The organism is Stenotrophomonas sp. TWI1183, assembly GCF_039673115.1.
Lineage (GTDB): Bacteria > Pseudomonadota > Gammaproteobacteria > Xanthomonadales > Xanthomonadaceae > Stenotrophomonas > Stenotrophomonas maltophilia_AA.
In genome coordinates this window covers 169708-365703 of sequence record NZ_JBDJKZ010000002.1, presented here as the reverse complement: position 1 = coordinate 365703, position 195996 = coordinate 169708, and the positions used below count along the sequence as shown (strand labels likewise).

Annotated in this window: 161 protein-coding genes, 2 tRNA genes, 1 pseudogene and 2 riboswitches (1 of these 166 only partly in view); of the genes and pseudogenes, 82 read left to right on the top strand and 82 right to left on the bottom strand. The window is 67.8% G+C overall.

Annotated features, from left to right (window positions below; all coding sequences use genetic code 11):
• Positions 1-122 precede the first annotated feature (122 nt).
• From ABE434_RS03975 to ABE434_RS03965, 3 genes are read right to left on the bottom strand one after another with little or no spacing between them, the layout of a single operon-like run.
• Positions 123-1448, bottom strand: a complete 1326-nt coding sequence (locus ABE434_RS03975; RefSeq protein WP_346477893.1) for a HAMP domain-containing sensor histidine kinase — start codon at positions 1446-1448, stop codon at positions 123-125.
• On the bottom strand, positions 1445-2107 hold the full coding sequence (locus ABE434_RS03970) for a response regulator transcription factor (protein WP_176987930.1): 663 nt from the start codon (positions 2105-2107) through the stop codon (positions 1445-1447). Before ABE434_RS03970 ends, ABE434_RS03975 begins: the two co-directional genes overlap by 4 nt.
• Positions 2107-2349, bottom strand: a complete 243-nt coding sequence (locus ABE434_RS03965) for a PepSY domain-containing protein (RefSeq protein ID WP_342589208.1) — start codon at positions 2347-2349, stop codon at positions 2107-2109. Before ABE434_RS03965 ends, ABE434_RS03970 begins: the two co-directional genes overlap by 1 nt.
• Before the next feature lie 197 nt (positions 2350-2546).
• On the opposite strand from ABE434_RS03965, the gene ABE434_RS03960 reads away from it, so the two are divergent.
• Positions 2547-2981 (top strand): PepSY domain-containing protein, encoded by a 435-nt coding sequence (locus tag ABE434_RS03960; RefSeq protein WP_176987932.1) that lies wholly within the window; start codon positions 2547-2549, stop codon positions 2979-2981.
• Positions 2982-3063: 82 nt separating this feature from the next.
• Here ABE434_RS03960 and ABE434_RS03955 read toward each other — a convergent pair whose 3' ends face one another.
• The 3 genes from ABE434_RS03955 to ABE434_RS03945 all read right to left on the bottom strand — a co-directional run bounded on the left by ABE434_RS03955 (position 3064) and on the right by ABE434_RS03945 (position 5382).
• Positions 3064-3570 (bottom strand): hypothetical protein, encoded by a 507-nt coding sequence (locus tag ABE434_RS03955; protein ID WP_176987933.1) that lies wholly within the window; start codon positions 3568-3570, stop codon positions 3064-3066.
• A 98-nt stretch (positions 3571-3668) separates the two neighbouring features.
• Positions 3669-4880 (bottom strand): FAD-dependent oxidoreductase, encoded by a 1212-nt coding sequence (locus ABE434_RS03950; protein ID WP_346477892.1) that lies wholly within the window; start codon positions 4878-4880, stop codon positions 3669-3671.
• A 7-nt stretch (positions 4881-4887) separates the two neighbouring features.
• On the bottom strand, positions 4888-5382 hold the full coding sequence (locus tag ABE434_RS03945) for a lipocalin family protein (RefSeq protein ID WP_176987935.1): 495 nt from the start codon (positions 5380-5382) through the stop codon (positions 4888-4890).
• Between the two features lie 182 nt (positions 5383-5564).
• Here ABE434_RS03945 and ABE434_RS03940 point away from each other — a divergent pair, with 182 nt between their 5' ends.
• Entirely contained in the window at positions 5565-5813 is a 249-nt protein-coding gene (locus tag ABE434_RS03940; RefSeq protein WP_176987936.1) for a hypothetical protein, read from the top strand.
• Positions 5814-5930: 117 nt separating this feature from the next.
• Positions 5931-8345 carry a DUF3772 domain-containing protein gene (locus ABE434_RS03935; RefSeq protein WP_346477891.1) on the top strand — a complete coding sequence of 805 codons (2415 nt, stop codon included), beginning with the start codon at positions 5931-5933 and terminating at the stop codon, positions 8343-8345.
• Positions 8346-8571: 226 nt separating this feature from the next.
• Here ABE434_RS03935 and ABE434_RS03930 read toward each other — a convergent pair whose 3' ends face one another.
• Both ABE434_RS03930 and ABE434_RS03925 read right to left on the bottom strand, forming a co-directional pair.
• Positions 8572-10674, bottom strand: a complete 2103-nt coding sequence (locus ABE434_RS03930; RefSeq protein ID WP_346477890.1) for a phosphoglycerol transferase I — start codon at positions 10672-10674, stop codon at positions 8572-8574.
• A 285-nt stretch (positions 10675-10959) separates the two neighbouring features.
• Positions 10960-12615: pseudogene (locus ABE434_RS03925) on the bottom strand (AarF/UbiB family protein); the annotation flags it as partial.
• Positions 12616-12780: 165 nt separating this feature from the next.
• On the opposite strand from ABE434_RS03925, the gene ABE434_RS03920 reads away from it, so the two are divergent.
• Positions 12781-13692 (top strand): DUF808 domain-containing protein, encoded by a 912-nt coding sequence (locus tag ABE434_RS03920; protein ID WP_176987939.1) that lies wholly within the window; start codon positions 12781-12783, stop codon positions 13690-13692.
• A gap of 12 nt (positions 13693-13704) precedes the next feature.
• Here the strand turns inward: ABE434_RS03920 and ABE434_RS03915 are convergent, their stop codons facing one another.
• Genes ABE434_RS03915 through ABE434_RS03905 form a run of 3 tightly spaced genes read right to left on the bottom strand, consistent with a single transcriptional unit; the run spans position 13705 to position 16510 of the window.
• A complete protein-coding gene (locus ABE434_RS03915) occupies positions 13705-14364 on the bottom strand; it encodes a hypothetical protein (protein ID WP_346477889.1) in 660 nt (219 codons plus the stop codon).
• Positions 14351-14887 (bottom strand): sigma-70 family RNA polymerase sigma factor, encoded by a 537-nt coding sequence (locus ABE434_RS03910; protein ID WP_346477903.1) that lies wholly within the window; start codon positions 14885-14887, stop codon positions 14351-14353. The genes ABE434_RS03915 and ABE434_RS03910 overlap by 14 nt, the downstream gene beginning before the upstream one ends.
• A 57-nt stretch (positions 14888-14944) precedes the next feature.
• Complete coding sequence (locus ABE434_RS03905; RefSeq protein WP_346477888.1) at positions 14945-16510, bottom strand: diguanylate cyclase; 1566 nt, start codon at positions 16508-16510, stop codon at positions 14945-14947.
• A 133-nt stretch (positions 16511-16643) separates the two neighbouring features.
• Between ABE434_RS03905 and ABE434_RS03900 the strand changes: the two genes are divergently transcribed.
• From ABE434_RS03900 to ABE434_RS03880, 5 genes are all read left to right on the top strand, one after another.
• Complete coding sequence (locus ABE434_RS03900) at positions 16644-17282, top strand: NAD(P)H-binding protein (RefSeq protein ID WP_346477887.1); 639 nt, start codon at positions 16644-16646, stop codon at positions 17280-17282.
• 71 nt (positions 17283-17353) lie between these two features.
• On the top strand, positions 17354-18232 hold the full coding sequence (locus tag ABE434_RS03895) for a tryptophan 2,3-dioxygenase family protein (protein WP_346477886.1): 879 nt from the start codon (positions 17354-17356) through the stop codon (positions 18230-18232).
• 243 nt (positions 18233-18475) lie between these two features.
• Positions 18476-19978, top strand: coding sequence for a peptide MFS transporter (locus tag ABE434_RS03890; RefSeq protein WP_121040656.1), 1503 nt, complete (start codon positions 18476-18478; stop codon positions 19976-19978).
• A gap of 8 nt (positions 19979-19986) precedes the next feature.
• Positions 19987-20595 carry a thioredoxin family protein gene (locus ABE434_RS03885; RefSeq protein WP_346477885.1) on the top strand — a complete coding sequence of 203 codons (609 nt, stop codon included), beginning with the start codon at positions 19987-19989 and terminating at the stop codon, positions 20593-20595.
• Between the two features lie 120 nt (positions 20596-20715).
• The gene (locus ABE434_RS03880) at positions 20716-21858 is read left to right on the top strand and encodes a hypothetical protein (RefSeq protein ID WP_346477884.1); all 1143 of its coding nucleotides are present in this window, start codon (positions 20716-20718) and stop codon (positions 21856-21858) included.
• 102 nt (positions 21859-21960) lie between these two features.
• Here the strand turns inward: ABE434_RS03880 and ABE434_RS03875 are convergent, their stop codons facing one another.
• Positions 21961-22452, bottom strand: a complete 492-nt coding sequence (locus ABE434_RS03875) for a MarR family winged helix-turn-helix transcriptional regulator (RefSeq protein ID WP_176987947.1) — start codon at positions 22450-22452, stop codon at positions 21961-21963.
• 127 nt (positions 22453-22579) lie between these two features.
• Here ABE434_RS03875 and hppD point away from each other — a divergent pair, with 127 nt between their 5' ends.
• Positions 22580-23695, top strand: coding sequence for a 4-hydroxyphenylpyruvate dioxygenase (gene hppD / locus ABE434_RS03870; RefSeq protein ID WP_346477883.1), 1116 nt, complete (start codon positions 22580-22582; stop codon positions 23693-23695).
• A gap of 106 nt (positions 23696-23801) precedes the next feature.
• Positions 23802-25103: a homogentisate 1,2-dioxygenase gene (hmgA, locus tag ABE434_RS03865; RefSeq protein ID WP_346477882.1), complete on the top strand. Its 1302-nt coding sequence runs from the start codon at positions 23802-23804 to the stop codon at positions 25101-25103.
• 7 nt (positions 25104-25110) lie between these two features.
• Here the strand turns inward: hmgA and ABE434_RS03860 are convergent, their stop codons facing one another.
• A complete protein-coding gene (locus tag ABE434_RS03860; protein ID WP_346477881.1) occupies positions 25111-25641 on the bottom strand; it encodes a hypothetical protein in 531 nt (176 codons plus the stop codon).
• A gap of 157 nt (positions 25642-25798) precedes the next feature.
• On the opposite strand from ABE434_RS03860, the gene ABE434_RS03855 reads away from it, so the two are divergent.
• Together ABE434_RS03855 and ABE434_RS03850 are read left to right on the top strand one after the other, a co-directional pair.
• Positions 25799-26380 carry a hypothetical protein gene (locus ABE434_RS03855; protein ID WP_346477902.1) on the top strand — a complete coding sequence of 194 codons (582 nt, stop codon included), beginning with the start codon at positions 25799-25801 and terminating at the stop codon, positions 26378-26380.
• Between the two features lie 100 nt (positions 26381-26480).
• Positions 26481-27443, top strand: a complete 963-nt coding sequence (locus tag ABE434_RS03850) for a calcium/sodium antiporter (protein WP_176987953.1) — start codon at positions 26481-26483, stop codon at positions 27441-27443.
• Between the two features lie 120 nt (positions 27444-27563).
• On the opposite strand, the gene ABE434_RS03845 is transcribed toward ABE434_RS03850, so the two are convergent.
• The 8 genes from ABE434_RS03845 to ABE434_RS03810 form a co-directional block, all read right to left on the bottom strand.
• Entirely contained in the window at positions 27564-27977 is a 414-nt protein-coding gene (locus tag ABE434_RS03845; RefSeq protein WP_346477880.1) for a Na+/H+ antiporter subunit G, read from the bottom strand.
• The gene (locus ABE434_RS03840; protein WP_019185292.1) at positions 27974-28258 is read right to left on the bottom strand and encodes a K+/H+ antiporter subunit F; all 285 of its coding nucleotides are present in this window, start codon (positions 28256-28258) and stop codon (positions 27974-27976) included. The genes ABE434_RS03845 and ABE434_RS03840 overlap by 4 nt, the downstream gene beginning before the upstream one ends.
• A complete protein-coding gene (locus ABE434_RS03835) occupies positions 28255-28761 on the bottom strand; it encodes a Na+/H+ antiporter subunit E (RefSeq protein WP_346477879.1) in 507 nt (168 codons plus the stop codon). Before ABE434_RS03835 ends, ABE434_RS03840 begins: the two co-directional genes overlap by 4 nt.
• Positions 28758-30293: a monovalent cation/H+ antiporter subunit D gene (locus ABE434_RS03830; RefSeq protein WP_123729955.1), complete on the bottom strand. Its 1536-nt coding sequence runs from the start codon at positions 30291-30293 to the stop codon at positions 28758-28760. The genes ABE434_RS03835 and ABE434_RS03830 overlap by 4 nt, the downstream gene beginning before the upstream one ends.
• Positions 30290-30673, bottom strand: coding sequence for a Na+/H+ antiporter subunit C (locus tag ABE434_RS03825; protein WP_019185295.1), 384 nt, complete (start codon positions 30671-30673; stop codon positions 30290-30292). The genes ABE434_RS03830 and ABE434_RS03825 overlap by 4 nt, the downstream gene beginning before the upstream one ends.
• Positions 30673-33501 (bottom strand): monovalent cation/H+ antiporter subunit A, encoded by a 2829-nt coding sequence (locus tag ABE434_RS03820; protein WP_346477878.1) that lies wholly within the window; start codon positions 33499-33501, stop codon positions 30673-30675. The genes ABE434_RS03825 and ABE434_RS03820 overlap by 1 nt, the downstream gene beginning before the upstream one ends.
• A 358-nt stretch (positions 33502-33859) precedes the next feature.
• The gene (locus ABE434_RS03815; protein ID WP_346477877.1) at positions 33860-34345 is read right to left on the bottom strand and encodes an Mpo1-like protein; all 486 of its coding nucleotides are present in this window, start codon (positions 34343-34345) and stop codon (positions 33860-33862) included.
• Positions 34346-34533: 188 nt separating this feature from the next.
• Positions 34534-35460, bottom strand: coding sequence for a phosphoribosylaminoimidazolesuccinocarboxamide synthase (locus ABE434_RS03810; protein ID WP_176987958.1), 927 nt, complete (start codon positions 35458-35460; stop codon positions 34534-34536).
• Between the two features lie 143 nt (positions 35461-35603).
• Here ABE434_RS03810 and ABE434_RS03805 point away from each other — a divergent pair, with 143 nt between their 5' ends.
• The 10 genes from ABE434_RS03805 to ABE434_RS03760 all read left to right on the top strand — a co-directional run bounded on the left by ABE434_RS03805 (position 35604) and on the right by ABE434_RS03760 (position 45380).
• On the top strand, positions 35604-35933 hold the full coding sequence (locus tag ABE434_RS03805) for a DnaJ domain-containing protein (RefSeq protein ID WP_123730837.1): 330 nt from the start codon (positions 35604-35606) through the stop codon (positions 35931-35933).
• A gap of 43 nt (positions 35934-35976) precedes the next feature.
• Positions 35977-36654, top strand: a complete 678-nt coding sequence (rpe, locus tag ABE434_RS03800; RefSeq protein ID WP_070426117.1) for a ribulose-phosphate 3-epimerase — start codon at positions 35977-35979, stop codon at positions 36652-36654.
• Positions 36655-36666: 12 nt separating this feature from the next.
• Positions 36667-37149 carry a GNAT family N-acetyltransferase gene (locus ABE434_RS03795; RefSeq protein WP_346477901.1) on the top strand — a complete coding sequence of 161 codons (483 nt, stop codon included), beginning with the start codon at positions 36667-36669 and terminating at the stop codon, positions 37147-37149.
• A 193-nt stretch (positions 37150-37342) separates the two neighbouring features.
• The gene (gene yegS / locus ABE434_RS03790) at positions 37343-38275 is read left to right on the top strand and encodes a lipid kinase YegS (RefSeq protein ID WP_346477876.1); all 933 of its coding nucleotides are present in this window, start codon (positions 37343-37345) and stop codon (positions 38273-38275) included.
• A gap of 167 nt (positions 38276-38442) precedes the next feature.
• Positions 38443-39918: an anthranilate synthase component I gene (gene trpE / locus ABE434_RS03785; protein WP_346477875.1), complete on the top strand. Its 1476-nt coding sequence runs from the start codon at positions 38443-38445 to the stop codon at positions 39916-39918.
• Between the two features lie 81 nt (positions 39919-39999).
• Entirely contained in the window at positions 40000-42057 is a 2058-nt protein-coding gene (locus ABE434_RS03780) for an acyltransferase (protein WP_346477874.1), read from the top strand.
• 103 nt (positions 42058-42160) lie between these two features.
• The gene (locus ABE434_RS03775) at positions 42161-42739 is read left to right on the top strand and encodes an aminodeoxychorismate/anthranilate synthase component II (RefSeq protein ID WP_346477873.1); all 579 of its coding nucleotides are present in this window, start codon (positions 42161-42163) and stop codon (positions 42737-42739) included.
• Between the two features lie 32 nt (positions 42740-42771).
• Positions 42772-43809 (top strand): anthranilate phosphoribosyltransferase, encoded by a 1038-nt coding sequence (trpD, locus tag ABE434_RS03770; RefSeq protein ID WP_346477872.1) that lies wholly within the window; start codon positions 42772-42774, stop codon positions 43807-43809.
• A gap of 63 nt (positions 43810-43872) precedes the next feature.
• The gene (gene trpC, locus ABE434_RS03765) at positions 43873-44667 is read left to right on the top strand and encodes an indole-3-glycerol phosphate synthase TrpC (protein WP_176987963.1); all 795 of its coding nucleotides are present in this window, start codon (positions 43873-43875) and stop codon (positions 44665-44667) included.
• Positions 44664-45380, top strand: a complete 717-nt coding sequence (locus ABE434_RS03760) for a haloacid dehalogenase-like hydrolase (RefSeq protein WP_346477871.1) — start codon at positions 44664-44666, stop codon at positions 45378-45380. Before trpC ends, ABE434_RS03760 begins: the two co-directional genes overlap by 4 nt.
• A 49-nt stretch (positions 45381-45429) precedes the next feature.
• On the opposite strand, the gene ABE434_RS03755 is transcribed toward ABE434_RS03760, so the two are convergent.
• Positions 45430-46191, bottom strand: coding sequence for a sulfite exporter TauE/SafE family protein (locus ABE434_RS03755; protein ID WP_176987965.1), 762 nt, complete (start codon positions 46189-46191; stop codon positions 45430-45432).
• Between the two features lie 128 nt (positions 46192-46319).
• Positions 46320-46985: a cAMP-activated global transcriptional regulator CRP gene (gene crp / locus ABE434_RS03750; RefSeq protein ID WP_088433580.1), complete on the bottom strand. Its 666-nt coding sequence runs from the start codon at positions 46983-46985 to the stop codon at positions 46320-46322.
• A gap of 170 nt (positions 46986-47155) precedes the next feature.
• On the opposite strand from crp, the gene speD reads away from it, so the two are divergent.
• Positions 47156-47950, top strand: a complete 795-nt coding sequence (speD, locus tag ABE434_RS03745; protein ID WP_019185315.1) for an adenosylmethionine decarboxylase — start codon at positions 47156-47158, stop codon at positions 47948-47950.
• Positions 47951-48121: 171 nt separating this feature from the next.
• A complete protein-coding gene (gene sugE, locus ABE434_RS03740) occupies positions 48122-48439 on the top strand; it encodes a quaternary ammonium compound efflux SMR transporter SugE (RefSeq protein WP_176987966.1) in 318 nt (105 codons plus the stop codon).
• A 124-nt stretch (positions 48440-48563) separates the two neighbouring features.
• Here the strand turns inward: sugE and coq7 are convergent, their stop codons facing one another.
• The gene (gene coq7, locus ABE434_RS03735) at positions 48564-49208 is read right to left on the bottom strand and encodes a 2-polyprenyl-3-methyl-6-methoxy-1,4-benzoquinone monooxygenase (protein ID WP_121040609.1); all 645 of its coding nucleotides are present in this window, start codon (positions 49206-49208) and stop codon (positions 48564-48566) included.
• 180 nt (positions 49209-49388) lie between these two features.
• Between coq7 and rplM the strand changes: the two genes are divergently transcribed.
• Together rplM and rpsI are read left to right on the top strand one after the other, a co-directional pair.
• Complete coding sequence (gene rplM / locus ABE434_RS03730; protein ID WP_038685795.1) at positions 49389-49817, top strand: 50S ribosomal protein L13; 429 nt, start codon at positions 49389-49391, stop codon at positions 49815-49817.
• A gap of 2 nt (positions 49818-49819) precedes the next feature.
• Complete coding sequence (gene rpsI / locus ABE434_RS03725; protein ID WP_019185318.1) at positions 49820-50212, top strand: 30S ribosomal protein S9; 393 nt, start codon at positions 49820-49822, stop codon at positions 50210-50212.
• 441 nt (positions 50213-50653) lie between these two features.
• On the opposite strand, the gene ABE434_RS03720 is transcribed toward rpsI, so the two are convergent.
• A tRNA-Gln gene (locus ABE434_RS03720) sits at positions 50654-50728 on the bottom strand.
• A gap of 49 nt (positions 50729-50777) precedes the next feature.
• Positions 50778-50854 (bottom strand) — tRNA-Met (locus ABE434_RS03715).
• Positions 50855-50975: 121 nt separating this feature from the next.
• Here ABE434_RS03715 and ABE434_RS03710 point away from each other — a divergent pair.
• The 3 genes from ABE434_RS03710 to bfr all read left to right on the top strand — a co-directional run bounded on the left by ABE434_RS03710 (position 50976) and on the right by bfr (position 52519).
• The gene (locus ABE434_RS03710) at positions 50976-51608 is read left to right on the top strand and encodes an RNA pyrophosphohydrolase (RefSeq protein ID WP_179459853.1); all 633 of its coding nucleotides are present in this window, start codon (positions 50976-50978) and stop codon (positions 51606-51608) included.
• A 117-nt stretch (positions 51609-51725) separates the two neighbouring features.
• Entirely contained in the window at positions 51726-51932 is a 207-nt protein-coding gene (locus ABE434_RS03705) for a (2Fe-2S)-binding protein (RefSeq protein WP_346477870.1), read from the top strand.
• Between the two features lie 116 nt (positions 51933-52048).
• Complete coding sequence (gene bfr / locus ABE434_RS03700) at positions 52049-52519, top strand: bacterioferritin (protein ID WP_176987968.1); 471 nt, start codon at positions 52049-52051, stop codon at positions 52517-52519.
• Position 52520: 1 nt separating this feature from the next.
• Here the strand turns inward: bfr and ABE434_RS03695 are convergent, their stop codons facing one another.
• Genes ABE434_RS03695 through ABE434_RS03685 form a run of 3 tightly spaced genes read right to left on the bottom strand, consistent with a single transcriptional unit; the run spans position 52521 to position 57397 of the window.
• Positions 52521-54851, bottom strand: a complete 2331-nt coding sequence (locus tag ABE434_RS03695) for an ATP-binding protein (protein ID WP_346477869.1) — start codon at positions 54849-54851, stop codon at positions 52521-52523.
• Between the two features lie 2 nt (positions 54852-54853).
• Complete coding sequence (locus ABE434_RS03690) at positions 54854-56713, bottom strand: EAL domain-containing protein (protein WP_346477868.1); 1860 nt, start codon at positions 56711-56713, stop codon at positions 54854-54856.
• 57 nt (positions 56714-56770) lie between these two features.
• Positions 56771-57397 (bottom strand): DUF4126 domain-containing protein, encoded by a 627-nt coding sequence (locus tag ABE434_RS03685; RefSeq protein ID WP_346477867.1) that lies wholly within the window; start codon positions 57395-57397, stop codon positions 56771-56773.
• Between the two features lie 181 nt (positions 57398-57578).
• On the opposite strand from ABE434_RS03685, the gene ABE434_RS03680 reads away from it, so the two are divergent.
• From ABE434_RS03680 to ampE, 5 genes are all read left to right on the top strand, one after another.
• Positions 57579-58328, top strand: coding sequence for a DUF6776 family protein (locus tag ABE434_RS03680; RefSeq protein WP_346477866.1), 750 nt, complete (start codon positions 57579-57581; stop codon positions 58326-58328).
• 4 nt (positions 58329-58332) lie between these two features.
• On the top strand, positions 58333-58794 hold the full coding sequence (locus tag ABE434_RS03675; RefSeq protein ID WP_346477865.1) for a polymer-forming cytoskeletal protein: 462 nt from the start codon (positions 58333-58335) through the stop codon (positions 58792-58794).
• Between the two features lie 37 nt (positions 58795-58831).
• Positions 58832-59221, top strand: a complete 390-nt coding sequence (gene erpA / locus ABE434_RS03670; RefSeq protein WP_019185327.1) for an iron-sulfur cluster insertion protein ErpA — start codon at positions 58832-58834, stop codon at positions 59219-59221.
• A gap of 68 nt (positions 59222-59289) precedes the next feature.
• A complete protein-coding gene (gene nudC, locus ABE434_RS03665) occupies positions 59290-60195 on the top strand; it encodes an NAD(+) diphosphatase (RefSeq protein ID WP_176987974.1) in 906 nt (301 codons plus the stop codon).
• 120 nt (positions 60196-60315) lie between these two features.
• Positions 60316-61209, top strand: coding sequence for a regulatory signaling modulator protein AmpE (gene ampE / locus ABE434_RS03660; protein WP_346477864.1), 894 nt, complete (start codon positions 60316-60318; stop codon positions 61207-61209).
• A gap of 9 nt (positions 61210-61218) precedes the next feature.
• Here the strand turns inward: ampE and ABE434_RS03655 are convergent, their stop codons facing one another.
• The 8 genes from ABE434_RS03655 to ABE434_RS03620 form a co-directional block, all read right to left on the bottom strand.
• Positions 61219-61638: a DUF2752 domain-containing protein gene (locus ABE434_RS03655; protein ID WP_176987976.1), complete on the bottom strand. Its 420-nt coding sequence runs from the start codon at positions 61636-61638 to the stop codon at positions 61219-61221.
• Complete coding sequence (locus ABE434_RS03650) at positions 61638-61997, bottom strand: CD225/dispanin family protein (protein WP_176987977.1); 360 nt, start codon at positions 61995-61997, stop codon at positions 61638-61640. The genes ABE434_RS03655 and ABE434_RS03650 overlap by 1 nt, the downstream gene beginning before the upstream one ends.
• 115 nt (positions 61998-62112) lie before the next feature.
• On the bottom strand, positions 62113-64002 hold the full coding sequence (locus ABE434_RS03645) for an MFS transporter (protein WP_346477863.1): 1890 nt from the start codon (positions 64000-64002) through the stop codon (positions 62113-62115).
• A gap of 171 nt (positions 64003-64173) precedes the next feature.
• The gene (gene yccS, locus ABE434_RS03640; RefSeq protein WP_346477862.1) at positions 64174-66351 is read right to left on the bottom strand and encodes a YccS family putative transporter; all 2178 of its coding nucleotides are present in this window, start codon (positions 66349-66351) and stop codon (positions 64174-64176) included.
• Between the two features lie 181 nt (positions 66352-66532).
• A complete protein-coding gene (locus ABE434_RS03635) occupies positions 66533-68602 on the bottom strand; it encodes a TonB-dependent receptor (protein ID WP_346477861.1) in 2070 nt (689 codons plus the stop codon).
• 214 nt (positions 68603-68816) lie between these two features.
• Positions 68817-71942: an efflux RND transporter permease subunit gene (locus tag ABE434_RS03630; RefSeq protein ID WP_346477860.1), complete on the bottom strand. Its 3126-nt coding sequence runs from the start codon at positions 71940-71942 to the stop codon at positions 68817-68819.
• 34 nt (positions 71943-71976) lie between these two features.
• Entirely contained in the window at positions 71977-75216 is a 3240-nt protein-coding gene (locus ABE434_RS03625) for an efflux RND transporter permease subunit (RefSeq protein WP_346477859.1), read from the bottom strand.
• Between the two features lie 88 nt (positions 75217-75304).
• The gene (locus ABE434_RS03620; protein ID WP_346477858.1) at positions 75305-76543 is read right to left on the bottom strand and encodes an efflux RND transporter periplasmic adaptor subunit; all 1239 of its coding nucleotides are present in this window, start codon (positions 76541-76543) and stop codon (positions 75305-75307) included.
• Between the two features lie 231 nt (positions 76544-76774).
• On the opposite strand from ABE434_RS03620, the gene ABE434_RS03615 reads away from it, so the two are divergent.
• From ABE434_RS03615 to ABE434_RS03595, 5 genes are all read left to right on the top strand, one after another.
• On the top strand, positions 76775-78106 hold the full coding sequence (locus ABE434_RS03615) for a M20 family metallopeptidase (protein ID WP_176987984.1): 1332 nt from the start codon (positions 76775-76777) through the stop codon (positions 78104-78106).
• A 170-nt stretch (positions 78107-78276) separates the two neighbouring features.
• Entirely contained in the window at positions 78277-79095 is an 819-nt protein-coding gene (gene queF / locus ABE434_RS03610) for an NADPH-dependent 7-cyano-7-deazaguanine reductase QueF (RefSeq protein WP_179459870.1), read from the top strand.
• Positions 79096-79333: 238 nt separating this feature from the next.
• Positions 79334-79627, top strand: coding sequence for a LysM peptidoglycan-binding domain-containing protein (locus ABE434_RS03605; RefSeq protein ID WP_346477857.1), 294 nt, complete (start codon positions 79334-79336; stop codon positions 79625-79627).
• A 39-nt stretch (positions 79628-79666) separates the two neighbouring features.
• On the top strand, positions 79667-80170 hold the full coding sequence (locus tag ABE434_RS03600) for a hypothetical protein (RefSeq protein WP_346477856.1): 504 nt from the start codon (positions 79667-79669) through the stop codon (positions 80168-80170).
• Positions 80171-80475: 305 nt separating this feature from the next.
• Positions 80476-82701, top strand: a complete 2226-nt coding sequence (locus tag ABE434_RS03595) for an NADP-dependent isocitrate dehydrogenase (protein ID WP_346477855.1) — start codon at positions 80476-80478, stop codon at positions 82699-82701.
• A 91-nt stretch (positions 82702-82792) separates the two neighbouring features.
• On the opposite strand, the gene ABE434_RS03590 is transcribed toward ABE434_RS03595, so the two are convergent.
• Entirely contained in the window at positions 82793-83695 is a 903-nt protein-coding gene (locus ABE434_RS03590) for a hypothetical protein (protein ID WP_346477854.1), read from the bottom strand.
• 172 nt (positions 83696-83867) lie between these two features.
• Between ABE434_RS03590 and aceK the strand changes: the two genes are divergently transcribed.
• The 3 genes from aceK (at position 83868) to ABE434_RS03575 (ending at position 87505) form a co-directional block, all read left to right on the top strand.
• Positions 83868-85580 (top strand): bifunctional isocitrate dehydrogenase kinase/phosphatase, encoded by a 1713-nt coding sequence (gene aceK / locus ABE434_RS03585; RefSeq protein WP_346477853.1) that lies wholly within the window; start codon positions 83868-83870, stop codon positions 85578-85580.
• Positions 85581-85637: 57 nt separating this feature from the next.
• The gene (locus ABE434_RS03580) at positions 85638-86513 is read left to right on the top strand and encodes an energy transducer TonB (protein ID WP_346477852.1); all 876 of its coding nucleotides are present in this window, start codon (positions 85638-85640) and stop codon (positions 86511-86513) included.
• A gap of 122 nt (positions 86514-86635) precedes the next feature.
• A complete protein-coding gene (locus ABE434_RS03575; RefSeq protein WP_346477851.1) occupies positions 86636-87505 on the top strand; it encodes a protein tonB in 870 nt (289 codons plus the stop codon).
• A 67-nt stretch (positions 87506-87572) separates the two neighbouring features.
• Here the strand turns inward: ABE434_RS03575 and ABE434_RS03570 are convergent, their stop codons facing one another.
• Complete coding sequence (locus ABE434_RS03570; protein WP_346477850.1) at positions 87573-89174, bottom strand: sensor domain-containing diguanylate cyclase; 1602 nt, start codon at positions 89172-89174, stop codon at positions 87573-87575.
• A 377-nt stretch (positions 89175-89551) separates the two neighbouring features.
• Here ABE434_RS03570 and ABE434_RS03565 point away from each other — a divergent pair, with 377 nt between their 5' ends.
• Positions 89552-90829, top strand: a complete 1278-nt coding sequence (locus ABE434_RS03565) for a sugar MFS transporter (protein ID WP_346477849.1) — start codon at positions 89552-89554, stop codon at positions 90827-90829.
• 123 nt (positions 90830-90952) lie between these two features.
• On the opposite strand, the gene rho is transcribed toward ABE434_RS03565, so the two are convergent.
• Positions 90953-92749, bottom strand: coding sequence for a transcription termination factor Rho (gene rho / locus ABE434_RS03560; protein WP_346477848.1), 1797 nt, complete (start codon positions 92747-92749; stop codon positions 90953-90955).
• Between the two features lie 221 nt (positions 92750-92970).
• Complete coding sequence (gene trxA / locus ABE434_RS03555; protein ID WP_176987992.1) at positions 92971-93300, bottom strand: thioredoxin; 330 nt, start codon at positions 93298-93300, stop codon at positions 92971-92973.
• Between the two features lie 561 nt (positions 93301-93861).
• On the opposite strand from trxA, the gene rhlB reads away from it, so the two are divergent.
• From rhlB to ung, 5 genes are all read left to right on the top strand, one after another.
• Positions 93862-95592: an ATP-dependent RNA helicase RhlB gene (gene rhlB, locus ABE434_RS03550; protein WP_346477847.1), complete on the top strand. Its 1731-nt coding sequence runs from the start codon at positions 93862-93864 to the stop codon at positions 95590-95592.
• A 231-nt stretch (positions 95593-95823) separates the two neighbouring features.
• The gene (gene ftsE / locus ABE434_RS03545; RefSeq protein WP_019183511.1) at positions 95824-96510 is read left to right on the top strand and encodes a cell division ATP-binding protein FtsE; all 687 of its coding nucleotides are present in this window, start codon (positions 95824-95826) and stop codon (positions 96508-96510) included.
• Positions 96507-97457, top strand: coding sequence for a permease-like cell division protein FtsX (gene ftsX / locus ABE434_RS03540; RefSeq protein WP_176987994.1), 951 nt, complete (start codon positions 96507-96509; stop codon positions 97455-97457). The genes ftsE and ftsX overlap by 4 nt, the downstream gene beginning before the upstream one ends.
• Before the next feature lie 7 nt (positions 97458-97464).
• Positions 97465-98307, top strand: a complete 843-nt coding sequence (locus ABE434_RS03535) for a response regulator (RefSeq protein WP_176987995.1) — start codon at positions 97465-97467, stop codon at positions 98305-98307.
• Positions 98304-99023 (top strand): uracil-DNA glycosylase, encoded by a 720-nt coding sequence (gene ung, locus ABE434_RS03530; protein ID WP_346477846.1) that lies wholly within the window; start codon positions 98304-98306, stop codon positions 99021-99023. Before ABE434_RS03535 ends, ung begins: the two co-directional genes overlap by 4 nt.
• A gap of 17 nt (positions 99024-99040) precedes the next feature.
• On the opposite strand, the gene ABE434_RS03525 is transcribed toward ung, so the two are convergent.
• A complete protein-coding gene (locus ABE434_RS03525) occupies positions 99041-99391 on the bottom strand; it encodes a helix-turn-helix transcriptional regulator (protein ID WP_346477845.1) in 351 nt (116 codons plus the stop codon).
• 477 nt (positions 99392-99868) lie between these two features.
• Between ABE434_RS03525 and ABE434_RS03520 the strand changes: the two genes are divergently transcribed.
• The 4 genes from ABE434_RS03520 to rpoH all read left to right on the top strand — a co-directional run bounded on the left by ABE434_RS03520 (position 99869) and on the right by rpoH (position 119292).
• Positions 99869-101896, top strand: coding sequence for a hypothetical protein (locus ABE434_RS03520; protein WP_346477844.1), 2028 nt, complete (start codon positions 99869-99871; stop codon positions 101894-101896).
• Positions 101897-101975: 79 nt separating this feature from the next.
• Positions 101976-114290 carry an Ig-like domain-containing protein gene (locus ABE434_RS03515; protein ID WP_346477843.1) on the top strand — a complete coding sequence of 4105 codons (12315 nt, stop codon included), beginning with the start codon at positions 101976-101978 and terminating at the stop codon, positions 114288-114290.
• A 7-nt stretch (positions 114291-114297) separates the two neighbouring features.
• Positions 114298-117972 (top strand): TonB-dependent receptor, encoded by a 3675-nt coding sequence (locus ABE434_RS03510; RefSeq protein ID WP_346477842.1) that lies wholly within the window; start codon positions 114298-114300, stop codon positions 117970-117972.
• Between the two features lie 444 nt (positions 117973-118416).
• Positions 118417-119292 carry an RNA polymerase sigma factor RpoH gene (gene rpoH, locus ABE434_RS03505; protein ID WP_019183519.1) on the top strand — a complete coding sequence of 292 codons (876 nt, stop codon included), beginning with the start codon at positions 118417-118419 and terminating at the stop codon, positions 119290-119292.
• Between the two features lie 86 nt (positions 119293-119378).
• Here the strand turns inward: rpoH and purD are convergent, their stop codons facing one another.
• The 7 genes from purD to prmA form a co-directional block, all read right to left on the bottom strand.
• Positions 119379-120665, bottom strand: coding sequence for a phosphoribosylamine--glycine ligase (purD, locus tag ABE434_RS03500; RefSeq protein ID WP_346477841.1), 1287 nt, complete (start codon positions 120663-120665; stop codon positions 119379-119381).
• A 93-nt stretch (positions 120666-120758) separates the two neighbouring features.
• On the bottom strand, positions 120759-121574 hold the full coding sequence (locus ABE434_RS03495; RefSeq protein ID WP_346477840.1) for a hypothetical protein: 816 nt from the start codon (positions 121572-121574) through the stop codon (positions 120759-120761).
• Between the two features lie 92 nt (positions 121575-121666).
• Positions 121667-122527 carry a hypothetical protein gene (locus ABE434_RS03490; RefSeq protein WP_346477839.1) on the bottom strand — a complete coding sequence of 287 codons (861 nt, stop codon included), beginning with the start codon at positions 122525-122527 and terminating at the stop codon, positions 121667-121669.
• A gap of 17 nt (positions 122528-122544) precedes the next feature.
• Positions 122545-124128 (bottom strand): bifunctional phosphoribosylaminoimidazolecarboxamide formyltransferase/IMP cyclohydrolase, encoded by a 1584-nt coding sequence (gene purH / locus ABE434_RS03485; protein WP_346477838.1) that lies wholly within the window; start codon positions 124126-124128, stop codon positions 122545-122547.
• A gap of 172 nt (positions 124129-124300) precedes the next feature.
• Entirely contained in the window at positions 124301-124576 is a 276-nt protein-coding gene (gene fis, locus ABE434_RS03480) for a DNA-binding transcriptional regulator Fis (protein ID WP_026069829.1), read from the bottom strand.
• A gap of 114 nt (positions 124577-124690) precedes the next feature.
• Positions 124691-125602: a DUF3426 domain-containing protein gene (locus ABE434_RS03475; RefSeq protein ID WP_346477837.1), complete on the bottom strand. Its 912-nt coding sequence runs from the start codon at positions 125600-125602 to the stop codon at positions 124691-124693.
• Positions 125603-125632: 30 nt separating this feature from the next.
• Entirely contained in the window at positions 125633-126553 is a 921-nt protein-coding gene (prmA, locus tag ABE434_RS03470) for a 50S ribosomal protein L11 methyltransferase (protein WP_346477836.1), read from the bottom strand.
• Positions 126554-126739: 186 nt separating this feature from the next.
• Here prmA and ABE434_RS03465 point away from each other — a divergent pair, with 186 nt between their 5' ends.
• The 3 genes from ABE434_RS03465 to ABE434_RS03455 are packed head-to-tail and all read left to right on the top strand — an operon-like array spanning position 126740 to position 128791.
• Positions 126740-127702, top strand: coding sequence for a hypothetical protein (locus tag ABE434_RS03465; protein ID WP_346477835.1), 963 nt, complete (start codon positions 126740-126742; stop codon positions 127700-127702).
• Positions 127699-128070: a hypothetical protein gene (locus ABE434_RS03460; protein WP_176988010.1), complete on the top strand. Its 372-nt coding sequence runs from the start codon at positions 127699-127701 to the stop codon at positions 128068-128070. Before ABE434_RS03465 ends, ABE434_RS03460 begins: the two co-directional genes overlap by 4 nt.
• A 19-nt stretch (positions 128071-128089) precedes the next feature.
• Entirely contained in the window at positions 128090-128791 is a 702-nt protein-coding gene (locus tag ABE434_RS03455) for an alpha/beta fold hydrolase (RefSeq protein ID WP_346477834.1), read from the top strand.
• 83 nt (positions 128792-128874) lie between these two features.
• Here ABE434_RS03455 and accC read toward each other — a convergent pair whose 3' ends face one another.
• From accC to ABE434_RS03415, 8 genes are all read right to left on the bottom strand, one after another.
• Positions 128875-130242: an acetyl-CoA carboxylase biotin carboxylase subunit gene (accC, locus tag ABE434_RS03450; RefSeq protein WP_176988012.1), complete on the bottom strand. Its 1368-nt coding sequence runs from the start codon at positions 130240-130242 to the stop codon at positions 128875-128877.
• Positions 130243-130252: 10 nt separating this feature from the next.
• Positions 130253-130741, bottom strand: a complete 489-nt coding sequence (gene accB / locus ABE434_RS03445; protein ID WP_121040377.1) for an acetyl-CoA carboxylase biotin carboxyl carrier protein — start codon at positions 130739-130741, stop codon at positions 130253-130255.
• 54 nt (positions 130742-130795) lie between these two features.
• On the bottom strand, positions 130796-131218 hold the full coding sequence (locus ABE434_RS03440) for a lysozyme inhibitor LprI family protein (protein ID WP_179459890.1): 423 nt from the start codon (positions 131216-131218) through the stop codon (positions 130796-130798).
• Positions 131218-131667: a type II 3-dehydroquinate dehydratase gene (aroQ, locus tag ABE434_RS03435; protein WP_346477833.1), complete on the bottom strand. Its 450-nt coding sequence runs from the start codon at positions 131665-131667 to the stop codon at positions 131218-131220. The genes ABE434_RS03440 and aroQ overlap by 1 nt, the downstream gene beginning before the upstream one ends.
• 137 nt (positions 131668-131804) lie before the next feature.
• The gene (locus tag ABE434_RS03430) at positions 131805-133442 is read right to left on the bottom strand and encodes a serine hydrolase domain-containing protein (RefSeq protein ID WP_346477832.1); all 1638 of its coding nucleotides are present in this window, start codon (positions 133440-133442) and stop codon (positions 131805-131807) included.
• A 199-nt stretch (positions 133443-133641) separates the two neighbouring features.
• Entirely contained in the window at positions 133642-134658 is a 1017-nt protein-coding gene (locus ABE434_RS03425; protein ID WP_346477831.1) for a helix-turn-helix domain-containing protein, read from the bottom strand.
• Between the two features lie 41 nt (positions 134659-134699).
• A complete protein-coding gene (locus ABE434_RS03420; RefSeq protein WP_346477830.1) occupies positions 134700-137495 on the bottom strand; it encodes a PAS domain-containing protein in 2796 nt (931 codons plus the stop codon).
• A 104-nt stretch (positions 137496-137599) separates the two neighbouring features.
• Positions 137600-138214: a TetR family transcriptional regulator gene (locus ABE434_RS03415; protein ID WP_179459895.1), complete on the bottom strand. Its 615-nt coding sequence runs from the start codon at positions 138212-138214 to the stop codon at positions 137600-137602.
• A gap of 113 nt (positions 138215-138327) precedes the next feature.
• Between ABE434_RS03415 and ABE434_RS03410 the strand changes: the two genes are divergently transcribed.
• Both ABE434_RS03410 and ABE434_RS03405 read left to right on the top strand, forming a co-directional pair.
• On the top strand, positions 138328-139536 hold the full coding sequence (locus ABE434_RS03410) for an MFS transporter (protein ID WP_346477829.1): 1209 nt from the start codon (positions 138328-138330) through the stop codon (positions 139534-139536).
• Entirely contained in the window at positions 139536-140777 is a 1242-nt protein-coding gene (locus tag ABE434_RS03405; RefSeq protein WP_346477828.1) for an MFS transporter, read from the top strand. The genes ABE434_RS03410 and ABE434_RS03405 overlap by 1 nt, the downstream gene beginning before the upstream one ends.
• On the opposite strand, the gene ABE434_RS03400 is transcribed toward ABE434_RS03405, so the two are convergent.
• The 3 genes from ABE434_RS03400 to ABE434_RS03390 form a co-directional block, all read right to left on the bottom strand.
• Positions 140698-141171 (bottom strand): nuclear transport factor 2 family protein, encoded by a 474-nt coding sequence (locus ABE434_RS03400; protein WP_346477827.1) that lies wholly within the window; start codon positions 141169-141171, stop codon positions 140698-140700. The genes ABE434_RS03405 and ABE434_RS03400 overlap by 80 nt on opposite strands.
• A gap of 172 nt (positions 141172-141343) precedes the next feature.
• On the bottom strand, positions 141344-141547 hold the full coding sequence (locus ABE434_RS03395) for a hypothetical protein (RefSeq protein ID WP_346477826.1): 204 nt from the start codon (positions 141545-141547) through the stop codon (positions 141344-141346).
• Positions 141544-141687, bottom strand: coding sequence for a hypothetical protein (locus tag ABE434_RS03390; protein ID WP_179459899.1), 144 nt, complete (start codon positions 141685-141687; stop codon positions 141544-141546). The genes ABE434_RS03395 and ABE434_RS03390 overlap by 4 nt, the downstream gene beginning before the upstream one ends.
• A 358-nt stretch (positions 141688-142045) precedes the next feature.
• Between ABE434_RS03390 and ABE434_RS03385 the strand changes: the two genes are divergently transcribed.
• Together ABE434_RS03385 and ABE434_RS03380 are read left to right on the top strand one after the other, a co-directional pair.
• Positions 142046-144607 (top strand): methyl-accepting chemotaxis protein, encoded by a 2562-nt coding sequence (locus ABE434_RS03385; protein ID WP_346477825.1) that lies wholly within the window; start codon positions 142046-142048, stop codon positions 144605-144607.
• Positions 144608-144680: 73 nt separating this feature from the next.
• Positions 144681-147320, top strand: coding sequence for an excinuclease ABC subunit UvrA (locus ABE434_RS03380; RefSeq protein WP_346477824.1), 2640 nt, complete (start codon positions 144681-144683; stop codon positions 147318-147320).
• A gap of 58 nt (positions 147321-147378) precedes the next feature.
• Here the strand turns inward: ABE434_RS03380 and ABE434_RS03375 are convergent, their stop codons facing one another.
• From ABE434_RS03375 to ABE434_RS03360, 4 genes are all read right to left on the bottom strand, one after another.
• Positions 147379-147939, bottom strand: a complete 561-nt coding sequence (locus ABE434_RS03375) for a TlpA disulfide reductase family protein (protein ID WP_346477823.1) — start codon at positions 147937-147939, stop codon at positions 147379-147381.
• Positions 147936-150296, bottom strand: coding sequence for a protein-disulfide reductase DsbD domain-containing protein (locus tag ABE434_RS03370; protein WP_346477822.1), 2361 nt, complete (start codon positions 150294-150296; stop codon positions 147936-147938). Before ABE434_RS03370 ends, ABE434_RS03375 begins: the two co-directional genes overlap by 4 nt.
• The gene (gene cutA / locus ABE434_RS03365) at positions 150296-150634 is read right to left on the bottom strand and encodes a divalent-cation tolerance protein CutA (protein WP_176988038.1); all 339 of its coding nucleotides are present in this window, start codon (positions 150632-150634) and stop codon (positions 150296-150298) included. The genes ABE434_RS03370 and cutA overlap by 1 nt, the downstream gene beginning before the upstream one ends.
• A gap of 72 nt (positions 150635-150706) precedes the next feature.
• Positions 150707-152491: an endonuclease gene (locus tag ABE434_RS03360; protein WP_346477821.1), complete on the bottom strand. Its 1785-nt coding sequence runs from the start codon at positions 152489-152491 to the stop codon at positions 150707-150709.
• 293 nt (positions 152492-152784) lie between these two features.
• On the opposite strand from ABE434_RS03360, the gene ABE434_RS03355 reads away from it, so the two are divergent.
• A complete protein-coding gene (locus tag ABE434_RS03355; protein ID WP_019183551.1) occupies positions 152785-153072 on the top strand; it encodes a co-chaperone GroES in 288 nt (95 codons plus the stop codon).
• A gap of 99 nt (positions 153073-153171) precedes the next feature.
• Entirely contained in the window at positions 153172-154821 is a 1650-nt protein-coding gene (gene groL / locus ABE434_RS03350) for a chaperonin GroEL (RefSeq protein WP_176988040.1), read from the top strand.
• Positions 154822-155025: 204 nt separating this feature from the next.
• Here groL and ABE434_RS03345 read toward each other — a convergent pair whose 3' ends face one another.
• Positions 155026-155925 carry a LysR substrate-binding domain-containing protein gene (locus tag ABE434_RS03345; protein ID WP_346477820.1) on the bottom strand — a complete coding sequence of 300 codons (900 nt, stop codon included), beginning with the start codon at positions 155923-155925 and terminating at the stop codon, positions 155026-155028.
• Between the two features lie 173 nt (positions 155926-156098).
• Between ABE434_RS03345 and ABE434_RS03340 the strand changes: the two genes are divergently transcribed.
• Together ABE434_RS03340 and ABE434_RS03335 are read left to right on the top strand one after the other, a co-directional pair.
• Positions 156099-156734: a glutathione S-transferase family protein gene (locus tag ABE434_RS03340; protein ID WP_346477819.1), complete on the top strand. Its 636-nt coding sequence runs from the start codon at positions 156099-156101 to the stop codon at positions 156732-156734.
• A gap of 16 nt (positions 156735-156750) precedes the next feature.
• Positions 156751-157800 (top strand): LLM class oxidoreductase, encoded by a 1050-nt coding sequence (locus tag ABE434_RS03335; RefSeq protein ID WP_346477818.1) that lies wholly within the window; start codon positions 156751-156753, stop codon positions 157798-157800.
• 15 nt (positions 157801-157815) lie between these two features.
• Here the strand turns inward: ABE434_RS03335 and ABE434_RS03330 are convergent, their stop codons facing one another.
• Positions 157816-158745 (bottom strand): retropepsin-like aspartic protease, encoded by a 930-nt coding sequence (locus ABE434_RS03330; protein WP_346477900.1) that lies wholly within the window; start codon positions 158743-158745, stop codon positions 157816-157818.
• 103 nt (positions 158746-158848) lie between these two features.
• On the opposite strand from ABE434_RS03330, the gene ABE434_RS03325 reads away from it, so the two are divergent.
• The 6 genes from ABE434_RS03325 to aroG all read left to right on the top strand — a co-directional run bounded on the left by ABE434_RS03325 (position 158849) and on the right by aroG (position 163899).
• Positions 158849-159556: a response regulator transcription factor gene (locus tag ABE434_RS03325; protein WP_346477817.1), complete on the top strand. Its 708-nt coding sequence runs from the start codon at positions 158849-158851 to the stop codon at positions 159554-159556.
• Positions 159557-159588: 32 nt separating this feature from the next.
• Positions 159589-160893 (top strand): ATP-binding protein, encoded by a 1305-nt coding sequence (locus tag ABE434_RS03320; RefSeq protein WP_346477899.1) that lies wholly within the window; start codon positions 159589-159591, stop codon positions 160891-160893.
• Positions 160894-160961: 68 nt separating this feature from the next.
• Positions 160962-161456, top strand: coding sequence for a MarR family transcriptional regulator (locus tag ABE434_RS03315; protein ID WP_346477816.1), 495 nt, complete (start codon positions 160962-160964; stop codon positions 161454-161456).
• Complete coding sequence (locus tag ABE434_RS03310; RefSeq protein ID WP_346477815.1) at positions 161453-162193, top strand: DNA alkylation repair protein; 741 nt, start codon at positions 161453-161455, stop codon at positions 162191-162193. The genes ABE434_RS03315 and ABE434_RS03310 overlap by 4 nt, the downstream gene beginning before the upstream one ends.
• A gap of 14 nt (positions 162194-162207) precedes the next feature.
• Entirely contained in the window at positions 162208-162555 is a 348-nt protein-coding gene (locus ABE434_RS03305) for a DUF6616 family protein (RefSeq protein ID WP_346477814.1), read from the top strand.
• 270 nt (positions 162556-162825) lie between these two features.
• Complete coding sequence (gene aroG, locus ABE434_RS03300) at positions 162826-163899, top strand: 3-deoxy-7-phosphoheptulonate synthase AroG (RefSeq protein ID WP_346477813.1); 1074 nt, start codon at positions 162826-162828, stop codon at positions 163897-163899.
• Between the two features lie 128 nt (positions 163900-164027).
• Here the strand turns inward: aroG and ABE434_RS03295 are convergent, their stop codons facing one another.
• The 4 genes from ABE434_RS03295 to ABE434_RS03280 all read right to left on the bottom strand — a co-directional run bounded on the left by ABE434_RS03295 (position 164028) and on the right by ABE434_RS03280 (position 172230).
• A complete protein-coding gene (locus tag ABE434_RS03295) occupies positions 164028-167093 on the bottom strand; it encodes an efflux RND transporter permease subunit (protein WP_346477812.1) in 3066 nt (1021 codons plus the stop codon).
• A complete protein-coding gene (locus tag ABE434_RS03290) occupies positions 167090-170197 on the bottom strand; it encodes an MdtB/MuxB family multidrug efflux RND transporter permease subunit (protein WP_346477811.1) in 3108 nt (1035 codons plus the stop codon). The genes ABE434_RS03295 and ABE434_RS03290 overlap by 4 nt, the downstream gene beginning before the upstream one ends.
• Positions 170194-171354, bottom strand: a complete 1161-nt coding sequence (locus ABE434_RS03285) for an MdtA/MuxA family multidrug efflux RND transporter periplasmic adaptor subunit (RefSeq protein WP_346477810.1) — start codon at positions 171352-171354, stop codon at positions 170194-170196. Before ABE434_RS03285 ends, ABE434_RS03290 begins: the two co-directional genes overlap by 4 nt.
• Positions 171355-171612: 258 nt before the next feature.
• Positions 171613-172230, bottom strand: a complete 618-nt coding sequence (locus tag ABE434_RS03280) for a trimeric intracellular cation channel family protein (protein ID WP_121040317.1) — start codon at positions 172228-172230, stop codon at positions 171613-171615.
• A 92-nt stretch (positions 172231-172322) separates the two neighbouring features.
• A riboswitch (glycine riboswitch) is annotated at positions 172323-172414 on the bottom strand.
• An 8-nt stretch (positions 172415-172422) separates the two neighbouring features.
• Positions 172423-172516: riboswitch (glycine riboswitch) on the bottom strand.
• 44 nt (positions 172517-172560) lie between these two features.
• Between ABE434_RS03280 and ABE434_RS03275 the strand changes: the two genes are divergently transcribed.
• From ABE434_RS03275 to ABE434_RS03265, 3 genes are all read left to right on the top strand, one after another.
• Complete coding sequence (locus tag ABE434_RS03275; RefSeq protein WP_176988051.1) at positions 172561-172830, top strand: GIY-YIG nuclease family protein; 270 nt, start codon at positions 172561-172563, stop codon at positions 172828-172830.
• 86 nt (positions 172831-172916) lie between these two features.
• The gene (locus ABE434_RS03270; RefSeq protein ID WP_176988052.1) at positions 172917-173261 is read left to right on the top strand and encodes a ribonuclease E inhibitor RraB; all 345 of its coding nucleotides are present in this window, start codon (positions 172917-172919) and stop codon (positions 173259-173261) included.
• 53 nt (positions 173262-173314) lie between these two features.
• On the top strand, positions 173315-173749 hold the full coding sequence (locus ABE434_RS03265) for a nuclear transport factor 2 family protein (protein WP_176988053.1): 435 nt from the start codon (positions 173315-173317) through the stop codon (positions 173747-173749).
• Between the two features lie 48 nt (positions 173750-173797).
• Here ABE434_RS03265 and ABE434_RS03260 read toward each other — a convergent pair whose 3' ends face one another.
• A complete protein-coding gene (locus ABE434_RS03260; protein ID WP_346477809.1) occupies positions 173798-175090 on the bottom strand; it encodes an NAD(P)/FAD-dependent oxidoreductase in 1293 nt (430 codons plus the stop codon).
• A gap of 162 nt (positions 175091-175252) precedes the next feature.
• On the opposite strand from ABE434_RS03260, the gene ABE434_RS03255 reads away from it, so the two are divergent.
• Together ABE434_RS03255 and ABE434_RS03250 are read left to right on the top strand one after the other, a co-directional pair.
• Positions 175253-176014: an NYN domain-containing protein gene (locus ABE434_RS03255; RefSeq protein WP_123730048.1), complete on the top strand. Its 762-nt coding sequence runs from the start codon at positions 175253-175255 to the stop codon at positions 176012-176014.
• 76 nt (positions 176015-176090) lie between these two features.
• The gene (locus tag ABE434_RS03250; protein WP_176988056.1) at positions 176091-176711 is read left to right on the top strand and encodes a glutathione S-transferase; all 621 of its coding nucleotides are present in this window, start codon (positions 176091-176093) and stop codon (positions 176709-176711) included.
• A gap of 13 nt (positions 176712-176724) precedes the next feature.
• On the opposite strand, the gene ABE434_RS03245 is transcribed toward ABE434_RS03250, so the two are convergent.
• Positions 176725-178905: a primosomal protein N' gene (locus ABE434_RS03245; RefSeq protein ID WP_346477808.1), complete on the bottom strand. Its 2181-nt coding sequence runs from the start codon at positions 178903-178905 to the stop codon at positions 176725-176727.
• A gap of 437 nt (positions 178906-179342) precedes the next feature.
• On the opposite strand from ABE434_RS03245, the gene ABE434_RS03240 reads away from it, so the two are divergent.
• The 4 genes from ABE434_RS03240 to sppA all read left to right on the top strand — a co-directional run bounded on the left by ABE434_RS03240 (position 179343) and on the right by sppA (position 184382).
• Positions 179343-180347 (top strand): hypothetical protein, encoded by a 1005-nt coding sequence (locus tag ABE434_RS03240; RefSeq protein WP_346477807.1) that lies wholly within the window; start codon positions 179343-179345, stop codon positions 180345-180347.
• Positions 180340-180915, top strand: coding sequence for a DUF3106 domain-containing protein (locus tag ABE434_RS03235; RefSeq protein WP_346477806.1), 576 nt, complete (start codon positions 180340-180342; stop codon positions 180913-180915). The genes ABE434_RS03240 and ABE434_RS03235 overlap by 8 nt, the downstream gene beginning before the upstream one ends.
• 119 nt (positions 180916-181034) lie before the next feature.
• Complete coding sequence (locus ABE434_RS03230) at positions 181035-182399, top strand: MATE family efflux transporter (RefSeq protein ID WP_346477805.1); 1365 nt, start codon at positions 181035-181037, stop codon at positions 182397-182399.
• 75 nt (positions 182400-182474) lie between these two features.
• On the top strand, positions 182475-184382 hold the full coding sequence (sppA, locus tag ABE434_RS03225; protein ID WP_176988060.1) for a signal peptide peptidase SppA: 1908 nt from the start codon (positions 182475-182477) through the stop codon (positions 184380-184382).
• Between the two features lie 73 nt (positions 184383-184455).
• Here sppA and ABE434_RS03220 read toward each other — a convergent pair whose 3' ends face one another.
• The gene (locus ABE434_RS03220) at positions 184456-184698 is read right to left on the bottom strand and encodes a hypothetical protein (RefSeq protein WP_346477803.1); all 243 of its coding nucleotides are present in this window, start codon (positions 184696-184698) and stop codon (positions 184456-184458) included.
• A 154-nt stretch (positions 184699-184852) separates the two neighbouring features.
• Between ABE434_RS03220 and ABE434_RS03215 the strand changes: the two genes are divergently transcribed.
• The gene (locus tag ABE434_RS03215; RefSeq protein ID WP_019183576.1) at positions 184853-185629 is read left to right on the top strand and encodes an SDR family oxidoreductase; all 777 of its coding nucleotides are present in this window, start codon (positions 184853-184855) and stop codon (positions 185627-185629) included.
• Positions 185630-185701: 72 nt separating this feature from the next.
• Here the strand turns inward: ABE434_RS03215 and ABE434_RS03210 are convergent, their stop codons facing one another.
• The 9 genes from ABE434_RS03210 to ABE434_RS03170 form a co-directional block, all read right to left on the bottom strand.
• Complete coding sequence (locus ABE434_RS03210; protein WP_346477802.1) at positions 185702-186355, bottom strand: DUF4124 domain-containing protein; 654 nt, start codon at positions 186353-186355, stop codon at positions 185702-185704.
• Between the two features lie 25 nt (positions 186356-186380).
• Positions 186381-187184 (bottom strand): DUF4124 domain-containing protein, encoded by an 804-nt coding sequence (locus tag ABE434_RS03205; protein ID WP_346477801.1) that lies wholly within the window; start codon positions 187182-187184, stop codon positions 186381-186383.
• Between the two features lie 43 nt (positions 187185-187227).
• Positions 187228-187788: a Sua5/YciO/YrdC/YwlC family protein gene (locus tag ABE434_RS03200; RefSeq protein ID WP_346477800.1), complete on the bottom strand. Its 561-nt coding sequence runs from the start codon at positions 187786-187788 to the stop codon at positions 187228-187230.
• Between the two features lie 64 nt (positions 187789-187852).
• A complete protein-coding gene (locus ABE434_RS03195) occupies positions 187853-190360 on the bottom strand; it encodes a DNA topoisomerase I (protein WP_346477799.1) in 2508 nt (835 codons plus the stop codon).
• 194 nt (positions 190361-190554) lie between these two features.
• Positions 190555-191463, bottom strand: a complete 909-nt coding sequence (locus tag ABE434_RS03190; protein ID WP_346477798.1) for an RDD family protein — start codon at positions 191461-191463, stop codon at positions 190555-190557.
• Between the two features lie 45 nt (positions 191464-191508).
• Positions 191509-192246 carry a GYF domain-containing protein gene (locus tag ABE434_RS03185; protein WP_346477797.1) on the bottom strand — a complete coding sequence of 246 codons (738 nt, stop codon included), beginning with the start codon at positions 192244-192246 and terminating at the stop codon, positions 191509-191511.
• Between the two features lie 38 nt (positions 192247-192284).
• On the bottom strand, positions 192285-192758 hold the full coding sequence (locus tag ABE434_RS03180) for a DUF494 family protein (protein WP_088433666.1): 474 nt from the start codon (positions 192756-192758) through the stop codon (positions 192285-192287).
• Between the two features lie 42 nt (positions 192759-192800).
• Entirely contained in the window at positions 192801-193940 is a 1140-nt protein-coding gene (gene dprA / locus ABE434_RS03175; RefSeq protein WP_346477796.1) for a DNA-processing protein DprA, read from the bottom strand.
• A gap of 74 nt (positions 193941-194014) precedes the next feature.
• Positions 194015-195145 carry a LysM peptidoglycan-binding domain-containing protein gene (locus ABE434_RS03170; protein WP_346477795.1) on the bottom strand — a complete coding sequence of 377 codons (1131 nt, stop codon included), beginning with the start codon at positions 195143-195145 and terminating at the stop codon, positions 194015-194017.
• Between the two features lie 126 nt (positions 195146-195271).
• Between ABE434_RS03170 and def the strand changes: the two genes are divergently transcribed.
• Entirely contained in the window at positions 195272-195784 is a 513-nt protein-coding gene (gene def, locus ABE434_RS03165) for a peptide deformylase (protein ID WP_176988070.1), read from the top strand.
• 99 nt (positions 195785-195883) lie between these two features.
• Positions 195884-195996, top strand: partial view of a methionyl-tRNA formyltransferase gene (gene fmt, locus ABE434_RS03160; protein ID WP_179459935.1) — the beginning only. The gene runs 811 nt beyond the window's last position; only the first 113 of its 924 coding nucleotides appear in the window; its start codon is at positions 195884-195886; its stop codon lies off the right edge, out of view.

The following is a 195996-nucleotide window of genomic DNA, read 5'->3' as shown; positions in this document are numbered from 1 at the left end:
GCTCCACGCAGGGTCGGGAGCCGGCCAGCGGCCGGCACTACCCATGGCTCCACGCAGCGTCGGGAGCCGGCCAGCGGCCGGAACTACCAACGGCAAACGCAATGCCGCCAGCGACGGCGCGTTTACCCCGCCGGCAACGTCAACGTCGCGCTCAATCCCGGCGTGGCATTGGCCAGCACCAGCGTGCCGCCGTAACTCTCGGCGATGTCCGCCACGATCGACAATCCCAGCCCGCTGCCTGCCGCACGCTCATCCAGCCGCACGCCGCGTTCCAGCACGCGCTCCAGCTGCTCTGGCGGGAGTCCCGGACCATCATCGGCCACGGTGATGCGCAGCTGCGTACCCTCCCGTGCCACGTCCACGCGCACGGCCTGCGCGGCCCACTTGCCCGCATTGTCGAGCAGGTTGCCCAGCATCTCTTCCAGATCCTCGCCCGCGCCTGCGAAAACACCCGCCGCATCGCCGTCGCATTCGAAACGCAGCCCGCGCGCCGCATGCACGCGCTGCATCAGTCCGCACAGCGCGCTCATTACTGGTGCGACCGGCGTGCGCTGCTGGCTGTCCGCGCCCAGGCCTGCGGCCAGATACCGATCAATGCTCGCCTGCATGCGCGCGGTCTCGCTGCGCAGGGTCTGCCGCCAGTCGCTGCCGTCGCCTTCGGCTTCGGTGGTGAGCACGGTCAGCGGCGTCTTCAGCGCGTGCGCGAGATCTTCGGCGCTGCGGCGTGCGCGCACCATCATGCGCTGGTGATGATCGAGCAGCGCGTTGAGCTGGCCGGCCAGTGGCGCGACTTCCTTCACCAGGCCCTGCTGCGGGAAGCGCACGTTCTCGCCATTGCGCACCTGCCCGGCGATGCGGCCCAGTTCGGCCAGCGGCCGCAGGCCGTAATGCACCTGGGTGACCAGCACGCCGAACCACAGCGCGATCAGCACGGCCAGGGCAAGCGCGGTGCGCTGCCGGAAGCTGGCGACCTGGGCATCCAGCTGGCTGCGGTCGGTGGCGACCATCACGATCACCGGCGCGGCGGCGCGGGGCAGGGTCACCTGCTGGGCCAACGCCCGCAGCGGTTGCTGCAGCGGCCCGGTGAGATCGATCGCCTGCGCCGGGCCGGGTTGCAGCCCCACCGGGGCGGCGAGCGATTCGTCCCACAGCGAGCGCGACTGCCCGAGGGGCTGGCCCTGCGGGTCCAGCACCTGCCAGTAGTCGCCGGAGAACACACGCCGGTAGCGCTCGTCGGCCAGGGTCTGGCGCCACTGCAGCCGGCCGTCGGCATCGCTCTCGGCCAGCGCCAGGACCGCGATCAGATCGTTGCCCAGGCGCTCGTCCATCGCGGTACGTGCGGAGCGCTCGAACATCGCGCCCAGCCACCAGGTTGCCAGGGCCGAGACCAGCACCAGGCCCAGACCACCGGCGACCAGCAGGCGCGTGCGCAGCGAGCCGGTGCTCATGGCGTCGCCGACAGGCGGAAGCCCTGGCCGCGGTGGGTATGGATCAGCTCGCTGCCGAGTTTGCGGCGGATACGCCCGATCAGCACGTCGAGCGTGTTGGAATCCGGATCGAAGCCATCTTCATAGACGTTCTCGCCCAGCCGCGCGCGGCTCAGCACGGTATCGGGGTGGTGCATGAAGTAGCTGAGGATGCGGTGCTCCTGCGCGCTGAGCGCCAGCGGCGCGCCGTCCAGCTCGAAGCGGCCGGCGTTGACGTCCAGCACGAGCGGACCGCACTGCAGCCGCGGATGCGCGTGGCCGGCACTGCGGCGGATCAGGGCGCGCAGGCGCAGCAGCAGTTCTTCGGGCTGGAATGGCTTGGTCAGGTAGTCATCGGCACCGGCATCGAAGCCGGCCAGCTTGTCGTGCCAGCGGGCGCGGGCGGTCAGCACCAGCACCGGGAAGTCACGCCCGGCCTGGCGCCAGCGCTCGATCACGCTCAGTCCGTCCAGGCCCGGCAGGCCGAGGTCGACCACCGCCGCGGCGATGTCCTCGATCTGGCCCTGGTATTCGGCATCCCGGCCCTCGGCGCTATGGATGACCACGTATCCGGCTTCCTCCAGCAGCGTCTGCAGGCGGCTGGCGAGCAGGGTGTCATCTTCGGCGAGCAGCACGCGCATCAGTCTTTTTCCATTTTCAGCAGGCGGCCGGTGGCGGCATCGTAATCCAGCTCCATCACCACGCCATCGGGGCCGAGGATCTCGATCTCGTACTTGGCGTCATCCAGCTCCACTTCGATCAGCTTGCCGGGGTAGCGCCGCAGCGCATCGGCGACCACCTGTTCCAGCGGCACGAACCGGCCCTGACGCACCGCCTGGCGCACGCTGTCCTGCTGGCGGCTGCCACCGTCGAGCACCCGCATCGGGTCCTGCGGGGCGAGGGTCAACAGCAGGGGCAGCATCAGGGACAGGGCGGACATGCGGGCACGCAGGGCAGGGGCAGGCCACCGGTATACCGGGGATGTCTAAACAGTATCTAACAGCCGCCCTCATGATCCGGTTAGGCGCGGTGGCCAGACTGGCGGTGCCGGAATGGACCGGCGCCCCCTCAAGGATTCCCATGAAGACGATGATTGCCGCCACCGCCCTGGCCGCCGCCCTGTTCGCCACCCCGGCCTTCGCCGCCAACCTCTCGGCCGCCCAGGTCCAGGCCAAGCTCAGCGCCGCCGGCTATACCCAGGTGCACGAACTGGAGCACGACGATGGCGTGTGGGAAGCGGATGTGACCCGCAAGGACGGCAGCGTCGATGAAGTGCTCATCGATGACACCAAGGGCGAGATCTTCGACCCGCGCGACGGCCGCGCGCTGCTGGATGCCGGGCAGATCCTGGCGCTGGCCGGCAAGGCCGGGTTGAAGCAGATCGACTCGCTCGAGCGCGATGGCGCCACCTGGACCCTGGATGCGCGCAATGCCCGCAACCAGCGCGTGGAAGTGCGCATGAGCGGTCACGACGGCCGCGTGCTGGCCAGCAAGCGCGATGGCTGGTGGGACTGATCCGGCCGCGCCACCGCGCGCTGGATGTACGAACGGCCGGGTTTCCCCGGCCGTCCGCGCACGTGCCTGAGGGCGGCAGCGCTTACCAGCGCGCCGGGTAATCCCAGTAGCCCGGGCCGCGGCCGTAGCCGCCGTAGCCATCGAACCCGTCGTAGCCGTAAGGGCCGAAGAAGCCGGGGCCCTTGCCCTCGCTCACCCGGATGTTGACGTTGACGTTGCGGGTGTTGCCCTCGTCCGTGGTGTAGTTCTTGCTCAGATTGAGCTCGGCCGCGTTGTAGTGGCTGTTGCCGTAATTCTCGGAATAGCCGATGCCGGTGGTGAAGCTGCCGTTGACCCGCAGCTTGTCATCGGTCACGTGGGCGATCCCGTTGGCCGCCCGGTCGGTGGAACGCCGGCCGGTCCGGTCACCGTAGAACGTGCCCGGCGGATCCCCGCGCAGGGACTGATCGCTCAGGTACTGCAGCGGCGCATCGGGAATGCTCAGGTCCAGCCCGGTCGAGGACTGCGGGCCGGTGGCGCCTGCGGCTGACTGGGCCAGCGCCACGCCGGGCAGGGACAGGCACAGCAGCAGGGGAAGCAGGCGGATCATGAGAGGCTCCGGAGCAGACAGGCGGGACGGCCGACAGCGCTGACGCTAGCAGCCGTAGTTTGAATGATGCCTGTCATGGCGTGGGTTGCAAGGGGAACTCAGCGCAGCCGGTCGAATCCGAACAGCTCGGCGAGCGGATGCCGGCGCCGTTCGATGCGCGCGCGGAGCAGCCCGGCGCCGATCATCGAATAGGTGATGCCGTTGCCGCCATAGGCCATCGCGAACAGCACCCGCGGGCCCCACTGCGGGTGCGGACCAAAGAATGGCAGGCCATCGTGGGTCTCGGCGAAGGTGCCGCCCCAGGAGAACGCCGGCTGCAGCGGCAGGTGCGGGAACAGCTTCGCGGTCTTCCTGAGCAGCTTGCCGGTCTTGCTCTCCACCCGCCGGTCGCGCCGGGCCGGGAGATCGATGGCGTCGTCTTCACCACCGATCAGCAGCCGGTGGTCGCCGGTGCTGCGCAGGTACAGATACGGCCGCGCCGATTCCCAGGCCATGGTCTCGCGCAGCGGGCCGAGCAGGTCCGGGTGGATCGGATCGGTGATGAAGGCGTAGCTGCTGCGGTTGCGGGCCACCGAGGGCTTCAACCAGCGCTGCCCGGCATAGCCGGTGGCCAGCACCACGTGGCGGGCACGGATGCGCGCGCCGCCCAGGGTGGTCGCGGTGACGCCGCGCGGGGTCGGGGTGAGCGTATCCAGCACGGTGCGGTCGTAGACGCCGCAGCCGCGCTTGTGCAGCCGCATCAGCAGCCGATAGGTAAGTCGATAGGGGTCGATGCGTGCAGCGAGTGCGCTGAGGATCGCGCCCGGTGCGCGGATGCCGTACGCGTCCGCGACCGCCTCGCTGTCCAGCCAACGCACATCGAAGCCATGCCTGGCCCGCAGCGCGCATTCCTCGGCCAGCACCGCCTGGTGCCCGCGCTTGCTGGCGTAGTACAGGCTGGCCATGCGGTGGCAATCCACGTCGCGGAACGGTGCGGCGATCTCGCAGATGGCCGGGATCGCCTCGGCACAGGCCTGATAGGCCTGCACGGCGGCGTCCTCGCCATAGCGCTGGGCGAGATCGATGAGATGGGTGTCGATCTCGTATTGCAGCAGTGCAGTGCTGGCCGCGGTGCTGCCCCAGCCGATATCGCGCTGTTCGATCAGGGCGACATCGTGGCCGTGCGCGCACAGCTCGTCGGCGATCAGCGCACCGCTGATGCCGCCGCCCACCACCAGCACCTCGCAGTTCAGATCGTTTTCCAGCGGTGGAAACGCATGCATCAGGCCGTTGCGCACGGCCCAGAACGGGTACCCGCTCTTCAGGTCCATTGAAGCCTCAGGCGGTGGGGTGGCCGGTATGCGGGGTCTGGATCAGCGCGCTCAGGTCGAAGCCCTGCAGGCGCGCCTGGGCCAGGTAGTGTTCCTGCGTGGTGCGGTCGAGCGTGGGGGTGCGCGAGAGCAGCCAGAGGAACTTGCGGTCCGGGCTCCCAACCAGCGAGACGCTGTAATCCGGTGCGATCTGGATCACCCAGTAGTCGCCCTTGGTGAAGGGCAGCCAGCGCAGCCCCTTGGGCAGGAAGCTGACTTCCAGCCGGGCCGGGTCGTTGTCCACCGGGCAGGCTTCGCCGTCGGCTTCTTCGATCTCGTTGCCCATGCGGCAGCGGTTGAGCACGGCCACATGGCCGTTGTCCTTCAGGCTGTAATGCGCGGAGACATCCGTACAGCCTTCCGGCTCGTGCTTCATCGGCAGGCGGGCGATCTCATACCAGGTGCCCAGGTAACGCGGCAGCTTGAGGTCGGGAACGGTTTTCAGGTCGGGATGTGTGGTCATGGGGGACGGCTGGTGGGAGTGCGATCCCACGATGCCGGGGCCGCTGCCACGGCCGGGTGAAGCCCGGGCGATTGCGGCGTCGAGACAGTCCGTTGTGGCCGCGTCATGTTCCGCTTCCGATGGCGGCGCTATGCTGGGCCGGAGCGCCGCGGGCGCTTCTTTCAACAGCGATGGAGATGCGGATGTACCAGGTGATTCTGCTCAAGAGCGAAACCGGCGTTGCCCGCCAGCAGCGGGAAACGGCCGACGATGTGATCGACCATGAGGGCGTGAGCTATACGCTGCGGGCCGGCCCAAGGCAGCCGCTGCCGACCGATCACGCCTGGGACGAGATCGCGGTGTACGCGCCCGAGGAGATCACCGAGGAGGAGTTCCAGGACTGGTATGCCCGTCTGCAGCCGCAGGTCGAAGAGCTCCGCCTGAAGTACTGAGGGCCGCATACCTGTTCTGAACGGGGCCCGGTTTATAGTCGCGGGCAGGCGCGGTGGTCCGCGCGAACCGTTGGTGCTGGCGTGTCGCTTCGTCATTCTTCGTTTGTGGTGCGGTCGTTGTCGTGGCTGCTGTTGTTCGCCTGGCTGGGGGCCGCGCCGATCGCGCTGGCCCAGGCCGGTGATGCGGATCCGGACCCGGCCAAGCAGCTGGCCGAGGCCGAGAAGACCTTCCGGTCCATCAATGATGATCTGGAAGATGCGGCCACCACCGAGACGCTCAAGACGCTGTCCGACCGCGCCCTGTCCGTCCAGCGCGATGCGGATGGCCTGCAGACGGCGCTGGACCCGCAGCTGAAGCAGGTCGATGCGCGCCTGTCCCAGCTCGGTGAGGTCGCCGAAGGCACCGTCGAGCCGCCGGAAGTCAGCCGACAGCGCAAGGCGCTGAACCAGCAGAAGGCCGACATCAACGCGCAGATCGCCCGCGCCAAGCTGCTCTCGGTGGATGCCAAGCAGCTCGGCGAGCGCGTCGAGAAGATGCGGGTCACCCAGTTCAGCGAACAGCTCACGCGCAAAGTCGCCTCGCCGTTGTCGCCGTCGCTGTGGCGCAGCTTCGCCAAGGATGTGCCGGACGACGTGCAGCGCCTGGCCATCCTGTACCGCATGGGTGAAGACGCCGCGCGCAAAGCCATCGCCAAACATGGCTGGACCGCGCCGCTGATCGGGCTGGCAGTGGCCCTGGTGATGTTCTTCCCGCTGCGGCTGTGGCTGCGCGCGCTGGGCCGGCGCTTCGCCGCCTCCGAGCGGGCGCCCGATGGACGTCTGCGCCGTTCCGGCTTGGCGGTGTGGCTGCTGCTGGTGGGCACGCTGCTGCCCGGCCTCGCCGCGGTAGCCCTGGTCGAGTCGCTGGATGCGATCGGGGCGATCCCGCCGCGCCTGCAGTCGGTGGCCGAGACGTTCGAAGTCGCTACCTTCGTGGCCGCCTTCATCGCCGCGCTCAGCGCCTGCCTGCTGGTGCCCAAGCGGCCCTCGTGGCGCCTGCTGTCGCTCGACGACAGCGCGGCCTGGCGCCTGCGCAAATACGCCTGGGGCGCGGCCGGCCTGACCTGGCTGAGCATCATGCTGGTCGCCCTCGACCGCGCGGCGCGTACCAGCGCGGTGACCACGGTGGCCGCGGATGGGTTGATGGCGGTGACCTATATGGCGCTGATCATCGCGATCCTCGTATCGCTGGCGCGCATGCACAACCGCCAGGCTGCCGAAGCCGCCGAAGCCGAAGCGCGGGCCGATCCCCGGGCCGGTGGCGATGGCAAGGTGCGGGGCGCGCCGCGCCGCAGCGGCTGGATCGTGCTGGCGCGCCTGGCCGGCCATATCGCCGTGGCAGCGGCGGTGATCGCCACGCTGCTGGGCTACCTCAACTTCGCCCTGTTCGTCGCCCAGCAGCTGATCTGGGGCGCGGTGGTGCTGATGGCCGTCTCGCTGCTGCTCAAGTTCGCCGACGACCTGGCCACCTGGGTGCTCGCGCCCAGCAGCCGTGCCGGGCAGACCATCGTGTTGACCACCGGGCTCAGCGAGTCGCGGGTGGAGCAGGCCGGCGTACTGCTCTCGGCGGTGCTGCGCGTGGGCGTGATCGTGCTCGGCCTGCTGGCGCTGGCCGCACCGTTCGGCAACCTCAACGCGTTCCTCGGCGGGCTGGATTCGCTCACCGGTGGATTCAAGGTCGGCGAAGCGACGGTCACACCGAGCACCGTGATGTACGCCGTGCTGGTGTTCCTGGTGGTGTGGGCGGTGACGCAGGCGTTCCAGCGCTGGCTCAGCGATACCTACCTGCCCAAGACCGAACTGGACGCCGGCGCGCGCAACTCGATCAGCACGGTGACCCGCTACCTCGGCATCATCGCCGCGGTGCTGTGGGGCCTGACCGCGCTGGGGATCGGCTTCGAGAAGCTGGCGCTCGTGGTCAGCGCGCTGTCGGTCGGTATCGGCTTCGGCCTGCAGGCGATCACCCAGAACTTCGTGTCCGGCCTGATCCTGCTCGCCGAGCGGCCGGTCAAGATCGGCGACTGGGTCAAGCTGGGCGATCAGGAAGGCGACATCAAGCGGATCAGCGTGCGCTCGACCGAGATCCAGGTCGGCGACAAATCCACGTTGATCGTGCCGAACTCCGAGCTGATCACCAAGACCATCCGCAACATGACGATGGGCAACGCGCAGGGCCGGATCCAGATCCAGTTCTCGGTGCCGCTGAACACCGACGTGGCCGCGTTGCGCCAGATCCTGCTGGATGCGTACACCGAGCACCCGGGCGTGCTCAGCGATCCGGCGCCGTCGGTGTTCATCGACTCGATCGCCAACGGGCAGATCGCGATCAACAGCTTCGCCTACGTCTCCGGCCCGCGGGCGGTATACGGAGCGCGCAGCGAGCTGTACTTCACGATGCTGCAGACGTTCGCCGCTGCCGGGATCGCGCTGTCCTCGCCGACGGATATCCATCTGGTGCGTGACCCGGCAGCGAAGCCCGACCCCGACGCGTAAGCAGGCCGGTAGGTACCGACCGTTGGTCGGTATCGTCGCGATCGAGGTGTCGGTCGGTACCGCCGCGATGCAGGTAGTGCCGGCCGCTGGCCGGCAGCACCCTGATACATGTAGTGCCGGCCGCTGGCCGGCAGCTGCACGATGCAGAGAGAATCGAGAGCCGGCCAGCGGCCGGCACTACCGATAGGGACGGTCGACAGCGCCCGACGCCGGCAGGACGGCCGGATCAGCCGCGGTTGCCGCGGCGCGACGGCACCAGCGCGAAGGTATCCACGGCGAGCTTCTCGGCATGGTTCAACCACGCCCGCACTTCCAGGTCATCGACCTCGTGGTCCAGGCCGAAGCTCAGGTTGATGCGGCCTTCGGCGTCCGGCTGCACCCACTGCTGGGCGACCACCACCTTGCGCTGCGACGACACCGCCTCGATCCAGAAGCCACGGTCCGGCGACTGCTTGGTCACCAGCTGCACCATGTACTGGCCGGCGCGGGTGCGGCGGCCCTTCTGCGTGATCATGTGGGCCTGGCGGATGCTCGGGCGCGGGCCGTTGAACGGATCCAGCGGGCCATCCACGGCCACCCCACCGCGCAGCTGGTCATCGCGGAACAGCTTGATGCCCTTGTCCTGGTTGACCAGCATCGCGCACCAGTCGCCATCGGCCGAGCCATCCTCGAAGGCGGTGCAGCGGTCGACGTAGGCCAGCGTATTGGAGGGATCGGCGAGATCGAACTGCTTGGAGGTGTTCTCCAGGTAGACCGATTTCAGGTCCCAATGCTTGTCGTACTCCAGCAGCACCGGTGGCTGCACATGCTGCAGGCCGATCACCACCTGGTTGTCGTCATCGATGCGCAGCTGGCGGGTCTTGTCGCCCAGCCACAGCGAGCGCGAGAACGCCAGGTAACGCGGGTAGTCCTTGCCGTTGTCGCGGAACACCGCGGCACTGGCACTGTCCGAACGTTCCGGGTGCAGCAGCGAGCGGCCGAAGCCGATCGAATCGATGGCCGGGTCGATCAGGCTCAGCAGGGTGGCGCCCGAGTCCAGCGTCGAGCCGGCCGGCGCGGCCAGCTGGCGCGGCGCGATGTCCTTGCCCAGGAACAGCAGCAGGTTTTCGCGGTCCTGCTTGGCCAGGATGTGGCTGAGATCGTTCGGCATGGCCAGGTGATCGGAGGCGATCACGATCAGCGTGTCCTCGCCATATGGGCTGGCCTGGATACGGTCGACCAGCTTGGCGATCAGCCCGTCGGTGCACTTCAGCGCATTGAGCATGCCGATGTTGCCGTGCTCGCTCTTGTAGCGGGTGCCTTTGCAGGCCACCGGCAGGTGGCCGGCGGGGTGGTGAGTGTCCATCGTCAGCGTGGTCAGCATGAACGGCTCGCCCTTGCGCGAGAGCTGCACGAAGCGGTCGTAGGCCTTGTCCAGCAGCACATCGTCATGCACGCCCCACGGCGAGAAATGCGCGCGGGTGACCTTCTGCTTCTTGAACCAGGCAAGGTCATCGACGGTATCGAAGCCGTGCGTGGCCAGGAACTGCCCCTTGCCGGCGAACTGGCCGTTGGCGCCGCCCAGGTAGTGATTGGTGTAGCCCTGCTGCTTGAGGTAATCGCCCAGGCAGACCGCTTCGGGCAGGAAGCTGCCCATGCGGCCCATGCTGTTCTCATCTTCCTTGGCGGTGGTCAACGGCACGCCGCACATCGAGGAGACCAGGCCGGCGATGGTCCAGCCACCGCCTTCGGCCGAGACCAGCCCGCGCACGTCCAGCGACTGCGCGGCCAGCCGGTTGATGTTGGGCATCAGATCCGGGAACGTTTCTTCATTGAGATAGGTGCGCTCCAGGCTTTCGCCGTAGATCCACACGATGTTGCGCGGCTTGGTCAGCGGCTGCGTCGGCACGCGGTACTCGGCCTTGACCATGCTGTAGTCGACCGGGCGCATCTGCTGGTACAGGCGCTGGCCATCGCTGTAGAGCGGGCTCACCACGATGGCGACGAACCACATGGCCATGAAGCCGGCAAACACCGCCTTGCCATGCGCGGGGCGGTGCCGACGACGCAGGCGCGCCAGCAGCAAAGGGGTGAGCGAGACCAGAGCCAGTGCGATGAAGCCGGCGATGTAGTGCTTGAAGTCGGCGACGCCGGCGCCTTCCATGTCCGCGCCGAGGTGATACAGCGTGGCCGCGTTGAGACCGTCACCGGACAACTTGTTGATCAACCACCATGCACTGAGTGTCAGCAGCAGCAATGACATCAGGCTTGCCTTCCACCACACCCATTTGTCAGATGCGAGGAACAGCCAGGTGAGCAGCAACAGCGACAGCAGCAGGATCCAGAGCATAAGCACTTTTGGCAGTGGAGACAGGTGGTGATGGACGCCATGACGACGCAGTTCCCATCCGACCGGCTGTCCCAACCACACATGCATGACAAGCCGATGACTCGATCATGCCTGCACGAACCTGACTGAAATGTTTGTTGAAAACGACATTCATCCTCACGCATCGCACTGCGATATGCGACGTAAAACACGCGTGAAGAAGTGCGCGCGATGCTGCACTGCATCGCGCGTTTCCCTGTGCGTTTATATGCTCTGTCTGAATGCGTGACGCACGTGGCAAGCGCGTCAACGGTGCCCGCGTTCTTCCTTCGAGCGCGCACGACGATCGAAGATCAACGCACTGAGGATGATGCCCAACCCAAGGAACACGCCGATCAGCATCAGCGTGAATGCGATGGCGGGATAGCCGAACAGATGCCACCCGGTATCGACCTTCATCATCATCGCGGCGGCAAGAATCAGTGCGGCGGTGACAATGCCGGCAGAGACGCGGTTGGCGATCTTCTGCAGGTTCTCCATCAGGCGTGATTCTTCCAGCCCGGTCACTTTCATCTGCAGGCGGTTCTCGGCGAGCAGCGCGAGGATGTCGGTCATCTTGCGCGGTCCATCGCGCAGCAGCTGCTGCATCTCCATGGCCTCGCTGGCGAGATTGGCAGCGGACAGGGATTTCTTCAGTCGCGCCCGCATCACGTGTTGCAGCTGTTTTTCCACGATGCGGCGGGTGTCCAGGTCCGGCGACAGCAGGCGGCACACGGTCTCCAGATTCAGCAGCGCCTTGCCGAGCAGGCTCAGCTCCGGCGGCGTCCGCAGTCCGCTGGCGGTGGCGATGCGCACCAGGTCCAGCACCACGCGGCCTTCGGAGAAGCTGCTGTTGGCGGCATAGCGCGCGATGATCTGCCCGGTCTCGCGCAGGTAACGTTCTTCATCGAAGAACTCGAGCCGCGTGCTGATGCCGATGATCTCATCGGCCACTTCCTCGCCACGTCCATCCACCGCAGCGAACAACAGTTTCAGCAGGCGTTCGCGCAGGCGCGGCGGCATGTGCGCGACCATGCCCAGGTCGAAGATCGCCAGGCGACCCGCCGGTGTGACACGCAGATTGCCCGGATGCGGATCGGCGTGGATCTCGCCATGCACGAAGATCTGGTCGACATACCCGCGGATCAGCGCGGCGGCGAGCGGCGCCATCGGCTGCTCGGTGCGGCGCACGTCGGGGATCATGTCCACGCGCACGCCCTGGGCCAGTTCCATGGTCAGCACGCGATGGCTGCAGTAATCCCAGATCGGCTGCGGCACCCACAGCGGCTTGAACGGCTTGAGGTGCTGGCCGAAGCGCTGCAGGTTCTCGGCTTCAGCCTGGTAGTCCAGCTCCTGCATCAGGGTCTTGGCGAACTCATTGAGCCAGTCGCGCAGGCGTACGCGACGGCCGACCTGGGTGAGGTGGTCGGCGGCCAGCGCGAAGCTGCGCAGCACCTCCAGGTCAGAGCGCAGCTGCGCGGCGACCTCCGGCTTCTGCACTTTGACCGCCACCTGGCGTCCATCGTGCAGTTCGGCGCGGTGCACCTGGGCGATCGAGGCGCAGCCCAGCGGCACCGGATCGAAACTGGCGAACAGCTTGGATACCGAGGCCCCCAGCTCCTGTTCGATGATGGCCGCGACCCGCTCGACCGGGATCGGCGCGACGTTCTCCTGCATCCGCTCCAGCGCCGTGGCGAACTCCACCGGCACCATGTCGGGGCGGGTGGAGAGCATCTGGCCCAGTTTGACGAAGGTCGGCCCCAGCGATTCCAGATCGGTGACGAACTGCTCCGGGTTGCCCTCCGGCGGCACGTCGTGGACCGCGCGCGAGTCCAGGTTCATGCCGGAAAACACCCCGGAATTACGGTAGCGCAACAGCAGGCGCAGGATCTGGCTGCGGCGGTTCATGCCCTTGACCAGCGACGGCGAACCGGGGACGACGGGCGTGGTATTCAAGCAGGACTCCGGGGCGACGATCACCGGCAGTGTGGCGGGGCGGCGGTGGTGGGCCGGTGAATCCGTGCCTGCTACCGCGAGAGGGGGCGGATCGGTCAGAATCGGCGCTCCTGCTTCCTCTTTGGATCCACCATGGCCGGTGCCAGTCTGTTCGCGTTGCTCGATGATATTGCGTCCCTGCTGGACGACGTGGCGGTGCTGACCAAGGTCGCGGCCAAGAAAACCGCCGGCGTGCTCGGCGACGATCTGGCGCTGAACGCACAGCAGGTGACCGGGGTCAGCGCCAACCGGGAGCTGCCGGTGGTGTGGGCGGTGGCCAAGGGCTCGCTGGTCAACAAGGCGATCCTGGTGCCGGCCGCGCTGGCGATCAGCGCGTGGCTGCCGTGGGCGATCACCCCCTTGATGATGATCGGTGGCGCGTTCCTCTGCTATGAGGGCGTGGAGAAGCTGGCGCACCGTTTCCTGCATTCGCGCGATGAGGACGAGCAGCGCAGGGCCGAGCGGGTCAAGGCGCTGGCCGATGAGAAGGTGGACATGGTCGCGTGGGAGAAGGACAAGGTGAAGGGCGCGATCCGCACCGACTTCATCCTCTCGGCCGAGATCATCGTGCTGTCGCTGGGCGTGGTCTCGAGCGCACCGTTCCTCAACCAGGTCACCGCCTTGGTGGTGATCGCACTGGCAATGACCGTGTTCGTCTACGGCCTGGTCGCCGGCATCGTCAAACTCGACGACCTGGGCCTGTACCTGTCTAACAAGGGCGCGGCGCTGGCCGCGATCGGCCGGGGCCTGCTGGTGGCCGCACCGTGGCTGATGAAGTTCCTCTCGGTGGCTGGTACCGCGGCGATGTTCCTGGTCGGCGGCGGCATCCTGGTGCACAGCATCGCGCCGCTGCACCACGCGATCCTGGCGATGGGCGGCGACGGCAGCTGGGGCTGGCTGATCAACGCGCTGGGCAACGTGATCGTCGGCGTGGTGATCGGTGCGGTGGTGCTGGGGGCAGTCACCGCGTTCCAGAAGCTGCGCGGGGCCAAGCCCGCGCACTGAGGCGCGGCCGGGTCAGGCCGGTTCCCATCCGCGCAGGGCGTCCAGCTCGGCGCGGGCACGGGCCAGCCGGCGGCCGGACAGCGCATCGATCGCGCGTTGCAGCCACGGCGATGCCGGTGCGCGCTGGACCCAACGCCGGGCCATGACCAGCGCGGCCAGCATGGCCAGCGTCCCGGCACCCAGCGAGACCAGCAGCCACGGGGCGGCGAACGCGCCCAGGTCCACCCCCCACGCCTGCCAGGCCACCAGCACCGGCACCGCCAGCCACAGCCAGCACCACGGCAGGCCGAGCAGCAGTTCGGTCACCGCCGTGTGCCGGCGCAGCGCGGCCAGCTGCTGCGATTGCTCCAGCACCGTCTGCGTCGGCTGCAGCTGCCGGCGGCGCTGCAGGCGGGTGATGCTGGCGATGATCACCGCGATGCAATAGGCATGCAGCGCCAGCGCGCTGAGCATCACTGCAAGCGGCGGTTGCTGCCACCACTGGCTGCCGCAGTACACCGCCAACCCCAGCCAGAGCACCAGCTGCAGTGCCTGCCACAGGCTGAAGAGGCCCAGCTGGCGCTGGACGCTGCGTTGCCGATGGCTGCGCCACGCCGCCAGCGCGAAGGCCTCCTGCGCATCAGTTGGGTTCCCGACGCTGTTCCACAACTGCTTGAGTTCATCCGGTTGCATGGCGGGCTCCTCGGTCCGTGGGATTCAGGCGCGTGCGCAGCTGCTGGCGCAGGCGGTGCAGGCGGGTGGAGACGTTGGCGACGCTGATGCCCAGTACCTCGGCGATCTGGCGATGGTCGTGGTCGTCCAGGTGCAGCAGCATCAGCGCACGGTCCAGCGGCGGCAGCGCATGGATGGCGACCTCCAGCTGATGCAGGGCGTGGCGCTGTTCGGGCGGAAGCGCCTCGTCGGCCGCGGGCAGATCGTCATCCAGGGGCGCGTGGTGCTGATGCCTGTACTGCTGCCGCCGCCATTGCGAGATCGCCACGTTGAGTGCCACCCGGTACAGCCAGGTCGAAAAGCGCGCGCGCGCCGGGTCGAACCCTTCGAACGCCGCCCACGCCTGCACGCTGATCTCCTGGACCAGATCGAGCCGATCCTCGGGATGATGGCAGTAGCCGCGTGCCACGTTCAGCACGATGCCGCGGTGCTGCTCCAGCAGCGCGGCAAAGCGCGGGCGCAGGTCGGTGTCGCTTGCGGGCAGTGTCATGTCCATACCCGGGTGATTCGCGCCGGTGCGCGGAATATCACAGCCACGGGATCAGCCCGCCGGGGGTTCGGCCGCCTGCACGCGGTTCTTGCCGACCCGCTTGGCCGCATACAGCGCCGCGTCGGCGCGCCGCAGCAGCGCATCCGCCGCTTCGCCCGGCTGCCATTGCGCCAGCCCGGCGCTGAAGTGCACCGGCACCCGCTGTCCATCCAGCGGCAGCGGCCGCTGCGCCAGCGAGCGCTGCAGGCGCAGCAGGGTGGACATGCTGTCCGCCGCCGGCGTTTCCGGCAGCAGCAGGACGAACTCATCTCCGCCCAGGCGCGCGATCGCATCGCTGCTGCGCAGGTGCAGCTGGCAGACCTCGACCAGGTGGCGCAGGACCGCATCGCCGCCGGCATGGCCGTGCAGCGTGTTGGTCTGGTGGAAATCGTCCAGGTCGAGCAGGGCCAGCGCCAGCGGATGGCCGTGGCGGGCGGCGCGCGCGCGTTCGCGCTCGAGCAGTTCGTCGAGCCCGCGCCGGTTGAGCGCACCGGTCAGCGGGTCACTGCGGATCAACCCGGACACCTCGCGCAGCTCCTGCTCCAGCTCGGCGATGCGCTGTTCGGCCTGCTCCACTTCGCGGCGCGCGTTGCCGAGGTGGTCGCGCGCCTGCAGGGCCTGGTCCTGGACCCGGCCGGTATCCTGCAGGACGTCCTGCAGCAGCTGGTTGAGATCGGCGATGCTGCGTGCCTCCTTCAGGGCCAGCGCGTAACTGCTGATCCGGTCGTGATACTCGCCGGTGCTGACCGCCATGCCGTCCAGGCGCTCGATGAAGCCGCCCATGACGTTCTTCATCGCCGCCTTGGATTCGACGATGCCCTGCTTGAGCAGGCCCTGCTTGTAGATCACTTCGCGCAGGTTGGCGCGTGCCTGTTCCACCGAGTCGCGATCGAGCGGGCCACCGATCAGCGAGCGCACCGCGTGCACCTGGCCGTGCAGCCAGCTGCTGTCATCGAGCAGCTCGCTGATGTTGTCCAGCAGCAGATCGAACAGGCTCAGCAGCAGCTCCTGCTGTTCCTGCCAGCCATCGCTGCGCACGCCGATCTGGTGCGAGAGCTCGCGCAGCCGCTGTTCGATCGGCTGCAGCGGCTGGCCCGGATGCCAGTGGCGCAGTTCACCGGCCAGCTGCACCGGCTCCTCGCGCAGCTCGGGCATGTTCTGCAGCAGGCTGGCCACGGTCACCCCGACGGTGTGACGCAGCAGCTCGCGCAGGCGCAGGCTGTCCGGCTGGCCGTCCGGCGTTTCCTGCTCGATGGTGCGGATGTACTTGTCGATCAGCTGGCGCATCGCGCGGCCGTAGCTGACCCAGTCGGCGCTGCGCTGCGCCGACTGCAGGCGCAGGCCCATGTCGCCCAGCTCGCCGGGGAGGGTGGACATGCCGTTGGCGAAGGCGGCCAGCAGCGGCTCGGGCGTATCGATGCCGGCGAACAGGCGCTGCAGCATCGCGCTGCTGCCGCCCTTGGGCCCGGGCGCCGGCTCGCTGGCGGTGTCCAGCACCGTGCCCACGCTCTGCCGCCGCGACAGCAGCCGCCCGACGGCGGTACCGGGGCTGGGGGGAGCATCGTGCGGGTCCGTCATGCGGCAGGTCCTTGCAGGGCACGGCCAAGGGCCGGAGCGGTGGAGAGGTGGGAACAGTATCGGCGCAGTCGGGTCGGGCTTGAACCGGTCCTGCATGGCAGGATGGTAAGCACGGCAATGGCAGGAGCGTGCGATGAAGGTGATGCTGGTGGGAGCGACCGGACTGGTCGGCGGTCATGTGCTGCGGCAACTGCTGGACGACCCGCGCTGCGATGCGGTGGTGGCCCCGACCCGGCGGCCGGTGGGCGTCACCGATGCGGCGCTGCTCAATCCCGTGGTGGACTTCGCGCAGCTGCCGGCCGAGGCCGCCTGGTGGGCGGTGGATGCCGTGATCTGCGCGCTCGGCACCACGATCAAGCAGGCCGGCAGCAAGGACGCGTTTTCCCGGGTCGACCATGATTTCCCGCTGGCCGTGGCGCGGCGGGCGCGTGCCCACGGCGCGCATGCCTTCGCATTGAATTCGGCGATGGGCGCCGACGCGGGCTCGCGGATCTTCTACAACCAGGTCAAAGGGCGGCTGGAGCAGGACCTGCGGGACCTGGACTATCCGTCGCTGACCCTGGTCCGCCCCGGGCTGATCGGAGGCGAGCGTGCCGAGCGGCGTACCGGCGAGCATCTGGCCAGTGTGGTGCTGGGCGTGCTGGGTCCGGTGCTGCCGCGCGCGTGGCGGATCAATCCGGCCGAGACCATTGCCGCCGCGCTGGTCGAGGCGGTGCTGGTGCCGACGCCCGGCGTCAGGATCGTGGGCTCGGCCGATCTGGCGGAGCGCTGAGCCGCTGACGGGCGGACGGGCGGCCACCCGGCCACTGCGCTACCCTTTCTGCCCCTCAAGCGGTCCCTGCCATGTCCGTCGACAAGAACCAACGCGATCTCGAAGCTGGTATCCATACCGATCTGGAGGGGCGGCTGACCTACGGCGGTTACCTGCGCCTGGACCAGCTGCTGTCGGCCCAGCAGCCGCTGTCCAACCCGCCGCACCACGACGAGATGCTGTTCATCATCCAGCACCAGACCTCGGAGCTGTGGCTGAAGCTGCTGGCGCACGAACTGCGCGCGGCGATCGGTTTCCTGCAGCGCGACGAGGTGTGGCAGTGCCGCAAGGTGCTGGCGCGCAGCAAGCAGGTACTGCGCCAGCTGACCGAACAGTGGTCGGTGCTGGAGACGTTGACGCCCTCGGAGTACATGGGCTTCCGCGACGTGCTGGGTCCGTCCTCGGGCTTCCAGTCGCTGCAGTACCGCTACATCGAATTCCTGCTGGGCAACAAGAACGCGCAGATGCTGCAGGTGTTCTCGCATGACCCGGCCGGCCAGGCCCAGTTGCAGGAGGTGCTCGATGCCCCCAGCCTGTACGAGGAGTTCCTGCGCTACCTGGCCCGCTTCGGCCATCCGGTCCCGGCCGGCTACCAGGGCCGCGACTGGCAGCAGCCGCACGTGGCCGACGATGCGCTGCACCCGGTGTTCGAGCGGATCTACCAGAACACCGACCGTTTCTGGCGCGAGTATTCGCTGTGCGAGGACCTGGTCGATCTGGAGACCGCCTTCCAGCTCTGGCGCTTCCGCCACATGCGTACGGTCATGCGGATCATCGGCTTCAAGCGCGGTACCGGCGGCTCCAGCGGGGTCGGCTTCCTGCGCCAGGCGCTGGAGCTGACCTTCTTCCCGGAGCTGTTCCAGGTGCGCACCACGATCCGCAACGACGATCCGATGCCGCCGGACGCCTGATCCGGCATCGACCGCAATAAGCCTATTCATATTTAGCGGCCCCATCCGCCGTACGGTGCGGCAGGCCCCGTCGTTGCTGCGCTGCCGGTCCCGGACCGGCAGTTGCAGATGCAAGTTCAGCGACCGTGCCGCCAGCGGCACACATCAGCGTGTATTTGACGTGAACGTGGTTGGTCTGGGATTCTCCCGCGCTGCTTTCGCACATCGGACGTGCATGTCTTCCACCGAACCCAGGAATCCCGCATGAGCGTAGACGCCGCCGCGAAATCCGTTCCCGATCCGGCGCTGCCGGAGTTCAAGACCACGCTGGGCCATCCGCGCCCGTTGTGGATGCTGTTCATGACCGAATTCTGGGAACGCTTTGCGTTCTACGGCATCCGTTGGGCCCTGGTGCTGTACATCGTCGCGCAGTTCTTCGACGGTGATTCGGCCGGCCAGGCCGCGGCCAGCCGGACCTACGGTGCCTATCTGGCGCTGGTCTACGCCGCCGCCATCTTCGGTGGCTACGTGGCCGATCGGGTACTGGGCTACCAACGCTCGATCCTGACCGGCGCGGTGATCATGGCCGCGGGCCTGTTCATGGTGGCCATGCCCAACAAGGAAATCTTCGAGCTGGGCCTGGCCACGATCATCATCGGCAACGGCCTGTTCAAGCCGAACATCTCCACCATGGTCGGCAAGCTGTACGGCCTGAAGGATGAGCGCCGCGATTCGGGCTTCACCATCTTCTACATGGGCATCAACATCGGCGCGATGATCGCCCCGGTGCTGACCCAGTACCTGGCCGAGCGCGTGTTCGGCACCCAGGCGATGCCGTCCTACAAGATGGTCTTCATCGCCTCGGGCATCGGCATGCTGATCAGCCTGGCCTGGTTCTACGTCGGCCGCGCCGGCCTGAAGGGCATCGGCGCCCCGCCGGCCGGTGCCGAGGGCTATGGCCGCATCGTGATGGTGTTCATCGGTGCGATCGTGGCGATCCCGATCGCGTTCTTCCTGCTCTCCACCGGCGCCACCGCGCTGGCCTGGATCCTGGGCGCGATGTTCATCGCGCTGGCGATCCTGCTGCTGGTCGAAGGCATCCGCGAAGGCAAGGTGCAGCGCGACCGTGTGATCGCGATGCTGATCATCTTCACCTTCAACGTGATGTTCTGGATGTTCTTCGAACAGGCCGGCAGCTCGTTCACCTTCCTGGCCGACAACATCGTCAACCGCAACCTGGGCGGCTGGGAATTCCCGACCGCCTGGTTCCAGTCGGTCAACTCGGTGGCGATCATCACGCTGGCGCCGATCATTGCCTGGATCTGGATCAAGCTGGGCCGTGCCAACCCGTCGATCCCGCGCAAGTTCGGCCTGGGCCTGCTGTTCAACGGTGCGGCCTTCGCGCTGCTGATGGTGGCGCTGTCGAGCATGGTCGTGGACGGCAAGATTCCGTTCTGGACGCTGTTCATGGTCTACGTCATCCAGTCCGTCGGTGAGCTGTGCCTGTCGCCGATCGGCCTGTCGATGGTGACCAAGCTGGCTCCGGTGCGCCTGGTCGGCTTCGGCATGGGCGGCTGGTTCCTGTCCACCGGCATCGGCAACAACATGTCCGGCATCTTTGCCGGCGTGGTCAGCGGCGAAGGCGGCATGACCGTGGAATCGGCGCTGAAGGGCTACACCTTCGGCTTCTGGGCGTTGATCATTTCCGGCGTGGTGCTGTTCCTGGTCGCGCCGCTGATCAACAAGCTGATGCACGGCGTCAAGTGAGGTCTGCGATGCGCATGAAAGCCGTGGGGATGTCGATGATCGCGGCCGGCCTGCTGGCCGCCTGTTCGCCGTCGTCGGCGCCCACCGCTGCACCTGCGCAGCCGCTGGATGCCTCCGAGCAGAAACCCCCGGTCGCCGATCCCGGCGAACCGGTTGCCTCGGGCAACACCCCGGCCGCGGCGGACATCGCCGCGATCGCGGCGCTCAACGCCCAGTTCGATCCCGCCCGCGATCCGGTCGCCGACCTGGCCACGGCCAAGGTCGAGGCCCAGCGCGGCGGCAAGCGCATCATCGTGGACGTGGGCGGTGAGTGGTGCCCGTGGTGCCATCTGATGGACGGTTTCATCGAAGGGGATGCGGAGATCCGCAGCTTCCGCGATGCGAACTACGTCTGGATGAAGGTCAACTACAGCGAAGAGAACGAGAACGCGGCCTTCCTGTCGCAGTTCCCGGCGGTGAAGGGCTACCCGCACCTGTTCGTACTCGATGCTGACGGCAAGCTGCTGCACTCGCAGTTCACCGGCGAGCTGGAGGCCGACAAGGGGCAGAAGAAGGGCTACGACCGTGGCCGCTTCTTCGCCTTCATGAAGCAATGGGCGCCCCCGAAGGCGTCGTGATCGAAGAGGCCGCGGATTCCGCGGCCTTTTTTTTGCCCTCAATTTCCGCGCCCTGCTGCCGCTACCCCCAAGGACCTCATGCCGCGCTGTTCGTGGCGGGCAACCGACGGAATTCGACGCATGCAGCCGGGCACCAGCGACAGCACCACCGATGTTTCCCTTGATGCGCCGGCCGGCGTGAGCCTGCCGCCGGTCGATGTCCTGCTCGACGACCAGACCGCGCCGGATGCGCTCGATGGCGAGGCCGGGACGCCGGCCCCGGGCGCGATCCGCTACCGCCTGCCGATGGTCTCCGTGCCCGACAACGTGCTGCTCAAGGCCGCGGTGCAGAAGCTGGTGGAGCAGAAGGCGCAGCTGGATGCGCTGGCACGCCAGGGCAACCTGCCCGGCCTGATCCCGGCCGAGTGGCAGGGCAGCGGCATCCGCGGCGTGGACCTGCAGGGCTTCGTGCTGAGCGTGGTGCCGTTCCTGCAGAACGCCAGCAAGGACGAAACCGCCCCGGCACGCCTGCCGCTCAAGCACGTCCTCGGCGATGCCGGGCGCTGGGACCAGCACGACGTGGAGGAGCCCAGATCGCTGGCGTTCTTCCTGGCCAGCGATGATCGCGCCAGCGCCGGCACGAAGGATCCTGCCGAGGTGTACCTGGTCGGCGCGCTCGGCCTGGCCTGGGCGCACGAAGGGCGCACCCGCCCGGGCTTCCTGCGCGCGATGGGGTACGACAGCATGGCCGCGCGCGTGCACCTGCTGCCGTATCCGGCGGCAGCGCAGCTGGCGCTGTACAGCGTCACCGCGCACGGGGTAACCCAGATCTGGTGCGTGCTGGACCGGCGCAAGGTGCGCCCGCTGCTGGCACCGTGGATCAGCGTGCCGCTGCTGACCGCCTACGGGGTCAATGCCCCGCAGACCTGGCCGACCAGCTTCCCGGCGGTGGAGGAGGTGGCCGCGATGCTGGCCGCCGCACGGGGCGGCAAGGGGCCGGTCGAAGCGGACCTCGGCAAGGTGGCGGCCAAGGTCGCCCAGGACGCGTCGGGCGAAGCCTGGATGCCGGTCAGCCTGCTCCAGGTCGGCACCTGGGCACCGCGCTGGCGCTACTTCATGGCCACCTTCATCGGCCTGCCGTCGCTGTTGCTGGTGGTCGCCGCGCTGGCCCTGCCGGGCGCGATCGAAGCCGCCGCCGTCGCCGCCTCGCTGGGCTTTGCCGGCGGCGCGATCGGTGCCCTGGCGGCGCCGTGGGTGCATGCACGGCGCAAGCACCTGAGCTGAGGCGCAACGGAGGCGCAACGACCAACGGTCGTTGCCTACCGGCATCGCGTAGGTCCCACCGGCATCGCGCAGGTACCCACCGTGGGTGGGTACGCCTTGCGATCAGGCCTCGTCCATCCGCTGCAGGCCTTCGCCGGCCAAGCGCAGGATCAGCGTTTCCAGCATCTGCTCTTCCTCTTCGCTGAGCACGGACATCAGCTTGCGGGTGATGTCGATCACCAGCGGGGCGATGGTCTCGTACACCTCGAATCCGGCGGCCGACAGCGCCAGCACCGAACGGCGGCGGTCGTCGCCATGGGTTTCACGCTTGATGAAGCCCCGTTCGAGCAGTCTGGCCACGGCGCGGCTGACCGCGACCTTGTCCATCGCGGTGCGATCGGACACCTCGCTGGCCGACGAGCCCGGATACAGCGCCAGGACCGTGATCACCCGCCACTCGGGGATCGCCAGGCCATAGCGGTCCCCATACAGCTTGGCGATATTGCCGCTGACCCGGTTGGACAGAACGCTCAGCCGGTATGGCAGGAACTGCTCCAGATCGAGCAGGGCGTGCGAGGCGCGGATGCTGTGACTGCTGGGATCGGGCGGGCTCATGCTGCGGTGCACCTTGATGGTGGTTTCATATGAAACTATAACCTACGTTCCGGACACCGCATTCTCGCGGGTCTGCCTTCCTACCGCACCTGGTTTTTTCCGATGCGGACTGCTTTGGAGCCACAGCATGACCAGCCAAACGAGCACCGCGTCCTACGCACCCGATCCGGGCATGCAGGTCACCACCTTCGAAAACCCGATGGGCATCGATGGTTTCGAGTTCGTCGAGTTCGCCGCCCCGGCCGGCCGTGGCGCGGAACTGCACGCCTATTTCCGCAAGATGGGCTTCACCGCGGTGCTGCGCCACAAGCAGCGCGCGATCACGGTCTATCGCCAGGGCGACGTGAATTTCCTGGTCAATGAAGAGCCGGATTCGTTCGCCTCGGACTTCGCCGAGAAGCACGGCCCCTGTGCCTGCGGTTTCGCGATCCGCTTCAAGAAGCCGGGCGACGAGGTCTACCAGATGGCGCTGGGCAACGGTGCCGAAGCGATCGACTTCAAGCCGGAGACGCGCGCCGTCGCCGCGCCGATCATCAAGGGCATCGGCGACTGCATGCTGTATCTGGTCGACCGCTACGGCGCCAGCGGCAGCATGTTCGATACCGACTACGCGCCGATCGAGGGCGTCGACCTGCGCCCGAAGGGCTTCGGGCTGACCTTCATCGACCACCTGACCCACAACCTGTACTTCGGCAACATGCAGCAGTGGTCGGATTACTACGAGCGCCTGTTCAACTTCCGCGAGATCCGCTACTTCGACATCAAGGGCCTCAAGACCGGCCTGGTGTCCAAGGCGATGACCGCGCCGGACGGCATCGTGCGCATCCCGCTCAACGAATCCTCCGATCCGAAGAGCCAGATCAACGAATACCTCGACGCCTACAAGGGCGAAGGCATCCAGCACATCGCCTGCTTCACCGAGAACATCTACGAGACCGTGGAAGCGATGCGCGCCCAGGGCGTGGAGTTCCTCGACACCCCGGACACGTATTTCGATGTGATCGACATGCGCGTGCCCAACCACGGTGAAGACGTGGCCCGACTGGCGAAGAACAAGATCCTGATCGACGCCGACCCGGAGACCCACCAGCGCAAGCTGCTGCAGATCTTCACCACCAACTGCATCGGGCCGATCTTCTTCGAGATCATCCAGCGCAAGGGCAACGAAGGCTTCGGCGAAGGCAACTTCACCGCGCTGTTCGAAAGCATCGAGCGCGACCAGATGAAGCGCGGCGTGCTGTAAGGCACTCGGCCGCCACCCGCGTTACGCTCCAACGGTGGCATCCGCGCCCGCGCGGGTGTCACTGGCTGTATTCCCTTGCCATCCACGCCTCCGGCGGAGCAGGACCATGAACAACCCGATGTCATCGCGCGGTTACCAGACCGGTTTCGGTAACGAGTTCGCCACCGAGGCGGTGCCCGGCGCACTGCCGGTGGGACGGAACTCTCCGCAGCGTGTCGCCCATGGCCTGTATGCCGAACAGCTGTCCGGTACGGCGTTCACCGCGCCGCGCGGCAGCAATCGCCGCAGTTGGGTGTACCGCATCCGCCCGGCGGTGACCCACGGCGAATTCACCCCCTTCATCCAGCCGCATCTGCACGGCGACTTCGCGCATGGCGCGGTCTCGCCCAACCAACTGCGCTGGGATCCGTTGCCGCTGCCTGGCACGCCCACCGATTTCATCGAAGGGCTGTACACCATGGGCGGCAACGGCTCGCCGGACGCCCACGGCGGCGTTGGCATCCACCTGTATGCCGCCAACCGGGACATGCAGGGCCGCTACTTCTACAACGCCGATGGCGAGCTGCTGATCGTGCCGCAGCTCGGCCGCCTGCGCCTGCTCACCGAGCTGGGCGTGATCGAGATCGAGCCGCAGCAGATCGCGGTGATCCCGCGTGGCGTGCGCTTCCGTGTCGAACTGCCCGATGGCGACGCGCGCGGCTATGTCTGCGAGAACTTCGGCGCGCTGCTGAAGCTGCCGGACCTGGGCCCGATCGGCTCCAACGGCCTGGCCAATCCGCGCGATTTCGAGACCCCGCATGCGGCGTTCGAGAACCTCGACGGCGCGTTCGAACTGGTCGCCAAGTTCGAGGGCCAGCTGTGGCGCGCGGACATCGATCATTCGCCGCTGGACGTGGTCGCCTGGCACGGCAACTACGCGCCGTATCGCTACGATCTGCGCCGCTTCAACACGATCGGCTCGATCAGCCACGACCATCCCGATCCCTCGATCTTCCTCGTGCTGCATTCGCCCAGCGACACGCCGGGCACCAGCAACATGGACTTCGCGATCTTCCCGCCGCGCTGGCTGGTCGCGCAGGACACGTTCCGCCCGCCGTGGTTCCACCGCAACATCGCCAGCGAGTTCATGGGCCTGATCCATGGCGCCTACGATGCGAAGGCGGAAGGCTTCGTGCCGGGTGGTGCCTCGCTGCACAACTGCATGAGCGGCCACGGCCCGGACGCGCCCACCTTCGAGAAGGCCTCCGCGGCCGACCTGAGCCGGCCGGACGTGATCAAGGACACGATGGCCTTCATGTTCGAAACCCGCGGCGTGATCCGTCCGACCGCCCAGGCGATGGAGGCGGCGCACCGTCAGCGCGGGTATCAGCAGTGCTGGCAGGGGTTGAAGGCGAATTTCTCGGGCTGACGCCGTCTCAAACCACGTCGATCTGGAACCGGTCGGCATGCTCCTTCGGCAGCACCTCCAGCAACCGCTGCCGCACCCGTTCGGCATAGCCGGTCGAGGTCAGCCCGGGCAGCGCCTCGAGGGCGGCGTGCAGCGCGGCCATGACCGCGTCATCGCTGCGCGACTGCTGCAGGGTATGGAACAGCGCCGCCGCCTGCGGATGACGCTGCAGTTCCAGGATGTCCAGCAGGTAGATGCGGGCAGCGACCAGCGAGCGGCGGCGTTCGGTCACCGGCACCGGTGCCACGGTCGGCATCACGCCAGCCGCGGGCGCGGCGGGCGCGACAACGGCGACCTCCGCGACCGCACGCGATACCAGGTAACCGCTCTGGATCAGCTGGATCACCATCGCCGCGGTTTCCGGTCCCACCAGCTGGCCGAGCTGGACCAGGTCACGCTGGCCGTCGCACAGGATCAACAGCCGGCGCTGGCGCATGTCCAGGGGAGCACGGTGGGCCTGCAGCGCAGTGCGGGCGAGATCGGTCTTCTGCGGTTGCATGGGGGCGGGGTCGATGCGGTGCAGGCCGAGCCTGAACGCGGCAGGTGAAACGCGGATGACAGCGATGCCGTGCATGTCGCCCACACGGCCCTCGCGCTAGGCTGCGCCCATTCAACGGGAGGATGCAGGCATGAAACAGCTGGGAAGTGTGATGGCACTGGGGATGGTGCTGGCCTTGGCCGCGTGCGGGCGCGCGCCCGAAACCCCGTCCAGCGATGCCGAGGCGGCCGTGCCTGCACCGGCGGCTGACACTGCGCCCGCAGCGCCCGCCACGGCGGCACCGGGCACGGCAACGCAGGGACCGGCGCGCCTGGATGGCTACGGTCCCGTGGCGCTGGGCAGCACGCTGGACGAGGTACGCGCGGCATGGAAGGAACCGCTGCAGGGCGAGGTCGCCGACGACTACTGCCATGCGCTGCGGCCCGAAGGCGCGCAGGCCGAGGACGTGATCTTCATGATCGAAGGCAGGCGCCTGGTGCGCTATGACGTGCGCAACGATCGCATCGTCGCCCCGGGCGGCGGCAAGGTCGGCATGTCGCTCGGCCAGCTGCAGACGCTGTACCCGGACCGCGGCGACCTGACCCCGCACAAGTACGACGAGAAAGGCCACAACCTGCGCGTGCGCCCGGCGACCGAGGGCGGTGCACTGGTCAACTTCGAGATCAATGGCGATGGCAACGTCACCGCCTGGCGGGTCGGCAAGACCCCGCAGGTGGACTACGTGGAAGGCTGCTCCTGAGCCACCCGCACCGCCCCGGCCGCGGCGCCGGGGCGGGCCTTCACCGTTGGGCGTGGGCTGGCCCTAGAATCGGCTCACATCTGTCACCGGGGAGCACCAGATGATCGCTGCCACTGTTTGGTTCGTGCTGGGCCTGGTGCTGTTGGCACTGGGGGGCGATGCCATCGTCAAGGCTGCCTCCGGGCTGGCCCAGCGCTTCGGCGCCTCGCCCTTCGTGGCCGGGTTGCTGCTGGTCGCCTTCGGCACCTCGCTGCCCGAGCTGGTGGTCAATGCCCGGGCCTTCGTGGTCGGGGCGGAAGAACTCGCGCTGGGCAACGCGGTGGGCAGCAACATCGTCAATGTCGGGCTGACCCTGGGCCTGGCGGCCCTGGCCGCGCCGCTGCTGGTCCGCGCGCGCCTGCTCTCGCCGCTGCTGGTGTGCCTTGCGGCGGCCAGCCTGCTGCTGATCCTGTTCGGCCTGGATGGGGTGATCGCGCGCTGGGAAGGGGCCGTGCTGCTGCTCGCCTTCGTCGCCCTGCTGGTGTTCCTGCTGCGCCGCGCGCGGGCGGAATCCGAGCCGGTGCGCGAGGCCATCGCCGGCTATGCGATGACCCGCACCGGGCTGTTCCTCAATATCCTGCGGCTGCTGTTCGCGGCGGTGTGCCTGTACCTCGGCGCGCGCTGGATCGTGCAGGCCGCACCGGTGTTCGGCGCCGGGCTGGGCTGGTCGCCGCTGCTGGTCGGCCTGCTGCCGGTGGCGATCGGCACCGCGCTGCCCGAAGTCGCCGCGGCGGTCGCTGCGGCACGCCGTGGCCAGGGCGACATGGTGCTGGGCCACGTGATCGGTTCGAGCCTGTTCAATCTGCTGGTGGTGGTCGGCGGCATGGCCGCGCTGCGTCCGCTGGCGCTGCCCGCGTCGTTCGTGAAGCTGGAGCTGCCGGCGGCGATCGCCTTCGTGCTGGTGCTCTACCCGATGCTGCGCGGTGACCTGACGATCAGCCGGCGCGAAGGCGCGGTGCTGGTCGTGGCGTTCGTCGGTTGGATCGCGCTGGAGCTGGCGTTGATCGGCGGCGTGTGGGGTTGACGGCCAACCGTTGAAGCAGCCGGCCAGCGGCCGGCTCTACCGTTTCGCAGGCATGTTGCAGCCGGCCAGCGGCCGGCACTACAGCGGTGCGGGCTTGTTCAAGCCGGCCAGCGGCCGGCACTACTGGCTGTCGCGGGAAATGGGCGCCTTCGCATCATCGGCGTCGTCGTCGCGGCGCGGTTCCGGCGGCGGCAGCTGTTCTTCCTTGGCGGTCTTGTGGCCCGGCAACTCCGGCCGGGTTTCCATCAGCAGCGACAGCGCGGCCTTGGCCATCATGTGCGCGCTGATCGGCGCGGTGATGAACAGGAACACGGTGATCAGCAGCTCGCGCGGCTGCGGGTCTTCGCCGAGGAAGATGTGATAGCAGACCGAACCCACCAGCACGCAGCCCACGCCCAGCGTGCTGGCCTTGGTCGGTGCATGCAGGCGCTTGAAGAACGTGGACAGCTTCACCAGGCCGAGCGCGCCGACCAGGATGAAGAAGCAGCCGAACAGCAGCAGGATCGACAGCACGATCTGGATGAAGGTGATCATTCGACGATGTCCCGGCGCAGCACGAACTTGCTGAGCACCACCGTACTGCCGAAGCCGAGCATGGCGATGATCAGCGCGGCTTCGAAGTACACCGCCGAGTTGAGGTACATGCCGAACAGCATCAGCTCGGCGATGGCCGTTACCGACAAGGTGTCCAGGGCAAGGATGCGGTCGGGCACGGTCGGGCCGCGCAGCAGGCGCCAGGTGGCCAGCAGCATCGCCAGGCCTACCACGTGCATGCACACCACCATCGTGGTCTGGATGAACATATGTCCGGTCATGGGAAAATCTCCATCAGCGGGGCTTCGTAGCGGGATTTGATCTGCCGGATCAGCTCGTCCGGATCATCCAGGTGCAGCACGTGCACCAGCAGGTACCGTCGGTCATCCGACAGCGCGGCCGAGACCGTGCCCGGGGTCAGCGTGATCATGCTGGTCAGCGCGGCGATGCCGTGGATGTTGGCGATATCCAGCGGCAGCCAGATGAAGCCGGGGTGGATGCGGCGCTCCGGGCCCAGCACCTGGATCGCCACCCGGATGTTGGAGACCAGGATGTCCCACAGGGTCACGAACACCAGTTTGGGCAACGGCCTGAGCGAGCCGATCCGCGCGAATTCGCGGTCCAGCCGCGCCGCGAACAACGGCACCACCACGCCCAGGATCATGCCGAGCACGAACTGGCCCAGCGTGAAGCTGTCGGACATCAACAGCCAGAACGCCACCACCATCACGCTCAGCGAGGGCGAGGGCAGGATGCGCTTGTACAGGGAAGGCTTGCGCGTCATGGCTGGCGGATCTCCGGCGTGGTGGCGCGCAGTTCACCGACGTAGTCCTGCGGCTGCAGCAGCTGGGTGGCCATCGCATCGGTGTGCTGCATCAGCGGGCCGGCGAACACGCTCATCGCGATGCCATAGCTGAGCAGCAGCGCGGCGGCGAACAGTTCCACGGTGCGTGTGGGTGCCTTGCGCGGTTTGGGCGCGCCTTCTTCGACGACCGGTACGCGCCAGAACAGGCGGATGCCGCCCCGGGTCAGGCCGACGATCACCATCAGGCTGCTGCCCAGCACCGCGGCCCACACCGCCCAGGTGTACTGCGCCGGCATGCCGGCCAGCAGCGCGGCCTTGGCCAGGAAGCCGGACAGCGGTGGCAGGCCGGCCACCGAGACGGCGCCGATCAGGAACAGCACGGCAGGCGTTTCCTTGCCCGGCATCGGCGCGATGACTTCCTTGCGGTCGCTGGCACCGCCACGACGGCGGCGGATCAGGTCGGCGATGAGGAACAGCGCGGCGGCCACGAAGGTGCTGTGCGGCAGGTAATACAGGCCGGCCGAGAGGACTTCCGGCGTGCGCACCGAGAAGGCGATGAACAGCGTCGCCGCCGAGACCACCACCAGGTAGGAGATCAGCACGCGCAGGCGCGCGGCGGCGAGCACGCCCAGGCCGCCCAGCACCAGCGTCGCCACGCCGGCCCAGAGCAGCCACTGGCTGCCGTAGCCGGCCATCGGGCCCGCGCCTTCGCCGAACCACAGCGTGCTGACCCGCAGCACTGCATAAAGGCCGACCTTGGTCATGATCGCGAACAGTGCGGCCACGGCGGCCGGTGCACGTGCATAGGCTTCCGGCAGCCACAGGTACAGCGGCATCAGCGCGGCCTTGCTGCAGAACACCAGCAGCAGCAGGCCCATGGTCGCCTTGACCAGGGTCAGGTGCGACGCCGGTACTTCGGCGATGCGCTGGGACAGCTCGGCCATGTTGAGCGAGCCCAGCGAGGCGTACAGCAGGCCGAGTGCGATCAGGAAGAGGGTCGAGGCGGTGACGTTGAACACCACGTAGTGCAGGCCGATGCGCATACGCAGGCCGCGCCCGCCGCTGAGCAGCAGGCCGTAGGAGGCGATCAGCATCACCTCGAAGAACACGAACAGGTTGAAGATGTCGCCGGTCAGGAACGCGCCGTTGAGGCCGACCAGCTGGAACTGGAACAACGCGTGGAAGTGCGGCGCGCGCCGGTCCCAGCCCGAGCAGGCATGCAGCAGGCAGGGGATGGCCAGCAGCAGCGTGGTCACCAGCATCCAGGCCGAGAGGCGGTCGGCCACCAGCGCGATGCCCAGGCGCGAGGGCCAGTCACCCAGCAGGTACACCGCGATGCTGCCGTCGGCGGTCTGCGCGAACAGCAGCGCGACGGCGGCGGCGAGTGCGGTCAGCGTGGTCCACGCCACCGTGCGCTGCACCTTCGGCCCATAGCGGCGGTGCTCGACGAACAGCGAGCAGGCTGCGCCGAACAGCGGAATCAGGATGGGCAGGATCACCGCATGGTTCATGCGCCGCCCTCCCGGCCCGGCGCGGTGTCGGCGGGGAGTTCTTCTTCTTCGTGCGCGTCCACGTGGTCGCTGTGGTTGTCGCTGCGGCTGCGCATCGCCAGCACGATGCTGACTGCGGTCATCGCGAACGCGATCACGATGGCGGTCAGCACCAGCGCCTGCGGCAGCGGATCGGTGTAGTTGCCCAGGTCGCTGTCGATGCCCTCACGCAGCACCGGCGCCTTGCCCTGGACCAGGCGGCCGCCGGCAAAGATCAGCAGGTTGGTCGCATACGAGAGGAAGGTCATGCCGAGGATCACATCGAAGCTGCGCGCGCGCAGCAGCAGGTAGATGCCGATCGCGCTCAGTACGCCGATGGCGCTTGCCAGGGCCAGTTCCATCAGTGCATCTCCCCGGTTTTTGCCGAACGGCGGGTGGGATCGATCTCGCCTTTGCGGGCGTTGCGGGTGCGCGAGGGCTTGATCGTGCCCATCATCGAGAGCATCAGCATCACGCCGCCGAACACCACCAGGTACACGCCGGTATCGAAGCCGATCGCACTGGCCAGCGGTACCTCGCCGATCAGCGGAAGGTGCAGGTCCAGGTGACCGCTGGTCAGGAACGGCACGCCGAACAGCATCGAGGCGCAGCCACTGAGGATGGCGATCAGCAGGCCGGCACCGATGCAGCGGGTGTAATCGAAGCCGAAGCGCGATTCCACCGAGGTGGTGCCCTGGATGACGTACTGGATCAGCAGCGGCACGGCCAGCACCAGGCCGGCGATGAAGCCGCCGCCGGGCGCGTTGTGGCCGCGCAGGAACAGGAAGATCGAGACAGTCAGGGTGAGCGGGAACATGATCTGGGCCAGATCGGCCGGCACCGGCAGCTTGATCGGCGGGCCGGGCATGATCTGTTCCGGCGCCATCCGCGAGCGGCGCAGCATGGCGTGCACCACCAGCGCGGCGATGCCGAACACGGTGATCTCACCGAAGGTATCAAAGCCACGGAAGTCGACCAGGATCACGTTGACCACGTTCTGCCCATAGGCCTCCGGCAGCGCACGCGCCAGCAGCTCGCCGGCCATGGTATTCGGCGGCAACGTCATGGCGGTGTAGGCCATCGCGGCCAGGCCGCCACCGGCGACGATCGCGATCACCGCATCGCGCCGTTTGCGCCAGACCGACTTCTCCGGCGGCGACTGGATCGGCAGGTAGTTCATGCCCAGCAGCATCAGCACCAGGGTGACCATTTCCACCAGCAGCTGGGTCAGCGCCAGGTCGGGCGCGGACAGGAACACGAAGGTCAGCGAGACCATCAGGCCGACGCCGCCGACCACCAGCACCGCCAGCAGGCGCTGCCGGTAGACGAACAGCGCGCCCAGCGCGCAGGCCATCATCACCAGCCACAGCGCCCAGCCCAGCAGCGGGATCGGCTGCGGCGAGGGCCAGTTGGGCGAAGCCGGGTTGGCCACGAACGGCGCGGCGGCGACGATGATCGCCACCACCACCAGCGCCATCAGCATGCGCTGCAGGCTGCCGTTGGCCAGGCCCTGGGTGAGCCGGTGGGCGAAGCCGAACACCAGGTCGAGCTGCTTGTGGAAAATGTTGCGGCCGATGCTGCGGCTGACCACCGCATGCAGGTTGATCAGGCGGCGCAGGCCGAAGTACAGCGCGATACCGCCGATCACGCCGGCGATGCTCATCATCAACGGGGTATTGAAGCCGTGCCAGACCGAGAGGCTGTAGGCCGGCATCGCCGGGCCCAGGATCGACGACGCGGCAGCATGCAGCACCGGCGCGATGGTGATCGCCGGCGCGACGCCGACGGCCACGCAGACCACCACCAGGATCTCCACCGGCACCTTCATGAAGCGCGGCGGTTCGTGCGGCACCCGGTCCAGATCATGCGGGCCCTTGCCGAAGAAGGTGTCGTGCACGAAGCGCAGGCTGTAGGCCACGCCGAACACGCCGGCCAGCAGCGCGGCGATCGACATCACCACGCGCATGGTTTCCGGGCCGCCCGCGGTCAGCGCCTCGGCAAACAGCATTTCCTTGGACAGGAAGCCGTTGAGCAGCGGAATGCCGGCCATCGCCAGCGAGGCGATGATCGCCAGCGCGCTGGTGATCGGCATCAACCGCCGCAGGCCGCCCAGCTTGCGCATGTCACGGGTGCCGGTCTCGTGGTCGATGATGCCGGCGGCCATGAACAGCGACGCCTTGAAGGTGGCGTGGTTGAGGATGTGGAACACGCCGGCCACCACCGCCATCGGCGTGGACAGGCCGAACAGCATGGTGATCAGGCCGAGATGGGAGATCGTCGAATAGGCCAGCAGGCCTTTGAGGTCATGCTGGAAGATCGCGTTCCAGGCGCCGATCAGCAGGGTGATCGCCCCGATGCCGCTGACCGTATAGAAGAACAGATCGGTGCCGGCCAGCGCCGGGTGCAACCGGGCCAGCAGGAACACGCCGGCTTTGACCATTGTCGCCGAATGCAGGTAGGCCGAGACCGGAGTCGGCGCGGCCATCGCGTGCGGCAGCCAGAAGTGGAACGGGAACTGGGCGCTCTTGGTGAAGATGCCGGCCAGGACCAGGAAAAGGGCATACGGGTACAGCGAACTGGCGCGGATCAGATCGCCGGCGGCGAGCACCGCGTCCAGCTCGAAGCTGCCCACGATGCGGCCGATCAGCAGCACGCCGCCGAGCAGGGCCAGGCCGCCGCCGCCGGTGACCACCAGGGCCATCCGGGCGCCCTCGCGGGCGTCCTGGCGGTGCGACCAGAAGCCGATCAGCAGGAACGAGCTGATGCTGGTCATTTCCCAGAACACCATCAGCAGCAGCAGGTTGCCCGAGAGCACCATGCCGAGCATGGCGCCCATGAACAGCAGCAGGTAACAGTAGAAGCGGTGGGCGCTGTCGCGGGCGCTGAGGTAGTAGTGGGCGTACATCACCACCAGCGCGCCGATCGCCAGCACCATCCCGGCGAACATCCAGGCCAGGCCGTCCAGGCGCAGCGAGAAGGCCAGCCCGATCTGCGGAATCCACTCCCCGTAGCTGCGGACGATCCCGCCGTCCATGATCGCCGGGGTCATCGTCGCCAACAGCGCCAGTCCTCCCAGCGGAGCGGCCGCGGCTACCCAGGCGGCCGTGGAGCGGGAGGTGCGGCGGAATGAAGCGACGGCCACTGCCATCAGGAAGGGCAGGGCGAGCAGCAGGAGCAGACTAGGATTCATGCAGGGAATGCGGGATTCACGAGCAGGTCGTTCAGTCTAACAGGCAGGCAATTGCTGCCGATACACCCGAATACGCCCTCAATTGCATCTAACGTGCACTGATTCATTTTTTCGGGGCGGCGCATGGCCCATTCGGGTCCGTCGAAGGCCGTATGGAGGCCCACCCTCGACTTTGCCGACTGTGGCCGCCCGGAGGCCATCGAAACGGGTCCGGAACCAGTCGTCGCAGGGGCTGCGGGACGGCCGGGATGTGCACGAAGATGAACGGTGACCGACGCTCGAAGGGCCACTGCGGACGATGCTGGACGGTCCGGCGTGGAGTGCCGGTGAGCGCGCCCGCTCGTTCAGGAAAAACAGGTCAGTAGCGCCAACCCATCCGGCGGTAGACCTTGGCCAGGACCCACAGCGGGCCGATCAGCAGATAGACCAGATCGGTCAGGAAGCTCGGCTTGCGGCCTTCGTGCTTGTGTCCGATGAACTGCGCGACCCAGGCGACGGCAAAGACCCCCAGGGCCAGCCAGAACAGGTTCACCAGCCCGATCTCGGCTTCCAGCAGGCGGCACACGCAGCCGCTGACGAAGAAGACCGCCAGCATGCCGTAGCCCAGCGTGCGCGAGAGGCGGTTGTAGAAACACCAGGCGGCGAACATCGCCAGGCCGGCCCAGATCCCGTTCTGGAACCAGGTGATCAGCGGCGGGAGGCACCACAGCAGGCCGATCACCGACCACAGGATCGCCGGGACGGCCACGATGTGGATGCGCTGGTTCAGCACATTGCGGTGATCGTCGGAATAGCTGGCGAAGTAGCGGTCGATCGGGCGTGCAAGCTGGGTGGCGGTCTGCATACTGCGTCGCTTCCTCGGACAACGGTAGTGGGGGGGCCGGGGGCGCCCCCCCCCCCAGAACACGAAGGGGTTGGGGCGGCGCGCCCGGCCCCCCACACGCCCCTTCGCGGTGTTGTGGGGGTGGCCGCCCGCCCCCCCCCACTACCCGCGGCAACGCCCCCAGCCACGTCGGCCGGGGGCGCAGGGAATCAGTCGACCGAGATGCCGGCCAGGCGCTGCAGCGCCTCGGCGTACTTGGCGCGGGTGCGCTCGATGATCTCGGCGGGGATGCTCGGGCCGGGCGCGGTCTTGCCCCAGTCCAGCGTCTCCAGGTAATCGCGGACGAACTGCTTGTCGTAGCTCGGCGGGCTGGTGCCCACCTCGTACTCGTCGGCCGGCCAGTAGCGCGAGGAATCCGGGGTCAGCATCTCGTCCATGATGTACAGACGGCCGTCGGCATCGGTGCCGAACTCGAACTTGGTGTCGGCGAGGAGGATGCCGCGCTCGCGGGCATACTCCGCCGCGAAGGCGTAGATGCGCAGGGTGGCGTCGCGCACGCGCTCGGCCAGGTCCGCACCGACCGCCTTGACCATCGCATCGAAATCGATGTTCTCGTCATGGTCGCCGACGGCGGCCTTGGTCGAGGGGGTGAAGATCGGTTCGGGCAGCTGTTCGGCCTGGCGCAGGCCATCGGGCAGCTCGATGCCGCTGATCTTGCCGGTGCGCTGGTAGTCCTTCCAGCCACTGCCGATCAGGTAGCCGCGGGCGATGGCCTCGACCGGGACCGGCTTGAGCTTGCGGGTGACCACGGCGCGCTTGGCGTACAGGGCCGGATCCACGCCCTCGGGCAGCACGCTGGCGACATCGATGCCGGTCAGGTGGTTGGGCATCAGGTGCGCGGTCTTGGCGAACCAGAAGTTCGAGACCTGGCAGAGCATTTCGCCCTTGCCGGGAATCGGATCGGGGAGCACCACGTCGAAGGCTGACAGACGGTCGGTCGCGACCATCAACAGGTAGTCCCCCGGCGGAGTGCCGGCGGGGAGCCGGTCGCGCGGAATGTCGAAAACATCACGCACCTTGCCGCGATGGCGCAAGGGCAGGCCGGGGAGATCGGATTGCAACAACGTGGTCGGCACGGGCACTCCTGAGGCTTCGTCATGACAGCTGTCCAGGGGACCCGGAGGGCCCGCACAGACAGCGGGCGGCCTAGTGTAAAGCGGGTTGGGCCCGCTGTGACGTAAAATGAGGATCCTTTATCGCCTCGGCTGCCCAGACCACCATGCGCTGGTACGGAAAACTGCTCGGATTCATCGCTGGCGCCCTGTTGTTCAGGCCCAATCCGCTGTTCGGGGCCGTGGTCGGGCTGCTGCTGGGGCATGCCTTCGATGCCGACTGGTTCCGGCTGAACAGGGAAAACCCCTACCGCGAGCTGGGGCTGACCTCCGAGGCGACCGATGCCGAGATCGACCTGGCCTACCGTCGGTTGATGTCTCAGTACCACCCGGACAAGGTGGTCGGCGCAGCGCCGGAGCTGCGCCAGCAGGCCGAGCGCAAGTCGCGCCAGCTCAATGCCGCCTACGACCGCATCAAGACCCTGCGCAAGCGCTGATTCCGCGCGGCGCCCCCCTTTCAACATCCTGAAGGCCCCGGCCATGTCCAACTGCATCATTGCCCCCTCCATCCTGTCCGCCGATTTCGCCCGCCTGGGCGAGGAAGTGGACAACGTGCTCGCGGCCGGCGCCGACTGGGTGCATTTCGATGTGATGGACAACCATTACGTGCCGAACCTGACGATCGGCCCGCTGGTCTGCCAGGCGCTGCGCAAGCACGGCGTGACCGCGCCGATCGATGTGCACCTGATGGTGGAGCCGGTGGACCGGATCATCCCGGATTTCGCCGAGGCCGGCGCGACCTACATCAGCTTCCATCCGGAGGCCAGCCGCCACGTGCACCGCACGATCCAGCTGATCCGTTCGCTGGGCTGCAAGCCGGGCGTGGTGCTCAATCCGGCCACGCCGGTGGACATCCTGGACTGGGTGCTCGATGACCTGGACCTGGTGCTGGTGATGTCGGTGAATCCGGGCTTCGGCGGCCAGGCGTTCATTCCGTCGGCGCTGGACAAGGTGCGCGCCATCCGCAAGAAGATCGACGCCAGCGGCAAGGACATCCGCCTGGAGATCGACGGTGGCGTAAAGGCGGACAACATCGGTGCGATCGCGGCGGCCGGTGCGGATGCGTTCGTGGCCGGCTCGGCGATCTTCAATGCGAAGACGAGCTACCAGGACATCATCGCGCAGATGCGCGGCAACGTCGCCGCGGCGCGGGGTTGAGCCATGGGACCGGTGGCTGCCGTGACGATCCGCGTGGCCACCGCTGACGATGCGGCGCTGATCCTGCGTTTCATCCGCGAACTGGCGATCTACGAGAAGGCCGAGGCGTCGGTGCAGACCGACGAAGCGGGCATCCGCGCGAGCCTGTTCGGGCCGGAGGCGAAGGCCCACGCGCTGATCTGCGAGGCCGACGGCGTGGCGATCGGGTATGCGGTGTACTTCTACAACTACTCGACGTGGCTGGGCCGCAACGGGATCTACCTGGAAGATCTGTACGTGAGTCCGGAGCATCGCGGCAGTGGTGCGGGCAAGGCGCTGCTGCAGCACATCGCGCGGATCGCGGTGGCCGGGAACTGCGGCCGTTTCGAATGGTCGGTGCTGGATTGGAACGAACCGGCGATCCAGTTCTACGAAGCCGCCGGTGCGAAGCCGCAGAGCGAGTGGACGGTGTACCGGATGGAAGGCGAGGCGCTGCGGATGTTTGCCGCAGGCTGAGCCGTCTTCAAAAAAAAAGACCGCACCATTGCTGGTACGGCCCTGGGAACTGCGGGAGGCTGATCCTGCCTCCATCCATCTTCCCTGCTATGGCCTTCCATTCTCCGGGGGATCGGTGACGCTTTGATGACGTTCACCGGCGGCCACGCCGTCCGCTGCTAGCCTTCGCTTCCCCACTCCCTGGAAGTACCGCATGAGCCGTCCCCATTGGCGTTTGATCCTCAACGGAAAGGCCACCGGCAATGAGGATGTGCGCGAGGCGGTGGCGGCGATGCGCGAGCGGGGGGTGCAGCTGGAGGTGCGGGTGACCTGGGAATCGGGCGATGCCGAGCGCTACGTGGCCGAGGCGATCGCGCACGGGGTCGATACGATCATCGCGGCCGGCGGTGATGGCACGCTCAGCGAGGTGGCCGAGACGCTGGCGCATCGCGAGGAGTCCGCCGACGCGCTGCCTTCGCTGGGGCTGTTGCCGCTGGGCACGGCCAATGATTTCGCCACGGCGGCCGAGATTCCAGATGCACCGCTGGCGGCGCTGGAGATGATCGCGCACGCGCCGGCACGCCCGGTCGATCTGCTGCGCATCGATGCCGATGGCAAGGTGTGGTGGTGCGCGAACGTGGCCAGTGGCGGCTTCGGCACCGACGTGACAGTGGAGACCGACGAGGGCCTGAAGAAAGTGCTCGGCGGGCTGGCCTATCTGGTCACCGGGGTGTCGCGGCTGGGGCGCATCGATCCGATCCAGGCGCAGGTCCGGGCGCCGGGGTTCGCGTGGGCCGGTGGCTTCATCGCGCTCGGCGTGGGCAATGGCCGCCAGGCCGGCGGCGGGCAGGTCCTGTGCCCGGAGGCCCTGATCGATGACGGACTGTTGGATGTCACGGTCATTCCGGAGCTGAGCGGGGAGGTGACGTCGACCCTCGCGGCACTGGTCAAGGGCGGCAAGCGCGGCGCGCTGGAGCAGGTGGCCGAGCGCGTCCAGTCACCGTGGGTGGAGATCGAGGCCGAGCTGCCGCTGACGCTCAACCTGGATGGCGAGCCGGTCCAGGCCCGGCATTTCCGCATCGACTGCGTGCCCGGGCGGGTCAACCTGCATGTGGCGCTGGACAGCCCGCTGCTGTCACGCGGCTGATGCGCCGGGCGGCGCCGGGTTCCATCCGGTGCCGTCAATGCGGTACAGTCGCCGGGTGTCCATTCTGACGACCCCGCATACCCTTTCTTCCGCTCGCCGTTGGTGGCGATGGTGGCCTGTTGCCGTCGTCCGTCCCGCCACCGCCGTTTCCCGGAAGGAAAGTCGTCTTGATCACGCTCGAGCAGTTCCAGCAGCAGGCCGCTGAAGGCCACACCCGCATCCCCGTCGTCCGTGAAGTGCTGTCCGACCTGGACACGCCGCTTTCGGTCTATCTGAAGCTCGCCGACGGCCCGCATACCTATCTGTTTGAATCGGTCGAGGGCGGCGAACGCTTCGGGCGCTATTCCATCATCGGCCTGCCGGCACGCCGGGTGTATGCCTTCCACGGCCATACCCTGAGCATCAGCGAGTCCGGCACGGTGGTGGAAACCCGTGAGGTCGCCGACCCGTTCACCGAGGTCGAGGCGCTGCGCAGCGCCCACTCGGTGCCAAAGCTGGCCGGTCTGCCGGGCTTCACCGGTGGCCTCGTCGGCTGGTTCGGTTTCGAGTGCATCGGCTATATCGAACCGCGCCTGGCACCGCCGCGTGGCCGCGATGAGCTGGGCACACCGGACATCCTGCTGCTGCACTCCGAAGAACTGGCGGTGTTCGACAACCTCAAGGGCCGCCTGTACCTGATCGTGCATGCCGACCCGGGCCAGCCCGGTGCATGGGAGGACGCCCAGGCCAAGTTGGATGCGCTGGTCGCCAAGCTGCGCGCCCCCGGCGCCGGCTACCCCGCGCCAATCACCCGCGATGTGCTGGACGAGAACGATTTTGTCTCCGGCTTCACCCGCGAAGGCTTCATCGCCGCGGTCGACAAATCCAAGGAATACATCCGCGCCGGCGACATCTTCCAGGTGGTGCTGAGCCAGCGCCTGAGCGTGCCGTTCAAGGCACGCCCGGTGGATGTGTACCGCGCTCTGCGTGCGCTCAATCCCTCGCCGTACATGTATTTCCTCGATACCGGTGATGTGCAGGTCGTGGGCTCCTCGCCCGAGATCCTGGTGCGGCTCCAGGATGGCGAAGTCACCGTACGCCCGATCGCCGGCACCCGCCCGCGTGGCGCCACCGTGGAAGAAGACAATGCACTGGAAGCCGAACTGCTGGCCGATCCCAAGGAACGCGCCGAGCACCTGATGCTGATCGATCTGGGCCGCAACGATGCGGGCCGCGTGTCCAAGGCAGGCACGGTGCAAGTGGGCGAGCAGTTCGTGATCGAACGTTACAGCCACGTCATGCACATCGTCAGCGAAGTCACCGGGCAGCTGCAGCCGGGCCTGAGCTATGCCGACGTGCTGCGCGCGACGTTCCCGGCCGGCACCGTCAGCGGCGCGCCGAAGATCCGCGCGCTGGAAGTGATCCGCGAGCTGGAGCCGATCAAGCGCAACGTCTACGCCGGCAGCATCGGTTACATCGGCTGGCACGGCGATGCCGACACCGCGATCGCGATCCGCACCGCGGTGATCAAGGACGGCCGCCTGCACGTGCAGGCCGGCGCCGGCATCGTCTACGACTCCGATCCCGGCAAGGAATGGGACGAAACGATGAACAAGGGGCGCGCGCTGTTCCGTGCGGTCGCGCAGGCGGCCAAGGGGCTGTAGGCAGGATCGTCTGCGTTGTGCCAAACCCCGGCAGGTGGTCTGATGCCGGTTCGATCTACATGGACTTGATCATCGATTCCAATGAAAACCAATGATTTCAAATACATGCCGCACATCGACGGGCTCCGGTGTGTCGCGGTCATGGCCGTCCTTCTGTTCCATTTCGGTGTCCCTGGACTGGGTGGCGGCTACGTTGGCGTAGATATCTTCTTTGTCATCAGTGGCTACCTGATCAGCTCCATCATCATTGGGGAAATGGTGAGTACCGGAGAGTTCAACTTCCGGAACTTCTACGCGCGCCGGGTTAGGCGGATCCTGCCGGCGTTGATCGCCACGCTGCTGGTGACCTCGGCGTTTGCGTGGGTGATCCTGACGCCGGCGGATCTGGTGGCCTATGGAAAGTCGCTGGTGGCATCGGCGGTCTCGCTGTCCAACCTGCAGTTCTGGTCGGAAAGCGGGTACTTCGACACTGCTTCACAGACCAAGCCGCTGCTGCATACCTGGTCGCTCAGCGTTGAAGAACAGTTCTATCTGGTCTGGCCGGCACTGTTGTATCTGTGCCATCGGTTCTTCGGAAAGCGAGGGCTGTTCTGGGGCATCGTTGCCGCCGGCCTGCTGAGTTTCCTCGCCAACTACGTTGCCGTGACCCGGCAGGGCATCGGGTATCGATCGGACCTGTTCTTCCTGCCGCATTTCCGGGTGTTCGAGTTCGCCATCGGTGCGATGGGCTTCTATGTGATCAGGAAGCTGCCGTCCTCCCGTGCGGTGCAGGAAGGGCTGCTCGCGGTCGGCATCGGTCTGATCGTCTACTCGATCGTGGCGTTGGAAGAAGGCGACGTGTTCCCCTACGTGAACGCAATCGCCCCCTGCATCGGTACGCTGTTGGTGATCGCTGCCCGGGAGTCGAGCGCGGCCAGGCTCCTGCTGGGCAACCCGGTCGCGGTCTGGATCGGCAAGATCAGCTACTCCTTGTACCTGACCCACTGGCCGGTGGTGGTCTTCGCGGGGCAGTACATGACCGCAAGCCACTGGACCACACGTTTCGCCATCATGGCCGTGCTGTCACTGCTGGCTGCGATTCCGCTGCACTACCTGGTGGAGGTCCGCTTTCGTCATTCGGGCCGTTCGGCCGTGGGGGGAGGCCCGGTGGGGCGCACGCTGGCCGCGGCCATGCTGTGTTGTGCCATGGGGGCTGCGTTTCTCATTTCCGACGGCATGACCTGGCGCTATCAGTACTTCACGCCGGGCGCCATCCTGCATGGCGGGGAAGGCTCGGCGACATCCTCAGCCCAGGCGTCGGACAGGCATGCCGACGTGGCGCCGGTGAACAGCGGCTCTTTCCGACCCCTGGGAGCCGCGGAAATCGACGCTGGCAAGGCCAAGCGGTTCGAGAAATTGATGGCCGCCTGCAATGTCGAAACGTTGGACGACCCCTCGCGTTGTTTCATGGACAGACCTGCCCAGGTCCTGCTGTTCGGGAATTCGCACGAGCCTGATGCCTTCAATGCATTCGACGAGATCTATGGCAAGGATTCGCGCGTCAATCTGATCAATTTCGGCACCGTGAACGACTGCGAGGTTGTATTGGGGGCGAATTCGATTTCCTCTACGACCTCCCAGTTGGCATGCGACAAGCGCTTCGCGGTGCTGGACAGCGATCGCCTGATCCAGGCCCTGGATGTCATCGTATTCAATACCCATCAAGGGTTCGATGCGGTCGCCGGGGATCTGTGGAAGATCCTGGAAATCCTCAAGAAGAGGAATCCCTCCCTCCGGATCGTTGCGATCGGCTCCTACCTGCAGACCAGCACGGATTGTGCGTCGCTCTACAACCGATACGGTACGTACGACGCCTGCCGACGTCCGGAGTTCGTCAACTACATCAATGTGGACGAGCAGGCGAAATCGCCGATTCCGCAAGTGCACTCGCTGGATTACCTGTACATCAGCAAATACGCGCTGTTGTGCAAGGACAGCGCGTTGGCCGGGTGCGCGGTGGAGGCGGACGGAGAGCCGGCGTTCTATGACCAGCATCATCTGTCATGGGGCTTTGCGCGTTACATGGGACGCAGGCTGGCGGAGGTCCATGCCAAGGACCTTGCCGAGGTGGGGCTTCCCGTGCCGGTGGACGGAAAATGATGTGATGAAGGGCCGACAGGGGTCGGCCGGTTCATCTGGACTATTACCACGGTGTCTGATCGCAGGGCGATCCAGACCCGCAGCTGTGACAAGGGTCAATGACATGCTGTTGATGCTCGACAACTACGACAGCTTCACCTACAACCTCGTGCAGTACCTGCAGACGCTGGGCGCCGAGGTGAAGGTGGTGCGCAATGACGCGTTGAGCGTCGATGAGATCGCCGCGCTCGCGCCCGAGCGCATCGTGATCTCGCCCGGCCCGTGCACGCCGAACGAAGCGGGCGTGTCGCTGGAGCTGATCCGTCGGCTCGGCCCGACCACGCCGATCCTGGGCGTGTGCCTGGGCCACCAGAGCATCGGCCAGGTGTACGGCGGTGATGTCATCCGCGCCACCAACATCATGCACGGCAAGACCTCGCCGATCCGCCATGAAGGCAAGGGCGTCTTCGCCGGCCTGCCGGACCGCTACCAGGCCACCCGCTACCACTCGCTGGTGGTCGACAAGACCACGTTTCCCGCGTGCCTGGAGATGACCGCCTGGACCGAGAACGAGGACGGCTCGATCGAAGAGATCATGGGCCTGCGCCATCGCGAACATCCGGTCGAGGGCGTGCAGTTCCATCCCGAGTCGATCCTCACCGAGCATGGCCACGCCCTGCTGAAGAATTTCCTGCAGCGCTGAGCGCGCCGCACCTGCATCACAAAGGACCCCGCATGACCTTCTCCCCCCAGGAAGCCCTGCAGCGCACCATCGAGCACCGCGAAATCTTCTTCGACGAAATGGTCGACCTGATGCGGCAGATCATGCGCGGTGAAGTGTCGCCGGTGATGACCGCCGCGATCCTGACCGGCCTGCGGGTCAAGAAGGAAACCATCGGCGAGATCGCCGGTGCCGCCACCGTGATGCGCGAGCTCGCCCTCGCGGTACCGGTGGAGGACAAGACGCATCTGGTGGATATCGTCGGCACCGGCGGGGATGGTTCGCACACCTTCAACATCTCCACCTGCGCGATGTTCGTGGTCTCCGCGGCCGGCGCCAAGGTGGCCAAGCATGGCAACCGCAGTGTCTCCTCCAAGTCCGGCAGTGCCGATGCGGTCGAGGCGCTGGGCGCGGTCATCGATCTGCGTCCGGACGAGGTCGCACGCGCGATCACCGAAACCGGCATCGGCTTCATGTTCGCGCCGATGCACCATCCGGCGATGAAGGTCGTCGCGCCGGTGCGCCGCGAGATGGGGGTGCGCACGATCTTCAACATCCTCGGCCCGCTGACCAATCCGGTCGGTGCGACCAACGTGCTGATGGGCGTGTTCCACTCGGATCTGGTCGGCATCCAGGCGCGCGTGCTGCGCGAACTCGGCGCCGAGCGCGCGCTGGTGGTGTGGGGTCGCGACAACATGGACGAGATCTCGCTCGGCGCCGGTACCCTGGTCGGCGAGCTGCGCGACGGCAAGGTGCGCGAGTACGAGATCCATCCGGAGGACTTCGGCATCGCGATGTCGGCCAGCCGCAACCTCAAGGTCGACGGCCCGGAAGAATCCATCGCGATGCTGCGTGGCGTGCTCGACAACCAGCCCGGCCCCGCGCTGGACATCGTGGCGCTGAATGCCGGCGCGGCGCTGTACGTGGCCGGTGTCGCCGACACCATCGCCGATGGCCTGGCCCGCGCCCGCGCGGTGCTGGCCGATGGCAGTGCGCGTTCGCGGATGGAGCAGTACGTGGCCGCCACCCGCCGTATCCGCGGGGCCGTCTGAGCCCGCGTTTTCTGAATTCAGCGGGGCTGGCCGATAATGGCCGGTCTCCAGGACCCCAATGACATGAGCGACATCCTCGATACCATCCTGGCCCGCAAGGCCGAAGAAGTCGCCGCACGCCGTGCCCAGGTGCCGCTGGAGGCGCTGATCGCGCGCGTGGAGCAGGCCCCGCCGGTGCGTGGCTTCGCCGATGCGCTGCGTGCCTCGATCGCCGCCGGCAACCCGGCCGTGATCGCCGAGATCAAGAAGGCCAGCCCGTCCAAGGGCGTGATCCGTCCGGACTTCCATCCGGCCGACATCGCGGTGAGCTACGAGTTCGGCGGCGCCAGCTGCCTGTCGGTGCTGACCGACGTGGATTTCTTCCAGGGCAGCGACGCCTACCTGCAGCAGGCCCGTGAAGCCTGCACGCTGCCGGTGCTGCGCAAGGACTTCGTGATCGATGCCTACCAGGTGTACGAAGCGCGCGTGCTCGGCGCCGACTGCATCCTGCTGATCGTGGCTGCGCTGGACGATCGCCAGCTGGCCGAGCTGTCCGACCTGGCCATGCAGCTGGGCATGGACGTGCTGGTGGAAGTGCACGACATCGACGAGCTCGAGCGCGCCATCCAGGTGCCGGTGCCGCTGATCGGCATCAACAACCGCAACCTGCGCACCTTCGAGGTATCGCTGCAGACCACGCTGGACATGCGCCAGGCCGTGCCGCGCGACCGCCTGCTGGTCACCGAAAGCGGCATCCTCGGCCCGGCCGATGTCACCGTGATGCGCGAGGCCGGGGTCAACGCCTTCCTGGTCGGCGAGGCCTTCATGCGCGTGGAAGAGCCCGGCGAGGGCCTGCGTCAGCTATTCTTCAGCGCATGACAGCGATCTACCCAACGCCGCGCGACGACGCCCCGCTGGTGGTCTTCGACTTCGATCACACCCTGTATGACGGCGATTCCGGCAGCCATCTGTTCGCCTGGCTGATCAAGCGCAACCCGCTGCGGCTGCTGGCCGCCCTGATCGCCACGCCGCTGCTCGGCCCGCTGGTGGCGTTCCTGCCGACCCGCCGCCGCGGCATCTCCGGCTACGTCTGGATCGCCACGTTCGGCCTGCACCGGGCGCGCGAGTTCAACAAGGTCATCGACCGCTACGTGCTCAAGCACGAGGCCGACATCCGCCGCCGGCTGCTGCCGGTCGCGCTGGAGGTGTTTGCCCGGCATCGTGCCGCCGGCGACCGCGTCGTGGTCGCCACCGGCGCCCCGCCGGAGCTGGCCCGCGCGATCCTGGCCTTTGTCGCCCACCAGGGCGTGCCGGTGATCGGCAGCGAGGTCGGCCCGTTGCTGGGCGCGGTCATCGCCACCCGTCACTGCCACAACGAAGAAAAGATGCGGATGCTGCGCGAGCGCGGCTATGGCGAGATCGATGTCGCCTACTCCGACAGCAGCGCCGACCTGCCGTTGCTGCTGGCCGCTGCCGCACCGGTCGTGGTCAATCCGAAGGCCTCGCGCGTGGCGTACTTCCGCCAGGTGCTGCCGCCGGGTACCCCGGTGCTCAACTGGGGCTGTGTCGACCGGGCCGGCGATCCGGTCTGATCCGGCGCTGAAAACACCCGGGAAGGCCTGAAAAGGTGTCGCGTCCGGCTCAGCCTGCGCGCCACTGCACGATGGCGTGGCCAATCTGGAACAGGCTGATGCCGAGCACCAGCACGCCGACGGCGACCAGCACCCAGCGTTCCTTGACCTTTTTGACCAGGATCGCGGCCACCGGCGCGGCCATCATGCCGCCGATCAGCAGGCCGGCCACGATGTTCAGGTACTGCACGCCCATGGTCAGCAGGAAAGTGATCGATACCGCCAGCGTCACCACGAACTCGGCCGCATTGACCGTGCCGATGGTGGTGCGTGCCTGGCCGCCGCGGGCGAGCAGGGTGGAGGTCGCCACCGGACCCCAGCCGCCGCCGCCGCTGGCATCCAGCAGGCCGGCCACGAATCCCAGCAGCGGGACGCGCTTCACTTCCTGGGCGGGCAGCATCCGTCCGGCCGCGCGCAGCAGGATGAAGATCGCCAGCACCAGGAGATACATATAGATGAAGGGGCGGATCACGTCACCGGGCAGCTGGGTCAGCACGTAGGCACCGACCACGCCGCCGACCGCGCCGGGCAGGGCCAGGCGCAGGAACAGCCGGCGGTCCACGTTGCCGGCGACCAGGTGCGAGACCCCGGAGGCCCCGGTGGTGAAGACTTCAGCGGTATGGATGCTGGCACTGATCGCCGCCGGCGGCAGGCCCATGCTGAGCAGGACCGAGGAGGACACCAGCCCGAAGGCCATGCCCAGCGCGCCGTCGACCAGCTGCGCGCCGAGGCCGATCAGGATGAACCAATAGAATTCGCTACCCAGTTCCATCGCAACAGCCTAGCGGCATTCAGGGGGTAATGCCGGCGGATGGCCGGCAACTTCGCCGTCCCGGTTGGTTTGGGCTTGATCCGGATCTGCGTGGTTGCCGGCCAGCGGCCGGCACTACCAAGGCCCGATCAGCGGGTGCCGTATAGAACGACGGTCTTGCCGCGGGCATGCAGCTGCCCGTCGGTCTGCAGCTTCTTCAGCACGCGACCGGCCATTTCACGCGAGCAGCCGACCAGCCGGGCCAGTTCCTGGCGCGAGACGCGCAGCTGGGTGCCCTGCGGGTGGCTCATCGCCTCCGGCTCGCGCGACAGGTCATGCAGGGTGCGCACGATGCGGTCGGTGACATCCAGGAAGGCCAGGCGGCTGGCTTTCCTGCTGGTGTCGAGCAGGCGCTTGGAAAGCTGCTGGCCGATCGAATAGAGCAGGCGCGGGGCATCGGCCGAAAGCGGCCCCAGGAACAGCTGGTGCAGGCGCTCGTAGCTGATCTCGGCCAGCTCGCAGGGGGTACGGGTGCGCAGGATCACCTCGCGGCGGTCCGATTCGACGAACAGGCCCATTTCACCGACGAACTCGCCCGATCCGAAGTAGCCCAGCACCAGCTCACGATCGTCATCTTCCTCAGCCATTATTGAGACTGAGCCACTGATCACGTAGTAGAGGGTGCCGGCGGGATCCCCTGGACGGAACACGTCCGTGCGGGCGGGGTAACGGCGGCGGTGGCTGTGGGCCAGGAAGCGATCGATTGTTGCGATATCCAGGGCCAATGGACTTGTGGCAAGGCGCACAGTTGACACGTTGAGGCGCTCCGATTGCTCATGAAGAATTCACGGCTATGTGCCGGGAGCTTAACGATCCGAATTGTTAAGGGCAAACCGAGCACAGGTATTCGTTTCAATGCAAGTTTCGCCACCGATCACTTTGCCCCATACTTGCTTCTTTCCCACCACACACAGGATCGACCGCCGTGGTCAAGCCGTTGCCTCGCCTGAGGTTGCAAGGTTTCAACAACCTCACCAAGGCGCTGAGCTTCAACATCTATGACGTCTGTTACGCCCGCACCGAAGAGGAGCGCCAGCGTTACATCGAATATATTGATGAAGAGTACAACGCCGATAGGCTGACTCAGATCCTGACCGACGTTGCCGAGATCATCGGCGCGAACATCCTGAACGTGGCCCGCCAGGACTACGACCCCCAGGGTGCCTCGGTGACGATCCTGATCTCGGAAGAGCCGGTGATCGACAAGAAGCAGGCCGGCAAGGAGTTGATCTCCGACGCCGTGGTCGCGCACATGGACAAGAGTCACATCACGGTCCATACGTACCCGGAAACCCATCCGCAGGAGGGCATCGCCACGTTCCGCGCGGACATCGATGTGGCCACCTGTGGCGTGATTTCCCCGCTGAAAGCGCTGAACTACCTGATCGAGAGTCTGGAATCGGACATCGTGATCATGGATTACCGCGTGCGTGGCTTCACCCGTGACGTGAAGGGCAAGAAGCACTACATCGACCACAAGATCAACTCGATCCAGAACTTCCTGGCCAAGAACATCAAGTCGCGTTACGAGATGTTCGACGTCAATGTCTACCAGGAAAACATCTTCCACACGAAGATGCACCTGAAGGACTTCGACCTGGATCAGTACCTGTTCGAAGAGAAGGCCAAGAACCTGTCGTTCAAGGAACGCATGAAGATCGAGGCGCTGCTGCGCCGTGAGATCGAAGAGCTGTTCCATGGGCGCAATCTGGCCGAGTAAGGCACGTTGCGATGTCGTCCCGGGCGCTGCCCGGGCGGCCTCGTCCAGGCGGGACGGCCCGCCCTGTGGAACCGGTGTTTGCGCAAAACCCGGTTTCACGGCAGCTACCGACGACGGTCCGGTGTGAAGACACCGGGCCGTTTTGCTTTTGTTAACCCAAGGAATCCCCCCATGCCCTGGATCTATCTTCTGCTCGCCGGCCTGTTCGAGATCGGCTTCGCCATCGGAATGAAGTACTCCGAAGGCTTCAGCAAGCCGCTTCCCACCCTGGCCACCGTCGCCGCCGCCCTGGTCAGCCTGTACCTGATGAGCCAGGCGATGAAATCCATCCCGGTCGGCACCGCCTATGCGATCTGGACCGGCATCGGCGCGCTCGGCGTGGCGATGCTCGGCATCGCCCTGTTCGGCGACAGTGCCTCGCCGTCGCGGCTGGCCTGCATCGGCCTGATCGTGGCCGGCGTGATCGGCCTGAAGCTGGTCTCTGCCTGATCGTCGCCCGACCAACGGTCGGGCGCTACCGGTGGCAAGCCGGCCCGCAACCCATGCCGCGCGCGCCGTTCCGGTAGGTATCGACCGTTGGTCGATACGCCGTTACAAGTTGGTCGATACGCCGTTACAACCGGTACGCGATGGTCTTCATGACCTTGGAGGCCAGCGCCATCACCGACGGGATCGGTGCAGGCAGCTTCCGCGCGCCGGCATGCTCGGCGTGGTCCGCGTGGCGGGCCTCGTCGATCTTCATCACCTTGATCACCTCGCGGCTGCGCAGGTCGGCCGGGGGCAGGGTGTCCAGGTGTTCATCCAGATGCGCTTCGACCTGGCGTTCGGTCTCGACCACGAAGCCCAGGTTCCAGCCGTCGCCACGCAGGCCGGCCAGGGTGCCGATGGTGTAGCTGCCGGCATACCAGATCGGATTGAACAGGCTGGGGCGGCTGTCCAGTTCGCGCAGGCGCTGGGCGCACCAGGCCAGGTGGTCGGTCTCTTCCTGGGCGGCATCGAGCAGGTGGGCGCGGGTTTCCGGCTCCCTGGCGACCGCAGCCTGGCCGAAGTACAGGCCCTGGGCGCAGACCTCGCCGACATGGTTGATACGCATCAGCCCGGCCGCGTGGCGGCGCTCGGGATCGGCCATCTGCACGTCCGGGGTGGCCTCGGCGGGGTAGGGGCGGCTGGCCGGCGGGTTGCCGAACACGGTATCCAGGGCCCGCTGGGCTTCGGTCAGCAGGTGGTCGAGCGGCGTGATCTGGCGGAGCGCGGTCATGGCAGGCGGTGTCGCGGCGGGGGACTGTCGATTCTCGCCCCCGCGGACCGGCGTGCCAAGCCGGGATCCGGTCAACTTGCATGTGGTGGGCATGGCCAGTACAATCCCGCCTCTTCACAACGCGTGGCAGAGTTCCGGCCGTACTGCGCCGTAATGAGCCCGACCTACTAGAGTTCTTTCATGAGCACTTTCACTGCAAAGTCCGAGACCGTCCAGCGCGACTGGTATCTCGTCGACGCATCCGGCAAGACGCTGGGCCGTCTGTCCACCGAGCTGGCCCGCCGTCTGCGCGGCAAGCACAAGCCGGTTTACACCCCTCACGTTGATACCGGTGATTACCTGGTTGTCATCAATGCAGAAAAGATTGTCGTCACCGGCAACAAGCTGCAGGACAAGCTGTATCACCGTTTCACTGGCTACATCGGCAACCTGAAGACCGAAACTCTGGCCCAGGCGCTTGAGCGCCATCCGGAGCGTGTCATCGAGACCGCCGTCAAGGGCATGCTGCCGAAGGGCCCGCTCGGCCGCGCCATGTACCGCAAGCTCAAGGTGTACTCGGGTTCCGAGCACCCGCACGCCGCTCAGCAGCCTCAGGTTCTGGATATCTAATCATGGCTATCACGCAAAACTACGGCACCGGCCGCCGCAAGTCCTCCACCGCCCGCGTGTTCCTGCGCAAGGGCGCCGGCAACATCACCGTCAATGGCCGTCCGCTGGACGAGTTCTTTGGCCGTGAGACTGCGCGCATGATCGTGCGTCAGCCGCTGGAACTGACCAAGAACACCGAAACCTTCGACATCATGGTCACCGCCGCTGGCGGTGGTACCACGGGTCAGGCCGGTGCGATCCGTCTGGGCATCGCCCGCGCGCTGATCGAATACGACGAAACCCTGAAGTCCGAGCTGCGCAAGGCTGGCTTCATGACCCGTGACGCCCGTGAAGTCGAGCGTAAGAAGGTCGGCCTGCACAAGGCACGTCGCGCCACCCAGTTCTCCAAGCGCTGATCCATCGCGCCTGGCGTGGGATCCTTCGGGATCCCGCTGGGAGGTACGCAAAAGCCCGGCTTCGGCCGGGCTTTTGTCGTTTCCGGGGGGTGGGTTTCGTCCCCGCAGATCGCTTGGTTGTCAGGTGGATGCAGCGAGGGATGGCGATGCTTCCGGCGGCACTGCTGCGCTCGCCGCTGTTTCATAGGGGCGGTAGTGCCGACCGCTGTTCGGCTACTCTCGCGGCCGGGCATGGGCGGGGTGTCGGCTGGCCGTCCTCTCTCTGGTGAAACAGCCCCCTTGGAGTACACGGGGGCGCGCCGTCCGGCGCGGGGATGTGGCAGGGGCGGGTGGGCGCCCACACCTTGCTGCGCAAGGGGTGGGGTCCGGGCGCGATGCGCCCGGACAAACGCCCAAACAAACAGAAAAGGCCGATCTTTCGATCGGCCTTTTCTGTTTGTTTGGCTGCCCCGGATGGATTCGAACCACCGAATGCCTGAGTCAGAGTCAGGTGCCTTACCGCTTGGCGACGGGGCAAAATGTGCGTGCAATTATTGCACTTTCTCCCTGAAAAACCAAGCGGACTTGGTGGCTATGGGTGGACTCGAACCACCGACCCCAGCATTATGAGTGCTGTGCTCTAACCGGCTGAGCTACATAGCCTCAGGGAGCCGGTAATTCTGGAGATGTCTTCGGAATCTGTCAACACTTTTTCACCGCGCTTGTGAGTGGGCAGCGGGCGTGGCACAGTCCCGATCAGTAGATTTTTCTAGGAGTCCGCATCGTGATCGATCCGGACGGCTATCGACCGAACGTCGGTATTGTGCTGATGCGGCAGGATGGGCAGGTTTTCTGGGCACGACGTGTGCGCCGGGATGGCTGGCAGTTCCCGCAGGGCGGCATGAACACCGACGAGACGCCTGTCGAAGCCATGTATCGTGAGTTGCAGGAAGAAACCGGGTTGTTGCCGGAGCACGTTGAAGTGCTCGGGGCGACGCCGGGTTGGCTTCGCTATCGGCTGCCGGCACGGGCCATCCGCCGCAATGAACGGCAGGTCTGTATCGGCCAGAAGCAGGTGTGGTTCCTGCTCCGGCTGGCCGGGGACGAATCCCACGTCACCCTGGACCATACCGACAGCCCCGAGTTCGACCAGTGGCGCTGGGTCGATTTCTGGTACCCGGTGGAACATGTGGTGATGTTCAAGCGGGGCGTCTACGCGCGCGCCCTGCGCCATCTGGCGCCGCTGGCGCGGGGGGTGGCCGGGACGGGGGTGGAATCGATGCCCAAGTCCGCGCAGGAGGCCTGGATGCCGGGCAACGCCGCCGGTCACGACCGGCCCCGCAAGCGCACCACGCCCAAGCGGGGTGGCGGGTACTGGCCGCGCAGCAAGGCCAAGGGCGAGCCGGGCGCGGTCTGAGCGATCTCCGGCGGCTCTGAACCGTATCGAGAATGATTCAGGTTCGAAATTGACAACCATTCGCGTTTCCATTGGAATAGCAGCAGGCCAATCCGGGCCTGCCTGCCGAGTCCGCACGTGTACGTCTGCATCTGCAACGGGGTGACCGACCACCAGATCCGCGAAGCCGCGCATAGCGGTGTCGTGAGCGTGTCCGAGCTGACGATGCGCACCGGTTGCGGCGCCACCTGCGGGTCCTGCCTGGACATGGCGGCGGACCTGCTGGCCAAATTCAGCGCCACCCACGATCTGCCGCTGCCCGTCCTGGGCCTGCAAGCCGCCTGAGATCGCTTCGCGCTCCGTGCTCGGCTGCGGGGCGCAACTGAGCACGATTCGCGTTCCTTCATGCCTGCGCGCGACGCGCTACAGTGCCCGCGATTCCACGCAGCAGGAGCACGCTCATGAAGGGCGACGCCAAAGTCATCGAATTCCTCAACAAGGTCCTCTACAACGAGCTGACCGCGATCAACCAGTACTTCCTGCACGCCAAGATGCTGAAGAACTGGGGCCTGAAGGAACTCGCCGATCACGAGTACAAGGAATCGATCGAAGAGATGAAGCATGCGGACATCCTGTCCGATCGCATCCTCTTCCTCGAAGGCCTGCCGAACTTCCAGGCACTGGGCAAGCTGCGCATCGGCGAGAACCCGGCCGAAATCCTGCAGTGCGACCTCAGCCTGGAACGCGATGGCGTGGTCACGCTGCGCGAGGCCGTGGCCTATGCCGATTCGATCGGGGATTACGTCAGCCGCCAGCTGTTCGTGAAAATCCTCGAGTCCGAGGAAGAGCACATCGACTGGCTGGAAACCCAGCTGGACCTGATCGAGCGCATCGGCGAACCGAACTACTTGCTGACCAAGATCGACGACTGAGTCAGCCCTGCAGCGGCGCGCGCAGGTGGGCGTGATAGCCGGCCAGCGCGATCCGCGCACGCGCGAATTCGGCGATCAACAGCGCAACCGCCACGGCGGGGCGCTCCAGCGTGCCGGCACGTGCATCGTGCTCGATCCGCCAGGCCGCGGCCGACAAGGCCATCGCACCCACATTCGCACTGGCCGACTTCAGGCTGTGCGCCAACGCACGCAGCTGGTCCAGGTCCGCGGCGACCGAGGCGTCCTGCAGCTGCCGGATCAAGGGCGGGGTGTCATCGAGGAACACACCGATGATGCGCACGGTATCCGGGCCGATCACCTCCAGCAGTTCATCGAGCACGTCCTGGTCGAGCACCGGGGCGGGTGACGCGTCGCGCGCGGGAGGCGGTGCGGATGCGTCCGCGCCCTGCGGCGCCGGAGCCGGGGACACGCGGGCCGTGTCGTCAGCCATCGCGTCGTCGGCCATCGCACGGCCCCAGCGCGCCAGCAAGGCCTGCAGCGTTTCGCGGTTGATCGGTTTGGAGAGGTAGTCGTCCATGCCGGCCTGCAGGCAGCGCTCGCGGTCGCCGGCCATGGCATTGGCGGTCATCGCGACGATCGGCAGCCGCGCCATGCCCTGTGCGGCCTCATGCGCGCGCCAGCGGCGGGTGGCCGCATAGCCATCCAGCACCGGCATCTGGCAATCCATCAGCACCACATCGAACGGCCGGGCGTGCAGCGCCTCCAGCGCCTGCTCGCCCTGCGTGGCGGTCTCCACCTCGCAGCCGAGCACCTGCAGCAGGCGCTGTGCGACCAGCAGGTTGACGCTGTTGTCTTCGACCAGCAGCAACCGCAACGGGAACTGGGGCAGCGCGGTGGGCGAGCCTGCGTACTCCACCTCAGCCAGCAATGCGGCTGGGCGCGCACTGGCCACCACCGGGCGCAGCAGCGCGTGCAGCTCGCTCTCGGCCGCCAGCCGCGACAGCGCCGGTCCGGGACCAAGCGCTTCGGGTGCGGGCGCCTCATCGCCATACAGCCACAGCAGCTTCGCCTCCGGATGCCGGCCAGGCTCGGCCACCGCTTTGTGCAGCGCGCTGATGCCATGCCGCAGGCCGTCCGTATCCGCGATCACCCAGGCCAGGGCCGGATCGATGCCGCGCCGCTGCGGTGCGCGCAGCGCGTCGAGCGCCTCGGCGCTGGTCTCCACCGTGTGCAGGCGCAGGTCATGGTGCTGGGTCACCCGCTCGATGCGCTGGGCCAGCAGCGGGTCGCGCGTGATCAGCAGGGCGCGGCGCGTACTCAGCGCAGCCGGCAGGTCGCCGATCACTTTGAACAAGGGAATCTCAAACCAGAACGTGGCCCCGTGCCCCGGGGTGGAGTGCACACCGATGCGGCCCTGCATCAGGTCGATGATGCGCTTGCAGATCGCCAGTCCCAGCCCGGTACCGCCATACAGGCGCGTGGTTGAGGCGTCGGCCTGGCTGAAGGACTGGAACAGGCGCGCCTGCAGCGCGTCGTCGATGCCGATGCCGCTGTCGGCGATCTCGAACCGCAGCTGGTGCTGTGCGTTCGTCTCGCCCTGGCGCTGCACGCGCAGCCGGATCTGGCCACGCTCGGTGAACTTGATCGCGTTGACCAGCAGGTTGCTCAGCACCTGGCGCAGCCGCACCGGGTCGCCCCGGACCGACAGACGGACGGCCGGTTCCAGCTCGAGCGAGAGCTGCAGGCCCTTGGGATCGGCGGCGCGCTGCATCAACTGCACGAGGCCTTCGAGCAGCTCGCGCAGGTTGAAGGTGGTGATCTCCAGGTTCAGGCCCTTGGCCTCGAGCCGGGAGTAATCGAGGATGTCATCGACGATGCGCAGCAGCTGCTGCGAGCTCGTCGCGGCGGTCTGCAGCATCTGCCGCTGGTCGTTGCCGAGCTGGCCGCGCGCGATCAGGTCGAGCATCGGCAGGATGCCATTGAGTGGCGTGCGGATCTCGTGGCTCATCGTCGCCAGGAACTCCCCTTTGGCCAGCGCGGCGGCTTCGGCGGCCTGCTTGGCGGTGAGCAGTTCCTGTTCGAGCTGGTTCTGCTGCTGTCGGCGCTGCTGCAGCTGATCGCGCTCGAGCACCAACGCCTCATTGCGCCGCTGCAGCAGCTCCAGCTGGTCCTGCGCTTCACGCCAGCGGCGTACCGCCTGGATGCCGGCGATCAGTGCCAGCACGCCGCTGCCGGCGGCAATGTCGATCCACGGCCCATTGGCACCGATGCGCGCCATCACCGCGGCAGTGGCACACACGGCGGCCGCCGCGGCGCTGATCCAGAGCGAGGCCGGCGTGGGCGAGTGGGGTGGCCGTCCGTGGCGTCCCATGCTCAGAGCACCGAATTCTGGAAGTCGAAGTTCAGTTCGCTCCCGGCGGACTGGACCATGTTGCCCTGGATGAAATCGACCCCGCCGATCCACATCGCCGCCGCGGCCTGCGGATCCTCGATCTGCTGGCCGATGATGCGCAGCCCGGCGCGGTGCGCGCGGTCGATCGCCGCGCGCAGTTCGTCGCGGGTCTGCTGGTTGGTGTGGCTGTTGGAGAAGCGCGCGGCCATGCGGACATACGCCAGCGGCAGGTGCGCCATCAGTGCGTTGGCTTCATCGCCCGGCTCGAACTGGCTCAGGCAGAAGCGCACGCCGGCCGCATGCATGCGTGTGCAGAACTGCTGGAGGGTGACGGTGTGGATCAGCGCATCGGGCAGGCGCACATCGATGACCAGCGCGCTGCCATCGATCTGCCGGCTCGCCAGCGATTCCAGCAGCCAGTCGCCGAAGGCATCGCGGGCCAGCGTGCGCAGCGACTGCGAGACGAACAGGTGCAGCGGCTGCGCGGCGTGGCGGTAGAGATCGAGCAGGCCCAGCGCGTGGTCGAGCACCTGCTGGTCCAGATCGGCGATGCGCCCGGCCGCTTCGGCCGCGGGGATCACCTGGCCGGCGGCCAGCACGCTGCCATCGGCCTGGCGCAGGCGGAGCAGCACCTGGTACTGCGCGGTGTTGCCGCCGGCGACGGCGACGATCGGCTGGTAGGCCAGTTCCAGTTGGCCTTCGAGCAGGGCCAGGTGCTCCTGCGCAGCCACGTCTTCGCGGCGCACATAGGCGGCCACGCCGGCGGTGAGCAGGCGCGCCTGCAGCGTGGTGCGCTCGACCGCTTCCAGTGCGCTGCCCGCATCGGGGAAGCCCGGCGAGAGCTGGGCATGGCCGACCACGCCGCGCAGGTGCACCGATTCGTCATCGCGGATCACGAAGGCGCGCGAGGAGAGCTGTTGGCGCAGCGCATGCGCCATCGCATCCAGCGTGTCCTCGTCGACATCGCGGGCCAGCACCAGGAAGCTGTTGTCGTTCAGGCGCGCCAGCAGATGCGGCCGCGCGGCGTCGGCCAGGCGCTGGCCGGCCTGGGCCATCAGCCGTTCGAACGCGGCATAGCCATAGCGCTCGCGCAGGCCGAGCGCGCTGGCGATCTCGATGAAAAACAGGCCGCCGCGATCGCGATGGTTGAGCGACGCGCCGAGCTGCTGCATCACGTGGTGGCGGGTCGGCAGCCCCGTCTCCGGGTTGTTGATGGCCGGCGCGCCCTCATTGCCCGCCTGCGAGGCTGCCTGTGCGCGTGCGCGGCGGATCCGGTTGGAGACCGCCGCGATCAGATGGCGCGGGCGGATCGGCTTGCTGAGGAAATCATCGGCGCCGCTGTCGAGCACTTCGAACTGGCGCTCCGGATCCGGGTCGCCACTGAGGAACACGATCGGCAGCAGCTGCTGGCCGGGTTGCTGGCGGATCAGCGCGGTCAGGCGCATGCCATCCAGCCCGGGCAGATGCAGGTCCATGAGGATCAGGTCGGGCCGATGCTCGGCGATCGCCTGCTGCACGCCCTCGGCATCGCTGTGCACCAGTGCCTCCATGCCGGCACCGTGCAGCACGCTCTGCGCGAACAGGGCCTGCGAACGGTCGTCTTCGACGATCAGCACGCGGTACGGAGAGTCGATGCCCGGCGGCGGCAGGGTGCCGGTCTCGGCGTGCATCGGCGGCAGCAGGGGCGGTGGGCTGGCCGGCGCCGGCGTGAGCGCGACGACATTGCTGGGCGCCGCGGGAGCGGGCGAGGGCTGGCTCTGCCAGCGCTGCCAGTGGTCGGCCGGCGGCGTTTCAGCGCGCGCGGCGCGGGTGGATGCAACAACGTTGTCGTGAACGGCCATCAGTACTCCCAGTCTGCGCCGCAATTATGCGATGAACGCCCATGGGCAGGGCGCGCATTACCGTGGCAGGGTTCCCGGTTTGACCTGCGTCTGGCCGCTGTCGGCCTGACGCATCAGCCAGCGCATGCCTTTCCAGAGCGTCCGCCAGATCATCCACACGATCAGCGCGCCGATCAGGCTGCACGCCACCACCAGGATCAGCGCCAGCCACGGGTGCGCCAGCGCGAGTGCCAGCCCGCCGACCACCACGGTGTCCTCCGCCGCAGAGGCCATCCAGTTGCTGGCCGGTTCGGGCGAGGTGTTGAGCAGGGCACGGGTGCCGGATTTGAGTCCGTGGCTGGCCAGCGCGACGCCGGCCCCGGCGACCAGCGCGGTACCGCTGAGCTCGCCAGTGGGCGAGAGCGTCGCGGCCGCCAGGAAGGCACCGGCCGGTACCCGGGCCAGGGTCTGGACCAGGTCCCAGACCGAATCGACCCCGGGAATCTTGTCGGCGAAGAATTCGGCGATGGCCAGCGCGGCCGAGGTGCCCAGCACCCACCACGATTCCGTGGCCTGCAGCGCAGGGGGCAGGTCGACCCAGCCGAGCAGCCCGGCCAGGCCGACGCCGAACACGGTGAGGTAGACGCGGATGCCGGCCAGCCAGGCCAGCAGGATGCCGATCACGAACAGGTGGGCTTCGGTCATGGCACGCGCTCCGGCTGCAGAATGTGCACAGGCGCACACTATCGGGGATGACGTCCATGAACGCCACTGCCCCGATCCCGGGCCTGCGCGGACAAGGCCTTTTCCCTGACTTACACTAGCCCGTCGTTCCAGACAGGGGCCGTTGCGACAGCGCCCGCAGGCGCGGTCGCCCAGGACTGCCATGAATAAACCCGCACCTTCCCGCATCCAGATCCGCCGGCCGGGCATGCCGCCCGTGCAGGACCGCAAGCGCCTGCTGGTGCTGGGCGGGGCGTGGCTGCTGTCGCTGATCCTTGCCGTGCTGCTCGGCGCCTGGCTGGGCTCGCCCGGCGGCGACGTCGGCACCCAGCTCAAGGCGGCGGAGACCCGCAACGAGCGCCTCCAGCAGCAGCTCATCGAACTGCAGCAGCGCCAGGCGACCCTGCAGGCTTCCGACCGGATCAGCCGCGCCGCCAACAACGAGGTCCAGACGTCGCTGGGCGAGCGCGACGAAGAGATCGCCGGCCTGCGCGCCGACGTGGCCTTCTACGAGCGGCTGGTCGGTGCGACCAGCCAGCGCAAGGGCCTGAACACCCATTCGGTGGAGTTCTCGCCGGAAACGGGCGGCACCTGGCAGTACGCCGTGGTGCTGACCCAGAACCTGAACCGCGGGGCGATCAGCCAAGGGCAGATGCGCTTCACGGTGGAAGGGGTCAAGGACGGCAAGCTGACTTCGGTCAGCTGGGACGAGCTGCACCAGCGCACCAAGGTGCCGGGCCAGGAGTATTCCTTCCGGTACTTCCAGCAGCTCACCGGCAGTGTGATGCTGCCACAAGGCTTCACCCCGCAACGTGTGCGGGTCACGCTGGGATCGGGCGCGGGGGGCGCCACCCAGGTATTCGATTGGAAGCAGGCCGGAGCACCGGCGGCATCGGCAAAAGAAGGGGAGTAAGCCCATGTTTGGCAGCAACAAGTCCAACCGCGACGGACATCTGGTCGTGGACGCGCTGATCGGCGCGCAGGTGGTGATCCGCGGGGACGTGGAATTCAGCGGTGGCCTGTACGTGGAAGGCACCATCCTGGGCAAGGTGATCGCCCAGGACGGCGCCAGCAACGCCACCCTGACGGTGGCCGAGCACGGCGCCATCGAGGGTGAGATCCGCGCCCAGGTCGTGGTCATCAGCGGCCGCCTGGACGGGGACGTGCATGCTACCGAGCGGGTCGAGCTGACCCCGAGCGCCCGGGTCACGGGCAACATCCACTACCAGATGGTGGAAATGCACGCCGGCGCCCAGCTGACCGGCCGCCTGATCCACAGCTCGGCGCAGATGGCCCTGCCGCCGCCGTCCGGGGAGGCGGAGGAGGGCAAGGGCAAGGACACCGCCGCCCGCAAGAAGCTGGCCGAGGCGATGGCCTGAACTTGAAAGCGTGCTCATGCGGCCCCATGCTGGGGGCATGAGCACGCTTGTTTCCCTGCCCGGCGCACCCGCCGCCGCGCCGAACTACCAGTCCCTGGACCGTCCGCTGAACTTCACCGAGGCCGCCGCGGCCAAGGTCAAGGAGCTGATCCAGGATGAGGGCAACGCTGCCCTCGCCCTGCGCGTCTACATCGAAGGCGGTGGCTGTTCCGGCTTCCAGTACGGCTTCGAGTTCGATGAGAACCGGGCCGAGGACGATCTGGCGGTGGATACCGCCGGCGTTACCCTGCTGGTGGATCCGCTGAGCCTGCAGTACCTGATGGGCGCCGAAGTGGATTACACCGAAAGCCTGACCGGCGCGCAGTTCGTGATCCGCAATCCGAACGCGAAGACCACCTGCGGCTGCGGCAGCAGTTTCAGCATGTGATGCGCGCGCAACCGGCCGAACGCCGGTTGCCGCTTGCCAGTCCCGCCGAATGTGGGCAGGCTCTTGCGATGTCAAATTTCTCTTCGCAGCTTTCCGGTTTCGCCTTCGTCAGCGAGCCGCTGGAGCGCGCCGATACCCTGCGCGATGACGCCGATGCGTTGTCGCGGCTGTGGCCGGACGCGCGCGTACTGATACTCGACCAGGATGGCACGGCCCTGGCCGGCGATGACGGTCAGCCGCTGCCACTGACCGGCGCCGATCTGGGCGGTGGCCCGGGCACCGCGATCTTCCTCGGCCTGCGCGGTGAGCAGGCCTGGTTCTCGATGGAGGCTGCCGGGCTGTCGGTGACGGCGCCGCAGCGGGTCGACCTGCGCCAGTCCGCCGCCACCTGGTCCATCGCCGATTCCACCGCCTTCTGTTACGCCCGCGGCATGTCCTACTGGCAGTCGCGCACGCGCTTCTGCGGGGTATGCGGCGGCGCGGTGACCTTCAGCCGCAGCGGCTTCGTCGGCCGCTGCAGCCAGTGCGCCACCGAGCACTACCCGCGCGTGGATCCGGCGGTGATCGTCGCCGTGGAGAACCAGGGCAGGCTGCTGCTCGGCCGCCAGGCCAACTGGGCCCCGCGCCGCTATTCGGTGCTGGCCGGTTTCGTGGAACCCGGCGAATCGCTTGAGCAGACGGTGGTCCGTGAGGTCTTCGAAGAGAGCCGGGTGCGCGTGCGCGAGTGCCGCTACCTGGGCACCCAGCCGTGGCCGTTCCCCGGCGCACTGATGCTGGGCTTCGCCGCCACGGCCGAAGACGACGTACCGACCGTGAACGGGGAGCTGGAAGATGCGCGCTGGTTCACCGCCGAGGAAGTGGGCGCGGCGCTGGCCCGGGATGTCGAAGACGACGGCGAGGGCATCCGCCTGTCCCCGCCGATCTCGATCTCGCGCAGCCTGATCGAGCACTGGTACCAGCAGCAGGTCGCCTGACTGTCGCGTGCCGTTGCCGCAGGCTGAACACGCGGCGCGGTACATTACCAACGGCCCGGGGAATTGCCGGGCCGCAAGGCATAGTAGCGGCGCGTTCCACGTCCCGAGCCGGAGGCTTACATGTTCACCACCCTGGTCGCCGTGCTGGTTGCCTTGGCCCTGGGCCATGTCGCGCCGGGCGCGGCCGTCGCGCTGCGGCGTTTCGGCCTCTATCGGCGCTGGCTGCAGTGGCTGGATCGGCATGCCGCCGAGGACGGGACCTGGCGCGGCCGCAAGGGCGCCTGGCTGGCCGTGCTGCCGTTCGTGGCCGTGCTCGGCCTGCTCCAGTGGCTGTTCGATGACCGCATCTACGGCCTGCCCTCGCTGCTGCTGGGCGTGCTGGTGCTGGTGATGTGCTGGGGCCCGCGCGATCTGGACCGCGATGTCGAGGCGGTGATCGATGCCGATGACGCCCACGCGCGCCACCTCGCGATCACGCAGTTGCAGGCGGCCGGTGGCAGCCTGCACGAAGACGTTCCCTCGCTGGTCGAGGCCACCGTGCTCAATGCGCTGCGGCGCTGGTTCGCGGTGCTGTTCTGGTTCCTGCTGCTGGGCCCGGTCGGCGCGCTGCTGTATCGCCTGCTGGCCCTGCTCGCGGTGGGTCCGATGCGGTCGCTGGCCAGCGTGGAGGCGGTCGCCGGTGCGCGCGTGGTGCTGTCCTGGCTGGAGTGGCCGGTGGCCCAGCTGATGTCGCTGTCGATGGCGCTGGTCGGCAATTTCGATACGGCCTTCAAGGCCTGGCGCGGGGCGCATGGCAACCAGTGGTCGGCCTCCACCCATTTCCTCGGCGCGGTCGCGCGGGCAAGCGTGAGTGCCGAACTGCGCGAGGATGCGCACGATTACAGCGATGCGGGCATGGTGCCGGTGTGGCGTCGCCTGCCGGAACTGCGCGATGCGATGAGCCTGGTATGGCGCATGCTGCTGCTGTGGATGGCGGTGCTGGCGCTGCTGGTGATCGCCGGTTGGGTCACCTAGCCGTACCGGTCAGCCCGGCGCCAACCAGGTAAAGGGAACCCACGGCAGGTTGCGTGCGATCCAGTACGCGGGCAGCAGGATCAGCCAGAAGGCGGGCTTCATCAGCAGCGTGATCAACGGCTGCAGCGCGCGTGGCCGCCAGCCCAGCGCCCAACCGATCACCAGCGGGGCGATGGCCAGCATCAGCATGGCCAGGGGATTCATCGAGAACGCGGTGACCACATCGCCATGGGCCAGCGCGTGCAGGGCACGCGTCAGCCCGCAGCCGATGCAGTAATAGCCGGTGACCGCCAGAAAGCTGCACGGCGGGAACGGGCTGCTGGCGCTGTTGGGGTCGTAGTGCCGCAGCACCCAGAACCCCGCACCGGCCGCCACTGCGGCCGGTGGCAGCAACGCCAGCAACCAGCGCTTGCCGTGCAGCGCAGGCATCAGCTGTTGCTTTCGATCTGCTGCTGGAACTGCTGCATCTGCTCCATGTAACCGTCCACGCCCATGAAGGCGAGCGAGATCACGAACAGCACGACGCCGGCGATCAGGAAGCCGGTGGTGACCCACGCCCAGATCTTGGCGTTCTTGGAGGCACGACGCGCGCCTTCCAGGTCACCCTGGTTGAGCAGGCCGTTGACCTTGCTGGCGAACACGATAGCGACCACGCCGGTGACGATGCCCGGGAAGCTCAGGCACGACAGGCAGCACACGAAGAACGCCAGGATGGTGACGACGATCGACCAGATCAGGTGATTCGGAACGCTGCCCGGGGCGGGCGGCAGGGGGGCGGTGGCATTCATCAGCGAAGCTCCATTTGCTTGGGTGGGTGTATCAGCGCGGGCGAGGTGCCCCGGGCGGTAATCTAACCGATGTACCTGCGTCCATGTATACGGTTACATGCAGGCAGGGCGGGGCTCACGCCTGATCGCCTCGAAGCTGCCTCACCTGTGTTTCCAGCATCGGGGCGGTCGCGGCATCGCCAGGGATCGGCGCAGACGCAACCACCTCGACATGCGCATGGAAGCGGCGGGGCACGCGCATGCGGCCCAACCGCGTGTCGCGCCGGCTCCACATGCTCGACCACATCCCGCGCAGCGCCATCGGCACCACGGGGACCGGGCGGCGCTCTAGGATCTTTTCCACGCCCGACTTGAACGCGCCCATCTGACCATCGCGGGTCAATGCGCCCTCGGGGAAGATGCAGACCAGCTCACCCTCGGCCAGCGCCTTGTCCACTTCGTCGAACGCGGCCTGCATCAGCGCCGGATCCTCGCGCGCGCCGGCGATCGGGATCGCCTTGGCGGTGCGGAAGATCCAGCGCATCACCGGGATGTTGAAGATCTTGTAGTACATGACGAAGCGCACCGGCCGCGGGATCGTGGCCGACAGGATCAGCGCGTCCATGTAGCTGACGTGGTTGCACACGATCAGCGCCGCGCCCTCGTCCGGCACGTGGGCCTCGATCCCGTGCGGGCGCAGCCGGTACAGCGCACGCACCATCACCCAGCTGAGGAAGCGCATCAGGAATTCGGGCACGATCGTGAAGATGTAGATCGCCACCACCGCGTTGGCGATCGCCAGCGCCAGGAACAATTGGGGAATGGACCAGTCCAGCACGCGCTGGGTCAGCAGGCCAAGACCCGCCGCCAACACGATGAAGCCGGAGTTCTGGATGTTGAGCGCGGCGAACACGCGCGACATCTCCGACTTGGCGGTGCGGCTCTGGATCAGGGCGAACAGCGGCACCACGAAGAAGCCGGTGAACAGGCCGATGCCGATCAGGTCGATGATGATGCGCGCGCTGCCCGGGGCCTGCACGAACTGCCAGATCGACAGCCCGGCGGCGGCCGATTCGCCGACGCGCGCGAAGTACAGGTCGAGCATGAAGGCGGTCATGCCGAAGGCGCCCAACGGCACCAGGCCGATCTCCACGGTCCGCCCGGACAGCTTCTCGCACAGCAGCGAGCCGGTGCCGGTGCCCAGCGAGAACAGCGCCAGCGCGAAGATGTACAGCGTCGAGCCGCCGCCCAGGTTCACCTCGGCATAGGTGGGCAGCTGCGAGGTCAGCATGGTGCCGACGAACCAGAACCAGGACACGCCCAGGATCGCGTTGCGCACGGCCTTCTGCTTCTTGGCCATGCGCAGTACCGCCAGCGACTCGGGCAGGGGGTTCCAGTTGATCTTCAGGTCCGGCGCGCCGGCATCGACCTTGGGAATCATCCGCGCGGTGAGGTTGCCCGCGATGGCGAGCACGATCACTGCCGTGGCCGCCACGATCGGACCGTGGCTTCCGGCCAGGGTGAAGATCAGGCCGCCGGCGATCATGCCGGTCAGGATCGACAGCGAGGTGCCCATCTCGACCAGGCCGTTGCCGCCGGTCAGTTCCTCGGGCTTGAGGATCGACGGCAGCACCGAGTATTTCACCGGCCCGAACAGGGTGGACTGCATGCCGGTGCAGAACAGCGCGACCAGCAGCACCGGCATGCTCTCGGTCAGGAAGCCGAGCGCGGCCAGCGACATGATCGCGATCTCCATGGTGGTGGTGATCACGATCAGCCGCGATTTCTCCAGCTTCTCCGCGATCTGGCCGGCCAGCGCCGAGAACAGGAAGTACGGCAGGATGAAGATCGCCGGGGCCAGGTTGGTATACAGCGAGCGCTCCTCGATCGGCGTGCCGAGGAAGAACAGCAGCGCGATGATGGCCTGGCGGTAGACGTTGTCGTTGAACGCGCCCAGCGACTGGACGATGAAAAACGGCAGGAAACGGCGTTGCCTGAGCAGAGCGAACTGACTATGGCCGGACATGGAGACTCCTTGCGAACCGGCGCAGCCTAGCATTCTCCCTGTTGGCGCAGCATGGCAGCGCCGCGGAATGGTGCAGGCAGCGCCCGGGCTCGGGTGGCTCACGACCGTTGGTCGTGAGACGTTCCATGGGTCGTGAGACGTTCAACTTCCGTATCGACCAACGGTCGATACCTACCGCAGCGTACGCGCGGCCTCGTTGGCGGCACCGCGCAGCTTGGGCAGCAGGCGCAGCATCAGCCCCATCTGGGTGCGGATCAGCTGCAGCTTGGGCGGCATGTCGTCCGGGATCTGCTCCAGCTGCTCGGCCAGGGCGCGGTCGCCGTCGTTGGCATCCTCGGCCACCGGCTCGCGCTGCTGCAGCGCGCTGGCGATCTGCTGCATCGCCTGTTCGACGCGTTCCCCACCGGACAGCGCAAGCGGATCCTGGCCGTAGCTGTCCAGCTGGGTGCGGTGGGCGCCCAGCGCGGAGAGATGGCCGAGCAGGGTGTTGGACAGCGCCAGGAAGCGGAACCCGGCATCCAGGTTGCGGCGCACGTGGCCGGGCTCGCGCAGCATGTTCGACAGTGCCGTGGACAGCGCCGCATCGGCGTTGTGCATGTCGCGCCGCGCGATCCGGTAGGCCAGATCGTCCTGCATGCCGCTGCCGTACTGGCCGAGCACCGCGTGCAGGTACTTCGCGCAGTTGTCGAGCACGCGGGCCATCACCAGGTTCAGGCGGCGACCCTGCCAGTCGGGCAGGATCAGGAACGCGGCGGCGGCCGCGATCGCGCAGCCCAGCAGCGTATCCACCAGCCGCGGCCAGATCAGCAGGAAGCCATCGCCGATCAGGTTGAAGCAGGTCAGCGCCATCACCGTGATCGCCGCCGAAGCCACCAGGTAGCGATCGCTGCGGGTGAAGAAGAACAGCAGCGCCGAAAGCAGCGCGATCAGCAGTTCGATACGCAGGTCCTGGAACAGCTGCATCAGCGCCCAGGTCAGCACCAGGCCGATCAGCGTGCCGGCGATCCGCTGCGCGAGCCGTTGGCGGGTCGCGCCGAAATGCGGACGACACACGAATACGATGGTCAGCAGGACCCACGAGCCGTTCTGGGCATTGAACAGGCGGATCGCGGCGAAACCGACGATCAGCGCCAGCGCCATGCGCAGGCCGTGCCGGAACAGCACGGAGCCGGGGGTGAGCTGCTGGCGGATGCGCACGCCCATTTCGCGCAGCGTGTGCGGGTTGGTATCGCGCAGGCGGGTATCGACGTTGTCCAGGGTGGACTCGGACTTCTCGGCCTCGGACAGGCGGCGTTCGATGCTCTGCAGGTTGTGGCCGAGCAGTTCCAGCGAGGCCAGCAGGCGCTGCCACTGCGGGTTGTGCTGGGCGCGCAGCCAGGTCAGTGAATCGGTGAGATCGGCGGTGGCCTGTTTGGTGCGCTCGCCGTACTGGAACGGCTGGCGCAGGCGGATCGCCTGGCCGAGGTTGGCGCAGGCCTCGCCCTGCAGCGCGAGCAGGCGCTGGCAGCGGTACAGCACGTCGCTGTGGAAGAACGCCTCGGTGAGCGCGCCATACGGATAGTGCGAGGAACTGGCGCGTTCGTGGAAGTCCTGCGCCATGTAGTACAGCCGCAGGTACAGGCCGGACTGCACGCCGGGCCGGCCGGAGCGGCCGAAGCGGGCCAGGATCGCGGTCTTGGCGATGTTCAGCGCCTCGACCACGCGCCGGTTCTGTTCGGCCAGGGCCAGCTGGCGCTTCTGCACATCGGCATCGCGGACCGGTTCGAACAGATCGGCCTTGAGCTGCAGGTAACGGCCCAGTTCCAGGTACAGCCGCGCCACGCGCTCGCGCACCGGCCGATTGGCGAACAGGGCCGTCCACAGGATCGAGAGCAGCGCGTACCAGACCGCGCCGGCCAGCAGGTGGCTGACCGCATTGATTGACTGTGAAAGATCGGCCGCGCCGTGCTGCTCCAGCCCGATCATGGTGTAGATGGCCAGCGTCACCGTGGCCTGCGCGATGGAGGCATAGCGCTCGCCCAGCGCGCCGAGCAGTGTCAGCCCGAAGGTGGCTGCCGCCAACGCGGTGATGAACCACCACGGATGCGGGAACAGCAGCACCACCGCGGCCGCCGCGGCCACGAAGCACAGCAGCGACAGCGCCACCGATTTGATCCGCCCCCACCAGTTGTCGTCGGTCTCGGCGATCGCACTGGCGATGATGCCCAGGAACACGCCGGGCAGGGCGGGCAGCTGGTCCAGGTACCAGCACAGCCCCATCGCCGCGGACAGCGCGATGAACACCCGCAGGCCATAGCTGGCCTTCTCATGCGCCCACAGGCGGCTGACGCGGGTTTCGAACGAAGGCATGGCGACTCGGCGGAAGAGAGGCCGCCATTATTGCCGGTGCGGGGTGAAGGGGACACCTTCACCGCCGAGGGTAGTGCCGGCCGCTGGCCGGCTGTCCTGCATGGTTGGCAGCCCGGCATGGTTGGGAGCCCGGCATGGTCGGGAGCCGGCCAGCGGCCGGCACTACCTGTGGGTTTTCCGGTTACATGTCGAAGCGCACGCTTACCGCGAAGGTCCTTGGCAGGCCCACGCCTGCATTGGACCAGTACTTTCGGTTGGCGAGGTTTTCCACGCCGGCGCGCCAGGTGACGGGGTGGCCCGCGGCCTGCATGCGGTAGCCCACGCCGGCGTTGACCAGCGTGTAGTCGGGCAGCTTGAGGGTGTTGTCGGCGTCGTAGTAGACGTCGCCGTAGTAGCGGGCCAGTGCATACACGCTCAGCCCCTCGACCTGCGGGACGCTGTAATCGGCATGCAGCACGCCCTGCCAGCGGGCGGCGCCGGCGGTACGGTTGCCTTCCTGGGCCGCGCTGCCCGGGGAGAGCTTGTCGTAGGTCGGGTCCAGCCAGGTGACGCCGCCGCCGAGGGTGAACGCATCGGTCAGGCGCACGTCGGCGCTGGCTTCCACGCCTTCGTACAGGGTGATGCCGTCCTGCACCAGCCGCTTGCCGGCGGAGGTGATCAGATCGATGTTCGCGCCACGCTCCAATCGGAAGGCGGCCGCATTCGCGCTCCAGCGCGGGTACTCGATCTTGGCGCCGATCTCATACTGCTTGCTGATGGTCGGGTCGAGCACGTCACCGGCGTTGATGTAGTCGCTGCCCACGCGGCTGCCGGCTTCCAGCGATTCGACGTAGCTGGCATACAGCGTCACCGCATCGGCCGGCTTGTACATCAGGGCGTAGGTCGGGGTGACCGGATAGGTGTGGTACGCGCCCTTGTTCTCGAAGTCGTTGTAGCGCGCACCGGCCAGCAGCGACCAGCCATCGGCGAAGCTGACGGTGTCGCTGACGAACACCGCCTGCTGCACGGTCTCGCTGCCGCGCGTCAGCACGCGGGAGCCCACCGCGTCGTGGCGCAGGGTCGGGCGCTGGTAGATGTTGCCGCGGCCGAGGGTGTTCCATTCGTACGGGCGGTCCCAACCCAGCCCGGTCTGGTGGGAGACGCCGGCAACGACCTGGTGCGACAGCGGGCCGGTCTGGAAGCGGCCCTGCACGAGGGCCTGGGCCAGTTTCCACTCGCTCTTGCCGCCGAGCTCGTAAGTGTTGACGTCGTAATCGCCGTTGACGTCATCGACGTAGGCGAAGATCTTGTTGACGTCGTTCCAGGAGGTGGTCACGCCATAGCTCAGGCTGGCTTTCCAGTCGCTGTTGATCTGCCAGTCCAGGGCGGTGGAGAGCAGGCTGGAGCGGGTGTCGTAGTAGCTGCCGTCGATGCTGTTGTCGATGTCGCCCGCAAGCGGACGCGGCAGGCCGGTCAGCCCGATGAAGTAGTACTGCGGGGATTCGTTGCCGAGATCGCGCGACTGGAACACGCCATCGAAGGTCCAGGTGAGGCGGTCGCTCAGGCGCGCGTCCAGCGACAGCGCACCAACCTTGCGGTCCACGTCGCCACCGTTGAAGGTCTCGCCCTTCTCCTGGTAGGCATTGAAGCGGTAGCCGAACATGTCCTCGTTGCCGAAGCGCCCGCCCACATCGACCTGGCCGCTGACGATGCCGGCCTCGCGCCAGCCCAGCTGCGCCGACAGCGTGGTGACCTCGGTGGGCTTTTTGGTGACGTAGTTGACGATGCCGCCGGGCTGGCCGAAGCCGTACATGAAACCGCCGGGACCCTTCAGCAGTTCCACCTGCTCCATGACTTCCAGTGGCCACTCGGTGCCCCACGAGGACACCTGCAGGCCGTTGACGCGGTAGCTGTCGTAGCTCAGGTCGATGCCGCGGTTGCGGATCGGCGAGCTCCAGCCGCTGGCATAGGCGCTGACCTGGGTGACCACCGAGGGGTCGGTCAGGAAGGCCTCGCCGAGCGAGACCACCTGACGCTTCTCGATGTCTTCCCGGCCCACCACCGAGATCGCGAACGGGGTGTCGCGCACGGCGCGGTCACCCAGGGCGCCGGTGTCGGTGTGGGTGCGTTCGGCGGTGACCTTGATGGCATCCAGGTCGGTGGCGGAGCGCGCCCGGGCGCCGCCGTCGGGCGCGGACTGGGCATGGGCGGCGCAGGCGAGCGACAGCGCAACGGCCAACGTGGCCAGGCGGGGCAGGGAGGACGACAGCATCGATGGGTTCCTTGGCGGACAGCACAACGCCGTCCGCGATCTACAGAGGGCGGGGGAGGGTCGATGGCTGGATCGCGCAGGCTGGCCGGGAACCGGCAGCGGGGGCATCGCAGAGGGCGATGCAGGACCGTGGCTGGATGAGAATTGTTGTCGTTTTGTTACGTGGCGTCAAACCGAGGGGTAACGACCTGGTGTACCGACCAACGGTCGGTACCTACCGGGCGATGGCGCTGCGCTTCAGGGCCCGCTTCTCGCGGCGCCGCGCCCGACGGGCCACCCAGCGCTCGCGCAGGCACGAGAAGATCACGTACAGCGCCGGGGTGCTGAGCAGGGTCAGGCTCTGCGAGAACAGCAGGCCACCGATCATCGCGATGCCCAGCGGGCGGCGCAGCTCGGAGCCTTCGCCGAGGCCGATCGCCAGCGGCACCGCCGCCAGGATCGCCACCATGCTGGTCATCATGATCGGGCGGAACCGCACGATGCTCGCTTCGCGTGCCGCTTCCAGCGGGGTCTTGCCGTGCTCGCGCTGCGCCACCACCGCGAAGTCGATCATCATGATCGCGTTCTTCTTGACGATGCCGATCAGCAGCACCAGCGCGATCATCGAGATCACCGACAGCTCGGTGTTGGTGCCGTACAGCGCCAGCAGCGCGCCCACGCCCGCCGCCGGCAGCGTGGAGAGGATGGTGACCGGATGGATCAGGCTCTCGTAGAGCATGCCCAGCACCAGGTAGACGGTGATGATCGCCGCCATCACCAGGATCAGCATCGCCATCGGGTCCGAATCGAAACCGAAGCCCGCGTCCTCGGCCAGGCGGATGTCACCGGGCATGCGCATGCCGTTGACCGTGCTGTCGATGATGGCCTTGGCCTCGCCCATGCTGGTGCCGGGGGCGAGGTTGTAGCTCAGCTCCATCGTGGTGTACTGGTTTTCGTGGGTGATCTGCGACGGGGCCAGCCCCGGCACCTGCTCGGCCACGGCCGTGATCGGCACCATCTCGCCATTGCCGGCGCGCACGTAGATCTGGTCGAGCGCCCCCGGTGTCGCGGTCTGTTCGGGCAGGGCGTTGACCACCACGCTGTACTGGTTGATGTCCGAGTAGATCGTGGAGATCTGGCGCTGGCCGAAGGCACCGTACAGCGCGCCGTCGATCGCACCGACCGACACACCCAGGCGTGCGGCCTTGGCGCGGTCGATCACGATGTTCTGGCGCAGGCCGGCAGCGTCCACGTCGGTGCCGACGTCGGCCAGCTTCGGGTTCTTCTTCAGCGCGGCCTGCAGCTTGGGCAGCCACTCCTGCAGCTGGGCCAGGTCGTTGCCCTGCAGCGAGACGCGGTACTGCGCGCCCTGGCTGGCGCCACCGCCATCATTGCTGGGCAGGTCCTGGATCGCACGCAGCCGCAGCTGCAGGTCCGGGTAGCGGTCGGCCTTCGCGCTCAGGCGGGCCAAGGCCTCCGCCGTGGTCTCGCGGCGGCCGTCCTTGCGCGACTTCAGTTCGACGTTGAACTGCGCGCTGGATCCCTGGCGGCCACTGCCCAGGCGCACGCCCACGGTCTTCACCGCCGGGTCGGCCATCAGCATGTCGGTGATGCGGCGCTGGCGGTTGACCATGTCTTCGAAGGAGACGGTCGCGCTGGAATTCGCGCGGCCCCAGATCAGGCCGGTGTCCTGGGCCGGGAACGCGCCCTTCTTGACCGCACCGAACAGGAACACCGTCGCACCGATCAGCAGCAGCGGGGTCAGCGACAGCAGCAGCGCATGGCGCAGCGAGAAGTCCAGCAGCTTCACGTAGATGCGCAGCATGCGGTCGTGGCCGGCATCGAGCAGGCGGCCGAAGCGGCTCGGTGCGCCGGCATCGGCATGCGCGCTCAGGAAGCGGCTGCACAGTGCGGGCGTCAGGGTCAGCGAGATGACCATCGAGACCACGATGGCCGCGACCAGGGTGACGGTGAACTCCCGGAAGAACGCGCCCATCATGCCCTTGGCGAACAGCAGCGGGATGAACACCGCCACCAGCGAGGCGGTGATCGAGACGATGGTGAAGCCGATCTCGCGCGCGCCGGTGAGGGCGGCCTGCATGCGCGTCATGCCCTCGTCGAGGTGGCGCATGATGTTCTCGATCACCACGATCGCATCATCGACCACGAAGCCGATCGCGATCACCAGCGCCAGCAGGCTCAGGTTGTTCAGGGTGAAGCCCAGCACGTACATCACCAGCGCCGCGCCGGCCAGCGACAGCGGCACCGTCACCGCGGCGATCAGGGTCGGGGCGAGCCGGCGCAGGAACAGCGCCATGGTCAGCACCACCATCGCCAGCGCGATCAGCAGGGTGATCTGCACTTCATGCAGCGACGAGCGGATGGTCGGGGTACGGTCGAAATAGGGGGTCAGCGTGGTGCCCGGCTGCAGGTAGTCGCGCAGGGTCGGGATCTGCGCCTTCACCCGGTCCACGGTTTCCACGATGTTGGCGCCGGCGCGGGTGAACACGTACATCACCACCGCCGGTTTGTGGTTGAACCATGCGGCCTGGTAGGCGTCCTGCTGCCCGTCGTAGACGTTGGCGATGTCCTGCAGGCGGATCACGCGGCCATCGTCGGCGGTCTTGATCACCAGCTGGGCGAAATCGGCCGCGCGCGCGACGGAGTCGTTGGCGATGATCGCGGTGGTGGTGTTGCCATCGGTGAGGAAGCCGGTGGGCGAGGTCACGTTGGCGGCGCGCACGGCGTTGCGCAGGTCATCGGCGGTCAGGCCGAGCGCGTTCATCAGGCGCAGGTTGACGTCCACGCGCACGGCCGGCGTGGAGGCGCCGGCGATATCCACCGAGGACACGCCGGTGATCTGGCGGATGCGCTGGGCCAGCAGCGAATCGGCCACGTTGTAGAGGTCGTCGGCCGACTGCGTTTCCGAGGTCAGGGCGATCGCGATGACCGGGTCGTCGTTCGGGTTCGCCTTCTGGAACATCGGCGTGCCCAGCCCGGCGGGCAGGTCGGACTGCGCCGAGTTGATCGCGGTCTGCACGTCCAGCGCGGCCGAATCGATGTCACGGTCGCTCTGGAAGATCATGAAGACCAGCGAGCTGCCTTCCGAGCTGGACGAGCGCATGCGGTCGATGCCCGGCAGCTGGCCGAGGTGGCGCTCCAGCGGCGCGGTCACCGTGGAGGCCATCGTCGTGGCATCCGCGCCGGCCTGGTTGGCATGCACGAAGATCACCGGGATCTGGATGTTCGGCAGCGCCGACACGCCCAGCTGCAGGTAGCAGATCACACCCACCACGAACAGGCCGATGGCCAGCAGGGCGGTGCCGATCGGGCGGCGGATGAACGGGCCGGAGATGTTCATCGAACGCCTCCGCAGCGGTCTGCGGTGCTCATCATCACGCCTGCGGCTCCCGCACCGGACCATGGCCGTGGCGCAGCGCGCGCTGTTCGCGCCGCTGGCGCAGGCGCTCGGAGAAGCGTTCCATGTACAGGTAGATCACCGGCGTGGTGTACAGCGTGACCAGCTGCGACAGCAGCAGGCCGCCGACGATGGCGATGCCGAGCGGACGACGCAGTTCCGAGCCGATGCCGGTGCCCAGCGCCAGCGGCAGCGCGCCGAGCATGGCGGCAGCGGTGGTCATCATGATCGGGCGGAAGCGCAGCAGGCAGGCACGACGGATCGCTTCATGCGCGTTGGCCCCGGTGCGGCGTGCCTCGATCGCGAAGTCGACCATCATGATGCCGTTCTTCTTGACGATGCCGATCAGCAGCACGATGCCGACGATGCCGTCCACCGACAGCGGCAGCCCGCACACCATCAGCGCCAGCAGCGCGCCGACACCGGCCGGGGGCAGGGTGGAGATGATGGTGAAGGGGTGGATGTAGCTCTCATACAGCACGCCCAGCACGATGTAGATCAGCACCAGCGAGGCGAGTAGCAGCCACACCACGTCGGTCTGGCTGCCGGTGAACTCGGCGGCCTTGCCGATGAACTGCGCGTGCACCTGCGACGGCATGTCCAGGCTGGCCTTGGTCTCTTCGATCGCCTTCACCGCATCGGACAGCGAGTAGCCGGGCGCGATGTTGAACGACACCGTGACCGCCGGCAGCTGCTGCTGGTGGCTGACCACCAGCGGCGTGCTGGTGACCCGGCCTTCGGCCAGCGCGGCCAGCGGGATGATGTTGCCGGCGCCGACCGGGATGCCGGTGTTCTGCGCACCGATACCGGTGGCGGTGGACGAGTTGGACGAGGTCACCTGGCCGAAGTTGGTCGCATTGCTGCCGGTCAGTGCGCCGGCGCCATTGGAGGCGACCGCCAGCTGGTTCATCAGCGCGGTGCTGGTGCGGAATTCCGGCGCCACTTCCAGCACCACGCGGTACTGGTTGAGCTCGGTGAAGATGGTCGAGATCTGGCGTTGGCCGAAGGCGTCGTACAGCGTGTCGTCGATGGTCTGCATCGGCACGCCGAGCACGCTGGCCTTGTCGCGGTCGATGGTCAGCTCGAGCGCGCGGCCCTGGTTGGACAGGTTGTTGTCCACGTCGGCCAGCTCCGGACGCTGGCGCAGCGCCTCGGTCATCCGCGTGGCCTGCAGCGCGACCTGGGCGCTGTCCACGTCCGACAGCGAATACTGGTACTCGGTGGCGGCCACGCGAGTATCCAGGGTGACGTCCTGCACCGGCTTGAGGTACAGCGCCACGCCGGGGATGCCGGCCACGGCCTTCTGCAGGCGCGGCAGGATCTCATCGAGCCCATCGCGGTCGCCGCGCTCCTTGAGCACGATCGACAGCTGACCCTGGTTGAGCGTGGGGTTCATGGTGCCGGCGCCGATGAAGGCCGACACGCCGGTCACCGCCGGGTCGCCGCGCAGCGCTTCGGCCACGGCCTTGGTGCGCTGCTCCATCTGCGGGAAGGCGATGTTCTGGTCGGCCTGGACCACGCCGGTGATCAGGCCGGTGTCCTGCTCGGGCAGCAGGCCCTTGGGGATCACGATGTAGAGCACCACGGTCAGCACCAGTGCGCCGGCGGCGACGGCCAGGGTCAGCGGCTGATGCTCGAGCACCCAGTCCAGGCTGCGTTCGTACACGCCGACGGTGCGCGACCACACGGTGGTCTTGCCGGACGCGGCCGCCCGCTCGTGCGCGTCTTCGCCTTCGGGCAGCGCATCGGGCTTGAGCAGGTAGGCGCACATCATCGGGGTGAGCGTCAGCGAGATCAGCATCGACAGCGTCACCGCGATGCTCAACACCCAGGCGAATTCGTGGAACAACCGGCCGGTGACACCGGGCATCAGCAGCAGCGGCAGGAACACCGCCACCAGCGAGATGGTCAGCGAGAGCACGGTGAAGCCGATCTGCTGCGCACCGATCTCGGCCGCTTCGGGTCCGCTCTTGCCCTGTTCGATGTAACGCACGATGTTCTCGATCATCACGATCGCATCGTCGACCACGAAGCCGGTGGCCACCACCAGCGCCATCAGCGAGAGGTTGTCCAGCGACATGCCGGCGAATGCCATCACGCCGAAGGTGCCGGCCAGCGACAGCGGCACCGCCACCGAGGGAATGATGGTCGCCCACAGGCGGCGCAGGAACACGAAGATCACCGCGACCACCAGGCCGATGGTGAGGATCAGGGTGAACTGCACCTCATGCACCGAGGCACGGATGGTCTCGGTACGGTCGTTGAAGATCTCCAGGTGCACGTCGGCCGGCAGCACGTTCTGCAGCTGCGGCAGCAGCGCACGGATGCGCTCGACGGTCTGCACGATGTTGGCGCCGGGCTGGCGGCGCACTTCCAACAGCACCGCCGGCTTGCCATCGGCCCATGCGGCCAGCTGGTCGTTCTCCACGCCGTCGACCACGTTGGCCACGTCGGACAGGCGTACCGGGCGGCTGTTCTTGTAGCTGATGATGGTGTCGCGGTACTCGGCGGCGCTGGTCAGCTGGTCGTTGGTGCCGATCGAGTAGGACTGGGTCTTGCCGTTGAGCGAGCCCTTGGGCGCGTTGACGTTGGCCTGGGTCAGCGCGCTGCGCAGGTCTTCCAGGGTCAGGCCCATGTTGGACAGCTGCGCCGGATTGACCTGGATGCGCACGGCCGGGCGCACGTTGCCGGCGATGGAGACCAGGCCCACGCCCTGCACCTGCGACAGGCGCTGGGCGAGGATGGAGTCGGCGTAGTTGTTGACGTCGCGCAGCGGGCGGGTGTCAGAGGTGAGCTTGAGGGTGACGATCGCCGCGTCGGCCGGGTTCACCCGGTTGTAGACCGGCTGGTAGGGCAGCGAGGAGGGCAGGGTGGCCTGGCGGATCGCGGCCTGCACGTCCTGCGCGGCGATGTCGATGTCGCGGTCCATCGAGAACTGCAGGATGATCGTGGACAGCCCCGCCGACGAATCGGAGGTCATGATCTCCAGCCCGGAAATCTGCCCGAACTGGCGCTCCAGCGGCGTGGTCACCAGCGAGGCCATGGTGACCGCGTTGGCGCCGGGGTACTGGGTGGTCACCACCAGGCTCGGCGCATCGATCTCGGGCAGCGCCGACACCGGCAGCTGGCGGTAGCCGAGGATGCCAAGCAGCAGCAGGCCCGCCATCAGCAGCGAAGTGGCGATCGGGCGGCGGATGAAAATCGTCGAAAAGCCCACGGGCGGGTCCTTGCTGGTGCGTCGTGCTGCGGTGGATCAGGCGAACGCCGGCAGGTGCGCCGGCGTCAGTAACGTGGGGCGGGCGCGATCAGCGCGGACCGCCGCCGCGGCGTCCACCGCCACCCTGCTGCTGGGCGGCCTTGAGCTCGGCTTCGGTCGGCGCGGCCGGGGTTTCGCCCGGCTTGAGCGCGGTGACCTTGGCGCCCGGCTTGAGCCGGAACTGGCCTTCGCTCACGACCCGCTCGCCGCCCTTCAGGCCCTCGGTGATCTGCACCTGGCTGTCGCCGACTTCCACGCCGCTCTTGACCGTCTGCATGGCCACGGTGCTGTCCGGCTTGACGATATAGACATACTCGCCATCCGGGCCGCGCATCACGGCCTGGGTCGGGATCACCACGCCGCCGGCGATGGTGCGCAGCTGCATGCGGACGTTGACGAACTGGCCCGGCCACAGCGAATTGTCTTCGTTGTCGAACAGGGCGCGCGCGCGGAAGGTGCCGCTGTCGCTGCTGATCTGGTTGTCGACCACGTCGAGCTTGCCGCCATCGGTGAGCACGTGCGCATCGTTGCGGTCGAGCGCGGCGATATCCACCGCGCCGGCGGCCTGGGCCTGGCGCACGGCCGGCAGCTGGCGCTCGGGCAGGTTGAACACCACGTGGATCGGATGGATCTGGGTCAGGGTCACCAGCGCGGTGCCGGCGCTGACGATGTTGCCGGCATCGACCGCGCGGATACCGGCGATGCCGGAGATCGGCGCGGTGACGCGGGTGTACTGCAGCTGCACCTGGGCGGCGCGCATGCTGGCCTCGTTGGCGGCCACGGCACTCTCGAACTGGGCGACCTGGTTGCGCTGGGTGTCGAGGTCGGTCTTGGCCACGTACTGGCGGTACTCGGCCGAATTGGAGCGCTGGTAGTTGGAGCGCGCGGTGGCGAGCTGGGCCTGGTTCTGGCGCTTGGCCGCCGCGGCTTCGTCGTAGCTGGCCTGCAGGGTGCGCGGATCGATCTGCGCGAGCAGGTCGCCCTTCTTCACTTCCTGGCCTTCCTTGAAGTTCAGGCTGATCAGCTGGCCGCCTACCTGCGGGCTCACCGTGACGGTGTTCATCGCCGCGACCGTGCCCAGCGCGCTGGCATAGACCGGTACGTCCTGGCGGACCGCATCGATCACCGTGACCGGCACCGGGCCTGCATTGGCCGGGTCACCGCCCTGGCGCCCTTCGGCTGCCGGACCCGCCGCGTCCCCCTTCTTGCCACCCATCAGGCGCACGCCGACAACGGCAACCACCAGCACTGCGACCACCAGCAGCACGATCTTCCAGAAACGCGACATTCAATAACTCCTGAGGGGGCTGGCGGAGGGCGGGGGCCCCGGTTGGCTAGGCGCAAAGCATACCCGTCGCCCGTGGGCTTTCATGCATGACGGATGGGACGGGCGATCAGACCGGATGTGACGGGTGAGGTTCCCTCCATGAACGTCTGCCGGGGCAGAAAGTTACAGCGTGATCGGCGCCGATGCCCTACATTCAGGTTCGACCGCCGTCCTGACCCGTGGAGACCCTCAATGCCCCGTCTGTCGCTGTTGATGTCCGCCCTGCTGCTGGCCGCCCCCGGCCTGGCCGCCGCCGCCCCTGCCGAACGCCCGGAAGTGGCCGCCGCCGCGACCCGCCTGAAGGCCCAGGTGATCGACTGGCGCCGCGACTTCCACCAGCACCCGGAGCTGTCCAACCGCGAAGAACGCACCTCGGCCAAGGTCGCCGAGCGCCTGCGCGCGATGGGCCTGAAGCCGCAGACCGGCATCGCCCACCACGGCGTGGTGGCGATCATCAAGGGCGGCAAGCCCGGTCCGCGGATCGCCCTGCGCGCGGACATGGACGCGCTGCCGGTGACCGAGCAGACCGGCCTGCCGTTCGCCTCCAAGGCCACCAGCACCTATCGCGGCGAGACCGTCGGGGTGATGCATGCCTGCGGCCACGACGCCCACACCGCCACCCTGCTGGGCGTGGCCGATGCGCTGGTGAAGATGCGCGCGAACCTGCCGGGCGAAGTGATGCTGATCTTCCAGCCCGCCGAAGAGGGCGCGCCGCCGCCGGAAGAGGGCGGTGCGGCGTTGATGCTCAAGGAAGGGCTGTTCAAGGACTTCAAGCCGGAGGCGGTGTTCGGCCTGCATGTGTTCTCCAGCGTGCCGGCGGGCCAGATCGCGGTGCGCGGCGGCCCGCTGATGGCGGCGTCGGATCGTTTCGGGATCAAGGTGATCGGCCGCCAGACCCATGGCTCGGCGCCGTGGAACGGGGTGGACCCGATCGTGGCCACGGCCGACCTGGTCGGCACCGCGCAGACCATCGTCAGCCGCCGCGCCAACCTGTCCAAGCAGCCGGCCGTGGTGACCTTCGGCGCGATCAAGGGCGGCATCCGCTACAACATCATCCCCGATGAAGTGGAGATGGTCGGCACCATCCGCACCTTCGACGAGGGCATGCGCCAGCAGATCTTCGCCGACCTGCGCAACGTGGCCGAACACACCGCCGCTGCCCATGGCGCCAAGGCGGAAACCGAGATCTACGAGTCCGAGGGCAACCCGGCCACGGTCAACGACCCGGCACTGACCGCGCGGATGCTGCCGAGCCTGCAGGCCGTGGTGGGCGAGGGCAACGTCTACGAGCCGCCGCTGCAGATGGGCGCGGAGGACTTCTCGCTGTACGCCCAGCAGGTGCCCGGCATGTTCTTCTTCGTGGGCTCCACCAGCGAAGGGATCGATCCCGCCACCGCGCCGGCCAATCATTCGCCGAAGTTCCTGCTCGATGAGAAGGCGCTGGACGTGGGCCTGCGCGCGCTGCTGCAGGTGAGCCTGGATTACCTCAATGGGACGCCGGCTGCGGCGCCTGGCGCAGGCTGAAGTCAGCGGACGGCTGGTAGACGGTAGGTCCCGGCCGTTGGCCGGGGCGAAACCCGGCACGGGCGGGAGGGTTCCGGTGCTCCCGCCGACTGGGGATGCCATCACCTGGTCGCCGTGGCCTGTCGTTTTCGCCGCCGGACGCCGCGCGCCTACCGGCGTAAAATGGCGGCATGAATACCCCCCAGGACTCCAGCCTCGGTCGCGAGGTGGCTTACCCGTCGCAGTACGATCCCGGCCTGCTCTTTCCCATCCCGCGCCGTGGCGCCCGCGAGGAGATCGGCCTGGACGAGGCGGCGCTGCCGTTCGTCGGCCACGACCGATGGCAGGCCTATGAGCTGAGCTGGCTGGACGGTCGCGGCAAGCCGCGCGTGGCGGTCGCCACGGTCAGCGTGCCGTGCACCTCGCCGAACCTGATCGAATCCAAGTCGTTCAAGCTCTACCTCAACTCCCTCAACAGCACGCGTTTCGACGATGACGCTGCCGCACGGCTGTGCATCACCCGCGACCTGTCGGCCTGTGCCGGCGCGGTGGTGACGGTGGTGTTCGGCGTGCCGCCGCTGGTGGAAGACGCCGAGGGCGAATCGCTGGACGAACGCGATGTCGCCATCGAGCGCTACGGCCCGCCCGCACCGGAATTCCTGTTCGCCGACGCGGATGAGGTGGTGACCGAGACGTTGAGCTCGGCCCTGCTGAAGTCCAACTGCCCGGTCACCGGCCAGCCGGACTGGGCCAGCGTCAGCGTGCGCTACCGCGGCCCGAAGATCGACCGCGATGGCCTGCTCAAGTACCTGATCAGCTACCGCGAACACGCCGAATTCCACGAGCAGTGCGTGGAGCGGATCTTCAGCGAGATCACCCAGCGCTGCCAGCCGCAGTGGCTGGAAGTGGAAGCGCGCTACACCCGCCGCGGTGGCCTGGACATCAACCCGTGGCGGGCCAGCCCGGGCATCGCCGCCCCGGCCCGCACCGTCCGCGACCTGCGCCAGTAGGCATCGACCGTTGGTCGATGCGATCAAGCAGGCATCAAGTGCACGGTAGAGCCACGCCATGCGTGGCTGCCCGTGGCAGCGAGGTCGATCGGCCCGTCAGCCACGCATGGCGTGGCTCTACCTGACGGCGGCGCCCCGTCTGTCAGGTTCCGCGCGTCTTCACATCCACGCCATGCCCCATTAACAAGGGCTGTGACACCGTGCCTCCCATGTCGTCAATCAAGACGGGAGTGTATGGATGAGTACCGATAAGAAAGTCGACTTTTCCGGTGTCAGCGCCAGCGTCGATACCACCGCGCAGAAAGTCGATCAGGTTGATTTCTCGGGCGTGACCGCCTCGGTGGATACCACCGCGGAGAAGGTCGGAGGCACCTACACGGTGCAGAAGGGCGATTCGCTCTCGAAGATCGCCAAGCAGGAACTGGGCGATGGCAATGCGTGGAAGCGCATCTTCGAGGCCAACCGCGACGTGCTGGACGACCCGGACAAGATCCAACCGGGCCAGACCCTGAAACTGCCGCCCAAAGCCTGATTTGCCGCACTGCCCACCATTCCACAGGGAGCAACCTCCATGAAGAAGTCGTCCATCAGTACTGCCGTTCTCGCCGCGCTTCTGGCCACCGTAGCCCTGGCCGGCTGCAAGAAGAAAGAAGACACCGCCGACAACAACGCGCAGCCGGCAGCGACCACGCCTGCCGCCCCAGCCCCGATGACCGAAGCCGCCCCGCAGCCGATGACCGCTGCAACCGGTGTGATGGTCTCCGCGGTCACCGTCGGCAAGACCGCTGCGGCGGACAAGACCGTCACCTCGGCCGCGTTGTTCGCGCCGAAGGACGACATCATCGTGTCGATCCGCACCGATGGCAGCGCCAACAACGCCAACGTGGCGGCCAAGCTGACCTTCCAGAACGGCCAGGTTGCCGGTGAGCAGAACCAGGTGGTGAACACCACCGGTGCCGAGACCACCAACATCGCCTTCAAGAATGCCAATGGCTGGCCGGCGGGCAAGTACCGCGCGGAAGTCATGGTGGATGGTAAGGCGGCTGGATCGCCGCAGGAGTTCGAGGTCAAGTAAGCCCAGGCGCCGACTCTCTCCCGGCAACAGGCTCACGATGGACGCAGCCGCGAGGCTGCGTCTTTTTTATGGGCGTCTGCCAGACCACAGCGTTCCAGTACGTTTGCGTATGGGACGGCTTTGCTCCGGGGGGCTGAAAACGCGACAATGCGGGGGTTTCCCGCCGTGCGCGCCGTCGGTTGGCGCGGTCCCCGGGGAAAGTGCGGGCCACGCTCTGCGAGGCCCTGCACGCGACACGGTTGCACGCGGCCCGGCATTGCCGTCGGCCATCATTCACGAGATCTGCAAGAGAGCCCTGATCCCCCATGTCGAACACGCCCAAGATTCTCTACACGCTCACCGATGAAGCCCCGTTCCTGGCCACGCAGTCGCTGCTGCCGATCGTCGAGGCCTACACCGCCACCGCCGGCATCGCCGTGGAAACCCGCGACATCTCGCTGTCCGGCCGCATCCTGGCCCTGTTCCCGGATTACCTGAAGGACGACCAGAAGGAAGCCGACCACCTGGCCGAACTGGGCCAGCTGGCGACCACCCCGGACGCGAACATCATCAAGCTGCCCAACATCAGCGCCTCGGTGCCGCAGCTGAAGGCCGCGATCAAGGAACTGCAGGACCAGGGCTTCGCGCTGCCGAACTACCCGGACGTGCCGACCGACGACGTCTCGCGCGACATCAAGGCGCGCTACGACAAGGTCAAGGGCAGCGCGGTGAACCCGGTGCTGCGCGAAGGCAACTCCGACCGCCGCGCGCCGCTGTCGGTCAAGAACTACGCCCGCAAGCATCCGCATCGCATGGGCAAGTGGTCCAAGGACTGCAAGTCGCATGTCTCGCACATGGACGGCGGTGACTTCTACGGCAGCGAAAAGTCGGCGACGCTGGCCAACGCCGGCAGCCTGAAGATCGAGCTGTTCAAGGTCGACGGCAGCAGCGTCGTGCTCAAGGAAAAGACCGCGGTCAAGGCCGGTGAGATCGTCGACGCCGCGGTGATGAGCCGCACTGCGCTGGCCTCGTTCGTGCAGGCGCAGATCGCCGATGCCAAGGCCAAGGGCGTGCTGTTCTCGCTGCACCTGAAGGCCACCATGATGAAGGTCTCGGACCCGATCATGTTCGGCGTGGTCGTCGAAGAGTTCTACAAGGATGTGCTGGCCAAGCACGCCGACGTGCTCAAGCAGGCCGGTTTCGATCCGAACAACGGCATCGGCGATCTGTTCGCGCGCCTGCCGCAGCTGCCCGAGGCCACCCAGGAAGCGATCAAGGCCGACCTGGCTGCCGAGTACGGCAAGCGCCCGGGCCTGGCCATGGTCAATTCGGACAAGGGCATCACCAACCTGCACGTGCCCAGCGACGTGATCGTCGACGCCTCGATGCCGGCGATGATCCGCGACTCCGGTGGCATGTGGAATGCCGACGGCAAGCTGCAGGACACCAAGGCCGTCATTCCGGACCGTTGCTACGCCGGTGTGTACCAGGCCGTGATCGACGACTGCCGCACCCACGGTGCCTTCGACCCGGCGACCATGGGCTCGGTGCCCAACGTCGGCCTGATGGCGCAGAAGGCCGAGGAATACGGTTCGCACGACAAGACCTTCCAGATTCCGGCCGACGGCACCGTGCGCGTCACCGACGACGCCGGCAAGGTGATCTTCGAGCACGCCGTGCAGACCGGCGACATCTGGCGCATGTGTCAGACCAAGGACGCCCCGATCCAGGACTGGGTGAAGCTGGCCGTCAACCGTGCCCGCCTGAGCGGCACCCCGGCGGTGTTCTGGCTGGACGCTGCCCGCGCGCACGATGCGCAGGTGATCGCCAAGGTCGAGACCTACCTGAAGGACCACGACACCAGCGGCCTGGACATCCGTATCCTGGCGCCGGTGGAAGCGACCGCCTTCTCGTTGGACCGCATCCGCAAGGGTGAGGACACCATCTCGGTCACCGGCAACGTGCTGCGCGATTACCTGACCGATCTGTTCCCGATCATGGAGCTGGGCACCAGCGCCAAGATGCTCTCCATCGTGCCGCTGATGGCCGGTGGTGGCCTGTTCGAGACCGGTGCCGGTGGTTCGGCACCCAAGCACGTGCAGCAGTTCGTCGAAGAGGATTACCTGCGCTGGGATTCGCTGGGTGAGTTCCTGGCCCTGGCCGCGTCGCTGGAGCACCTGGGCAACCGCTACGACAACGCCGGTGCCACCGTGCTGGCCAAGACCCTGGACCAGGCCAACGGCCAGTTCCTGGACAACGACAAGTCGCCGTCGCGCAAGCTGGGCGGCATCGACAACCGCGGCAGCCACTTCTACATCGCGCTGTACTGGGCCCAGGCCCTGGCCGCGCAGGATGACGATGCCGCGCTGAAGGCCCGCTTTGCTCCGCTTGCGAAGGCACTGGCCGACAACGAGCAGGCCATCGTCGGTGAGCTGGCGGCGGTGCAGGGCAAGGCGGTGGACATCGGCGGCTACTACCGCCCGGACGTGGCCAAGGCCAGCGCCGCGATGCGTCCGAGCAGCACCTTCAACAGCGCGCTGTCTGCGCTGTAAGGCAGCGGTACCGCACCTGCGGTGATCGATGAAGAACCCGCGCTCCGGCGCGGGTTTTTCTATGGGCGGTGGCAAGGCCGGTACGCCTGCCTCACCTGCTGCGTTGGCGCGTCTTGCCAACGTGGGAGAGGATGCGAGCGATCTCCGCGTCCAGTGCCGCCTGTCGGTCTGCAGCCTCCAACCGCAGGACGACGGTTGCATCAGTCTCCGTGCAGGCGCCAATGTTGAGGCACAGCACATCCATCAATTCGCTGCCGGCCGCGCATGCTCGACCTTGTTGGCAGGCAGCTATCTGCCAGGCGAGCCCGCTGATCTGCGGATCCACGTAAGGCGTTGCCTGTCCGGCTGCCGTTTCAGCGAGGGCACCCAGGTAGGCCATGGCCGTCGCGTCACCGGAGGCAGTGACCTGAGCTGCCAATCCTGCGTACTCTTCTGCCGTGAGTGGCGCCGTCACGCTCTGCCGCTGACGCAACCACAGCTGCGACGCAAGATCTCCCCCGCGCGCAGCCTGCTCCCGCCATAGCAGCATGGCCTCAAGTGGAATGAACTGGCCACCATCCACGCCGCCACATTGCGCGAAGACACGCTGGCCGATCAGGCGCATCTGCTGACCGGCGTCCGGGTCCGAATGCAGCGTGGCCATGCTTTCGATGCCTTCAAGATAGGAGGTACGCCGGACGTTGACCAAAAAGCATTTCTCGTAGAGCTCGGCCAACCGACGCTGCGCACGGACATCGCCACGCTCTGCCGCCGCGCTGACGCGTTCGAATTCCTGGCGCGTAGCGTCCTCGAAGCGGGCTGCAAGCGGCTCAGGTTCCAGCGCCTGGGAGGCCGGAGCCACCGCTGCCCCCGTGGGCGCCACGGCCGTCGATGACGGCCCCGTCACTGCCTGCAAGGTCGGTGGTCGTTCTCCGGTGACCGAATGCACCGCCAGCAACCCGGCGGCCACCAGGAGCGCTCCGCCCAACGCCTTCCCTCGGCGACTCGTCTTCATTGCTCTCCCTGCCCACACCCCGACGTTGCGACTTTACCCCGGAACGGCGCGGCGAACGCCCGCTGGGCAAGCACCAGTCGCTGCCGTATGGTGGCGGCAGGTCCTCTGGAAGTGGTTGCGTGCACGGTCGCTGTTCCTGCCAGATCTCTCCATGCCCCACCGGGTGCGCCGCATGAGCGCGACGCCGGACGCGCTCGCGCGGCTGATCCGCGATGGCTTCGAGGACTACCATGCGCGCTTCGCGGCGATCAGCCGGCGTGCGCGACAGCGCTTCGAGCAGCGCGACTGGGTGGGTGCGCGGCAGGATGCCGTGGAGCGCATCGCGCTGTATGACCAGTGCATCGCCGAGACCGTCGATGCCCTGCGCCGCGCAGTCGGTGAGCGTGTGGGCGAGCGCGCGCTGTGGCTGCAGGTTCGCGCGGCGTATGCCGCACTGCTGGCCGGATTGATCGACGCCGAGCTGTACAAGACCTTCTACAACACACTGGCACGCCGGCTGTTCGCGACCCGCGGCGTGGACGGGGCGATCGAGTTCATGGCGATGGATGTGGAGCCGTCCGACGCCATCACGCATCCCGTCGCGCGACACAGCTATACCCTCTCACCGACCCGCCCGGCCGACGCGTTCATGCGCGTCCTCGGTGACTATCGCTTCCATGTGCCCTATGCGCACCAGCTGCGCTGCGCTGCCGCGATCGCGGTGCGGCTTCAGGATGATCTGGCGCACTGGGGCGACTACCCGGTGCGCAGCATCGAACTGCTCGACACCGTGTTCTACCGTGAACGCCGCGCCTATCTGGTCGGGCGCGTGTTCGGCGAGCATCGCTTCTCGCCCTGCGTGATCGCGCTGGTGCATGACGAACGCGGCATTCGCGTGGATGCGGTGCTGACCCGGCGCCGCGATGTCGCCCATCTGTTCGGCGTCTCGCGCAGCTATTTCCAGGCGGATCTGGCGACCGTCGGCGACGCGGTGGTATTCCTGCGCAGCCTGCTGCCGGGCAAGCCGGTGGATGAGATCTACACGGTGCTCGGGCGTGCCAAGCAGGGCAAGACCGAACGCTATCGCACCTTTTTCCGTCACTTCCAGGAGCAGCCGGGGGAACAGTTGGTGCATGCCGATGGCACGCCGGGCATGGTCATGGCGGTGTTCACCCTGCCCAGCTATCCACTGGTGTTCAAGCTGATCCGGGACCGTTTCGCCTGGCCGAAAACCATGACCCGGCACCAGGTCGAGGAGAAGTATGCGTTGGTGTTCAACCTGGACCGCGTTGGCCGACTGCTTGACGCGCAGCCCTATCGGCACCTGCGCTTCCCGCGGGCGCGCTTCTCCGCGGCGCTGCGCGACGAGCTGCTGACCCAGTGCGCCAGCAGCGTGCATGAGGACGGCGACGAACTGGTGATCGCGCTGTGCTACGTGCAGCGACGGTTCCGCCCGCTCAATCTGTATCTGCGCGAGCAGACCGTGGAGTCGCGACGCGTGGCCGCACTGGACTATGCGCAGGCGATCACCGACATGGCGCGCAACAACATCTTTCCCGGCGATATGTTGCCGAAGAACTTCGGCGTCTCGCGACACGGGCGCGCAGTGTTCTACGACTACGATGAGCTGTGCCTGGTCACCGAGTGCATCTTCCGATCCTGGCCGACCCCGCGCAACGAAGAGGAAGCGCTGGCCGATGAGCCGTGGTTCCAGATCGGTCCGCGCGATGTGTTTCCGGAGCGCTTCTGGATGTTCATGGGCCTGCCGGCGGCCGAGCTGGCGGCGGTGCGCGAGCATTTCGCCCACCTGTTCGATCCGGCATGGTGGCAGCGGCTGCAGGCGGGGTTCGCGGCCGGTCAATATCCGGATACGCCTCCCTATGCAGCAAGTAATAGGCTTGCCTGATTGGCCTCTCCAGGAAACCCGGGGTAGGCTTGCATGCATCCACAAGGAGAAGGTGAGATGCGTTCATTCCGAAGCGTTGCGTTGATGCTTGTACTGGGGAGCGTGGGGGCGTCGACGATGTTCGATGTGGCCGCGCAGACGAAGCGCGAGGTGCGCGAGCAGGCTGAAGCGAGCATGGTGCTGACCGGTGAGATCGATATCGGTACCGAAGGCCAGGTCGAGGCGTTCCGCCTGGACAAGCGCGCGCAGGTCGACGAGACCATCGTCACGTTCGTCGAAGGTGCTGTGAAGACGTGGCGTTTCGCTCCGGTGCTGGTGGATGGCCAGGCGGTCAAGGCACGTACGCCGGCCACCATCCGCCTGGGTGCGAAGAACAACCCCGATGGCACCGGCCTGGTCACGCTGCTGGCAGCGAACTTCGAGACGTACGACGAAACCTCGACCGACAACGTCACCAAGGTGAGGATGTCGCCGCCGGTGTATCCCGAGGATGTCTTCAATGCGCGCGGCCGTGGCGATGTACTGCTGCTGATACAGGTCGGGCGCGACGGGAAGGTACTGGATGTGGCCACCGAGCAGGTCAATCTTCGTGTGATCGCCAACGAGGCGAACATGCGGAAAATGCGCGACAAGCTGGCCCGCGTGTCGATGGGCGCCGCACGTAAGTGGACCTTCAAGGCGCCCTCTACCGGAGATCAGAAGGACGAGGCGAGCTGGACCATCCGGGTGCCGGTGCGATTCTCGTTCAGCGATGAGGTGGAGCGCTACGGCCGCTGGGATGCCTACATTCCCGGCCCGCACCAGCAGGCCCCGTGGCGCAGCGACAAGGTACTGAGCGCCGATGCCAATGCCGACCTGCTGCCCGCCGGCGGCGTGTTCATGGCGGACGCCGCCAGCAAGGCGCCGAAGCTGCTGACGCCGATTGGCGGCTGATCCCTCCGTCCGTGGTGCATCACCCGCGGCCTTCAACAGGCAGGACAGCATGCGCAGGTGTCTCGAAACCGAGCTGAGGAGTTTGCTAGTCTGACCGCCCATCAGGACAAGGAGTCGGATTGATGAAAGCGGCATGGCAGTGGGTACTGGCGCTTGGCGTGGCAGCAGCCAGCGTAGGGGTGGCACCACAGGACCTTCGTGCGTCACCGAGCATGCGCGCGCTGCAGGGTCAGGTGGAGTCGAGCATGCGGATCAAGGGCAGCCTCGATATCGGTGCGGACGGCCGCGTCGTTGCGGTGCGCCTGGATCGGGAAAGCGCGATTCCGGCAGGCGTCGTCACCTTTGTGAAAGATGCGGTCGCCCGGTGGGAGTTCGAGCCCACCGTACGCGACGGCCAGTCCGTCGCCGTCACCACGCCGATGACGCTGCGCCTGATCGGCAAGACGCTGGAGGATGGCAGTTCGCGTGTGGAGATCCGCCACGCCAGCTTTGTCGAGTACAACGAAAACGATCCGACCATCGTGGCCCGCGAGCGGGGATCGGTCCCGACCTTCCCTGTGCGCCGGGTGGGCCGCGAAGCCGCTGCGGATGTGTTCCTGCTGATCCAGGTGGGACGCGATGGCAAGGTGCGCAACGTGCTGGCCGAGCAGGTCAATCTGCGCGTGCTGGTATCGCCGCGTGAGATCGCATCAACTCGTGCCGCGTTTGCCGACAGTGCCGCACAGGCCGCGCGCGACTGGCAGTTCCGGGTGCCGACGCAGGGCCCACGGGCCGCCCGCGACACGTGGGTGGTGCGCGTCGCGGTGCGCTTCGCACCGCCGGCAGATCGCAGTACGACACGGTGGGAGCCGTATCTTCCTGGCCCGCGCAACACCGCGCCCTGGCTGGCGCCCGGGACGCAGTCCGTCGCGCCGGATGCCTTCGATGATGGCGTCTACCTGGCGGGTGAAAAGACCGGTCCGCAGTTGAAGACCGTGCTGGATCAGGGCTGAGGCTCGCGTAACGAAGGCAGCCTCTGGTGAGGCTGCTGACCCTGCATCGATTCACTCAGGGGCGTGTTCAACGCGCGCCATCCTGACCGATCCCGGGACGCTCGGGCTGCGGATACACCACCGTGCGGTTGCGGCCCTGTTCCTTGGCCATGTACAGCGCCTTGTCGGCCAGCCGCAGTGCCTGCTGCGGATCGGCGTGATAGGTCGGGTAGTGGGCCACGCCCAGCGACACGGTCACCGTGCCGACCTGCTCGAACACTTCGGCGGCGACCTGCACGCGCAGGCGCTCGGCCACCTGGGCGGCGTTGGTCGCGTCGACACCCGGCAGCAGGACCAGGAATTCTTCGCCCCCGTTGCGGCAGAGCAGGTCGGTATCGCGCGCGTCATCGCGCATCAGCTGCGCGATGCGCAGGATCACCGCATCGCCGACGGCGTGGCCGAAGCGGTCGTTGATGGTCTTGAAGCGGTCGATGTCCAGCGCGATGATCCCGAACGGTTGCCCGCGCGCCTGCCAGTCTTCCAGCCCCTGCTGCAGGCCACGCCGGTTCTGCAGGCCGGTGAGCGGGTCGGTCATGCTGGCGCGGTTGAGCTTGCCGATGCGGTCCTGCAGGAGGTTGAAGCTGTAGAGCAGTGCGGTCCTGAGCTGGGCCACCTCGTAGTACCAGGCGCGGATGCCGGTGACATGGCGGATGGCGATGCCGGTGTCGCGGTTCTGCACGTTGCGCGCCAGCTGCCACAGCGGCCGCGAGATGCGCCGTGCGAACCACCAGGTGATCAACAGCGACAGAATGCCCAGCGGGATCGCGTTCCAGATCACCGAGGACATCAGTTTGGACAGCGCGGCCAGCGTGGCGGTGGTCGGGCGCTGGGCGACCACGCCCCACCCCACGCTCGGCACCGGTGCATAGCCGGCCAGCATCAATACGCCGTGGCTGTTGCGTACCTGCTGCGCGCCGGAATGCCCCTGGGTGACCGCCTGGACGGCCGGGTTCTCCAGCGCGAACTGGCCGACCCGGTCCTGTTCGATGTGGTACAGGATGCGACCGTGGCGATCGACCACGTACAGGTAGGAGCCATCGCGGTAATAGTGTTTGCCCAGCAGGGACTGCAGGATGCTGCGCTGGCGCAGGTAGATCGTCCCGCTGACGTAGCCCTGGTACTCGCCCTGTGCCGAGAAGATCGGGTGCGAGATCGCGACCAGCAGCCGGCCTGTCGCCGACTCGTAGGGGTCGCTGATGAAGGGCACGCGGCGATCGAGGGCATCGCGGTTGCCGCTGCTCTTGAGCAGCACGCCCTGCAGCGCCAGGCTCTGCGGCGAGGTGGCCAGCACGGTGCCGCCGGCATCCACGATCAGCACCGAGTTGAAGCTGTTGGTCTGCAGCTGCAGGCGCGCGGCCTCGGCTTCCAGCGCCTCGCGATCGTGACGGCGCTGGCCGAGCAGGGTGGCGCTGTAGGCCACCTGCTGCTGGGCCGACAGCACGAAGTTCTGGGTCGACTCGGCAAGCTTGCTGGCGTACACGCGGTTGGCCTCCAGCGTGTTGCCGATCAACTGCTCGCGCTGCACGCGGTAGCTGGCATGCAGGGTGTTGGCCAGGGCGATGATCGCGCTGAGCAGGGCCAGGGCAAGGATCAACGTGCCGAGAGTGAGACGGGCAGACAACGGGCGCATGCGGTTCACGGGCAGCAGGGTGCAGCGCCAACCGGACAGGCGGGTGGAACGGCAACGGCGAAGCAGTCAGGAGCGCACGACATCGCCTGGAACCGGTGCGCATCCCGCGCCCGTCCGCCGACGACCCCGCCCCCGGGCGGTCAACAACACTTTCGGCGGCGATTATTGCGGATTACGCTGCCGCGTGGGTGAAGCGGTGCGTCCGCGGTGCGTCCGCGGAGCAGCACGCTGCATCCCGCGGCGCTGGCGGCAGCCGGTGCGTGTCGTGCCCGGAGCGCTGCCGTGTGTGCTGCCGACAGTGCTGGACAATCGAGGCGCAAGCGGGTTCCATGTCTGGCTGCCAATTGACCGGCACTCCCTATCTGGAAGGACACGCGATGGATACTCCCGCTGCCGTCCGCGGACAACATGTGCAAAGCAATCGCGTTGCACTGGCCGTGGTCACCGCCATTTTCTTCATGTGGGGCTTCCTCACGTGCCTCAATGACATCCTGATTCCGCATCTCAAGGCGGCGTTCGCGCTGACCTGGGTGCAGGCGATGCTGGTCCAGTTCACCTTCTTCGGTGCGTACTTCCTGATGTCGCTGCCCGCCGGGCGCCTGGTCGCGGCGGTGGGCTACAAGCGCGGCATCGTCGCCGGGCTGGCCATTGCCGGCATCGGCGCGCTGCTGTTCTGGCCGGCCGCGCAGGCGCATGTGTACGGTCTGTTCCTCGGTGCGCTGTTCGTGTTGGCCACCGGCATCACGGTGCTGCAGGTGGCCGCCAATCCCTACGTCGCGCTGCTCGGGCCGGAACAGACCAGTTCCAGTCGGCTGACGCTTGCGCAGTCGATGAATGCGCTGGGCACCACCATCGCGCCGCTGTTCGGCGGGCTGCTGATCCTCTCGGCTGCGCCGCGCACCGCTGATGAGCTGGCCTTGCTGCCGCAGGCCGAGGCACTGGCCTATCGGGCCGCCGAAGCGCAGTCGGTGCAGCTGCCGTACTTCGGTCTGGCGGTCGCACTGTTCGTGCTGGCCGTGGCGATCTGGATGTTCCGCCTGCCGACGATCCCGGGCGTGGAGGACACCGCGGCCAGCGGTCGCGGCCGGCTGCGCGATGCGCTGCGCCACCGCCACCTGCGCTACGGCGTGCTGGCGATCTTCTTCTACGTGGGCGCCGAAGTTTCGATCGGCAGCGTGCTGGTCAACTTCCTCTCGATGCCGGGCATCGGCGAGGGCCTGACCGAACAGGAAGCCACGCGCTACGTGTCGCTGTACTGGGGCGGTGCGCTGGTCGGCCGACTGCTCGGTGCGGCGTTGCTGACCCGTCTGGACCCGCGCCGCATGCTGGGTGTGTTCGCGTTGATCGTGATGGCCCTGCTCACGGTGACGATGCTGGGCAGCGGCAACCTGGCCAAGTGGAGCGTGGTCAGCATCGGCCTGTTCAACTCGATCATGTTCCCGACCATCTTCGCACTGGCGATCGCACGGCTGGGTACGCTGACCGGGCAGGCGTCGAGCCTGCTGGTGATGGCGATTGTCGGTGGGGCGGTCATTCCCCTTGCGATGGGCTGGCTGGCCGACCACCACGGGCTGCAGCTGTCCTTCCTGCTGCCCATGCTGTGCTACGTCTTCATTGCGTTCTACGCGTGGCGTGGTTCGCGCCACGGCGGCTGAGGCAACGCGACGGCGGCTGGGTAGTCCAGCGCGCCGTTCCGTCCGGAAGATGCCGAAGTCAGGATCTCGATACGAAAAAGGCCCCGCAATGCGGGGCCTTTTCCTGTCCGGATGATGCGCCGATCAGCGCTTCATCGAACCGAAGAACTCGTCGTTGGACTTGGTGTTCTTCATCTTGTCGAGCAGGAATTCCATCGCAGCCATTTCATCCATCGGATGCAGCAGCTTGCGCAGGATCCAGATCTTCTGCAGCAGTTCCGGTTCGATCAGCAGATCTTCGCGACGGGTGCCCGAGCGGTTGATGTCGATCGCCGGGAACACGCGCTTTTCGGAGATGCGACGGCTCAGGTGCACTTCGCTGTTGCCGGTGCCCTTGAACTCTTCGTAGATCACCTCGTCCATCTTGCTGCCGGTATCGACCAGCGCGGTGGCGATGATGGTCAGGCTGCCGCCTTCCTCCACGTTGCGCGCGGCGCCGAAGAAGCGCTTCGGACGGTGCAGGGCGTTGGCGTCCACACCACCGGTGAGCACCTTGCCGGAGCTGGGCACCACGTTGTTGTAGGCACGCGCCAGGCGGGTGATCGAGTCGAGCAGGATCACCACGTCCTTCTTGTGCTCGACCAGGCGCTTGGCACGCTCGATCACCATTTCGGCGACCTGCACGTGACGGGCGGCCGGCTCGTCGAAGGTGGAGCTGATGACTTCGCCGCGCACGGTGCGCTGCATTTCCGTCACTTCTTCCGGGCGCTCATCGATCAGCAGGACGATCAGGTGCACGTCCGGATGATTGGTGGTGATCGCCGTCGCCACCTGCTGCATCATCATCGTCTTGCCGGCCTTGGGCTGGGAGACGATCAGCGAACGCTGACCCTTGCCCTGCGGTGCCATCAGATCGAGGATGCGGCCGGTGATGTCTTCGGACGAACCGTTGCCACGTTCCAGGGTGAAGCGCTTGCGCGGGAACAGCGGGGTCAGGTTCTCGAACAGCACCTTGTTCTTCGACGCTTCCAGCGGCTCACCATTGATGGTGTCCACGATCGACAGCGCGAAGTAACGCTCGCCGTCCTTCGGGAAGCGGATGCGGCCGGACAGATGATCGCCGGTCCGCAGGTTGAAGCGGCGGATCTGGCTGGGCGAAATGTAGGTATCGTCCGGGCCGGCCAGGTAGCTGGCTTCGGCCGCGCGCAGGAAGCCGAAGCCGTCCGGCAGGATTTCCAGCACGCCGTCGGCGGCAACGCCGTCGCCATGGCGGGTCAGCACCTTGAGCAGGGCGAAGATCACGTCCTGCTTGCGGGCGCGGGCGACGCCTTCGGAAATCTGCAGCTGTTCGGCGATTTCCAGCAGCTTCTGCGCCGGCATCCGCTTGAGGTCGCTCAGCGAGTAGACCGGGAAGCCTTCGGGCACGTTGGCCTGCTGGCTGCGCACGAACGGCTGCTGTTCACCGTTGTCCTGCGGCATGCCATCGTCGTTGTAGCGATCGCCACCGCGGTTGCGGTCACGGCGATTGCGGAAACGATCGCGGCGGTTGCCCTGGCCTTGACCTTGACCCTGGCCTTGGCCCTGGTTCTGGCCCTGACCCTGACCCTGCTGGTACGGGTTCTGCCCGCCCTGCGGGTTCTGGTTGCGGCCGTTCTGGTTGCGCTGGCCACCGTCGCCGGTGTCCTGCTGACCACCGCCCTGCGAGGGCGATGCGTCGCCACCGGCAGAAGCCGCCGGTGCCGATGCCTGCGGAGCTGCCGAAGAAGCGGCAGCCGGCGCCGGCGCGTCAGACGCGGCAGCCAGAGGCAGAGCGGGTTGTGAGGGGGGGGAACCTGCGTCGGCACCGGTGTTGGCGGCGGCCTTGGCGACGCGCGGCTTGCGCACGCGCTTCTCGGCGGGCGCGTCGGCGCTCCCGGGTTCGGAAGTAGTGATATCGGACAAGTGCTGGATTCCTCGCTAGAAGGTGCGAGCGCCCGGCAGGGCGGCGAACGTTGGGAAAGGATCTGGAAGGAAACTGCGTCCAGAAGATGCGGCGCGCGAATGCGGCCGGATATGCCGACACTAACACCGGCTCGCGGCGGCGCGCAAGCCGGGTGGGGCAGGGTCATTCATGCGGGCGACGGGCCCGCGTGGCAGCCGGACGGGCCGGCTGCCTGCTGCGATCAGGCCAGAGCCTTGTCGAGCATGCCGGCCAGCTGGGCCTTGCCGACGGCACCGATCTGCTGGGCCTGGACTTCGCCGTCCTTGAACACCAGCAGCATCGGGATCGAGCGCACGTGGTACTTGGCGGCCAGTTCGCGCTGTTCGTCGACGTTGACCTTGGCGATCTTGGCGCGGCCGTTATAGGCGTCGGCCAGTTCGTCCAGCGCCGGGGCGATCATCTTGCAGGGACCACACCATTCGGCCCAGAAATCGACCAGCACCGGTTCCTTGGAATCCAGTACTGCGCTTTGGAAGTCAGCGGTGCTGACGTGTACAACCTTGTCGCTCATCTTGGTTTCTCGTCTGGTAATGCACCCGGCAGGGCCGGAGGAAGTTGAAGTTGGGCAACGCCACCCGGGCGTCACCCGCGTCTGGTGCCTCGTGGCCGCGGGCGGCCAGCGGTGCGTTCGGCGGATGCCTGGACGCTCACGGGGCGCAGTGTACCGCTATCGCCGTGACCGGACAGACGCTGGTTGGAAAGAAGCATCCCGTGATCGCCCACCTGCGGTGTCGCGACGATCCCCTTCGATATGCGGGGGCCTGGGCCCCGGTTCCACCCCCGTCAGCGGGGCCGTTCAACCGGCGGCAGGCCCGGTGAATGCGGGGTGCAGATCCACTCCCGAGGCACTGGACCGCCCTGCAACGGCGCGCCGGGCGGGCATTCTCACCGGGTTGTGCGACGAACTATCCCGGTTTGGCGCCGACATTGCGCTAAACTGGGGCATTGTGCGGCGCCCTGGACCTGGAGTCCGGCCCCGCCAATCCCGGCGCAGGGGCCGTTTGCGACGGTGCCCCCCAAGATTGCAAGCCACCCCGCACCTCTGCCGGGATGGCCTTACCAAGACGGACTCATGAGCGACAAACCGCTGACCGATTTGACCTTCTCCACTTTCGATTTGCATCCGGCGCTCCAATCCGGGCTTGAAAGTGCTGGTTTCACCCGCTGCACCCCGATCCAGGCGCTGACCCTGCCGGTGGCACTACCCGGTGGCGACGTCGCCGGCCAGGCCCAGACCGGTACCGGCAAGACCCTGGCGTTCCTGGTCGCGGTCGTGAACCGCCTGCTGACCCGCCCGGCGCTGGCCGATCGCAAGCCGGAAGATCCGCGCGCACTGATCCTGGCCCCGACCCGTGAGCTGGCCATCCAGATCCACAAGGACGCGGTGAAGTTCGGTTCCGACCTCGGCCTGCGCTTCGCGCTGGTCTACGGTGGCGTGGACTACGACAAGCAGCGCGAGATCCTGCAGCAGGGCGTGGACGTGATCATCGCCACCCCGGGCCGCCTGATCGACTACGTCAAGCAGCACAAGGTGGTTTCGCTGCACGCCTGCGAAATCTGCGTGCTCGACGAAGCCGACCGCATGTTCGACCTGGGCTTCATCAAGGACATCCGCTTCCTGCTGCGCCGCATGCCCGAGCGCAGCACGCGCCAGACGCTGCTGTTCAGCGCCACGCTCAGCCATCGCGTGCTGGAGCTGGCCTACGAGCACATGAACGAGCCGCAGAAGCTGGTGGTGGAGAGCGAATCGATCACCGCCGCCCGCGTCCGCCAGCGCATCTACTTCCCGGCCGACGAAGAAAAGATCCCGCTGCTGCTCGGCCTGCTCTCGCGCAGTGAAGGTGCCCGCACCATGGTGTTCGTCAACACCAAGGTGTTCGTCGAGCGCGTGGCGCGTTCGCTGGAAAAGGCCGGCTACCGCGTCGGCGTGCTGTCCGGCGACGTGCCGCAGAAGAAGCGTGAGAGCCTGCTCAACCGCTTTCAGAAGGGTCAGCTGGAAATCCTGGTGGCCACCGATGTCGCCGCCCGCGGCCTGCACATCGATGGCATCAAGTACGTCTACAACTACGACCTGCCGTTCGATGCGGAAGACTACGTGCACCGCATCGGCCGCACCGCGCGCCTGGGCGAAGAGGGCGATGCGATCAGCTTCGCCTGCGAGCGCTATGCGATGGGCCTGCCGGACATCGAGGCCTACATCGAACAGAAGATCCCGGTCGAGCCGGTCACCAGCGAGATCCTGACCCCGATCCCGCGCGCGCCGCGCGCCCCGCTGCCGGAAGGCGAGGGTGATGCCGAGGGCGACGAGAATGAGAGCGTCGGCCAGATCTTCCGCGAAGCACGCGAAGCGCGTGCCGCCGAAGAGCAGCGCCGTGGCGGTGGCAGCAGCAGCCGTGGCGGCAAGCCGTCCGGTGGCCGCGGCGAGCGCCGCGCCCCGGGTGAGCGCAGTGCCGATGGCAAGCCCCGCCGCGAGCGCAAGCCGCGCGTGGAAGGCGAGCAGCCGGTCGCCGCCGTCGATGCCGTCGATGCGGTCGATGCCGAGGCCAAGCCGCAGCTCGCGCCGACCGCCGCCCCGTCTGCCGAAGGCAGCCCGGCCGTGGAAGGTGAGCGCGCGCCGCGCAAGCGTCGTCGTCGTCGCCACGGCCGTCCGGTCGAGGGTGCCGAAGGCGCGGCAGCGACCGGCCCGGTGACCCCGGTGCAGGTGACCGCCAAGCCGATGCGCGGCACGCCGGCCGCCGACCCGGGCGCCTCGTTCCTGACCCGCCTGGGCCGCAAGATCCGCCGGATGCTGTCCGGTTCGTAAGACTGGACGCGCGACCCGCGATGCCTGGGGGGTATAGCCCCCTTGGTAAGGGGGCGGTCGCGAAGCGACGGGGGATCGGGTGCTGATGAGAGGGGCCCACGGTTTGCGCAGCGAACCGTGGGGCGACAGCGCGAATGCGATGGCGCTTCCCCGGCCAGCGGCCGGCACTACGGAGCAGACCCCACCGGTTGCCGTTACCTACACGCCACCCTCGTCCTGCATAATCAGGCGATGAGCGTCCTGCGTTTTGACAATGTCAGCAAACAATATGCCGGCGGCCACCAGGCACTGGTGGACGTCAGCTTCGATGTCGCCCCCGGGGAAATGCTGTTCGTCACCGGTCACTCCGGTGCGGGCAAGAGCACCCTGCTCAAGTTGATCCATCTCGACGAGCGGCCCAGCCGCGGCGCGGTGATCTTCGATGAGCGCAACCTGCTGAAGGTGCGCGGCGGCAGCATTCCGCGGCATCGGCGCGAGGTCGGTGCGGTCTACCAGGACCACCGCCTGCTGATGGACCGCAGCATCGCCGAGAACGTCGCCCTGCCGTTGATCCTGCGCGGCACCCGCCGCAACGAGATCGGCAAGCGCGTGCGCTCGGTGCTCGAGCGCATGGGCCTGGGCCACCGCGAGAAGGCGCTGCCCTCGCAGTTGTCGGCCGGTGAGCAGCAGCGCGTCGGCATTGCCCGTGCGATTGTCGGCGAGCCCAAGCTGCTGGTCGCCGATGAGCCGACCGGCAATCTCGATCCCACACTGGCGGCGGAGATCATGGCCTTGTTCGCCGAGCTGCCCGACCGTGGCACCAGCGTGCTGGTGGTCAGCCACGATCTGGCCCTGCTGCGACGCATGCGCAAGCGCGTGCTGATCCTGGACCACGGCCGCCTGGTCGATGACATCTCGCCGCAGGACCTGGCCGAATGAACGCACCGGTGACCAAAGAAACCGCCGCGCCCTCACGCCTGGGCGTGTGGCTGCACCATCACGGCCACAGCGTGGTCTTCAGCCTCGGCCGCGCGTGGCGCAAGCCGTGGGCGACGCTGCTCACGGTGATGGTCATGGCGCTGGCGCTGGCCCTGCCGCTGGGCCTGTCGATCGCGCTGGACAACCTCAAGCACTTCGCCGGCAGCGTGCAGCAGTCGCGCGACATCAACCTCTTCCTGAAGACCGACGCCGGTGCCGATGCGGCCCGCCAGGTGGCCGAGACCCTGCGCGGTCGCGCCGACGTGGCCAACGTCACCGTGCAGACGCCGGAGCAGGGACTGGCCGAGCTGCGCGAGAGCGCCGGGCTCGGCGAAGCCATCGATGCACTGCATGACAATCCGCTGCCGACCCTGCTGATCGTGACCCCGGGCGAGGGCACCGATGACGCGCGCCTGGCGCAGTCGCTGGAGGGCCTGCCGCAGGCCGACCTGGTCCAGCACGATGCGCTGTGGCGCAAGCGCCTGGATGGCTGGCTGGGCTTCGGTACGCGCCTGGTGCAGGTGCTGTCGGTCCTGCTCGGCCTTGGTGCCGCGCTGGTGGTGGGCAATACGGTGCGGCTGGACATCCAGGCCCGCCGCGATGAGATCGGCGTGCTGCAGCTGCTCGGCGCCAGCGATGGCTTCATCCGTCGCCCCTTCCTGTATCTGGGCGCGTGGTACGGCCTGGGCGCCGGCGCGGTCGCTTTGGCATTGATCGGTGCGGCGGGGTTGGCCCTGCGCCCACCGCTGGCCGCGCTGTCGCAGAGTTATGGCAGTCCGTTCGTGCTGCATGGTCTGGATCTGCTGCATTCCTCGTTCGTGCTGCTCGGCACCGTGGTGCTGGGCTGGCTGGGCGCCTGGCTGGTGACGGGGCATTTCCTGCGCCAGACCCGTCCGACCGAAACCTGAGGCCCGCATGCGTCCGCAAGCCCTCAAGCACCTCGCCGACGACGCACCGCGCGTGATGGTCGTCGACGGCTCCAGGCTGGTCCGCAAGTTGATTGCCGATGTGCTGCAACGCGAACTGCCGGCGGTGGAGGTGGTGGGCTGCGCGAGCATCGCCGAGGCGCGTGCGGCGCTGGACGCCGGGCCCGTCAGTCTGGTCACCACCTCGCTCACCCTGAGCGATGGCGACGGGCTGGACCTGGCGCGCATCGTGCGCGACGCGGCGGGCCAGGCCTACGTGCCGGTGATCGTGGTGTCCGGCGACGCGCAGCAGCATCTGGAGCAGCGCCGCTTCACCGAGTACGTCACCGATTATTTCGACAAGGCGCTCGGGCACGAAGCACTGGCCACCTTCATCCGTGGCTATGTGCAGCCGGAGACGATTCCCGGCGCGACCATCCTCTACGTCGAAGACAGCCGCGTCGTCGCCGAAGCGACCAAGCGCATGCTCGAACGGCAGGGTTTGAACGTGCTGCATGTGCTGACCGCCGAAGATGCCTTCGCGCTGCTCACGGCCGAGTCGCTCGGCCGCAGCAGCCACCGCATCGACCTGGTGCTCACCGATGTCACGCTCAAGGGAGAGCTCAGTGGCCGTGATGTGGTGCAGCGCGTGCGCGTGGATTTCGGCTACGGCAAGCGCCGCCTGCCGGTGCTGGTGATGACCGGTGACGGCAACCCGCACAATCAATCCGGCCTGCTCCAGGCCGGTGCCAACGATCTGGTGCAGAAACCGATCGAAGAGCGGCTGCTCATCACCAAGGTGCTGTTCCAGCTGCGCCTGTCCCGCCTCAACGACAAGCCTGTAGTGCGATGAATGACGATGTAGTGCCCAGCATCCAGCTCGAACCGAGCTGGAAGACGCGTATCGGTGATTACCTGCTGCGCCCGGACATGCGCGAACTCTCCGCGTTCCTGCGCCAGCGCAAGGCGGCCGGGGCGCAGGTGTTCCCGCCCGGCCCGCAGATCTTCGCCGCGTTCGATGCCACGCCCTTCGACCAGGTCAAGGTGGTCATCCTCGGCCAGGATCCGTATCACGGGCCTGGCCAGGCGCACGGCCTGAGTTTCTCGGTGATGCCGGGCGTGCCGGTGCCGCCGTCGCTGCTGAACATCTACAAGGAGATCGAGTCCGATCTGGGCATCCCGCGTCCCGACCATGGGTGCCTGCTGCCGTGGGCGCATCGTGGTGTGCTGCTGCTCAACGCGGTGCTGACCGTGGAAGCGGGCAACGCTGGCTCGCATCAGCGTCGCGGCTGGGAAGGCTTCACCGATCACGTCGTGGACACCCTGAACCGCGAGCGCGAAGGCCTGGTGTTCCTGCTGTGGGGCAGCTATGCGCAGCAGAAAGGCAAGGTCATCGATACCGGTCGTCATCGCGTGCTCAAGGCGCCGCATCCTTCGCCGCTGTCGGCGCATCGCGGTTTCCTGGGCTGCCGCCATTTCTCGATGACCAACGAGTACCTGCAGCGCCGCGGCCATGACCGCATCGACTGGTCGCTGCCGCCGCGCGCCGCGCTGGAGTCCGCGGGCTGATCACCCGCGGCCGTCCGCTACACGGCCAGCATCTCGATGATCGATTGCGCGACCTGCCGCTTGCGCGGTGGCAGCCGCCGCAGCAGCGACAGAATGTTGCCTTCCAGGTCGTCGCGCACGTAGTCCTGTGCGGGCGCGGTCATCGTGAGTTCCTCTCCGCTGGCCTTGCACACCCCGCGGCCGGTGGCCAACCACTCGAAGCGCACCCGCGTACTGATGGCGATATGTGCCAGATGCGACACACTTGGATGGGTGCCCCCACGCCGTTCCCACTGCGCCACCGCGCTGCGCTTGACCCCGGTTTCCACCGCCAACTGCGTTTGTGACATCCCTGCGCTGGTGCGTGCTGCGCGAATTCGATCCGACATCGCCAACATGGGGTTCCCCTTTATCGTTCCTTGAACGGTGGATGGTTATCGATACTTACCGGGCAGTGATTCTTTTCCCACTCTGTACAGAATGACTTGCCGCCCCTGTCGCGCCGAGCGCTCCACCGTGAAACTTCTGGTCGACAGTGAAACTTCCCCCTGCACGCACCGTGGCCGGTTTGACGGTTTCCCTGCGTGCACGTAGTTAATCCCTCAAGCCGGCCATGACGCGCCGGGATATCCAAAACATCGGAAGCAGGCCGATGCCCTGTCGATCATGGTCGGTACCCACCGGCCCGTGAAAGACCGCTTCGGCCAGGACGCAGGGGATGGCCGATGGATAAAGTTTCCGTTGTGAAGTTGGCGTTACGGCGATTCAGCTTGAGGGCTGTTTCGCTGTTATTTGTGATGTTGATCGCATTAAGTGCGGGTATTTCCACCGCCAGCGCGCAATCGGCCTGCACGGCTGGCGCGTGCGTGAGCGCCGGGCCGCGCCTGGCCTCGATCGATTCCACCCAGAGCCCCGTGCTCAATCTCCTGTTCGGCGCGCTGCTGCCCGGCACCACGGTCAACCTCAGCGTGGCCGACTGGAACAACCTGGCGGGCGCCAACATCAATCTCAACGCGCTGCTGACCCAGCTCAACGGCGGCGTGGTGGTGAGTGATCCCAGCCAGGTGCTCAACGCCAACATCACCCTGGGGCAGCTGCGTGCGGCGATGGTGCAGGTGCTGCAGGCCGACGGGCAGACCGCGGCGGCCAACGTGCTCAACGCGCTCCCGCTCGGTGCGGCCGGGCTGAGCGGCAACATCCGCCTGGCCGACATCCTGCAGATCGCACTGCCCACCGGCTCGCTGGCGACGGTGCGGCTCAACGTGCTGGACCTGCTGACCGGTGGCATCCAGCTCTACAACTTCCGCAACGTCCTCACCACGCCGGCGCCGATCACCGTGGATACCGCCGCACTCGGCCTCAACGGCGTCGCCAACGTGCGCCTGTGGCTGCAGGTGGTCGAGCCGCCGGTCTATACCTGCGGCGCGGCGGGCGCGGCATTCCACAGCGCGGCGATCCGCATCAAGCTGGATCTGGACCTGGTGCAGGGGCTCAACACCGGCACGCTTTCGGCGGCGCTGAGTGGTTTGAATCTGCTGGGTGTCACGCTCTCCAACACCAGCATCACCGCCGATGTCCTGCATCTGCAGGTGTACGCCGATGTCGCGCGTGCCGAAGGCGCGATCTCGGCGATCAACCTGGTCGGCAACGCGGTCACCCTGCAGGCGCGGCCGGGCCTGGTGAATCTCTACGTCGGCCAGATCAGCGATGCCACGTTCTTCAACCGCAGCACCGTGCTGACCGACACCGCGTTGAGTGCGGCCACCCTGACCTCGCTGAGCGTGCGCGTGCGGGTCTCGGCGAACGTGTTCGGCCTGCTCACGCCGGTGGCCGACATCACCATCCCGCTGACGGTCACCATCCGCAGTTTCGCCACTGCCACGCCCGGGCTGCAGAGCGCCAGTTTCACCGGCCCATACCCACAGACACGCACGCTGAGCGCCGGCACCGTCAGTGCGGCGACGATGGTCTCCACCCTGGTCAATTCGCTCAGCATCCAGGTCACCAGCGGCAATCCCACGGTCACCCTGCTGGGCGGCATCCCGTTGCCGCTGCCGGTGGCCGACCTGGTCAACGGCATCGTCAACACGCTGCTCACGCCGATCCGCACGCAGGTCAACGCGCTGGTCACGCCGGTGTTGACCGCGCTGCTCGGCGGCGTGGTCGACAACCTGCTGGCCCTGCTCGGCATCCGCATCGGCCAGGCGGTGTTCACCGTGGAAGGCATCACCCAGGCCTGTGCGGCGACGCTGCAGCTGGTCAAGGACCTGCAGCCGACCAGCGACACCGGGCGCTTCAATCTCTCCATCACCTACAACGGCAGTACCGTCGGTTCGGCCAGCAATGTCGGCAACAACGGCGCCACCGCCGCGGTGATCACCGTCCCCGGAGGCAGCTACGCACTGGCCGAAGCCGCTGCAGCCGGCACCACGCTCGCCCGCTACGCCAGCACCTGGCAGTGCACGGACCAGAACAACACCGTGGTGTCCTCCGGCAGCGGCGGCAGCTTCACCCTGCAGGCACCGGCCATGACCGCCACCGCCGTCACCCTGGTGTGCCGGATCACCAACCGCACGCGGCAGGCGGATCTGTCGATCACCAAGACCGATGGCAGCAGCAGCTACACGCCGGGCGGCACCGCGACCTACACGTTGCTGGTCCGCAACGACGGCCCGGATGCGGTGACCGACGCCGTGGTCGCCGACAGCCTGCCCAACGGGACCACGCTGCGCGGCGCCTGGACCTGCAGCGCCACCAGCGGCAGCACCTGCGCCGCGGCCAGCGGCGGTGCCGTCGGCGGCAACGCGGTGAACGTGGGGGTGAACCTGATCAACGGCGGGCAGGCCACGATCAGCGTACCGGTCAGCTTCAGCAGCAATCCGGGCGCGTACTAGCGGCCGGTGCAGCACGGCGTGTGGCGCGGGGTGACCCGTGCAGGGGATGGACAGGACCACTGTTTTCGAGGATGAGCGCATGGCAGCAACCGGCACATACAGCAGGGCAGGGACGGCTTCGGCCTGCATCGCGCGCGCGGTGGCCCTGCTGGCGTTGCTGTTGCCGCCGCCGCTGCTGGCGCAGAGCTATCCCAACCCGCTCAACAACACCGCCACCGTGACGGCACCGGCCGATGTCGGCGATCCCGCGCCCGGCAACAACAGCGCCATCGACAGCAATGCACTGGCCCTGCAGGCGCAGCTGAGCGTCACCAAGGCGCTGCTCAGCGCCACACCGGTCGCGGCCGGTGGAGCGGTGCAGTACCGCATCCAGGTCAACAACGCGGGCCCGTCGGCCGCCTCGGGCGTGGGCGTGGTCGATACCGTGTCCGCGCTGCTCACCAATGTCAGCTGGACCTGCCAGGCCACCACCGCGGCCTCGTCGTGCGCGCAGGCCACCGGCAGCGGCAATGCGATCAATGTGCAGGTCAGTGTCGGGGTCAACGACAGCGTGGTGCTGCTGGTCACGGGCACGGCGCCGACCAGCACGCCGGCCACGGTGCCGGCCAACAGCGTCTCGCTGGTGCTGCCGGTGGGCACCACCGACCCGACCCCGGGGGACAACACCGCGACCACGCCGGCGGTGCCGGTGCAGGCCAACGCGCTGGTGGCGAACAACGACACCTTTGCCACGGCGATCTCTTCGACCACGGGCGGCAGCACGCCCACCGTGCTCGGCAACGACACGCTCAACGGCGCGCCGGTGAACGGGCCCGACCTGATCATCGCGCTGCAGAACGCACCGTCCGGCTTCACGATCAACAGCGCAGGCGTGATCACCGTGCCCGCGGGTGCGGCCGCCGGGGCGACCACGCTGACCTACCAGATCTGCGAGAACGCCTCGCCGACCAACTGCGCCACCGCGACGGTGAGCCTCATCATCGGCCCGACCGCGGTGAACGACAGCTTCAACGCGACGGGTGGGGCGCCCTCGCTGACCGCTACCGTGGCCGCCAACGACAACGCACCGGCGGGCGCGGTGTTCACCGCCGTCGGCGTGCCGCCGGCCGGTCTGACGCTCAACGGCGACGGCAGCTTCACCTACGCGCCCGCCGGTGGCATCGCCGCGGCGACGTCCTTCCAGTACCAGGTCTGCCTGCCGGCACCGAACGGCACCGTCTGCAGCACGGCGACCGCCTCGATCGTGGTCAATGCGAACGCGCTGGTCGCCGTCGATGACACCTTCGCCACGCCCCTTCCGCCCGGCACCGGCGGGCTGACCCCGAGCGTGCTCGGCAACGACACCTTCAACGGCGGCACCGTGCCGCAGGCGCAGGTCACGCTGAGCCTGGTCGGTGCACCGGCCGGCTTCACGATCAATGCCAACGGCGCGATCCAGGTGCCTGCCACCGCTGCGGCCGGCCCGTTGGCGCTGACCTACCGTTTCTGCGAGAACGCCCTGCCGGCCAACTGCGCCACGGCCACGGCGAATCTGATCGTCAGCCCGGACGCGGTCAACGATACGGTCACCACGCCGGGCGGTGGACAGCCCGCGACCGGCACCTTGGCCGGCAACGACACCATCGCCAGCGGTTCCGCCTACACGCTGGGGATCGCGCCGACCCGGGGCATCGCGGTGGTCAACGCCGATGGCACCTTCAGCTATACGCCGACCAACGCCAACACCGGACCGGACTCGTTCACGTACCAGGTGTGCCTGCCGACGCCGAACACGACGGTGTGCGACAGCGCGACCGTCAGCGTCAACGTGCAGGGCAACCAGATCGCCGCCGTGGACGATCTGTTCGTGACACCGCTGCAGCCGGGGAACACCACGAGCGTCAGCCTGCTCGCCAACGACACGCTCAACGGCGCGGCGGTCGCGCCGGGCGCGGTTGCCCTCACGCTCAGCAATGCGCCGGCCGATTACGCCGTCGACGCCGGTGGGCAGGTGATTGTTCCCGCCAGCGCCGCCGCCGGTGCGGTGAATTTCAGCTATCAGATCTGCGAATTGGCCACCCCGGGCAATTGCGCCACCGCCAACGTCCAGTTGGTGATCGCGCCGGATGCGGTGGACGACATCGTCACGGCCACTGCGGGCATCGCCTCGGCTGGTACGGTTGCCGGCAACGACAACGTGCCGGGCGGCGCGCAGTTCAGTGTGCTGGCAGTGGCCGCGCACGGCAGCGTCACGCTCGCCGCCGATGGCAGCTTCAGCTATACCGCCCAGGCGGCCTACACCGGGCCGGACAGTTTCCGTTACCAGGTGTGCCTGCCCGCACCGAATGGCAACGTCTGCGACAGCGCCACGGTCACGATCAACGTCAGCCCGGGTGCGATCGTCGCCACCAACGATGATTTCAGCAGCGCGCCGCTGACCAGCGCCGGTGGGCTCACCGCCAGCGTGCTGGGCAACGACACCCTCAACGGCGTCGCGATCCTTCCCGCGCAGGCCGCGCTCTCGCTGATCAACGCCCCTCCGGCCGGCTACACGCTCGATGCCGCCGGCCAGCTGCAGGTGCCTGCCGGTGCCGCCGCCGGCCCGGTCACCCTGACCTATCAGCTGTGCCAGGCCGGTACCAGCAACTGCGCCACCGCGACCATCGTCGTCGTGATCGCGCCGGATGCGGTAGCGGATGCGTACACCACCCAGGTCGCCACGGCGCTCAGCGGCAATGTATCGGTGAACGACAACACCGCGGCCGGCACCACCTTCGCGGTGACGGGCGCGACTCCGCCCGGCCTGGCGTTCAACGCCGATGGCAGCTTCACCTACACCCCGCCGGCGCAGTACACCGGCACCACCACGTTCAACTACCAGGCCTGCCTGGCCGCGCCGCTGGCGGGCGTCTGCGATACCGCCACGGTCACGCTCAACGTCAATGCCGGCACCCTGGTCGCCAATGACGATGATTTCCGCAGCGCGATCATCACGCCCACCACCGGCGGCACCACCAACAGCGTGCTGGCCAACGACACCATCAACGGCGCGGTGCCGCCTGCGCCGGCCCAGGTGATCCTGAGCCTGGTCGGTGCGCCGGCCGGGTATGTACTCAACAGCAACGGCACGATCTCGGTGCCGGGCGGTGCAGCCTCCGGGGCGGTCGATTTCTCCTACCAGCTGTGCGAAGCGGCGCTCCCCGGCAACTGCGCCACGGCGGCGGTGCGCCTGCTGCTGGCGCCGGTGGCGGTCAACGATACCTTCAGCACACCGGTGGGCGTGGCGGTGACCGGCAACGTGGCCGGCAATGACAACGTGCCGGCGAACGCCACCTTCAGCCTCAGCGGCACCGCGCCGACCGGACTGGTGTTCAATCCGGATGGCGGCTTTACCTATACCCCGCCGGCCGGCACCCAGGGCGCGATCACCTTCGCCTACCAGGCCTGCCTGCCTGCACCGGACAGCGCGGTGTGTGCGGGCGCGACGGTCACCCTCAACGTCAATGCCGGCACCCTGATCGCCAATGACGATGATTTCCGCGGCGCTCCGATCGACCCCGAACTCGGCGGCAGTACCGCTGCGGTCCTGGTCAATGACAGCCTCAACGGCACCGTGCCGCCCGCCTCCGCGGACGTGCTGCTCAGTCTGGTCGGTGCGCCGGCCGGCTATACGCTGGCTTCCGATGGCAGCGTGACGGTCGGCAGCGGCGTGCCGGCCGGTGCGGTCACGCTGACCTACCAGCTGTGCGAAGCGGCGTTGCCGGGCAACTGCGACTCGGCGCAGATCCGGCTGCTGGTGGCACCGTCCGCGCAGGCCGACGTGTTCTCCACGCCGGCCGGTCAATTGCTGGCGGGCAACGTCGGCAGCAACGACAACGCGCCGGCCGGTGCGGTGTTCTCCCTGACCACCCCGGCGCCGGCGGGACTGCAGTTCGGCCTGGACGGCACGTTCCAGTACACGCCGCCGGCCGGCTTCACCGGGCCGGTGACGTTCACCTACCAGGTCTGCCTGCCGGCGCCGGACACCGCCCAGTGCCGCACCGCCACGGCGACCATCAACGTCAACGCCGGCACGCTGCTGGCGCGCGATGACGACTTCAGTGCCGCGCCGCTCGCGCCCGGCGGCACCACCACGGTCAGCGTGCTGGCCAACGACGCGCTGGATGGCGTCACACCGCCGGCCCCTGCGAGCGTGCTGCTCAGCCTGGTCGGCGCCCCGGCCGGCTACGCGCTGGATGCCAATGGTCTGCTGCAGGTGCCGCCCACCGCGGTGGGCGGTGCTGCGGTGCTGACGTACCAGGTCTGCGAAGCGGCGCTGCCGGGCAACTGCGCCAGCGCCACGATCCGTCTGGTGGTCTCACCGTCGGCGACCAACGATGTGTTCTCCACGCCGGCCGGGCAAGCGCTCAACGGCGCCGTGGGCGACAACGACAACGTGCCACCGGGCGCACTGTTCACCGTCACCGGCACCGCGCCGGCCGGCCTGGTGTTCAGCGGCAGCGGCAGCTTCACCTATACGCCGCCGGTCGGTACCACCGGCGCGGTCACGTTCGACTACCAGGTCTGCCTGCCGGCGCCCAACGCCACGCTGTGCGCGAATGCCAGCGCCACCATCACCGTCAACGCAGGCACGCTCGCCGCCAATCCGGATGACTTCAGCACGACCCCGATCAACCCGGTCACCGGCGGCAGCACCCCCTCGGTGCTGGCTAACGATGCGCTCAATGGCAGCACTCCGCCGACGGCAGCCGATGTGCTGCTGTCGTTGCAGGGCGCGCCGGCCGGGCTGGCCATCACCGCCGAAGGTGCGGTGACGGTGGCACCGGGCACGCCGGCAGGCGTGAAGAATCTGACCTACCAGCTCTGTGAAGCAGCGGCGCCATCCAACTGCGCCATCGCCACCGCACGCGTGGTGGTCGCGCCGTCCGCCGTGGACGATGCGTTGTCCACGCCCTCGGGCCAGGTGCTGAACGGCTCGGTGGCCAGCAACGACAATGTGCCGGTGGGCGCCCAGTTCACCGTGCTCAACATCCCGCCGGACGGTCTGGTGCTCGCGGCCGACGGCACCTTCAGCTATACGCCCCCGGTCGGCTTCAGTGGCGCAATCCCGTTCACCTACCAGGTCTGCCTGCCGGCACCGGACGCGGGCGTCTGCGCGACGGCCAGCGTCACCCTCAACGTCAACAGCGGCACGCTGGTGGCGGTCGACGACAGCTTCGCCACGCCGCTCGCCCCCGGTACCGCCTCGCCGTCCGTGCTGGTCAACGACACACTCAATGCGGCCACGCCGCTGCCTGCGGAGGTCGTGCTGTCGCTGATCGGCGCGCCGACCGGTTTCGCCATCGCTGCCGATGGCACGGTCACGGTCGCCGCCGGGACCGCCGCCGGCGCCACCACGCTCACGTACCAGATCTGCGAAGCCGCTGCGTCGTCCAACTGTGCCACCGCCAGTATCGCGCTGGTGGTGGCGCCTGCGCCGGTCAACGATGCGTTCGCCGTGCAGGCGGGCCAGACGATCAACGACACGGTGTCGGGCAACGACAACATGCCGATCGGGTCGCTCTACAGCGTGCCGGGCGCACTGCCGTCTGGTGTGACCTTCAATGCCGACGGCAGCTTCAGCTACACGCCTCCGGCCGGCACCACCAGCCCGACCAGCTTCATCTACCAGGCCTGCCTGCCGGCGCCGAACGCGGCCGTCTGCGGCACCGCCACGGTCACGCTCAACATCAACAACGGCGCCCTGGTCGCGACCGACGACAGCTTCGGTGCGATTGCGCCGGGCGCTGCCACGCCCAGCGTGTTGAACAACGATGCGCTCAACGGCGTCAGCCCGGTACCGGCCGCCAGCGTCTCGCTGAGTCTGGTCGGCGCGCCGGTCGGATTCACGATCAACCCCAACGGCACGGTCTCGGTGGCGGGCAATGCGCCTACCGGCGCGACCACGCTGAGCTACCAGATCTGCGAAACCGCCGCGGCGAACAACTGCGCCACCGCGAGCATCGCGCTGGTGGTGCGTCCGGCCCCCGTCGATGATGCGATCGCCGTGCAGGCCGGCCAGCCCAACAGCGGCAACGTGTCGGGCAACGACAACATGCCCGCCGGCTCGACCTGGAGCGTGGCCGCGCCGCCCCAGGGCCTGGTGTTCAACAGCAACGGCAGCTTCACCTATACGCCGCCGGCCGGCACCGTCGGCCCGGTCACGTTCGCCTACCAGGCCTGCCTGCCCGCACCGGATGCCGCCCTGTGCGGCACCGCCACGGCCACCTTGACCATCGCCGTCAACGCCGTGGTCGCCAACGACGATACCTTCGCTGCGCCGCTCACCGGTGGCTCCGCCACGCCCAGCGTGCTGGCCAACGATTCGCTCAATGGCGTGAGCCCGCCGGCCGCGGCGACGGTGCAGCTGCTGCTGGTCGGTGCACCGGCCGGCTTCGTGATCAACAACGATGGCACCGTGCAGATTCCCGTCGGCGCCGCCGCCGGTGCCGCGACGCTGACCTATCAGCTGTGCGAAGCCGCATCGCCGACCAACTGCGCCACCGCCGCGATCCGCATCGTGGTCACGCCGGCGCCGCAGAACGATGCCTTCTCCGTGCCGGCCGGTGGCACGCTCGTCAACGGCAGCGTCGCCGCCAACGACAGCATGCCGGCCGGGTCCACCTGGACCGTGCAGGGCACGCCGCCGAACGGGCTGGTGTTCAATGGCGACGGCACCTTCAGCTACACGCCGCCGGTGGGCACCACCGGTGCGGTGACCTTCACCTATCAGACCTGCCTGCCCGCACCCAATGCCGGTGTCTGCGGCACGGCGACGGTCACGCTCAACGTCAATCTGGGCACGTTGGCGGCCGCCGACGACAGCTTCACCAACATCGCGCCGGGTACCGCCACGCCCAGCGTGCTCGGCAACGATGCGCTCAACGGCGTCAGTCCGCCGGCGCCGGCCACCGTGCAGCTGAGCCTGGTCGGTGCACCGTCCGGTTACAGCGTCGCCCCGGATGGGACGATCAACGTGCCGACCGGTGTCGTCGCCGGCGCGACCACGCTGACCTATCAGATCTGCGAAACCGCCGCGCCGTCCAATTGCGATACCGCCACGGTTGCGCTGGTGATCCGTCCGGCACCGCAGAACGATGCCTACGCGGTGCAGGCCGGTGGCACGATCAGCAACGGCAACGTCGCGGCGAACGATGGCATGCCGGCCGGGTCCACCTGGACTGTGCAGGGCACGCCGCCGAACGGGCTGGTGTTCAATGCCGATGGCACGTTCACCTATACCCCGCCGGTCGGCACCACCGGTCCGGTCACCTTCACCTACCAGACCTGTCTGCCGGCCCCGAACGCGGCACTGTGCGCGACCGCCACGGTGACGCTCAACGTCAACACCGGCACCCTGGCCGCCGCCGATGACACGCTCACCGGCGTGCTGCCGGGCGCCACCACGGCCGGCAGCGTGCTGGCCAACGACAGCCTCAACGGCACCTCGCCGCCGGCAGCGACGGATGTGCTGCTGAGCCTGGTCGGTGCACCGGCCGGCTTCACGATCAATCCGGATGGCACGATCAGTGTCGGTGGCGGGGTGACCGCCGGCCCGACCACGCTCACCTATCAGATCTGCGAAGCCGCTGCATCGAACAACTGCGATACCGCCAGCGTCACCGTGGTGGTGACGCCGCTGCCGCAGAACGATGCCTTCAGCGTGCAGTTGGGGCAGACGCTGGGCAACAGCGTGGCCAGCAACGACAACCTGCCGCCCGGCGCCAGCTGGACGCTGCAGGGCACGCCGCCGGCCGGCCTGACCTTCAATGCCGATGGCTCGTTCACCTATACCCCGCCGGGTGGCACCACCGGGCCGGTGAACTTTACCTACCAGGCCTGCCTGCCGGCGCCGAACACGACCCTGTGCGGCACCGCCACGGTCACCCTCAACATCACCACCGGTGCGCTGCTGGCCGGCAATGACACCTTCAGTGGCATCGCCCCCGGCACCACGTCGGCCGCCAGCGTGCTGGCCAATGACAGCCTCAACGGCGTCTCGCCGCCGGCCGCGGCCAGCGTCGTGCTGAGCCTGGTGGGCGCGCCCGCCGGCTTCGCGATCACGCCCAGCGGCACCATCAGCGTCGCCACCGGCACGATGGCAGGCGCGACCACGCTCACCTACCAGATCTGCGAAGCCGCCGCGCCAGGCAACTGCGCCACGGCCACGGTGACGGTGATCGTCAGTCCCGCGCCGCAGAACGATGCCTTCTCGGTGCAGGCCGGGCAGAGTCTGGGCAACAGTGTGGCGACCAATGACAGTCTGCCGCCGGGGTCCACCTGGGCGATCCAGGGCACGCCGCCCGCCGGGCTTGCGTTCAACGCCGATGGCAGCTTCACCTATACGCCGCCGATCGGCACGCCCAGCCCGGTGACCTTCGTTTACAGCGCGTGCCTGCCAGCACCGGACAGCAGCCTGTGCGGCACGGCCACGGTCACCCTCAACGTCAACAACGGCACGCTCACCGCCGGCGATGACACGCTCACCGGCGTGCTGCCCGGTGCGACCACGGGCGGCAGCGTGCTCGCCAACGACAGCCTCAACGGTGTCTCGCCGCCGGCGCCCACCGATGTGGTGCTGAGCCTGGTCGGCGCGCCGGGTGGCTTCACCCTCTCGCCGGACGGCACGATCAGCGTGGGCACCGGTGTGGTGTCCGGTCCGACCACGATCACCTATCAGATCTGCGAAGCGGCGGCGCCGGCCAACTGCGATACCGCCAGCGTCACCGTGGTCGTCACCCCGGCACCGCAGAACGATGCCTTCGCAGTGCAGGCCGGACAGACGTTGGGCAACACGGTCGCCGCCAACGACAACACGCCGCCGGGTGCGGTGTTCACCCTGCAGGACACTGCGCCGGCGGGTCTGACCTTCAACCCCGACGGCACGTTCACCTATACCCCGGCCGCGGGCGTGACCGGCCCGGTCAGCGTCGCCTACCAGGTATGCCTGCCGGCGCCGAACGGCAGCCTGTGCGGCCGTGCGATCCTCACCATCAACATCAACAACGGCCTGCTGTTGGCCGTCGATGACACGCTCACCGGCGTCGCGCCGGGCACCACCTCCAGTGGCAGCGTGCTGGCCAACGACAGCCTCAATGGCGTCTCGCCGCCGGCCGCGGCGGATGTACTGCTGAGCCTGGTCGGCGCACCGGCCGGTTTCAGCATCACGCCGACCGGCACGATCACGGTGGCCAGTGGCACGACCTCCGGTGCCACGACGATCACCTACCAGATCTGCGAAGCCGCCGCGCCGGGCAACTGCGATACCGCCAGCGTCACCGTGGTGGTCAGCCCCGCCCCGCAGAACGACGCGTTCTCGGTGCAGGTCGGGCAGACCCTGAGCAACAGCGTGGCCAGCAACGACGCCATGCCCGCCGGTGCGCTCTACACCGTGCAGGGCACGCCGCCGCCCGGCTTGACCCTGGCCAGCAATGGTGGCTTCACCTATACGCCGCCGGCAGGCACGCCGAGTCCGGTCAGCTTCATCTACCAGACCTGCCTGCCTGCGCCGTACGCCGCGACCTGCGGCACCGCTGCGGTGACGATCAACATCAACACCGGCACGCTGGTGGCCGGTGACGACGTGCTTACCGGCCTCGTGCCGGGCACCACGTCCTCGCTCAGCGTACTGGCCAACGATCAGCTCAACGGCGTCAGCCCGCCGCCGGCGGCAGCGGTGCAGCTCAGCCTGATCGGCGCACCGGCCGGTGTCAGCATCAACCCGGACGGCACGATCAGCATCGGCAGCGGCGTCACCGGCGGCGCGACCGTGGTGACCTACCAGATCTGCGAAGCCGCCGCGCTCGCCAACTGCACCACCGCCACGGTCACCGTGGTGGTCACCCCGGTCCCGCAGAACGACAGCTTCACCGTGCCTGCCGGGCTTCCGCTCACGGCCAACGTCGGCGCCAATGACAATGTCGCCGCCGGTGCGCTCTACACCCTCACCAGCGGCGCGTTGCCGGGCCTGGTGTTCAATGCCGATGGCAGCTTCAGCTACACCCCGCCGTCGGGCACGCCGGGGCCGGTGAGCTTCAGCTACCGGGTCTGCCTGCCTGCGCCGTACACCGCGCAATGTGGCGACGCCACCGTGACGCTCACCCTGTCCGGCTCGGCCAACGTCGTGCTCGCGGTCAACGACGACTTCACCGGCACCCCGGTCGATCCGGCCGTGGGCGGCACCATCGCCCGCTCGGTCGTGGAGAACGACAGCTTCAACAACGTTTCGCCGCCGCCGGTGGGCAGCGTCGTGGCCAGCCTGACCGGCAGCACGCCGGGCTACACGATGAACAACCAGGGCCAGATCATGGTCGCGGCGGGTGTGCAGCCCGGCCAGGTGCAACTGGCCTACCAGCTGTGCGAGAACGGCGTGCCGACCAACTGCACTACCGCGATCGCCACGGTGCGGGTGCAGGGCCCCGTCGGTGCGCTGCTGGCGGTGGACGACAGCGGCGGCCCGATCGGTCCGTCCGGCCGCCCGCGCCTGTTCAATGTGTTCACCAACGATACGTTCAACACCGCGCCGCTGGATCCGGCCCAGGTGAGCTTCGCACCGGTCGCCACCAACGCCCTGGCCTTCAGCGCCGATGGCTGGGTGGATGTGGCTGCCGGGCTGGCGCCGGGCAGCTATGGCACCACGTACACGATCTGCCTGCTCAACCAGCCGACCGTCTGCGATACCGCAAATGTCACCGTCACCGTCATCGCCGGCGATCCAGGCGTGGATGCTGAAGACGACCGGGTGGAAATCCCGCAGGACGGCGTGATCGAGATCGACGTGCTCGGCAACGACCGCGTCAACGGCACGCCGATCGATCCGGACACCGTCACCGTGACCATCACCGCGCCGCCGCCGTATGGCACGGCCACGGTGCTGCCGCGTGCCCGCATCCGCTTCGCCGCGCTGGCCAACTTCTCCGGCGAGCAGACCTTCGACTACCAGGTCTGCGAGGTGGCGAATCCGGCGATGTGTGCCCGTGCCACGGTCACGGTCATGGTCGAGCCGAACGTGCTCACCCTGGCTGACGATGCCGTCACCGCGGAGAGCAGCGCGCCGCTGGCGATCAACGTGCTGGCCAACGACAGTGCCCGTACCGCGCCACTGGATCCGGCGTCGCTGGTGGTCGCGGTGGCGCCCACGCACGGCAGCGTGCAGTGCGCCAACGGCGTCTGCACCTATACGCCGGCGGCCAACTTCGCCGGCACTGACAGCTTCCGTTATCGGGTCTGCGATGTGTCCCTCCCGACACCGCTGTGCGCCGAAGCGAACGTCGCGGTCACCGTGGCCGGCCAGCAGGCCGTACTGCGCCTGACCAAGGTGGCCGGCAAGCGCAGCGCGCAGATCGGCGACCTGGTGCGCTACACCGTCACCATCGACAACGTCGGCGAGGTGGATGCCAACGGTGCCACCCTGCTCGATACGCTGCCGCCGGGCTTCACCTTCGTGCGCGGCGGATTCGCGGTGCTCGATGCCGACAACGACGCACGCACCAGCGGCGTGCAGCCGCTGCGCATCGACGGCATCGACGTGGCCGCGGGCGAGCGCGCCACGGTGGTGTACTACCTGCGCGTCGGCGCCGGGACCGGCACGGGGGTGCATACCAACCGCATCACCGCCATCGACGGCGAGAACCGCACGATCGGCAACGTGGCCTCGGCCGAGGTGGAGATCACCACCGATCCGCTGCTCGATGAGAGCCTGATCGTGGGCAGCGTATTCGACGACCGCAACGGCAACGGCATCCAGGATGACGGTGAGCGCGGCATTCCCGGCGTGCGCATCGCAGCGGTGGAAGGCCTGCTGATGGAAACCGATGCCTTCGGCCGCTATCACCTGGTCGGGATCCCGGGCGGCGAGGCGCGTGGGCGCAACTTCATCCTGAAGGTGGATCCGTCCACGTTGCCGGCCGGTGCGCGCTTCACCACGCCCAACCCGCTGGTCCGCCGCATCACCCCCGGGCTGCCGGTGCGCTTCGACTTCGGTGTGCGCATGCCCGAGGGGGCGCTGAGTACCGCACCGCCGACAGCGCCCACCGCATCGCGACCCGCGCGCATTGAGCTGGGTGAGGCCCTGTTCCCCAAGGGCAGCGCGCAGCTGGGGGCCGACCGCGCACCGGTGATCGCAACGGCCGCGCAGGCCCTGGTGGCGCGTGGCGGCGGACGGCTGCAGCTCACCGCGCATACCGACCAGGCCGACCTTGCACGGCAACGTGCACAGGCGCTGCGGGTGGCCCTGCGGCCGCAGCTGCCGGCGCCGGTCGCCGCGGCGACGACGATCGAGGTGCTGGACGCCGATGGGCGCGTGCTGCAGCGCCTGCGTCTGGACGATCCCCCCGAGCCTGCCAGTCCCGGTCGCGCGACCGGGGAGGGGCGCTGACATGGACATGACCCTGATTCCGAGCCCGATCTCCCGCCGCCTCATCGTCGGCCTGGCCAGCGCCGTGCTGCTGGCAACGCCTGCGGCCGCCCAGCAGACTGCACCGGCGGCGTCCCCCGCGCCGATCCGCTGCGAAGCCGACAGCTGCCGCAGCGATGACGGGCTGCTGCTGCGCATCGGCGATGACGACGCGCCCGCGCTGCCGCTGCCGGGCCGCACCGATCTCCCCGTGGCCGGCACGGTACCGGCGTCACCGGCAGTCACCCCGGACGTGGCGGCGCGCGGCGGCCAGTTCATGGCCGAGCTGCCCAACGGCGGCGTGGTGTGGGCGACCGAAGATCCGACCATGGTGCCGCCCAGCCTGAGCGTGCAGGCCGCTGCCACCGTGCCGTTCGAGAATGGCCGGGTGATCCGTCCGCTGCGCTTCCACAGTTACAACAACTACGCCTCCTTCATCCAGAAACTGGAGGTGACGCTGTATCGCGGTACCGATACCGATCTGGTCACGCCGCTGGCCCGCATCGAGTTGCCGGCAGACTACGTTGGCGATGCCGAGTGGAGCGGTGAGTTGCCGCCGCAGATCAAGCTGCGCACCGGTGACGATCTCATCTACGTCGCGCGCGCCTACGGTGCTGGTGGGGCGTTCGATGAAACCCGCCTGCAGCGCATCCAGCTGGTCACCCCGGCCGATTTCGACCGGGGCCTGCAGATCACCCGCGAGAACGTGCAGAAAACGCTGGGACAGGCCCTGGATGGCGACAGCGCGCAGGACCTGCAGCTCAGCAACAGCATCTACGGGCAGAGCATGCTCCGACTGCAGAACATTCCCATCCACGGCTCGCGCGTGCGTCTGTATGGCCGCAACCTGGAACCCAACAGCCGGGTGCGCATCAACGGCCAGGACTTCCCGGTCGACCTGGAGCAGAAGTTCGCGGCCGAGTTCCTCGAGCCGGTCGGCGAGCATCGCTACGACGTCAGTGTCGAATCCCGCGATGCGCCCTCCGCGCAGCGGCAGCTGGATGTGGATGTCACCGGCCGCTACCTGTTCCTGGTTGCCATCGCCGATGTCACCGTGTCCAAGAACAGCGCCAGCGGCAATCTGCAGCCCCTGGCGGCGGATGACCGCGACGACGACAGCTTCCTCAGCGAGGGCCGGCTGGCGTTCTACCTGAAGGGCAAATTGCGCGGCAAATACCTGGTCACTGCACAGGCCGACACCCAGGACCGCGAGCTGAAGTACCTGTTCCGCGATTTCACCCAGGCCGACGCGCAGGACGTGTTCCGCCGCCTGGATCCAGACCTGTATTACCCGGTGTATGGCGATGACTCCACCACCTACCGCGACGTGGATACGCAGGGCCGGCTGTACCTGCGCGTGGACTGGGATCAGAGCCAGGCCGTGTGGGGCAACTACGCCACTGGCATCACCGGCACCGAATATGGCCAGTACGTACGCTCGCTGTATGGCGGTGCGTTGAACTGGCGTTCGCTGGAGGCCACGCCGCTGGGCGAGGCGCGCTCGCAGGTGAAGGTGTTCGGCTCGGAAGCGCAGTCCGCCCCGGGCCACAGTGAATTCCTCGGCACCGGCGGCAGTCTGTACTACCTGCGCCACACCGACGTGCTGCCGGGCTCGGAGCAGGTGGTGCTGGAAGTGCGCGACCGCACCACCGGCCGCACCGAAACGCGCGCCACCCTGCAGGAGGGCGTGGACTACGAGATCGACAACCTGCAGGGCCGCCTGATCCTGACCCGTCCACTGGCGCAGCTGACCCGCGAGAACGTGCGCAGCATCACCCGCGACATGCCCCTCGACGGCTACGACCAGTTGCTGCTGGTGGACTACGAATACGTGCCGCTGGGCTTCAGCAGCGATGACGTGACCTACGGTGCGCGCGGTCGGCAATGGATCGGCGACCACGTGGCGATCGGCGGCACCTGGATCGACGAGAACCGCAGCGGCGAGAACTACAGCCTCAAGGGCGCCGACCTCACCCTGCAGGCCGGACGTGGCACGTATCTGAAGATGGAGCAGACCCGCACCGAAGCGACTGCCGCCCCGGTGTTCTATTCGGACAACGGCGGCCTGAGCTTCATCCGTCGCAATCCCTACGAAGGCCGGCGCTCGGGCACCGCCAGCGCGGTGGAAGCGCGTGCCAACCTGCGTGAGCTGGGCTGGACGACGCAGGACTGGAGCCTGGGGGCGTGGTGGCGCGACGTCGATGCCGGCTTCTCGGTCGCGCGCCAGGACACCGGGCTGCCGATCCAGGAATACGGTGCCGAATTCCTCGGCTACCTCACCGACGACGTCAGTCTGTACGGCCGGCACACCCGCACCGAGCAGGGCGAACTGGCGCTGGAGCAGAGCCAGCTGACCGCGGAGTGGCGACTGGGCAACGACGGCCAGCTGACCGGAGAGCTGCGCCGCGTGCGCGAGGAACAGGAGCTGCAGAGCGTGGACGCGCTGCTGGCCGCGATCGGTTACCGCCAGCGCTTCGGCGCGTCGTGGGAGCTGTACGGTACCGGCCAGGTCACGCTGGATGATGACGGTGGCGCGTACGAGAAGAACGACCTGCTCACGCTGGGCGCGCGGTATCTGTTCGGCGACCGCAGCAGTGTCGGCGCGGAAGTCAGTGGCGGCAGCCGCGGCCACGGCGCCAAGGTCGATGGCGAGTACCGCATGGCACCGGACCACAGCCTGTACGGCAGTTACAGCTACAGCACCGACCGCACCGGCACCGATCCGCTGTTCGATACCGGGTTGCAGAGTGGCTGGACGCTGGGCCAGCGCTGGCGACTGAGCAACCAGGTCAACGTTTACAACGAGAGCCAGTATCTGAAGGACCGTCGCCAGGACAGCGCAGGCATCGTGCACACCTTCGGCATGGACTTCTATCCCGCGCAGGGCTGGAACCTGGGCTTCACGATCATGGACGGTGAGCTGGATTCCACCCTGGGGCGTGTCGATCGCCGCGCCTACAGCGTGAGCGGCGGACGTACCGATGCCGTAGCGCAGTGGAACAGCAAGCTGGAGTATCGGCGCGACAGTGGGGCCGAGCAGCGCGAGCAGTGGGTGACCACCAACCGCCTGCTGTACAAGCTCAACGAAGACTGGCGCTTCGCCCTGCGCGCGAACTATGCCGATACCGAAGACCGCATCGACCGTCTGGCCGACGCCAAGCTGGTGGAGACCAACATGGGCTTCGCCTGGCGCCCGCACGACAACACGCGCTGGGCCGGCTTCGGCAAGTTCACCTATCTCTACGATGTGGCATCGCTGGGGCAGGAGGGCGGCAACCTGTACGACCAGCGCTCGCAGATCCTCTCGCTGGAAGGGATCCGTCAGCTGGGCGCGCGCTGGGAAGTGGCCGGCAAGCTGGCCTCGCGCTGGGGCGACTACCGCACCGGCCGTGGCGAGGGCGCCTGGCTGGACAGCCGCGCCGACTTCGCCGCGCTGCAGCTGCGCTATCGCCTGTTCGCGCAATGGGAAGGGTTGGCCGAGCACCGCTGGTTGAAGGTGCGCGACGGTGGCGTGCGCAAGGGCTGGCTGGTGGGCGTGGACCGCCGGGTCGGGGAGAACTTCAAGGTCGGGGTGGGCTACAACTTCACCGAGTTCAGCGATGACATGACCGAGCTGAAGTACGACCAGAAGGGGTTCTTCCTGAACATGGCGGGGTATTACTAGGCTTCGGATGGTTCCGGCCTGCCACGCATGGCGTCGTTTGCGGCTTCGGTGGGTTTGGGCCTGCCACGCATGGCGTGGCACTACCGGGCATCGCGGTGTTGGGCGGCGGGTTTGGGGACGATTCGGTTCGGCGCCATGGCGCGAGTGGTCCGATGGGTGATTGGGGGTAGAGCCAGGCCATGCCTGGCTGAACTGCCGACAACCTTTCCGGCATGAATGGGCGCTTCCCGGCGGCCCGTTCAGCCAGAAAACACGCGCCATCGCCCAATTCATCGCTCTATGTCGTTGATTTCATTTGACTTGACGCCTGATCTCCAGCCCCTCGCCACTGTCATCATTTCGCGGTACGTTAGCCGGGTGATCGGTGCCAGCATCCCATGAACAGAACGCTGGAACTTCTTTCCCCTTTAGCAGTCCAATTCCGGGACTGCTAAGATGAGTGCTATGAGCCAGAACACCTCTACTGCCCTTGTGGCAAACAATCTCCCGATTCCCAGTGCGCTCGGTTCGCTGGACGCCTACATCGGTGCCGTGCACCAGATTCCGGTGCTGTCGGTCGATGACGAGCAGGACCTGGCCCGCCGCTTCCGCGACGAGCTGGACCTGGACGCCGCGCGCGAGCTGGTCCATTCCCACCTGCGCTTCGTGGTGCACGTCGCCCGTGGTTACAACGGCTACGGCCTGGCGCTGGGCGACCTGATCCAGGAAGGCAACATCGGCCTGATGAAGGCGGTGAAGCGCTTCGACCCGGACATGGGCGTTCGCCTGGTGTCGTTCGCGGTGCACTGGATCCGTGCGGAAATGCACGAGTTCATCCTCAAGAACTGGCGCATCGTCAAGGTCGCCACGACCAAGGCGCAGCGCAAGCTGTTCTTCAACCTGCGCAAGTCCAAGACCCGTCTGGGCTGGATGAACGCGGCGGAAGTCAGTGCGGTGGCCAAGGACCTGAACGTGTCCGAGCGCGAAGTGCTCGAGATGGAGTCGCGCCTGTCCGGCCGCGATATCGGTTTCGATCTCTCCAGCGATGACGATGACGATCATGCGCCGCCGTCGCCGGCTGCCTATCTGCGCGCCAACGAAGAAGATCCTTCGATGGCGTATGAGCGAATGGACAGCGAAGACAATCAGCTGCAGCTGCTGCGCGAAGGCATGGCCGAGCTGGATGCGCGTTCGCGCGACATCATCCGCCGTCGCTGGCTGGACGCGGACAGCAAGGTGACGCTGCAGGAGCTGGCCGATGAGTACGGCGTGTCGGCCGAACGCATCCGCCAGGTCGAGGCGAACGCGCTGAAGAAGATGAAGGCGCTGTTTACTGCGTGATGCAGTAAGCCGCTGGAGTAAATGATAAGGCCCGGCAATGCCGGGCCTTTGCGCTGCACGGCAGCCGTCGCTGCCTGCAGGCTGCCTCAGCCCTGCTCGCGCGCAATCGCCCGCCAGCCGATATCGCGGCGGTGGAACTCGTGGGCCCAATGGATCGCACCGACGCCGGCGTAGGCGTTGCGCTGTGCCTCGCCTACCGTGCCGCCCAACGCCGCCACGCACAGCACGCGGCCGCCGGCGCTGAGCACCTGGCCCTGCGCGTCCAGCGTGGTGCCGGCATGGAACACCTTGGCGGTCGCGGCGACGGCCTCCAGGCCGTGGATCACGTCGCCGGTGATCGGCGTTTCCGGATACGGCGAGGCCGCCATCACCACGCCCAGCGAGGGCCGCGGATCCCACTGCGCCTCCACGGTGTCCAGACGCTCGTCGATCGCCGCTTCGACCAGGTCCACCAGGTCCGACTGCAGGCGCAGCATCACCGGCTGGGTTTCCGGGTCGCCAAAGCGCACGTTGAACTCGATCACCTTCGGCGCGCCGCTGGCATCGATCATCAAGCCGGCATAGAGGAAACCGGTGAACGGAATGCCGTCGGCGATCATGCCCTGCACGGTCGGGTTGACCACCTCGCGCATCACGCGCGCATGCACTTCGTCGGTCACCACCGGGGCTGGCGAGTACGCGCCCATGCCGCCGGTGTTCGGGCCGGTGTCGCCGTCGCCGACGCGCTTGTGATCCTGCGAGGTCGCCATCGGCAGCGCAGTCCTGCCGTCCACCATCGAGATGAAGCTGGCTTCTTCGCCGTCCAGGAACTCTTCGATCACCACGCGGGCGCCGGCATCGCCGAAGGCATTGCCGGAGAGCATGTCGCGCACTGCGTCCTCGGCCTCGGCCAGGGTCATCGCCACGATCACGCCCTTGCCGGCGGCCAGGCCATCGGCCTTGACCACGATCGGCGCGCCTTTCTCCCGCAGGTAGGCCAGCGCCGGTTCGACCTCGGTGTGCACGGCATAGAACGCGGTGGGAATGCCGTGGCGAGCCAGGAAGTCCTTCGCATACGCCTTGCTGCCTTCCAGCTGCGCGGCGGCGGCGGTCGGCCCGAAGATGCGGTGGCCGGCGGCGCGGAAGCGGTCGACGACCCCGGCCACCAGCGGCACTTCCGGGCCAACCACGGTCAGGCCGATGTCTTCGGTGCCGACCAGCGCCAGCAGGCCGTCCAGGTCGGTGACCTTGACGTCCACGTTGCGGCACTTGGGCTCGGTGGCGGTGCCTGCATTGCCGGGCGCGACGATGACCTCGCGGACCTTCGCGGACTGGGCCAGCTTCCAGGCCAGGGCGTGTTCGCGGCCGCCAGCGCCGATGACCAGGATCTTCAATGCAGTTCTCGCGTAAGAGGGCAGGAACGTGATTTTACGCGGTGCGGGCGGCGGGTGCATTCGGGCGGTCGGTTGCCGTGGCCACCCACAGCATCAGCTGTCGGCGCAGCCGTCGCGCTGGAGGTCATCCGGCACGGGATACGCGCGCTGCCGGGCATCGAAGATGAGGTGGTAGTACTCGGTCGCCGGGCCTGTGCAGTCGTGGCCGCTGGCGCGCACCGTCAGCGGCCAGTAGCCATCCACGGCAGTGCTGTCGCCCACCGTCGTGATGAAGTCGACCGCGAAGACCGCGCTTCCGCAGGACGACGGCGCGCCGTCACAGTGATGCAGGGCGAGATTGTCGAGGTGGTCGCGGTACCGGGCGACATCGCGCAGGCGATGGTTGTGCTCGGCGATGTAGCTGCGCCAGATGTACCGATGGCCGCGTCGGTGTTCTTCATGGGTGATCTGGAACGCGCGGCGCTGTGGGCCAAGCTGCGCGATCTGGATATTGCCGGGTGCGCCGCGGCGGCCGTACGGGCCCTGCAGGCGCTGGGCCATCACCAGGAGTGGATCATTGGCGAGCAGCGGGGCGAACACGCCGCCTCGGTTGGCTGCTTCGTCGTCCTTGCCCACGCGCAGCACATACAGATCGACCCGGCCCGGCTCGACGGTGGCCGCGTCGTCCAGGGTCTGGCATACCGCCAGCAGGGTCTGCTCATGACCGTCGGCAGTGACCGTGTCACGCGCGCACACGCTGCGGGTGACCGGGCGCAGCGCCTCGACCTCGGTGTCCTCCCAGTCGTCCTTCCATGGCGCATCCAGGACGGCCTTGTTGCCATAGCGCGTGCGAAGGAAGGCCTGCAGGCGCTGGGTCTGATCGCCCCTGACGTGGATCGTGTCTTCCGGCTGCGCCGTGGTGTCAAGCACGCGGTGCGGCTTGGCGGGTCCGGAAGGCGCGGGTGTGCGGTCACAGCCGGCCAGCAGCGCCAGCGCCGCAACTGCCAGTGCGCATGAACGCCTCACTCGCACCCTTCGCGCTGAAGCGCTTCGGGAAACGCATATGTCCAGGTCGTCGGGTCCAGGGTGAAGCGGTGTTCGCGCCGCACCGGCTGCCCGCTGCAGCCCAGGCCGGTCTCCTCGATCAGCAGCGGCCACTGCCGTGCCGCCGGATCGCGGTCGTCGAAGCGCAGGGTGAAATCGAGGTTGAACAACCGCGCCTGGCAGTCCGGTTCAGCATCGGCGTCGTCGCAGTCGTAGGCGGCGGTGTTGTCGATATGGCTGCGCACGCCCCCGGCTTCCACGAGCCCGTTCGGGCCGGGCAACACCAGCGTCTGGGTGATCAGCGAATAGCCTTGGCCGAACCAGCCGTGCTCGATGCGGAAGCCGTAGAAGTCGCTGCCGGCGCGGAGGATCTGCACGGTGCCGGGCTCGCCCCGGCTGCCGAAGTTCTGCCCGGTCAGCTCGGCGGCCACGGCAAAGCGGTCCGCCTCGGGACGCAGCACGAAGAAGTCGATCGCGCCCGGGTCCGGGTGTGCACCGTCCAGCGGTGAACCGCAGACGGCCAGCAGTTGTTGCCAGCTGTCGCCGGTGACCACCGGTTGCTCGGCACACACATGCCAATCAGTGAGGCGGGTGTCGCCGTCCTGGGTCCAGCTCCCACGCCATTTCCCCGAGAGCGTGGCGGCCTTGCCGTAGCGCTCGATCAGAAAGCCCTGCAGGCGCGTGCTGCGGCTGACGTGGGCGATCAGGCCGGGAGAGGGCGCGACGGTATCGGGGGCTGGCTGCGGCGCCGCCGGTTCACTGGCCGGCGTGCAGCTGGCCAACCCCGCAGCGGTGGCGAGCGCCAGCGCTGCAAGGCATCGGGTCTGCCATGGAGACATCCGTGTCGTCCCGCGGATCAGTGGCGGAAGTGACGCACACCGGTGAACACCATGGCCAGGCCATGCTCGTCGGCGGCCGCGATCACTTCGCTGTCGCGCATCGAGCCACCCGGCTGGATGACCGCCTTGATGCCGGCGGCAGCAGCGGCATCGATGCCATCGCGGAACGGGAAGAACGCATCGGAGGCCATCACCGAGCCTTCCACCACCAGGTTCGCATCGGCCGCCTTGATGCCGGCGATGCGCGCGGAGTACACGCGGCTCATCTGGCCGGCGCCGACACCGATGGTGCGGTTGTCCTTGGCGTAGACGATGGCGTTGGATTTGACGAACTTGGCGACTTTCCAGGCGAACAGCAGGTCGGCGAACTGCTTCTCGGTCGGCGCCAGCTTGCTCACCACCGTCAGTTCGTCGCGCGCCATGCCGCGGTTGTCGGCGCTCTGCATCAGCAGGCCGGAACCAATCCGCTTGATGTCGTAGTTGTTGCGGCCGTCGCCGTGCGGAATGCGCAGCACGCGCACGTTGGCCTTCTTCTGCGCGTATTCCAGCGCGGACGGTTCGAAGTCCGGGGCGATCAGCACTTCGACGAACTGCCGGTCCAGGATCGCCTGCGCGGTGGCGGCGTCCAGCGGTCGGTTGAAGGCGATGATGCCGCCGAAGGCGCTGGTCGGGTCGGTCGCATAGGCCAGCTCATAGGCATCGCCGTTGCCGGCGCCCACGGCCACGCCGCACGGGTTGGCGTGCTTGACGATGACGCAGGCCGGCACGTCGAACTGACGCACGCATTCCCACGCGGCATCGGCATCGGCCAGGTTGTTGTAGCTCAGTTCCTTGCCCTGCAGCTGCTGGAACGTGGCCAGCGTGCCCGGCACCGGGTACAGGTCGCGGTAGAACGCGCCGCTCTGGTGCGGGTTCTCGCCGTAGCGCAGGTCCATCACCTTCACGAAGCTGGAATTCATCTGCGCCGGGAACTCGCTGCGCAGCGGCACGGCGGTGTCGGTGGTGGTCACGGCGGAGAGGTAATTGCTGATCGCCGCGTCGTACTGGGCCACGCGGTTGAACGCGGCCACCGAGAAGGCGAAACGCTTGGCGGCCGACAGCTTGCCGTCGTGGGCGTCCAGCTCGGCCAGCAGCTCGGCGTACTGCGACGGGTCGGTCGCCACCGCCACGCGGGCGAAGTTCTTCGCAGCCGAGCGCAGCATCGCCGGGCCACCGATGTCGATGTTTTCCACGGCGTCTTCGAGCGTGCAGTCCGCCTTGGCGGTGACCGACTCGAACGGATACAGGTTCAGTACCAGCAGATCGATCGCGCCGATGCCGTGTTCGGCCATGACCGCGTCATCCAGCCCGGCGCGGCCGAGCAGGCCGCCGTGCACCATCGGATGCAGGGTCTTGACCCGGCCGTCCATCATTTCCGGGAAACCGGTGACGTCGGCAACGTCCTTCACTGCCAGGCCGGCCTCGCGGATCGCCTTGGCGGTACCGCCGGTGGAGAGCAGCTCCACGTTGCGCGCGGCGAGGGCGCGGGCCAGGTCGATCAGACCGGTTTTGTCGGAAACGGACAGCAGGGCCCGGCGCACGGGCAGCAGATCGGAACTCATGGGGGCAGGAGATCGAAGCGGAGCGGGGCCATATTGTAGGCCCTGTGACGCTGGCATGGCCGCTTCGGCGGACACTGCGCCGGCCGGGCGGCCCGTAAAAACGACAAAGGCCGGCACCGAGGGCTGCTCGATCCGGCCTTCTCCCGCTGGGCACGATGTGTGCCCGCCGGCATCAGGTGGTGATGCCGTATTCCTTCAGCTTCTTGCGCAGGGTGGCGCGGTGGATGCCCAGCATCGAGGCGGCGCGGCTCTGGTTGCCTTCGCAGTGATTGAGCACTTCCACGAACAGCGGAATCTCCATCTCGCGCAGCACGATCTCGTAGACATCGTCCGCATCGCAGCCATCCAGGTCCCGCAGATAGCGCCTGACCGATTGGGCGACGTGTTCACGCAGGGGTGGCTTGGGCGCGCCACGACTGTTGTCAGGACGAGAAAGGACAGCGTTCAAGGAGTTTCCCGGTGCAAGAGCCGGGGCGGACAACAGCCCACGGCGGAAGGGTGATGGGGTCAGTCTAGCGCGTGCGTCGGCCGCCTGCCACGCTCCGGCGGCCCCGGCGGTGCCTTAGAGGAACTCAAAGGTGAATGCGACGGTAGACGCTGCAGGCTCCCGCACGCGGAAGCTGATCTGTGCGCTTTGTCCTGGTTCCAGCGTGGCGGCCGGGTCCATCGCGCGATCCAGATAGTCGGCCGGCGCGAACACATTGGTGCCGATCACGCGGCCATCGGCATCGGACAGCGACAGCCGCAGCGACGGCCAGGCCTGGGCCCATCGCGCGTCGTTGCGGATGCTCGCCTGCACCTGCAGCGCACCCGCCTGGCCCGGCACCGGGCGTACATCACGGCTGAGCATGCTGAAGGCCGCCGGCTCGCGCCACGCCGGCAATGAACAGCGCAGCACGCTGCACAACCCGGCGATCCACGGGCGGGTACCGGCATCGGCGGCCAGCCGTGCGCGGTCGGCCACCGCGATCTGCACCAGCAGCACGGCGGCCAGCCCGGCCACCATGCCCCACTGCCAGCGTGGCGTGCGCAGGCGTGCACCGGGCAGGCGCAGGAAACTGGGTGTGGTGACCGCTTCGGCCGGCGGCAGGGCAGCGGTGGCCGGGCCGCGCGCGTCCTCATCGTGGGCGTGCACGTCATCCGGCAGCGGGTGCGACGGCGCTCCCGTCCCGGCGGCCGGTGCGGGAGCCGGTGCAGTTTCGCCGACGTACGCATGTTCGACATCGGCTGCGCGTTCGTCGGCGAATCCAAATCGGGATTGCGACACGGACGGCTGCGGCGCATGCACCGGCTGGGCGTCGATCACCTGTTCCACCGCCAGCGGTGCGATGCGATCGTCCATGGACGTTGTCGACGCCGCAGGCGTCTCCTCGTGGGAGAGGGACACCGGCTCAGCGGGATTGGCCGGCGCCTCCGCGGACGGACGCAGGAACGTGGCGATCGGGCGTCGCGGCGGCATCGGAGGCTCGGACATGGGCACGGGACCGGGCAGGAGACAGGCTATTCAAGCACGGCGGACGCCGGTGATGCGCATCCAGTCGCCATCCTGCGCCACGGCCAGCTGTTCGAAGGCCGGGGCGTAGCGCTCCAGCAGTTCCCCTTCCTGCCCGTGCAGGATGCCCGACAGCGCGATGCGACCACCCGGGGCGACGCGCGCAGCCAGCACATCGGCCAGCGCATCCAGTGCCGAGGCGAGGATGTTCGCCACCACAACCGGGTACGTCGCCTGCGGTTCGTCTTGCGGCAGATAGACCTGCACGCGGTCCTGCAGGCCGTTGCGCTCGGCGTTGTCGCCGGTGGCGAGCACCGCCTGCGGATCATTGTCCACGCCGACCGCGCGGGCCGCGCCCAGCTTCAGCGCGGCCAGGGCGAGGATGCCCGAGCCGCAGCCGAAATCGAGCACGGTGGTGCCGGCCAGCGCGCCCTCGGCGGCCAGGCCGTCCAGCCAGCGCAGGCAGAGCGCGGTGGTCGGGTGGGTGCCCGAGCCGAACGCCAGGCCCGGATCCAGGCGGACCACGGCAGCATCGTCGGCCTGTGCGGCCTCCGGCAGCTCATGGTTCCACGGCACGATCCAGGTGCGATCACCGAAGGCCATCGGCTGGAACTGGTCGATCCAGGCGCGTTCCCAGTCTTCGTCGGCCACGGCGCGGAAGCTGGCGTTGGCCCAGTCCAGGCCCGGATCGAAGGCGTCCAGCGCGGCCAGCAGGGCCAGCGCATTGGTATCGCCGGGGAACAGCGCGGTCAGTACCAGGTCGTTCCACAGCGGGGTCTCGCCCACGCCCGGTTCCAGGATCGCGCGCTCGTTGCTGGTATCGGCATCGGCATCGAGCAGGGTCACCGCCAGCGCGCCCACGTCGTCCAGCGCATTCTCATAGCGCGGCTGGGTGGCTTCGGTGCAGTGCAGGGTGAGTTCCAGGAAGGGCATGGGGGCAGGGACCGGCGGAAAACCGTGCATGTTAGACCAGTGCGGGGCGATGGTCCCGGCCGTGCCGCCGGACGCTCGTCTCGCCGGCCGGTAAGATCGGCCCGACGGCTGGTTCAGACACCGCTGCAGCCGCTTGCTAAACTTGAACTCCTGCTGTCCATCACGGACAGCGTGTGACTTCTGCCCATGGCGCTCGTGCCGACCCTGAAAACCTGGTTGCTGGTCGTACCGGCCCTGGCGTTGCTGGGGGTGGTGGGCTATCGCGCGGGCGATCGGGTGTTGCACGCCGATCCGTCTTCCTCGCATATGGATGAGCCGCAGGCCGGCAGCGCCCCCAACGCGGTCCCGGCCGAAGCCCGGCAACTGGCCCGGCGCCTGCTCGGCAGCGAGCGCGGCACGGCGGTGGCGTCCGGCCTGCCGCTGGACCTGCGTGCCGATATCGAAGGCGACACCGACCTGTTCGCCTATGCGCAGCGCCTGCAGCTGCAGGCGGCCAACGGCAACGCCGAGGCCGGGTGGATGGTCAGCCGCGTCTACGACTACTGCGCGATGTATGCGATGGACCCGGGCGGCTATCAGCTCGACAACACGCTGTTGACCGGTATGGGCATGAGCGCGTCGGCGCCGATGGTCGCTGCACGCGAGCGCGTCTCTCGGCGCTGCGCGGGCTTCGTCAGCAGCGACAACCTGGGCCGGCCCTTGATCCTGGCGCAGCGGCTGCAGTCGGCCAAGGCCGGCAACCTCGCCGCCGAGGCCTCGCTGTTCGCCGAGGGCCAGCCGCTGGAAACCGGGCCGGGCTATCGCCGCGGGCTGGTCGAGCGGGTGATGGATTCGCGTGATCCGGAAGCCTACATGGCGCTGGCGCCGGGCATGGGCCAGCGTGCCAGTGGCGACAACGCGATGAGCGGCCTGGTGGCCGGCGATCAGTTCAGCGAACTGGCCTGGCGGCTGGCCGCCTGCGAGCTGGGCATGGCCTGCGGGCCGGACAGCGTGCTGATGAATAATTTCTGCGCGAACGGAGGGATCTGTTCGCAGGACGGTGGGCAGGACTTTGCCACTTTTGTGTATGACGCTGCGGTATCGCGGCAAGGTGCGGGGAAAATGAACGTGTTGGTCGAAGAGCTGGTCAAGCAGAGGAATGGGCGATGAATTACCGTCGAATTCTGCACGGTGCCAAATTCTGGTTCTGGGTGGCGTTGTTTGTCGCGTACTCGGCCGGAGCGGTGGGCCTGGTGATGATCGATACCTATGACGATCGGTACCGAAGCCTGTCCAAAGTGCAGTTGACCTCGGTGAAGGCCGATGCCGAAGTGCGTCGCGCCGGTGCCAGCCAGGTCGCTGCGGTGTATCGCGCGCAGAGTGGCATGCCGTTCGCTTCGCTGCCCACCGGCAGCACCTTCCAGGTGGTGTGGCCGGATGGCTCCACCGAAACGATGGTGATCATGGACCCGACCTCGTCGTTGGGCGTGGAGCCGGTGAAGAACTCGCAGGTCACTGCGGCGGATACCGCCAAGTGACAGCCAGACAGGGGCGGCGGTGTCCGACCTGCCTGCGCTGATCGTATTGCCGGGCATGGATGCCACCGGCACGCTGCATACCGCCTTCATCGATGCGATGGCCGCGCGGGGCGTGGCCACCTCGGTCATCGCCTACCCGCGGGATGTTCCTCTTGATTACCCCGCGCTGTTGCCCTTCGTGCAGGCGGCGCTGCCGCGCGATGCGCCGTTCGTGCTGTTGGGGGAGTCGTTCTCGGGGCCGTTGGCGCTGACCGTCGCCGCCGCTGCGCCTTCGCGACTGCAGGGGCTGATCCTCTCCACGACCTTTGCCCGCGCGCATTGGCCCGCCGGGCGCGCGCTGCGCCCGCTGCTGCCGTATGTGCCGATGCGGGGCATGTCGTCGCCAGCGCTGTCATGGTGGCTGCTGGGTCGCTGGGCAACGCCAGCGTTGCGGGACGCCCTGCGGAAGGCGCTGGCCCAGGTCACTGTTCCGGTCCTGCGCGCGCGACTGCGTGCCGTGCTTGAGGTTGATGCGCGTGCGGCCCTGCCCGACATTGCAGTGCCGATGCTGTGTCTGCAGGCCTCGCATGACCGCCTCCTGCCTGCGCGGGCGCAGCACGAATGGGCACGCTTGCTGCCGCAGGCACAGCAGCACACCGTGGGGGGCCCTCATCTGCTTCTGCAGGCCAACCCGCAGGCGGCCGCCGACGTGGTGCGTCAGTTCATGGGCGGGCTCGGATAGGGCAGCGGAAAAAACGCAGACAAACAAAAAGGCGGGGAGATCCCCGCCTTTCTGCTGTCCAGCGTCCCGCGCGAGCGCGTCGATCAGGTCAACGCGATCGACTTGTTCTTGCGTTCGGCCAGGCGCTTTTCCAGGTAGTGGATGTTCTGCCCACCGGCCTGGAAGCCCTTGTCGCGCATGATGCGCTGCTGCAGCGCGACGTTGGTCTTGATGCCGTCCACGACCAGTTCGCTCAGCGCCACGCGCATGCGCGCGATCGCGGTCTCGCGATCCGGACCGTGCACGATCAGCTTGCCGATCATCGAGTCATAGTTCGGCGGCACGCGGTAGCCGCTGTAGATGTGGGTATCCACGCGCACGCCGGGGCCACCCGGCGGATGGAACGCGGTGATCTGGCCCGGGCTCGGCACGAAGGTTTCGGCGTCTTCGGCGTTGATGCGGCACTCGATCGCGTGGCCGGTCAGCACCACGTCGCTCTGCTTGATGGTCAGCTTCTGGCCGGCAGCGATGCGCAGCTGCTCGCAGACCAGGTCGATGCCGGTCACCATCTCCGTCACCGGATGTTCCACCTGCACGCGGGTGTTCATTTCGATGAAGTAGAAACGGCCGTCTTCGAACAGGAACTCGAAGGTACCCGCGCCGCGGTAGCCGATGCGGATGCAGGCTTCCACGCAGACCTTGCCGATCTCATCGCGCAGCTCGGTGGTGATGCCCGGTGCCGGCGCTTCTTCCACCACCTTCTGATGGCGGCGCTGCATCGAGCAGTCGCGTTCACCGAGGTGGATGGCGTTGCCCTGGCCGTCGGCGAGCACCTGGATCTCCACGTGGCGCGGATTCTCCAGGAACTTCTCCATGTAGACCTGATCGTTGCTGAAAGCGGCCTTGGCTTCGGACTTGGTGGTCTCGATCGCCGCCTTCAACGAGGCTTCGGCATGCACCACGCGCATGCCGCGGCCGCCACCGCCACCGGAGGCCTTGATGATGACCGGGTAGCCGATCTCACGGGCGATCTTGGTGTTGGCCACGATGTCGTCGGTCAGCGGGCCGCCCGAGCCGGGCACGCACGGCACGCCGGCGGCCTTCATCGCGCGGATCGCTTCCACCTTGTCGCCCATCAGGCGGATGGTGTCGGCCTTGGGGCCGATGAAGATGAAGCCGGATTCTTCCACACGCTCGGCGAAGTCGGCGTTCTCCGACAGGAAGCCGTAGCCCGGGTGGATGGCCTGGGCGTCGGTGACTTCCGCCGCGGCGATCAGGGCCGGGATGTTGAGGTAGCTCTCCGAGGACGGTGCCGGACCGATGCAGACCGACTCGTCGGCCATGGCCACGTGCTTGAGGTTGCGGTCGACCGTGGAATGCACAGCCACCGTGCGGATGCCCAGGGTATGGCACGCGCGCAGGATGCGCAGCGCGATCTCCCCTCGGTTGGCAATAACGACTTTGTCGAGCATGGACTAATCCTTAGCCGATCACGAACAGCGGCTGGTCGAATTCGACCGGCTGGCCGTTTTCGCCCAGGATGGCGACGATGGTGCCGGAGACATCGGCTTCGATCGGGTTGAACATCTTCATCGCTTCGATGATCGCCAGCGTTTCACCAGCTTTGACGGCCTGGCCGACCGACACGAAGGCCGGCTTGTCCGGCGAGGACGACGAGTAGAAGGTGCCGACCATCGGCGCGCGCAGCACGTGGCCATCGGGCAGGGCATTGCCAGCCTTGGCGGTGCCGCCGGTGGAGGCTTCGGTCGGCGACTGCATCGGCATCGCCGGTGCGGCGGCCTGGGCCGGCGCCGGGGCCATCATCATCTGCGGCTGGGCCTGCACCATGCCGTAGCCGGAGACGGGCGCGCGCGACAGGCGCACGGACTCTTCGCCTTCCTTGATTTCGATTTCGGCGAGGTTCGACTCTTCCAGCAGGTCGATCAGTTTCTTGATTTTGCGGAGATCCATAGGGGCCTCTTTAGCTCGTGGTGTCAGTGTGGTGGGAAGCGCGGTGCGCTCGGGTCAAAGCAATTCGTAGAAGTCGCGCAGCTGGCGGATGCGGTCACGCGTGAGGGTGGTCAGGCAGCGCATCTGCGCGCCATTGCGGGCCGATCCGTCGGAATTCAACAGGTACACCGCGTCGCAGTCGTGGTCGCGCAGTTCGACCCAGGCGCGCTGGGCCAGCACCAGCTGCTGCTCGGCGTTGCCGCACCAGCTGCAGGCACCGCCGTCGGCCGGGGAGCGCAGCTGCCGGCGCGCCTGCGCGTACACGGCATTGAGTTCGACGTCGGCGGCGGCCGCCACGTCCGAGGCGCACAGGTCGCTCTCCATCGTGGTGACCGGGTGCGCGCAGTCGATGCCCTCATCCTCGCGGTCGCCGGCGATGGCGGCGCCACACAGGCAGCCCCACAGCACGACGCTGGCGAGGACACGCGGCAGTGTCATCACGCGGAGGCGGCCGCCAGCCGGGTCAACGCCGCATCCATCGCATAGCGATAGCTGTCCGCACCGAACCCACAGATCACCCCGATCGCCTTGTCGCTGAAATAGCTGTGCTGGCGGAAGGGCTCGCGTGCATGCGGGTTGGACAGATGGATCTCGATGAAGGGCACGTCCACCGCGGCCAGCGCATCGCGCAGGGCCACCGAGGTATGGGTGAACGCCGCCGGATTGATCAGGATGAAGGCCGTGCCGTCGTCACGGGCCGCCTGGACCCGGTCCACCAGCACGTGCTCGGCGTTGGACTGCAGCGCCTCCACGGCGTGGCCGGTGGCCTGCGCCTGGGCCAGCAGGGCCTGGTCGATCTGCGCCAGCGTGGTGTGCCCATACACCCCCGGCTCGCGCGTACCGAGCAGGTTGAGGTTGGGGCCATGCAGGACCAGCAGTTTCGCCATGGGTGCCGAACAACAGGAAAGGGCGGAGTCTGGCGGAACTGGTGGATCGTGTCCAGTTCGACGAAGTTACGCGTGTTTCAAGCGTTCGTTTGAAATTCGGCGTGGAACGTTGTGGCAGCGTGGCTTGGACCGCTTGGTCAGCGGCCGCGGCTCACCGACACGCTGGTGCCCGCTGGCCGCGCAGGTATCGCCGCCGCGGTGATCCGTTCCGCGCGCATGCGCCGGAGGCGGCGTGCGGACATCGTCAGCCCATCCACCGCGCCCGACGCCGCACGCGTGAAGGTCACCGTCCATGCGCCGCTGATGAAGCGATCACCGCCGACGGCCTCTAGCACAAGCTCGGACTGTCGCGGCCAACGCATCGTCAGCTTCCCTGCCGCCATCACGACCTCATAGGTCATGTCGACCTCGTCGATGCGGTATTCCCCCGTGAAAGAGGTGAGCGTTGGCCCCGCAGGCATCGGCTCGGTGACGCGGGTGAAGGTTCTCGGTGCAGGCCAGGCATCCCAGATCTGCAGTTCGAGGGCGTCCTGCCTGTCCACCGCGGCACGGAAGTGCCACTGCGCGGCCTGGCCCATGCGGAATGTCCCGTTGCCGAGGGATTCCAGCGCCGACGATGCGCCCAGCGGACGCAATGCACCGTCCCTCGCCTCCACCCGCACCACCTCATCCGTCAGTGCGCTCCAATAGACACCCGCCAGCGCCGACACGTCGGCCTCGGCGACGTCCACTGCCGGGGCCGTCGCCGTCATGCGATCGCCGAGATAGACCTCGGCGACCCGCTGCGTCAGCTCGGCGGGCAGGATCGAGGCGCCATTGCACAGCGTTACGATGGCCAGCCCCTGGTCGGGGAAGGCCATGGAATCGGTCCGATAGCCGGCGTGCACACCGTCGTGACCCACCGTGCGCAGGCCGCGATACGTGCGGATGAAAAGGCCACCGCCGTAGCCGGTCGCCACGCCATCGCGGGTCTCCGCCGACGTCTGCATGGCTGTCACCAGCGCTTGTCCTCCAACGCGCGCATGGCTGAGGTGGTCGTGCCATTTCAGCAGGTCACCCACCGTGGTGAACAAGCCGGTCGGACCGTAGTAGTCGGACGCCGGGATGCTGATCCGCCACTCTCCCTCTGCGTGCGCCTGATAGCCGGCAGCACGACGCCGCACGATCCCGGTGTGGTCGTCCTGGAAGTGCGAGTCGTTCATGCCCAGCGGCCGGAAGATCCGCTCGTCGGTGAAGGCTGCCAGCGACTTGCCCGAGACACGCTCCACTATCACGGCCAGCAGGGTGTAGCCGAGATTGTTGTAGAGCGTCTCCGATCCCGGCGCGAAGTTCAGCCCACGCTGCTGCGTCGCGACCGACAGCATGTCGGCCTGGGTCATCATGTCGTCGCTGCGCCAGCCGGCCAGGTACAGCAGCTGCCCCTGCTCGCGCAGGCCGCTGCTGTGATGGATCAGGTGCGAGAGGGTGATCGTCTGGCCTACGTCGGGCATCTCCGGGAGGTAGGTGCGGATGTCATCGTCCAGCGACACGCGCCCGTCCTGCGCGAGCAGTGCGATCGCGAAAGCAGTGAACTGCTTGGAGATGGAGCCGACCAGGAAAACCGATTGGGGGGTGATGGGAACGTCGTACTCCAGGTTCGACATCCCGTACCCGCGCGTGTAATCCACCACGCCGTCGCGCGAGATTCCCACCGCACAGCCGGGCGTGGTGGTGCTGTTCCATGGGGCGAAGACCGCATCCACCTGCGCGTGGCGCTCGGCGGGCGTGGCGCTCACGGGGTGGGCCCGGACCCCGCTGGTCTGCACGGTCAGGACGGCGACAAGGGGCCACAGGACGATGGATCGATGAACGCGCACGGGAAGCCTCCGGGATAGGGCGCACGAGATGGGTCTGCACAACGCCAGCGCCAGCACCGTATCCAATCGCTTTCCAATCAACGTGTTGCGGTGTCTTCCCGGAGTACGGGAATCGCTTCTAGGAGTGCGCTGCGGCCGTGCGGAACGCGGCGGGCGTGATCCCTTCGCACTTCTTGAATGCGCTGTAGAAGGTCGACATGGACTGGAAGCCCGCTTCCTGGGCGACGACGTCCAACGACTTGGCCGGACTCTGTTGCAGGAGCGCCTTCGCCTCGGTCACCCGCAGTTGGGTCAGGTACTGCTTGAACGAGGTCTGGTTGTTGTCATTGAGCAGCTGCGACAGCCGGGTCTGCGGGATACCCAGCCGTCGTGCGAGGCGCGGCAGGGTCAAGCCAGCGTCAAGATGCAAACGCTCGCCCGCCATCAGGTCAGCCAGCGCCTGCAATGCCACGTTCGCTTCGGCGGCGGGAATCCGACGGTCCTGATAGGGCTCGATCGGCGCCTGCCCCGAGCGCAGGCGGAGGCAGATCAGAATGCTCACGACCAGAACGAAGGTAAAGGACAGCGCACCGACGATGTAGGAGGTGTACCCACCGGTGTAGTACGCGATCCAGATGATCCAGATCCCTGCCAGGGCGCCCAGCAGCAGGGGGCCGGACCGGGAGGTCCGAAGCCGTGCGCGGTGGCGATGGACGAGGGCAGTGGTGAGGAGCAGATAGCCCAGCCAGGCGTAGTTGATGCCGGGCGCGATGGTATGCCGCCACAGCTCGACGTTGCGGCTGTAGGGAAGCAGGACAGTGACCGCCGCGACAAGGAGGAGCAACGCGCCGAGGTGCCAGCGATCGGCTTTCCCGGGCCGGGCAGGGTCTTCCTGGCTGGAGCGCACCAGAAAATAAAGGCAGGGCCCGATCATGAAACACGCGGTCAGCCCGAGCTGGAGAACGGCGAAGGGAACCTCCGGCCAGAAATGGAAGGTCACGGACTTCCCCGTTCGCACCCCGATCATCAGGATGAGCAGCGCCAGCCAGCGCTGCGTTGTTTCGCCCTTGGCCCGCCACCACAGTACCGACGCTGCCACCACGCCATTGAAGGCACCCAGCATGGCGAAGAAGAACAGGAAGTGTTGGCTGAGCATTGCCGCAGTATTGAGAAAATCCCCTTGCCGTCAAGCGCCGCTCAGCGCACCTCGGCGAGCACCGCCCGCACCCGCAACGCCAGTTCCTCCAGCGTGAACGGCTTGCCGATCAGGTGGACATCGGGGTCGAGCACGCCATCGTTCTCCAGCGCATTGCGGCTGTAGCCGGTGGTGAACAGCACTTTCAGCGTCGGCCGCCGCCTGCGCGCCTCATCGGCCAGCTGCCGCCCGTTGACCTCCGGCATGACCACATCGGTGAACAGCAGCGCGATGTCGGGATGGCGGTCGAGCAGGGTCAGCGCCGTGGCGGCTCCCTCGGCCGCGAGCACCGGGTAGCCCAGTTCGGTCAGCGCTTCGACGGAAAACTGCCGTACGCCGGGTTCGTCTTCGACGACCAGGACGAGTTCCCGGCCACCGCTCAGGGCGCGGTTGTCCTCTCTTCCGGCCGGGGGCGATGGCGCGACATCCACCCTGCGGCGCGGAAGATACAGGGTCACCGTGGTTCCCTGTCCCGGGGTCGAATCGATGTTCACGTGGCCGGCCGACTGTTTGACGAAGCCGTACACCTGGGACAGGCCCAGGCCGGTGCCTTGCCCCACCTTCTTGGTGGTGAAGAACGGATCGAAGGCCTTGGCGATGACCTCGGGCGGCATGCCGCTGCCGTTGTCCGCCACGGTGATCCGGACGTACTCGCCCTCGGGGACCTCTGCCGCTGCGGCACCGTCATGGTCGGCGATCGTGCAGTTGGCGGTCTCCACCACCAGTCGCCCGCCACCGGGCAGTGCGTCGCGCGCGTTGACCGCCAGGTTGAGGATCACGTTCTCCAGCTGGTTGGCATCGGCGAACGTGCACCAGACCTGTGCAGCCAGCACGGTTTCCAGGCGGATGCTGCTGCCCAGCGAATGCACGAGCAGGTCCGACATCCCGGCCACCAACCGGTTCACATCCAACGGCACCGGTTGCAACGGCTGCTGCCGGGAAAACGCCAGCAGGCGCTGGGTGAGCTGCGCGGCGCGGGTCGCGCCGTCGATGGCCATGTCGATGTAGCGCTTGGCGCGCGGATCGCTGTCGCCCATCCGCATCGCCAGCAGGTCCAGCGGGCCGATCACGGTGGCAAGCATGTTGTTGAAGTCGTGCGCGATGCCGCCGGTCAGCTGGCCTACCGCCTCCATCTTCTGGCTCTGGCGCAGGGCATCTTCCACGCGCGTGCGCTGTGCCACTTCTTCCAGCACCCGGCTCTCCAGGTGCTCGTTCAATTCCTGCAGCCGGGCATCGGCCAGTTTGCGCGCGGTGATCTCGATTGCCACGCCCACGACCCGGACGCAGCGGTCGCCCTCGAAATGCCCGCGTCCTTTCGCCGCGACCCAGCGCACCACGCCGTCTTCCTTGCCGACGGTGCGGTATTCCACGTCGTAGAGCGCGCGCCGCGCCGGATCGGCGGCCGCCGCAAACGCGGCGACAGTGGCGGCGCGGTCGTCGGGATGCAGCCCGTCATGGAAGTCGCTCATCGATACCGCCACCTCGGGCGAGATGCCGAACATCGCCTTTGTCCGGGGCGGCCAGATCAGCGCGTCGCGCACGAGGTCCACATCCCAGAAGCCCATGTCACCGGCCTCCGTGGCAAAGCGCAGGCGTTCCTCGCTCTGGGCGAGCGCGGCTTCGGCCGCCTCACGGATGGTCAGGTCCAGCATCGCGCCGATCATCCGCAGGGGCTCGCCCACGCCGCCGCGCAGCACGGTGCCGCGGTCGAGCACGGAGGCGAAACTGCCGTCGGCGCGACGGAACCGGTACTCGCTGTTCCACGCGGTTCCACCGCCCTCGATCACGGCATGGATGTCCCTGTCCACGCGCGCCCGGTCGTCCGGATGGATGTGATCCAGCCACCACTGCGCGCTGGTCTCGCTCAGCGCATGGCCGAACAGGGTGGTCAGTGCTTCGTTCCAGATGACCTGGCCATCGGAGATGCGCCAGTCCCAGATCGCATCATTGGTTGCGTGGGCGGCCAGCCGATAACGCTCCTCTGCTTCCAGATGACGGGCCTCGGCGGCCTTGCGGTCGGTGATGTCCAGTGACGTGCCGACCAGCCCCACCACCACGCCGTCGGCGTCGCGCAGGGGTGATTTGGTCGACAGCCATTGCGCACGCCGGCCATCGGGAAAACTCACTTCTTCTTCGAGCTGCTCGGTCTGCCCGCTGGCCATGACGCGCTCGTCGGTGGCCATCACGATGGCTGCCTGGGCAGGGTCGCCGAGCAGCTCGGCGTCGGTGCGGCCGACGTAGATCTCCGGCGGCAGGCCGATCAGCTCGGTGGTGCCGCGGTTGCCGATCAGCATCCGGCCCTGCCGGTCCTTGGCGTACAGCACGCCGGGTGCGGCCTCGACGAAGGAGCGCAGCAGGGTCTGCGCCTGGTCGCGCTCTGCTTCGATCCGGCGGCGCTCATCGATATCGATCAGCACCCCGGGAAAACCGACGGCCTGCCCGTGCGCGTCGAGGTCTACCCGGCCGATCGCCTCGATCCAGCGATAGGCGCCGTCGGCGCCGCGGGTTCGATACTGGTGGGCATAGCGGCCACCGCGGCGGACCGCTTCGGCAATCGCCTCGGCCAGGCCGGCGCGGTCGTCGGGGTGGACGGCGGACACGACCTGCTCCAGGCGCAGTTCGGTGCGGGCCAGCGCCGGGTCGAGGCCATGGGCCAGGGCCAGGGCATCGTCGACGGTCAGGCTGTCCTGGGCAACATCCCAGAACCAGGTACCGATGATCGCACCGGCGGCCAGTGCCATCCTGAAGCGCTCGGCATCACGCTCGCCGTGGGAACCGGGGGAAGGTGAAGAGCTCAAGCTGTACTCGCGGTCGGCAGGGGGTCGGATGCACCGGCCTCGGGACGGCAGGCGGCGCGGGGCGGACACCATAGGGTATCGGCGCGAGGCGAGCTGTGAAGCCGTCAGGCGGGCAGGTCGCCTGGGGACGTCGGCGCGCTGCAGCGCAGCCCGCGCAGCAGCAGCTCCAGCGCAACCCCGCTCTGTGCAAGCCGCGCATCGCCATCGTCGCCATCGGCGATCCAGAACGCCGCCTCGGCAAGGCTGCCGTACACGAGGGAGGCGAGGGCCTGCGGATGGGCCTCGGCGACCACACCCAGATCGATCAGGTGCGCCAGCAGACGCTGCATGGAATCGATGCAGTGACGCTGCGATTCCGGCGAGGCACCGCCCAGCACGGCGCGCGCATCGCGCAGCACGATGCGCTGGATGGTGGGTTCGCGGGCCATCTCCAGGTACCCGATGCAGCGCAGCCGGAATCCCTCCCACGGATCCACGGCGGCGTCGGAGATCGCCTTCAGGCGCGCGTCCATCTCCGCGTCGAGCTCATCGACGACGGCCGCGAGCAGCCCCTGCTTGTCGCCGAAGTGGTGGTAGAGCGCGCCACGGGTGAGGCCGGCCTGCGCGGTGAGGTCGTCCATCGAGGTATCGGCGTAGCCGCGCTCGCTGAAGACCGCGCGGGCGGTCGCCAGCAGGGTGGCGCGGGTCTGCTCCATCTCGGCGCGGGTACGACGGGCCATCGGCCTCTCCTTGCGTGCGGGGGTGGACGCTTGTTTACATCCGAAGCGTATGTATATAGGATTTTAAACATACGATGTGTATGTAAATTGGAAGAGACCGGGTGAACCACCCCATGACCCACCCTTATCGCGCGCTGTTCGCGGCCCCGGGCAGCACCGGCTTCGCCCTGGCGGGCCTGCTGGCGCGGCTGCCCTTGCCGATGACCGGCATCGGCATCATCACGCTGCTCGCCCAGGTGCGCGGCAGTTATGCGCTGGCCGGCGCGGTGGCGGCCACGTTCGTGCTGACCTACGCGGTGCTGTCACCCCAGGTCTCCCGTCTGGTGGACCGGCACGGGCAGCGCCGGGTGTTGCCGGTGGCTACCGGCGTCAGCGTGTTCGGCCTGCTGCTCCTGCTTGGCGCATCGTGGTGGGCGGCGCCGGCCGCACTGCTGTTCTTCGGCGCCTTGCTGGCCGGCGCCATGCCCAGCATGTCGGCGATGGTGCGTGCGCGCTGGACCGCGATCTACCGCGGGCAACCGCAGCTGCAGACGGCGTACGCGCTGGAAACCGTGTTCGACGAAGTCACCTTCATCGCCGGGCCGCCGCTGTCGGTCGGCCTGGCGGTCGCCGTGCTGCCGCAGGCGGGTGTGCTTGCCGCGGCCGTGCTGCTGCCGATCGGTGCGTTTGCGCTGATCGCGCAGCGCAGGACCGAGCCCCCGGTCGAAGCGGCACGACGGAATGCCGCGCCTGCTGCGTCCGTCATCCGTCTGCCCGGCGTGCGGTGGCTGGCCGTGCTGATGGTCGCCATGGGCGTGATCGTCGGCACCGTCGATATCGTCAGCGTCGCCTTCGCCGCACACCTTGGGCAGCCCGCTGCCGCCAGCATCGTGCTGTGCGCGTATGCCGCCGGCTCCTGCCTGTCCGGCGTGCTGTTCGGTGCGCTCACCCTGCAGACGCCCCTGCGCCGCCTGCTGCTGCTGGGCGGGATCGCGACCGCAGTGACCACGTTGCCTCTGCTGCTGGTGGGAAGCATCGGCGCGCTGGCCGTGACGGTCTTCGTGGCGGGCGTGTTCTTCGCCCCCACCATGATCGTGGCGATGTCGTTGACCGAGCAGCAGGTGCCGCCGCGCCAGCTCACCGAGGGCATGACCTGGCTGCTGGCGGCGCTGAACGTGGGCGTGGCGCTGGGCGCCGCGATCTCCGGCTACGGGGTGGATGCACACGGGCCGCGTGCTGGGTACCTGGTTGCGCTGTGTGCAGGAGGCGCGGTGCTGCTGGCGGCGGCGATCGCGCACGGCGTGTTGCGTCCGCGCGATTCACGCACCCTGGAGATCTGCTGATGCAGGCGCACGCGCCATCGACACCCCGCCACCCGTGGTGGGCGGTCACCGCGGTGAGCCTGGCGACCTTCTCGGTCGTCACCACGGAGATGCTGCCGGTCGGCCTGCTGACCCCGATCGCCGAGGCGCTGGACACGAGCGCCGGCACCGCGGGCCTGATGATCTCGCTGCCCGCCCTGCTGGCCGCGCTGTTCGCACCGCTGGTGGTGATCAGCGCGGGCGGACTGGATCGGCGCTCGCTGCTGTGCGCGCTGCTGGTCCTGCTGGTGATCGCGAACCTGGGCGCGGCCTTCGCACCCACGTTGGGCTGGATGCTGGCGGCCCGCGTGCTGGTCGGGCTGTGCATGGGAGGCATCTGGGCGATTGCCGGCGGCCTGGCGGTGCGGCTGGTGGCAACCCGATCGGTCGGCCTGGCCACATCGCTCATCTTTGGCGGCGTGGCGGCTGCTTCCGTGCTGGGCGTTCCACTCGGCGCGCTGATCGGGGAGCTGTTGGGATGGCGTTGGGCGTTCGGCAGCATGGCGCTGTTGGGTACCGCCGTGCTCGCCCTGCATCTGGCCGTCATGCCCGGGCTGCCGCCGTCCGGCACGACGACCCTGCGCCAGTTCGGTCATCAACTGGGCAACCGCGCGCTGCAGCGTGGGTTGATGCTGACCTTCCTGCTGGTCGCGGGACACTTCATCGCCTTCACCTTCGTTCGGCCGCTGCTGCTGTCCGTCCCGGGGTTCGACACGCGCTGGGTCGGGCCGTTGTTGTTCGGCTACGGCGCCGCAGGCATGGCCGGCAATTTCCTGGCCGGTATCGTGGCGGCACGACGTACCCGACTGACGGTGTCGTTGATCGCAGCGGGTCTGGTGCTGGCGCCGTTGCTGTTCCTGTCCATCGGCGATTCGCGCCTGGGCGGTGCCATGGCGCTGCTGGCGTGGGGGTTGGCCTACGGCGGGGTGTCGGTGGGCTTGATGACGTGGATGATGAAGGCGGCGCCGGGGGCGATCGAAGTCGCCTCCGCACTGTATGTCGGTGCCTTCAATGTCGGGATCGCATCCGGCGCGTGGCTGGGCGGTCAGGTGCTGGATCGGCTCGGCCTGACCGCCAATCTCTGGCTCACCAGCGGCTTCGCGGTTGCCGCAGTGGCGCTGTGCATTGCTGGCCGCTCAGGCCCTACCTCGTTCCCGTCGGCTCCAGCGCAGCCTTCTCAGCCTCGGTCAACGCGCGATGGCCGTAGCTCAGCACCCGCGTGAGCTGCCATTGCCCGTCCTTGTGCTGCCAGACCATCACGAACTTCGCGCTGCCTTCGCAGTTGCCGGTCGCGACCTCGCAGAAGCGGTGCTCGCCTTCCTCGATCGCGCCGAAATCCTTGATCGGGTAGACCTTGAGCGTCCCCGGAACCCGTTCGCGGCGCACCTTGTGGCAAATGTACTTCCGCGTGTTGGATACCACCGTGTCGCGATCGAAGGTGGCCCCACCGCTGTCGTGATAGAACTCGACGGTCGGCGAAAAGTAGCCGGCGAAGGCATCCAGGTCGCAGCGGTTGTAAGCGTCGAAGACCTGATCATCCAGCGCGGTGACGGTGCGCGTGAGGGCGGCTGCGTCCACGGCTTCCTCGCCAGCGTGCGCTGACAGGGGCGCGAGCATGCCGGCAGCCACGAGGACGACGGCGAAAGCAGCGGGGGAGTGCCTCATCGGGGTGCCTGCTTCCATCGGGCCAGAGTGGGCACCACTTTTCGCACGGGGCGGGGGGCCCTTCAAGTGTCATTCGGAAGGATGACGTACGGGGCACGGCAGAGTGCCCATGGTCCCCGACCCGTTACAGGGTGCTGGAGTCCACCCGCTGGCGGCCGGCCTGGGTCAGGTCGATGTCGCCATCTTCCGCCTGGGCCGCATAGCCGGCCTTGACGGCCCAGTTGGCCGCTTCATCGCTGACCGGACGCGTGGCGTTGATGTCGCGGAGGATCTGCCGCTGTGCTTCGGTCAGGTGGGTTGTCGCGTTCGTACCGGTGCCGCCGCTCATGGCGCGCGGGCCTCGACGCTGACCACGCCCTGGGCCAATCGGGCGCGCTTCGCCCGCCGATGGTTCACCCACCACACCAGCCCCGGCAGGCCGTACAGCAGTGCACCGGCGAGCAGAAAGATCTTGAAGGCGGCATTCATGGCGGTCTCTCTCCGTGCGGTATGGCGTCAAGCGTCGTGATCAACCTGATGTGCGGTAGAGGGCACACCCGGTCCTGCAGCGGCCCCGGCCGCGATCCCAGTGCTAGTTCAACGCAATCGCCGTGAAGGTGTTGTCCCTTCGTTCACTGTCGCGCGTTCATGCGTCGCGTACCGCCGCGCGCCCCGCCAAGGTCGCCAGCCGTAGTACCGCGCTTGTCGCCTGATCGTCATCACGTCGTCGCCTGGTCCCCTTACAACGGGGAGCCTCCGGGGAGGGCCGGGGGCGCGCATCGAGATCGGCGCTAAAGTTCACCGCGCGCCCGCCGATACCGATGCGTCCTTCCGCCTGGAGTACGTGATGTCGGCCGTCCCCCGCCGCCTGTCGTTGTTCGTCACCCGCCTGGGTGACCGCTATCGAGTCCGCTTGTCCCCCCTGCGCCGGCTTGCCGCCCTCGGCCGTCTCAGCGTTGCACGGAAACTGACGGCCAGTCTGCTGATCTGCTGCCTGGGCTTGTTGGCGGTAGCGATGGCGTACGGCTGGACGCGCCATGATACCGAGCGCGCGGCCGAGGCGTTCGCCGCGCACCAGCAGGAGGCGGCGCTGTCCGCGACGCTGGCCACCGAGATCGCCGATGCACGGCGGCTGCAGACCCGCTATGCCGCCACCTTCGATGACGCCGACCGGGAGGCGTTGCAGACGGCGCAGCAGCGCCTGCAGGCGACCCTGACCCAGCTGCAGCGCGATCCCCACGACGCCGGCAGCGCTGATGCGCTGCGCGAGGTGTCCGCCCGCGCCGGTGACTTCGCGGAAGGCATCGCGGCCCTCAACACCCGTGCGGACGAAATGGGGCGCGGCGACGCCGGCCTGCGCGCGCAACTTGAGGCAGCGGCTGCATCGCTGGAAGCCAGCGTGGAGGCAAGCGCGCGTCCCGTGCTGATCGCACAGCTGCAGAAGATGCGCCGCGAGGAGAGCCTGCTGCTGCTCACCGGGGAGTCGGCGCATACCGATCGCGCCAGCGAGCAGAAGCTGCCGTTCGATCTGTCCTTGGCCGACGCGCGCCTGGGCGTAGAAGCGCAGGACACGTTGCGGACACAGATGGATGCCTACCAGGGCGCGCTGCTGGCCTACACCGCCGCCCGTATCGGGCTGGATGTGGAGGCGCAGTCACTGGCCGAGACCGCCGCCCAGATCGGCCCCGGTCTGCAGGCGCTGCAGCAGGCACAGACGCAGGCCCTGGCGGCGGCGCGCGAGCGGCAGGCCGCGCGTGCCAGCACCATGGGCATCGTGTTCGCGCTGACCCTGCTGCTGGTGGCGGTGGTGTTGATCGCAACACTGCTGCTGGTGCTGGGCGCGGTTCGTCGGCCGATCGCCGATACGCTGCGCTTCGCCGAGGACATCGCCGAGGATCGTCTCGACACCGTGCTGACCATCCACAATCCGCACGACGAGATCGGCCAGCTCGCTACGCGCCTGCGCCACATGCAGCAGCGCCTGCGCGAGCGGATCGAGGCCGAGCGCGCCGTGGCGCGCGACAACACCCGCGCCCGCCAGGCGCTGGACAGTGCGCAGACCGGGGTGATGGTGCTCGATGGCGAAGGGCGGATCGGCTTCCTCAACCAGGCGTTGCTCACCGAACTGCAACGGGTGCAGGAGGACTGGAGCGGCCAACCCGCTGCCGCCCTGCATCCGGTTTTCGCCACCTTGCTGCCCACGCTGCAGCGCGGCCAGCGTGCCAGCCGGGAGATCGAGCACGCGGGGATCCGCTACCAGCTGGTGATCACCCCGATCGTGGAGCACGACCACCTGCTCGGTGCCGCCGTGGAGTGGCGCAGCCGCGCGCTGGAAACCACGGTGGAGAATGAAGTGGCCGCGCTGGTCGATGCGGCCGCCCGCGGCGATCTGCATGGGCGGATCGCAGTGGAGGGCAAACAGGGTTTCGTGAAGACCCTGGCGCTGAGCATCAATCACCTGCTCGATACCTTCCAGAGCAACCTGTCCGGCGTGCAGGGCCTGCTCTCGGCGCTGGCGCAGGGGGATCTGCGCGTGCGCATGCAGGGCGACTTCCACGGCGTGTTCGCGCGGTTGCGCGACGATGCCAATGCGACGGTCATCCAGCTCACCGACATCGTCGCGCGCATCCAGCAGGCGTCGCTGGCGATCAACGCCGCTTCCGGTGAGATCGTCACGGGCAACCATGATCTGTCCGACCGCACCGAGCGCCAGGCGGCACACCTGGAAGAGACCGCCTCCTCGATGGAAGAACTCTCCGCCACCGTGCGGCAGAACGCGGACTCGGCGCAGCAGGCGAACCTGCTGGCGATCCGCGCCGCCGAGGTCGCAGCCCGCGGCGGTGAATCGGTCGCGCAGGTGGTGACCACCATGGCCGACATCGCGCTGTCCTCGCGCCGGATCGGAGAGATCACCGGGGTCATTGACGGGATCGCGTTCCAGACCAACATCCTGGCCCTGAACGCCGCCGTGGAAGCGGCGCGCGCGGGCGAGCAGGGGCGCAGCTTCGCGGTGGTCGCCAGCGAAGTGCGCCTGCTCGCACAACGCAGCGCCGATGCCGCACGCCAGATCAAGCAACTGATCGACGCGTCGGTCGAGAAGGTCGACGCCGGCACCCGGCAGGTCGACAGCGCGGGCGCGACCATGGGCGAGATCGTCGGCAGCGTGCAGCGGGTCACCTCGATCATGGCCCGTATTTCAGCGGCGTCGCAGCAGCAGACGGTGGGCATCGAGCAGGTGAGCCGGACCCTGCTGCAGATGGACGGCAGCACCCAGCAGAATGCCGCGCTGGTCGAAGAGGCCTCCGCCTCGGCCCGCGCGCTGGAACGGCAGGCGACCGTGCTGGGCGACGCCGTCGATGCGTTCATGGTGAGCCCGGCGCCAGGGGCGCGCATGTCGGCGGTAGCCTGACCGTCGCGTCGACGCGGTGCTCACCGGTCTTCACCGTCGGTGAGCCAGTGCTGTGGTTCGCTATTCTTCACCTATGAAGACATCCACGCGCACGCGCCGCCCGTCGCCCAGCACTGCCCCGGATGCCTTCGTGCGGGTCCGGGGCGCACGCGAACACAACCTCAAGAACGTGGATGTCGACATTCCACGCGATGCGCTGGTGGTGTTCTCCGGCATTTCCGGTTCGGGGAAATCCTCGTTGGCCTTCGGCACGCTCTACGCCGAGGCGCAGCGGCGTTACCTGGAATCCTTGTCGCCCTATGCCCGCCGGTTGATCGACCAGGTCGGCGTGCCGGATGTGGATGCCATCGAAGGCCTGCCGCCGGCCGTGGCCCTGCAGCAGCAGCGCGGCACCGCCAGCGTGCGCTCCAGCGTCGGCAGCGTCACCACCCTGTCCAGCCTGCTGCGGATGCTGTACTCGCGTGCCGGTACCTATCCGGCACGGCAGCCCATGTTGTACGCCGAGGATTTCTCGCCGAATACGCCGCAGGGGGCGTGCCCGAACTGTCATGGCCTGGGCTACGTCTATGAAGTCACCGAACAGTCGATGGTGCCCGATCCGTCGCTGAGCATCCGCGAACGCGCCATCGCCGCATGGCCGCCGGCGTGGCACGGGCAGAACCAGCGCGACATCCTGGTCACGCTCGGCTACGACGTGGATGTCCCCTGGCGCGATCTGCCCAAGAAGCAGCGCGACTGGATCCTGTTCACCGAGGAACAACCGGTGGTGCCGGTCTACGCCGGCTTTAGCCCGGCCGAAACCCGCGCTGCCCTCCGCCGCAAGGAAGAGCCCAGTTACATGGGCACCTTCAGCGGGGCGCGCCGCTACGTGCTGCATACGTTTGCGACCACGCAGAGCGCGATGATGAAAAAACGCGTGGCGCGCTACATGATCGGCGCGCAGTGCCCGGTCTGCGATGGCCGTCGACTGAAGCGCGAGGCATTGTCGGTGACGTTCGCCGGCATGGACATCGGCACCCTGTCACAGCTGCCGCTGAGCGCCATGGCGCAGGCACTGCGGCCAGCCGCCGAAGGCCACTTCGACGCGCCCAAGGCCACGGCCACGCGCAGCCGAAGCGCCGGCCGCGTTGCCACCGCCAGGCGCGTGGCGGCCGGCGGCAACGCGCATGCCGGCGGCAGCGACGTACGCCGCACGCCGGATCTGTCTGAGGAGAAACGCATCGCCGCCCAGCGCATCGCGCATGATCTGGTCGAGCGGATCGGCACGCTGCAGTCGCTCGGCCTGGGTTATCTGTCGATGGATCGCGCCACTCCAACGTTGTCGCCGGGCGAGCTGCAGCGCCTGCGCCTGGCCACGCAGATCCGCTCCAGCCTGTTCGGCGTGGTGTACGTGCTGGATGAGCCGACTGCCGGCCTGCATCCGGCCGACGGCGAGGCCCTGTACGACGCACTGGCGCAGCTCAAGGCCGGCGGCAATACCTTGTTCGTGGTCGAGCATGATCTGGAGATGCTGCGCCGCGCGGACTGGCTGGTGGACGTCGGCCCGGGCGCAGGCCAGCACGGCGGCCAGGTGCTCTACAGCGGCCCCCCCGAAGGCCTGCGCGCCATCAAGGCCTCGGTGACCGCGCCGTATCTGTTCGAGGACGATCACGGACCACGCCGCACGCCGCGGGCGCCGTCCGGTTGGCTGGGCCTGCAGGGCATTCATCGCAACAATCTGCATGGCGTGGACGCGCGCTTTCCGCTGGGCGCGTTCACGGCGGTGACCGGCGTGTCCGGCTCGGGCAAGTCCAGCCTGGTCAGCCAGGCGTTGGTCGAGCTGGTCGGCGAACACCTGGGGCAGGAGCCGGTGATCGAGGAAAACGACAGCGAACTGCCGCAGCCCAGCCGCATCGAACGTACCCGCGGCCGGTTGAACGGCGCCAAGGCGATCAAGCGCCTGGTCAACGTCGACCAGAAGCCGATCGGGCGCACGCCGCGCTCCAACCTCGCCACCTATACGGGCCTGTTCGATCATGTGCGCAAGCTGTTCGCCGGCACGCGCGCGGCCAAGGCGCGCCGCTACAGCGTGGGTCGTTTCTCGTTCAACGTCGCCGCCGGGCGCTGCGAGACCTGCGAGGGCGAAGGCTTCGTCCATGTCGAGCTGCTGTTCATGCCCAGCGTCTACGCGCCATGCCCCACCTGTCATGGCCAGCGCTACAACGCCAAGACGCTGGAGGTGCAGTGGCACGGCCGCAACATCGCGCAGGTGCTGGCGATGACGGTGGAGGAGGCGTTGGCCTTCTTCGCCGACGAGCCGCCGGTGCAGCGCCCGCTGCAGCTGCTGCGGGATATCGGCCTCGGCTATCTGCGCCTGGGCCAGCCGGCGACGGAACTGTCCGGTGGCGAGGCGCAGCGCATCAAACTGGCCACCGAGCTGCAGCGCAGCCAGCACGGCAACAGCCTGTATGTGCTGGACGAGCCGACCACCGGCCTGCATCCGGCCGACGTGGACAAGTTGATGACGCAGCTGCACGGGCTGGTCGATGCGGGCAACACGGTCGTGGTGGTCGAGCATGACCTGCGCGTGGTCGCCGACGCGGACTGGGTGATCGATGTGGGACCGGGTGCGGGCGAAGAGGGCGGCCGGATCGTGGCCGAAGGCATCCCCGCGCAGGTCAGCCGTGCCGGGCAGGGCGCGACCGCGCGCTATCTGCGTCGCTGGTTCGGGTAAGCCGGCCGACAGCACAGAAACGTGCACGCGGGGACTGTGGATCGTCCCCGCGCTGCCGTCAGTGCCTCGCCCAGGCCTCGATCTCACCGGCCGCGAACGGCCCCAGCTTCTGTTTCACGATCCGTCCCTGCGCATCGACCAGCACCGAGTACGGCAGCAGGCCCTGCGCGTTGCCCAGCCGCACGCTGGCATCGGCCGGCCCGGGCGTCTCGAGCACGATCGGGTAGGTGACCGGAATGCGGGTCAGGAAATCGCGCACGCCCTCGGGCGTATCCAGCGCCAGCCCGAGCACCTGCACCCCGCCGGCGCCCTGGCCGGCGGCAAACGCGGTCAGCGCGGGCATTTCTTCCACGCACGGGCCGCACCAGCTGGCCCAGACGTTGATCAGCAGCGGTCGCCCGCGGAAGCGGGCCAGATCCACCGGTTGGCCGTGGAGATCGGGCAGGGTGACCGCCGGCAGTGGGTCGCCGGGCCGGGCCGGGGCCACCACCGGGCGCGGCGATGGCGGGGCGGAGGCCGGACCGGTCTCCTGTCCCGAGAACCACACGCCGGCGCCGATACCGAGCACGGCGGCGATCACGACCACCACGACCATCCGGCGTGGTGGCCGCGTCCTCATCGCGCGGTCCGCAGCAGGGCTTCTTCCACCAGCGCCTGGGTCAGCACGGTCGGCAGCACGGTCGGCGGTGCGCCGGGGCCGTAGACCACGTACAGCGGCACGCCGACGGCCTTGTGTTCATCCAGGAACGCGGTGATCTGCGGGTCGACATTGGTGTAGTCGCCGCGCATGTAGACCGCGTTGGTCCGGCGCAGGGTGTCGCGGAAGGCGTTGGTGCCGAGCACGGCGCGTTCGTTGGCCTTGCAGGTCACGCACCAGTCGGCGGTCATGTTGACGAACACCACGCGGTTGTCCTGGCGCAGGCGATCAAGCATCTGCGGCGAGTACTCGACCACGTTGTCGCTGGCCGGTTGTGCGGCCTTGGCCGGTGGATCCAGGCGGGTCACGCCCCAGATCGGATACAGCGCGCCGAGGATCAGCAGCGTGGCCAGCAGGCCGGCCACGCGCTGGCTGCGCCAGCGGCTGCGCTCGAACCACCACAGCGCCAGCGACAGGATCACCAGGCCGCCCAGCACCAGCGCCATCGCATCCACGCCGCGCTGCTTGCCCAGCACCCACAGCAGCCAGATCGCGGTGCCGTACATCGGGAAGGCCAGCACCAGCTTGAGGGTCTCCATCCACGCGCCCGGCCGCGGCAGGCGACGGGCCAGCGAGGGCACGAAGCCGATCAGTAGGAACGGCAGCGCCAGGCCCAGACCGAGTGCCAGGAACACCAGCATCGCCTGCAGGCCCGGGGCGGCGAAGGCATACGCCAGCGCCGGGCCCATGAACGGGGCCACGCACGGGCTGGCGACCACGCAGGCGAGCACGCCGGTGAAGAAATCACCCACCGGGCCGCTGCGCGAGGCCAGCGACTGGCCGACACCGCCCATGCTGCCGCCCAGGGTGAACACACCCGACAGGCTCAGGCCAACGGCGAACATCAGGTAGACCAGCGCGGCGATGAACCACGGGTGCTGCAGCTGGAAGCCCCAGCCTGCGGCCTGGCCAGCCGCACGCAGCGCGATCACCAGCGCGCCGATGGCAGCGAAGGCGACCAGCACGCCGGCGGTGTACCAGAGCGCATGGCTGCGCGCACGCTGGCGGCTCTCGCCGCTCTGCGCCACGCCCAGCACCTTCAGCGACAGGATCGGCAGCACGCACGGCATCAGGTTGAGGATCAGGCCACCGGCCACGGCGAACAGCAGCAGCACCAGCAGGTTGCCCGGCGCGGCCGCCGGGGCGACCGGCGGCGGCGTGCGCTGCGCGTTGTCCGCGCTCGCATCGGGCGTGGCGGCGGTGTCGCCCGGCACGGCCAGGGCAGGTTCGTTCGGCCGGATCAGCATCGGCTGGCTGCCGGCGTCGCCGCGGGCCGGGGCACGCTTGTCACGCGTGGGCAGCGGTGCGATGACCTCGGTCTTCTGCGCGACCTCATCGGCCTTGGCGTTGATCGTGCCTGCCGGGAGCGCCAGCTTTACCCGGCGCGTCATCGGCGGGTAGCAGATGCCGTCGGTCTGGCAGCCCTGGAAGGTGATCACCAGGGTGGCATCGGTGGCACCGGCGGTGCTGCGGCGCAGGGGCAGCGGCACGTCGATCTGGTCGAAATACACCGCCACATCGCCGAAGTGCTCATCGCGATGGGATTGGGCGGCCGGCCACTTCGGCTTGTCCGCGCGGATGCCCGGGGCGCCTTCCAGCGCCAGCGAGGTGCGGTCGCGATACAGGTAGTAACCCGGCGCGGGGGTGAAGCGCAGCAGCACGGTATTGCCATCGCCGACGATCGCATCGAAGCCGAACGCACGCTCGGATGGCAGCGGCAATGCCTGGGCGTTGCTGGTGCCCGGCAGGCGCAGCCCGGTGCCGGTGTTGCCGGCCAGCGGGTTGTTGAACGGGGAGGCGGCAGCGCCGGCGGCGACCGGCGTGGTGCTGGTCGCGGCGCTGCCACCGGCCGGCAGCTTCACCTGCAGCGTGCGCTTCTGCGGCGGGTAGCACACGCCCGCATCGGCGCAGCCCTGGTAGCGCACTTCCAGCGTGACGGTGTCGGTGCCGTCGGCGGCCTTGCCCGGCAGCACGCCGGTCAGGCGTTCGCGGTAGGTCTCCACCTCGCCGAAGAAATCATCGTGGTGCTTCTTGCCGGCGGGCAGCTGCAGCGCCTCGGCATCGAAGCCGGCAGCGGCCTTGACCGTGGTGCGATGGCGATACAGGTAATAGCCCGGGGCGATCTTCCAGCTGATCTCCACCCGGTCGCGATCACGCGCCTGTGCGGTGAGCCCGAAGGCCTCATCGACCGGGAGCAGGTCCTTTTCGCTGACCGCCCAGGCCGGCAGGGAGAGCACGAGCAACGCGCACAGCGCGGCAACACGACGAAACAGCGTCATCAATCACTTTCCTCACGGGTCTGGGCCCGAATCCAATCCAGGTACGCCGGCAGGCCGGCGCGGGTTTCGACCGCGATGCACTCAGGGAGTTCATACGGGTGCAGGGCCTGCACGCGCGCGATCGCGGCCTCCAGGCGGCTGCCGGTGGTCTTGATCAACAGTTGGACCTCATGGTCCTCGGTGACCTCGCCCTGCCAGCGGTAGGTCGAGTGCGCCCCGTCCAGGCGCGTGACGCAGGCCGCCAGGCGTTCGTCCACCAGCGCATGTGCCAGCCGCGTGGCGCAGGCCACGTCGGGGCAGGTGGTGAACAGCAGGAAGACGGGATCGGCGATCGACATGACCGCCGAGTATAGGACCGTGCGAGGCCAATGGTCCGACCGGCGCCGCGAGGGGGCGCCGGTCGGCCGGGCTCAGTTGGCCAGCTGGCAGGTGGCCGGCTGGGCCGAGGTGAACAGCGCCGGAGTGGCCCACTCCGGGTGGTCGATGAACGGATTGCGGTTGCCCTGGAAACTGAAGATGACCTCGTTGCGGGTGCGTTCTGCCGCGTCCGGCGGGTCGGACAGGTGCCAGTCGATCAGGGTCGAGAGCAGGCCCATGTAGGCCGGCGAGGCCGAGGTCTTGACGATCCGGCTGCGGTCGTCGGTCAGCTCCAGGTCCGGCTCGGACTGCCCGGTTTTGGCATCTTTACCGCCTTCATAACGGATCGCCATGTACATCACCGCACGCGCCATATCGCCCTTGCGGTGGCCCCACACTTCGAACGAGCCGCCATTGCCATCCGGCGTGCGCACCCAGTTGGACGTGCCGGGGTAGCCGCCGCTGCCGCCGCCGAATCCGTTGTTGGCTTCGGTCGCGCGTTCACCGCAGTTGCTGTCGCATTTGGCAAAGGGCTTGTTGCCGCGGTCCGCATTCCACTGCGCATCGGTCAGATACAGCATGTGGGTGTCGGTATAGGGCGCGTAGGGCAGGCCCTTGTCGCCGGTGGTGCTGGCAAAGCCCAGCGAGTTCGGCCAGGTGTGCTCGCGGTTGTAGGTCAGCCCGCTGCCGGTGCCCGCACGGCCGCTGACCTTGGTGTAGCTGCGGTTGCGGTAGGCATCGAGGATGTTGCCGCTGTTGTTGGGATCTTCGTCGGCGATCTCCAGGATGGTCCAGGTGCTGGTGCCCGAGCCGCTGTACGGATAGGCGGTGTGGCCCTTGATGGTTTCGTGCAGCGAGCAGCGCAGCTGGCTCGGGGTGGAGGTGTTGACCCTGGCGTAGTACTCCCCGGGCGTGCCGGGATTGCCCGGATCGGGCGTGGTGGCGGTGGCCACGGTGAAGGCGATGCGCGTATCGGCGGCCGGGCGCGCGCCCTGGGCATCCTTCACGCGGGTGGCGCGGATGTCGAAGCGGCAGGCTTCACCCGCCACCAGCGCCGTGTTGGTGGCCAGGGTGAAGCGGGTGCCGGTGGTCGGGTGGCTCAGCGCCACGGTGCCGGACTGGCCGCAGCTCAGCGCGAAGGCGCCGCTGGACAGCGTGACCGGCTCACTGAAGGTGACGCTGAGGTCGGCGGCGGCGGGGAAGGTGCTGGCGCCCTGCTCGGGGGTGGTGGCGGTGACCGAGGGCGCCGTGTTCGGGCCGGTCGGGCCGCCGCCGCTGAAGGTCTGCCCGTGGTTGCAGCCGCCGAAGGTCTGCGCGGCCGAGGCGGTCCAGGTGAAATGCGCGTACTGGCTGCCGGCACCGGTCAGCTGCAGGGAGGTCCCCGGCGCGGTGCCGTTGGTCTCGCTGACCGGGATGTTCTGGCTGGTCAGGCCCGCAGCGGGCCCCCCGGCGGCGGTGATGGTGCCCTCGTAGCTGAGGAACTGGACCACCCTGCCACTGGCATCGACCAGGGCGATGCCGTCGTTGGGACCGTTCTGGATCCCGTTGGTCGGGTAGCTGACCGTGGCCAGCCGCGCGCTGCCGCAGCTGGCGGTGCCGGCCGGGACTGCGTTCTCGGCGTAGACCGCGGCGGCCGCAGGGTTGCTGCCGTTGTAGAGGTAGAGCCGGTAGCCGGACAGGTCTTCACCGGCCGTGGCGACCACCTCGATCGCCTCGCCGACGTCCCCGGCGGGGGTGCTGTCGTCGTAATGCAGTTCATTGATGAATACATCGGCCCGGGCCGGGCTGGTGGCCAGCGCCAGCAGGCAGGCCAGGGATAGCGGCGTCAGCAACCTCATCTACGGCTCCTTGTGATTGGTCAGTGCCGCTCGAATCTACGCAATCCAGATGACACATCGATTGGACTGTCGTGTTCGACCTTTCGCATTGAGAACTGCGTCAAACATTCACATCCAGGGGCGGCCCGGCAAAAAAATCCGACCGGCTGCCCTTGAAAGGGGAGGGGCCAGCACCATCTCTGCTCTGTCCCGCACCGTCGGGTTTTTTCGTGAGCGTGGCTGGCAGTCGCCCTGTGCGAGTGCTAACATCGCCAGACTTTCCTAGACCAATCAACAACTTAAAAGGGTCTCACATGAGCATCAAGCCGCTTCATGACCGCGTCGTAGTCAAGCCGATCGAAGCCGACGAAATCTCGTCCGGCGGCATCGTGATTCCGGATTCCGCCAAGGAAAAGTCGACCAAGGGTGAAGTCGTGGCCGTCGGCCCGGGCAAGCCCCTGGACAACGGCAGCGTGCGCGCGCCGTCGCTGAAGGTCGGTGACAAGGTCATCTACGGCCAGTACGCCGGCAGCAGCTACAAGTCCGAAGGCGTCGAGTTCAAGGTCCTGCGCGAAGACGACATCCTCGCCATCGTCGGCTGAGTGGGCGTCGCCGGGCCTGGCCTGGCGCTGCCGGATGTTGCTTCGTTCCGTCATTCATGACGCCGGGCATGGCCCGGCTCTACATAAAAGGTAATCGCAATGGCTGCCAAAGATATTCGTTTCGGTGAAGATGCCCGCGCCCGCATGGTGCGCGGCGTCAACGTTCTCGCCAATGCCGTCAAGGCCACCCTGGGCCCGAAGGGCCGCAACGTCGTGCTCGAAAAGAGCTTCGGCGCGCCGACCATCACCAAGGACGGCGTCTCCGTCGCCAAGGAAATCGAACTGGCTGACAAGTTCGAGAACATGGGCGCGCAGATGGTGAAGGAAGTCGCGTCGCGCACCAACGATGACGCCGGCGACGGCACCACCACCGCCACCGTGCTGGCCCAGGCCCTGATCCGCGAAGGCGCCAAGGCCGTCGCGGCCGGCATGAACCCGATGGACCTCAAGCGCGGTATCGACAAGGCCGTGATCGCCGCCGTCGCCGAGCTGAAGAACATCTCCAAGCCGACCGCTGACGACAAGGCGATCGCCCAGGTCGGCACGATCTCGGCCAACTCGGACGAGTCGATCGGCAACATCATCGCCGAAGCGATGCGCCGCGTGACCAAGGAAGGCGTCATCACCGTTGAAGAAGGCTCGGGCCTGGACAACGAGCTGGACGTCGTCGAAGGCATGCAGTTCGACCGTGGCTACCTGTCCCCGTACTTCATCAACAACCAGCAGTCGCAGACCGCTGACCTGGACGATCCGTACGTGCTGCTGCACGACAAGAAGATCTCCAACGTGCGCGACCTGCTGCCCGTGCTGGAAGGCGTCGCCAAGGCCGGCAAGCCGCTGCTGATCATCGCCGAAGACATCGAAGGCGAAGCGCTGGCGACCCTGGTGGTCAACACCATCCGTGGCATCGTGAAGGTCGTGGCCGTCAAGGCTCCGGGCTTCGGCGATCGTCGCAAGGCGATGCTGGAAGACATGGCCGTGCTGACCGGCGGCACCGTGATCTCCGAGGAAATCGGTCTGTCGCTGGAAAAGGCGACGATCAAGGACCTGGGCCGCGCCAAGAAGGTGCAGGTCTCCAAGGAAAACACCACGATCATCGATGGCGCCGGCGAGAAGGCCAACATCGAAGCGCGTGTCACCCAGATCAAGACCCAGATCGAAGACACCTCGTCGGATTACGACCGCGAGAAGCTGCAGGAACGCGTGGCCAAGCTGGCCGGCGGCGTTGCCGTGATCAAGGTCGGCGCCTCGACCGAAATCGAAATGAAGGAAAAGAAGGATCGCGTCGACGACGCCCTGCACGCTACCCGTGCAGCCGTTGAAGAAGGCGTGGTCCCGGGCGGCGGCGTTGCGCTGGTCCGTGCGGTCACCGCGCTGAGCGGCCTGAAGGGTGCCAACGAAGACCAGAACCACGGCATCCAGATCGCCCTGCGCGCGATGGAAGCCCCGCTGCGCGAAATCGTGGCCAACGCTGGCGAAGAGCCGTCCGTGATCGTCAACAAGGTCAAGGAAGGCACCGGCAGCTTCGGCTACAACGCGGCCACCGGCGAATTCGGCGACATGCTGGAATTCGGCATCCTGGACCCGACCAAGGTGACCCGTTCGGCGCTGCAGAACGCTGCCTCGATCGCTGGCCTGATGATCACCACCGAAGCCATGGTTGCCGACGCCCCGAAGAAGGATGACGGCGCTGGCGCAGCTGGCGGCGGCATGGGCGGCATGGGTGGCATGGGCGGCATGGACTTCTGATGCAGAGGCCGGCCTTCGGTCGGCACGCATCGAAGCGGTAGGTGCCGCAAGTAACGGCGAATGCCGTTGCTAACGTCGCTTGCGACGGCCCGAAGGGTGCCCGCCCGAAGGGAGGGCATACCGTTGGTCGGTACCCGCCAAGCGCCAAAGCAGTACGAAAAACCCCGCCGTAAGGCGGGGTTTTTTTGTGCGTGCATCACGGGATCACAGCGCGCTGGTCGGCCCCTCGACTTCCTGCTGCAGCCAGCGCAGGAACGCCGCGATGGCCGGATTCTCTTCGGCCCAGGGCAGGGTGACAGCGTAGTACGCAAACCGCGTTGGCCACGGCTGATCCAGCACGACCGCCAGCCGCCCGCTGGCCACTTCGGATTCCACATACAGGTCACGCACCAGTGCGATGCCCTGGCCCGCTTCCGCGGCGCGGATCAGCAGCACGTCATCATCGAAGGCCGGACCACGCTCGATGCGTGGATCGGGCGGCAGGCCGAGCGCGCTGAACCACAGCGACCAGTCGCTGCGGTCCGAGTCCTGCAGCAGCGGGTACTGCAGGCAGTCCACGGCCGACCGGATCGGTGGGCCATCGGCAAGCAATGCCGGGCAGGCCACCGGCAACAGCACCGGCGCCGCGAGCGGGCGCGAGATCAGGCCGGGATACTCGCCGAGACCGTGGCGGATCGCGATGTCGATGCGGTCGCGACGCAGATCCGCCAGCGCCGACGACGCCTCCACGCGGACTTCGATCGCCGGGTGCTGTGCCGTGAAGCGCCCCAGCCGCGGCACCAGCCAGGAGGCGGCAAAGCTGGGCACGGTGCTGATCGTCAGTGTCTGCCGCGCGTGGATGGCATCCAGCATCGCCATGCTGTCCTGGATCTGATCGAACGCACGCAGCAGGGCAGGGTGCACCTGTGCGCCGGCCGGTGTGAGTGCGACGCCCTGCCGCGTGCGGGTGAACAGCTCAACGCCGGTGCGCGCCTGCAGCAGTTTGAGCTGCTGGCTGATCGCGCCCGGGGTCACGCCCATGACCGCGGCGGCGGCCTTGAGGCTGCCATGCCGTCCGGTTTCGACGAAAGCGCGGAGTGCGAGCAGGGGAAGAACGGCGCCCATGACCTTAGATTTTCTCTCTTGAGTGCGCAGGATAAATCGTTCTACAGCACGTGTTGGCGTGCGTAGCATCGTGATCATGTTGAACCGGTCGTGTTTAGTCCAGCTGCATCGGCAGAGCCCCGATGCCGCGACCACGTTCCTCCCGTCATCCATCGCCCGCCAAGGAGACCGCTGTGTCCCCCGCTTCGCTGCACCTGTACACCGACAGCTCGCCCAACGGCTTCAAGATCACCATCGCGCTGGAAGAACTCGGCATCCCTTACGTACTGCATCACGTGCGCATCGACGCCGATGAGCACCGCCATCCCGATTTTCTTCGGCTGCATCCGCACGGCCGCATTCCGGTGCTGGTCGACGAGGCAACGGATATCACGGTGTTCGAATCCGCCGCCATCCTGCTCTACCTGGCCGAGCAGAGCGGACGACTGTTGCCCCAGGCGCCCGGTGCGCGCTGGGAAGCGATCACCTGGTTGATGTTCCATGCCGCCAGCGTCGGTCCCATCCTGGGCCAGCGCGTGCACGCCGAGATCTTCGCCGAGGAGCGATATGCGCCTGCCATCGAACGTTATCGGCGCTTGAGCGCGGAGTTCTTCGCCACGCTGGACCAGCGCCTCACAGGCCGCACCTGGCTTGTAGGCGAGGAGTATTCCATCGCCGATATCGCCGGCTACGGATGGACCCACATCGCACAGCTCATCGGCGTCGACTTCAGCGCATACCCCCACCTGAGCGCGTGGCACGCGCGGATGTCGCAGCGGCCCGCGGTGCAGCGTGGCGTGCAGCTCCCCGAACCGGCCACCGGCCCCTGATCCAGGAATGACCACGATGAACCTGTTGACCGAAATCACGGCCACGCAGGCGCCGCTGACCGGTGCCTCCGCACCTGCCTTCGCCCGGCATGCCGGCTACCAGCGCATGTTCCGCGAAGGCGCACTGACGCTGGGCGTGTTCCTGCCGTTGCGCTTCTACCAGGGCGACATGCAGGTGCTGGCCGGCCAGGCCGATCTGGTCGCACAACTGGACCGCGACGGCTTCGCCGCGACCTGGGTACGTGACGTGCCGCTGTTCGATCCCCTGTTCGGCGACGCCGGGCAGGTGTTCGATCCCTTTACGTATCTGGCCTTCCTGGCCGCGCGCACGGAGCGACTGGCGCTGGCCACCGGCAGCGCGATCTTCCCGCTGCGGCACCCGATCGATCTGGCCAAGTCGGCCACCACCATCGACCAGCTGTCCGGTGGGCGGCTGGTGCTGGGCATCGCTTCCGGCGACCGCCCGGTGGAGTTCCCGGCGTACGGTCTGGAGCATGCCGGCCGCGGCCAGCGCTTCGCCGACTCGGTAGCGTACGTCAGGCAGTTGATGCAGGCCGGTCCGCTGCATATCGACTCGCCACTGGGCGCGCTGCAGGGTGTGGAGCTGTTGCCGAAGCCGGTGGCCGCTGCGATCCCGCTGCTGGTGACCGGCACCTCGCGGCAGACCTTGGACTGGGTGGGGCAGCACGCCGATGGCTGGCTCACCTATCCCGAGGCGACCCACCACGCAGGCGGGCCGCAGCGCCTGGCCGACAAGATCCGGGCGTGGCGCCGTCTGATCCCCGACGGTGGCTTCCGCCCGCACGTCACCAACGAGTGGCTGGATCTGGTCGAGGACCCGAACCATCCACGCACGCCGCTCAATGGCGGCTACACGTTGCAGACGGGGCGCAACGGGTTGATTGATCTGCTGGGCGAGTGGCAGCGCGCCGGCGTCAACCATGCTGCGCTGGGCATCCAGTTCTCACAGCGTCTGGCGGCCGAGGTGCTGCAGGAGCTGGCCGAGTACGTGCTGCCGCTGTTCCCCTCGCATGACGGACCCGTACCTGTGGGTGTCCGGTGGTAGTGAAGTGAGGGTGTCTCACTTTTCAGTTGGACGCTGAAGGCAAATGCGCGCTGCGCCTGCACTGATGTCCACTTGGCTGTCGAGCATCGCATCGGCGCCCAGGATCAGTGCCGGCTCGTCTTCCAACCCGATCGCCTTGAACACCGGCAGCGCACTGATCCGTACTTCGAACGCGGGGTGCTGCCACGTGCCGCCGCGCAATGCAGGCAGGGTATACAGCCAGCTTGGTTGAGGCTGTCCACCCAGGCCTTCCGTGCCCTTTTCGCGTGGTGTGACCCGGGGATCGCTGCCATCGGTACGCAGCCCCAACGCGCGTGCGGCGGCGGCATTGAGCACGGTCTGCGCTGCGCCGGTATCCACCACCGCGATGGCATCGATACCCGTGTCGCCCAACTGTGTGGTGATGAAGCCGAAGCCTTCCAGACCACGTCGTCGCGAAGGCAGTGCGTTGGCCTGGCAATGAGGCCCATCATCAAGCTGCCCCGCCGTCCACAACTGCAGCTCACTCGCGGCGAAATCCCACCGGGTGTCCCAGCGGCGCGTGAGGTCGTTGCCGAGGATGCCATCGACGGTGATCGCCTTGTCGGGATTGGAAAGGCGCGACAGGTCCGCGTGCATGCCGACGATCTTCAGCTTCACCGTGCCGATCGCCCAGTCGGTCTGCCGCATGCGGTTCGCCGTGGCGCTGCTGGAAGATGCGCCGCGGATCTGCCCGGTGGTCGCGTCGTCGGTATTGTCCAGGCCGTAACGACGGGCGATGCGGCTGTCCACCAGGGTGGCACCTGCTGCGCTGTCGACCACGAAGCGCAACGGCTCGGCCTGGCCATCCAGACGCACGGCGACGCTGGGGTGCATGGCCTGCATCCACATCGGCAGGACATGTTCGGGTGCTGGGGCCGGCACCCCGATCGTGGCGGCAAGCAATGGGAGCAGGGCAGGATGCATGGGAGAACGCCGTAGGGAGGAACGGCTATTGATCCTCGCCGTCGTATCGCGGGAATGTCCGCGTTGATACCGTCCGGATACAGACCTGCCCGATACTGCCCGCATGAACAGCAGCCCCGAGATCGTCGTGGTCGACGATGACACCAGCATCCGTGATGCACTCGCCGAGTGCCTGGAGCGGCATGGCTTCCGTGTGCGCGTGGCCGCCGATGCGGTGGCGCTGGACCGCCTGCTGCAGGTCCATCGGCCCGACGCGATCATCCTCGATTGGATGATGCCCGGTGAGGACGGTCTGTCGGTCTGCAGGCGGCTGCAGGCACGTGCGATTCCGATCCTGATGCTGTCGGCGATGGGTGCCACGCCCGACCGCGTCATCGGCCTGGAAATGGGCGCTGACGACTACCTTGCCAAGCCGTTCGACCCGCGCGAACTCATCGCGCGCGTCCGCGCGCTGCTGCGCAGGCAAGAGAAGCTGCGGGGGCAGGCTGTTGCCGAACTGCGTTTTGCCGGTTGGCGGCTGGTGCCGGAGCAACGCCGCCTGCTCGCGCCCGATGGCGCCGAGGTGGTGCTGAGCCGGGGCGAGTTCGCCCTGCTGCAGGCCTTGGCCGAGCGACCCGGCCGAGTGCTTGATCGCGAACGGTTGATGCAGCTCACGCGCGGCGATGCGCACGACAGTGTCGATCGCGCGGTGGATCTGGCGATCAGCCGCCTGCGCCGCAAGTTGGCCCGTGCAGCGGCTGGCGGTGACGCACTCGTGCAGACGCTGCGCGGCGAGGGCTACCGGTTCGATGCGACGGTGGAAGCGCTGTGACCCGGCACTGGTCCACCACCACCTGGATCGTGATGCTGGCCGTGAGCAGCCTGCTGTTGGTCACGCTGGTCAGCCTTGCGGTGATCGGCTGGATGCCCCGGCCTGCGCCGCCCCAGATGCGGCTGGATCATGCTGTGCAGGTGCTGCGCGGTGAACGGGCGCCGGCGGCCGAGGGCATGCGGGTGACGCTGCGGGATGCGCCGCCCAGCGGTCATGCCAGTCCCTGGTTGACACAGTTGACCGCCCACCAGCTGGCGCTGCCTGTCGAGCATGTCAGGCTGGTCTGGAAAGGAGCGGGCAATGCGCCGGATATCAAGGTGTACTCCCGTGGTACCCCGGTGGACGCGCTGGCCGATCCAGAGGTGCTGCGTGCGCAGGGGCTGGCACTGGCGGCCCTGCAATGGCCGCTGTTCGAGCTTGGCGTGCAGCGCGCCGATGGCCGCTGGCAGGTGCTGGCCAGCGACCAGGGCGACGTGGTCGCGTGGCGGCGCCAGGTGCTGTTGGCGCTGCTCGGCGGCACGCTCCTGTTGGCGCCCCTGACGGCATGGGCGGCGCTCAGGATCGGCCGCCCGCTACGCCGGCTGGCCGATGCCGGCGCTGCCGTGACATTGCAATCCAGCACGCCGCTGCCCGACGACGGCCCACGCGATGTCCAGATGTTGGCCAAGGCCATCAATGCCGGTCGTGAACGTCTCCGTGACCAGGCGCAGGACATGACGCGCATGCTGGCCGCGGTCGCGCACGATCTGCGCACGCCATTGACCGGGCTGCGCCTGCGCGCCGAGTTCGCACCGCCTGCGCAGTCGGCGCGGATGGTGGCCGATATCGAACGCATGAACGCGATGATCGAACAGGTACTCGACTACGCCCGTGGCGAACTGGAGCCCGCCTCGATGCTGTCGCTGGACATGGCGGCACTGCTGGACGAGTGCGTGCAGTCTGCGCGCCTGCGTGGTGTGGACATCCACAGTGGCCTGACCGGGCCTCTGCCATGGCACGGTGACGCCCTCCTGCTCAGGCGCGCACTGGACAACCTCATCGACAACGCCGCGCGCTACGCCGGCACGGTGGAAGTGGAGGTGCACAACACGGGCGACGCGCTGTGGCTGGAGGTCGCCGACCGCGGGCCGGGTATCCCCGATGGCGAGAAAGCCCGGTTGCTGCAGCCTTTCCAGCGGCATGAAAGCTCGCGCAATCGCGCCACCGGCGGCACCGGTCTCGGGCTGGCGGTGGTCCAGGGCGCGGTTCGCCAGCACGGAGGTCAGCTCTGGCTGCTGGACAGGCCGGGCGGCGGGTTGGTCGTGCGGATGCAGCTGCCGGTGAAGTCGCCGCAGTAGGCATCGGTCTTCCTCCATGCGCTGGATGACGATATAGTTAGCCGCCGTACTATGTTGGATCCGCCTGCATGCTGGAAATCAAACACCAGGCTTTCCTGACCGAACTGGAGCGACGTGGCCAGCCGGACGCGGGTGAGTTGGCGTTGTGTTTCCAGGTGCTGTCGCTGGCCAGCGCGATCGATCAGGATTGCGCGAGTCGCCTTGCCCCGCTCGGCCTGAGCGAAGGACGTTTCGTGCTGCTGTTCCTGCTGCGTGGCGCCGACACCGCGCTCTCGCCCCACCAGTTGGCCGAGCGTGCCGGGGTGACCCGCGCCACCATCACCGGCCTGCTCGATGGGCTGGAGCGCGAGCAGCTGGTGAGCCGTCACAGTGATCCGGAGGACAAGCGGCGCATCCATGTGCAGTTGACCGCGGCAGGCCAGACCCTGGCCGCGCAGCTCTTCGACCAGCAGACGCACTGGATCGCCTCGCTGTTCGCCGACATCAGCCCCAGCGAGCGCCGCACGCTCGGCACGCTGCTGCAACGCGTGTGGTCGCGCACCGACGCGGGGCGCGCCGTATGAAACAACCCATCACCCGCGAGCGACGCGGGCAGCTGGATCGTGGTGAAACCGAAGCCACCCATCTGGCCGAAGTGCTGGCAGTGGACTTCGCCAAGCTCATGGCCAATGTCGCGCCCGGTCTGCCAGCCTCGGCGATCACCCCGATGCGCAACGCGGCCAAGCGCGGCATCACGCTGCGCATGCAGGGGGCCGCGACCCTGCTGCGCGTGCACGGACACGGTGACCACGCGCCGTGGTCGCGGCACACCAGCGACACCGTGCGTGGCTGGGCCTGCTATCTGATCGGCAGCGATCCCGCCTTGTCGCTGGAGCGCAAGTTGGATGCGCTGCGCCCGCTGGCCGATGACGCGCACTTCGGCGTGCGTGAGTGGGCGTGGCTGGCGGTACGTCCGCATGTGGTGGCCGAGCCGCTGCGCGTGCTGTCGCACCTGCACGACTGGACCACCGACGCCTCACCCAATGTGCGCCGGTTCGCCTGCGAAGCGCTGCGCCCGCGTGGCGTATGGGCGGCCCATATCACCCTCTTCAAACACGAGCCGCAGCACGCGCGGTCGCTGCTGCAGGCGCTGTGCCGTGATGCGTCGCGCTATGTGCAGGATTCGGTGGGCAACTGGCTCAACGACGCCGGCAAGACCCAGCCGGACTGGGTCCGTGCGCTGTGCGGCGAATGGCAGCAACAGCACGCCGACGATCCGGCCAACACCTACATCCGCAAGCGCGCGCTGCGCTCGCTCTGACCTCAAGGAATGCCATGTCGCACATGTTGATCGAGCTGTACACCGCCACCCCTGCCTGGACCGCGCTGGATCCGGTATCGCGCGGCGCGTTCTTCGCCCGCATCGGGGCCGGCATGCAGCACGTGGATCCGGCCCGGATCACCCCGGTGGCGATGGGCCGCATCGAACAGGACGTGCCGCACACCACGGCCGAGCAGTTCTATGCGGTGTGGCAGTGCGCCGAGCGGCTGGATGCCGATGCCCTGCTGGCGGCGATCGGCGCCACTGGCTGGCATGAGTATTTCACCACCACCCATGCGTTGGGTGCCGCAGGCAACCTGCAGCAGCACCTGGCCGAGCTGGCGGCGCTGCCGCGCGGGTGATCGGGCGCTGGGGCGGATGATGGCTGAACGCTCATCGCAGTTGCGAATGAAACAGTTGGCACCTCCAAACCCCTGTGTTATCAATACTCCCCAATGAACGCACGCCCCGCCAATTCCTACTTTTGGTATTACTTTCCGAAGCCACCGGCGGAGGAAGGCATGCGCTCACCCTGAAGAAACCTTCAGACGCATTCCCGAAAGCCGCCAGCGCACCTGGCGGCTTTTTTGTTGCCGCCGCGCTGGGGACCCCCACTTCCAAGGAGTTACCCCATGCCCCCCCATACCGACGACCTGCGCATCCGCAAAATCGAACCGTTGACCCCGCCGGCACAGCTGCTGGCGATGCTGCCCTGCGACGATGAAGCCTCCGATACGGTCAGCGCCTCGCGCGCGGCCCTGCACGAGATCCTGCACGGCCGTGATGATCGCCTCGCGGTAGTGATCGGCCCGTGCTCGATCCATGACCCGGTGGCCGCCATCGAATACGCACAGCGCCTCAAGCCGCTGCGCGATGCCTACGCCGACGAGCTGGAAATCGTCATGCGCGTGTACTTCGAGAAGCCCCGCACCACGGTCGGCTGGAAGGGCCTGATCAACGATCCGGACCTGGACGGCAGCTTCAACATCAACAAGGGCCTGCGCGTGGCGCGCGGTCTGCTGCGCGACATCAACAAGCTCGGCCTGCCGGCCGGCGTTGAATTCCTCGACGTGATCTCGCCGCAGTACATCGCCGACCTGGTCGCCTGGGGCGCGATCGGCGCGCGGACCACCGAAAGCCAGGTGCATCGCGAACTGGCTTCGGGGCTGTCCTGCCCGGTGGGGTTCAAGAACGGTACCGACGGCAACATCAAGATCGCTGCCGATGCGATTGGTGCGGCCTCCAATCCGCATCACTTCCTGTCGGTGACCAAGGAAGGCGGCACCGCCATCGTCGCCACCGCCGGCAACCCGGACTGCCACGTGATCCTGCGCGGCGGCAAGACGCCGAACTACGCTGCCGACCACGTTGAAGCGACCAGCCAGACCCTGGCCAGGTCGCACCTGGCCGCGCGCATCATGATCGATGCCAGCCACGCCAACAGCAGCAAGAATCCGGAGAACCAGCCGAAGGTCATCGCGGACATCAACGCCCAGCTGGCCAATGGCGAAGAGCGCGTCGTCGGTGTCATGGTGGAGAGCCATCTGGTGGCCGGCCGGCAGGACCTGGTCGACGGCCAGCCGCTGACCTACGGGCAGAGCATCACCGATGGCTGCATCGGCTGGGACAGCTCGCTGGCGGTGCTGGAAAGCCTGGCCGAGGCAGTGCGTGCGCGGCGGGCGGTGCGGATCAGCGAAGCGGCATAAGCGTGCGTTGATCCGGGGCAGAGCCACCCATGGGTGGCTGCGTACAGCGCCGCGGCGCTTCATGCAGATCATGCAGAAGCAGCCACGCATGGCGTGGCTCTACCCCTGGGGTGTCCCGCGTTCGATGATCACGCGGCACGCCTCAGCTTCGCCAACGCCAGATAGATCGCCGGCGTGGTGTACAGGGTCAGCCACTGGCTGACCAGCAGGCCGCCGACAATCGCGATGCCCAACGGCTGACGCATCTCCCAACCCTCACCGGTCGCCAGCATCAGCGGCAACGTGCCCAGCAGGGCCGCCACGCTGGTCATCAGGATCGGGCGGAACCGCAGCCGTGCCGCCTCGCAGATCGCGTCGTATGACGACAAGCCACGCTCGCGCTCGGCCGACAGTGCGAAGTCGATGATCAGGATGGTGTTCTTCATCACCACGCCCACCAGCAGGAACAGGCCGAGCAGCGAGATCAGGTTCAACTCGTTGCCGAACGCCATCAGCGCCAGCAATGCGCCCACGCCCGCCGAGGGCAGGGTGGAGAGGATCGCGAGTGGCTGCACGAAGCTCTCGTACAGCACGCCCAGCACCAGATACACCGCCAGCATCGCGCCGAGGATCAGCCACAGCTGGCGCTCGCGCAGCTTCTCGAAACCACCGGCCTCGCCACTGAGCCGCGCCTGCACATGGGTGGGCAGCATGATCCTGCCCATGGCCTGGTCCACCGCTTTCACCGCCTGGTCGAGGGTGACGCCGGGCGCCAGCGCGAACTCGATCCAGACCGAGGCGAACTGCTGGCTGTGATAGATCCGGTCCGGCGCCATGCCGTACGCCCACCGCGCGATGGACGACAGCGGCAGGCGCTGGCCGTCCTTGCCGATCACATGGATCTGCTCCAGCGTGGAGGGATCCTGGGTGTAGCGCGGGTCCAGCTCCATCACCACGCGGTACTGGTTGAGGGTGTCGTACAGCGTGGCGACCTGGCGCTGGCTGAAGGCGTTGTTGAGCACCGAGGCGATCATGCGCATGTCCACGCCCAGGCGGGCCGCGGCATCGCGGTCGATGTCGAGCACCACCTGGCGCATGCCTTCATCGCCCTTGGATTCCACATCGACCAGCTCGGGCAGGGCGCGCAGTGCATCGGCCACCCTGGGCGTCCATTGCCTGAGCGGCTCCAGTTCGCCGGAGAGCAGCTGGAACTCGTACTGGCCGCTGTCGCCGCTGCCTTCCAGCTTGATGTCCTGGTCCACCCACAGGAACATGCCGCCGCCCGGAATCTTCGGCATGTTGACGCGCAGGCGGTCGATCACCTGCTGGCTGGAGACCTTGCGCTCGGCCAGCGGCTTCATCTTGATCATGATGAAGGCGTTGTTGACCCCGCTGCGGCCGCCGATGTACCCGATGATGTCGCTGATCGCCGGGTCCGCCAGCAGCAGTTTGCGGTAGGCCTCGATCTTGGGCTGCATGACCTGGAACGAGAGGCCGTCGTCGCCGCGCGCGAAGCCACGCAGCTGGGCAGTGTCCTGCTTGGGCACGATGCCCTTGGGCACCTGCTGGAACAGCCACACGTTCAACGCGATCACGCCGGCGAACAGCAGCAGCGGCAGCGCGAGCCAGCGCAGCATCGTCTGCAGGCTGCCCACGTAGGCGCCGCGCAGGCGCTCGAACAGCGCGGTGCCTGCGCGCTGCAGTCCATTGCCGGGGCCGGGCCGTGCCTGACCGAGCAGGCGCGCGCACAGCATCGGGGTCAGGCTGAGCGAGACCAGCAGCGAGACGCCCATCGCTGCCACCAGGGTCAGCGAGAACTCGCGGAACAGCTTCTCGACGAAGTCATCCAGGAACAGGATCGAGATGAACACCACGGCCAGCGCGATGTTCATCGACAGCAGCGTGGCACCGACTTCACCCGCGCCGCGCAGCGCGGCGGTCATCGGCGAGGTGCCTTCCTCGCGATGGCGGGCGATGTTCTCCAGCACCACGATCGCATCGTCGACCACCAGCACCGCCGCCACGATCAGGGCCATCAGTGAGAGCGTGTTGAGCGAGAACCCGAGCAGGGCGATGATCGCCAGCGCGCCCAGCAGCGAGACCGGGATCGCCACGGTCGGCACCAGCGCTGCGCGCCAGTGGCCGAGGAAGGCCAGCACCACCAGCACCACGAGGGCGATCGCCAGCAGCAGGGTCAGTTCGGCCTCGCGCAGGGTGGCGCGGATCACCGGCGAGCGGTCCATCACCACCTGCATGTCGATGTTGGCCGGCAGCAGCGCCTGCAGCGTGTCCATCTGCGCCTGGATGGCGTCGACGGTCTCGATGATGTTGGCGTCCGGCTGGCGGCTGACGATCAGCAGCACCGCCGGGCGCTCGTTGTGGAAGCCGCTGGCGTAGCGGTCCTCGACCCCTTCGCTGATCCCGGCCACGTCCTCCAGGTAGACCGGGCGGCCATCGCGCATCGCCACGATCAGGCGGCGGTACTCGGCGGCGGTGCGCAGCTGCAGCGTGGCTTCCAGTTGCCACTGCCGGGCCTGGCTGGCCACCGTCCCCAGCGGCTTGAGCGCGTTGGCATTGCGGATCGCCGCGGCGATGTCGTCCAGCGCGATGCGATGGTGGTTCAGTGCATTGGGATCCAGCGACACGCGCACCGCCGGCAGCGAACTGCCGCCCACCTGCACCTCGCCGACGCCGGGAATCTGCGCCAGTTTCTGCGCGATCACGGTGGAGGCCACGTCGTAGATCTGCCCCGGCGAGAGGCTGTCCGAGCTCAACGCCAGCGCCATGATCGGCGCCTGCGAGGGATTCACCTTGCGGTACTGCGGCATGCCGGGCATGCCGCTGGGCAGCTGCGCGCGCGCCGCGTTGATCGCCGCCTGCACGTCGCGCGCGGCATCGTCCACGTTGCGGCCGAGCGCGAACTTCAATTCGACCTGGGTCGAGCCCTGGGTGCTGGCGGAGTCGATCCCGGTCAGCCCCGGGATGGTGCCCAAAGCACGTTCCAGCGGCGTGGCGACGTTGGCCGCCATCGATTCGGGGCTCGCGCCGGGCAGGCTGGCACTGACGTTGATCGCCGGGTAGTCGACCTGCGGCAGCGGCGCGACCGGCAGCAGGCGCAGCCCGAGCAGGCCGGCCAGCACCACCGCCACCGCCAGCAGCACGGTGGCGACCGGATGCTGGACGAACCAGCCGATCGCCCGCGACAGCGGACTCACGCCAGCGCCTCGCCAGCCTCGTCGGTCACCGGCGCGGGGCGCTGGCGGAAGCGGTCGAAGAACAGATAGATCACCGGCGTGGTGAACAGGGTCAGCACCTGGCTGACGATCAGCCCGCCGACCATGACCAGGCCCAGCGGCTGGCGCAGCTCCGCACCCGAGCCACTGGCGAACATCAGCGGGATCGCGCCGAACAACGCGGCCAGCGTGGTCATCAGGATCGGGCGGAAGCGCAGCAACGCGGCCTGATGGATGGCCTGACGCGGCGCCATGCCGTGCTCGCGCTCGGCCTCCAGCGCGAAGTCGATCATCATGATCGCGTTCTTCTTGACCAGCCCGATCAGCAGCACGATGCCGATCACCGCGATCAGGTCCAGGCTGCGCCCGCTGACCAGCAGGGCAAGCAACGCCCCCACCGTGGCCGAGGGCAGGGTGGAGAGGATGGTGATCGGGTGGATGAAGCTCTCATAGAGCACGCCCAGCACCAGGTACATCACCACCACCGCCGCCAGCACCAGCCACAAGGTGCTCGACAGCGACGCGCGGAACGCATCGGCCGCACCCTGCAGGCGCAGCTCCACGCTGGTCGGCAGTCCGATCGCCGCGCGTGCGCCCTCGATCGCCTCCACCGCTTCGCCCAGCGACGTCTCCTGGGCGAGATTGAACGAGAACGTCACCGCCGGGAACTGGCCGACGTGGTTGATCAGCAGCTGCGCGGGGCGCTGCTCGATCCGCGCGATGCCGCCCAGCGGCACCTGCCGCCCGTCCGGCCCGGTGACATGCAGGCGCGCGATCGCATCCGGGCCGAAGGCCACGTCCGGGCGCGCTTCCAGCACCACGCGGTACTGGTTGGCCTGGGTGAAGATGGTCGAGATCTGGCGCTGCCCGAACGCGTCGTACAGTGCGTCGGCGATGGTCTCCACGCTGATCCCCAGGCGCGCGGCAGCCACGCGGTCGATCACCACGTGCGCCTGCAGACCCTGGTTCTGCAGATCGCTGGCGACGTCGGCCAACGCCGGTGCCTCCTGCAGATGCGCGAGCAGGCGCGGTGTCCAGGTTTCCAGCTGCGCGATGTCCGGGCTGGTCAGGGTGAACTGGTACTGGGTCCGGCTGATCCGGTCCTCGATGCCCAGCTCCTGTACCGGCTGCAGGTACAGCTTGATGCCCGGCACGTGTGCCACGCGCTGCTGCAGCCGCGCGATGATCGCCTGCGCATCGGCGTCGCGCTGCGCGTGCGGTTTCAATTCGATCAGCAGGCGCCCGCTGTTGAGCGTTGCGTTGTTGCCATCCACGCCGATGAACGAGGACAGGCTGGCCACGTCCTCGTCGTCCAGCAACGCCGCCGACAGTGCCTGCTGGCGCTGCGACATCGCCTGGAAGGAGATCGACTGCGGTGCCTCGCTGATGCCCTGGATCAGCCCGGCATCCTGCACCGGGAAGAAACCCTTGGGCACCCACACGTACAACAGTGCTGTCAGCACCAGCGTGGCCACGGTCGCGGCCAGCATCAGCGGCTGGCGCTGCAGCACCCAGTGCAGCTGGCGGTCGTAGACCGCCACGACGCGGTCGAAGGGATCGCCCTGCTGCGCCGATTCGTGCCCGTCGGCATCGCGACGGGTGGCATGCCCGGCCTTGAGCAGGCGCGCGCACATCATCGGCGTCAGCGTCAGCGAGACCAGCAACGAGATGCCGATCGCCACCGCCAAGGTGATCGCGAACTCATGGAACAGCTTGCCGACCACGTCGGCCATGAACAGCAGCGGGATCAACACCGCGATCAGCGACAGGGTCAGCGAGATCAGGGTGAAGCCGATCTGCCTGGCGCCCTTGAGCGCCGCCTGCATCGGCGTGGCGCCGCGCTCCAGGTGGCGGGCGATGTTCTCCAGCATCACGATCGCATCGTCCACCACGAAACCGGTGGCGATGGTCAGCGCCATCAGGGTGAGGTTGTTGAGCGAGAAGCCGGCCAGCAGCATCACCCCGAACGTGCCGACCAGCGACAGCGGTACCGCGATGCTGGGAATGATCGTGGCCGGGATGTTGCGCAGGAACACGAAGGTGACCATCACCACCAGTGCGATCGCGATCAGCAGCTCGTGCTGCACGCCGCGGATCGAGGCGCGGATCGATTCGGTGCGATCGCTCAGGATGGCCACATCCACACCGGCCGGCAGCGAGGCCTGCAGCTGCGGCAGCAGCGCACGCACCTGGTCGACCACGGCGATCACGTTCGCGCCGGGCTGGCGCTGGATGTTGATCAGCACGGCCGGGGTGGTGCCCGACCACGCGGCCAGCTGGCGGTTCTCGGCGCCGTCCTCGATGGTGGCGACGTCGCCCAGGCGCAGCGGTGCGCCGTCCTTCCAGGCCAGGATCAGGGCACGGTACTCGGCCACCGAGCGCATCTGGTCGTTGGCATCGAGCATGATCGCGCGGGTCGGACCGTCGAAGCTGCCCTTGGGCATGTTGACGTTGGCCGTGCCGATCGCGGTGCGGATGCTGGCCATGCTCAGGCCGTTGGCGGCCAGCGCGGACGGATTGACCTGGATGCGGACCGCCGGACGCTGACCGCCGGCCAGGCTGACCAGGCCGACGCCGGGCAGCTGCGAGAGCCGCTGCGCCATGCGCGTATCGACCAGATCGTGCACCTGTGGCAGCGAGAGCCCCTGCGAGGTCACCGCCAGGGTCAGGATCGGGGTGTCGGCGGGATTGACCTTGCGATACACCGGTGGCACTGGCAGATCGTCAGGCAGGAAGCTGTCGGCGGCGTTGATCGCGGCCTGCACTTCCTGTTCGGCCACGCCGAGCGCGACCTCCAGCGAGAACTGCAGGGTGATCACCGACGCCCCGCCGGAGCTGGTCGAGGACATCTGTTTCAGGCCGGGAATCTGCCCGAGCTGGCGTTCCAGCGGCGCAGTGACCGCGCTGGTGGTGACCTCCGGGCTGGCGCCGGGATACAGCGTGGTGATCTGGATGATCGGGTAATCGACCTGCGGCAGCGCCGCGACCGGCAGCAGGCGGTAGGCCATCACGCCGGACAGCAGCAGCGCCACCATCAGCAGCGTGGTCGCGACCGGGCGCTCGATGAAGGGACGCGAGAGGTTCATGCGCCGGTCCGCGGCGGGTCCTGCTCCACCACCTCGACCTTGGCGCCATCGCGCAGGCCGTCGATGCCTTCCACCACCACGCGCTCGCCGGCTTTGAGTCCTTCGCGCACCGAGACGCGCTCGCCATCGGCCGGGCCGAGCACCACGTTGCGCAGGTGCGAGGTGGCATCGGCGGCGATCACGTAGACGTAGCTGCCCTTGCTGCCGAACTGCACGGCCGCGTTCGGAATGACCACCGCATCGCTGCTGCTGACCTGCAGGCGCACGTTGACGAACTGGTTGGGGAACAGCGACTCATCGGCATTGGCGAACTGCGCGCGCAGCTTCAGCGTGCCGGTGGCGGTGTCGATGCGGTTGTCCAGGCTGGAGAGCACGCCGTCGCCGAGCGCGGTGCGCTCTTCGCGGTCCCAGGCTTCCACGGTCAGCTGCGGATTCGCGCGTGCCGCGGCGACCACCGCCGGCAGGTCCGACTCGGGCACGGTGAACAGCACGCTGATCGGGATGGTCTGGGTGATGGTGGCCAGTGGTTCGGTATCGCCATTGCGGACCAGGTTGCCGACGTCCACGTTGCGCAGGCCCATGCGCCCGGCCACCGGCGCGGTGATGCGGGTGTACTGCAGTTGCAGGCGCGCTTCATCCACGGCCGCCTGGTCGGTCTGGCGACGGCCCTGCAATTGGCGCACCTTGCTCTGCTGATCACTCAGGTCCTGCGCGGAGACGAAGTGTTTGCTCTGCAGTTCCGTGAAGCGCTTGAGCTGGCTCTCGGCGTTGTCGAGCTCGGCCAGGTTCTGCTGCTGGGTGCCCAGCGCACGCGACAGCTGTACCTGGAACGGGCGCGGATCGATCTCGGCCAGCAGCTCGCCGGCCTTGACGTGCTGGCCCTCGGAGAACGCCAGCCGCAGCAGCTCGCCATCCACGCGGCTGCGGATGCCCACCGTATGCAGCGGCGTCACCGTACCGAGCGCCTTCAGGCGCACCACGAGGTCTTCCTGCGTTGCGGTGGCCACGCGTACCGGGGTGGCGGTGCTCGCAGGCGCGGCCTCGGCGGTCGGCGCGGGCGACAACACCCGCCAGGCGATCACGGCGGCGGCCAGTACGGCCACGACCAACAGCGGTTTGAACAGACGACGGGAACGCGAGGGGAGCGGGGCAGACATGGGGCATCCTGCGCGTACGCCACACGGCGAACGCGTCCATGGTTTACCGGCCCGTGGGGGCAGGCGGGGCGAAGTGGGGTTGTCTGGCGGGGCCGCTGGTCGAATGCCGCAGCGTGGCTGGATACCGACCCGGGAGGGGCGGGGGCGTCATGGTACCGCGTGTGGGTGCCTGCACTCACATGCCCTTGGTCATGGGGCGGGGCAGGGCCCGGGTGGATGACCAACGGTCGGGTGCTACCGGTGCATTGAACGTTCCGTTCAATGCACCTCGTCGCGGTACACGAACTTCGGCATTTCCCATTTGAAGTGGATCGCCAGCAGGCGGAACAGGAAACCGCCGCCCAGGCACCACAGCGTCGCCGCGTTGAGCGACACGCCGAGTTCCAGCAGCGCCAGGTACGCCGCACCGGTGAGCAGGGTGATCACCGCATACAGTTCTTTCTGGAAGATCAGCGGCACCTCGTTGCACAGCACATCGCGCAGCACGCCGCCGAACGCACCGGTGAGCATGCCGGCGATCAGGATGATCGGCACGGTGTGCCCGCCCTCGCGTGCGACCGCGCAGCCGATCAGGGTGAAGGCGATCAGTCCCAGCCCATCGAGCACCAGGAAGGTCCGGCGGAAATGATGCATCCAGCGGGCGACCCAGGTGGCGATCAGTGCCGCGCAGATGGTGAAGCCCAGGTATTCCGGATGTTTCACCCAGCCCAGCGGGTAGTGACCGAGCACGATGTCGCGCAGCGAGCCGCCACCGAGCGCGGTGACGCAGGCGATGATGACCACGCCGAACAGGTCCATGCGGCGCCGGCCGGCCGACAGCGCGCCGGTCATGGCTTCGGCCGAGATGGCGATGAGGTAGATCAGGGAGAGCAGCATGGGGAGGGGCTCCGGGGACACGGCAGGCGGGGACGGAAACGCGCACGCGTCACGCCAGCGCTGCTGCACTGTCGTGGGTGGGATTCCGTTGCCGCTCCCGCTGTCCTTTTGCCTGAGAGTTCGGTGGCCAAGGCCACGTGCCCCTTCGGCGGGTCATTGAAGACCTCTCTCCAGATCGGCGTGTCGGATGCATGGTTGGTGGCTGTGCAGCCACCGGCCTGAGCGATTATGGGAGCCTGCGCCTTCGGCGGGCGCCAGCGCGGCGCCTCTCTCCTGCATCCGGGGCGGATTCTAGCAGCCGCCGGGCCTGCACCGGGCGATAATCCCGGTATGCCCGCTGAACCCGCCCTCTGGTACCTGTACCTGCTTGAATGCCGCAACGGCAGCTATTACGCCGGCATCAGCAACGACGTGGACGCGCGCTTCCAGGCCCATCTGGCCGGAAAAGGGGCGAAGTACACGCGGGCCAACCCGCCGGTGAAGGTGCTGGCGATGCGTGCCTACCCGGACCGCGCGGCGGCCTCGAAGGCCGAGTGGCAGCTCAAGCGGCAACCGCGGGAGCGCAAGCTGGCATGGCTGGCGCTGCCTGATTCCACGTAGCTCCGCGCGCGGGTTGTTCGGGGCTCCGCTGGCGGCATACCATCGAGCATCGTTCGTTGATCCGCTTGCCCAAGCCCTGGAGTGCCATGTCCCGCGATCTGTCGTTGTACCCGGAAGATGAGAATGGCGATGTGCTCTGGAACATGCTGCAGGACGGCGACGATCTGACGATTCCGCGCGAGGTGGATTTCGCGTTGATCTTCCCGACCCAGGACGTGGCGATCGCCTTCGCCGTGCACCTGCTCAAGAACGACCAGAAGGTGTCCTTCGCCGCGTACGAGGGCAACGATGAGTTCCCGTGGCAGGTGGTGGTGCATCCGCTGATGCTGCCGACGCACCAGAACATCTCGGGCTTCGAAGGTCTGCTGGCCAGCGAGGCGGTCTCCTACAGCGGCCAGGTCGACGGCTGGGGATGCCTGTCCCAAGGGTGAGCCACCGCAACGCTGCGTGATCCATTCGAAGGTCCGCCTGCCGGAGAGAATCGATGTCGACGTTGTCCCTGATGCTCGCGGTTGCCACGGCCGCCACACCGGCTGTCCATGGTCCTGATCCGGCCACGGTGGCCGCCATCGAAGCGACCTGTTTCGATTATGTGGATGGGCAGCTGGAAGGAAATCCCGAGCGCGTGGCGCGCTCGCTGCACCCGGACCTGGCCAAGCGCGCGATCCTGGGCGATACGCCGGACGAGCGGCTTGGCCTGCGCCGGATGTCGAAAGAGGAACTGGTCGGGTTGACCAGGGCCGGCGCGCTGAAGACGCCGAAGGCCGCGTGGAACCGGCAGTGCAAGGTGCTCGATGTCGTTGGCAACGCCGCCTCGGTGCGGCTGGAAACCCCGTGGTTCGTGGATTACTTCCACATGGGGCGGTTCGGCGAGCGCTGGGTGATCGTCAACGCGCTGTGGTACAGCAAGCCGAAGTGAACGATGGCAGCCAGGCACGGCCGGCTGCCACTGTTGCGGCACGGACGATCAGGGCGTCGGCGGTCGTTTCGGCCGGCGATCATCCTGCGCATCACCGAAGATGATCCGCGCGCTGCGCTGGTAGCTCCAGTACGCCACCGCCCAGTTCAGCAGGACCACGACGCGGTTGCGGAAGCCGATCAGGAAGAACACGTGCGCGGCCAGCCAGAACCACCAGGCCAGCACGCCGGAGAGCTGCAGGCGGCCGAGGTGGACGATCGCGGCCATGCGGCCGATGGTCGCCAGGTTGCCGAAGTCCTGGTAGTTGAACGGGCCCGGCGCAGGCTTGCCAGCCAGCCGTGCCTGGATCGTGGTCGCCACGTGCTTGCCCATCTGCTTGGCCGCTGGCGCGACGCCGGGCACCGGCTTGCCGTCGGCCTGGGTCAGTGCGGCGAGGTCGCCGGCGACGAAGATCTCCGGGTGGCCGTCCAGCGTGAGATCGGGCTGCACCGGCACGCGGCCGGCGCGATCCAGTGGGACGTCCAGCGTACGCGCCAGCGGTGAGGCGGCGACACCCGCGGCCCAGACCACGGTACGAGCCTCGACGAAGCGGTCGCCGAGCTGGAAGCCTTCGGCATTGATGTCGCTGACGGGGGTGCCGGTGAGCACTTCCACGCCCAGCTTCTCCAGCTGCCGACGCGCCTTGAGCGAGAGCACTTCGGGGAACGTCGACAGCACGCGCGGGCCGGCCTCGACCAGGCGGACCTTGGCCGAGGCGGGATCGATATGGCGGAACTCATTGCGCAGCGTGTGCCGTGCAATCTCGGCCAGGGTGCCGGCCAGTTCCACGCCGGTGGGGCCACCGCCGACCACGGCGAAACTGAGCCACGCCGCCTTGCGCGCGGGATCGGGTTCGGCCTCGGCGCGCTCGAAGGCGAGCAGCAGCTTGCGGCGCAGTGCGATGGCATCATCCAGCGTCTTCAGGCCCGGCGCATCGGCGGCCCATTCGTCGTGGCCGAAATACGCGTGGGTGGCGCCGGTGCACAGCATCAGGGTGTCGTAGGCGATCTGCGTGCCATCGGCCAGGGTCGCGGTGCGCGCCGCCTTGTCGATGTCGGTCACTTCGCCCAGCCGCACTTCAACGTTGCGCTGGTCGCCGAGGATGTGACGCAGCGGCGCGGCGATATCCGGGGCCGACAGGCCCGCCGTGGCCACCTGGTAAAGCAGGGGCTGGAACAGATGGTGGTTGCGACGGTCCACCAGGGTGATGCGCACGTGCGCCGAGGCGAGGGCACGGGTGGCCCAGAGGCCGGCAAAACCACCACCGATGATGAGCAGGTGGGGCGTGGGATCGCGGGTCATGCTTCACTCCTTGGCGGGCGCCGGAGGGGGGCGGCGCAGGTCGTCTCGTGATGCGGCCCATGGTCGCACGTGAAGCGCGATGTTCACGTCGATGGCCGATACTGGGTTCAGGGGCCATCGCGCTTGCCCGATGGCCGATCCGATCCCACGCTGGAGACCGAGATGTCCGAACCGGAAAAGCGCATCGCCCTGCTGATCGATGCCGACAACGCGCCCTCGTCCAAGATCGATGCGGTGCTGGCCGAAGTCGCCCGCTACGGCGTGGCCAATGTCCGCCGCGCCTACGGCAACTGGAAGAGCCCGCGCCTGAAAGGGTGGGAATCGGTGTTGCACGAATACGCGATCCGCCCGATCCAGCAGTTCGCCTACAGCCGCGGCAAGAACGCCTCGGACATGGCGATGGTGATCGACGCGATGGACATGCTGTACGCCCGCAATCTGGACGGCTTCGCGATCGTCTCCAGCGACGCGGATTTCACCCCGCTGGTGATGCGCCTGCTGACCGACGGGGTCAAGGTATATGGCTTCGGCGAGAAGAAAACGCCGGAGCCGTTCGTCAACGCCTGCTCGAAGTTCACCTACATCGAAGCCCTGGGTCAGCCGCATGCGGCCGATCAGGAGGTGGAGCAGGACAACGAGGAAACCCGCCCGCGCAAGAGTGGCCCGGAGCTGCGCAACGACACCCGGCTGGTGCAGATGCTGCGGCGCGCGGTGACCTCGGCCGAAGCCGAGGATGGCTGGTCGCACCTGGGCCCGGTCGGCAGCCAGATCGGCAACCAGGCTTCGTTCGATTCGCGCAATTACGGGTACGGCAAACTCAGTGATCTGCTGGCCGCGACCGGCCTGTTCGAGATGAAGAAGGACGGCAAATCGACCTATGTGCGCGCGCTGCCCAAGAAGAGTGCGGCGAAGGCGGCGAAGTAACGGCGTGCGGTTGGGCGTATCGTAGCGGCACCGCGCGACCCCGGTGCCGCGCATCGCCCGATACGAGAGTCCGACCATGCTGAAAATCTGGGGCCGTCGCAATTCCAGCAACGTGCGCAAAGTGCTGTGGTGTGCCGAGGAGATCGGGGCGCCGTACGAGTCGATCGAGGTCGGCGGTGCATTCGGTGGCACGCAGTCGCCGGAATACCGTGCGATGAATCCCAACGGGCTGGTGCCGGTGATCGAAGACCACGGCCTGCCGCTGTGGGAGTCCAACACGATCGTGCGCTATCTCTCCGCGCGCTACGCGCTGGGCACCTTGTACCCGGAAGACGTGGTGGCGCGCGCACAGTCGGAGAAGTGGATGGACTGGACCACCTCGACCTTCGCCGGGGTGTTCCGCGATCTGTTCTGGGGCACGCTGCGGACGGCCCCGGCCGACCGTGACGAGGCCCGTATCGCGGCGGCGCTGGTGCGCTCCGGCGAGCTGCTGGCGATGGCCGATGACGCGCTGTCGCGGCAGCCGTATCTGTCCGGCGAGCAGTTCGCGATGGGCGATATCCCGCTGGGCGCCTTCATCTATGCCTGGTTCGAGATGCCGATCCAGCGCCCGGACCTGCCGCATCTGGCGGCGTGGTACGAGCGGTTGAAGCAGCGGCCGGCGTATCAGCGTGGGGTCATGACGGCGTTGACCTGATCGGGTTGCCGGCCTAATACAGATCCATCGGATCCACATCCAGCGACCAGCGCACCTTGCGTGCCTGGGGCAGCGCGGAGATCTGCGGCGTCACCTGATCCAGCACGCCATGCAGTGGACGCCGGGCGGGTGAGGACAACAGCAGCTGGGTGCGCTGGTAGCCGGCACGGCGGGGCATCGGTGCCGGCATCGGGCCGTAGCGTTCCACGGCGGCATCGTCGGGAATCAGGGCACGCACGGCACTCAGCATCGCGTTGGCATGCTCCACCTGTTGTGCTTCGGCACGCAGCAGCGCGAGATGCGCGAACGGTGGAAAACCGGCCGCTTCGCGCTGCTGCAGTTCGGCCTCGGCGAAGGCGTGGTAGCCGCCGTTGACCAGCGTCTCCAGCAGGGGATGCCCGGGGTGATGCGTCTGCAGCCACACCTCGCCGGCATCGACCGCGCGCCCGGCGCGGCCAGCGACCTGGATCAGCTGCTGCGCGAGTTTTTCGCTGGCGCGGAAGTCGGCCGAGAACAGGCCTTCATCGATCCCCACCACCACCACCAGGGTCAGCTTCGGCAGGTCGTGGCCCTTGGCCAGGATCTGCGTGCCGACCAGGATGCCCGCGCGATCGCCGAGCGAGGCCAGCTGGGTTTCCAGCGCATCGCGCTTGCCGGTGGTGCCGCGGTCGATGCGGATCACCGGGAAGTCCGGGAAGGCTTCGACCAGGTGTTCTTCCAGCCGTTCGGTCCCGATGCCCTGCGGCTGCAGCGCGAGGCTGCCGCAGTCCGGGCACGCCAGCGGCGCGGACTGGCGTGCGCCACAGTGGTGGCACTGCAGGCGGCGGCCGCCGGCGTGCACGGTCATCGGCGCATCGCAGCGCTGGCACGGTGCGGTCCAGCCGCAGTCGTGGCAGAGCAGCACGGGGGCATAGCCGCGGCGGTTCTTGAAGACGAGCACCTGGTGCCCGGCCTGCAGGTGCTGGGTGATGCCGGCCAGTACTTCCGGCGAGAGCCCATCGCGCAGCGGCCGTTTGCGCACGTCGAGCACGCGGACTACCGGCGGACGCGCCGCGCCCGCGCGCTGCTTCAGGCGCAGGTGGGTGTACCGCCCGGCCTGCGCGTTGTGCAGCGATTCCAGTGACGGCGTGGCGCTGCCGAGCACCACCGCCACGTCCAGCGCCTTGGCGCGTACCAGCGCGAAATCACGCGCGTGGTAGCGGATGCCGTCCTGCTGTTTGTAGCTGCCGTCGTGCTCCTCGTCGATGACGATCAGGCCCGCATTCGGCAGCGGGGTGAACACCGCCGAGCGCGTGCCGACGATGACCTGTGCTTCGCCCCGCGCGGCGGCCGCCCAGACGCGGGCACGCTCGTTGTCGTTCAGGCCCGAGTGCAGCACATGCACCGGAATGCCCAGGCGGTTGCGGAAGCGCGACAGCGTCTGCGGGGTCAGCCCGATCTCCGGCACCAGCACCAGCGCCTGCTTGCCCCGCGCCAGGCAGGCGACGATCGCCTGCAGGTAGACCTCGGTCTTGCCGCTGCCGGTCACGCCATCGAGCAGGTAGGCGGCAAAACCGTCGGCGGCGGTGATCGCGGCGATCGCGTCGGCCTGCTCGGCATTCGGGGCAGGGCCGCTGGCCGGGGATGCCACGGCCGGCGCGTGCGCCAGCGCGATCCGTTCGACGAGACCGCGCTTGGCCAGCGACCGGGCAGCGCTGCGCCAGTCGTCCATCAACGTATCCAGCCGGTCTTCGTTCACCACGCCCTCGGCCAGGCATTCGGCCAGGCGCTGCGGGCGGGTACCGCTGCGCAGCCTGGGCTGCGGGTCGCGGCCAGCGTCCGTCAACTGCCAGCCCCACTGATGGGTATCCGGCACGGCCTCCCCGCGCCGCAGCGGGCCAGGCAGGGCGGTGCTGACCACTTCGCCCAGGGGGGCATGGGTGTAGCGCGCGAGCCACTGCAGCGAGCGCCACAGCTCGCCGGTGACCAGCGGCGTGGTGTCGATCCACTCGATCGCCGCGCGCAGGCTGCCGGGGTCCTCCACCTGGCCGATCCCCGCCACCACCCCGACCAGTTCCCGGGAGCCGAACGGCACCCGGACCCGCTGCCCGGTCATCGCCGGATCCGGGGCCGGGCCGGGCGGCGGGGCGTAGTCGAACAAGTGCGGCAGCGGCACCGGGAGGGCGACGCGCAGGGTCGAAGACGAGGAGGTCATCGGGTCAGTGTAGCGGGCGGCGGCGGACCCGATCACGCCCATTCAGCGTCTCAACGGGGTGCGCGCCGAATCATAAATCCCACCTAAATATCCGAGTTGATTGGAGATTCAGGCTTATCCACATCTTCTGTGGATAAGTCTGTGTGCCATTGCGTATGTGACCGCCCTGCGTCAGGAACTTCCGACGTTCTTCTCAGGTTGGTCAAAAAATAGCCAAGCGACAATGATCAATGAAAACAACAAGATAGCTGTGAAACAAAGTTGAAACAGACTTGACGCGGGGCTCACGTGTGGTTCTACCCCGGTTTTCCGTGGTGCTGTGCACAACCTTTTGCACCGGAAGGCTTTGCGGACCGTGGCCGCTCACAGGAAATGAACATCCGCGCGCCGCTGGAGTGACGCAATCGCTATCATTTCCACACAATGATGGAGTTGCTATGACGGCTGCGCCCGCCCCTGTTTCCTCTACCGCAGCCGGCGCGCTGTCGGCGTTTCTCCGTGGCGTTGAACGCCGCGCCCTGGTCGTGGCCGAGCTGCAGTGCGGCGACCCGACCGTCGCCGAGCAGGCCCTGGTCGCGGTCATGCGGGCGTTTGCCGGGATCGCCAGCGACCTGCCCATGGTCCAGTGGCCGGAGCGGTTCTGGTCGCTGCTGGTGCACCGCGCGCCGCTGCGCGCGCCGACCGCAGGCCGTTGGCCGTCGCCGCTGGAACATCTGGCTGGCCTGACCCCGCCGGCGCGGCTCGCGTTCCTGCTGCGGATCGGCGGCGGTCTGGACGAAGCGGCGGCCGCACAGATCCTGGATCTGCCGATGGCCGATTACCAGCACGCCCTGGCCGATGCCTGCCCCCGCGATGCCCATGGCAACCCGGATGCCGCCGGCTGGCGCGCTCTGGCCGAGCAGGTCCAGCTGCGCATTCGCGATCTGCCCGCCAGCCGGCTGCAGCGCCTGCAGCAACCGGTCGCGGCGCCGGCCAGCCAGCAGCCGGATGCCGCTTCCTGGCGCACCCCGGTCAAGTCCGATGCGCCCGCCCAGCGCCGACCGGTCAGGCGCCCGCGTGGCCGTCGCTTCCCGTGGAAGGGCGTGCTGATCGTGGCCGTCACCGCCGGTGTGCTGCTTGGCGGCGCGGCGTGGTGGAAACACGCGCGCCAGGCCGGCGGGCCCGAGGTGGCGACCCCCGAAGGCGCGGTTGCCGATGCGGGGCCGGTCACCGTGGAAGCGTTGCCTGCCGACGACCTGCCGACCGTGGCCCCGACCGCGTCGCCGTACGCTGCCAGCGATGCGGCAATGCTGGCCGATCCGGACCTGCCGACCGCCCGCGATGCCGATCTGTACGCGTGGTTCGCCGCCGGGGGCCCCGTCCCGGTTGACGAATCCCAGGCCCAGCCCAGCCGCCCCGAACCCGCTACCGCCGGCCTGGAGACGGCTGCCGCCGATGAGTAAGCCTGCCTTGCTGCTGATCGCCCTGGGGCTGTCGAGCGCCGCCAGCGCCGCCCCCAACCGGGTCGAGGTTCCCCTCGCCGTGCCCGCGCCGACCCCTGCCACCGCGCCGGCCACCGCGCCGGCCATCCCGGCGACCCCGGCGGCGCTGGACCCGGCCCAGCTGCGCGAGCTGCGCAGCCGCTATGCCGCCTGGCAGGCCATGGGCGAAAGCGAACGTGCCCGCGTCCGTGCCGCCGCGGCGCGGGTTGCGGCGCTGCCCCCGGCCCAGCAGCAGGCGCTGCGCCAGCGTTTCGCCGAGCAGGACCAGCGCTTCCGCGACGGCTGGCTGCTCGGCCCGCAGCTCGGCCACGAGTTCACCAAGCTGCAGGGCCTGTTCGGCTATCTGCCGGCCGAGCAGCGCCCGACCGCGTTGGCGGTGCTGCGCCAGCTCACGCCGTCCCAGCTCACCCAGTTGACCCTGGTCGCCCAGCGCACCCCGCCGCAGGATCGCGACCGCGTCCGCGCCGAGTTCCTCGGAGTGGCCCCGGGTGCGCGCGACAGCTGGCTGCGCGAACACGTCGGCCACTGACGGCATCGCCCCGTTTAGCTGAAAGCGCGGCTTTTCCCCGGCCGCGCGCGTAAGATATCGGTCCGCAACCCGGTGCCTGTGCCCTCCGCGCGCGACCGCAGTTGCCGTCTGTGACGTCCATGTCTACCGCTTCCTCCACGCCGCGCCTCTCCCGGGAAGTGCGCGCCACCGGTCTGCTCGCGCTGCCGCTGGTTCTGGGCCATGTTTCCACCGGCCTGATCTCCTTCGTCGACAACGTGATCGCCGGTCACCACGGCACCCACACGCTCGCGGCCGTCACCATCGGCACCGCACTGCTGTGGTTGCCGATGCTGATCCCGATCGGCACCCTGATCTCGCTGACCGCCTCGGTCTCGCAGCTGCACGGCGCGGGCCGCGAGCGCGAGATCGGCCCGCTGTTCCGGCAGGCGCTGTGGTTGGCGCTGGGCCTGGGCCTGATCATGTTCACCTTCCTCACGGTGGTGCCGCCGCTGCTGCCGGCGTTCGGCATCGCGCCGGACATCGTGCCCGGCGCGACCGCGTTCCTGCATGCGGTGCGCTGGGGCGGCCCGGCGCTGACGCTGTACTTCTGCATGCGCTACCTGAGCGAGGGCATGCACTGGACGCTGCCGACGATGCTGCTGGGCTTCGGCGGCCTGCTGGTGCTGGCCCCGCTGGGCTACGTGCTCTGCTACGGCAAGCTCGGTTTCCCCGAGCTGGGCGCCGAAGGCCTGGGCATGGCCTCGGCGATCATGATGTGGCTGCAGGCACTGTGCTTTGCCGGCTATCTCTGGAAGACCAAGCGCTTTGCCCACCTGCAGCTGTTCTCGCATTTCGAGGCGCCGCGCTGGAGCGCGATCTGGGACCTGCTGCGGACCGGCCTGCCGATCGGCATCACCGTGCTGATGGAAGGCGGGCTGTTCATCGTCACCGCACTGCTGATAGGTCGCCTCGGCGCCACCGAAGCGGCCTCGCACCAGATCGCGATCAATGTCGCCCAGCTGTGCTTCATGATCCCGATGGGCGTGGCCGAGGCCACCACGGTGCGGGTCGGCCATGCGGTCGGCAGCGGCAACGGGCTGGGCGTGCGCCGGGCGGCGATCGCCGGGCTGCTGATCATCCTGGGCACACAGACGTTCTCGGCGCTGGTGCTGCTGTTCGGCCATGACGCCATCGTCGGCGTCTACACGAACGATCTGGGCGTGGCCGCACTGGCCTCGACCCTGCTGCTGTATGCGGCGGCGTTCCAGTTCCCGGATGGCATCCAGGTGCTCTCGGCCGGCGCGCTGCGCGGGCTCAAGGACACCCGTGTGCCGATGTTCATCGCGATGTTCTCGTACTGGGGCCTGGGCATGCCGCTCGGCGCCGGGCTGGGACTGGGCCTGGGCATGGGCCCGCAGGGCATGTGGCTGGGCCTGATCCTGGGCCTGACCGCCGCTGCCATCCTGATGGCCTGGCGACTGCGCGTGAGCAGCGCCCGCGCCGGGCTCCCTTCGACACCCTGACTTGTGTCCGATGCCGGCGCGCCCGGCACCGGCTATTCTGGCACCACGGCAAGAAGCCACTCTGGAGTTACCCCCATGAACCAACCCGCGCGTCGCAATCCCGTCGCCAGCTTCTTCATCGGGCTGTGGGATGTGATGAACTTTACCCGCCGGCTCATCCTCAACCTGGTGTTCTTCGGCCTGCTGTTCCTGATCCTGATCCTGTTCATCGTCGCGATGGGCAAGAGCGCGACCTCGAAGGCATCGCTGCAGGACCGCACGACCCTGGTGATCGCACCGGAAGGCCGTCTGGTCGAGCAGTTCAGTGCCGATCCGGTCAGCCGCGCGCTGGGCAAGGCGGTCGGTGACAAGGGCGCCGAAGAAATCCAGCTGCGCGATCTGATCCGCGCGCTGGAGGCCGCCAAGACCGACAAGAAGATCGAGCGCGTGGTGCTCGAGCTGGACAAGCTGCAGCCCAGCGGCTTCGCCTCGATGCGCGAAGTGACCGTCGCGCTGCAGGAACTGCGTGCCGCCGGCAAGCAGGTGGTCGCCTTCAGCGAGAACATGAGCCAGTCGCAGTACCTGCTGGCCTCGCAGGCCAATGAGGTCTACCTGGACCCGATGGGCGGCGTGGTGCTCGAGGGCCTGGGCCGCTACCGCCAGTACTTCCGCACCGGCCTGCAGGACAAGCTCGGCGTGGACGTGCACCTGTTCAAGGTGGGCGAGTACAAGTCGGCCGCCGAACCGTACGTGCTGGATGCCGCTTCGCCGCAGGCCAAGGAAGCCGATCTGTTCTGGATGAACGATGTGTGGCAGCGCTACCTGGCCGACATCGCCAAGGCACGCAAGCTCGACCCGGCACAGTTGGCCGCCGGCATCGACACCATGCCCGAAGGCATCGCCGCCGCCGGTGGCGACCTGGCCAAGTTCGCCCTGCAGCAGAAGCTGGTGGACGGCCTGAAGACGCGCGAGGAAGTGGACACCCTGCTGACCGAACGCGGCATCGCCGACGATGACGCCGACGGTGGCTACCGCAACGTCAACCTCGATGCGTACCTGAGCGTGCTCGACAGCCGTCGTTCGCCGGTGGACTCGCGTCCGCAGGTGGCGGTGATCGTGGCTTCCGGTGAAATCTCCGGCGGCGATCTGCCGGCCGGCCGCATCGGTGGCGAATCGACCTCGGCGCTGCTGCGCGAGGCGCGCGACGACAAGGACGTGAAGGCCGTGGTGCTGCGCGTCAGCTCGCCGGGCGGTGAAGTGTTCGCCTCCGAGCAGATCCGCCGCGAAGTGGTCGCGCTGAAGGAAGCCGGCAAGCCGGTGGTGGTCTCGATGGGCGATCTGGCGGCCTCGGGCGGTTACTGGATCAGCATGAACGCCGATCGCATCTACGCCGACCCGTCCACGATCACCGGTTCGATCGGCATCTTCGGCATGATCCCGAACGTGGCCCGCTCGCTGGACAAGATCGGCGTGCATACCGATGGCGTGGGCACCACCCGCTTCGCCGGTGCGTTCGACATCACCCGCCCGATGGACCCGGCCGTGGGCCAGGTCATCCAGTCGGTGATCAACAAGGGCTACGCCGATTTCACCGGCAAGGTCGCCGCCGCGCGCAACAAGCCGGTGGAAGCGGTCGATGAAGTCGCCCGGGGTCGTGTGTGGAGCGGTGCGCAGGCCAAGGAACGCGGCCTGGTCGATGAGTTCGGTGGCCTGAAGACCGCCGTCGCCGATGCCGCCAGCCGCGCCAAGCTCGGTGAGGCCGGCAAGTTCCGCGTGCGCTACATCGAGAAGGCGGCCACGCCGTTCGCGCAGTTCCTCAGCGGCTTCGCCGGCAGCCATGCCGGTGCCTGGATGCTGGGCGAGTCGGGCATGGCCCGTCTGATGCTGGCCCGTTCGATGCCGGAGCTGGATACCCAGCTGCGCTTCGTCGAAGACGCCGCACGTGACCCGCGCAACAACGCCGCGCCGGTCAAGACGCTGGTGTACTGCTTCTGCGGTCTGTAAGCGGGCTCAGCGGCGCCCTGTGACACCCGAACGCCCGGCCTGTGCCGGGCGTTCTGCTATCCGGCCCATCGGATCACGGGCTGGGCTCGGGCGGTGGCGTGTCACCGCTGGCGCGGTCGGCTTCGGCGGCGCGGGCGTCGGCGGACTGCTGCAGGGTGTCGCTGACCGACCGGGCGCGGTCGATCGGTTTCTGGATTGCATCGCGCAGTTCGGTGGCCTGCGGTTCCGGTGGGGTGTCCGGTGCTGGCGGCACCGGGCGGTTGCAGGCGCTCAGCGCGATCATCGCGAGCAGCGGCAGGGCAATACGGATCGTCATGGCAACCTCCCTCGTTGAGCCGGTAGCGGAGGACCAGTGTCCCACCGCCTCGCGCATCGCGCGTGATGGCCTCCGGTGCGCGGGCCATCGCGCGTTATCCTATCCGGGCAGCACTGTGGGTGCCGCATTCCATGGATCACTGCAGGAGAAGGGCGTGAGCGCGCAACGTTGGCGACTGGATGGACAGACCGCATTGATCACCGGCGCCAGTGCCGGCATCGGCTTGGCGATCGCGCGCGAACTGCTGGGCTTCGGTGCGGACCTGCTGATCGTCGGCCGCGATGCCGATGCCCTGGAAATGGCCCGCGACGAACTGGCCGACGCCTTCCCTGACCGGGAGATCCACGGCCTGGCCGCCGACGTCTCCGATGACGAGGATCGTCGCGAGATCCTGGACTGGGTGGAAGACCACAGCGATGGCCTGCACATCCTGGTCAACAACGCCGGGGGCAACATCAGCAAGCCGGCCACCGAATACACCGAAGACGAATGGCGCGGGATCTTCGAGACCAATCTGTTCTCGGCGTTCGAGCTGTCGCGCTACGCGCACCCGCTGCTGGCCCGGCACGCGGCCTCGGCGATCGTCAATGTGGGCAGCGTCTCCGGCCTGACCCATGTACGCAGTGGTGCGGTGTACGGCATGACCAAGGCCGCGATGCACCAGATGACCCGCAACCTGGCCGTGGAATGGGCCGAGGACGGCATCCGCGTGAACGCCGTGGCGCCGTGGTACATCCGCACCCGGCGCACCTCCGGGCCGTTGTCCGATCCGGATTACTACGAGCAGGTGATCGATCGCACCCCCATGCGCCGCATCGGCGAACCCGAAGAGGTGGCTGCGGCCGTGGGCTTCCTGTGCCTGCCGGCGTCCAGCTATGTCACCGGCGAGTGCATCGCGGTGGATGGCGGGTTCCTGCGCTACGGGTTCTGAGCCGGCCAGCGGCCGGCACTACCGGTCACAGGGTGCGCGGCAGAACGCGGTCATGGCATACGGTGGATCCAGTCACGGCAGCGGGCAATCGCTCTCGGCCAACACCGCTTCCAGGCGCGCGCGCTCGGCGGTCGCGGCGGCCTCATTCTCGGGCGCGGCGAAACGCTCGCGGCCGCGCGCATCGCGGAAGCGCTGCTGCCAGCTGCTGCAGCGCTGGGCCTCCGCCACCGGCGCGCAGACATCGCGCACGACTTCGCAGCTGGCCGCATTGCTCGGCGCGCTGCTGCCGCCCAGGCCGGTGATGGCCAGCGACTCGCAGCGCGACGGCGCCGGTTCGCGTTCGTGCAGGTAGCGGTTGCCCTCGGCGGAGACGCACTGATAGATCTCCGGCAATGGGGGCTTGGCCGGCACGGTGTCGTCGGGCCCGGCCGTCGGCGCTTCCGGGCGCAGCGCGGCGCTGTCGAGCAGGCCGCTGTCCTCGTCACCTTCCTGCGGCAGCGGCGGCATGGTGTGACGGGAGGGGGGTGCGACCGGCGCGGACGGCACGTCGGCCGGTGCGCGGACCGGTGCGCTGATCCGCTGGATGCGCTGCTCGCTCCCGGCCGGGCAGGCCACGCTCTGGATGGTCAGGTTGCCGCCCGCATCGGTGCAGCGGAAGAACACCGCATCGTCGGCAACCGCCGGCAGGGGCACGAGCAACAAGAGCAGCAGGAACCGTCGTTTCATCGCATCAGTGTAGAGCGCAGCGCGCTCAGTGGCCGCCGCAGTCCTGGTCAAGGCGCGCATCGATCCCGCGCTGCTCGCGGGTGAGTGCGTCGCGCTCGCCCTGCAGCGCGCTGTTGTAGCGGCGGATCAGGTCCCAGCGCCGGTCCTTCAGCCGCGAGCAGACTTCCTGCGCGGGCAGCGCATGGCATTCGTCGCGGACCAGCACGTTACCGGCCGGCACCACCACGTTGGTGCCCAGCCCCGGATGCGGATAGCCACCGCCCTGCCAGTGCGAACTGCCCCCGCCGATGCTGATGCTGCCGCCGCCCCGCGTGCCGCCGCCGGTCACCGACACCGCGCCACCGCTGCTGCTGACCGAGCCACTGCCCATCGGTGCGATGGGGGGCAGCGGACGCGGTGGCGGGTAGCCGCCCGGGGGCGGCCGCGGTCCGGATGGATAGGGCAGATAGGCATTGGTCCAGATCGGCACCCAGCGCGGATTGCCCTCGCTGCTGTCGCTGACGTAGGTGTCGCCCTCGCTGGTCGTGCATTCGTACATCGGCTGCGGCGGCTGTACATGCACGTAGCGCACTTCGCGTTCGGGCGCGCGCGGGGCCGGCGCCGGGTCGGGCGTACGGTCGCTGCGCACCACCTGCGGCGCCGGGTCGCGCGGGCGCTGCAGGTCGCGGACTTCCTGCCGGCCTTCGCGACACGGTGCGTCCTGCAGCGAGACGGCGCCGTTGCTGCCCACGCAGCGGTAGGCGCGCACATTGTCGGTCTGCGCCGCGGCGGGCACGACAGGGCTCAGCAGTGCGAGCAGGGACAACCACAAGGCAGGGCGCAGGGTCATGCGCGCAGTGTGCGGGTTTGGCCGCCGCGGCGCAAAAGCCGGCTCAGCTGCGCAACACCTGGCCGCTGAGCGCATCGCGGATCGGCGTGGGTTGCGCCAGGCCACCGGTGTGGCCGTCGATCAGGCCATCGAGCAGGGCCAGCAGGCGCGGGTCCAGCTCTTCGCGGGTGCGGGCCGGTGGCTCGCCGGCGAGGTTGGCGCTGGTGGAGACCAGTGGCCCGCCCCAGGCCCGGCACAGCGCGGCAATCAGCGGGTGTGCGCTGATCCGCACCGCGATGCCGCTGTGCTCGCCGGTGATCCAGCGTGGCGCACGTTTGCCGGCCGGCAGGATCCAGGTGTTGGCGCCGGGCCAGCTGGCCAGTACGACACCTTGGCGGTCCGGCGGCAGGGCATCCATGCGCACCCAGCCGTCCAGCTGGGCCGGATCGGCGGCGACCAGGATCATGCCCTTCTCGACCGGGCGCTGTTTGAGCTGCAGCAGCTTCATCACCGCCGCCTCGTGCGCGGGATCGCAGCCCAGGCCCCAGACCGCTTCGGTGGGATAGGCGATCACCCCGCCGGCGCGCAGCGCAGGCAGGGCGGTGTCCACAGTGAGTTCGTTCATGAGAGGCGGGCCGGATGCATGGCCCGCATTATCCTCCCGCCGTGGCGGGAGGGGTCAACCAGGCTCAGGGAGCCGCGACCTTCTTGACGGCCTTCTTCACGGTCTTCTTGGCCGCTTTCTTGGTGGCCTTCTTCGCCGTGGCCTTCTTCGCCGTGGCCTTCTTCGCGACCTTCTTCACCGCGGTCTTCTTGGTCGCTTCACCCGCGGCGGCTTTCTTGGCCGGTGCCTTCTTGGCCACGACCTTCTTCGCGGCCTTCTTGCCGAAGCCCTTGCGCACCGGCTTGCCGGTGTCTTCCATCAGCTTCTGCACTTCCGCCAGGGTCAGCGACGCGGGCTCGCGATCCTTCGGGATCTTGCCGTTCATCTTGCCGTCGCTGATGTACGGGCCGAAGCGGCCGTTGAGGACCTGGATCTCGCTGCCCTCGAACTCCTTGATGATCCGGTTGCGCGCGATCTCTTCCTTCTCTTCGATCAGGAACACGGCGCGGGCCAGGTCGATGGTGTACGGGTCGTCTTCCTTCTTCAGCGAGGCATAAGTGCTGCCGCGCTTGGCGAACGGACCGAAGCGACCGATGCCGACGCTGACATCCTCATCTTTGTCCTGGCCGAGCGCGCGCGGCATCAGGAACAGCTCCAGCGCGTCTTCCAGGGAGATGGTGTGCATCGACTGGCCCGGGCGCAGCGAGGCGAACTTGGGCTTGTCCTCGGCGTCCTCGGCGGTGCTGCCGATCGCCGCGTACGGCCCGAAACGGCCCAGGCGCACGCTGACCGGCTTGCCGGTCTTGGGGTCGGTACCGAGCTCGCGCGCGCCACTGGCTTCGGCGCGGTCGACCGATTCGTTCTTTTCGCCGACCAGCTTGTGGAACGGTTCCCAGAACCGTGCCATCAGCGGGATCCAGTCTTCCTCGCCCCGCGACACCGCATCGAGCTCGTCTTCGAGCTTGGCGGTGAAGTCGTAATCCACGTACTGGGTGAAGTGGCTGGACAGGAACTTGGACACCGCACGGCCGACGTCGGACGGGCGGAAGCTGCGGCCTTCCATTTCCACGTATTTGCGGAACAGCAGGGTCTGGATGATCGAGGCGTAGGTCGAGGGACGGCCGATGCCGTACTCCTCGAGCGCCTTGACCAGCGCCGCTTCGGTGAAGCGCGGCGGCGGCTGGGTGAAGTGCTGTTCGGCCAGGATGCGCTCGAGCGGCACGCGGTCGCCGGGCTTCATCGCCGGCAGCTTGCGGCCTTCATCGTCGTCCTCGGCGCTCTTGTTGTCCTTGCCTTCCTCGTACACGGCGAGGAAGCCGGGCACGACCACGGTGGTGCCGCTGGCGCGGAACACGTGCTCGCTGCCGGCCGAGAGGTCCACGCTGACGGTGTTGAGCGTGGCCGGGATCATCTGGCAGGCGACGGCGCGCTTCCAGATCAGCTCGTACAGCTTGCGCTCGTCATCGGTGAGGAAGCGCGCCACCTGGGCAGGCGTGCGCAGCGCCGAGGTCGGGCGCACGGCTTCGTGGGCTTCCTGGGCGTTCTTGGATTTGGTCTGGTAGGTGTTCGGCTGGTCCGGCAGCGAGCCGATGCCGTAGTCGCGCGCGATCACGTCGCGGATCTCGGCCAGTGCGTCCTGCGAGAGGTTCACCGAGTCGGTACGCATGTACGAGATCAGGCCGACGGTGCCTTCTTCCTCACCGATCGCCATGCCTTCGTACAGCTTCTGCGCGACCTGCATGGTCTTGCGCGTGGTGAAGCCGAGCTTGCGCGAGGCTTCCTGCTGCAGCGTGGAGGTGGTGAACGGTGGGGCCGGGCGGCGCTTGCGCTCCTTGCTGACCACGTCGGTGACATGCAGGGCGCCCTGGGCGGCCTGCTGGATGCGCATGCGCGCGGCCTCGGCGGTGTCGCCGTCGGTCACGGTGAACTGTTCGAACTTCTGGCCGTCCAGCTTGATCAGGCGCGCATTGAAGTGCTGCGAGGGATGCGCGCACAGCGCATCGATGCTCCAGTACTCGCGGGCGATGAAGGCTTCGATCTCTTCTTCGCGCTCGACGATCATGCGCAGCGCCGGGCTCTGCACGCGGCCGGCGGACAGGCCGCGCTGCACCTTGCGCCACAGCACCGGGGACAGGTTGAAACCGACCAGGTAGTCCAGCGCGCGGCGCGCCTGCTGGGCATCGACCAGGTCGCCGGCGATCTCGCGCGGGTGGCCCATCGCTTCCTTGATGGCGCGCGGGGTGATCTCGGTGAAGACCACGCGCTGCATCGGCTTGTCCTTGACCAGCCCGCGTTCCTTCAGGATTTCGGCGATATGCCAGCTGATCGCTTCACCCTCGCGATCCGGATCGGTCGCCAGGAAGATGTCGTCGGCGGTTTTGGCCGCCTTGACGATGGCATCGACGTGCTTCTCGTTCTTCTCGATGAGGTCGTAGCGCATCGCGAAGTTGTTGTCGGGATCGACCGCGCCTTCCTTGGGCACCAGGTCACGCACATGCCCATACGAGGCCAGGACAGTGAAGTCCTTGCCGAGGTATTTGTTGATCGTCTTGGCCTTGGCGGGCGATTCGACGATGAGCAGGTGCTTGGGCATGGCGTCAGGATTCTATGGGCAGGGCCCCGGGGAGGGCCGCTAGGGTGGAGCAAATGGCCGCATTAGTGAAGCGGCGCGGGCGATATACATAAACCGAACGCCCGGGGGTGGGCCGGGCGTTCAGCTTTCTGCCTATTAGTGGAATCACGCCGGGACCGCTCATGTCAAGCGGCCCGATGTGAGGACGGCTCAGATCAGGACATCGAGGCGATCACGCCGATCATGGCGATCATCACGCCGAACAGGGCCACCACGGCCAGTGCGGCGATCACCAGGATCACGATGGTGACCGTGCCCAGGCCGCGCTGCTGCAGCTCGGGATGCTCGGTGAAGGCCCACTTGTCCACCACCAGGGTGTCGCACATCATGTCGTGCAGCGCCTGCTTGCGCTCGGTGAAGGCGGCCATGATGAAACCGATCATCAGGATCAGGCTGCTGACGATGGTCGCCAGGTAGCGGCAGAAAGCCCGCAGGAAGCTGATCCGCTCGCCATTGCCGCGCACCACCTTGATGCCGACCGCCATCTTGCCCAGCGTGGCCCCGCCGCGCGAGGCGTGGAAGCCGGCGTAGTAACCGATGCTGATGACCAGGCTGAGCAGCATCACCACCAGCGTCAGCGCGACCTGCACGCCTTCGTTGCCCGAGCTGGCGCCCATCACGTTGATGATCATGCTCAGCGGCAGGGTGACCACGGTGAGCAGGATGTAATCGATGAAGTAGGCGGCGTAGCGCTTCCAGAAACCGGCGTAGACCACGTCCTGGCCGTCGACCACGGCCGACCCGGCATAGCCGGTGGCCGTGGCAGGCGCGGTGTACGGTGAGTAGGTGCCGCCACCGGTGCCCGGCAGCGGCGCGGTGCCGTTGTCGATCGCGGTGTAATCCCCGCGCAGGTCGATGCCGTTGCCGAGAGTGCTGGCGGCCGAGGCCAGGTTCTGCAGCTGCAGCTCATCGACCGCCTCGGACAGCGGCGCCCACTGCGCGAACCCCTCGCGCCACACCAGCGTGGCCAGGGTGATGTCACCGCGCTGGAAGCGCTGGCGCATGTCCTCTGCGCCCAGCGGTCCCTGACGTTCCTGGCCATCGGCGAAATACCACTCAGTCATTGCTTCAATCCCCTGTTGGGTGCATCCATGGACATGCGTCCGTTATCAGCCGCGGCATTCCAGCGGCAGGTACTTGTCATCGGGTTCGCCGCTGCATTCCCAGTGCCCGGCGCCGTTGTAGTCCAGCCACAGCAGCTTGCCGTCCAGCGGGGTGCTGCCCGGGACGGTCAGCTCGGCTTCCACGCCGCAGTGGCCGTTGTCGAAGCGACCGATCCGCACCGCACCGATGGCACCGTCGGCATAGCTTTCGGCCGGCTGGAAGCCTTCGTCATCGTTGACCGGGCAACGGCCGTATTCGCCGTGGAATCCAGCCACCGCGAGCTTGATCGGGGCCAGCGTCACCAGCGCCTCGCTGGTCTTGGACCGCGCGACGTACTCCTGATAGACCGGCAGGGCGATCGCCGCGAGTACCGCGCCGATGATCACCACCAGCACCCCGATTACGCCCGCGATGATGCCCACGATCGCGCAGCCGCTCAGGCCCTTGCGGGGCGGCGGAACGGCGACGGGAGGTTCGGGAGTGACGGGAACGGCCGGTGTGGCGGGAAGCGCCGGCGGCACGGCGGGGCCGGGCTCCGGGGTTTCCACGGTGTCAGCGACAGGGGGGATGTCCAGGCCGATCTCGGCCGCCACTGTTTCCAGCGGCTGCCACTGGGCCATGCCGTCGCGCCAGACCAGCGTATCCAGCGCGATGCGGCTGGAACGGTAGAGCGCGATCAGTTCGTCAGCAGGCAGCGGACCGCGCTGCTGACTGTTTCCTTCTGCAAAGAACCACTGGTCCACGGGCCCGCTCCTGAATGCGCAAGGCGCTCAGTGTACGGTCAGTGAAGCGGTTCCGGCTCGTCCACGAACATCTGGGTTTCCATCCAGGCGTACGCGGCCTCGGCCCCGGGCTGGTTGAACAGCACCATCAGCACGACCCACTTGAGGTCGTCCAGGTCCAGTTCGTCCTGGTCCAGCGCCATCGCCCGGTCCAGCACCAACTCGCGCTGGCTGGCGTCGAGGATGCCGTGCTGCTCCAGGAACATCAGGAAGCCGCGGCCTTCCACGTCGAGCTTGTCCAGCTCGGGGCCATGGAAAATCCGCACCGGGCCATTGACGCGGCCCAGCACGACGGCGGGCCGCTGCTCGGCGAGCGCGTCCAGCCAATCGAAGGCTTTGTTGATCTCGGTGGGGCTGAAGCCAGCCTGGATCAGGCCGTTCTGGAGGGAGTCGCGGTCGCGGATGAGGTCCGCGTCTTCGCTGAAATAGTGTTCGAACAGGTACAGCAGGACATCCAGAATGCTCTCTTTCATTGCCCCTCGGCCTGCGTCAACGACGCTGTGGAGGTGAAGAAACTAGGGTTTTCGACAGTAGCGACCATGGGCGGCCATTACCTTTCCATCCAGTTCCATGACCAGCAGCATGGCCGACAGCTGGGCCGCCGTCAATCCGCTGCGCTGGATCAATGAATCCATACCCGTTGGGTCGTGATCCAGGGCTTTCCACAAGCACTGGTAGTCCGGGTCGGTGTAGGAAGGGGCGCGCTCGGGCGCCGGTCGTGCCTGTTCAGTGGGGGCGTCCAACCGGGTTCGCAAGGCCCCGGCCAGGGTCTGGGCCAGGGCAGCCAGGCCGGCAGTCACCTCGGCCGGTTCCTCGACCAGGGCCGCGCCCTGCCGGATCAGCCGGTGGCAGCCGCGGGCCCGTGGGTTGCGGATCGAGCTGGGCAGGGCGAACACCTCGCGGCCCGCCTCGGCGGCGCAGCGGGCGGTGATCAGCGCGCCCGAGCGCTGCGCGGCCTCGATCACCACGGTGCCGAGGCTGAGCCCGGCGATGATCCGGTTGCGCGCGGGAAAATGCGCCTGGGTCGCCGGCATGCCCGGCGCGTATTCGCTGACCACGGCCCCGATAGCGGCGATCCGTTCATGCAGGGCGGCATGCCGGGGCGGATAGGTCTGGTCCAGGCCGGTGGCGACGACGGCCACGGTCATGCCGCCGGTCACCTGCAGCGCGCCGTCATGGGCCTGGGCGTCGACCCCGGTCGCCAGCCCGCTGATGACCGACCAGCCGTCCGCCGCCAGCGCGGTGGCGAAGTCACGCGCGTGCTCGCGACCGCCGGGGGAGGGCGAACGGCTGCCGACCACCGCCACGGCCGGATGCCAGAGCCGCGCCGGGTCGCCGTCGACGAACAGTGCAACCGGCGGCTCCTCGATCTGGGCCAGCAGGGCCGGGTAGTCCGGATCGGTCAGTGCGAGCAGGTGATGGCGGTCATCGACCAGCCAGGCCAGGGCATGCGCCAGATAGCGCTCGTCCGGCAGGGCCAGCCGGGCGCGTTGCGCGGGCGTGCAGCCGGCGGCCCGCCAGGCGGTCGGGCCGGCCCGCAGCGCCGCTGCGGCATCCGGAAACTGGCGCAGCAGGCGCAGGCGGGGCGGCAGCGCACCGCCGGCCAGGACCAGGGTGAGCAGGGCGGTGGACGAGGCCAGGCAGGGAATAGGCATCCCTGCAGCGTGCGGCGCAGACGACGACGGCGCCCTAAGGCGCCGTCGAATGGAAGCGTAGGACTCTGCCGCGCTTACTGCTTATCGGGATGCAGTGCCGAATAGCCGACCTTGACCGGCTTGATCCCTTCCATCACCAGCGCGTAGCTGACGTTCTCGAAGGTACGGAACACCATCGCGTGGGCGGCGTACTCGTCCGGCAGGGTGACCCGGCCGGCGCCGCTGGTCAGCGAATCGTCCATCCGCGACGAGTTCGGGTAGTCCATGCGGTGGGCCACATGGCGGCCCTGGCGCCACAGCGAGAACACCGTGCCGTTGTCGACCCCGTTGGCGCTGCCGGCGGAGATCGCGATCACATCGCGCGGGCCGCCTGCAGTGAAGGTGTCGGCCACCGCCAGCACGCGGACATCCAGATCGGCGGTCTGCGGGGCGGGCACGTGCGGCACGAACTGCAGGTCGTAGGGGCGGGCCTCGACCGGGATCAGGCGGTCGCCGGCGCGGACTTCACGGCCGTCGACCTGGCCCTGCAGCACCAGCGAGGTCACCTCGACGTTGCCGCTCTGCACACGGCTCACCGTACCGACATTGATCTGGGCCAGTTCGTAGCCCAGCGTCTGGTGGCGCTTGCTCGGCACGATGAAGGCCTTCCAGACGTTGCCGCTGCCGGGCGTGGTATCGCCGCGGGCGTTCAGGTCTTCGGTCGGCTTGGGCAGGGCGTACTGCACGGTCGGCCGGACCACGGCGTAGCGCTGGCCGACCTGGGCATTCTCCAGGCCCCGCACGTAGGCGGTCTGGCCGGTGGTGGCGCGCAGGCGGTTGTCTTCCAGATTGACCACGTAGGGCAGCGACTTGACCTCGTCGACCACGCTCAGCTGCTTCAGGAAGGGCTCGACCTGCTCCAGCGGGACGCCGTTGATCGGGGCCTCCTGGCGCGGGCCGGGCTGGGCCACGACGCGGTCCAGATAGGCCAGGCTCAGCACGTCACCCGGGTAGATCAGGTGCGGATTCTTGACCTGCGGGTTGGCCTGCCAGATCTCCGGCCACAGCCAGGGCTTCTGCAGGAAACGCGCCGAGATGTCCCACAGCGTGTCCCCTTTGCGCACGACATAGGTATCCGGGTGCCCGCCATTCATTTCCACGGCGGTAGCATAGGTAGCGACGGTCAGCATCGCTACGGCGACGACCGTACGAGTTCGTTCAAACATAGATGTGGTGCCTGATTCCCCAACAGGTTCGCGCACTATAGTCCAGAAACCGGGGCGCGGGGCAAGCGTTGGCGATAGAATCGCCCTGTACGCCGCTTCGACCGGCGCCCCCTACCGGTATTTGCCATGGCTCTCCTGCCCATTCTCGAATTTCCCGATCCGCGCCTGCGTACCAAGGCCGCGTTGATGGATGCCGCCGACGTGACCACGCCGGCGTTCCAGACCCTGATCGACGACATGTTCCACACCATGTACGACGCCCCGGGCATCGGCCTGGCCGCCAGCCAGGTCGACGTGCACAAGCGTTTCATGGTGATCGACGTCAGTGAGGAGAAGGACACCCCGATGGTGTTCATCAACCCGGAGATCGTCGCCAACGAAGGCGGCCAGGTCTACCAGGAAGGCTGCCTGTCGGTCCCGGGCATCTTTGCCGACGTCACCCGCGCCAACCAGATCACCGTGCGCTACCTGGACCGCCACGGCGTGGCCCAGGAGCTGACCACCGATGGCGTGCTCGCCGTGTGCGTGCAGCACGAGATGGACCACCTGGACGGCAAGCTGTTCATTGATTACCTCTCGCCGCTCAAGCGCGAAATGGTGCGCAAGAAGCTGGCCAAGCAGCGCAAGCACGTTGCCTGAGGTGTCTGCAGAGACCGCCGCGCGGGTTGACCGCGCGACGGTGCCTGTCGCGCGGCGCCGGACATCGGCGCCGTTTTACGTTCTGTTAGTGGGGTCGCCATGAAGATTGTCTTTGCCGGTACGCCGGCGTTCGCCGTGTCCTCGCTGCGTGCCGCAGCCCGCCACCATGAAGTGGTCGCGGTGTATACGCAGCCTGATCGTCCTGCGGGCCG

Bases quoted from the DNA above. Each gene is read 5' to 3' on its own strand.
- ABE434_RS03975 (WP_346477893.1), bottom strand. From the start codon at position 1,448: ATGAGCACCGGCTCGCTGCGCACGCGCCTGCTGGTCGCCGGTGGTCTG.
- ABE434_RS03970 (WP_176987930.1), bottom strand. From the start codon at position 2,107: ATGCGCGTGCTGCTCGCCGAAGATGACACCCTGCTCGCCAGCCGCCTG.
- ABE434_RS03965 (WP_342589208.1), bottom strand. From the start codon at position 2,349: ATGCGGGTGCTCGACGGTGGCAGCCGCCAGCAGGACAGCGTGCGCCAG.
- ABE434_RS03960 (WP_176987932.1), top strand. From the start codon at position 2,547: ATGAAGACGATGATTGCCGCCACCGCCCTGGCCGCCGCCCTGTTCGCC.
- ABE434_RS03955 (WP_176987933.1), bottom strand. From the start codon at position 3,570: ATGATCCGCCTGCTTCCCCTGCTGCTGTGCCTGTCCCTGCCCGGCGTG.
- ABE434_RS03950 (WP_346477892.1), bottom strand. From the start codon at position 4,880: ATGGACCTGAAGAGCGGGTACCCGTTCTGGGCCGTGCGCAACGGCCTG.
- ABE434_RS03945 (WP_176987935.1), bottom strand. From the start codon at position 5,382: ATGACCACACATCCCGACCTGAAAACCGTTCCCGACCTCAAGCTGCCG.
- ABE434_RS03940 (WP_176987936.1), top strand. From the start codon at position 5,565: ATGTACCAGGTGATTCTGCTCAAGAGCGAAACCGGCGTTGCCCGCCAG.
- ABE434_RS03930 (WP_346477890.1), bottom strand. From the start codon at position 10,674: ATGCTCTGGATCCTGCTGCTGTCGCTGTTGCTGCTCACCTGGCTGTTC.
- ABE434_RS03920 (WP_176987939.1), top strand. From the start codon at position 12,781: ATGGCCGGTGCCAGTCTGTTCGCGTTGCTCGATGATATTGCGTCCCTG.
- ABE434_RS03915 (WP_346477889.1), bottom strand. From the start codon at position 14,364: ATGCAACCGGATGAACTCAAGCAGTTGTGGAACAGCGTCGGGAACCCA.
- ABE434_RS03905 (WP_346477888.1), bottom strand. From the start codon at position 16,510: ATGACGGACCCGCACGATGCTCCCCCCAGCCCCGGTACCGCCGTCGGG.
- ABE434_RS03900 (WP_346477887.1), top strand. From the start codon at position 16,644: ATGAAGGTGATGCTGGTGGGAGCGACCGGACTGGTCGGCGGTCATGTG.
- ABE434_RS03895 (WP_346477886.1), top strand. From the start codon at position 17,354: ATGTCCGTCGACAAGAACCAACGCGATCTCGAAGCTGGTATCCATACC.
- ABE434_RS03890 (WP_121040656.1), top strand. From the start codon at position 18,476: ATGAGCGTAGACGCCGCCGCGAAATCCGTTCCCGATCCGGCGCTGCCG.
- ABE434_RS03885 (WP_346477885.1), top strand. From the start codon at position 19,987: ATGCGCATGAAAGCCGTGGGGATGTCGATGATCGCGGCCGGCCTGCTG.
- ABE434_RS03880 (WP_346477884.1), top strand. From the start codon at position 20,716: ATGCAGCCGGGCACCAGCGACAGCACCACCGATGTTTCCCTTGATGCG.
- ABE434_RS03875 (WP_176987947.1), bottom strand. From the start codon at position 22,452: ATGAGCCCGCCCGATCCCAGCAGTCACAGCATCCGCGCCTCGCACGCC.
- hppD (WP_346477883.1), top strand. From the start codon at position 22,580: ATGACCAGCCAAACGAGCACCGCGTCCTACGCACCCGATCCGGGCATG.
- hmgA (WP_346477882.1), top strand. From the start codon at position 23,802: ATGAACAACCCGATGTCATCGCGCGGTTACCAGACCGGTTTCGGTAAC.
- ABE434_RS03860 (WP_346477881.1), bottom strand. From the start codon at position 25,641: ATGCAACCGCAGAAGACCGATCTCGCCCGCACTGCGCTGCAGGCCCAC.
- ABE434_RS03850 (WP_176987953.1), top strand. From the start codon at position 26,481: ATGATCGCTGCCACTGTTTGGTTCGTGCTGGGCCTGGTGCTGTTGGCA.
- ABE434_RS03845 (WP_346477880.1), bottom strand. From the start codon at position 27,977: ATGATCACCTTCATCCAGATCGTGCTGTCGATCCTGCTGCTGTTCGGC.
- ABE434_RS03840 (WP_019185292.1), bottom strand. From the start codon at position 28,258: ATGACCGGACATATGTTCATCCAGACCACGATGGTGGTGTGCATGCAC.
- ABE434_RS03835 (WP_346477879.1), bottom strand. From the start codon at position 28,761: ATGACGCGCAAGCCTTCCCTGTACAAGCGCATCCTGCCCTCGCCCTCG.
- ABE434_RS03830 (WP_123729955.1), bottom strand. From the start codon at position 30,293: ATGAACCATGCGGTGATCCTGCCCATCCTGATTCCGCTGTTCGGCGCA.
- ABE434_RS03825 (WP_019185295.1), bottom strand. From the start codon at position 30,673: ATGGAACTGGCCCTGGCAAGCGCCATCGGCGTACTGAGCGCGATCGGC.
- ABE434_RS03820 (WP_346477878.1), bottom strand. From the start codon at position 33,501: ATGAATCCTAGTCTGCTCCTGCTGCTCGCCCTGCCCTTCCTGATGGCA.
- ABE434_RS03815 (WP_346477877.1), bottom strand. From the start codon at position 34,345: ATGCAGACCGCCACCCAGCTTGCACGCCCGATCGACCGCTACTTCGCC.
- ABE434_RS03805 (WP_123730837.1), top strand. From the start codon at position 35,604: ATGCGCTGGTACGGAAAACTGCTCGGATTCATCGCTGGCGCCCTGTTG.
- rpe (WP_070426117.1), top strand. From the start codon at position 35,977: ATGTCCAACTGCATCATTGCCCCCTCCATCCTGTCCGCCGATTTCGCC.
- yegS (WP_346477876.1), top strand. From the start codon at position 37,343: ATGAGCCGTCCCCATTGGCGTTTGATCCTCAACGGAAAGGCCACCGGC.
- ABE434_RS03780 (WP_346477874.1), top strand. From the start codon at position 40,000: ATGAAAACCAATGATTTCAAATACATGCCGCACATCGACGGGCTCCGG.
- ABE434_RS03775 (WP_346477873.1), top strand. From the start codon at position 42,161: ATGCTGTTGATGCTCGACAACTACGACAGCTTCACCTACAACCTCGTG.
- trpD (WP_346477872.1), top strand. From the start codon at position 42,772: ATGACCTTCTCCCCCCAGGAAGCCCTGCAGCGCACCATCGAGCACCGC.
- trpC (WP_176987963.1), top strand. From the start codon at position 43,873: ATGAGCGACATCCTCGATACCATCCTGGCCCGCAAGGCCGAAGAAGTC.
- ABE434_RS03760 (WP_346477871.1), top strand. From the start codon at position 44,664: ATGACAGCGATCTACCCAACGCCGCGCGACGACGCCCCGCTGGTGGTC.
- ABE434_RS03755 (WP_176987965.1), bottom strand. From the start codon at position 46,191: ATGGAACTGGGTAGCGAATTCTATTGGTTCATCCTGATCGGCCTCGGC.
- sugE (WP_176987966.1), top strand. From the start codon at position 48,122: ATGCCCTGGATCTATCTTCTGCTCGCCGGCCTGTTCGAGATCGGCTTC.
- coq7 (WP_121040609.1), bottom strand. From the start codon at position 49,208: ATGACCGCGCTCCGCCAGATCACGCCGCTCGACCACCTGCTGACCGAA.
- rplM (WP_038685795.1), top strand. From the start codon at position 49,389: ATGAGCACTTTCACTGCAAAGTCCGAGACCGTCCAGCGCGACTGGTAT.
- rpsI (WP_019185318.1), top strand. From the start codon at position 49,820: ATGGCTATCACGCAAAACTACGGCACCGGCCGCCGCAAGTCCTCCACC.
- bfr (WP_176987968.1), top strand. From the start codon at position 52,049: ATGAAGGGCGACGCCAAAGTCATCGAATTCCTCAACAAGGTCCTCTAC.
- ABE434_RS03695 (WP_346477869.1), bottom strand. From the start codon at position 54,851: ATGGGACGCCACGGACGGCCACCCCACTCGCCCACGCCGGCCTCGCTC.
- ABE434_RS03690 (WP_346477868.1), bottom strand. From the start codon at position 56,713: ATGGCCGTTCACGACAACGTTGTTGCATCCACCCGCGCCGCGCGCGCT.
- ABE434_RS03685 (WP_346477867.1), bottom strand. From the start codon at position 57,397: ATGACCGAAGCCCACCTGTTCGTGATCGGCATCCTGCTGGCCTGGCTG.
- ABE434_RS03680 (WP_346477866.1), top strand. From the start codon at position 57,579: ATGAATAAACCCGCACCTTCCCGCATCCAGATCCGCCGGCCGGGCATG.
- ABE434_RS03675 (WP_346477865.1), top strand. From the start codon at position 58,333: ATGTTTGGCAGCAACAAGTCCAACCGCGACGGACATCTGGTCGTGGAC.
- erpA (WP_019185327.1), top strand. From the start codon at position 58,832: ATGAGCACGCTTGTTTCCCTGCCCGGCGCACCCGCCGCCGCGCCGAAC.
- nudC (WP_176987974.1), top strand. From the start codon at position 59,290: ATGTCAAATTTCTCTTCGCAGCTTTCCGGTTTCGCCTTCGTCAGCGAG.
- ampE (WP_346477864.1), top strand. From the start codon at position 60,316: ATGTTCACCACCCTGGTCGCCGTGCTGGTTGCCTTGGCCCTGGGCCAT.
- ABE434_RS03655 (WP_176987976.1), bottom strand. From the start codon at position 61,638: ATGCCTGCGCTGCACGGCAAGCGCTGGTTGCTGGCGTTGCTGCCACCG.
- ABE434_RS03650 (WP_176987977.1), bottom strand. From the start codon at position 61,997: ATGAATGCCACCGCCCCCCTGCCGCCCGCCCCGGGCAGCGTTCCGAAT.
- ABE434_RS03645 (WP_346477863.1), bottom strand. From the start codon at position 64,002: ATGTCCGGCCATAGTCAGTTCGCTCTGCTCAGGCAACGCCGTTTCCTG.
- yccS (WP_346477862.1), bottom strand. From the start codon at position 66,351: ATGCCTTCGTTCGAAACCCGCGTCAGCCGCCTGTGGGCGCATGAGAAG.
- ABE434_RS03635 (WP_346477861.1), bottom strand. From the start codon at position 68,602: ATGCTGTCGTCCTCCCTGCCCCGCCTGGCCACGTTGGCCGTTGCGCTG.
- ABE434_RS03630 (WP_346477860.1), bottom strand. From the start codon at position 71,942: ATGAACATCTCCGGCCCGTTCATCCGCCGCCCGATCGGCACCGCCCTG.
- ABE434_RS03620 (WP_346477858.1), bottom strand. From the start codon at position 76,543: ATGTCGCGTTTCTGGAAGATCGTGCTGCTGGTGGTCGCAGTGCTGGTG.
- ABE434_RS03615 (WP_176987984.1), top strand. From the start codon at position 76,775: ATGCCCCGTCTGTCGCTGTTGATGTCCGCCCTGCTGCTGGCCGCCCCC.
- queF (WP_179459870.1), top strand. From the start codon at position 78,277: ATGAATACCCCCCAGGACTCCAGCCTCGGTCGCGAGGTGGCTTACCCG.
- ABE434_RS03605 (WP_346477857.1), top strand. From the start codon at position 79,334: ATGAGTACCGATAAGAAAGTCGACTTTTCCGGTGTCAGCGCCAGCGTC.
- ABE434_RS03600 (WP_346477856.1), top strand. From the start codon at position 79,667: ATGAAGAAGTCGTCCATCAGTACTGCCGTTCTCGCCGCGCTTCTGGCC.
- ABE434_RS03595 (WP_346477855.1), top strand. From the start codon at position 80,476: ATGTCGAACACGCCCAAGATTCTCTACACGCTCACCGATGAAGCCCCG.
- ABE434_RS03590 (WP_346477854.1), bottom strand. From the start codon at position 83,695: ATGAAGACGAGTCGCCGAGGGAAGGCGTTGGGCGGAGCGCTCCTGGTG.
- aceK (WP_346477853.1), top strand. From the start codon at position 83,868: ATGAGCGCGACGCCGGACGCGCTCGCGCGGCTGATCCGCGATGGCTTC.
- ABE434_RS03580 (WP_346477852.1), top strand. From the start codon at position 85,638: ATGCGTTCATTCCGAAGCGTTGCGTTGATGCTTGTACTGGGGAGCGTG.
- ABE434_RS03575 (WP_346477851.1), top strand. From the start codon at position 86,636: ATGAAAGCGGCATGGCAGTGGGTACTGGCGCTTGGCGTGGCAGCAGCC.
- ABE434_RS03570 (WP_346477850.1), bottom strand. From the start codon at position 89,174: ATGCGCCCGTTGTCTGCCCGTCTCACTCTCGGCACGTTGATCCTTGCC.
- ABE434_RS03565 (WP_346477849.1), top strand. From the start codon at position 89,552: ATGGATACTCCCGCTGCCGTCCGCGGACAACATGTGCAAAGCAATCGC.
- trxA (WP_176987992.1), bottom strand. From the start codon at position 93,300: ATGAGCGACAAGGTTGTACACGTCAGCACCGCTGACTTCCAAAGCGCA.
- rhlB (WP_346477847.1), top strand. From the start codon at position 93,862: ATGAGCGACAAACCGCTGACCGATTTGACCTTCTCCACTTTCGATTTG.
- ftsE (WP_019183511.1), top strand. From the start codon at position 95,824: ATGAGCGTCCTGCGTTTTGACAATGTCAGCAAACAATATGCCGGCGGC.
- ftsX (WP_176987994.1), top strand. From the start codon at position 96,507: ATGAACGCACCGGTGACCAAAGAAACCGCCGCGCCCTCACGCCTGGGC.
- ABE434_RS03535 (WP_176987995.1), top strand. From the start codon at position 97,465: ATGCGTCCGCAAGCCCTCAAGCACCTCGCCGACGACGCACCGCGCGTG.
- ung (WP_346477846.1), top strand. From the start codon at position 98,304: ATGAATGACGATGTAGTGCCCAGCATCCAGCTCGAACCGAGCTGGAAG.
- ABE434_RS03525 (WP_346477845.1), bottom strand. From the start codon at position 99,391: ATGTCGGATCGAATTCGCGCAGCACGCACCAGCGCAGGGATGTCACAA.
- ABE434_RS03515 (WP_346477843.1), top strand. From the start codon at position 101,976: ATGGCAGCAACCGGCACATACAGCAGGGCAGGGACGGCTTCGGCCTGC.
- ABE434_RS03510 (WP_346477842.1), top strand. From the start codon at position 114,298: ATGACCCTGATTCCGAGCCCGATCTCCCGCCGCCTCATCGTCGGCCTG.
- rpoH (WP_019183519.1), top strand. From the start codon at position 118,417: ATGAGCCAGAACACCTCTACTGCCCTTGTGGCAAACAATCTCCCGATT.
- ABE434_RS03490 (WP_346477839.1), bottom strand. From the start codon at position 122,527: ATGTCTCCATGGCAGACCCGATGCCTTGCAGCGCTGGCGCTCGCCACC.
- purH (WP_346477838.1), bottom strand. From the start codon at position 124,128: ATGAGTTCCGATCTGCTGCCCGTGCGCCGGGCCCTGCTGTCCGTTTCC.
- ABE434_RS03475 (WP_346477837.1), bottom strand. From the start codon at position 125,602: ATGTCCGAGCCTCCGATGCCGCCGCGACGCCCGATCGCCACGTTCCTG.
- prmA (WP_346477836.1), bottom strand. From the start codon at position 126,553: ATGCCCTTCCTGGAACTCACCCTGCACTGCACCGAAGCCACCCAGCCG.
- ABE434_RS03465 (WP_346477835.1), top strand. From the start codon at position 126,740: ATGGCGCTCGTGCCGACCCTGAAAACCTGGTTGCTGGTCGTACCGGCC.
- ABE434_RS03460 (WP_176988010.1), top strand. From the start codon at position 127,699: ATGAATTACCGTCGAATTCTGCACGGTGCCAAATTCTGGTTCTGGGTG.
- accC (WP_176988012.1), bottom strand. From the start codon at position 130,242: ATGCTCGACAAAGTCGTTATTGCCAACCGAGGGGAGATCGCGCTGCGC.
- accB (WP_121040377.1), bottom strand. From the start codon at position 130,741: ATGGATCTCCGCAAAATCAAGAAACTGATCGACCTGCTGGAAGAGTCG.
- ABE434_RS03440 (WP_179459890.1), bottom strand. From the start codon at position 131,218: ATGACACTGCCGCGTGTCCTCGCCAGCGTCGTGCTGTGGGGCTGCCTG.
- aroQ (WP_346477833.1), bottom strand. From the start codon at position 131,667: ATGGCGAAACTGCTGGTCCTGCATGGCCCCAACCTCAACCTGCTCGGT.
- ABE434_RS03425 (WP_346477831.1), bottom strand. From the start codon at position 134,658: ATGCTCAGCCAACACTTCCTGTTCTTCTTCGCCATGCTGGGTGCCTTC.
- ABE434_RS03415 (WP_179459895.1), bottom strand. From the start codon at position 138,214: ATGGCCCGTCGTACCCGCGCCGAGATGGAGCAGACCCGCGCCACCCTG.
- ABE434_RS03410 (WP_346477829.1), top strand. From the start codon at position 138,328: ATGACCCACCCTTATCGCGCGCTGTTCGCGGCCCCGGGCAGCACCGGC.
- ABE434_RS03405 (WP_346477828.1), top strand. From the start codon at position 139,536: ATGCAGGCGCACGCGCCATCGACACCCCGCCACCCGTGGTGGGCGGTC.
- ABE434_RS03400 (WP_346477827.1), bottom strand. From the start codon at position 141,171: ATGCTCGCGCCCCTGTCAGCGCACGCTGGCGAGGAAGCCGTGGACGCA.
- ABE434_RS03395 (WP_346477826.1), bottom strand. From the start codon at position 141,547: ATGAGCGGCGGCACCGGTACGAACGCGACAACCCACCTGACCGAAGCA.
- ABE434_RS03390 (WP_179459899.1), bottom strand. From the start codon at position 141,687: ATGAATGCCGCCTTCAAGATCTTTCTGCTCGCCGGTGCACTGCTGTAC.
- ABE434_RS03385 (WP_346477825.1), top strand. From the start codon at position 142,046: ATGTCGGCCGTCCCCCGCCGCCTGTCGTTGTTCGTCACCCGCCTGGGT.
- ABE434_RS03380 (WP_346477824.1), top strand. From the start codon at position 144,681: ATGAAGACATCCACGCGCACGCGCCGCCCGTCGCCCAGCACTGCCCCG.
- ABE434_RS03375 (WP_346477823.1), bottom strand. From the start codon at position 147,939: ATGAGGACGCGGCCACCACGCCGGATGGTCGTGGTGGTCGTGATCGCC.
- ABE434_RS03370 (WP_346477822.1), bottom strand. From the start codon at position 150,296: ATGACGCTGTTTCGTCGTGTTGCCGCGCTGTGCGCGTTGCTCGTGCTC.
- cutA (WP_176988038.1), bottom strand. From the start codon at position 150,634: ATGTCGATCGCCGATCCCGTCTTCCTGCTGTTCACCACCTGCCCCGAC.
- ABE434_RS03360 (WP_346477821.1), bottom strand. From the start codon at position 152,491: ATGAGGTTGCTGACGCCGCTATCCCTGGCCTGCCTGCTGGCGCTGGCC.
- ABE434_RS03355 (WP_019183551.1), top strand. From the start codon at position 152,785: ATGAGCATCAAGCCGCTTCATGACCGCGTCGTAGTCAAGCCGATCGAA.
- groL (WP_176988040.1), top strand. From the start codon at position 153,172: ATGGCTGCCAAAGATATTCGTTTCGGTGAAGATGCCCGCGCCCGCATG.
- ABE434_RS03345 (WP_346477820.1), bottom strand. From the start codon at position 155,925: ATGGGCGCCGTTCTTCCCCTGCTCGCACTCCGCGCTTTCGTCGAAACC.
- ABE434_RS03335 (WP_346477818.1), top strand. From the start codon at position 156,751: ATGAACCTGTTGACCGAAATCACGGCCACGCAGGCGCCGCTGACCGGT.
- ABE434_RS03330 (WP_346477900.1), bottom strand. From the start codon at position 158,745: ATGCATCCTGCCCTGCTCCCATTGCTTGCCGCCACGATCGGGGTGCCG.
- ABE434_RS03325 (WP_346477817.1), top strand. From the start codon at position 158,849: ATGAACAGCAGCCCCGAGATCGTCGTGGTCGACGATGACACCAGCATC.
- ABE434_RS03320 (WP_346477899.1), top strand. From the start codon at position 159,589: ATGCTGGCCGTGAGCAGCCTGCTGTTGGTCACGCTGGTCAGCCTTGCG.
- ABE434_RS03315 (WP_346477816.1), top strand. From the start codon at position 160,962: ATGCTGGAAATCAAACACCAGGCTTTCCTGACCGAACTGGAGCGACGT.
- ABE434_RS03310 (WP_346477815.1), top strand. From the start codon at position 161,453: ATGAAACAACCCATCACCCGCGAGCGACGCGGGCAGCTGGATCGTGGT.
- ABE434_RS03305 (WP_346477814.1), top strand. From the start codon at position 162,208: ATGTCGCACATGTTGATCGAGCTGTACACCGCCACCCCTGCCTGGACC.
- aroG (WP_346477813.1), top strand. From the start codon at position 162,826: ATGCCCCCCCATACCGACGACCTGCGCATCCGCAAAATCGAACCGTTG.
- ABE434_RS03290 (WP_346477811.1), bottom strand. From the start codon at position 170,197: ATGAACCTCTCGCGTCCCTTCATCGAGCGCCCGGTCGCGACCACGCTG.
- ABE434_RS03285 (WP_346477810.1), bottom strand. From the start codon at position 171,354: ATGTCTGCCCCGCTCCCCTCGCGTTCCCGTCGTCTGTTCAAACCGCTG.
- ABE434_RS03280 (WP_121040317.1), bottom strand. From the start codon at position 172,230: ATGCTGCTCTCCCTGATCTACCTCATCGCCATCTCGGCCGAAGCCATG.
- ABE434_RS03275 (WP_176988051.1), top strand. From the start codon at position 172,561: ATGCCCGCTGAACCCGCCCTCTGGTACCTGTACCTGCTTGAATGCCGC.
- ABE434_RS03270 (WP_176988052.1), top strand. From the start codon at position 172,917: ATGTCCCGCGATCTGTCGTTGTACCCGGAAGATGAGAATGGCGATGTG.
- ABE434_RS03265 (WP_176988053.1), top strand. From the start codon at position 173,315: ATGTCGACGTTGTCCCTGATGCTCGCGGTTGCCACGGCCGCCACACCG.
- ABE434_RS03260 (WP_346477809.1), bottom strand. From the start codon at position 175,090: ATGACCCGCGATCCCACGCCCCACCTGCTCATCATCGGTGGTGGTTTT.
- ABE434_RS03255 (WP_123730048.1), top strand. From the start codon at position 175,253: ATGTCCGAACCGGAAAAGCGCATCGCCCTGCTGATCGATGCCGACAAC.
- ABE434_RS03250 (WP_176988056.1), top strand. From the start codon at position 176,091: ATGCTGAAAATCTGGGGCCGTCGCAATTCCAGCAACGTGCGCAAAGTG.
- ABE434_RS03245 (WP_346477808.1), bottom strand. From the start codon at position 178,905: ATGACCTCCTCGTCTTCGACCCTGCGCGTCGCCCTCCCGGTGCCGCTG.
- ABE434_RS03240 (WP_346477807.1), top strand. From the start codon at position 179,343: ATGACGGCTGCGCCCGCCCCTGTTTCCTCTACCGCAGCCGGCGCGCTG.
- ABE434_RS03235 (WP_346477806.1), top strand. From the start codon at position 180,340: ATGAGTAAGCCTGCCTTGCTGCTGATCGCCCTGGGGCTGTCGAGCGCC.
- ABE434_RS03230 (WP_346477805.1), top strand. From the start codon at position 181,035: ATGTCTACCGCTTCCTCCACGCCGCGCCTCTCCCGGGAAGTGCGCGCC.
- sppA (WP_176988060.1), top strand. From the start codon at position 182,475: ATGAACCAACCCGCGCGTCGCAATCCCGTCGCCAGCTTCTTCATCGGG.
- ABE434_RS03220 (WP_346477803.1), bottom strand. From the start codon at position 184,698: ATGACGATCCGTATTGCCCTGCCGCTGCTCGCGATGATCGCGCTGAGC.
- ABE434_RS03210 (WP_346477802.1), bottom strand. From the start codon at position 186,355: ATGAAACGACGGTTCCTGCTGCTCTTGTTGCTCGTGCCCCTGCCGGCG.
- ABE434_RS03205 (WP_346477801.1), bottom strand. From the start codon at position 187,184: ATGACCCTGCGCCCTGCCTTGTGGTTGTCCCTGCTCGCACTGCTGAGC.
- ABE434_RS03200 (WP_346477800.1), bottom strand. From the start codon at position 187,788: ATGAACGAACTCACTGTGGACACCGCCCTGCCTGCGCTGCGCGCCGGC.
- ABE434_RS03195 (WP_346477799.1), bottom strand. From the start codon at position 190,360: ATGCCCAAGCACCTGCTCATCGTCGAATCGCCCGCCAAGGCCAAGACG.
- ABE434_RS03190 (WP_346477798.1), bottom strand. From the start codon at position 191,463: ATGACTGAGTGGTATTTCGCCGATGGCCAGGAACGTCAGGGACCGCTG.
- ABE434_RS03180 (WP_088433666.1), bottom strand. From the start codon at position 192,758: ATGAAAGAGAGCATTCTGGATGTCCTGCTGTACCTGTTCGAACACTAT.
- dprA (WP_346477796.1), bottom strand. From the start codon at position 193,940: ATGCCTATTCCCTGCCTGGCCTCGTCCACCGCCCTGCTCACCCTGGTC.
- ABE434_RS03170 (WP_346477795.1), bottom strand. From the start codon at position 195,145: ATGTTTGAACGAACTCGTACGGTCGTCGCCGTAGCGATGCTGACCGTC.
- def (WP_176988070.1), top strand. From the start codon at position 195,272: ATGGCTCTCCTGCCCATTCTCGAATTTCCCGATCCGCGCCTGCGTACC.